We start from the raw sequence: 224,338 nt of genomic DNA, 5'->3' as shown, positions 1-224,338 counted from the left end.
CGCGGTAAACTGGACGGAAAGCTCAATGATGCCGAATTTCGCTATGTGATGCAGACGCTGTTCAACGAACAGGTACTGAGCGTGCCGGCGGCCGAAGCGCGCAACATTCCGCCCGCCACCGTCCTGGCGCACGGTTTCTCCATCCGCCAGGTGATCTAGCCAGCGGATCCGTGATGGCTCGCCGCCTGCGATGGCGGCGAGCCGCAACGACCTCCGAAGGGCTTTTTGGCAGATGCAGTCTTCGCGCAAGATCGGGTCGTTCGCGCTTGCGCCGGACGAAGAGATTCTCATTGCCGGTACCCTGGGTGGCGAGGTCCTCGTCGTCCATGTCGATGATTTCACCGTGCTCGAACGGCAACGCGTGCATAGCGGCGCGATCGAGGCCGTCGCGGCGCATCCGACGCTTCCCTATGTCGCGGCCATGTCGATGGATCGCAGCGTCAGCGTCTTCGAGCGTCAGGGGCCGTCGCTCCGGCTGCTGGACCGATTCATATTCCGCGACGTGCCATGCCGCAACGATGCGACTGTCGTGCCGTCCGCTCACTCGCTCAGCCAGGCGCTGACCTTTCACCCGAGCGAGAAACGGCTCGCGGTGCGCAGCGGCAATGCCGGCGTGCTGGAACTCGACTTTCCCGACGATCGTCTGACCATCCGGCATTGCACCCGGTTCCATCATGACCTCGACCTGGTGACATTGCGCTATGCCGATGCCGACGGATCGCTGATCAGTGCGGCAGGCGGCCATGCGGTGCTGTCACGCGATGGCATCGAGCTGCGCTCATGGGATCTCGGCAATTTCAACCTGCATTGGTTCGAGCCGCTCGGCGACGACGAATATCTGATCGCCTGTGACGAGCTGTACGTTATCCGGCTGGATATCCGCGACCGGACCGAGCCGCTGCGCGGCCACCACCTGACGCGCGACGATCTGGAGCATGTCACGTATAATTCGACGTCGCAGCGGGCCTTTGCCGGCGGATTCGACGGGACGGTCTATGAGATCGATCCCAAGACCTGCGACTATCGGCGTATCGCCTGGCTCGCGCCCTACAAGATGCGCTGGATCAAGACGCTGGAGCGCGCGCCCGACACGCTGATCGCGCACTGCTTCAATGGCGGCCTGTACAAGGTCGACCTCGCCACCCAGAGCGTGATCGCCACGATCAAGGATACGCCCAACGCCGTCTGGACCTGCCTGCGTGACGGCGACACGCTGTATTTCGCGGGCGAGGGCGATACAGTCGGCCGGGTCGAGCTGGGCGAACCGGATCCGGTCACCGGGCGGATCACGGTCACGCCCGGCACGCCGATCGCCAAGCCCCCGTCGAACGGCAGCACCTATACCAAGCGCATGGCGATGGGCGTGGCCGGCCTGTTGCTGGCGCAGAAGAACGGGCAGCTGATCGAAATGGGCCAGGATGGCGCGCGGCAGATATGCGATGTGGGCGAGGAGGTGCGGGACCTTGCCGCGGTACCGGGCCAGCCCGTCGCCTATGTCTGCACCGAACGCGGTGCCGTCTTCAGGGTCGACACGGCGAGCGGCGACATCGTCAAGGCCTATCAGAACCGGCTGCGCGAGCCGATCTGGTCGCTGGCCTATCATCCGTTGCGCGACATCATCGCCTTTGCCGAGCGGCGCGGCGACATCATGCTGTGCGACGGCAACCTCAAGCCGCTGCTTTCCTTCGGTCCGACCTCGCGGCCCAAGCGCATGAAATGGTGCGGCGACACGCTGATCTATGTCGATACCTGCGAACTGCGCCGGTTCGACCTGCTGACCCAGAATGTCAGCGACTATGTCGACAATTGCGGCAACACGATCGAGGATTTCATCTGGGACGAGTCGCGCCGCTATCTCGCGCTGGTCAATTACCGTACCGAGCTGGTGCTGTGCGATTTCGCCACTGGCGTGAAGCTGTCGGTGGTTCCCGACCAGCCCGATTTCTCCAAGGGGCTGGTGTGGATGACGCGGCCTGACGGCTATCCCTTCGACCTGGCGACCTTCGGGCGGTCCGGTACCGGGCACCAGTTTCGCATTCACAATGAACGGTGCATGGCAATGGGGCCGATCGCGCCCGCGCTTATCCCCGCGCTTATCTGAGTCTCATATCCATGATCACCATCATCACCGGCAGCCAGCGACCTCGATCGCAATCCGCCAAGGTCGCCGCCTTTGTCCAGATGCTGCTCGATCGCCGTACCGTCGGGGCGCATGCGGTCACGCTCGAAACCGGCCTGTTGCCGCTATGGACCGACGATCCCGAGGCGCAGGCGGCGCAGGTCGAGGCCTGGGCGCCGGTCGCGACGATGATCCGCGCGTCCGACGCGCTGGTGCTGGTCGCACCGGAATGGAATGGCATGGCGCCGCCGGCGCTGAAGAATTTCTTCCTCTATTGCACCAGCCACGAATTGGCCGACCGCCCGGCGCTGATCGTCGGCCTGTCGTCGGGCCATGGCGGGTCGGCGCCGGCGTCCGAGCTGCGGCTGAGCAGCTATCGCGACACACAGATCTGCTACATCCCGGAGCAGGTGATCGTGCGGCGGGTGACAGAGGTGCTCAACGAACCCGAACCGGTATCGGAGGACGATGCCTATATCCGCTTCCGGCTGGATTATGCGCTCGGTATCCTGATCGAATATGGCGCTGCGCTGGCGCAGGTGCGAAGCAGCGGCGCGCGCAATTTCGAGCTGATCCCCTACGGGATGTAGATATCCGCGATCACTCCGCCATCGGGATGCGGTAGAATTGCCCGTCATAGGATGTCGCGATGAACGCGTTCGCGGCGTCGTCCGCCATCAGCGAAGAAATGCCGAAGCGGCTGATCTGTCGCACGATCGGCCAGTCGTCCGCCGCCAGATCATAGATCGCGACCTTGCCGTCATAGGAGCCGGTGGCGATCCTGCGGGCGCCATCGAGCGCCGCGACGCATTTGATCGAATGGTCGTGCGGCGTTGGAATCGCGCGACAGCCGCTGTCGGTCCAGAGCCGCAGCTTGCGGTCGCGGCTGACGCTGACGAAGCCGCCGCCGGGCAGGCGGGCGGCACCGTTGGCGATCTTGTCATGCGCATCGGACAGGCGTTCGATCAGGTCGAGGCTGACAGCATCGTGCCGCGCCATCGCGGCGGTCGCGCAGACGCTGAACAGGGTGTGGCCGTCACATGCCACGCCCTTGACCGCATTGTCGTGCAGCATGATCTCGCCTTCGAAACGAACCACCCCATCCCCGTCTTGTGCGAACACCAGGCCTTCCCCGGTATAGGCGCCGACCACCAGCCGCTCACCGCCCGCCATCGCCCAGGACGCCGCGCAATTGAGCGGCGAATGGTGCCGGTGCAGTATCTCGCCGGAAACCGCATCGAACAATATGCCGAGCTGCCCGCCGGTAACCAGCCGCCCGGCCCAGCCATGGATGAAATTGCACAGGCTGCCGAGCCGCGCGACGACCGCGCCGTCGCGGCGCACCACGCCTGCGTCGCCGACCGAATAGACCGCGCCATCATGGACAGTGCCTGCGTTGATGCCGGGCGTGTCCTCGATCCGGTCGACCCGCCATGTGTCGGACGAAGGGGAATATTCGGCATAGCTGCTGCCGAAGCTGCCGAACAACAGCCGGTCGCGCGATGCGAAGGTGGCGGCGCGCAGCCAGATCGTCGCCGGTACGTCGGACTGCTGCGCCAGGCGCAGGTCGCCACTGTCATTGGTGGCCCACAACTTGACGGTGCGGTCATAGCTTGCGCTCATCAGCCGCTGCGTCGCTTCGTCAAAGACCAGCCGCTTGATCCCGGCGCCATGGCCCGGCGTGATCGACGCCAGCCCGTTGCGGAGCGTGATGATCTCGCCGCGATCATTGCCCGCGAACAGGGTGCCCGACCGCGTGATCACCACCGTGTCGGTTTCCCCGCCGAGCGAGAAGCGTTCCTGCTCGGTCCCGCTGGCGACCTCCCAACGGCGTACCGTGCCGTCGTCGCTGCTCGACACCAGTGCCTCTCCATCGCTGCGCCATTCGACCGACAGTACATCGGCCTCATGCCCGGCGATGCTGCGCACCAATGTGCCGGCCAGGTCGAAGATGCGGATGCGATGATCGCGCGACGCGGTTGCGACATGCTGTCCGTCCGGGCTCCAGCTGGCCATTTCCACATCGTCTTCATGCCCGCGCAGCACCGCGACCGGCGTCAGACCGCCGACCGACCAGGTGCGGGCGGTGTAATCGCTGCTTGCGGTGAGCAGAAGGCGGCCATCCGGGCTGAAGCGACACTGGTTGACCAGATGGTCGTGCCACGCATTGGCGAGCGGCAGGCCGTCGGCGCCGTCCCACAGGATCACTTGGCTGTCATAGCCGGCGGTGGCGACATACCGGTCGCGATAGGCGTCGATCCCGCTGATCGGCGAGCGATGCGCGATATCGAAGGTCGCGGACGACGGGGCTTCGCGTTCGCTCATGCCACCACCACCCGGAAGCCGCGATAGCGGAACTGCGGTGCCGGATGCGGCCCGTGACGGCGCGCGCTCCGCGCCAGGTCTCCTCCGAGCGCGAAGGATCCACCGCGCAGCGTGCGGTAGCGCGCGCCCACGGCACTGCTGATATCGTCGTCGATCCGGTCGCCACCGGGATAGGGAAGGTAGAAGCTGGAGGTCCATTCTTCGACATTGCCGCCCATATCCAGCACGCCGTAACCCGACGCCCCCTGGGGATAATGGTCGACCGGGGTGGTGGTGCCGACCCCGCCCTCCATCGTGTTGCATCTGGCCGGATCGAAGCTGTTGCCGAATGGATATTCGGCATGATCGGGGCCGCGTGCGGCGCATTCCCATTCAGCCTCGCTCGGCAGGCGGCAATGGATGCCCATCTCGTCACCCAGCCAGAGCGCATAGGCCAGCGCATCGTCATAATCGACGCCCCAGACGGGGTGCCGGGCCGGGCTGCCGATGACGATCGATTCGGGGATCGGGTGGCCGGTCGTGGCGGCGAAGTCGATATAATCCTGATTGGTGACCGGGAAGCGACCGATATGGAATGCGGCGATCCGGACGCGATGCCGGGGATATTCCTTGCGGATCCAGTCGCCAAAGGCGGGCCGATAGGCGGGATCGACCAGCCGGTCCTGCCAGATCGCGATACAGGCCTGGACTTCGTCAAGCGTGGATCCGATTTCGACCTCGCCGCCGGGAATCGCGACAAGGTCCAGTTCCCTGTACGATGATATTCCGCGCTTGTTCGGTTTCAACACTGCCCCCGATCCTGTTCAGCAACTTGGCGTCACGAAACTTGTACTGAATCGAAGAATAAGATGGCCTGATCACCCGGGTCCAATTCTTTTGGAACCATAATAGATACTGTTTTGCGTAATTGGTCGGAGTCTTGGGGTGGCATGGTCATCATGGCGCTGTCTTCCTCCGTTCGCCCGGAACCGATATGCGGCGAACGGGGAAGATGCGGCTCGGACCAGCCTAGAAACTGGCCCGTAATGTCGCGCCGATGGTGCGTGGCGTGCCCAATTGTCCGGCATAGGCGAAGGGTGACGTACCGACGATCGCGGTGGTCGTCAGGTTCTGGAAATATTTCTTGTCGAACGTATTGTTGATCCACGCCGACAGATCGTAGCGGCCCTTGGCGAACGTCGTGCCGATGCGGAAATTGGCCAGCGCATAGCCATCGATGCGGCTGTAGGGACCCGCGTCGGCGGTGCCGAAGGTGCCGGAACGATAGCTGATCTGCGCCAGGGCATAGGGACGGAGGCCATTCGCCAGTTCGACATGATAGTCGATCGTCGCGTTGCCGACCCATTTGGGTGCCTGGAACAATGGCTTGCCGGTCAGATCGCACACGCCGGTCACGCCGACCGGGCAGGGCGCATTGGCATAGCTTTTATAGATCGCGCGGTTGTACGACCCGTTGGCGCTCAGCGTCAGATTGTCGGTAGCGAGCAACGACGCATCGACCTCCACCCCGCGCGAGCGCACATCGCCGACATTGGCGAGATAGGAGCGGTTGCCGCTGGTCGGGACGATATTGGCCTGCAATCCCGACAAGTCGGTCGAAAAGGCGCTGAGGTTGAGCGTCAGGCGCCGATCGAACAACTGGCTTTTCAGCCCGAGCTCCCAGTTCCTGACCTTTTCCGGCGCCAGCACGAGCGGCGTGCCCGCCGACACCGCCGAATTCAGGTTGAGGCCCGATCCCTTGTAACCGGTCGAATAGGAGGCATAGGCGAGGACATCCGCGGCCAGCTTGTACGAGATGCTGGCGAGGTACGACACATTGTCGTCAGTGACCGAGACGTCATAGTGGAACGGGATCGAGGTCGGGACATAGGGCGTACCGACGGTCGAGGTATCCGATGTGCCGGATCGCTTGTCATGCGTGTAGCGGATGCCGCCGGTCACGGTGAGGCGGTCGGTGATCGCGAAATTGGCCTGGGCGAACGCTGCGACGCTATCGACCGTCGTGTCGACATCGTCGAGATATTGCGAGCCCGGCGCGATCACCACCGCCGGCGCGGCGGGGTTGGCGAGCCGCGCATAGGTCGTATAGAAATTGCTCGCATCGGTGCCGAACTGGTTGAGGATGAAATGATCCTTCAGCCGCTGGTGGAACAGATAGGCGCCGACCTGCCAGGTGAAGCGGCCGGGGCGTGACGCCAGCCGGACCTCCTGCGAATATTGATCGTCCTTGGTTTGCGCCACATTGACCTGGATCACGTCGAGCGGCGTGCCGTCGCTGTCCTGCAACGGGCTGAAATGCCAGTAGCGCCAGGCCGAGATCGAGGTCAGGCTGGCGAAGCCGAGATCCCAATCGGCCTGGAAGGACACGCCCTTCTGGTCGGTCTTCATGTTCTGCGGCGAGTTGTTGCGCGTGAAATCGAGGCTGCGTGCGGGGGTGTAGCCCAGCGCGGCAAGCGCCTGCAGCGTGCGGCCGGTGGTCGCGCTGAGGTTGGCGGGCAGCACCAGCTTGGTCGCGCTGACGCAGCAACTGTCGTCCTCCATCGAATAATCCGCGATCAGGCGCAGCGTCAGGTTGCTCGCCGGGGTCGCCAGCAACTGGATGCGGCCGCCGGCGCGGCCCACGCTGTTGGCGTCGAGCCCGGTCTTGATATTGTCGAGCACGCCGTTGCGGTGTGTGTTGAACCCGGTGGCGCGAAAGGCCAGCAACCCGTCGATCAGCGGCCCGGTCACGCTGATGCGCTCCTGATTATAGCCGTAATTGCCCGCCGAGAATTCGGCGGTGCCGCCAAAGCTGAATTCGGGCTTGCGCGTGGTGATGTTGAGCACGCCGGCCGAATTGTTGCGTCCGAACAGGGTGCCCTGCGGGCCGCGCAGCACTTCGACCCGGTCGACATCGATCAGGTCGGACAGCGCCATGCCGGGGCGGCCGAGATAGACATTGTCGATATAGACGCCGACCGAAGTGTCGAGACCATCGGACGCGGAGGAGACGCCGATGCCGCGAATGCCGATCGAGCTGTTGCGCGGGTTGGAATTATATGCGGTCAGGCTCGGCGTCTGGAACTGCACATCGGTCAGCGTATAGCCGCCGGTCCGCTCCAGCGACGCGCCGGTCAGCACGGACAGTGCAATCGGCACATCCTGCGCGCGCTCCGACTGGCGGCGCGCGGTGACGATGATCTCGCCGCCCTCCGCCGCTTCGGCGTCGGCCGCCGCCGCCGATCCCGCGTCCGCATCGCGCAGGGGATCGCTGGCAAAGGCCGGTGGGGCAAGCATCGCCATGCCGGCAACACAGGACAGGAGCAGCGCGCGGCGACGGGAGATGTGCATGATGATACCTCGACTTCGAATGATCCGCTCCGGTGGGGTGGCTGACATCCGCTCGTCGCGGCGGCCCGGTCAGCGCCGGACTGGTGCCGTCTTAATTCCTATCTAGTCAATCGGAATTGAGTCGCTTTTCCTCTTGTCCCGACAATAGATTTTCTCCGGTCGCATCCATTGTGGCGGTATATTTCTGCACTCCGCTATGACCGATGATACAGATATTAAATGCAATTTTCAGGCCATGCGCGATACGCGGCCGCCTTGCATGGCGCCGCGCCGGTCTTGATCTTTAATTCCTATAAGATCAGTATGGATTCTGTGGATCGGGAAAGATTTTCTACGTTCGCCAACCAGCCCGACGCGCGCACCCTGAAGGTTCGAACAGCGGCAGGTCGCCGCAGCGATGGAGTAAGCCATGCCGGAAATCGGAAAGATCAACGTCAGCCGTCAGGGCTTTGGCGCGATGGGACTGTCACACAGTTATGGGCAGGCTGACGATGCCGCGTCGATCCGCACGATTCACCGCGCGATCGATCTCGGGGTCACTTTTTTCGATACCGCGACTGGTTACGGTAACGGCCATAATGAGGAATTGCTCGGCCAGGCGATCGCCGCGCGGCGCGACGAACTCATCCTGGCCAGCAAGTTCGTCCACCGCCCCAATGGCGGCGGCGCGGCGGTCGAAGCGGTGCGGCCGCGCGACGCGGTCGAAGCGAGCCTGAAGCGCCTCGGCGTCGAGCGCATCGATCTTTATTATCTCCACCGCGTCGATCCCGACATCGCGATCGAGGAGTCGATCGGCGAACTCGGCCGGCTGGTCGATGAGGGCAAGATCGGCGGCGTCGGCGTGTCGGAGGCAGGCGCGGACGGCATTCGCCGCGGCCATGCCACCTATCCGCTGACGGCGCTGCAGAGCGAATATTCGCTGTGGACCCGTGACGTGGAGGTCGAGATTCTGCCGACCGTGCGCGAACTGGGCATTGGCTTCGTCGCCTATAGCCCGCTCGGCCGGGGCTTTCTCGCCGGGGCCGAAGTGACCGATCCCGACGACCGCCGCCGCCTGCATCCGCGCTTCCAGCCCGAGGCGATCGCCGCCAACAGCCGCCGGCGCGACGTGATCGACCAGGTCGCCACGCGGATCGGCGCGACTGCCGCGCAGGTCAGTCTCGCCTGGGTGCTGTCGCGCGGCGTCGTGCCGATCCCGGGCACGCGCCACATCGCGCATCTCGAGGCGAACTGGGCGGCGAATGATCTGGTGCTCGATGCCGATGCGCTGGTCGCACTCGAGGCCGCCTTCCCGCGCGGCGCCACCGCCGGCGCGCGTTACCCGGCCGAGAGTCTCAGGCTGGTTCCGCCCGAGCCCGTTCCGGCCTGATCTCCTGCTTTTCGACCCATCGCTTTTTCCGAAAGGACCCGCCATGAACATCGCCACCGCCATCCGCCCCGACGCCGCCGATCGTTTCAGCTATAGCCGCATCACCGTCGATCCCGTCACCCCGGTGATCGGCGCGGAGATTTCAGGCGTCGATTTGCGCCAGCCGATCGATCCCGAGACCGCCGCCGAGATCCAGAAGGCGCTGCACGACTGGCGCGTCGTCTTCTTTCGCGACCAGCATATCGACAATGACCAGCTCAAGGCGTTCGGCCGCGCCTTCGGGCCACTCACTCCGGCGCACCCGATCGCCGAGGGGCTGGAGGATCATCCCGAGATCTGGGAGCGCAGCGTCGAGGAATATCGCCAGCGCCGCACCCGTAACGACACCGCCCCGCCCGGACGCGAGCCGCCGCGCGACTATAAGGGCTGGCATATCGACATTACCTTCGTCGCCAATCCCAACCGCTATTCGATCCTGCACGGCGTGGAGATCCCGCCCTATGGCGGCGACACATTATTCGCCAATCTCATCGCCGCCTATGAAGGCCTGTCCGCGCCGATCCGCTCGCTGATCGATGGGCTGCAGGCGGTTCACCGCACCAGCGGCTATGATTCCGCCGGCAGCAAGCCACGCCGCGACGGGCGTTCGACCGGCCCATTCGTGTCGCTCCATCCGCTGGTCCGCATCCACCCCGAAACCGGCGAGAAACTGCTGTTCCTCAACCCCGGCACGATCAGTCATATCGTCGGGTTGAAGGAACCGGAGAGCAAGGCGCTGCTCGACCTGCTGTTCTATGAAGCGACCCGGCCGGAATATCAGGTGCGCTTCCATTGGCGGCCCAAATCACTGGTGGTGTGGGACAATCAGGCGGTCGCTCATGCCGGGCCGATCGACTATTCCAACTTCGATCTGCCGCGCGCGGTGCGCCGCATCACCATTGCCGGCGATCTGACGCGTGGACCCGATGGCTTTGTCTCGCAGCCGCTGGAAGGCGAGCTGTTCAACGTGCTCGACTGATGCCGCGCGCGACGACGGCGACCCGGCCCTGGGGCTTTATCGGCCTGGCTGCGTTCGTTGTGGTCAGCATTGGCCTGCTCTTTGCCTTCGCCCCCAACCGCCAGCCGCCGCGCGACGCAAGTGGTGACCTGGCGGAGACGGCGCCGCTGCCCGACACCGTGACCAAAGACACTGTGCTGGTGGTCGGCGACCCGGTGACGCAATGGGTGTTCGAGCATCTCGGCTGGGACAAGCAGCTGCCCTTCACCGTGAAATGGGCGCAGATCACCGGCGGGCCCGATGTGACCGAGGCGTTCCACGCCAAGGCGCTCGATGTCGGGCTTGGCGCGAACGTACCGCCGATCCATGCCACATGGGTCGGCCTGCCGGTGCGGATCATCGCCTTTCGCCAGCGGCTTGACCCGCTCAAGCACCCCGCTTTCGTGCTCGCCATTGCACCCAAGGCCGGGATCCGGACGCTCGCCGATCTGCGCGGCAAGCGCATCGCGTTCAGCCCGAGCCAGGTGCAGAGCCAAGTCGTGCTGCAGACGCTGAAGGCGCTCGGCCTGACCAAAAACGACGTGAAACTGGTCGAGCTGCCGTCAAGTATCGGCGGCGATGTCTATACCAGCGCACTCGCCAGCAATCTCGTCGATGTCGCGCCGATCGGCAGCGGCATCGTCGCCGAACGCTATCTGCGCAAGTTCGCGAAGGATGGCGCAAAGGTCATTCCGCATCCCGAATTCCGCGACGATGCGGTGCTCGCCTATGTCCCGGCGGAGGTGCTGCATGACCCGGCCAAGGCCGCGGCGCTCAAGCAGTTCGTCCAATGGTGGGGCCGCGCCCAGGCCTGGCAACAGACTCACCGTGATGAACTCGCACGCGGCTATTATGTCGAGCATCAGGGCCTGCCGCTGGCCGACGCGAAACTGATCCTCGCCGCGCTCGGTGACATCGACGTGGCGCGAGGCTGGGATCAGCCGATCGCCTATCAGCAAGCCGCGATCGACCTGCTGGCCCCGGAAATGAACAAGCCGCGCCTTGATGCTGCCACCCTGTTCGATCGCCGCTTCGAAGAGATCGCCGCCAACGGCTTCGCCACCGGCCTGGCCGCCGACCATTGAAAGGAGCAGTCATGAACGCGCCCTTCCCCAACATCGCGACTCTCCCGGCCATCGCGGAAGTGACATTCCCCGGGGTCGCGCCGGGAACACCCGTCCAGCGCCGCAATCGCCGGCTCGGACTCGACGCCCCGCTCGCCTGGGGCTGGGTGCTCGGGCCGGTGCTGCTACTGGTCTATTGGTCGGTCTTCTCGCTCACCGGCTTTCTCGACACGCGCATCCTGCCAGCACCCTGGACAGCGGTCACCGCCGGGATCGAGCTGATCCGCGACGGGCGGCTGCAGGAAAATCTCGCCGTCTCCGCCTGGCGCGCCGCGCAAGGGCTGGCGTTCGGCACGCTGGTCGGCGTGCTGCTCGCACTGATTTCGGGGCTGAGCCTGCTCGGCGGCTATGTCATCGATGGGCTGGTGCAGCTGAAGCGCGGCATTCCGGTGCTTGCGCTGATCCCGTTCATGATCCTGTGGTTCGGCGTGGGCGAAGCGATGAAAGTCACGGTCATCGCCGTCACCGTGTTCGCGCCGATCTATATCCACACCCATAGCGCGCTCCGTGCGATCGATCTCAAGCAGGTCGAACTGGCCGAGACACTGGGCCTCGGGCGCTTCGCCTTTATCCGCCATGTCGTACTGCCCGGTGCATTGCCCGGCATGCTGCTTGGCCTGCGCTTCGGCGTGACCGCGGCCTGGCTCGCGCTGGTGGTGGTCGAGCAGCTTAATGCGACCAGCGGCATCGGTTACATGATCACGCTCGCGCGCAACTATGCGCAGACCGACGTCATGCTGGTCGGCCTGGTGGTCTATGCTTTGCTCGGGCTCGGCTCCGACGCGGTGGTGCGCGTGATCCAGCGGCGCGCGCTGGCGTGGCGCCGGACGCTCGGCGCATGAGCGTCGTCCGCATCCGCGGCCTGGTCCGCCGCTTCACCAAAAAGGGCGTGCTCGACGGCATCGACCTCGACATCGGCGCGGGAGAGTTCGTCGCTTTGCTCGGCCGCAGCGGATCGGGCAAGAGTACCTTGCTGCGCGCGCTCGCCGATCTCGACCATGAAGCGGAAGGATCGGGCGACCTGATCGTGCCCGAGCGGCTGTCGGTGGTGTTCCAGGACGCGCGGCTATTGCCGTGGAAGCGCGTGCTCGACAATGTCATTCTCGGGCTCGACGGCGCCCATGCGCGGCAGCGCGGGCTGGAGGCGCTGGCTGAAGTCGAGCTCGACGGGCGCGAACGCTCCTGGCCTTATGAATTATCCGGCGGCGAGCAGCAGCGCGTCGCGCTCGCCCGCTCGCTGGTGCGCCGGCCCGAATTGCTGCTGGCGGACGAGCCGTTCGGCGCGCTCGATGCGCTCACCCGCATCCGCATGCATGTCCTGCTGCGCCGCCTGTCCGCGACGCATAATCCGGCGGTGCTGCTCGTCACGCATGACGTTGATGAGGCGATCGAGCTCGCCGACCGCGTGGTGGTGCTCGACCAGGGCCGCATCGTCGCCGACATCCGGGTCGCACTGCCGCCGCCCGGCGCCGCGCGGCGCGAGCGCTTCGCCGCGCTCCAGCATGAGCTGCTCGGCCTGCTCGGCGTCGAGACCCAGTCCGGCGCCTCCCCCTACGCTGCTTCCCCTCCAGACAGAGCAAGGATCACCGCATGAGCCAGACGGATCGCAAGCCCAACCGCAAACTGCGCCTCGGCGCCTTTCTCCAGGCGACCGGCCATCATGTTTCGGCCTGGCTACACCCCGCGACGCAGGCCGATGCCGGCCATAATCTCGACCATTACAAACAGATCGCGCAGACTGCCGAGCGCGGCAAGTTCGACCTGGTGTTCGTCGCCGACAGCCCTGGCGGCTATGCCGATTTCACGGACGAGGCGACGTTCCGCCAGAATGCCAAGGCGGCGCATTTCGAGCCGGTCACTTTGTGGTCGGCATTGTCGCAGGTGACCGAGCGGATCGGCTTCGTCGCCACCTCGACCACCACCTATGAGGACCCCTACACCACGGCGCGCAAATTCGCCTCGCTCGACTGGATTTCGGGCGGCCGCGCGGCGTGGAACGTCGTCACCACCGGTGCGGACGTGTCGGCCAATTTCAGCAAACCCGCGCATCTCGAACATTCGCGCCGCTACGAACGCGCGGAGGAATATATCGATGTCGTGAAGGGGCTGTGGGACAGTTACGAAGACGACGCGTTCGTGCGCGACCGGGATGCCGGCGTGTATCTCGACACCGATAAATTCCATGTCCTCGGCCATGAAGGCGAGCATTTCCAGGTGCGCGGCCCGCTCAATATCGGCCGACCGCCGCAAGGCTATCCGGTGATCGTGCAGGCCGGCGCGTCGGAACCGGGCCGCGAGCTTGCCGCGCGCACCGCGGAGGTGATCTTCACCGCCAATCTGATCCTCGCCGATGCGCAGGATTTCTACCGCGACGTGAAGGCACGCCTGCCGCGCTATGGCCGCCGCGGCGAGGATCTGCTGGTCATGCCGGGAATCTTCCCGGTACTCGGCGGGACCGAGGCGGAAGCGCAGGCCAATTATGAGGAACTGCAATCACTGGTCCATCCGGCGGTCGCCTGGGGCATCCTGCGGCGGCATTATCAGGGGGCCGACCTGTCGGGCTATTCGCTCGACGATATCGCCCCGCCGTTGCCGAGCGACACCAATGGCAGCAAGAGCCGCCTGAAACTCGTGTCCGACCTGGTCGAGCGCGAGCGGCCGACCTTGCGCCAGCTCTACCGCCAGGTCTCGACCGCGCGCGGGCATCTGACCAGCGTCGGCACGCCCGAACAGATCGCCGATGTGATCCAGTCCTGGTTCGAGGGCGAAGCGGCGGACGGCTTCAACATCATGCCGCCGATCCTGCCCACCGGTCTGACCGATTTCGTCGATCAGGTCGTGCCGATCCTGCAGCGGCGCGGGCTGTTCCGCGAGGAGTATGAAGGCCGCACCCTGCGCGAGAATCTCGGGCTGCAGCGGCCGGTGAACGGCCTGACCAACCGCGCCGTAACGCCAAGGCTGGAACACGCATGAACGAGGCGCACAGCGCCATCCGCGCGCGCTACCGCCATGATGACGCGCCGCTGCCGATAACCGACAATGCCACGCTGCACACGCTGTTCGATCATCGCTCGATCCGCGCCTATCTGCCCGATGCGCTCGATCCCGGTACGATCGAGACTTTGGTCGCCGCCGCGCAATCCGCCGCGTCTTCGTCCAACTTGCAGGTGTGGAGCGTGGTCGCGGTGCAGGATCCCGAGCGCAAGGGACGACTGGCGGCGCTGGCGGGCAACCAGAAGCATATCGTCGAGGCGCCTTTGCTGCTGGTCTGGCTGATCGACTTCGACCGGCTGACGCAGATCGGCGAAGCGCTCGGTACCCGGCCCGAGGCGCTCGACTATACCGAAAGCTTCCTGCTCGGCGCGGTCGACGCGTCGCTTGCCGCGCAGAATGCGGTGGTCGCGCTTGAATCGCTTGGGCTTGGCTCGGTCTATATCGGCGGCATCCGCAACAAGCCGGTCGAGGTCGCCGCCGAACTCAACCTGCCGCCGCGCGTCTTTCCCTTGTTCGGGCTGGTCGTCGGCAGGCCCGATCCGGCGCGCCCGGCCTCGATCAAGCCGCGCCTGCCCCAGGCATCAGTGCTGTTCCACGAGCATTATGCCTGGACCGAGGCGCAGGTCGAAGCGGCGCGGCATTATGACGAGCGGTTGCGCGGCTTCCAGCGCGAACAGGGCCTGATCGAACGCGACTGGAGCGACCAGGCCAGCGAACGCACGCGCGGCCCCTGGTCGATGGCTGGCCGGCATGTGTTGCGCGACGTGCTGGGCGAGCTGGGGTTTCAGCTTCGCTAGGCAATAAACAGAACTCCCTCTCTCCGTTCGCCCTGAGCTTGTCGAAGGGCCGTTCTTCTCTTCTCAGCATTGGAGAAGGAGAACGGTGCTTCGACAAGCTCAGCACGAACGGGGAGGGGACAGTCTCCAGATCCCGCTAAAGTTCCCGCAACGCCTGCGCCGGCCGCACGCCAAGGATCGGCCACGCACCCGCCAGCCCGAGCGCCATCACGCTCGCCACCCCGGCAACCAGCGTCGCGGCGACTGCGCTATAATCGGGCAGCCAGTCGAACTCGAACAGCTCGACCACCACATACCAGGCGCCGCCCAGCCCAAGCAGGAGCGCCAGCAGCGCCAGCGCCGCGCCGAGAAAGGCATATTCGATCGCCTGGCTCGCGAGCACCTGCGCTCTTGTCGCGCCAAGCGTGCGCAGGATGACGCTGTCATAGGTCCTGACTTCGCGTGCAGCAGCGATCGCGCCCACCAGTACCGCGATCCCGGCGAGCACCGCGACCGATGTCGCCGCGGTGATTGCGGCGGCCATTTGAGTCACCAGATCGCGCACCTGAGTGAGCACCGCGCCGACCTCGATCACTGACACTGACGGAAAGGGCGTCAGCAACGCACGCATCACCGCGCTCTCCCGTCCTGCCGGCAAGTCGATCGTCGCGGCAAGATTGTGCGGCGCATCGGCAATCGCATTGGGCGAAAACACCATCACATAATTGAAGCCAAGCGTATCCCAGTTGATCCGCCGGAACGACGCGATCCGCGCACTGCGCTCGACTCCAAGCAGACTGTAGTGGATCGGATCGCCGATCTTCAGGGCCAGCGCCTGTGCCAACCGCTCGTCGACAGACACCAGAGGCGGCCCGGCATAGTGCGCCGGCCACCAGCGCCCCGCGGTCAGAATGCTACCCTCGGGCAGGGTCGCGGCATAAGTCAGCCCGCGCTCGCCGCGCAGTGCCCAGGCACCGTCGGGAATGGTCTTGAGATCGGCAACACGGGTCGTGCCATAGCCGGTGATCGTCCCGCGCAGCGCCGGCACGGTGGCGATTCCCGCGCGCGGCTCGATCGCGGTGACGATGCGGCGGAACTCGGCCTCGCGGTCGCGCGGTACATCCAGCGCGAACAGCGCCGGTGCGCGCTTCGGCACGGTCTGCGCGATATTGGCGTCGATGCTGGTGCGGATCGCTGCGAGCAGCACGAACAGCGTCAGCCCCAGCCCAAGCGCGACGACCAGCGCCCCGGTCCGCGCCCCCGGCCGGTGCAGCGCGGCGATCGCGAGCCGCAACAGGGGGCGCCGCGCGCGCGGCACTGCCGCCGCACCCCGGCGCACCACCCAGCCGAAGCCGGCCAGCATCAGCAGCACACCGGCCATCGCGGCGAGGAACCCGGCGGTCAGCCAGGGCTGCTCCGCCGACCCCAAGGCCAGCGCAACGATCGCCGCGCCCGCGCCGGTCATCCAGGGCAGGGTCCGGCGCAGCGGTGCGCGGCGCTCATCGAATACGCCGCGCAACAGCCCCGCCGCGGGCACGCTGCCTGCCGCGACGAGCGGCGGCGCGGTAAAGGCGAGCGCGATCAGCATGCCATACGCCGCGGCCAGCAAAAGCGGCAGCCACTCGATCGAGAAGCTTGGCGCGACCGGCAGGACATCGCCCGCCAGCGCCACGATCAGCGGCACCGCGCCAACGCCGACCACCAGCCCGGCGAGGATTCCGACCGCCGCGACCACGCCGATCTGCAGCACATAGACGCGTGCGATCATGCCCGATGTCGCGCCCAGCACTTTCAGCGCGGCAATGCCTCCGCGCCGCGCGGCGAGGTAGGAGGATACGCCATTGCCGACACCGATCCCGGCAATCACCAGCGCGGAGAGCGCGACCAGCATCAGGAACTGGCCCATCCGCTCGACGAAGCGCGCGGCGCCCGGCGCGGCGCGGTCGCGAGTCTTGGCTTCCCAGCCGGCGACGGGGAATTTCGCCTTGAACCCGCTCACCGCATCCGCCGCCCGCGCGCCATTGCGCATCTTCACGCGGTATTTGCTCTCATACATGCTGCCCGGCTGGATCAGCCCGGCACGCGTCATGCCCGCCTGTGAGACGATTGCGACCGGGCCCAGGGTGAATCCCTCGCCGAGCCGGTCGGGCTCATCGGTAATGATTCCGCCGACCGTGAAGCGCGCCGAGCCCAGCTTGAATGTATCGCCGGCCTTCGCGCCGAGCCGGTCGGCCAAAGCCGGCGCGATCCACACCATGTCCGCCCCGGGCGCGCGAACCACGCGCCCGCCCTGCAAGGTCAATTGTCCGTACAACGGATAGGCGGCATCGACCGATTTCAGCTCGACCGGCACGATCAGCGGCTTGGCCTCGTTCCCGCCAACCGCCGTCGCCTGCATCCGCGCGGTCTCCGACACGATGCCGATCGCCGCCATCGCCGCACGCTCGGCCGGGTCGGCCCCGCGCTGCGAAATGGCGAATTCGACGTCACCGCCCAGGATCACGGCGCCGCGCGTCGCCAGTTCGCGGTCGATTGCCTGGGTCAGGCTGCCGATCGCCGCCAGCGCGCCGACGCCAAGGAACAGACAGGCAAGCAACAGCCGCAGCCCGCGAAACTTCAGGTCGATCTCGCGCCGCGCCAGCCGCCACGCCGTCCGCCAGTCGTTCCCGGAGTCGCTCATCGCACGCGGTCCGCGACGATCCGCCCATCGGCCAGCTCGACGATCCGGTCGCACCGCGCCGCCAGCGTCGCGTCATGCGTGATCACCACCAGCGTCACGCCGGCCGCCGCCTGGCGCTCGAACAGCAGATCCATCACCGCAACACCGGTGGCGGTGTCGAGATTACCGGTCGGCTCATCGGCAAACACCAGGTCGGGACGCGGCCCGAGCGCACGGGCGATCGCCACGCGCTGTTGCTCGCCGCCCGACAATTGCGCCGGATAATGGTCGAGCCGGTGGCCGAGCCCGACCGCTTCCAACTCGGCATCGGCGCGCGCAAACGCGTCGGTCATTCCGGCCAGCTCCATCGGCACCGCGACATTCTCGCGCGCGGTCATGGTCGGCAGCAAGTGAAAGGCCTGCAGCACGATGCCGATCCGCCCGCGCCGCGCCCGTGCCAGCGCATCCTCGTCGAGCGTGCCGAATTCCAGCCCCGCCACCGCGACGCTGCCCGAACTGGCGCGTTCGAGCCCCGACAGGATCGCCATCAGCGATGATTTGCCCGATCCCGACGGCCCAAGCAGCGCAAGGCTGGTGCCGCGCGCCACGTCCAGATCGATGCCGCGCAGGATCACGGTCGGCGCAGCGGCGGCCCCCAGTGTCAGCGTGACTCCGCGCGCGGCGATCACCATATCGTCGGGGGTAAGGTTCGGCATGTCAGGGAAGCCTGGCTGGGAAGTTGATGATGAAGGCGGGAAGCATGACGATAGGAAGACGCGCATATGGGGCGGGGTTGCTGCTTCTCCAAGCACTGCTGCTGACAAGCTGCGGCCCGCAGCCGACCGCGGTGACCAACACCGCCGCCGCTGCGACGCCGGACGTGCCCGCACCTCCGGCCATAACGCCGGTCGCCGGCCCCGAACGCAGCGTGCTGGCATTCGGCGACAGCCTTTATGCCGGCTACGGCCTGGCGCGGGGCCAGAGCTTGCCCGATGCGATCCAGGCGCGGTTGCGCGCGCAGGGGCTGAACGCATTGATCGTCAATGCCGGTGTCTCCGGCGACACCAGCGCGGCGGGCCGCCAGCGCCTGTCCTTCGCGCTCGACAATCTCAAGCGCAAACCAGATCTGGTCCTGCTTGGCCTTGGCGGCAATGATGTGCTGCGCCAGATTCCTCCGACCGAAACCCGCGCCAATCTCGCCGCGATGCTGGGCGAACTGCGAGACCGCAAGATCCCGGTGATCCTCACCGGTATGCGTGCGCCGCCCAATCTCGGCCCTGATTATGTCGCGGCGTTCGACCGCATCTACCCCGATCTGGCGAAGGAATATGGCGCGACGCTTTACCCCTTCATTCTCGACGGGGTGATCGGCAATCGCAGCCTGATGCAGGCCGACAGCATCCACCCCAATGTCACCGGCGTTACCCGCATCGCCGACCGGCTGGCGCCGATCGTGGCAGAGCGGTTGAAGGAGGGCGGCTGAAGTCGAACGGCTTCAGGCAGACCCCTTGTCATTCCCGCGAAAGCGGGAATCCCGCTTCTTCTTCTTTTTCTGAGCGTGGGCAAAGGCAGCGCTATTCCTGCTTTCGCGGGAATGACGGGAAGGGCTTGTCCCGCTGTAACCCAACTCTGCAGGGATGCCATTTTCGTTCGCCACCGATTCAATGTTACGCGGGGTCATGCCATCACCACGTGCGAGTGCGACCCTGATCGGCCGCGCTCGCGCTCTTTCCACCGTGGAAACAACTGAACCACCGGCGATCTGCTCGCCGGAAACGGGTGAACTCGCCCGTCGACGATCACTCTCAATGTCCAAAAACCCGTTGCTGTTCCGCCGCGAACAGCGCTGTTTCCCATGCTGTTATCTGCTGTTCCGCTGCTGTTATTCAATAACAGCAGCGGCGGGTATCAATCCATTGAACAAAAACAGGAATTTTCCGCCGAAAATCCAACTTAACAGCAGTGAAAAAATTCCGCCGAATAACAGCATGAAACAGCATGGCGGATCAGACATTCTGTGTTCCTGTCCGGCAATTGCATCCGGATCCGATCTTGTTGGCCAACATCGCTTTACTCGGCGTCATGCGGGACGCATCCTCCGATCCGGAAACGGACGTATGCCGGAGTCGCCGTCGCTTCCTGTCTGGGCTCCGCCTGTAACGGCCGGCAGCCTGCGAAGCGTTATCGAGGATGAGCGGCGACAGGGGAGAAAGTCATGTCCGTCTTGAACAGCAGGAACTGGAAAGCGATCGAAAGCAGCGATCTGGTCGGGTCGGCGTATCTGCTCACCGTTCTGGGTGAGGTCGAAGTGTCGCAGATCAACGAGACGCCGGTACTGAAACCGGCCGTGCCGCAGGGCATCAACCCGGAGATTCTACTCCTCGACCTGTCGACCCAGACCACCGGTGATGCTGGTGGCGGCGCGACCAAATGGACGCCGGCCACCTGGTCGCAGCCGGTCTCGGCGGGAGAATATGTCACGGTCGATATCGTTGGCCAGGCCAGCGTTCCGGTCGAGCGTGTGTTGTCCTGAGGGGGCGCGTACCGGTCCGTAAAAGGGGGAAATGATGAGCGAACCGATCCAGAGGGGCGTAGACGCCTTCTTCACGTCACCGGTCGTGCGCAGCGCGCAGGACTCGATCTTCGCGGCGCTGCCGGGGATGGCGTGCCGCCGCCCACCGGCCGCGCCTTCTCCGTCTTTGTCGCCGAGGATATGGAGGCCGCGATCGCGGTCGCCGACCGTATGGCGCAGGCCGCGACCGAGGCGCTTGCCGGCGACGGCAGCGACAATGACGCGGTGGCGGCGGCGTTCGCGCTGGCCGCAGAGCTGCGCGGCAATTATCCCGACGGGCTGGTCGATCACGCCGCCAAGCTGTTCCTCACCCATGACCATGCCGCGCGCAATGTGCGCATTCCCAATCTCATGTCGCGCATGACGGTCAATGCCACCAGCCCGCTGGCGGGAACGGGGACCGGGACGCTGCCTGCGCTTGGCGGCACCACCGGGTCGGCGGACGAGGACAAGGTCAACTGGTTCCGCGAAGACCCGCTCGCGAACGAACATCATGAACATTGGCATCTGGTCTATGTCCGCTTCGACAGCCCGGGCTTCTCGATCCGACCGCGCCACGGCGAGCTGTTCTTCTACATGCATCAGCAGATGCTCGCGCGTTACGATGCCGAACGGCTCGGTGCCGGCCTCGACCCGGTCGAGGCGTTCGATGATTATACCGCGAGCATCGGCGTCGGGTATGATCCGGGCGGGCTGGCGATCGGCGGGGTGACCTATCTGCCGCGCCCCGCCAACGGCAAATGGGCGCAGCTTGCCCTGATCAACAATTATGCTCCGGCCGATCATGCACAGCGCCGCGACCGGCTGCGCGATGCCGCGGCCAACCTCAAGCTGGCGGTGCCGGGCGGCGCATCGCTGGTGCTGGACGGCGCGCCGGGCAGCGACGCGCTTGGCCATGCCGATGAAAGCAGCGGCAAGAGCATCAGCGGCGCGGGGTACAACAGCTTTTACGGCAACCATCACGGCTTCGGCCATGTCTTCACCGCCGCTCTGTCCGACCTGGCGAGCTACGAAGGCGGCGTGATGTACAATCCAGCCTCGGCGATCCGCGATCCGTTCTTCTGGCGCTGGCATCGCCATGTCGACGACATCAACTTCGCCTATCAGGAAAAATTGCCGGCCAACGACTTCGCTGCCGCGCCGGACGTGGTATTCGGCGGCGGCAACGATGCCGGGCTGGTGATCCTCGACAGCGCGCGGTTCCGCAATGCCGCGGCCGCCCGTGGCGAGACGGTGGACCAGCTTGCCGGCGCATTGCTCGGCGGTTCACGCTTTACGCGCAACGCGGCACAAGGTGTCGAAACGGTCGGCCAGGTCAATGGCCAGCCGCTCCAGGTCACGCTGCACGACACGATCGAGACCGAGCTGCGTCACGGCATCTTCCAGCTCAACACCGACCAGCAGGTCGAGGATCAGCCGCGCTTCACCTATCCCTATCTGTGGCACCCCTCCTATCACTTCGCGGTCCGGCTGCGCTCGACCGCGGCGGTGGAACAACTGGTGACGGTACGGCTGTTCCTTTGCCCGGCCCATGCGGTCGGCGGGGTGGCGGACGGCTCGCTCAACGATCGCCGGCTGTGGATCGAACTCGACAAGTTCGCTGCGCCGATCGCGCCGGGCGAGGAGAAGGTGCTGACCCGCGCCGATACCGATTCGACCCTCGTACGCCGCCCGGTCACCGCGCTCCACGCCAATCCCGATGTCGTGCGCGACCTGCATTTCGAGCAGCAGGGCGACGACCATCCCGACGCGGCGGCATGCGAATGCGGCTGGCCCTATCACCTGCTCTATCCGCGGGGCACCAAATCGGGGATGCGCTTCGCGCTGCTTGCGGTGGTGACCAAGGACGACGCGCTGATCAAGCAGGGGCAATGCGGCTCGATGAGCTTCTGCGCGGTGACCGACGAATATCCCGACGCCAAGCCGATGGGCTATCCCTTCGATCGCCCGCTGGCCGCGCCGCTCGCCGACCTGGTCGCGCAGAATCCATCACTGGCGCTGCGCTTCATCACCATCAAGGAGCGGTGAGAACCCAAGAAAGTGCTTCCCCGGCGCAGGCCGGGGCCCAGTCGAACAGGCCGGAGTAACGAAGCGCAGCCGCAGTGATCGTCTGTTTCTCAACTGGACCCCGGCCTGCGTCGGGCAAGCAGCGTTGGTGCCAGGCCTCAGTCGCGATAGCCCGGATTGACCCGGTCGAGCTTGCGCAGCAGCGCCGGCCAGGCGAGCAGGTCGGACAGCATGCGCATGCCGGGGCCGGTGGACTGGTCCTTGACCTTCTCCGCCACGCCCTGTTCCGGATTGTTGAGATTGTCGCGCCCCGCGCTGAGCATCAGGATCTGCGCTTCGCAGGCGCGCTCGAGGAAATACATTCGGATAAAAGCCTGCGGGATCGACTCGCCGACCGTCAGCGTGCCGTGGTTGCGCAGGATCATCGCATTCTTGGTGCCCAGATCGGCGACCAGCCGCTCGCGTTCCTCCAGGTCGGTCGCGATGCCTTCGAAGTCGTGATAGGCGACGTCGTGCTGCGCGATCATCGCGGTCTGGGTGTGCGGCAACAGGCCGAACGCCATTGCCGACACCGCCTGGCCGTGCGGGGTGTGGAGATGGAGCACTGCGGTCGCATCCTCGCGCGCGGCATGGATCGCGGAGTGGATGACGAAGCCGGCCTGGTTCACCGGCGCGAGCGAGTCGCCGACCTTGTTGCCGTTCAGGTCGATCTTGACCAGCGCCGACGCAGTCATTTCCTCGAACATGTGCGAATAGGGATTGATCAGGAAATGATGCTCGGGTCCGGGCACGCGCGCCGACAAATGGGTGAAGATCAGGTCGTCCCAGCCGAACATCGCGACCAGCCGGTACGCGGCGGCGAGATCGACCCGCAATGCCCATTCCGCATCGCTGATCTGCTCGCGGGGGGTGATCATCTGTGCGGTCGCCATCGTCTCTCTCCTTCGTATCGTTGCGTCTGTCCGGCATGCCGGGTGCACCGGCATCGTCTCGTTGAAACCGAGTCTAGCATGGCTCGCCGGAATAGAGTGTCGCCTGCTTGACAATCTTTGACGATCGGCAATGCTGCCGGGCATGACGATTGCCGAACTGCCCTTGCTGGAGAGTGACGACTGGTTCGGTGCACTGCCGGCCGCGCGGCGACGGCTGATCGTGGATCAGGCACGGGTGCGAAGCGTCGCGACCGGGGAACTGGTCTATGCCGCGGACGATCCGCCTAATGGCCTGTGGGCGGTGCTTGAGGGGCAGGTGCGGCTGATCGGGCATCTGGCGAGCGGCGTCGACCTGCTCGCGCTGATCCTCCGGCCCGGTACCTGGTTCGGCGAGCTCTCCACCATGGATGGCCGGCCCCGCCCGCACGACGCGATCGCCTATGGCGCGACGCGGCTGCTGCATCTCTCGCAACCGGTGTTCAACCGGCTGGCGGCGGACGAGCCAGGCCTGTACCGCGACATCGGCCTGCTGGTCTGCGCGCATCAGCGTACCGCGCTCGCCTTCATCGCGCAGGGCCTGTCGCAGTCGGTCACCACCCGGCTCGCGCGAACCTTGCTGCAGGGGGCGGAGGTGTCGGGCAGCGATGTGCTCAACATACGCCAGTCCGATCTCGCCGGCACGATCGGTGTGTCGCGCCAGACGCTCAACAAGGAGCTGCAGCGGCTGTGCCGCGCCGGGCTGATCGAGCTCGCCTATGCCCGCATCACACTGCGCGACCGCAAGGGCCTGGCGGCGATCGGCGACGATTGATTTTGCGGCGGTGCACCATTCCGATTGCCTCGCATGGCGATGTCGGCGACAATTGCCCCGATATCAGAAGAATCCGATCGGACTCCAATGCCTCTGTCGACCATCCCCGCGAGCGGGACCGCACCCGCGATCGCGATCCTCAACGCGCATATCGACCGGCTGAGCGAGCGCTTCGTCGCGCGCCGCGCACTGCTCGAACTGATCATGCTCGGGTTGATCTCGCGCGAGCATGTGCTGCTGATCGGCCCGCCCGGCACCGGCAAATCGGCTGCGGTGCAGGCGGTCGCCGGGGCGATCGACGCGACCACCTTCGAATATCTGCTCGGCCGCTTCACTGAGCCGTCCGAACTGTTCGGTGCGCTCGATCTCAACGCGCTGAAGGAAGGGCGGGTCGAGCCGGTGACCAGCGGCATGCTGCCCCAGGCCGACGTCGCGTTCCTCGATGAGATCTTTCTCGGCTCGACCGCGATCCTCAACTCGCTGCTCAAGATCCTCAACGAGCGCACCTATCGCCGTGGCCAGTACAGCATGGTCACGCCGCTGATCTCGTGCGTTGCGGCATCGAACGCATTGCCCGACGATCCGCTGCTCGCGGCATTCGCCGACCGCTTCCTGATCACCATGTTCGTCGATCCGGTCGGGGAGAATGAACTGCCCGAACTGCTGCGCACCGGCTGGCGGCTCAGCGCGGGCGACCCCGATCCGATCCCGCCGGTCGACAAGTCGGTCATCGCCGATCTTCACCGCGCCGCGTTGCAGGTCGATATGGGGCCGATCGGTGAGACCTATGCGCATATCGTGCGCAAGCTCAGGCTGGTCGGGGTGACCATGTCGGATCGCAAGATCGTCAAGGCGCAGAAGCTGATTGCCGCCGCGGCGCTGCTTCGCGGCGAGACGGTGGCGGGGCCGCAGGACCTGTGGCCGATCACCTATCTCGTCCAGGACAAGGCGCAGCAGGCCGAGGCGAGTGAACTGCTCCATGCCGAGCTGAAGGACAGCTTCAATCCCGTGCTGACCGATAGCGTGGCGAAAGCGACCTATGGCCCGACTGCGCACGCCGCGTATCTGACCGAACAGGCGACGCATCTGCTCGAGACGCGGCCGGCGCTGACCACTGACCGGCTGTACGAGATCTGGCTGGTACGGCTGGAGACGATGCTGATACGGATCGACGCGGCGTTCGACAGCGAGACCTTGCCGCAGCAGTTGCGGGTGCTCCGCGCGAGCCTTCAGGCCGTACTTGAAACGCCGCAGCATAATGGCCCGGCGGACAATCCCATCCCGGGCAGTACCGTGGCTGAGCCTGCCTGACATGCACTGGTGCCGGACCGCACCGGTGCAGGAGGTCGGCGCGCTGATCGTGATCGGCGCCGACGCGGTCGATCGCGTGCTCGATACGCTGGCGTTCAAATCCGCGCTGTTCGCCGCGCTGCAGGTCGATCACGGCGCGGACTGGATCGCGATATTCGCCGCGCCGCTGGCCGGTCCCGGACCGGAGCGGATGCTGCCCCGCCTGACGGATGCGATCGCCTTGTATGAGGAGGCGCCGGGCTGGTGGTTGCCGGTCGGAACCGAGATCGGCGAGCCTGCGCATGTCCGGTCGGCGCTGCGCCAGGCGCTGTGTGATGCCCATGATCTGGACCCGCCGGCGATCGTCGTGCCGCGCTTCACCGGAACTGCGACACGCGCCGATCAGGCGGACATCTATGTCGTGCGCGATCCGCGGCCCTTCTCCTCGTTCGATGCGCCTACGCTTGGCCGCCGCGGGGCGGTACCGGCATGACTGCCGTGCCACGGGAGAGCGATGCCGCACCACCGGTACCGGCCGCCTATGCGGCGTTCCTGCCGGTGCTCGAGCAATTGTCGGTGCCGCTGCAACGGCTGCTGCGCGGCCAGCTGGCGCAGTTCGAGCGGCTGATCGGCAGTGTCGATGACCGCGACCGCCGCGACACTGGTGAGTTCGAGGGGTTGGGTAGCCTGACCACGCGCGGCGACATCGCGCATATCGTGCAGAGCGAGCTGCTGCTGCGGACCGAAGCGCCGCTCGAATTCCTGCGCCGGTTGGCGGAGGGGGAAACGCTCTATCATGAAAAGGATTATGCCGATCCGGGCGCGAAGCCGGTCTATCGGCTGACCGTCTCGGTCGGGCCGGCGCTGCTCGGTCATGGCCGTGTCCTCGCGCTCGCCGCGATCTTCTTCATGGCGCGGGTCGCGGCGATCCGCGGCGGCACGCTGCACTGGTGTTTCGTACCGCGTGCGGACGGTGCGGTATGGTTCGAGGAAATCTCGGTCAACACGATCAAGCGCTTCCTGCGTGCAGCGAGCTATCGCGAAGCCACGACTGAGGATGTGGCGGAAGCGCACCAAATGTGGGAGCGTCTGACTGCGGTGGATCGGACCGGCGCGGGGGCGCGGCCGATCGACTGGGTGGTTGGCGTGCGCGGATCGCGCGGGGTATCGGCTCGCGCGGTGGACACGGCGCATCATTCGCTGGCCATTGCGCTGCGCCCGCCGATTGCAGGAGAAACGCGCGTCGCCGAACTGACCGTCCGCCGCAAGGGCCAGAACGGCAAGCGCGCGCTGATCGATTTCCCGTCCGACACGGTCTGCGTGTCGGCACTCAACACGCCGTTCGCACCGCTCAAGCCGGCCAGGGCGGCCGCCGCCATCGGCCCGGGCACGACGGGGCCCGCCGATCATGGTTGGGAGCCGCGCTATTTCATCGCGGTCCATGCCGGGGCGAAGCTGGTGCGCATGCGGGACGGCATTCTGGTCCTGCTCGCAGAAAAGCGGTTCGACTTCCCCTCGCCCTTCTTCGTGCCGCTGCCGAGCGATATCCAACTGGCCGGAATTCGGTTGAAGGACAGAAAGCTGTCGATTCTGGTCCAGGCCGATGTGACGGGCAAGGACGTGCTGATCCATGCCGAATTCGATCTGTCCGGAAGATCGGACCCTGCTCAGGCTCGTCAGGTGCGCAGAAAGGAGTCGGTCGCGGCGCATTTGTTCAAGGGCCAGCACCGCTTTGCCCTGCCGCTGCTGTTCCCCGGGCATGGCGTCAAATTCTATTCGACCCATCGCCGGGAGTTCGGCTTCGAATTCAATGACCACAACAAGGAAGCGGCGTTTCGCGTTCTGCACAACCGACCGCTCATCCTGTGTGCGACCGGCACGCATCGCGTGATGCGATCGGTCGAAGGCGATGACGCCTATTTGAACGTGCTCAGGGATAATGGCGGCCAGCTGGCAGATTATCGCGAAAGTGATGCACCGATCTCTCCCGATCGACTCCGCGGCCTGATCTATTCGGATTCACATCGCGGCCTTGCCTATAGCGTGACGCCAAATATCTGGACCATTCCGCTGCACCAGCGCGGCTGGGCGAGCGCGGTGGGTGAGCATGGCAGCCTGCAGTTCGACACCGCGCCTTATGAGGTACCGCTGATGGCCAAGACGGACGGCGACGGCGTCGTCGCGACGATCTGGTCGGATGCGCGGGCGGGTGGCGATGGTCATGTTCGCACGCTTCACCTGTCGAATGGGCAGCGCACGTCGTATGAAACGGTCCTGCGTACCGGTGCGGATGCAGCGAACATCGTCGATATCCGCATCACGCATGACGGTATCTGGGCGATGACAGTCGACGATGCCGGCGATCCGCAAGCCCTGCTCTGCTATTATCGCGACAAGCGTGGCGGGAAACATTTGTGCAGGCGTTTCGAACTCGATGCGCTGATCGACAAGGCAATGTCGATTGACCTTGGCGAGGTGATTCGTGGCTGACCGCAGCTTCGTCGCCGATCGCAGCCGTGCCGCAATCGATACGGCTTTCCCGGCCAGCCCGACCTTGTTGCACACCCGATTGTGCGACGGGCTGATGCTGATCGGACACGGAACGCCCGACGCGACGCGACTGCGGCCGTTGCGCGATGCGGTCACCGCGATCTGGTACGGTGCGCTTGGCGATGGCACGCAGATCGTGGTCATCGCCTTTGATTATGCAATTCCGATCGACCCGGATACATGGCCCTCGGCGCTGCCGCTGATCGTCGGCCGGGCCGACACCCTGACCAGCTATGCCAATGGTGCCGATCTCGCCGTCTCGGCCGGCACACGCGATGGCGCGGCATTGCGCCGGGTCGATATATGGTGGGGCGGGCGTCAGCATCTGATCGCGCTCGGCACGCTGATGGCGGTACCGATCGACATGTTATGGGATGCGCCGCGCATCACCGTGCACCGCTCGACCCTGCGCACCGTGGCGGTGGCGGCCGGTCAGGCAATTGCCCAGGACGGCGCAGCGCCGGTGTCGCGCACGCAGATCCTCCCGACCGGCGATGGCATTGCCGCATTCGATGAAACCACCGCTGCGCTGCGTGACCTGGAAGAGCGCACTCGGCTCGGGGCGATCTTCAAGCAGGCGCTGGCCGGTCTGTTCGGCCGGCGCGCGGTCGGCAAGGGACAGGGGGGCGGGCCAGGAGGCGCTGCACCGCGGGAACGCGGACCGGGTGTGTTCGAAAATCTCGTCGGCTGGATGCGCTGGCACAGTCCGTTGAGCAAATCGCTGATCGCTCAGTTCGGTAACCGGCTCGGCATGGTCGAGAAGCTGCTTGCCTCCGGCGATATCGACAGCGCGCTGCGTCTCGCACTGAAGCTCGGCAAGGAAAATGCCGGAAAATCGCGCAGCCTGTTTCCCAATCGTCTACCTGACATCCGCGCCAGGCTCGACTTTTCGTTCGGCGGTGGCGGCTATGCCATGCCGATCCTTGGCGGCGACAGCTATCATGCCCTGCGCACGCGCTATGCCGAGCTGGCCAAGAAGCTTGAGCGCGACGGCGATTTCCGTCGCGCCGCCTATGTTCATTCGCAGCTGCTGGAGGATCACCGCACTGCGGTGCTGACGCTCGAAAAGGGTGAATTGTACCGCGATGCGGCCCGGCTCGCGCTCGATGCGAAGCTCGAACCGGCGCTTGCGATCAGGATGTTCTACAAGGCAGGTGAGCTGGATACGGCATTGGCGCTGGCGCGGCGCACCGGCTGCTTCGATCAGCTTGCCGAGACCAGCCGGACCGGTCATCCGGATTTCCACGCTTATGTGATCCGTGCCTGGACCGATATGCTCGTCGCGACCGACCAGCCGCTGCGTGCCTTGCAGGTGACTGACGCGATTGCCGATGTCGCAGCGCCCGATCCCGAACTGGTCGCGGCGCGGCGGCGCTGGCTTGGCGCGACGCTGGCACTTGAGGCAACGCACGGCTTCGACAGCGAGACGATTGCCCGGGCGCTTGTCACGGCGCGCTGGAACGGGGAGGATTTTGCACCGCATGGCCTGACTGATTTCCCGTTCATGAGCGCGATCGCCGGCACCGGGGCGTTCCCGTCCGTGCTGCAGCAAGTCCAGGATCTGGTACGGCTCGACGCGGCGGATGCGCGCGGGAAAATGCTCGACCTGCTCCACGCCTTGACTCGTTTTGCCAAGCCCGAGCGCGAGGAACAGGCAGGATTCTGGGGCGGGCCGGCGGCGATCATCGTCGAGGTTTTCGCCCGATCGCTGCTGGAGGCCGCGTCCGATGCCCTGACCCCGCGTGATATGGAGGCGTTGCGTGGACTGCTGGGCATGGCCGATCTGCATGTGTTCGCCACCGATCTCGGCAAACTTGCCAAGCTGCATGTCGCTGTGTCGCTTGGCTATGAAAGCTGGCGTTTGCCGCCGGCGACATCGACTGCTTCGCCGATCGCGCACGGCTGCCTGCTGCATAATGGCACGATGGTCGTATGGCGGGAAAATACGCTGCTGCAGCTGCTCGATCCCGAGGGACGATCGCTGTGGCAGGACAATGTCAGCGATATCGTCGCGCTGGTTGCGGTCGGCTCCAGTCCCAATGTCATCATCGTGCAGCGTCCGGACGACGGAGCCAGCCTGCTAACTCGCTTCGCCAGCCACCGGCGCAGTTTCCATGCGATCGGCCGCGTAGATCTGGTCGCGCATCACGATGTAACGTCGGAGGGACAATGGATGGTGCAGATCGGCGGCGAGATCGGTGCGATCGATCTGTCCGGTTTGTGCGCCGACGTGCCCGGGGTCGAATGGCTCTGGTCCTGTGCGTTGACCGATCGGTTGCGGGCGATTGCCTTTTTCCACGATCCGGCCGCGCCCGCCTGGATCACCCGCAGCGCTCAGCGCGGCCGGACGGGGCTGCTCGAACTCTGGTCGCTGCGGCATGGCGGGGACTTGACCACGCAATTGTGCAATCCGGCGCCGGGGTCGATGCGCGCACCCTATCTGGCGCCGCGCGACTGGTTCTGGTCCGCGCAGCATGGCAACAACCGGATCGAGGCGGCCGATGCGCCGAATACCGTGATGCCAAGCGTTGCATGGAGCGAGCTGGTCGAACGGCAGATCGCCGCAGTGATGGCCGACCGGCACGAGGTGCTGCCCGGGTTCGATACGTTCCAGAGCGTTGATTTCCACCGTGCCCGGGTCACCTTCACTGCCGTCGATGGTTCCGCGTCCGCTACGATCCAGGTGCAGGGCGCGGCGAGCAAGTCGGCACGGATGACGATCGAACATGATGTCGAGATGCAGCTGACACTGATTGCGCGCGGCATGACGATCGGGCGGTCCGGCAACACTGGCGAAGCGGTGGACCAGTCGGCACGGGTCCTGCTCGCCGATCCGCATGGCCGCCTGTTGCGAGTCGACGTCGCGGCGAAGCGCGTCACGATACTTTGAGCAGGCAGCGCTCAGCCTGCTGGCAGTACCGCGGTCGCCTCGATCTCGATCTTCGCCGCGGCTTCCATGAGCGCAGTCACGGTGACCACCGCCATCGCCGGATAGTTGCGCCCCATCTGCTCGCGCCAGATTGCCCCGATCTCCGCTTGCGCAGCGAGATAGGCGTCGCGGTCGGTGATGTACCAGGTGAGGCGAACGATGTGCTCGGGGCCCGCATCGGCAACCGCAAGGATCGCGCGGATGTTGATGAGCATCTGGCGGAACTGGCCGGGCAGATCGTTGGTGGCGATTCGTTTCTGGTAGGAGCGGATCGTCTCGCCATTGATATGGACCGCGATATCGTCCCAATGTGCGAAGGCGTCGCTGATCAGCGCGGTTTGCGTTCGAACAGGTCGATCTCGCATGCCGGGGCGCGCAGCTTCATCGAGATCGCGAAATACAGGTCAGAGGGGCCGCCGCCGAGGCATGCGGCCTTCATGCTCGCGCCCACTCTCTTAATCTGAAGCGCTCGATCTTGCCGGTCGCAGTCTTGGGCAGGGCATCGACCAGCAGGATGCGGCGGGGATATTTGTACGGCGCGAGCAGCGCTTTGGCGTGCGCTTTGAGCGCCTCGCAGTCGCACGCCGCGCCGGGCGCGGCGACGACAAAGGCGACCGGCTTGGTCAGCCCGTCCGCGTCGGGTGCGCCGACCACCGCGACTTCGCCGACCGCATCGTGGCAAGCGAGCGCGGCTTCGATCTCGAATGGCGAGACATAGATGCCGTTGACCTTGAGCATGTCGTCGCCGCGGCCATGATAGACGAAGCGCCCGGCTTCATCGCGGTGAAACCGGTCGCCGGTCCTGACCCAGCCGTCCACGAACACCGCGTCGGTCTTGTCCGGCTTGTTCCAGTAACCGAGCGCGCGGGTCGGGCCGCGCACGAACAACTCGCCGACTTCGCCCATCGCGACGGCCGTGCCGTCTTCGGCGCGCAGTTCAAGCGTGTAGCCGGCGACCGGGCGGCCGGTGGTGCCGGGTTCGATCTCGCCCGGGCGATTGGCGAGGAAGATGTGCAGCATCTCGGTCGATCCCATGCCGTCGACGATCGGCACGCCGAAGCGCGCCTGCCAGCGGCGGCACAGCTCGGCGGGGAGCGCCTCGCCGGCCGAGACGCACAGCCGCAGCCGATCCATGGCCTGGGGTGGGACGTCCGGCAGGGCAAGCAGCGCGGCATAGAAGCCCGGCACGCTGTAGAGGACGGTCGGACGGTGCGCCGCCATGCGCGCGAGCACCGCCGCCGGGGTTGGCCGCTCCGCCATGAGAATCGCGGTCGCACCATGCCACAGCGCGAACAGCACCGAATTGCCGAAGCCGTAACCGAAGAACATCTTCGACACCGAGAAGGTCACGTCTCCGGGCGACAGTGCCAGCACCTCCTGCGCGAACAAGCCGGGCGCGGCGATCATCGCGGCGTGCGCATGCATCGTGCCCTTGGGCTGGCCGGTAGTGCCGGAGGAATATTGCCAGATGCACACATCGTCCGGCGTGGCCGGCGCGGGCAGGTCGATCGGCGTCACATCGGGCAAGTCGTCGATGATCATCGTATCGGGCACGATCAGCCCCTCGAAGCGCGGCAGGGCGGCCGGTGAGACGAGCAGCAGGCCCGCGCCGCTATCGTCGAGCAGGTAGCGATACTCGGCGGCGCTGAGCTGTGGATTGACCATCACCGGCACCACCCCAGCCCAGATCGCGCCGAGGCAGGCGACGACAAAGTCGATACTGTCCTCCGCGCAGAGCATCATGCGTGTACCCGGTGCGACGCCGCGTGCGCGCAGCACGCCGGCGAAGCTATGGACGCGGTGGATAAGCCCGGCATGGCTGCACGTGCCGCGATCGTCGATCAGCGCGATGGCGTCGGGCCGGTCGCGGTTGCGTTCGAGCAAGGCGGCGGCGGCGTTGACGATCATGTCACCGCCGCGCGGACATGGAAGGCGGGCTGGTCCCAGCTGCCGCTGGCGAGGATATCACGCAATGCCTCGACCGCGTGCCATACATCGGCATGGGCAGTGTAGAGCGGGGTGAAGCCGAAGCGCAGCGCATCGGGCGCGCGGAAGTCACCGATCACGCCGCGTGCGATCAGCGCCTGCATCACGGGCCATGCACTGGCGTGACGCAGCGACACATGGCTGCCGCGTGCGGCCGGATCACGCGGCGTCGCAAGAGTCAGGCCGAGCCCGGTGCAGCGCGTCTCGACCAGCTCTATAAAGGTTGAGCAAAGCGCCTGGCCCTTGGCGAACAGGGCCGGGCGATCGACCGCGAGAAACAGGTCGACCCCTTCCTCCAACGCGGCCATGCCGAGGATCGGCGGCGTGCCGCACAGGAAGCGGGCGATGCCCTGGCCGGGGGCATAATCGTCGGTGAAGTCGAACGGCGCGGCATGGCCCATCCAGCCCGACAGCGGCGATCGCAGCGCGGCTTGATGCCGCTCCGCGACATAGAGAAAGGCGGGCGCGCCGGGGCCGCCGTTGAGGTACTTGTAACCGCAACCGACCGCGAGATCGGCATTCGCAGCGTTGAGGTCGACCGGGACGGCGCCGACGCTGTGGCTCAGGTCCCACAGCATCAGCGCGCCCTTCGCCTGCGCTGCGCGGGTGATGTCGTCCATGTCGAAGCGCGCGCCGCTCTGGTAATGGACATGAGTCAGCATGACGACCGCGACGCTCTCGTCGATCGCATCGACGATCTCGTCGCGCGACACGGTGCGCAGTTCGCAATCCGGCAGGGTCGCGGCGACGCCTTGCGCGACATAGAGGTCGGTCGGGAAATTGCCCGGCTCGGACAGGATCACGCGCCGGCCCGGCTGCGCCTGTACCGCGGCGACGAGCAGCTTGTAGAGATTGACCGAAGTCGAGTCCGCGACCTGCACTTCGTGCGGTGCGGCGCCGATGATCCTGGCGATCTTGCCGCCGAGCCGGGCCGGCGCACCGATCCAGTCCGCTGTGTTCCAGCTGCGGATCAGGCCCTTGCCCCATTCGTCACGTACCGTCGCGGCGACGCGCGCAACGGCCGCATGGGGCAGTGCGCCGAGCGAATTGCCGTCGAGATAGATCTCGCCCGGCGGCAGGTCGAACGCGTCGCGGCAGGCGCGCAAGGGGTCGGCCGCGTCGCGCCGCTCCATCTCCGCCAGGGTGAGGCTCACAGGCGCGTCCTGACGGTGAGCAGTTCGGGGAAGAAGGTCTTCTCCAGCACCTTGGCGAGGTAATGCACGCCCGCGGTGCCGCCGGTGCCGGTCTTGAAGCCGATCACCCGCTCGACCGTCTTGAGATGGCCGAAGCGCCAGAGCTGGACGTGATATTCGATATCGACGAGCTTTTCGGCGAGCTCGTACAAGTCCCAATATTCTTCCGGGCTGGCATAGACCTGCGCCCAGGCGCGCTCGACTTCGGCCGAGGCGGTGTAGGTTTTGGTGAAGTCGCGGTTCAGCTGGTCAGCGGGGATCGCGAAGCCGCGCCGGGCGAGCAGGCGCAGCGCCTCATCGTACAGGCTCGGCGCTTCCAGCGCGGCCTGCAACGTCGCGTGCACTACAGGCTCATCGACATGAAGTGCGACCATGTCGGCATCCTTGTTGCCGAGGATGAATTCCATCTCGCGATATTGATCGGACTGGAAACCCGAACTGGTGCCGAGCCGGTCGCGCATCCGGGTGTAATCGGCCGGGGTCATGGTCGCGAGCACTTCCCAGCTCTGGATCATCTGCGCCTGAATGCGCGCGACGCGCGACATCATCTTGAAGGCGGGGCGCAGATCGTCGACAACGACATGCTCGCGCGCCGCGCGCAGTTCGTGCAGCGCCAGCTTGAGCCAGATCTCGGATGCCTGGTGGATCGAGATGAACAGCAGCTCGTCATGCGCCTCGGACAAGGGTGACTGGCAGGCGAGCAATTCGGGCAGGCGCAGATAGCTGCGATAGGTGATGGTGTTGCTCATCCGGGCTCCCTGTTCGGATGCAGGCTAGCGCGGATCACGGCAACCATTGTTCCACCGATTGCCTGTCAGATGCTATGCGTGCAAAACAAATGCTCGTTAAAGTTGATTCTGACAGAATATCATTCTGCACCGAGCACATTTGGAGGGTTGGTCATGGACCGCATCGATCACGCGATATTGGGCGCGCTGGAGACTGACGGTCGGCAATCCTATGCAACGCTAGCGGAGAGCGTCGGCCTGTCCAAGACGCCGTGCTGGAACCGGGTGCAGGCATTGGAGGAAGCGGGGATCATCACCGGCTACCGCGCCGACATCGAACCCGGCCGACTCGACCTCGGCGTCACCGCATTCGTCCAGGTGATGATCGATTCCGCCTGTCGCGAGGCGTTCGAGGCGGCGGTGCTGGCGGCGCCTGCCATCCTGGAGTGCCACACCATCGCGGGGGAGGCGGATTATGTGCTCCGCGTGGCGTGCCGTGATGTCGACGATCTCGACCATCTGCTGCGCTTCGATATTGTCGTCCTGCCCGGCGTGCAGCGATCCTCGACCATGATCTGCCTGAAGACGGTCAAGCGCGGCGGGCGTGTTACTCAGGCGGCGTTGTCACGCGCACGGTCGCCCAGGGGCTAGGGCTGGGCAGCCTGGTTTTCGATCGCGTCGCCCCAGTGAAATGCTGTTGCGGGCCGGCATTGCTGGCTGTTCCTGGCTGTTAATTCCGGAAAACTATTTTTGCTGGCTGTTATGTTGGACGCTGGGCCCAATATTTCTGCTTGTTTTCATGAACTTGTGGAGGAATTGGCGATTATCGAGAACAGCCAGGTAACAGCCAGCATAACAGCCAGGTATCAGCCAGCCTAACCGGCGATAACAGCCAGCCTGTGACATTGGTTTTTGCGACGATGAGAAAGAGCAGGATGGGGCACCATCAAGCGCTCCGTCCGGTTTCTGTCCCATGATCGCGGCCACAATTGAATCGCCGGTTTCAAGCCGGTTATCTGCCCCGTTGGCGTCGGGTCATGACCCGACCCCAACAGGATCAACGCTTCAACAACGTTCCAACGTTCCGATCCCTCCATCCTGCAAGAGCGAACAGAGAGGTTCGGTCAAGCCGCTGCCTCCAGCGCCAGCAGGCGGCGCTTGCGCTGCACGCCCCAGCGATAGCCGGAAATGCCACCGTCTGCCTTGATCACGCGGTGGCAGGGAATGGCAACCGCGATGCGGTTGGCGGCGCAGGCCGCGCCGACTTCTTGCGCGGTGGCGGGAACGGCGAGCGTCCTGGCGAGTGCGCCATAGCTGCGCGTCTCACCGGCCGGAATTGCGCGCAGGGCCTGCCACACCGCCAGTTCCTGATCGCTTCCGCGAAGGTCGAGCGGCAGGTCGAGCGGCCGGCATGGCGCGGTGAGCCAGGCAGTGATCGTGCCGATCGCTTCGGCGACCGCGCCACTGTCCTCGACCAATGCCGTGTCAGGCAGGCTGCGGCGCAACTCACGCCCAAGGGTAGCGGAATCGTCGCCAATCAGGATCGCGGCGATACCGCGCGTGCTGGCCGCGACCAGCATGATGCCGAGGCTGGTCGGGGCAAGGCCATAGCGGATCGTTTCGGCGGTGGCGTTTGGTGTCGTCCGTGTCATTGGAAGTTCCTCGACTATGTGTCGTTCCTTCTGACAGTTCCGACGGCCGGGCGCGTCCCGCCGCTTGCGCCCGAACCAACCCTTCGCCGCGCTGCGACCTAAGATCAGGCATCGGCGCGCGCGTTGCGGCGGATGGCCAAAGGCGGCTGGCCAAAGGCGCGCAGAAAGGCGCGCCGCATTCGCTCGCGATCGGCAAAGCCGGTTTCGCGCGCGACGATATCGACCGGATGGCGGCCCTGCTCCATCATCAGCCGAGCCGCTTCGAGCCGCAGATTCTCCACTGCCTTGGCCGGGGACTGGCCGGTTTCGGCGCGAAAGGTGCGGCTGAACTGGCGCGGGCTGAGATGTGCTGCCTCGGCCAGCGTCTCGACCGGCAAGGGCGCGGCCAGGTTACGTCGCGCATAATCGAGTGCGCTCTGGATTCGGTCGGATTTCGGTTCGAGTTCAAGCAGCGCGGAATATTGCGACTGGCCGCCCGCGCGGCGATGATAGACGACCAGCTTCTTCGCCACCGATCGCGCGATATCGCCGCCAAGATCTTTTTCGACCATCGCCAGTGCCAGATCGACGCCCGCGGTCATCCCCGCCGAGGTCCAGATATGATCATCGATGATGAAGATGCGGTCTTCCTCCAGCTTCACCTTGGGGAACGCCGCCTCGAATTCACGCGCGAGCAGCCAGTGCGTGGTCGCGCGCCGCCCGTCGAGTAGTCCGGCCTCGGCAAGGATGAACGCGCCGGTGCAGATCGCCGCGACACGCCGCGCCGCGCCCGGCGTTGAACTGGCCGCCGAGCGGACATAAGCGAGCAGTCCCGGCGACGTATCGGGCACGTCGACGCCGCCGCAGACCAGCACCGTGTCGAAATGCGATGCGTCGAACGCTGCGCTGTCCATGCCCGGGCCGATCGAGCTCGGCACCTGACCGCCATGTTCGGAGACGATGCTGACATCGTAGAGCGGCTCGCCGGTAGTGATGTTGGCGAATTCGAACACCGACAGGGCGGCGAGGCTCATCATCTGGAAGCCGGGGAAAATGACAAAGGCGATGCGTTGCATGGCGATGAATCCGTCTATGTCCTAAAAGGTGGTATATATGACATTCAAGACATGAGCTAGTGGTCCTATCTCCACTCCACAAGGCCGGCGCCGTCGCCGGCCGCTCAAGGAGTTTCGAAATGACCAGCAACAAGGGTACCGCCGTGATTACCGGCGCCTCTACCGGAATCGGCGCGATCTATGCCGATCGCCTTGCCCGGCGCGGTTATGACCTGATCGTCGTGGCGCGTAGCCGCGACAAGCTCGATGCGCTTGCCGCGCGGATCACCAGCGAGACGGGGCGCTCGGTCGAGGTGGTTGCCGCAGACCTCGGCGACAGGGCCGATCTCGCCCGGGTCGAGACTATCCTGCGCAATGACGCCAGCATCACACTGCTGGTCAATAATGCCGGGATCGGTTCGACCGCGCCTTTGCTTGAGGCGAATGCCGACAAGATGGAGGAAATGATTACGCTCAACGTCACCGCGCTGACCCGGCTGACCTATGCGGTCACGCCCGGACTGGTGACGCGCGGCGGCGGCACGATCGTCAACATCGCCTCGATCGTCGCGATTGGGCCGGAAGTACTCAATGGAGTCTATGGCGGTTCGAAGGCGTTCGTGCTGGCACTCAGCCAGTCGCTGCACCATGAACTGGCCGACAAGGGCATCCGCGTCCAAGCGGTCCTGCCCGGCGCGACCGCGACCGATTTCTGGGATTTGGCCGGCATTTCGATCGCGCATCTGCCCGGCGAGATCGTGATGCGGGCGACCGACATGGTCGATGCGGCGCTGGCCGGGCTCGACCAGGGTGAGTTGGTGACCATCCCGGCGCTGCCCGATGCCGCCGACTGGAATGCGTATGAGGCGGCGCGCCAGGTGCTGCTGCCGAACCTGTCGCATGCCCAACCCGCCCCGCGCTACGCCGCCTGAGAGCTGAGCGTCCGACTTGGAAGGCCGTCCCGGATCAATTCCAGGGCGGCTTTCCGATGCCGGTGGATCAGCGCCGGTGGATCAGCGAATGACCAGTCGGACCAGCGCATCGACATGTGCCTCGATCGCCGCCGGATTGGTCGGGTCGATGCCCCAGGCGCGCTGTACCTCGGGCGCGAGCGTGTAGAAAAGCTGTGCCGCGCCGACCAGGATATAAACCAAAGCGGGCAGCGAGGCGAGCGGGATCAACCCTTCGTCCTGCAGCCACTGCACAAAGGCGCCCGATGACTGGCTGGTCCGGACGATGAAGGTATCGACCATCCAGCGGAAGCGTTCGGTGTCGCGACAGCTTTCCTGCACCATCAGCCGGGCATGCTCGGGATGCTCCGCCCAGTAATAGACGCGCTGACGCAGCATCGCGCGGGCATAATCCTTCTTGTCTTCGTAATCCTCCAGCCGGGGCGAGAGTTTGATCTGTTCGAACTGGCGTTCGAACAAAAAGGTCACCGCGGCGCGCCACAGTGCATCCTTGCTCTGGAAATGATATTTGATCAGCGCGTGATGCACATTCGCTCGCTCGGCGATCGCGCGGGTCGAAGTGCCCTCGAACCCATGGGTCGAAAATTCGTGCAGCGCCGCTTCCAGGATCGTGGCCCGGGTCGCTTCCTTCTGGCGCGCGCGCACGTTCAATGGCTGATCCTCCAGCGTGTGTCCGCGTTACATTCGCCAATCTGGCGAACGAAATCAACGCCGGTTCAGCGCTTGGCGAGATGCAATAGAAAGAAATCGCGGAAGGTGGCGATCGCCTGTTTCCCTTCGGGTGTGTCCTTCAGATACGTCTGGAAGACGTGTGGCATGCCCTCATAGAGATCAAGCACCGCCGAGCCTCCGCCTGCCCGGATTGCCTGATATTGCCGCACGAAATCGCTCAGCAGGACTTCGCGGGTGCCGCCCTGGATCAGGGTCGGCGGATAGGGTTTGCTGAAATCGCCATAGACTGGCGACGCCCAAGGATTGGTCAGCGCGCCGGGCGTCTTGCCGGCATAGAGGGTGAAGATGCCGTCGAGCGTAGCGGCCACGTCGAGCGCCGGTTCGAAGCCCGCGAGCGTTGTGCGCGTGTCGCCGCCAGTGCCCAGATCGGTGCAGGGCGAGAGCAGGACCAGTGCGCCCGGGATCGGCAGGCCCTCGTCGCGCAGGCGCAGCGTCCCGCCTGCGACGATGTTACCGCCCGCGCTGTCGCCGAACAGGCCGATCTGGCGTGGCCTGTGCCCCTGGGCGAGCAGAGCACGATAGAAGGCGACGAGCTGTGCGGTGACGCCGCGGAAGTCCTGCGCCGGGGCGAGCGTGTAATCGACCGAGATGACCGGCAGTCCGGTCGCCACCGCGAACATCGCCGCGCCGCTGGCGGTGGAGGCCGCCGATCCCTGCACCCAGCCGCCGCCATGGACATAGACGAGCAGCCTCCCGTCCCTTGCCGCGCCGACGGGCACGATACGCAGCACCGGCACGCCGCCGATCGTATCGGGCGTGATGGTCACGCCGGTACGTTTGATCGCATCGGCCATCTTCGCATCGGCATCCTTGACCGAGCGCGCATATTGCGCCGCGAAGTCGGTCGCGATCGCGGCGCGTGCCGGATAGGAAGCACGCTGTGCGGCCAGCAGTGGCGTCATGATCGCCTTGGCCTCGGGCGAGACGGCGGCGGGCAGCGCATAGCGCGGATCGTCGGCGGCGGGTGTCGGGACGGCCGATGTCGGGGTCGGGATTGGCGCTGGAATCTGCGCCAGCGCCACGAGCGGCAACAACAGGGCGGCGACCAGCGCCGGCATCGACAGAGTCTTCATGATCGATCCTTTCCCGGCGGACGTGCGCTATTTGCCCTTGTCGCGTTTCGCGTCGGCGACCTTTGCCAGTGCATCGAGCGCGGGGGAGGCCGAACTGCGCGACACCGGACCTTCGGCAGCGAACACCATGATCGGCCCCGTACCGGGCGCGAAGCGGCTCCAGGCCGGCAGGCCCGGCGCATTCGGGGTGCCGCCGCGCGCAAAGGCGACCCAATAATCGCCCATTGCCTTGGCCGTTTTGCGATCGGCGTCGGTAACGGCCACGCCGAGCTCATCGAGCGTGCCGAACACAAAGGGCAGTTCGGAGGCATGCGCCGCGCCTTTGACTGTCGCGCGCTTGCCTTCCGGCACATAGTCGAAATTATAGAGATAGCTGCGGTTGCGCGCGGTCAGCCCGGCCATGTAGCGCGCCGGCTCAGTGAACATCGCATCGCCCACCACATTGCGATCGAATGCCTCGGGCGTGCCATAAGCGGCCTTGACCGCAGCCAGGTCGGGGCCGAGCTGGGCGCTGAACATCGCCGTGATCGGCGCGCGCATCGCGGCGGGGGCGAAGGCGACCTCATCGCTGTTCGCGCCGACCAGATAGGGCACCGCCGCCTGCCGGCCGGCGAGGAAGATCGCATCCGGATTGCCGGTCACGATCCTGCCGTCGACCAGCGGCCCGGAATAGGTCGCCGCTTCGGTATTCAGCAGCGACATATTGCCACGCACCGTGTCGACCGGAATGGCGCGCAGCGCGGCAACGTCCTGAGCCGTGGCGCCGGCGCCGGTGGCGAATGCCGTACCCTTTGCCTCGGCTTCGGCGAGCGTCGGCGGGTGGTCGCGCCCGCCGCCCGATTGCGCGATCGCGCGGTGGAACAGGCCGCGTGCTGCTGGCGTGACCATCAGCTGGTTGACCGATCCGCCGCCGGCGGATTCGCCGAAGATCGTGACGTTGGATGGATCGCCACCAAAGGCGGTGATGTTGCGTTTGACCCAGTTGAGGGCGGCGATCTGGTCCATCAGGCCCCAATTGCCGGTCGGGCCAGTGCCCGCCTCCGCAGTGAGCGCGGGATGGGCGAAGAAGCCGAAGCGGCCAAGCCGGTAATTGAAGGTGACGATCACCACCCCGCGTTCGGCAAGATGTCGCCCGTCATAGACGCTTTGCGCAGCGGAGCCCGCAGTGAAGCTGCCGCCATGGATCCATACCATCACCGGCGCGCGCTTCGCTCCGGCCGGCGCCCAGACGTTGAGGAACAGGCAATCCTCCCCCTTTGGCTCCTTCGCCCGCGCCGCGTCCCAGTCGCGCCGCGTCTGCTCGCAATCGGTGCCGAACTTGTCCGCCTCGCGCATCCCCGGCCAGGCGGCGGCGGGTGCCGGTGTGCGCCAGCGGCGGTCGCCAACTGGCGGGGCGGCGTAAGGAATGCCCTTGAAGACGGTCAGATCGCCGCTGCGCTCGCCGCGCAGCATACCGCTGTCGATACGGACCTCCGGGGCGTCGGCTTTTGCTTGCGCCAGGGCCGGCGTGGCTGTGGCATGTGCTGCAGCCAGCGCGATCAGTCCCACCAAAAGCCCAGTGCCCTGCATCCGCCTCTCCCTCGCTCGCCTACACATTATGCACATGCATAATGAAAGTCGAGATCGATTCCGGAAGCGATGCGCGGATGAGGCCGCCGAACGATGCGCCCGAGGCTTAAGCGGCGGCCGGTTCTCGTGCGACTTCCTCGAACGCGTCGAGGATCGTCGGGATCAGCGCGACCGGTATGTCATGGCCCATGCCGGGGATCTCGCGCAGCTTCGCGCCCGGGATCGCCGCCGCGGTATCGCGGCCGCCCTCGACCGGGACCAGGGGATCGTCGACGCCGTGGATCACCATGGTCGGCGCGGCGATCGTCGCGATCAGCTTGCGCCGGTCGCCGCCGGCATAGATCGCCGCCATTTGCCGGGTGAAGCCGGCGGGATGGAAACTGCGCTCGAAATCGCGCTGGATACGTTGGCGCAGCAGCTCGGCATCGGCGGGATAGGCCGGGCTGCCGATCACCCGCGCGACGTTGATGCCATGGGCGAGGATCGCGTCGAGGTCAGTGCTGGTCGGCCGCGTGGTCAGTGCCGCCATGGCCGCGGCGCTGGCTTGCGGCACGGCGGGGTTACCGGTGGTCGACATGATCGAGGTCAGCGACAAGGTGCGCTCCGGATAGGTGGCGGCGAAGATCTGCGCGATCATCCCACCCATCGACCCGCCAAGGATATGCGCGCGCTCGATGCCCAGCGCATCGAGCAGGCCCTTCGCATCCGCCGCCATGTCGTCGAGCGTGTAGGGCACCGACGGCTTCAGCCCGGCGAACAGGGTTGCGGCGATCTGCATCAGATTGGGGATGCCCGCCGCGTCGAACTTGGCCGACAGGCCGACATCGCGATTGTCGAAGCGGATCGCGCGATAGCCGCGCGCGACCAGATCCTCGACGAACTGGATCGGCCATAAAGTGAGCTGCGCGCCGAGTCCCATGATCAGCAGGACGACCGGGGCGCCATCGGGGCCATGGCTTTCATATTCGAGTTCGATGCCATTGGCCTGGATCTTCATGCGTGCACTCCTTGCGGTTGCGCCCATCGCAGCCGCAAGGAACCGAGGCAAGCCGTCGCGTCACCTCATTGGGTATCATGCGCGGCGCGGCTGTCGCGCGGTGCCTGTGCCCGGTCGGTCAGGCCATAGTCGCGCGACACACCGGCGATGCGCAGGCGATAATCGGTGAACACGCCGGAACGGCCCTTCGCCTGAGTGGCGCGGTGGTCGGGAGTGTTGCGCCACGCCGCGACCGCCGCTTCGTCGCGCCAGAAGGACAGCGAGAGCAATTTGCCCGGTTCGGCCAGGCTTTCGAACCGCTCGATCGAAAGGAAGCCGTCGATCCGGTCGAGCTGTGGCCGAAGCCGGGCGGCGAGGTCGAGATAATGGTCGCGCTCGTGCGGTGCCGGCCATACTTCGAAGATTACCGCGATCATGGCCGCACCAAAGGCGCGTGCGGGGCGGAAGCGAGGCGCAGGAACAGCCGGTCCTCGCGCCGGATGAATTGCTCGCGCTGGCTGAACGCGTAATTCTCGCGGCCGCGCGGATCGTCGCGCAACCGGGCGCGATACGCTTCGTATGCGGCCAGATCCTCGATATTGTAGATGCCATAGGCGGTGGTCGCCGAGCCTTCATGGGGTGCGTAATAGCCGATCAGGTCGGCGCCGCAGCGCGGGATCGCCTCGCCCCAGTTGCGCGCATAGTCTTCGAACTGGCGGATTTTATAGGGATCGAGCTCGTAGCGGATGAAGCAGGTGATCATGTCGTGTCTCCGTTGATGCCGGGACAGTCAGTACAGCTTCGGGCAAGGTGATGGTTCGGCCGGGGCCGAAGCATTGCCGTCGGCATTGAGGTAGAGATCAGAACATCATGACGAGCATTTCCTCCCTGGCCGAGATCGCATCGCTGATCGGCGAACCGGCACGTACCGCGATGCTGGTGACGTTGCTGGACGGCCGCGCGCTGACCGCGGGCGAGCTGGCGCGCGCGGCGGGCGTGACCGCGCCGACCGCGAGCGGGCATCTGGCGCGGATGCTCGAGGCGAGCCTGATCGCGGTCGAGGCACAGGGGCGACACCGCTATTACCGCCTGTCCTCACCCGCAGTCGGCGCGATGCTCGAACATATGATGGGCGTGGCGGCGACGATCGGCGATGCCGGGCTGATCGCGCGCTGCCGCATCGTCACCGGTCCGCGCGACCAGGCGCTGCGCCATGCGCGAGTCTGTTACGACCATCTCGCGGGCGAGGTCGCAGTCGCCATTGCCGATGCGCTGATCGAGGCCGGACGGATCGATCTGTCGCGCGACGGAGCGGCGGTGACCGGCGAGGGGCTGGCATTCCTCGCTTCGGTCGGGGTGAAGCTCGAGGCCTCGGCGCCGGGCCCGGTATTCTGCCGCCCGTGCCTCGACTGGAGCGAGCGCCGTCCGCACATCGCCGGTGCGGTGGGGAGCGCGCTGTACCGCTCGTTGCTCGACCGCCATTGGCTGCGCCGGGTCGAGGGAAGCCGGGCGGTGACAGTCACTCCGGCCGGCGTGGCCGGGCTGGACAACCGGTTCGGGGTCCGGGTGTAATCCGGGGTATCGACCACCCTTTGATATGCATCAATGGGAACCACTCGCCGCACTGATAGTCTTTGTCCCCGTAACAATCGGCAGGCGAGGATCGATGAGCAATTGTGCGACCGGCGTTTCCGGCCTTGATGAAATCCTCGCCGGCGGTCTGGCCCGCGGGCGGCTGTTCCTGCTCGAGGGCAGTCCGGGCACCGGCAAGACCACCATCGCCAGCCAGTTCCTGATGGCCGGTGCCGCGGCGGGCGAGCCGGTGCTCTACATCACCCTGTCGGAGACCGATGAGGAACTGCGCAATGGTGCGGCCTCGCATGGCTGGACCTTTGGCAAGAATTTCGAGGTATTCGAGCTGGTTCCGCCCGAAAGCCTGCTCGACGAGGACCAGCAGCAGAGCCTGCTCTATTCCTCCGATCTCGAACTGGGCGAGACCACCAAGCGCATCTTCGAGGCGTTCGAGCGGATCAAGCCGTCGCGCGTGGTGCTCGACAGCCTGTCGGAAATCCGCCTGCTTGCGCAAAGTTCGCTACGCTATCGCCGCCAGATTCTTGCCTTGAAGCATTATTTCTCGCGCCACGAGGCGACCGTGCTGATGCTCGACGACCTCACCGCCGATGTGATGGACAAGACCGTGCACAGCGTCGCACATGCGGTGATCCGGCTGGAGGAATTGTCGCCCAATTACGGTGCGGAACGGCGGCGGATGCGGGTGCTGAAATATCGTGGCCGGCGCTATCGCGGCGGCTATCACGACTTCGTCATCGACACTGGCGGGGTGCGCATCTTTCCGCGGCTCGTCTCGGCCGAGCATAAATCGGGTTTCGAACGCGAGACAGTGGCGATCGACAATCCCGAACTCAACACGCTGATCGGCGGCGGGTTCGAACGCGGCGCGAGCACGCTGATCCTCGGTCCGGCCGGTACCGGCAAGTCGCTGCTTACGCTGAGCTTCGTGCAGTCGGCGGTCCGACGCGGCGAGCACGCCGCAATGTTCATCTTCGACGAGGAGCTGGGGCTGTTGTTCGAACGCGCCAAGGGGTTGGGCGTCGATCTGCAAGGGATGGTCGACAGTGGAAGGCTGGTAATCGAACAAATCGACGCGGCCGAGCTGACCCCGGGCGAATTCTCCGAACGCGTCCGCACCTGCGTCGAGAAATATGAAGCGCGCACCGTGGTGATCGACAGCCTCAACGGCTATCAGGCGGCGATGCCGGAGGAGCAGGCGCTGATCCTGCACATGCATGAGTTGCTGCAATATCTGAACCGCCAGGGCGTGATGACCTTCCTGACCGTCGCGCAGCATGGGTTGGTCGGCGACATGAAATCGCCGGTCGATGTCACCTATCTCGCCGACACCGTGATCCTGCTCAGATATTTCGAGGCATTGGGGCGGGTCCGAAGAGCGATTTCGGTCGTTAAGAAACGGACCGGATCCCATGAGGATACGATCCGCGAGTTCATGATCGGCGCCGACGGCATCACCCTGGGTGAGCCGCTGACGCAGTTCCAGGGCGTGTTGCGGGGCGTTCCGTCCCTTATGGGCGATGGCGAAGGATTGCTGGAGCAGAAAAAGGCGTGATCGTTTCTTGAACCGGACATTTGCCGAAGGCGCGGTCATCCTTGCGCCACGAGGTCGCGACGGGGTGGTGGCCCGGTCGATGCTGGTTGAGGCCGGGCTGAGTGCGCGGGCCGTGCCGGATGTTCCGGCGCTGGTCGCCGCGCTTCGCGGCGGCGCCGGCTTCGCGATTGTCACGGAAGAAGCGTTCCGCGGTGCCGACCTGCATGGGCTCGTTGCCTTTCTCAAGGACCAGGCGGACTGGTCCGACTTTCCCTTCATTCTGCTGACCCAGCGCGGCGGCGGGCTGGAGCGCAATCCCGACGCGGTGCGTTTCCTTGAAACACTGGGCAACGTTACCTTTCTCGAGCGGCCCTTCCATCCGACCACATTGATCAGCCTGGCGCAGTCCGCGCGCCGCGCACGGCTGCGCCAATATGAAGCGCGGCGGCGGCTTGAGGAGATTCGCGAGGGGCGCGAAGGGTTGAGGCTTGCGCTCGCGGCGGGCGGTCTTGGCGCCTGGGCAATCGACGTGCCCGGCGCCACGCTCAGGACCGATGCGCGAAGCAAAGCGCATTTCGGCCGGGCTGAGGCCGACGCGATGAGCTATGACGACCTGCTTGCCGCAATCCATTCCGACGACCGTCCGCGCATGCAGGCGGCGGTGCAGGACTCGCTCGATAGCGGTGCCGACTATGATGTCGAATATCGCTGCCTGTGGCCGGACGGATCGCTGCACTGGGTGCAGATCAACGGTCAGGTCGAGCGCAACGCGGCGGGCGCGATTGCCCGCGTAGTCGGCGTCTCCCGCGACATCACCGAACGCCGCCGGCGCGAGGCACGCCAGAGCGCATTGTTGAGCCTGGGCGACGGTCTGCGCCAGATGACCGACGCGGCCGACATGTCATTTCTTGCCGCACGCGTGCTGGGTGAGACTCTGGGGGTGAGTCGTGCAGGCTATGGCGTGATCGATCCGTTGCGCGAGACGATCCTGGTCGAACGCGACTGGAACATGCCCGGCATCGCAAGCATCGCCGGGACGTTGTCGTTCCGCGATCACGGTTCATATATCGACGACCTGAAACGCGGCGCGGTGGTTGCGATCGCCGATGCGCGGACCGATCCGCGCACCGCTGCCACTGCATCGGCGCTGGAAGCGATATCCGCCCGCGCCTTCATCAACATGCCGATCGTCGATGACGGCGAGTTCGTCGCCTTGCTGTTCCTCAACCATGCCCATCCGCGCGACTGGCCGGCCGACGAACTGGCGTTCGTGCGCGACGTGGCCGATCGCACCCAGGCGGCGATCGAGCGCCGTCGTGCCGAGGCGGAGCTCGCCGAGCTGGCGCAGACGCTGGAGCGCAAGGTCGAGGAACGCACCCGCGAGCGTGATCGCACCTGGCAGAATTCGCAGGACCTGCTCGCCGTGGTGGGCGCCGATGGCCGCTTCATCGCGGTCAATCCGGCCTGGACTGCGGTGCTCGGCTGGCAGCCGCATGAGGTGATCGGGCGTGACCATGTCACCTTCAGCCATGACGAGGATCAGTCGGGCAGTGACGATGCGCTGGTCCGCGCTCAGGTCGGGACGCTCCGTCACTATGAGAATCGCGTGCGCCACAAGGATGGCGGCTATCGCTGGTTCTCATGGGTCGCCTCGCCCGAGGGCGACAAGGTCTATGCCAGCGGCCGTGACATCACCGCGGAAAAGGAAGCGCGCGATCAGCTCGACGCAGCGCAGGAACAGTTGCGCCAGGCGCAGAAGATGGAGGCGGTCGGCCAGCTGACCGGCGGCATCGCGCATGACTTCAACAATCTGCTCACTGCCATTTCGGGCAGCCTGGAGCTGATGCAGATCCGCATTGCGCAGGGCCGGTCGGGCGATGTCACGCGCTATGTCGAGGCAGCGCAGCAAGCGTCGAAACGTGCCGCCGCGCTCACTCACCGGTTGCTTGCCTTTTCGCGGCGCCAGACGCTCGACCCGCGCCCGACCGACATCAACCGGCTGATCGCGAGCCTGGACGAGCTGCTGCGCCGCTCGGTCGGGCCGACGATCGAGCTCGAGATGGTCGGCGCGGGCGGATTGTGGACCACGCTGATCGACCCCAACCAGCTCGAGAACGCTTTGCTCAACCTGTGCATCAATGCGCGCGATGCGATGCCTAAAGGGGGGCGCATCACGATCGAGACCGCGAACAAATGGCTCGACCGCAAGAGCGCCGAGGAGCGCGATCTGCCGGCCGGGCAATATGTCTCGCTGTGCGTCACCGACACCGGCGAGGGTATGGACGCGGAGACGATCGCGCGCGCGTTCGACCCGTTCTTCACCACCAAGCCGATGGGCGAGGGGACTGGGCTCGGCCTCTCGATGATCTACGGGTTCGTGCGGCAATCGGGCGGGCAGGTGCGGATCTATTCCGAACTGGGGCAAGGCACGACGATGTGCCTCTATTTCCCGCGCGTCCACGAACAGGCCGATGCCGTCGCCGTCGAGACCTCACGCGAAGTGGTGCGGCCCGTCACCAGCGGGGAGACGGTGCTGGTGGTCGATGACGAGGCGGCGGTCCGCATGCTGGTGGCCGAGGTACTTGACGAGATGGGCCTGAAGACGATCGAAGCGAGCGATGGCCCCGCCGGCCTCGCCATCCTCGATTCCTCCGCGCGGGTCGATCTGCTGATCACCGATGTCGGCCTGCCCAAGGGGATGAATGGCCGCCAGCTCGCCGATGCCGCGCGGATCAAGCGGCCCGACCTCAAGATCCTGTTCATCACCGGCTATGCCGAGAATGCGGTAGTCGGCAACGGGCATCTCGACCCCGGCATGCATATCCTGACCAAGCCGTTTGCGATGGACGCGCTGGGGGGCGAATCCGCGAGCTGATCGGATAGCGGCGGGACAGGCAGCCCAGTCGGATCATCGGGGCGCGACCGCTGTTATTTCGCGAAAAAAAAGCCCACCCCTGTTAAGTTGGATTTTGGGCCTAAATTCATGACTGTTTATCAGGGGCTTGATGCCATTTACCGCTGTTGTCGATAACAGCGGTGGAACGGCCAATAACAGGGGTGGACGACCCCTGTTATTGCCACGGAACAGGGGTGACCCCGGTTCCGCAGCCGCTGGTGCATCAATCGCCATGAGAAAGAGCGCGACGGACATGGAGGTCTGTCGTGCGTGACGTTGTCAGGACTGGCGGGCGGGTTGAATCGCCGGCCGGGGTGGATCGTTCCCGCCTTTCCCGACCTGACCAAAGAGAAGGTGGCTGGCAGTAGTCAGGTGCTGATTGATCCTGCGACCGCAAGAATATTGACGAAGAGCGTCGTATGAGCCCGCCTGCAGGGACGTATCGTCCGCCGGCAGGCAACTCGCGCGGCTCCGGCTCGTTATCTGCTTCATCTTCCATCATTTCATCGAGGTGCGTCATGACTCATAGTCCCCCGATTCCCGCCGGAAACCAGTCGCCCTATCCGCTGCAGGAGCCGCCGCACGATCATCCTTCGCCACCGCCGGAGGCGGTCGCCTATGATGATGACGACGAGAGCCGTGAAGAGGGGCTGGTGCCCGGGATCAGCAACAAGACGCTCGGTATCGGCGCGGCGGTCGGGATCGGGTCCGCGGCGATCGTCGCAGGATTGCTCTATGCACGCAGCAGCGGTGCTGTGGCCAAGCCGGAATCGCGCGCCAGGTTCAAGGCTGTGGGCCGTAAGCCGGCGGCCGCGAACAAGTCGAGTGCGAATAAAACCAAGACCTGAGTCGCCTAAAGCCCGGTATCGCTTCCTCGGAGGCGATAATCGCGGCAGACTTGGTCCAGCCCGCCGCATATCAACGGCGCGATATCCCCGACCACGGTGTGCCGGTTGCTGCCGGACGCCGTGCTTGCCAGGTCATTGGTTGCGTATAATGCGCCATCGCCGCTGTCGGCCATTGACAATGGTGCACCCGCTTCGCTTCTGACGGCTGATTTCCAGCAATCGGAGATTGGCTCGTGAAGGGGGAATTATGAAACCGGTATGCTTTTTGATCCGCGCAGGCGTCGCCGCGATTGCGCTGGCATCCGGTGGTGCGGGGCAGGCGTCGAATGGTGAAAAGTCCGCGCCTTCTACCCCGACGACGTCAGCCGTTAAAGCTGCCCTTCCGGCGGCCTCGGAAGTGCCGCCGATCCAGTATCAGGAACGTATCCTGAAGAACGGCCTGCGGGTGCTGTCGCTGCGGGACGTGACAACGCCCAATGTCTCGGTGTCGATGTGGTACGAAGTGGGGTCGAAGCACGATCCGGATAAACGTTCGGGTTTCGCGCATCTGTTCGAGCATATCCTGAGCCGCAAGACGGTGAACATGCCCTATAACATGATCAACCGGCTGACCGAGGATGTCGGCGGAGTGCGCAATGCCTCGACCAGTTTCGACCGGACCAATTATTACGAGACGGTGCCGGCGCAATATCTCGAAACCATGCTCTGGACTCATGCCGAACGCATGGCGCGTCCGGTAATCGACAAGGAAGTGTTCGAGACCGAGCGCAATGTGGTGAAGGAGGAATTGCGCCAGCGCGTGCTCGCGCCGCCTTATGGTCGCTTGTATAACTTCGCGATGACCGAGAATGGCTTCGACGTGCTGCCGCATCGCCGCCCGGTCATTGGCAACATCGCCGATCTCGATGCGGCGACGCTGGAGGATGCCCGCGCCTTTCATGAGGCCTATTACGGGCCGGATACCGCGACGCTGATCGTGTCGGGCAATTTCGATGAAGCGCGGCTGCAGGCTTTTGTCGATCGCTATTTCGCCGCCATTCCGAAGCGCGCAAAGCCTATTTCACTGGCCATTAACGGCAGCGAGCCGCCCATGGCCCCGCGGCGGATCAACGCCACCGGACCCAATCTGCCGCTGCCGCTGGTCGGCGCGATCTACAAGGTGCCGGGCGCGAGTCATCCCGATCGCGAAGCGCTCGAGGTGATGGCCGCAATACTGGGTAGGGGCGAGACGTCGCGCTTGTACCGGACCTTGGTGCGCACCGGCAAAGCCAGCCGGATCGATGCGGATCTGGACGTCACCGAAGAGGCCGGAGTGCTCGCGCCAATTGTGGTCCTGAGTGACGGACAGGATATCGAAACGGTGGCCGGCGCGCTGGATGCCGAGCTGAAGACCATTGCCACGGTCGAGGTGTCCAATGCAGAACTGGGCGAGGCGCGAAGCCAATTGCTGTCCGATGCACTTGAGGAGCGCGAGACTTTCTCCGGGCGCGCGTTCGAACTGGGCGAGGCACTGGTGCTTACGGGCGATCCCAAAGCGGCCGACAAACGGCTGGCGGCGATTGCCAAGGTGACCAAGGCCGATGTTTTGCGCGTGGCAAAGCGCTATCTCGACCCCGCGGCGCGGGTCGAAGTTCGCTATACCAATGGCGACGGCAATCCCGCGAGTTGGGCCAATCCCGTGCCAATGCCGACCTTCGCCATCGTCCCCGCAGCGCAGGGCATCGCCAATCAGCTCGCAGCGGAAGGCGCGCGGCAGGCCCCGCCGGGGCCGGGTCCAGCCCCGGTGGTGGCCGTGCCGAAAATCGCGGAAACGCGGCTTGGCAATGGTGTCCGGGTCGTGGCGATCAAGACCGGGCCGGTACCGTTGGCGACGATGAGCGTGGTGATTGCCGGCGGAGCTTCGGCCGATCCGGAGGGCAAGGCGGGGACGGCGCGCTTCGCCGCCAATCTCGCGACCAAGGGCACTGCGACACGCACCGCCGAACAGATCGCGGCGATCATGGAGCGGCTGGGCGGATCGATTGCCGGTGGAGCCGGGCCCGACGGTACCACCTTCTCGATCACTGTCCCGACCGTCAATCTGGCCCAGGCGGCTGAAGTGCTGAGCGACGTGATCCGCAATGCAAGCTATCCCCCGGCCGAGTTCGACCTGGAGCGCAAGCGCGCGGTCGACCAGATCCAGGTGACGATGAAGGACCCCGGACCACTGGCCAACATGGCCATGCTACCCATGCTGTACGGCGCGGCCCCTTATGGCCGGCAGAGCGGCGGGACGGCCAGAAGCCTGAATACGCTCAGTCGTGCTGATCTGGTCGCGTATCGCCAGCGCTGGTGGCATCCCGCCAACAGCTCGGTCATCGTCACCGGCGGGGTCGATCCGGGGACGGGAACGGCGCTCGTCAAAAAGCTGTTCGGGGATTGGCAAGCGGTGGGTGCGACGCCGGAAATTCCCAAGGTGCGCGCAGGGCAAGGGAAAGCGATGCGCACCGTCGTCATCGACTTGCCCGGTGCCGGACAGGCGGCGGTGATCGCTGCGGTGCGCGGGGTGAGCCGATCGGATGCGGAGTATCCCAGTCTGCTGCTCGCCAATGCGGTGCTCGGCGTCGGCTCCAATGGCCGCCTGTTCACTGAAGTACGCAGCAAGCGTGCGCTGAGCTATGGTGCCTATAGCGTGCTCCCCGCGCGTGCCGACACCGCCATGCTCTCGGCGAGCGCGCAGACCAAGAATGAAACCGCGACCGACGTCGCTGAGATCTTCCTCAATGAGTTCAAGCGGCTCGGTAAGGAACCGATCGACGGCGATGCGCTCGACAAGCGCAAGGCCTATATAAAGGGGAGCTATGTTCGCCAAATGGAGACGGGCGGGGGCTTCAATGCAATCATCGCCGGGCTGATCCAGCAAGGATTGGACCCCAGCGAGGCGTTCGCTCTGGCCGGGCGGCTCGACGCGGTGAAGCCCGAGGCCGCCAATGCCGCCGCCGCGCGGCTGGTCACGCCCGAAAATGCCTGGCTGGTGATTGTCGGTGATTCCGCCAAGTTCATCGACAAGCTGCGCGTCCTGCGGCCCGATGTGGTGGTGATTCCCGCGAACAAGGTGGATCTGGAATCGCCGACACTGGGTGCGGCGGGATGATGATCTGATCGAGCCTGGTTGAAATTCGCGGGAGTACGGCGGAATCAGCGTTCCGGATCGGGCAGGAAGGCCGCGAGCAGGCCGATCGCGGGCAGGAACGCGCAGATCATATAGACCAGCTCGATCCCGCCGCGGTCGGCGACTTCGCCGAGCACGGCGGCGCCGATCCCGCCCATACCGAACGAGAAGCCGAAGAACAGGCCGGAGATCATGCCGATCTTGCCGGGTACGAACTCCTGAGCGAGGACGACGATTGCCGGAAAAGCCGATGCGAGGATCAGGCCGATCACTACCGTCAGCGGGCCGGTCCAGAACAGGCTGGCATGCGGTAGCAGCAGCGTGAAGGGCAGTGCGCCGAGGATCGAGAACCAGATCACATATTTGCGCCCGAACCGATCGCCGATCGGGCCGCCGGCGATCGTACCGACCGCCACTGCGCCGAGAAAGACGAACAGATGGAGCTGCGCGACCTCCACGCTGACGCCGAAGCGGTGAATCAGATAGAAGGTGAAATAGCTGGTGAGGCTGGCGAGATAGACATATTTCGAGAAGATCAGCGCGAGCAGGATGGCGATGCCGGTCAGCACCTTGCCGCGCGGCAGCGTGACCACGGGCTGGCCGCCGGCCCGGCCGCGAGTCAGGCGGGCAAGGCCGTGATGCCGGTACCATTGCCCGACATTCCACAGGATCGCGCAGGACAGCAATGCGAGCATTGCGAAAAAGGCCAGGCTGGACTGACCCCAGCGGACCACCACGATCGCAGCGGCAAGCGGGCCCAGCGCTGACCCGGCATTGCCGCCGACCTGAAACATCGACTGGGCGAGGCCATGCCGCCGACCCGCCGCCATGCGCGCGACGCGCGAGGATTCGGGATGGAACACCGACGATCCCATACCGAGCATCGCCGCGCCGACCAGCAACAGCCAATAGCTGTGCGCCGCCGACAGGACGAGCAGTCCCGCCAGCGAGAAGAGCGTCCCGCCCGGCAGCGCCAGCGGCGTCGGCTTCCTGTCGGCATACAGGCCGATCAGCGGCTGCAGGATCGATGCGGTGAGCTGATAGACCAGAGTCACCAGCCCGATCTGGCTGAACGACAGGCCCAGTTCGGTCTTCAGGTTGGGATAGATGGCCGGCAGCAGCGACTGCATCATGTCGTTGAGGAGATGACAGAAGCTGATCGCCAGGATCACGCCGAACACAGTCGTTTCGGTCGCGGGAAGCGTTGGCGCTGCGGCTTTTGTGGCGTTCATCCGGGCATCTCTTCGTGAAGCTGGCTTTGGCAAAGCCGGAGCGGTCCCGTACCCCCTCCCGGTCTTGCCCGCATTCCTGTATGGGTCTTTCACTTTTGCAAGTGGGACAGAGTCATGCCGTGGAGCAATCCGGCACTGGTCGAGGATATCGCGCGGCCGATTGTCGCGGTGGGCAATGAATATCCGCCGGCGTTCGAGCTCGACTGGCATCAGCATCGCCGCGGCCAGCTGCTCTATGCCGCGCGCGGCGTGGTGGTCGTCAGCACGCGGCACGGCGCCTGGGTGGCGCCGCCCGAACGTGCGATCTGGACGCCGGGCGGCTGCAGCCATGCGGTCCGGATGGTCGGTGCGGTCAGCACCCGCAGTGTCCTGATCGAACCCGATGCCCATGGCTCGCTGGGCGATCGCAACAAGGTGATCCAGGTCTCGCCCTTGCTTCGCAGCCTGTTGCAGGCCTCGTGCGAGATCGTGCCGGAATATGATGTCGACGGGCGCGACGGCATGGTCATGGCACTGCTGCTTGAGGAACTGGCGCGCGCGCCGACCGTGCCGCTCGCAGTGCCCTTCCCCAAGACGGTGGAGATGGCGCGCAAATGCCAGGCGTTTCTGGAACGGCCCACGCCGCATGACACGATCGATCTGTGGAGCGCCGATCTCGGCATGGGGCGGCGTGCCTTTACCCGCGCGTTCCGCCGGGAAACGGGGCTCAGCTTCGGCGCCTGGCGGCAACAGGCTTGCCTGCTCATCGCATTGCCGCGGTTGGCGGCGGGAGAGGCGGTGACGACCATTGCGCTCGACCTGGGGTATGAAAGCCCTGCCGCCTTCACCACGATGTTCAAGCGGCTCGCGGGGGTGGCGCCAAGCCATTATCGCCCCGGCGGAGCAACCGGCGCAGCCTGAGGATCCCGATTCGCGAACGCCGGATGGCCGGGTCGAGCAGCGCAAACCTTCGAATATCGCGCAAACGGTCAACGCTTGCCTGCCACGGCTGAGCATCGTCCCGAGCCCAAAACGTGACGAGCCGAGCCGCGCAAGTCTGGCCTTGCCCTGCTCCAGCCGCCTATCAAAAGGGGGCCGGCGTGTATCAGCCGGACCAAGATCGGGAGTATCTTTTCAATGAAAGCCATAGCCATTCTGGTGGCGGCAGCGGCGATGCTGCCGGCCGCGACCTTCGCCCAGACGGCGCCGTCTTCATCGCCATCGACTCAGAGCACCAGCCCGACGGAAACGCCGGCGCCAGCGCCCGACACGACCAATTCCTCGGCGCCGGTAGACACCGCGACGCCGGCCGCGTCCGATCCATCGAGCACGCAGCCTAGCGCAACGGACACCACGGCGGATGCATCCGCTCCGCAAGCGACCGAAGAAGCAACGTCAAAGAAGAAGCATAAAAAGCCGCATTGAGCGGTACCGGGAGGGGTATGGGCATCGGGCGTTCAGCGCCCGGTGCCCTTGCTCATTCATGCTGCCCGAGCAGTGACCAGCCAGCAGGCGAGGCTGAACCGCGCGACGCCGTTCGATATGAACGGATCGAATGCGGCGGTCAGAGCCGCGGACACTGACGCCCGCGTACGATCGTCGAGATCGGGAAGCAGCACGCCGACCCGGCCCATGTTCATGATATAGGTCCGCAAGTCCCCCGCGGGGAGCGCGCAGGCGATATCGACCGGCTTGATGCCGGTCTCGCGCCATCCGTTCGCCAGGATGCGGCGGACCTTATCCGGATCGGCAAAGGCGAACTGGCCCGGCGCGTCCGGATCGGATGGTGTCAATTGCGGTAGTAGCGGGGCCGCCGCGCGCTCTCCCGCTGTCATGAAGGGATTCTCCGCCGGATCGCGCCAGGTGATCATGGTCAGGCCGGCGCCGTCGCGCACAGCGCCGCGAAGGTTGGCGAAGGCCCATTCCGGCTGGTCGAAGAACATCACGCCGAAGCGGGAGACGATCCAGTCGAAACTGCCGCGTGCGAAGCTGTAATTCTGCGCGTCGCCAGCGAGGAATTGCGTCGCGACGCCCGTCTCCGCTGCGCGACGACGTGCCGCCTCGATCAGCGGTACCGAGATATCGAGGCCGGTACACTGGCCATCCGGCGCAAGCGCCTGTGCCACCGCAAGCGTGGTCGCGCCGGCACCGCAGCCGATATCCAGGACGTCGCGCGCGCCGGTTGGCCGGACGGAGTCCGCCAGTAATTCCTCCAGGGGCAGGAACAGGCGGTCGAGCATCGCCTGCTGCGCTACCCATGTCTCTCCGGCACGGGCGTTCCATAGCTCGGCCTGAGCCTGGTTGGATGGGGCCTGGTTGCGCGGAGCCTGGTCGGTCCGGGCGGATGGCGGCGTCATGGCGATTTTCCTTGTGCTTATCGAGTCCCGGCAGCACCATGCCACTTCAAGCCGACTTGAGGTCAACAGTGAAACTTCTCGATATCGCCGAGGTCGCGAAACGCTCGGGCATGCCGGCCTCCACGCTGCGCTTCTACGAGGAAAAGGGGCTGGTCGAGTCGCTCGGGCGGCGCGGGTTGCGGCGGATCTTCGGCAGCGATGTGCTGGAGCGGCTGTCGCTCATCGCGCTGGGGCGGATGGCGGGTTTCTCGCTCGACGAGATCGGCGGCATGTTCGGCGGCGGCGGCCGGCCTCAAATCGATCGGGCGATGCTGAGCGGGAAGGCAGACGAGCTGGACCGGACGATCGGGCGGATGGCGGCGCTGCGCGACGGACTTCGCCATGCGGCCGCCTGCCCGGCGCCGAGCCATATGGAATGCCCGACCTTTCGCCGCTTGCTGACGGTTGCCAGTGCGCATCCGGAGCGGGTGGAGTCGGTCATGGTCCGGGGCCGCCGTCGTCGCGCGCATGCGAAGGGCATGGCCTAGCCGAGCGGCGGCGATTTCTGGCACGGTCACGGACCCGTGCAGGCAGCCGATACGTTCATCCGCCGCAAGACCCGTTACCATCTCATCCGGAGCCCTACATGAAACATCTCGTCGCCTTCGATCTCGATGGCACGCTCGCTGAGAGCAAGCAGCCGCTGCAGGAGGCGATGGGCGAAGCGCTGGCCGATCTGCTCGCCGTGGCGCAGGTCGCGGTGATTTCAGGCGGGGACTGGCCGCAATTCGAAAAGCAGGTTGCCAGCCGCTTGCCGGCGCGCGCCGATCGCAGCCGTTTGTGGCTGATGCCGACCACCGGAACCAAGCTGTATCGCTATGACGGCGCCTGGGCGCCGGTCTATGCCGAGTTGTTCGACGATGCGCAGAAACAGGCAATCTTCGCCGCGTTCGATGCCGCGCTGACCGCGACCGGTTTCGTGCCCGAGCAGGTCTGGGGCGAGCGGATCGAGGATCGCGGCAGCCAGATCACCTTTTCCGCACTCGGCCAGCAGGCACCGCTCGACGCCAAGGAGCATTGGGATCCGGACTTCGCCAAGCGCAAGGTGATCCAGGCGGATTTGCGCACGCGCCTGCCCGGCCTGTCGATCAATATCGGCGGGGCGACCTCGATCGACATCACGCGCGAGGGCGTGGACAAGGCCTATGGATTGAAGAAGCTGCGCGATGCGAGCGGCATCGCGCTCGACGCGATGATGTTCATCGGCGACGCGATCTTCCCCGGCGGCAATGATTATCCGGCGAAGGAGCTTGGGCTCGACACGGTGCGGGTGCGCGATCCGCTCGACACGCTGTCGGTGATCGCAACGATCGTCGCCTGCCAGAAATAGCCGGGTTCATCGCGACCACGGCCTGGATCAGCGAGGCACTGGAGTCTCCGTCCTGGAGGGCAGCGCTTGCATGGCCGGGCGAGCGGCGGGAGATATGGGACACCGGTCGTTGCATATCTCCCGCCGCGGCTTCGGCTGGAAATTGAAATAATATTCTTATATATCAGTGAGTTATATTTACACACCATAGAAGGACTCACACCGTCATCCCCGCGAAGGCGGGGATTCCGCTGCCTTGCCCTGCGCTTAGAAGAAGAAGCGGGATACTCGCTTTCCCGAGTATGACAGAGATGGCTCGATCAGATGTCATCCCGCTCCAAGAGGACATAGCTGATCTGGGCCGCCGCTTAGAGCCGGTCCCAGCTGGTCCAGATGCCGATGGCATGGACGATGGCGAAGACGAGCACGATCGCCGAGCTGATCTGCAGGAAGGTCGTGCTGTGGCCCGGCATGCGCGCGAGCATGACGGGGTAGGCGGCGGCGCGCGCGAAATAGATCGCGCAGATCAGGATCAGCGCGGGGCGGAGCAGCGGCAGGCGCGGCAACAGCCCGGCACCGGAAAAGGCATAGGCGGCCCAGCCGGCCAGGATTGCGGTGATGCCAAGCGTAACGACGACGGGCCGCCATGATCCCTGCTCGGCGAGGCGCGCCATGCCCTCGCCCGCGCCGAAGAAGCGATACCAGGACGGGCCGCCGAACACGCAACCGAGATGAAGTAGCGCGGCGATGGCGTTGAGCATCCCCGCCGCGACCAACCAGTTGATCCTGTCCATGCCTTTGCTCCCCGTTTTACGCGGGCGATGTTAGGCCTTTTCGAGCCCGAATACACGGTCGAGCGACCAGGCGCCTCCGCCGCGCGCAATCAGCGGCAACAGGATCGCCGCCCAGCCGAGATGCGTCGACCAGGCATCGGGATAGACGAAGATCTCGATCACCAGAGTCATGCCGAGCAGAGCTGCGGCGGCGGGGCGAGTGAACAGGCCGAGCACCAGCAGGATCGGGAAGAGATGTTCGGAATAGGCCGCGATATGCGCCGCGATCACGGGCGGAGCGAAGGGCAGGGCGTATTCGGTCGCGAACAACTCGTAGGTTGCCGGTGTGAGGGTCAGCAGCCCTTCGACTTTGGTCCGGCCGGACAGGAAGAAAATCGCGGCGATCGCGATGCGCGCGACGAGCAGCAGCAGGTTGCCGGGCACAAGCGTGTCGAGCCGCGCGGCAGTGCGGGCATAAAGTGTGGCGGGGGTCATCAGCGTCTCCAGTCAGGCCCCTCCCCGCCTGAGGGAAGGGGCCGATCCAGGCTTATGCCTTGGGGGTCAGCGAGCCGTTGCCTCTGGGCGTCTTGATCGAGGTGCAGGTGCCGGCGGGCACGAGTTTCCAGGCATCGCCCTGATAGGCGACGCGCGAGGTGCCGGCGCAGCTGGTGCCGGCGCCGGCCTTGCAGTCATTCTTGCCGGCGAGCGACACGCCATAGCATTTTTCCATCGGCTTCTTGGCGGCCTGGGCATTGGCGCCCGACCCGAGTGCGATGCTCAGGGCAAGGGCTGCGGCGATTGCCGCCGGGGTCTTCGACATCATGGGTTTCCTCTGAAGATCGGCCTCGACGCGCGGCGGGGAAACAACCCCGCCGCACGGTGACCCCTGGGAGGCCTTGTGGGCGCGGGTCACGGAAGCTGCTTCGCGTTGCCCCGGGCTTCGGTTACACCGGCGGCACGGTCGATATGTCGCTGCTCGGCCGCCCGAATTTTTCTGTAACCTTTGGCCACGCTGCCACGAATGACCCGTCGGGAGTGCATGTGAGGGCGAGCGAAGATCAGCTCAGGATATGGATGATCGGCGGTCTCGATGGAGATTCCGGCGCCTATACCGCCTTGCTCAATGCGCTCGTGCCGATGCTGCGATCCTTTTTCGGGCGGCGCCTTCGCGGCGCCGCCGACGATGTCGAGGATCTGGTGCAGGAAACCATGATGGCCATTCACACACGGCGCGGTACCTATGACCGCGACCGGGCCTTCAGCGCCTGGGCCTATGCCGTCGCGCGCTACAAGATGATCGACCATTTCCGCCGGACCCGCACCACCGTGCCGATCGAGGGGCTGGAGGATATCCTGGTCGCCGAAGGGTTCGAGGCGGCGACCTCTGCGCGGATGGATGTCGATACGCTGCTCGGCGAATTGTCGCCCAAACAGGCGCGGGTGATCCGCGAGACCCGGATCGAGGGGCTGAGTGTGGCCGAGGCGGCGGAGCGCGGCGCGATCAGCGAATCCGATGTGAAGGTGTCGGTGCATCGCGGTCTTGCCGCGCTCGCCAAACGCCTGAAAGGTGGCACCTGATGCGCACCGAAGATCTGATCCGCTCGCTCGGCGAGGAATTGCGCCCGGTGCCGCGCGGCGCGGTCGCGCGGCGGATCGCGATCGGCATGGCCGGCGGCGCGATCGTCACGCTGGCGCTGGTGCTGGGCTGTCTCGGCATGCGCCCCGACATGATGCACGCCATGTGTGGTTCGTCGTTCTGGATGAAATGGGGCTATACCATTTTGCTCGATCTGGTCGCGGTCGCGGCAGTGCTGCATCTGGCGCGTCCGCAAGCGGCGCGGCCGCGCTGGCTGTGGTTGATGTGGGTGCCGGTGGTGGTGCTCGCCCTGCTTACCGGTCGCGAGTTGCTGATCATGCCGATGGATGGATGGCACCATCTCTGGACCGGGCATAGCTGGCGAATCTGCTCGATGCTGGTGGCGATGCTTTCGCTGCCGATCCTTGCCGGTTTGCTCTGGTCGTTCCGCAAACTTGCCCCGACGCGGCTCAGGTTGACCGGTGCGGTCGCCGGGCTGGCGGCAGGGGCGTGCGGGGCGACGCTGTACGGGCTGCATTGCCAGGAATCCTCGGCGCTGTTCATCCTGACCTGGTATTCGCTGGGCATTGCCATGGTCGTCGCATTGGGTGCGCTGATCGGGCCGAGACTGTTGCGCTGGTGACCCCTTAAGTCCTCTCCCCCGGTCCATGGAGAGGAATTTGGCGAGCGCTGTAACGAACTTCCGACCCCTCTCCGAAACCCCTTTGCCATTCCGGCTCAAGTCCATTCGGAGACCTCCCCCATGACCACCCGTATCCTCGGCGCGAGCTTCGCCGCCACTGCCGCCATCATTGCCGTTGCCGGCGTCGCGACCAGCACGCCCGCGCTGGCGAAGGGCGAAAAGACCGTCCATTGCTACGGCGTCAACACCTGCAAGGGCACGTCGGACTGCAAGACCGCGTCGAACGACTGCAAGGGTCAGAATGAGTGCAAGGGGCATGGCTTCAAGGCGCTGACCGCCAAGGCGTGCGCCGCGGCCGGCGGCAGCCTGACCGAAGCCAAGTGAGTTTCCGGGCCCGGCTGGATGACTGGCCGGGCCCTTCATACTGGACCGCGCCATGACGATGACCCGCAACCCGGCCTTTCACGGCTTTGGCCTTGGCCTCAGGTCACAACATTATCCCGATTTCCTCGACCATGATGTCGAGGTGGATTTCGTCGAGGTCATCTCGGAGAATTTCATGATCGCCGGCGGGCGTCCGTTGCAGATCCTGGAACGGATCCGCGAACGCCATCCGGTCGCGCTGCACGGGGTGTCGATGTCGATCGGTTCGGCCGACGGGCTCGACCGCGATCATCTGATGCAACTCAAATCGCTGGTCGACCGGATCGACCCGCTGTTCGTGTCGGACCATCTGTGCTGGACCGCGATCGAGGGCTTCAATTCGCACGACCTGTTGCCGATCCCCTATACGCGCGAGGCGATGGACGTGGTGTGTGCCAATATCGCGCAGGCGCAGGATGTGCTTGGCCGCGCGATGCTGATCGAGAATCCGTCGAGCTATGTGCGGTTTGCCGACAGCGACGCGACCGAATGGGATTTCATGGCGGAGATGTGTGCGCGCACCGGGTGCGACCTGCTGCTCGACGTCAACAATATCTTCGTCAGCGCGACCAATCACGGCTTCGACGCGATCGCCTATCTCGATGGCGTGCCGGCGGAGAGGGTGCGTCAGATCCATCTTGCCGGGCATAGCGAAGGCAAGGATTTACTGATCGATACGCATGATCGGCCGGTGCCGGACAGCGTCTGGGCGCTGTACGATGCGGCGCTGGCGCGGGTCGGGCCGGTCGCAACGATGATCGAGCGCGACGATGACATTCCGCCGCTTGCCGAGCTGCTTGCCGAACTCGATCAGGCGCGGCGCGTTGCAGCGCTGCGCGAACGGGCAGCGCTACGCGAACGGATCGCGGCATGAGCCTGATTGCGCTGCAGCGCGACTTTCGTCGCCATTTGCTCGATGGGCCGGGCGCGGTGGAGGGCTGGATCGCGCCCGGGGCGCTGGCCGGGCTCCATGTCTATCACAATGCGTACCGTGTGCAGCTGACCGATTGCCTCGCCGAAACCTATCCGCAGCTCCAGGCGTGGCTGGGCGGGTCGGGCTTTGTCGATGCAGCGCGCCATCATATCGAGCATATGCCGCCAAGCGGCTGGACGCTGGGCGTCTATGGCGCCGGGTTCGACCGGACTCTGGCCGGGCTCCATCCCGACGATCCCGAAATCGCCGAGCTGGCGACGCTGGAATGGATGCTGGCCGAGGCATTCGCGGGCGCGGATGCGGTGGCGCAGCCGCCGGGAGCGATTGCCGGAGTCGACTGGGACAAGGCACGGTTGCGCTTCGTGCCGACGCTGCGCATCGAATCCGCGCGGACCAATGCCGGCGCGATCTGGTCGGCGCTGTCGGCCGGTGCCGCCCCGCCCGCTGCAGCGATTTTGCCCGAGCCAGCCGCGATGCTGGTGTGGCGGCAGGACTTCACGCCTTGTTTTCGTACGGTCGAGAAGGTCGAGTGCGAAGCCTTACACATGCTGGCGAGCGGGAAGGGTTTTGCCGATCTGTGTGGGTGGCTGGTCGCGGCACATGGCGAGGCCGTGGGTGTCGCGCATGCCGGCGCGATGCTCGGCCAATGGTTTGCCGATGGACTGGTAGCAGGCTGCGAGGAAGGTTCGGGCGCGTAACCGGGCGTCAGGCTCCCTATATGGAGCGCTGATGCGCGCTGCAGGGCGCCGACGCGCGGGGAGCATGACATGGACCGACCGATCCCATCCGATACCGTGGAGCAGTGGATGACTCATTTGCGGCTGCAGCGCACCCGCGCGCGAGACATGATCTGGCTGATCGAGACAGGTGCGACATTGCATGACGGGCACAAGGGCGAGCCGATGCATGACGCCACTGGCCGCTGGCTGGCCGAACAGAAGGAAGTGGTGGCCGAGGTCGACCGGCTGATCGCGCTGTACGACAACGTCAACGCCTGAGCGTCTGTTTGGAAACTCGCGAAAGAGCGAGTTTCGATCGGGCCGGCACCGCGAACGCGCTCCGGCGCGTTTCCAAACACACTATGCAAGAAAAGCGGCCCGGCGTTGCCGCCGGGCCGTGAGGTTACGCCTTGGGAGCTATCCGGGCGATAAGGGGATGCGACGGCGACGCGCGGTTTGTGGCCGCATCAGGTTCGGGCTGGCCGTCGTGCCGCACCATGAACCGCTTAGTGTGCGGTGGTGTTGCCGACGCTGGCATTGCCATCGGCGGCATTGCCGAGGGCGGTTTCATTGCCGGTCGGAACCGCGTCGAGGCTGCCGGCATTCCCGCTGAGCTCACCATCGGTCGACAGATTGGCGTCGAGCGGCGCTTCCTCATTGACCAGCTTCAGGTCGTTGGTCGTGCCATTGTCCGCCGGAGCAGGACTGTTGCACGCGGAAAGACCGAGCGTCGCGGCAGCGATCAGAGGGGTGGCGAACAGCGATCGTGTAAACAGCTTCATTGCATTCTCCTAGAAATCCCTGGGGCGGAAAGGGCGCGTCAGCGCCTCCCCCGGCCCGCCGTTCAATCTCCACTGTTTTAATAGGAATTCAACACAGGCTGATCTTTGTCGCGGCAAAGCTCAGCTATCAACGACCGTGTCTTCCTTATGCTAATGAGTTTGACTCGCAATTGCGGCATTGATACCGGGCGGCTCAATTTCCGGGGGGTATCGATGACGCGCATTTTCCTGAGGCTGTCGGCCAGCCTTGTCGCCATGGCGCTTGCCTCTACCGCACAGGCGCAGTCTGCTGGGCCGAACCTGTCGGATCCGCCGGCCGATGCCGCGCAGCAGGTGGACACGTCCGAAGACATCATCGTCACCGGCGAAAAGGTCGCGCGATCGTTGCAGGAGACCAAGACCAGTGTCGCGGTGATCACCGCGGCGCGGATCGAGGAGGAGAATCTCCGCTCACTGCAGGAGGTGCTGCAGCGTACCGCCAATGTCTCGACCATTTATGGCGGGGCCGGCTTCACCATTCGCGGGATCGCCAATAACGGCGTTTCGAGTGGCGGCGATGGCGCGCTGTCGACGGTCTATCTCGATGGCGCGGCGCTGCCGACCGGTACGCTGCATGGTGCGCCGACCGATATGTGGGACGTCGCGCAAGTCGAAATATTTCGCGGGCCGCAATCGACGTTGCAGGGGCTGAACGCACTGGCCGGCGCGGTGATCATCCGCACCACCGATCCGACGATGGACTGGAGTGCGCGCGGGCGGGCGCTGTATACCAGCTATGACGAACGCGCCTTCGCCATTGCCGGAGGCGGGCCGATCATCGCCGACGAGCTTGCCTTTCGCGTTGCCGCGGAAAAGCGCGACGGCGATGGCTTCGTCCATAACGTCACGCGCAATGCGCCGGAGAATCCGGTCGACGCGCTCAGCCTGCGCGGCAAATTGCTCTGGACGCCCGGCGCGCTGCCGGGGTTCGAAGCGCGGCTCGGCTATACCCATTCCGAACGCAAGGGCGGCTATGCCTTCACCTATACCGACGTCACGCCCCACATGTTTGATGATCGCACGGCCTCATCGAATGCGCCGAATGCCAGCACGATCAATGCCGACATCGCCACGCTGGATTTGAGCTACAAGCTGGGTGACCGGTTCTCGCTCAACAGCGTCTCGTCGTTCAACAAGATCCGCCAGTTCGACACCTATGACGGCGATCGCACCGCAGCCGATCTGACCGCCGGCAATATCGGCTTTCGCTACCGCACCTTCACGCAGGAGCTGCGCCTCAACTACAAGGGCGAGCGGCTGAGCGGTCTGATCGGCGCCTTTTATTATAATCGCGACCAGATCGGCACTCAGGCCAGCCTGACTCAAGTCCAGACCCCGACCGGCACGATCGCCGCCTTGTTGCAGGGCAATGGGGTCGACCCGGCAACGGCTGCCCTGATCGCGGCCCGCTATACCGCTGCCTTGCCGTCGATCCCGGTCGATTATGCCAACCGCACGCCGACCAGGGTCGAAACCATGGCGCTGTTTGCCGACGCCCGATATGAACTCACCGATCGCCTGTCGGCCCTGGCCGGCGCGCGCTACGACCGCGAGACCAACCGCCTTTCATCGGATACGCGCGCGCGGTTTGCCGGAACCCTGCCCAATCCTGCGGACTATGGGCCATTCGCGCCGGCATTTACCGCGATCAATGCCGGTGTGCTCGGGCTGGTCGCGCAGGCTGCCGGGGTAGCGTTGCCGTCGAAGCGGACATTCAACGCATTCCTGCCCAAGCTGGGGCTGGAAATGAACTGGACGCCGACCGTGTCGACCGCCTTTGTGGCGCAGCGCGGCTATCGCTCGGGCGGATCGAGTTCGAACATGGCGCGCAACCTGACCGTGGCCTATGATCCGGAATTCACCTGGAATTATGAATTGTCGCTGCGCACGGCCTGGCTCGATGGCGCGCTGACGATCAATGCCAATGCCTTCTACATCGACTGGAAGGACCAGCAGACCTCCGTCAATTTCGGGCTCAACACCTATGACTTCAACACGGTCAATGCCGGCAAGTCGCATCTTTATGGCTTCGAGATCGAGGCGCGGCATCGCGTCAGCCGGGCGTTCGACTGGTATGCGTCGATTGGCCATGTCCGCACCAAGTTCGATTCCTTCAGGGTAGATGTCGGAGCCGTCAACGACTTGAGCGGGATGCAATTCCCCTATGCCCCGAAATGGACGCTGTCGGGCGGCGCCAATGTCCGCGTCGGATCGCACATCGTCGCCAATGTGAATGCCAGCCACCGCAGCGGCGTGTTCACCGATGTCGGCGCGCCACAGTCTCAATATGTCGTGGGCGGCCGCACGCTGGTCAATGCCAAGCTGGGCTATCAGGCCGAGCATTGGAGCCTGTCGGCCTATGCGAGCAATTTGTTCGACGAAAAATATTTCGAATATGGCAATGCGTCGCAGCGCAATGGGGTGCTGGGCGATCCGCAGGTCTTCGGCCTGGTGTTCGAGACGAAATGGTGATGGCGGAATCGCTCACCTGGCTGGCCGCGATCCCGATCCTGATTGGCGCGGCGGCGGGCGGATGGGCGCTGCGCCGTGCGTGGCGATTGCGCATCGAGGAGCGGCTGCCGTGGATGCTTGGCGGCTGGGCGATCCTGATCGCGACCCTGTTGTGGCCGGCCTGGGTGCTGGGTGCGGCGCGCGGGCCGTTCATTGCCGTGGCGCTGATCCCGGCCGGTGTGCTCGCGGTGGTGACGAGCGGCGCGACGGTGAAGGCCGCGCGCGCCGATGGTAATGGGCGCAATAACGACCAGAGCCTCGCGCCTGAACCGCTCGAGCGGCCCTCGACCGCCTGGCGCACGATCCTGCGCTGGTTGCTCGCCGGGCCGATCGGGATGATCGCGGCGATGGCGGTTGGTGTCTGCTATGCGGTGTGGGTACCGGGCGAGCCGCAGACGCGGCTGCTGATTTCGGGGCTGATGGTGCCGGTATTATGGGGCGGCGCGATGGCCTGGACGCTCGCTGACAGCCGCATCCTGCGCGCTACCGCGATGCTCGCCGGCGTGACGCTGATCTGCTTCACCGCCGCCATTCTCAGGGGGTTCGCATGACCACGAGGACAGAGCGTGTAGCGGGCAAGCGCCAGCCGATCTGGCCCAAGGTGCCGGCCGATTTCGTGCGCGCTGTGCTGAAGGGGCATAGCGCGCTCGGGCTCGCCTTTGCCGCCGCGATCTATCTTGTCTGTCTGTCGGGCAGCATCGCGGTGTTCGCGCGCGAGTTTCAGCGCTGGGAGCATCCCGCCGCACCGCGCATCGAAGCTGCGGCTCCGGGTGCAGTGCAGACCGCCTTCACCGGCGCGATGGCGCAGGCAGGAAATGGGGTCGAGCATGCCTATGTGACATTGCCGTCACCCGAACTGCCGTGGCTGCTGATCACCACCGAGGGAAAAGCCGGCGAGCACGCATGGATCGCCGACGGGCAGGGCCGGATCGCCGAAAGCGGCGCGTCGCCCTGGACCGAGTTCGTCACGCATCTGCACATCAATCTGCATCTGCCGCAGACCTGGGGCATGTTTCTGGTAGGGCTGACCGGGGTGGCGTTGCTCTCTTCGCTGATCTCCGGCCTGCTCGCGCATCCGCGAGTGTTTCGCGATGCCTTTCACTTGCGGCTCGGCGGATCGCGGCGGCTGCAGGAGGCGGATTTGCACAACCGGCTCGGTGTCTGGGCCTTGCCCTTCCATGTCATCGTGTCGCTGACCGGCGCGTTGCTCGGGCTGACCACGCTGATCGTCGGCGTGCTGGGCCTCGCGGTGTTCCAAGGCGATGTGAACAAGGTCTATGCCTTGTTCCTGCCGCCGCTGCCAAAGGATGACCCGCGGCCCGCGCCGCTGCCCGATCTCGCCGCCATGCTGCGCCAGGCCGCGGTGCGGTCGCCGGGCGCGACGCCGGCCTATATCCTGATGCAGCACCCGGCCGAATATGGGCAGGCGACGCAGGTCGGCCTGCGCCAGCCCAACCGGCTCGCCGGGACCGATGCCCTGACCTTCGACCGCGAGGGCAAGCTGTTTCACGCCAGCTATGCGCGTGACAATAATCTCGGCAAGGATATTCTCGGCTCGATCGGCTCGCTGCATTTCGGCTGGTTCGGCGGTGGCGTGGTGCGTGTCGTATACGGCCTGCTCGGGCTTGGCCTGACCTATCTCGCGGCGAGCGGCGTGACGATCTGGCTCGCGCGGCGGCGCGACAAGGGGCGGCCGGCACCGGGCTGGGAACGGGTGTGGACCTCGGTCGTGTGGGGCCAGCCCCTGGCCTTTGCCGTCGCGGCGCTGGGCGTGGTGATTGCCGGCGCGGGCGCGCCGCTGTCGCTGCCCTTGTCGCTGTGGGGTGGGGCGACGTTGCTTGCACTGGCGGTGAGCGGATTCGTCGAGGCGAAAGCGCTGTCGCGGGCGTGCCGGGCGATCGGCGGCGCGACCTTGGTGCTGGTGGCACTGGGGCATGTCGCGCTGCGCGGCGGGTTGGCGGGCGATCCGGTCGCGGTGATCGTCAATGTGGTGTTGCTGCTGCTGGGCGCGGGCCTGGTTGCGTCGGCGCTGCGAGGCCGGATGGTGCGCTCCGCTGCCTGACGCGGTAGATCGGAATGATGTCCGGATCCCGCATCACCCGCATCCCATTCTCGCATCCACCGCAATCGCTTGCGTGGCAGGACGACGCGCTGGTGGATTGGGTCGGCGGCGGGGTGCGGTGGCTGGCCGATGGCACCGAAATTCCGACCAGCAGACACTATGCCTATGACTTCGACCGTGCGCTCGTTTCGCCGTCCGGGCGGTTTTCCGTCCTGTTCTGCGATCGGCAGACCAAGGGCATCATTCTCGATCAGGGTCAGATCGTCCGGGAGATCGATCGCAGCTATTACCAGGCCAGTGCCTATGCCTATCCGATCGCGCTTGGCCGGTTGAGCGATGGCCGCGAGGTGCTGGCGCATTGCCCGGATGCCTATAACGTCATCGAGATAGAGACGCTGATCGAGGGAGAGCGGCTCACGGGCAGAGAAGGTGGTGCGCAGGACGTCTTTCATTCGCGGCTGAGTTTCAGCCCCGACGGGCGCTTTCTGTTGTCGGCCGGCTGGGTCTGGCATCCCTATAACGTCTTCTGCGCCTTCGACGTCGAGCAGGTGCTGCGTGATCCGACCTTGCTGGATCGGGAAGAGCGGCATCACGGTGCTTTGGAGACAGTGGCACCGGGGGCAGAGGTTTATGCCGCGTGCTGGCTCGATGCCGATCGGGTGATCGTCACGGCGAGCGCAGATGGCAACGAACTCATCGGGGAGCCGCTGCAATCCGGCATCTGGTCTGCGCGAGACGGATCGTGGATCAGCCGGTCGAGCGACTGGAATCCGCAGGCAACATTATTCCCCTGTGCCGGCGGCGTAGCGTATGTGGACGATGGGCACCCGCATTGGTGGGCGCCAGGCAGAAGCGCGCCTGTGGTTTGGCAGGATATCGGGGTTGTTGCGGCGCCCGCCGCCGACTCCGGCTTCGGCATCATCCATGATAGCCCGTTGTTGGCAGCGCATCCGACTGACCGGCGTTTCGCTGCGGTGACCGAGACTGAGATCGTCATCGTCGAGTTCGAATAGCCGCTCAGGTGTGGAGCGAGCCTCTCTGGCTGGGATGGCCGCCGCGGCGACAGCGGGTCGCTTGTAATCAAGGTCCAGCGGTGCTAACGGCCGCAACACTATTCGAGGAACATCATCGTGACGGTTAAAGAATTCGACAGGGCGGCAATCGACGCGACGGCAAATGCCGGCGTTGCGCTGCTATATTCGATCGACATCTAACCCGTCTCTTGTGTTCAGGAGGCGTCGGCCTCCGCTGCGTTGCAAGACCCCGGATGGCCACCGCCTTCCGGGGTTTTTCTTGTGCGCATGCTTTGCTTGCGCTCTGCTTGCGAAAAGGAGCAAGGCGATGCCGCTTTTGCTGACGATCAATGCTGCCCTGAGCGCGTGCACCATGCCGGTGCGCGCCGCCGGCGCATGGCGGATCGAAACCTGACTTTCCGGGCTTGTTCCGCCCGGGTCCCCTGACGGACACCCGGACATACCGAGCAAAGGCTCGCCGGGGATCCGCCCGGCGGGCCTTTTGCTTTTGGGGCGACCGCGCACCGCGCGCGCCCTCCACCGAATTGGCGCGCCAATGCCAATGGCCGCTCGGGCCCGGTCTGGCCAACCGGGTTCGACGGCGTTTCAACGAGAGTGAAGACAATGACCAACAAGATGCATGTGAATGTCGGGACGATCGGCCATGTCGATCATGGCAAGACCACGCTGACCTCGGCAATCACCCGGGTGCAGGCCGCGCGGCTGGGCGGGAAGGCCCTGTCGTTCGACCAGATCGACAAGGCGCCCGAGGAAAAGGCGCGCGGCATCACCATCAACACCAGTCATGTGGAATATGAGTCGGAGCTCCGGCACTACGCCCATATCGATTGCCCGGGTCACGCCGATTATGTGAAGAACATGATTACCGGCGCCTCGCAGATGGACGGGGCGATTCTGCTGGTCGACGCCACCAAGGGCGCGGCGAAGCAGACGATCGAGCATATCCTGCTCGCGCGGCAGGTGAATGTCGGTCACATCGTCGTGTTCGTGAACAAGATGGACATGCTCGATCCGGGCGACCGCGACGACATGATGGCGCTGATCCAGCTCGAAACCAGCGAGTTGCTGGCCGCGCAGGGGTATCGCGATTCGCCGTTCGTGTTCGGCAGTGCCCTGCGTGCGGCCGAGGCGGTCGAGCGCGGTGACCCTGCCGGAGTCGACGCGCAGGCGATCGTCGATCTGGTGGCGGCGCTGGATGCGCATATCCCGGACCCGGTGCGGGACTATGACAGCCCGTTCCTGATGCCGATCGAGGGTGTGCACACCATTCCCGGTCGCGGCACCGTGGTGTCCGGCCGGGTCGAGCGCGGCACGCTCAGGATCGGCAGCGCGGTTGAGATTGTCGGGCTCGACAATCACGGTGCGGAGCTGATCGTGACCGGCATCCAGAGTTTCCGGAAGGATGTTCCGGAGGCGCGCGCCGGCATGAATGTCGGGCTGTTGCTCCGCGGGTTGAAGCGTGACGATGTCGAGCGTGGCCAGGTGCTCAGTGCGCCTGGCGCGATCAAGGCGCGAGTCATGGGCAGGGCGCAGATCTTCGTCCTGACCGGCGAGGAAGGCGGCCGTCACACGCCGTTTGCGAGTGGGTATCGCCCGCAATTCTTCTTCGGCGTGACGGATGTCACCGGGGTGATCGAGATCGACGGGGGCGCCTCGGTGTCGCCGGGCGACCAGGCGGAAATCGGCTTCACGCTGAACAAGCCGGTCGGGATCGAACCGGGTGTGCGCTTCGCGATCCGTGAAGGCGGCAAGACCGTCGGCGCGGGGGTGGTGACCCAGGTCATCGACTGAAAGTGCAGGCCCTGCCCGCAAACTGCCCGGCCCCGGGATGTCCCGGGGCCGGGTTTTTTTGACTTAGCCGGCCGCGTGCCCGGCATGGGTCAAGGTCGCGCAGCCATAAAGCGGGCGGCCGCCGGTGATCAGCCGGTGCGCCATGCTGACCGTGCGTGACAGGACGCCGGACCGGCGCGCCACGTCATAGCGCTCCGCGACACGGAAACCCGGCGCGATGCGGACCGCATCGTCGATCCGGCGCAGGCCCCAGGAAAACTGTGCCTGAGTTTTCCTCACACTGGGGTTGCGGCGTGAGTTGCGGACCATGAAGGGCGAGGCGAAGTCGAAGGCAAGCGTCAGCGGCGTCGCACGCACCCCGGCAAGATAATCGAGCGCGCGCAGCCAGGCCGCGCCGGCCTCCGGCTTGAGGTACATGCAGACACCTTCCGCCAGGACCAGCATTGGCCGCTCGCGATGCCAGGGAACGACATCGACCCATGCCAGGACATTCGCGCCGTCGGCGGCGATCGCATGAACATTGGGCCGGGCCGGGATCAGCGCCTGGCGCAGTGCCACCACATCGGGGAACTCGATATCATACCAGTCCACTCCCGGCGGCGGCGTGACGCGGTCGGTGCGCGTGTCGAGCCCCGAGCCGATCGATACGCACAGCGCATCGGGATGCGCGGCGAGAAAGCGCCGGACCACGCTGTCGAACCACAACGCACGAACGATCGAACCGCGCATGCTGCCGCGATCATCGGCGAAGCGCGCAGGGTCGAAGGCGAGGCGTTCGCCAACCACCCGCGCCGCCGGATCGATAAAACCGAGATCGGGATTGCGCTCACTTGCGAGCAGCCGCGCCGCGAGCGGGATCAGCAAGGTTTCCGGAACGCCGCTCAGCGCGGCCGTCGACAGTCTGTCCATCATCGCTCCCTTAAAATCTTGCGCTGAGTTCCAGTCCGATCTGCCGCGATCGCCCGATCGGCGAATACCAGTTGCCGTCATTGCCGAAGCCGAGGTTGCGAAAGGCAAGGCCGGTGCCGCGGCGGATATTGGTCAGATTTTCGACGAACAGCCGTGCGGAATAGCGCTTGCCGTCATAGCCGGCCTGCAGGCCGATCGTCTGTGTAGCGGGCTGAACCGCCTCACCGCGGCTCTCCAGCGTTTCGGTGCCGGTAAGCGCCAGTTCGGCGCGAGCGAACCAGCCGCTGGCCAGTTGATAGCGCGCGGCGAGATAGCCGTCATAGGCCGGCACCAGCTTCACGCGCCGGCCGCGCGCATTGGTCGTCGCGTCGATCTGCAGGTCGCGATAGCGCGCATCGGCATAGCCGAAATTGGCGGTCAGCGTCAGGCGCGGAACCGGTTCGGCCGAGGCCTCCAGCTCGAACCCCTTGCTGTCGATCGACGCATTCGAGCCGATATAGTCGGACGAGATGATCCGCCCCTGCGCATCGGTCGCGACCTGGATTTCCTGCCAGTTGTTCGACCGGATATAGAAAGCCGCGCCGGCGACGCGCAGCTTGCCGTCGGTCGAGCGCCATTTGAACCCGGCCTCGCGGCTCCACATCGTCTCGGACGCGAAACGCAGCACATCGTCACTGAGATTGGCCTGTGCGGCAGTGAGGTTGAAGCCGCCGGGAATATAGCCCTTGGCGGCATTGGCGTAGAAGGTCAGCTGCGGCGAGGGCGCATAGCGGACCGAGATGCGCGGCAGCAGCGCCGAGAAGCCGCCCGACAAAGTAGCGTCACGATAGACGAACTGGCCGCCTGCGCCGAGATCGAGCGAGCCGGCCAGCTGGCGCGCGGCGCGCTGGGCATGATCGTAGCGCAGCCCGGCGCTGAAGGTCAGCCCGGCAAGGCTGATGGGCGACCAGTTGGCCGATGCGAACACGCCCCAGTCGCGCGCGCTGGCGCGCTGCAGGGGCGCCCGGACAAAGGAATCGATCGTGCCCGGCCCGACAAAGGTCGCGAGGAACCGGCGATCGTCCTGACGATAATGTGAGACGCCGACGATATAGTTGAACGGCTTGGCTGCGGGCGAAGAGAAGCGGAGTTCGGCGTTCCAGAAATCCTTGGTCTTGTTGTCCTGCCCGGCGACGGTCGGCAGGGCGGTGAAGTCGAAATCGAGCCCGCGCGCGTCGCTGGTGAACTGGCGATAGGATAGAGCCGCGTCGATCGTGCCATAGCCGAGCCGGTAGCTGGCGCTCGCGCCGGTCACGATCTCGCGCTCATTGGTCCGCTTGGGGGCATCGTTGAGATAGGTGAAGCGCTCGATCCGCCGGCCGCCATTATATTTTTCGGCATAGCTCGCATTGTAGCGGTCGATATCGAGCGGCAGATATTCCTGGTCGAACACGCCCGGCGCGCGCGTGTCGAGGATATAGGCGGTGGCGTTGACGGTCAGGCGTGCATCGGGCGTCCAGCGCAGCCGGCCCTGCACGAACGTCTCGCCGATCCGCCCGCCGCGCGCACCGGGCGCGCGATTCTGCAGGAAGCTCGCCTCGCGTCCAAGCTTGAACGCGACCGATCCGCTCAGCGTGTCGCCGGCCAGCGGGCCGCCGAGGAATCCGTCCGCGACCACGCCCTGGCCGCCGCCATAGCTGGTGCCGGTGACGCGCATTTCGCCGGTGGCGGTCGTGCTCGGCGCGCGGGTGTTGATGACGATCAGCCCGGATTCACTGTTCGCGCCGTACAGCGTCGCCTGCGGTCCGCGCAGCACTTCGATCGACTCGACCTGGTTGAGCACGGCGTTGGACAATTCGCGGAACGGGATGCCGTCGATATAGACCGCGGCGCGATTGACGATGAACGGGTTGGATTCGATCCCGCGGATCGAGATGAAGGTGCTGCCGAGCTGCCCGCTTTCATTGAACTGGACATTGGGCACGGCCGCGTCGAGCTGACGAATGTCGCGGATCCGCGCCGCGTCGAGCGCCTTGCGATCCAGCACGGTGACCGACAGATCAGTGTCCTGCAGGCTGGTGCCGCGCTTGGTCGCGGTGACGACGATGTCGCCGGCCTTGTCCTGCGGCGCGGCACCTTCGGTGGGGGCGGGCTCTTCAGCGGCGGTTTCGGCATAAGCGGGCACGGCAAGGCCAAGTGCGATGGCGGCGGCCGAAGCCGCGGTGACGATATGGTTCACGATGATCCCCCGGCCGGCGCGAGGGGTCGCTGCCAGCTTATTGCGAATTATTCTCAGCGCGTGTAATAATGTCTCACGAGCGTGCCGCTACTCCGCAACGGGACAGGCTGCTCCGAAACAGGAAATATTGGAGTCGGGCGGTGGTGGGACGAGCGGACGGACGAATGGAAGACCAGCGCGCCGACCGTGCCCTGATCGAACGGCATGCCGGACAGGCGGGCAGTGTCAGGGCCAACCCGGCCGGATCGGTGATGATGGTGCGGGCGGGGTACGACGCCTTTGCCGGGGAAGTGCGGACCGGCCCCTATCTGCGCATCGGCATGGCGCTGGGGCCCGCGACGCGATTGTTCCAGGACGCTGACGGGGTTCGGCTCGACGGCCAGTGGCGGTTCGGTGAGGTGGTGGTCACGCCGCCGCATCGCCGGGTCGAAACGCGCAGTGCCGCGCTGCGCATGGTCGGGCTGGCGATTGATCTCGATCGTGCGACGCAATGCCAGGGCTGCGCGGTGCTTGACGCCGATCTCATGCGCGCGGCCGGCGGTTTCCAGCGTGACCAGTTGCTGTCATCGGTATTGTCGGCGCTATGGCACGAGGCCGATGTGCATGGGGCCTCAAGCGCCTTTTTCGATCATGGCGTCGCGCTGGTGCTGCAGCGCCTGGCGGATCTGCCGCCGCCGTCCGGCAACCGCCGCGTCCATCCGCTCGGGCCGGAACGCTTCGGGCGGGTGGTTGAGCTGATCGAGAGCCGGCTCGATAGCGACCTGTCCGTGCCGGAAATGGCAGCGGAGGCAGGGCAAGATCCGAGCGGCTTTACCCGGTCGTTCCGGGCGACCACCGGGATGACGCCTTATGCCTTTCTCACGCTGCGCCGCATGGAGCGGGCCAAGCTGCTGCTCACCACCGGCCTGTCGGTCACGAGCGTGGCCGGGGCGGTCGGCTATGCCAATGCCGGGAAGTTCGCCAGCGCCTTTGCCCGGATGTGCGGCGTTAACCCGTCCGCCTGGCAACGCGGCCGATAGACGTGACGCCAGTCATGCGGCGGACGGGGATTGATCCACCAGCTGCAATCGGCCGATCCGGGTATTGGGTGGCAGGATCGCGCCAGGCGCGATCACCGCATTGGCGCCGATGCGCGTGCCGTCGCCGAGCAACGCGCCGAACTTGTCGACGCCGGTGTCGATCGTCTCGCCCTGGAAAAGGATCCGGATACGCTTGTCGTCCTGTTCATTGCGGTAATTGGCGATGATCGCACCCGCCTCGACATTGACGCCCGCGCCAAGGATCGAATCCCCGACGAAATTGAGATGCGCGATCTTCGATCCCTTGAACATGAAGCTGGTCTTGAGCTCGGCACCGGGCCCGACGATGCAGTCTTCATCGAGGTAGACGCCGCCGCGCAGATACGCGCCCGTTGCGACAAAACAGCGCGGCCCGATGATCGCCGGCCCTTTCAGGACAGCGCCCGGCTCAACCGTAGCCGATGCGTGAACGGCGATGTCGCCCTGGACGCCATAGTCGGGGCCGAGACCGGACAGGGCCGACCGGATGAGCGCCTCCGCGTCATGGATGATCGTCCATGGCGCGCCGTCGGCCACGCCGAAGGGAGAGGCGACCCAGCGTTCGACATGGTGCGACACAAACAGGCCGATGGTCATATCGCGTGCCGATCCTGCGCCCATTGCTCCGACCATAGCAACAGCGGTTCCAATGCGGTCAGCAAGTCCCGGCCGGAAGCGGTGAGTCGGTAAGCCCCCTCCGCTTCGACGATTCCGGCGGCACGAAGTTCCTTCAGGCGCGTGTTCAATGTGGCCGGCGGGAGCGCCGACGCTGCCGACAATGCGCGAAAGGTCAGGTGCGTATCGCCCCTCAATTCCCACAACACCCGCAAGCATCCCCGGCGTCCCAGCAAGTCCAGTGCGGCCATGACCGGCCGGCCGGTTTTCGACCCGCGGACCGATTGCCCGGGCAGGGGTGCTACAAAAACCATAGCGCTCATTCTCCAATCTGCTATGGCTTTCATAGCAGATTGGAGAAGGCCATGCCCGTTCGTATTGCTCCCGCCAGTGCCCCCTGGTCGCCTGCCGTCGCCAGCGCGTTCGAGCGGCTGCCGCAATTGCAGCTCTTTCGCGTCCTGGCGCGGGATGAGCGGCTGTTCAGCCGATTTGTCGGAGGTGGCCTGCTCGACCCGGGTCATATCAGCCTGCGGCATCGGGAGCTGGCCATCCTCCGGGTCTGCGCGTTGAATGGCTCGGACTATGAATGGGGCGTCCATGTCGGCCTGCTCAGCGCGGCAGCGGGACTGACCGCAGCGGAAGTGAGTGCGACCGCCGCCACCGGCGCGCAGGACCATCAATGGATAGCGCAGGATGGCGTCATCATCCGGCTCTGCGATGCGCTGCAATCACGCTGCGATATCGACGAAGAGCTTTGGTCGGACCTTGCCGGCCATTTCGATGAGATGGCAATACTGGAACTCCTGATGCTCATCGGGAAGTATCGTCAGGTCTGCATATTGACCAACGCTCTCAAGCTTGACCTTGAGAACGGCATGCCGTCGATCTGTAGTTGATGAAGAGTCCAGAAACCTCCGAAACGGTCCCGTTTCCAGTACGTCGCCAGCAGAATCACAGTAAAATACCGTGGCGACTCGACGTCGCGATAATCGGGAGGAAGCAATGGCAATCCCTAAGCTTCAGCGTGAAGCGCTCACACTGGCACGACTGCGTGATCTGCTTGACCCGGGTCGGGTCTATTATCGGCCTGTGGTCTTCGACATATTGCAACGTGCCGATGCGACGGAGCTCAAGGCACTTGTTGCCGGGGTGAAGGACCTGAAGGCCGAATATGGCGACCTGGACGGCATCATCAAGGCGGCCGAAGGCGCGTTGCGCAAGGCCAAGGGGTGATCACCGAACGGGCCGATCTGTCGCTGCCCGTTCGCTATTCCGGTCTGGACGACATCCTGAAGCGTGTCCCGGTGAGCGTGGTCTGGGAGATCACGCTTGCCTGCGACCTGGCGTGCCAGCATTGCGGCTCGCGCGCCGGGCGGCGGCGGCGCGACGAGCTGACCACTGCCGAGGCGCTCGATCTGGTCGACCAGATCGCCGAGCTCGGCGCGCGCAGCGTCGGGCTGATCGGTGGCGAGGCCTATCTCCGCAAGGACTGGCTGCAGATCATCGCGGCGATCCGCGCGGCGGGCATGGAATGCGACCTGCAGACCGGCGGACGCAATCTGAGTGACGCGCGCGTGGCGCAGGCGGCGGCGGCGGGCCTCAATGCGGTCGGCATCTCGATCGACGGCATCGGCGCGACGCACGACCGGCTGCGCGGCGTGATCGGATCGTTCGAAATGGCGCTGGACGCGATGCGCAATGTCCGCGCGCATGGGCTGGAGGTCGGCGTCAACACGCAGATCAACGCCCGCACCTTGCCCGAGCTGCGCGAGCTGATGGACATCATCATCGAGGCCGGCTGCCACAACTGGCAACTCGCCATCACCACGGCGATGGGCAATGCCGCCGATCACCCCGACATGCTGCTCCAGCCATGGCAGATGCTCGACGTGCTGCCGCTGCTTGCCGAACTTGCCGTCGAGGGGCGCGAGCGCGGCCTGTTCCTGCAGCCCGCGAGCAATATCGGCTATTTCGGCCCGCACGAATCCGCGCTTCGCAACGTGATGAACGAGGAGATCCATTTCCATGGCTGCAACGCCGGCGACACGGTGATGGGGATCGAGGCGGATGGCACGATCAAGTCCTGCCCCGGCCTGCCCAGCCCCTATGCGGGCGGCAATATCCGCGACCGGCGGCTGCGCGACATCTGGGAGAATGCCGAACCGATGGCATTCAACCGGCGCCGTACGGTCGAGGATCTGTGGGGCTATTGCCGCACCTGCTATTATGCCGAGACCTGCCTTGCGGGCTGCACCTGGACAGCGCATGCGCTGATGGGGCGGGCCGGCAACAATCCGATGTGCCACCACCGCGCGCTCGATTTCGAAGCGAGGGGCCTGCGCGAACGGCTGGTCAAGGTGAAGGACGCCGAAGGGCGATCCTTCGACCATGGCGAGTTCGAGATTATCGTCGAGACGGCGACTGGGGCCGCAGTCGATGCGGCGATCGGGGGCGGGACGCTCGCCCATGTCTGAGCCGGGACGGATTCCGGTTCCGCTGCGCCTGTGCCGTGGTTGCCGGCGCTTCGTCCGGATCGAAAACGAGCTATGCGATTTTTGCGGTGAGGACCTCGCGGCGCTGGAAGCGGCTCATGCGGCAAATGTCGCTGAAATTCGCGACGTGACCGAAGCATTGCGCGCGGCGATCGACGAGGCGAGGGCGGGCGGCGCCTGACGGCGGCGAAGACGATCGGGCAGCCGGCATGTCTACCACGGCGGAAATGCGGCATCACCCGGCTTCCGGCCGCGCCGGTCGATGTCATGCATCGCATTGCCAAACAGGAGGCGGTGCAGCGGGGCGATGGGTTGCGGCAGTCGTTCGGCCTGGATGGAAATTCGTCGTCACTTGCTTTGGCGGAGTTTGACCGAGTCCGCTGGACAGGCTTGCGCGGAATCTCTTGTTTGCGCCATCGCGCTCACGAACAGCGGTGACGCGATGTGTGCGTCGAGCCAGCGCATCACCCCCGGTACGGGCTGTGCGTCGAACCAGTTGCGGTCGACCGCGGCGAACTGGCGCACGAACGGCATCAGCGCGATGTCGGTCAATGTACGGCGCTCGCCGCAGAGATTGGTGGTGACGACGAGCCGCGCGTCGAGATCGGCAAGTAGCGCCAACCCTGCGGTGCGATGTTCGATCGGGTCGCCATGATGGCGGTCGGGATATTTATAGCGGTCGAGATGATGTTTGAACCGGCCGTCATTGGCGGCAATCAGCGCCGCGTCGTCGCCGGCCAGCCAGTGTTCCGGGTCATTCTGCGCCAGGGCGTGGCGCATGATGTCGAGGCTCTGGTCGATCACCCGTTTGTCCGGCAACACCAGCACCGGCACCGTGCCCTTGGGCGACGCAGCGAGCATCGCCGCCGGCTTGTCGCGCAGACTCACTTCGTGCAGTTCGAACCTCATGCCACTGACCAGCAGTGCCATGCGCGCACGCATCGCATAGGGGCAGCGGCGGAAGCTGTAGAGGATCGGGTGGTCCATCGGTTCCTCGATACGCGAATGGCAGCCGCGGGGCGATGGTCGTCGCACCCCGACTCATCTCAGTCCATCACCGCCTTGGGTTCGATACAGGCTTCAAGCCCGAACACGCCATGTTCGCGGCCGATGCCCGATTGCTTGAAGCGGCCGACGGCGCGGTGGCATGGGTCAGGGTTCGATGACGATCTGGTCGACCCGGTCGGGGTAGAAGGCGACGTGATCCTTGATCTGCGCGACCGCATCATAAGGGGCCTCATAGGTCCAGATCGCATTGACCGACCGCTCGCCACCCGCCGGGATGCTGAAATAGGACGCTTCGCCCTTGTACGGGCAATAGCTCGAGTGAGCGGTGCGTTCGACCAGCGCCAGGTCGAGATCGCCGCGCGGGATATAATGGACCGGCGGGTAGGACGCCTCTTGCAGGATGAGCGCATTGCGGCTGTCGGCAATGGTCTTGCCGGCGACGATCACCTGGACGCGCGACGAATCTGCGGTGATGGTGATGGGATGGTCGGGGCCGGGAATCCTGATGGGTTTGTCGGACATGGGTGATCTCCTTGATTGATGTCGGAGATAGGAAGCGGGACGCGCTGCTACCATGACCGGCCTGCCGCTTCCGCACCGGGCGTCGCGCTGCTAGTCTTCCGCGCATGAAAGTTCTGATCTTTGGCGCGACCGGCATGGTTGGGCAGGGCGTGCTACGCGAATGCTTGCGCGATGACGGCGTCACCGAGGTGATGACGGTCGGCCGCGCGATCACTGGCGTGTCCCACGGCAAGCTGCGCGAACTGGTGGTCGAGGACATGTTCGCGATCGGCACGGTGCGCGAGGGCCTGCTGCAATGCGATGCCTGCTTCTTCTGTCTTGGTGTGTCGGCCGTGGGGATGAGCGAGGCGGATTATACTCGCATCACCCACGACCTGACCTTGGTCGTCGCCGAGCGCATCGCGGCGCTAAATCCCGGCTCGACCTTCGTTTATGTCACTGGCGCCGGGACGAGCGAGCAGAGCCGGATGATGTGGGCGCGGGTCAAGGGCCGGACTGAAGCAGCCTTGGCGCGGCTGCCGTTCAAGGCGAATTTCATGTTCCGGCCGGGCTTCATCCAGCCGCTGCACGGCATCGTGTCGAAGACCGGCTGGTACCGGGCGGCCTATGCCGTCACCGGCTGGATCGCGGGGCCGATCCGGCGGCAATGGCCGGGCGCGATGACGACCACCGAGACTGTCGGACGCGCGATGATCGCGGTGGCAAAGCGCGGTTTCGACAAGCCGGTGCTGGACAATGCAGATATCAACCGGGCGGCGAGTTAGGGAGCGACAAGGCCAAATCCGCTTTGTCGCTTCCCCGGCGAAGGCCGGGGCCCAGTCGAGAAGGCGGAAATCATGAAGCGCAACGGCAATTACAGTTTGGTTCGCTGCTGGGCCCCGGCCTTCGCCGGGGAAGCGATTTGGGAAGTATGCGGATGAACAAATCCGGGGTGACGGCCGGCATTTAATTGCGCAATAGTCCTCAAACACCATTCCCCGCTTGCCCTTCGCGCCGGCCCGGCGCAAAGGCACCGGCCCGCCGGGCTCGAGACTCGCGCAAAAAATCCAGAGAGACGTGTCATGCAGACCCAAGGCCCCGTGCTCGGGCTCGATTTCGGCACGACCAACAGCGTCGCCGCGCTTGGGCGTGATGGTGCGTCGCCTGAACTGATCGACTTCGACGCGCCCGATGGCCGGGACGCGGTGTTTCGTTCCGCCTTGTGCTTCTGGCACGACGAAGCGGTGCGCGGCGGGATCGCGTCGGAAGCCGGGCCCTGGGCGATCGCCGAATATCTCGAATATCCGCAGGACAGCCGCTTCGTGCAGTCGTTCAAATCGGTCGCGGCGAGTGCCAGTTTCGAAACCGCCTCGATCTTCGAGCGGCGTTTGCGCTTCGAGGATCTCGGGCGGTTGTTCCTCGACAAGATGCGTGCACGCAGCGGCGGGCGGCTGAGCGCCGCGCCGGCGCGCGTGGTGGTCGGCCGGCCGGTTGAATATGCCGGCAGCCGGCCCGACGCGGCGCTTGCCCGCACGCGCTATGACGCGATGTTCGCCGGGATCGGAGCGGAGATCCATTATGTCTATGAGCCGGTCGGCGCGGCGTACAGCTTCGCGTCGCGGCTGACCGAGCCGGCGACGGTGCTGGTCGCCGATTTCGGCGGCGGCACCAGCGACTTTTCGGTCGTGCGCATTGCCGCGCCGGGCGCCGCGCGGCGCTGCGAACCGCTCGGCCATGCCGGTATCGGCATCGCCGGCGACCGCTTCGATTACCGCATCATCGACCGGCTGGTGCTGCCGATGCTCGGCAAGGGCAGCAGCTATCGCTCGTTCGACAAGCTGCTCGAAATCCCGCGCGGCTATTTCGCCGATTTCGCCGACTGGTCGAGACTGGCGCTGATGCGCAACCGCAAGACCATGGCCGAGCTGGAGCAGTTGCGCCGCAATGCGACCGACCCCGATGCCATCGGCCGGATGATCGCAGTGATCGAGCAGGAACTGGGCTATCCGCTCTACGACGCGGTCGGCCGGCTGAAGCGCGCGCTGTCGAGCGGCGAGCACGCGCATTTCCACTTCGCCGGCGCCGGACTGACGATCGAGGCCGATGTGACGCGCGCCGAGTTCGAGACCTGGATCGCCGAGGATATCGCGCGGATCGACCAGACGGTGGATCGCGCACTGGCGGTCGCGGGGGTGACGGCGGCGCAGGTCGACCGCGTGTTCCTGACCGGTGGTACATCGCTGACGCCGCGTGTCCGGGCGATCTTCGCACAGCGCTTCGGCGAGGACGCGATCGCGTCGGGCGGCGAACTCACCTCGATCGCGCATGGCCTGGCGCTGATCGGGCAGGAGGATGATCTGGCGGCGTGGTCGGTTTGAGCGGCAAGCGATGGACGTGATGGGAGACGGCGACCATTGCCAGGGCGACTGAGCGCCTTCATCATGTCGCCATGACCCGGTCGATCACAATCATCATCGTCATGCTGCTCGGGCCTGCGGGCCTTGTATTTGCCGCGGGCTATACGGGTTTCCTGTCGACGGGATCACATTATCTTTCCACCGGCATATTGCTGGCGGCCTGGGCCATAGGAATTGCCGCGTTGATCATGTCGCGATGGTCGGCGACGATCAAAGTCGCGGTCATCGCCGCCTATACCCTGGCATCGATCCCGGCCTTCTGGTTCATTGGTCTTCTGGCGGTATGTTCGACCGGCAATTGCCTTTGAATCGGATGGCGGTTTGAGGCCTTTTCCGGGGATCATGCGGGATTGGGCTGGTGGTACAGCGCGATGCTAGCCGGATGTGGTGACCTGGCTTCCGCGTCGCAGCCAAGCGGAGGCGGATGGGGTGAAGAGCAGCCCCACCGAGACCAGTGACACCATCAGACCGAAGATGATCCGTGCGATGTACCAGGCCGTAAGGGGTGGCAATTCGACCGGCTGAGCGATCCAGAGCCATGCCTGAATGAGCAATCCCAGTGCGACCATGGCAAAGAACAACCAGCGCGCGATGTTGCTCCTCTTGCGCGCGATGAACAGCACAAGGGCCATGACGAAGACAAAACCGACCGTTTTCAAGATCACGTCATCGGTGGGCGACAGGATATAGCCCAGCACAAGCAGTGCGATCTGAATGATCTCGAAAGCCGCTATTGTCTTCGGTCGCATCATCCGCCCCCGTTCAGAATCGCTCGCGCTCGACTTGGCCAAACGGCAAATCCGCTGCCAATTTCACCCGCCAGAATCTGGTCTGCACCCCTTCCGTGCCGAAGTCGTTGTCGTTGACCAGCAGCAGCGTATTTGGCGAGAGGACGATCAGCCCTTCGAGGTCCGCATCGATCTCCGGCAGGTCGTCGGTGTCGAGGATCAGCGTCTTCGTCAGAGCCAGATCGCCGATCAGACCATCGGCACTGAGCTGTTCGAGCGTCGGGCGTGTTGCGTCGTCAAGCAGCTCCGGGCTGGTCTCATGCGCCGGATCAAGCTGGACGGCATAGAGTTTGGTGGTCGCGGAACCGCGTTCGAGGATCAGCAGGCGGTCAGGGGCAAGCAGAACCAGTTCGCTGACCTTGAGATCGGACCAATCCACCGCACCCAGCGCGCAATCGCGGCGGAAGGTTTCGGGCGGATCGAACGGGTAGAGATATTGTGCGACGACCGTACCGGTTGCCGTGTCCATCTTCCAGATGCGGACATGCCTCGCCATGCGGTGCGCTTCGGCATCAGGGTGAGCGAGCGGGCTCTGGAACGCAAGATAGAGCCAGGCACCGTCGTCCGACAGCGCCAGCGCCTCGACGCCGCGGTTGATCTGGCGGCGCGCGGCGATGGCGGGGAGCGCGCCGACCACCGGATAGTCGGCGCCGGCGAACAGATCTTCCGTGCCGCTCGGCACCCAGCGGGCGAGGACCGCGCCATCGGCTGCGACACGGAACAGCGACGGGCCGTACTCGTCGGCGACCCAGAAGCCGCCGTCCGGCGCGGCGGCCACGCCCTCGGTATCGGCGCCGGACGGGTCGGGCGCGAGGATGGTGCCGTCGAGCGCGATCGCCGGTTCGCTGACGCTGTTCGCGCCGCCGGGGGTGGGCAGCCCGGACAATGTCGCGCCGCTGCGACCGCGCAGGGGAAGCGTACGGAGCAATGTGATGGTGTCGCCGTCGATCCGCAGCTCCGACAGAGCCGGGCCGATGTCGGGACGCGGCATGACCTTGGCGCCCTCGGCATCGGTATGGCATGCGACGACAGTGAGGCCATAGAGCTTGACCGCCGGACCGATCTTGAGATTGGGGCCGCGGTCGCCGATCGCCCAGAAAATGCCGGGCGCATCGCCGGCACGACGCGCGAGGCCCGAGCCGATGCCGCGCGTGATGCTCAGCGGGCCGCCGGGGAGATCAAGCGTGGCGATTTCCGCATCGGTGTAAGCGAGCGGGGTGACGCGGGCGCGGGTGTTGGTCATCACAGACCCCTTAGCAATTTTCTGCCGTGCGAGCAGAAGAGCGGTGCTTCGACAAGCTCAGCACGAACGGGGTGGGGAATTCCCCCAATTCGATGTGACCCTGGATGTCATGGATCGCCGACACCTTGAATCGATCCGTTCGCCGCATCCGTCACCCCGGACTTGTTCCGGGGTCCACAGTGCCCAGGACAATGCTGCTCGCGTGGCACGGTGGACCCCGGAACAAGTCCGGGTGACGGTTTGCGATTATGGCGCACCGGCCTCACACATAAGGCGGCAATTTCCCGATCACCTTGTCGAGCGTGACCGGATAGTCGCGCACCCGGACGCCGCAGGCGTTGTAGGTCGCATTGGCGATCGCCGCGGCGACGCCGCAAATGCCGAGTTCGCCGACGCCCTTGGCCTTCATCGGCGAGGATTTGTCGTCGACCTCGTCCATGAAGAACACGTCCTGGTGCGGGATGTCGGCATGAACCGGCACTTCGTATCCGGCGAGGTCATGATTGACGAAATAGCCGAAGCGAGGATCGACCACGGCTTCCTCCATCAGCGCCGCACCCGCGCCCATGGTCATCGCGCCGATCACCTGGCTGCGTGCCGATTTGGGGTTGAGGATGCGCCCGGCCGCGAACGCACCGCTCATCCGTCGGATGCGGATCTCGCCAGTCGCGCGGTCGACCCCGACCTCGGCGAAATGCGCGCCGAACGTCGCTTGGGCATAGGTCTTGGCGAGGTCACCGAACTCGATCGAATCCTCCGCCGACAGGCCGGCATCGCCTGCTGCTTCGGCGAGCGAGACGCTGCGCTTGCCCGACTTGATCTTGCCGTCGGCGAAGATGGCGGTGTCGGGATCCATGCCGAGCTTGCGAGCAATCGCGGTGCGCAGCGCGTGGCACGCGGCATAGACGCCGGCGGTCGAACTGTTGGCGCCCCATTGCCCGCCCGATCCGGCCGAGACCGGGAAGCTCGAATCGCCGAGCAGCACCACCACCTTGTCGATCGGCACGCCCATCATCTCGGCGGCGGTCTGGGCGATGATCGTGTAGCTGCCGGTGCCGATATCGGTCATGTCGGTCGCGACGGTGACCACGCCCTTCCTGTCGATGCCGACGCGCGCGCCCGATGTGGTGGTCAGGTTACCGCGAAACGCAGCCGCCATGCCCATGCCGACCAGCCAGCGGCCATCGCTGACCTGAGCCGGTTTCGGGTTGCGCTTGTCCCAGCCAAAGCGTTCCGCGCCGGTGCGCAGGCAGCCGATCAGGTCGCGGTGCGAGAAAGGCGTGCCGGGATTTTCCGGATCGACCTGCGTATCGTTGAGGATGCGGAACTCGACCGGGTCGAGCCTCAACTTCTCCGCCATCTCGTCCATCGCGATCTCGAGCGCCATCAGCCCCGGCGCTTCGCCCGGTGCGCGCATCGCATTGCCTTCGGGCAAGTCGAGCACCGCGAGCCGGGTCGCGGTCATGCGATTGGCGCCGGCATAGAGCAGTCGCGTCTGGTTGACGGCCGTCTCCGGCCCGCCCCCGGGCAGGTCGCCCGACCAGCTTTCATGCCCGATCGCGGTGATCTTCCCCTTGCGGGTCGCGCCAATGCGGATGCGCTGGATCGTCGCGGGCCGGTGGGTGGTGTTATTGAACATCTGCGGCCGGGCGAGCGCGAGCTTCACCGGCCGCCCGGCCGCACGCGCGCCAAGCGCGGCGAGCACAGCGTCGCTCCTGATCCACAATTTCGAGCCGAAGCCGCCGCCAATGAAGGGCGACATGACATGGATATCCTCTTTCGGGATCAGCAATGTCTCGCTCAGGTCGCGTACTGCCCAGGCGATCATCTGGTTGGAAGTCCACAAGGTCAGCTTGTTGCCGTCCCACGCGGCGATGCTGGCATGCGGTTCCATCGAGCTATGGCACTGGTCGGGCGTGGTATAGGTCGCGTCGAGCTTGACCGCCGCCTTGCCGAACGCGCCGGGAAAATCGCCGACCGCCGTATCGGATGGGCCGCCCCAGCCGTCCTTGGGCTTGATCGCCGATGCCTTCGCCTCGGCGAGATCATAGGCGCCGTTGCCGCGGGCATAATCGACCCGCACCAGCTTCGCCGCCGCGCGGGCCTGTTCGAAGCTTTCGGCGACGACCACAGCGATCGCCTGGTCATAATGCTCGACCAGTGGCCCTCCGAGCAGATGCGCGGTGATCGCCTCGGCCTTGCCGAGCTTGCCGGCATTCTCATGCGTGACCACCGCGAGCACGCCGGGTGCGGCAAGCGCCGCGGCGGTGTCGATACGAGTGATGCGTCCGGTCGCGATCGCCGCGCCGACGATGAAGCCGTACGCCTGATTGGGAATGACGTCGTGACGCTCATAGGCATAGGGCGCGCGGCCGCTGGTCTTGAGCGGGCCGTCGATGCGGTCGTGCGGGCGGCCGATGACCTTCAACTGGTCGATCGGGTTGGTCGTGGCGGGGGTGTCGAATTTCATGGCTCAGCCCTTCGCTTCGGCGAACACAGCGGCGAGCGTGCGCTCGACCAGCGGCAGCTTGAAGGCGTTCTGCGGCGTGGTGCGCGCGCCGGCCAACACCCCGGCGGCGGTCGCTTTCGCGCCGCTCGGGATGTTCGTCTCGGCCGCCTCGACCCGCCACGGCTTGTGCGCCAGGCCGCCAAAGGCGAGCCGCCCACCACGCCCGCCGGGCTCGATCACCGCCGCGACCGAGATCAGCGCGAAGGCATAGGACGCGCGGTCGCGGACCTTGTGATAGGAATGCACGCCGCCGATCGGCGCGGGCAGGGTGACGCCGGTAATCAACTCGCCCGGAACGAGCGCGGTTTCGACCTCGGGCGTGGCGCCGGGCAAGCGGTGGAAATCGGCGATCGGGATCGAGCGGGCGGTGCCGCTGGCGTCGACCGTCTCGACCTTCGCATCAAGCAGCCGCATCGCCACCGCCATATCGCTCGGATGCGTGGCGATGCACTGGTCACTGGCGCCGAGCACCGCATGGATGCGGTTGAACCCGCCGATCGCGGCGCAGCCGGCACCGGGCTGGCGTTTGTTGCACGGCTTGGTCGTGTCGTAGAAATAGGGACAGCGAGTGCGCTGGAGCAGATTGCCGGCGGTGGTCGCCTTGTTGCGCAACTGGCCCGACGCCCCGGCAAGCAAGGCGCGCGACAGCACGCCATAATCCTTGCGTACGCGCTTGTCGGCGGCAAGATCGGTGTTGCGCACCAGTGCTCCGATCCACAGCCCGCCCTCCGGCGTCGCCTCGATTGTGTCGAGCTTCAGGTGATTGACATCGACCAGATGCTGCGGGGTTTCGATCTGCAGCTTCATCAGGTCGAGCAGATTGGTGCCGCCGGCAATGAAGCGCGAACCGGGATTGCGTACGACCATTGCCGCGGCCTCGGCCGGGGTCGAGGCGCGTTCATAGGTGAAGGCTTTCATGCTTTCACTCCTTTCGCCACGTCGAGCATCGCTTCGATGATGTTCGAATAGGCGCCGCAGCGGCAGATATTGCCGCTCATCCGCTCGCGCATCTCGTGCGCGGTCATTTGCGGCGCGGCGACGATATCGCCGCTGACATGGCTGGGAATGCCGTCGCGGATTTCCTTCAGCACCGACACCGCCGAGCAGATCTGGCCCGGCGTGCAATAGCCGCACTGAAAGCCGTCATGCTGGACGAATGCGGCCTGCATCGGGTGCAGGTCGCCGGGGCTGCCCAGCCCCTCGATCGTGGTGATCTCATCGCCGTCATGCATCACCGCGAGCGTCAGGCAGGAGTTGATCCGCCGCCCCTCGACAATCACCGTACACGCACCGCACTGGCCATGGTCGCAGCCCTTCTTGGTGCCGGTGAGCTTCCAATGCTCACGCAATGCGTCGAGCAAAGTGGTGCGTGTGTCGAGATCGAGCGCGCCGGCCTTGCCGTTGACCTTGAGCGTGACCTTCATGGTCGGCGGCGGCGCGGCGGGCGAGGGTGCGGTCTCGGTCAGCGCAGCAGCGGGGGTGGAGGCGACCGCGACACCGGCCACACCAGTGGTGAGGATACCGCGCCGGGTCATTGCGAGAGCTTGGGGATCGGACATGAGCGATATCGGCCTTTCGTCCTGACGGGCGCCGTTCCGAACCATATGGATGAGCGCCCGATGCAGGTGAGCATCATGCTCCAACGCGGGTCGGATGTGAACGATCCCGAGGGGAAATGTACGACATTTTTTAGCGTGGCGGACGGGACGAGGAATGTGTCCCGAGTCAGTGACGGCGCTGCTGTTCCATGCTGATCATCGACATTTATTTTTCCGATGCTGTTAAGTTGGATTTTCGGAGAGAAAATCTCGCGTCTGTTCAATGTCTTGATGGGGCGCCATGCTGTTATTGAAGAACAGCATGGAACAGCGTGCGGAACAGCATGAACGGGGGGGCATAGCAGCATAAGCCCGATTCAATCGGGCGGCGGGAGCGGATAGGGAATTGGACGGGTGCGCCATGGCCGCGTGGTGGCACGGTTGGGGGAGAGTTAGAATCGGGCGGAGGCCCTGTGAGCCTTGACCCTCTCCCCGTTCGCCCTGAGCCCGTCGAAGGGCCGTTCTTCTTCAAGGAAGGACGGGGCTTCGACACGCTCAGCCCGAACGAGGAGAGGGATTTCCTTCTACTCTCAGGCCGGCACAGCCGCCTTCATCGCATCGTTGAGCCAGCTCCACGCCCGGCTTTCCGCCTTGGTGACCGTCTCTCCACGCAATTGCGCCAGCAACTCGCGATAGCGCCCCATGCGGCCCGAAAGCTTGTCATATTGGGCGATATGCCAGTCGATAAAGGCGCGGTCGGGCGTGCGGCCCATCGCCCGGGCGGAGGTCCGCAGCCACTCTTGCGCGATCGCCCGGCCTTCCGCGCTGTCCGGGGCAAGGTCCTGGTCGACCGCCCGGGTCACCACCTCATAGGTTTTCAGCGACGCATCCTGATATGCGGCCGGGTCGAGCGCATCGGTCCAGAAGGCGCTGGTCTCGGCGCGCAATTCCTGCGCGAAGCCTTCGTCCTCCAGCAGGGTGGCGATCTCCTCCCAGGCTGCGATCTGCTCTTCGGTCGGGTCGTCGGGCAGGTCGGGGACGCTCGTCTCCATCATCCGCTCGCGCCAGTCATCGTCGATCGGCGCGCCCTCGGCGATCCGGTCGACAAAGGTTTCGACAAGGGTGCGCATCTGCGCGTTACTCAATCTGCTCATGGTCCAAAGCCTCCTTAAATCATTAGCGGCAGGGTCTGGGACGCGAAGCGTGGCACGAAGGACGGCGGCGGTCCTGCGCTTGGCCAGGATCTCGGTTTCGAGAATGTCGAGCCGGGTCCGCAGCACGTCCCGGAGCGACAGCCGGCTGCGCAGCAACTTCTCGATTGCCGCGAGGCCGACCCCGGCGTCGCGCAGCGCCCGAATGAGATCGAGCCGCGCGACATCGGCATCCGCATAGAGCCGGTAATTGCTGGCCGACCGGATGTTCGGCGGCAGCAGGCCCTTGTCGGAATAGAAACGGATGCGCCTGACCGACTGACCCGTCAGGCTCGCCAATTCGCCGATCGTGTACAATTTCACTCCCATGGCGACTCGATTACGGTCTCCACCAAGTGGAGGGTCAACAGCAAAATTGGCGGAGACTTGCTTCAGGGACGTACTTTCTTGTTCCCCGGCGAAGGCCGGGGCCCAGTTGAAGGCGTTGGCGGCGGCGCGAGGCGCCCGTTTACCACGGTCTCTCTACTGGGCCCCGGCCTTCGCCGGGGAGCAGCTGAAGATTGGCAGATTACATGTCGAGCAAAGCGGCCGATAATCGTCGGCAACCGGCTATCCGTTCACGTCCCGGCCGTCGCTGTCCCAATAGCGCCAGACGCCGGATTCCTGGCCGCGATCATATTGTCCCTCGGCGGCGATACGGCCATTGTCGTGATAGTCGCGCCACAGACCCTGTTCGATGCCGTCGCTATAGGTTCCCTCGGAGGCGATGGCGCCGTTCGGGTGATAGGCGGTGAACCGGCCGTCCCGGATCCAGCGCGTGCCGTCCTCCGACAGTCGTCGCGCATAACGATAGCGGATGCCGCCATCCTCATAGGGTATTTCGGCGATCTGGAGTTCGGCCATGGCGTCAGGGTGCTGTCAATCCGGTGCCGGCGCAACCGGGGTTCGACCTAACCGACCGCGCGCCCGATCCGCACCAAAGTGCCGCTCGGGTCGCTGACGGCGAATTCATAGGTGCCCCAGGGCTTGAGATGCGGCGTGCCCTTTTCGATGATCAGGTCGCGCACGCAGTCGGCGACCGCATCGACATCGTCGACATAGAGATAGAGGCCGAAGGGATTATGCTCGATATGCGCCGGCCATCCGGCGACCTTGTTCAAATGCAGATGCCAGCCCTTGCCGTCGGCCAGGATGCGATAATCGCCATAGTCATTCTCCACCTCGAAGCCGAGCTTGCGGTAGAACGCTTCGCTCGCATCGAGATTGTTGCTCGGCAGGATCGCGGTCACCCGGTGCATTTCGCTCATTCGCTGTCTCCTTTGGCCGACCTGTCTGTATGGCGTGCCGGACCGGATCGCGACCGGTAAAGCGCGGGGCGATCCGTTTCCGGACGATCGCCTCACAATGTCCGGCATCCGTTCGCGAACGGCGGTTAAAAAGCGCGGGCGCATCGTGTATCCTCAGCCGATGAGGCCGGGAAACCAGGACGATCCGGATCGGCGGGTGCGCCGGACGCGGGCGGCGGTGGTCGACGCGTTTATCCGCCTGATCTTCGCGCGCCGTTATGACTCGATCCGCACTGCCGACCTGATTGCCGAGGCCGATATCGGCCGCTCGACCTTTTACGAGCATTTCCGCAGCAAGGACGATGTGCTGGCCGTGGTGATCGATCCGCTGTTCGTGCCGCTGGCCAATGCCGCGACCGGCCGTGCGGGCGTGGTGCCGGTACGAATGATGCTCGACCATCTGTGGGAACAGCGTGCCCTGGCGCGCGTGATCTTCGATCCCGACCGGCTGCCCAGATTGCAGCGCAAGCTGGCGGCGATGATCGACGAACGGCTCGAGCGCACCATGCCGGACACCGCGTCGCGTACGCTGGTCGCGACCGCGGCGGCGGCGGCGCAACTGGCGATGCTCCGCCTGTGGCTGGCCGGCGAGGTGGCGTGCCCGGCGGCGGAGCTGGCGCTGCTTCTGATCAGCGATCGGCCGGTGAAGATATCCAGGCCGGAGCGGTTGGGCGCGGCGGTTTGACTCCTCCCTTCCGTTCGCCCTGAGCTTGTCGAAGCCTGTCCTGAGCGCCTGCCTTGGCAGGCAGTCGAAGGGGGCCGTTCTTCTTCTGTGGCGAGAAAGAACAGGGCTTCGACAAGCTCAGCCCGAACGGGGAGAGGTGATGCCCTTCAATCGAGGGCGCTCCAGGTTCTTCATCCCTTCTTCAGTGCCGCGATACGCTGGTCGATGCGGCGTTCGAGTATGCTCAGCGGCATGGCGCCTTCCTTCAAGATCTCGTGAAACTGCTTGAGATCGAATTTGTCGCCCAGCGCTCCTTGCGCCTTTTCGCGGGCGCGGGTCCAGGCCATGTGGCCGACCTTGTAGCTGCAGGCCTGGCCCGCCTGGGTGCAATAGCGTTCGACTTCGCGCTGCGTGCGCGGCTGCGCGAAGCCGGTGGTCGCGACCATATAGTCGGTCGCCTTTTCGCGGCTCCATTGCTTGGCATGGATGCCGGTATCGACCACCAGCCGCGTGGCGCGGAACAGGAAGGACTGGAGATAGCCGGCGCGCTCCAGCGGTGAGGCATAGGCTTTCAGCTCGTCCGCCAGCTGCTCGGCATAGAGCGCCCAGCCTTCCGAATAGGCGGAGAAGAAGCCGGTCTTGCGCAGCGTCGGAATGTCCTTCGATTCCTGCGCCAGGCTGATCTGCAGATGATGGCCCGGCACGCCCTCATGATAGGTCAGCGAGGGAAGGGTATATTTCGGCCAGTCGCCGACATCCTTCAGATTGATGAAATAGATTGCCGGCCGCGTGCCGTCGAGCGAGGCGCGGTTGTAATAGCCGTTCGACGCGCCGTCCTGGATCTCGACCGGCACGGCGCGGATTTCCAGCGGCTGGGTCGGCACCGTCGCGAAGACTTGCGGCAGCCGCTCATGCATCGCCTTGACGCCCTGGTTCAGTCCGGCGATCAGCTCGGCGCGGCCGTCCGGCGTGTTGGCGTAGAGCTGGTCGGCGGCGATATTGAGCTTGGCCAGCCGCTCGCCCACCGTGCCCGTGGTATAGCCCTGCGACTTGAGGATCGTGTCGAGTTGCGCGGTGATTTCGGCCACCTGCGCCAGGCCGATCCTGTGCACCTCGTCGGGGCTCATCGTCGTGGTGGTGGCCTGGTTCAGCGCCATCGCATAGATCGCGTCGCCATTGGGCACGCGCCAGATGCCGTCGCCCGCCTTGGTGCCGGGCTTGAGCTTCTCGATCAGTGCGATCTGGCGATCGAGCGCGGGATAGATCTTGCTCTCGACGATCTTTGCCGCCTGGGCCTGCCAGTCGCCGGCAATGGTCTTGGCCGCGGCGCGCGTGACCAATGACTGGACGATGCTCGCGGTCGCCGCCGGCTGCCCGCGCAGCTTGCGCATCTGGCCCAGAGTGAGGTCGAGCGACCAGCCGGGCGCAAGGAAGCCCCTGGCCGCCTCGGCATCCTGCATGGCGCTTTCCTGGTCGAGCACCGTGGCGAACTGGTCGAGCCGGGCGAGATAGGCATCGGCGTCGGATTTCGCGTTGATCGTGTGCGCGGTGTTGAGGAAGTCGGGCACCGAGAAATAGGCGCCGCCCTGCTGGAAGATGCGATAGGGGCGGATCGCGCTGTCGATGCCGAATGCGTCGGCCGAGGCGATCTGAGTGCCGAGCGAATAACGCACCACTTCGAGGTTGAGCTGCGCCGCCGGCGAGAGGGTGGCCGGATCATATTTGGCGAGGCTGGCGATCGCCGCCTTGGTCTCGGCCACATCCGCCGCGCGCTTTGCGGCAGTGCGCGGCGACAAGCGGCTCTTGGCGCCGGCCAGCGGCCCCTTGTCGAGACCGAGCGAAGTGGCGAATTCGGGCGAGCGCCCGACCGCCTGCTGGAAGATCCGCTCGAAATCGGCGTCCAGCGCAGCATCGCCGCCCGTTCCGCTCGCGGCGATCGCCGTGCCCGGCAGGGTGGCGGCAAGCGCGGCGATGCCGCTGGAAGCGAGGAACTGGCGACGATCCATGACGGGTGACCTCTCGATGGGCTGGTATTGGCTCAGTCTAGGCGAGCGGATGTTGCGTCGGCCAGTGGCATTTGGGGGGATTGGGGCAGATTTTGGTTTTGGCTGCGCGGGCGTCGCGCAGCCATCACGCTGCGGCAACCACCTCAATCTCCACCAGCCATTCGGGCAGCAAGGTCTTGACCACGATCGCCGTCGTCGGAACGCGGCGGTCGCCAAGCGCGCGACAGCGGGCGTCCGCATTGGCTTCGGCAAAATCATGGTCCGTGAGGTAGCTGGTAAGGCGAACGATATTGTCGACCGTCATCTCCGCTTCGGCGAGAATGCGGGCGATGTTCTTCCAGATGAGGATGAGCTGGTCGTCCAGGCTCTCGGGCGCATTGCCCGCTTCATCCAGCCCCATCGTGCCGCTCAGATAGAGGAATCTGGTGGGCGCGATGACTTCCATCGCATGCACATAATCGTCGCTGGCCGGATAGACGCCATTGGTGGGATTTCGCGGTATCATGCGCATCTCATTCTCTCCTTTTTGCGATTGGGCATTGTAGGACGGTTGTTGCGCAAATCCGAATGATGCGTGTGTTTCACGCCGGCAGAGCGAAACGGATTCATAGCCGATACGGCGTGACATTTCGGTGTTCGGTGCGTTGAATGGCCACGTCGCGATATAGCCTAGTCGTCAATTGCACAGGAGCCAGATGTGTTCGTACCCCTTCCCATCCTGATTGTGCTTGGCGTCATCTTTGTGATCCTGCTCGCGCTGGTGCTGCGCCGCTCGCGAGTGCGCGATCCACTGCTTGGCGGGCAGCCGCCGGTCTATCGGCCGGTGCCGACACGCTATCAGCCGCCGGCAAGCGCCGCGGTCGATGTATCGGGTGGCGCGCCGAGCCATGTCCTGTCGCCCGAAATCCAGGCGCAGGTCATCGCGCTGCTCTCGGCCGGCCGCAAGATCGAGGCGATCAAGGTCGCGAAGGACGCGACCCGGCTTGGCCTGAAGGAAAGCAAGGATCTGGTCGAAGGGCTGGAATAAAGCCGGGGCCGGTGAGCGATTCAACGCGACTGCGCGGTGCCGCAGGGTGAGGTCGGATGAGACGCCAGCCGGCGCTCGTCCGGCTCTTTCTCATGGTCGTGGAACAGGGGCGCTCACCCCTGTTCCGATGAAATGACCCCTGTTCTTCCGCTGCTCCACCGCTGTTATCAGTAACAGGGGTGGGGGAGGGTAAGGCACTGTAAAGGTGCGAGGAATTCGGCCGCGAAATCCAACTTAACAGGGGTGGGTTTTTATTTGCCGCGTAACAGCGGTGAACGGCGACGTTCGAAGAGTACTTCCTCGCGCTGGCGACGCGCGGTCGACATGCTCTTCAACCCAAAATGCTCCCCGGCGCAGGCCGGGGTCCAGTTGGGAAGGTTGAAGCTAATAAAGCGCAGCGACACTCACTCGCGTTTCCCAACTGGGCCCCGGCCTGCGCCGGGGAAGCAGCATCTTTAGTAAAGGGGCCTAACTTGAACCCGCCTCACTTCCCGAAGCGGCGCTCCGTCAGCGTACCCTGTGCGGTGGTCCCGCCCGTGCCGCTGGCATCCTGCGCCAGCGTCACCCGGTATGACCCACCAGCGATATGCCATTGATGCCCGGCATCGTCCCAGTTGGCGAGGATGCGCGGTTCTGCGGCGAGCGTGATGTGACGAGTTTCGCCCGGCTTCAGCGTGACGCGCTGGAACGCGGCAAGGCGCGGGGCGCCATCGGCGCGTGCGACATAGACCTGCGGCACATCGGCGCCGGCCCGGGCACCCTTGTTGGTCACGTCGAAGCTGATCGTCAGCGTCTGACCGCCTGTTACCTTCAGATTGGCATAGCCGAAGCTGGTGTAGGACAGGCCATGGCCGAACGGGAACAGCGGAGTCAGCTTCTTCGCTGCGTACCAGCGATAGCCGACATCGCTGCCTTCCTGATACTCGACCGGGAAGGAGACCGGTGCGGCACCCTTGCCACCGTCCGAATTGGCGGCGGCAACGCGGTCGGCGGCGGTCTTGAGCGTCGACAGGCCGACCGGCTCGGGGCGCGGCGCCTGATCGGCCGAGCGTGGGAAAGTGATCGGCAAGCGGCCCGACGGGTTGACCGCGCCGAACAGGATATTGGCGATCGCCTCGCCGCCGCGCTGGCCGGGGTACCAGGCCTGGACCACGCCATCGACCCGGTCGATCCACGGCATCAGCACCGGGCCGCCGGTTTCCAGCACCACGACGGTCTTCGCATTGGCGGCGGCGACCGAGGTGATCAGCGCGTCCTGATTGTCGGGCAGCGCCAGCGTCTCGGCATCCTGCGCCTCGGTCTGCCACTGAGTGGCGAAGACGATGGCGAGATCGGCCGATTTGGCAGCCGCCGCCGCGGCGACGGGATCGTTGCCGTCCACGAAGCTGATCTCAGCGCCGGGCGCGAGCTTGCGGATTGCGGCAAGCGGGGAGGAAGCGTGATAGGTGACCCGCGCGAACGAGGCGGCCGCGCCGCTGGTCAGCGGGATCTCGACCGGTGCGCCGCCGACCGAGCGGACCTGCGACGATCCGCCGCCCGACAGCACGCCAACATCGGCGTGGCCGCCGATCAGCACGATGCGCTTCGCGGTCTTGGCAAGCGGCAACAGCTCCTTCTCGTTCTTGAGCAGCACGATCCCGGCTTCCGCCGCGGCCTGCGCGACATTGGCATGGGTCGCGTAATCGATCGGCTGTGCGGTCTCGGGCATCGGATGGTCGAGCAGGCCATTCTCGATCATGCCGGTCAGGATGCGCGTGACCATCTCGTCGAGCCGCGCCTGCGGCACGCTGCCATCGGCCACGGCGGCGGCGAGCGGGGCGGCGAAATAAGGTTGCTTGTCGAGCTCCTTGCCCGATTGCTGGTCGAGCCCGGCAATCGCCGCCTTGGTGGTCGAATGGACGCCGCCCCAGTCGGACATGACCCAGCCCTTATAGTCCCAGTCCTTGCGCAATATGTCGGTCAGCAGGACCGCATTCTCGCACGCCCAATCGCCATTGACCTTGTTATAGGCGCACATCACCGATCCGGGCCGGCCGCGCTCGATCGCGATCTGGAAGGCGAGCAGGTCGCTTTCGCGGAGTGCGGACGGCGTGATCCGCGCGTCGAGCAACATGCGCCCGGTTTCCTGCGAATTGAGCGCGAAATGCTTCACCGTCGAGACGATGTGGTTGCTCTGCACGCCGCGAATGGCTTCGCCCGCCATCGTGCCGGCGAGCAGCGGGTCTTCGCCGAGATATTCGAAATTGCGGCCGTTCCACGGATCGCGCGTCAGGTTGACGCCGCCGGACAGCAGGATGTTGAAGCGCTTGGCACGCGCTTCCGACCCGATCATCGCGCCGCCCTGATAGGCAAATGCCGGGTCGAAGGTTGCGGCGGTGGCGAGCCCGGCGGGGAGCGCGGTCGCGACATCGCCCTTGCGCTGCTCGACCTGGTTGGCGACGCCGAGGCTCGCATCGCTTTCGCGCTGCGTCGGAATGCCGAGCCGGGGGATCGGCGGGGTATGGCCGGCGGACGGGATCATGTCGGTCGGGGAACCGGGCTTGCCGGTCGCATGCGGCGGGAAGAAGCTGAAGACGAGCTGGAGCTTTTCGGCCTGGGTCATCGCCTTGACCAGCTTTGCCGCGCGCGCCTCGGCATTGGTGCCGGTTGCCGCCTTGGTGGCGGGTGCGCGCTTGGTGGCGCGCGCGTCGACCATCGCCGGCATCGCTGTCGATACCAGCATTGCGCCGATCACGGCGCGGGTCCTGAAACTCATCATGTCATGTCGCCTTCCACATGCCGACGGCCGGACGCCTCCGGATTCAGGGGGAGGCGCCGGCGGTGGTCTTCACGGAAAAAAGGGCGGGCAAGACCGACAGGGGGAGGGGGGAGGTCTTGCCCGCCAAGTTTATCAGAACGATGCCTTGATGCGGGCACCAATGGTCCGCGGCGATTGATAGACCGAGAGGAACACGGGGTCGTAGCGGGTCGGGCCGAAGGTGCTGGCGCCGGTGCGGATCTTGCTGTCCTCGACATTCTGCACGAACGCCTCGATGCTGAAGCTGTCACCCGGCGCGGTATAGCGGAGCGAGAGGTCGCTGCGCGTATAGGCTTTCTGGCTGTCGAAGCCGTCGCCATAGACGACCACCTGGCCAGTGGTCAGCGTGCGCGGTTTGAAGTCGCCGTTGAAGTAGGTGAGGTAGCTCTTGGTCTCGTAATGGATCGTGCCGCGCGGCGTGATCCGCCCGCCATTGGCCAGCACGAAGTCATGCTCATAGCTTGCCGTTGCCGAGAAGCGCGGCGCGTGCGGCAGCTCATTTCCCTTCAGGTCGCGCGCCGCGGCGGTGTTGCCGCCATCATCGAAGCGGCCATCGATCGCGACCAAAGTGTCGAGCTTGGTCTTTTGCAGCGTGCCGGCGAATTGCAGCCGGTCATGATCGGTCAGGTTGGCGTTGAGCTCGGCCTCGAAGCCGTACGCCTTGGCGCCCTTGGCATTCTGCGTGCCGACCTGGCTGCTGATCGTGTTGCCGTTCGCGTCGCGGATCGTGACCACCTGGTTGACCTGGTAACCGCGGAAGTCGGAATAATAGGCCGCGAGGTTGAGGGTCACGCGGCGGTCGAACAAGCGGCTCTTGAGGCCGACTTCATAGTTGGTGATCGTCTCCGGGTCGGTGGTCTTGCCACCATCCTGGATATTGCCCGACTTGAAGCCGCTGCTGATGCTCGCATAGCCAAGCATGCCGGGCGAGAGATCGGCATCGACGCGGGCGAGATAGGTCAGCTTGTTCCAGCTGCCCTTCACGTCATTGTTCGAGATCGAAAAGGCGCCCTGCGGGAACAAGGCGAGCAATTCCTCGGCCGTGGCGTTGGGATAGGCGCCGAAGAAATTGGCGGTGCAGATCGGACTGCCGGGCGTGGGGCAACCAAAGCCGGTGACGTTGCGCCCGCCGATATCGGCCTTCTTGTCATGGGTGTAGCGCAGGCCGCCCGTCAGGCGGATCGCGTCGGTTGCGTGCCAGATGACCTGGCCGAAGCCGGCGAGCGAGTCGATCGTGCGCTTGGCCTGGATGAAGCTGCCGACAAAGGCGCGCGTGCTGCCGTCGCGATAGCCGTCACGCTGATCGACGTCGAAGCGGATGCTGTTGTTCTCATGCGAATAATAAGCGCCGAGAATATAGTCGAAGCGGTTCTCGCCGGTCGATTTCAGCTGCAGTTCGTGGCTGGTGAAATCATAGCGCGACTTGACCGTGCGGTTCTCGCCGAACGCGCCGAGATAGAGTTGCTGGCCGGTCACCGGGTCGAAGCCGCCGGTCGGCGGCAGCGCGCCGGCATCGGCATCGGCCTGGGTGCTGCCGCCAAGACGCGAGAAACCGGCGATATAGCTGATCTGCGCATGGTCGCTGATGTCGAGGTCCATCGTGCTGCGCACCGCGACCGAATAACGGTCGGTGTCGGGCGCGGTGTCGCTGAGCGTCGAGAAGAGCTTGGTGCCGGGACGCGGAGTCTGCAGCAGCGAGATGACGGGCGCGCCCTTGTCGAGGAACCCTTCCGCACTGAGGTTCCAGGTGAAGCGATCGCTCGGCTGCCACAACAGGCTGAGACGGCCCGACATCTGGTCCTGCGCGTAATATTTCTTGCCGGTGGTGATGAAGGCGGACCGGTCGACATTGGGCACATTGGGTGCCGGCTGGAAATCGGCATAGCCGTCATGGCGCTCGGTGACGAAGGCGAAGCGTGCCGCCAGCGTATCGCTGATCGGTATGTTGATCGCGCCGCGCGTGCCGATGCGGTTGTAATCGCCGACGATCGCCTCGGCATAGCCGCCAAGCTTGTCGAAGGTCGGCTTGGCCGAGATCAGGCCGACAGCGCCGGCGGTCGCGTTACGACCGAACAAGGTGCCCTGCGGCCCGCGCAACACTTCGACGCGCTCCATGTCGTACATCAGCACCGACGCACCCTGCGCGCGCGGCGAATAGATGCCGTCGATATAGATCGCGACCTCGGGATCGGCGACTTCGGTAAAGGCCGTGTCGTTGCCGATGCCGCGGAGCGTCAGCAGCACGGCCGACTGATCGCCCTGCTGGTTGAACTGCAGGCTGGGCACGAAGCGTGCGAGGTCAGTGATGTTGTTGACCTGTTGCCGGTCAAGCGTCGCCTGGCTGAAGGCCGACACCGCGAGCGGAGTCTTCTGCAGGCTGGTCTCGCGCCGCGTTGCGGTGACCAGAATATCGCCTTCATCCACGGGTGCGGCCGTAGCCGCCGGATCAGCCGTCTGCTCGGCGGGCGCCGGCGCGGCCTGCGCGAATGCGGGCGCTGCCACAAGGAACGAAGTGGCGAGCATGGTGCTCGCGGTGAACAGAGACCGTTTCATGAAATCCTCCCACACGACTCACCCTTTTGATCGGGCTTGGCGGCACCCAAAGGCGCGCTCGACATCGATGTCAACAAAAACCGACATCGATGTCAAAGGAGGCCGACATCGATGTCAAAAATTCCCCGGACAGTTGCACGATTGCATCGCTCCGGTCATGAAAGGCCGTGGCGACCTCCTCATCAGATCCCGAAGCGCGGACCAGCAAGACCCTGTTCGAGCTGTCGATCGGGGTGTTCTTCCTGGGCGGTTTCCTGACCTCGATCGTCGGATTGCTGGTGCCGCGCCTCACGCTGACCCTGGGGCTCGACTATACCCGGGCGCTGCTGGTGCAGTTCGCCTTTCACCTGAGCTACCTGCTGTTCGCCTTCCCGATCGCGCTCGCGATCCTGCGCATCGGCTATATGCGCGCGATCGTCGCCGGGTTGAGCGTGATGGTGGCGGGATGCCTGGCGCTGATCGCCTCGGCCGAATGGCGTTCCTTCGCGCTGGTGCTGCTCGCGTTGCTGACGCTCTCGACCGGCATCACCTTCCTGCAAATGGCGGCCAATACCGTGGTCACCGTGGTTGGCCCGTCGCGCCGTGCCGCCGCGCGGCTGACATTGCTTCAAGGATTCAATGCGCTTGGCACGGTACTCGGGCCGCTGATCGGCGCGGTGTTCCTGCTCGGGTCGATCGGGTCTGATCGTGGCGGCCCGGTGGGCGATGATGCGGTGCCGTTCATCGGCGGAGCCGTGTTGCTCGGGATACTCGCCATCGCCTTCCACCGGCAGCGCAATCTGCTTGGGAAGGCGGCGCTGTCCCCGGCAGGCGCATTGCTGCGCCATTTGCCGACGGTGCTGCACGATCGGCGGCTGCTTGCCGGGACGGTGGCGATGTTCGCCTATGTCGGAGCAGAGGTCGCCATCGGCACGCTGATCCCCAATTACCTGATGCTGCCCGGCAGCCTGCATGCGACACCGCTCGCCGCCGGACAGCTGGTCAGCCTGTATTGGGGTGGGGCGATGATCGGACGGTTCGCCGGCGCATTCCTGCTCCGGCGGATTGATGCCGGCATGCTGCTCGCGGTGGCGGGGCTGGCGGCGATGGCGCTGGCCGTGGTTGCGAGCCTGGCCGGGGGTGTGACCGGTGCGGTCGCGCTGATCGCGGTGGGGCTGTGCAATTCGATCATGTATCCGACACTCTATGCGCTGGCGCTGCCCGAGGACGAGACGCAGGCGCCGCTCGCGTCGATGCTGTTGTGCATGGCGGTGGTTGGCGGGGCGATCGTGCCGTTGCTGACCGGGGTACTGGCCGACCGGATCGGGCTGGAACTGTCGCTGCTGCTGCCCGCCTCCTGTTATATAGTCATCGCCGGCTTCGCAGTCGTCAACCGGACGGCGGCCGACCCCGTGGCGGTGGCGGTATGAAGCCGATCACGATCAAGGAAGTCGCGGAGCGCGCCGGGGTGTCACCCAAGACGGTGTCGCGCGTGATCAATGACGAGGATCATGTCCGCCCGCCGGTGCGCGAGCTGGTCATGCGCGTGGTGCGAGAGATGGGCTATCGCCCGAACAGCTTCGCGCGCAGCCTGTCGAGTTCGAAATCCTATCTGCTCGGCCTGCTGGTCGACGACCCGGCCTCGGGCTATGCCGCCGATGTCCAGCTCGGCGCGCTGCTGCGCAGCCGCGACCTTGGCTATCATCTGGTGATCGAGCCGCTCGATACGGCAACGCCCGACTGGCTCGGCCAGATGGATGTCGGCCTGCGCGCGCTCAATCTCGGCGGGGCGATCCTGACTCCGCCCCTGTGCGACCGGGCGGACCTGATCGCGGTGCTCGAGCGGCACGAGCTGCCGTTCGTGCGCATCTCGCCGAGCAGCGACGACGAAAGGTCGGGCTCGGTCCGGATGGACGACCGCGCCGCCGCACGCGAGATGACCCGGCACCTGATTGGCCTCGGCCATCGCGACATCGCCTGCATCAAGGGCGACCCAGTGCACAGCGCATCGGGCCTGCGTTATATCGGCTTTCGCGACGCGATGCGTGAGGCGGGGCTGGACGTGGCGCCGAACCGCACGCTGGAGGGTGACTTCTCGTTCCGCTCCGGCCTCAGGCTCGGCGAGGAGATACTGGCCAGCGACGACCGGCCGACCGCGATCTTCGCCAGCAATGACGATATGGCACTGGGCGTGCTGGTCACCGCGATCAAGCATGGTATCGCGGTGCCCGACACGCTGTCGGTCGCCGGCTTCGACGACGCGCCGGTCGCGCGGGTGTCATGGCCGCAGCTGACCACGATCCGCCAGCCCAAGATGGAGCTGGCTGCCGCCGCGGTCGATATCCTGACGGATCCGACCTACGCCGCGCATCCGGACAAGGGGTCGTTCAGTCGCAACCTGCCTTATGAACTGGTCATGCGCTCAAGCACCGCCGCGCCGGCGCGGCGCCTATAATCGCGGATAATGGTACGCCCGGACAACTTGATACAAAGTCGCCGGGCCTGCCTTTTCTTTGCCTCAGATTGGCCCGAGTTGATCCGTGTATGAGCGCCGAGTTGCATGGCGTGAAATAGCGCTTACCTGTTGGGCAGATATTCGGGCAATTTTCGGGCGGTAAAAGGGATTTGAATGGCTAGCAGGACGGACGCGCCAGTCGGAAGCGAGGTGCGACTTGTCTTCCCCGGTGCGGCGGCAGCCGAACGGCTCGTCGCGGGCGTGGCCGTTGCGGCGCATGCCACGGCGCACGCGCGCCGGCATGGCGCACACCAGATCTGGATCGATGTCCAGGATGGCGGGCGCCTGTCTCCCGAAGCGGTCGACGATGTGCGCCGCGCCGGCGGCGCGGACGCATCGGTTCATTTCGTCGTCGACCATGAGGCACGGCGGCTGAAGGCGATAGAGACGGGGCCGATCACCATTGCCGGGGTGGTCGAGGCGACCGGCAAGCCAAGCGACGGACTCGTCTCGCGCTGGATCAACCGGCCAGTGTCGCGGCGCGTTTCTGCGCTGGCATTGCGTATCCCGGGGCTGCGCCCCTGGCACGCGACGGCAGTGGTCGGGCTGGTCGGCGCAGCGATGATTCTCAGCCTGTTGTTCGGCGGCTATCCCGGGCTGGTCGCGGGTGGGCTGCTGTTTCAGGCGGCGTCGCTGCTCGATGGAGTCGATGGAGAGGTTGCGCGCGCCACTTATCGCAGCAGTGCCGGCGGCGCGTTGCTCGACACCAGCGTCGACATGACGATCAATGTCAGTTTCTTCATCGCGGTGACGATCGGTTTGACTCAGCTATATGGGCAAAGCCAAGCGCTTGCCGGCGGGATCGCGATCATTCTGGTCGTGGTGGGGCTGAGTTTGATGGCATTGCTCGCGCGGCGGCTCGGCAAGCCGGGCGATCTCAATTTCCTCAAGCGTTTCTATGAGCGGCGCTTTCCGACCGGACTTGCAGCGAAGATCACCGATGCGCTGGTCGTGGTCACCAGCCGCGATTTCTTCGCATTCCTGTTCGCGCTGATCATCCTCGTCGGCGGCGGGCGGGTCATCCTGTTCACCTTGTGCGGCTTCGCCATGCTATGGTTGTTCCTGGTGCTGTGTGCGGTGCGGCCGATCCTGCGCGCATCCGCCGGGGTGACCGAGCCGCTTACGGGCGGGCTGACGGTCGACGACACGACGCGTCTGGCCTGACTTTGGCCCGCGACGATACCCATCCAGGCGTGACCGCCGATCGGATGATCCTGCGCGGTGCGTTTTCTACCGCGTTCGGCTTCGTCATCCGGCTTGGTGCGCGCTTCCTGTTTCTGTTCGTCGCCGGGCGGCTATTCGGCGCCGGGTTGTTCGGCGCGTACAGCATTGCCGTCGCGGTACTCGAGGCCAGCGTTGGGCTGACCGGCCTGTCGCTGAAGAAGACGCTGTTCCAGCTGCTGGACCGCAATGTCGAGGCAGGGCAGCTCGAAACGGAGAGCAAGCGGGCGGGCAGGCCCGATTTCCACATCGTGCTTGACGCTGCGCTGCTGGTGGTGATGGCGAGCGCCGGTGTCGCTGCGCTGATCATGGGTGCCACCACTTTGGTTCCGCGCGAGGTGGCCGGCTCGGCCGCGACCGCCTTGTTCTGGATCGCCCCGATGATTGCGGGACAGGCGCTGGCCGACGTGCTGTTCGCTGCGACGCGCTGGAAACATGTCGTGAAATATGAGGTGGTCGGACGCAGCGTCGTCGAACCCTATTCATTGCTCACCGGCACGGTCGTCGCCTATTCGCTCGGGTTTGATCATACCGGCCTGATCATCGGCTATTGGGTCGGCAATGTGATGCTCAATGCCTATGCGCTCTATGCGGTACGGCGTAGTTTCCCGCATTTCGCACTGCGCAGCTACCGGCCGGGACGGCGCCTGTTTGCGCTGCTGCGCGAGCTGCTGCCCAATACCGGCACTGACGTGATCAACGGGATATTCACGCGGCTCGACCTGTACCTGGTCGGCATCTTCCTGGGCAATCATTGGGCCGGCATTTACGGCATGGCGCAGCAGCTGCGCACGCCGCTGCGCCATGCGCGGCAGAGCTTCGACAGCCTGCTCGTGCCGATGGTGGCGCGAACCTTGTCGGTAAGCGGCCAGGCGCGCACGGTCACTGCGCTCGCCACCGCCGCGCGGTTGATCCTGTCGGTGCAGACAGCCTTCCTGGTCGCGTTCGTCGCGGTCGGCGGTCAGCTGCTCGAACTGTTCGGCCCAGGGTTCAGTGCAGGCTATGTAGCGCTGATCCTGCTTACCGTGGCGGAGGCGGTGCAGGGCACGTTCGGGCTGGGCGATTTCCTGTTCGTCTATCTCCGGCCCAAGACCGGGCTGCTGATCATGGCCGCAAGCTTCGTCGTGTGCGTCGCCGCAGCGATCAGCTTCACCCCGCGCTTTGGTATTGCCGGGGCGGCAGGGGCGGTGTTGCTGGCGACGATGGTTCAGGCGGCGCTGCGGCGGCTGGTGCTGCGTGCGCAGCTCGGCGTGCGCGCTCCGCTCACGCCTCTGTGGCCGCCGGTGCTGGCCGGCGCTGCCGGGCTGATGGTCGCGTTGACCTTGCATAGCGGCCTGAACACGGGCTTCGGCACCGCGACCGTGGTGGCGTTCGTCGCGACTGCGGCGGTCTATGGGGGGGTGCTGTTCGCATCGCTGCGCCTGACGGGGCAGAAGCTGGCGATCAGCGGCTTCGCCGCGGGATGATGCCGCTCGCTCTCCGGTGAGGGGCTGCGCTCACGCCCCCGCCATTACCTCCATGAAATGCGTCAGCACCGCTTGCGGGCCATGGGGCGAAATCGCATGGCGCAGCCCTTCCATCGCACCACGCGCCGCCGGCTCGGCACGGGCAGCCATCGCTTCCTCGAAGCGTGCCACCGCCGCATCATCGCCCTGGATCAGCGCTGCCGCCAGATCGGCGGCGTCGCTCATCGCCAGATTGACGCCTTCGCCGCCGAAGGGCGACATCAGATGCGCGGCGTCGCCGATCAGGGTCAGGCCCGGACGATGTGCCCAGCGATGCCCGACCGGCAACGCGTAGAGCGGCCGCACGCCGATGATCGTGTCGGCCAAGCGGATCGCATCGGTCAAGATGGGTGCCCAGCCCTTGAGATACCCCAGCATCCGCTCGCGGATCGCTTCGGGGGCGGCATCCTCCAGCGCGGCTGCCCAGGGCTCGTCGCTGCGCAGTGCAAAATAGCCGCGGATATGGGCATGGCCGTTGCGCTGCAGGATCAGGCCGCGATTGTCCCCCAACGCAAACATCTTGCCGCGCCCGGCCAGCGCGGCGATCGCGGGATGACGGCGATCGACATCGTCGAAGCCAAGTTCGACAAACGTCACGCCTTCATAGGCGGGACGCGCGCCGGAGAGCAGGGGGCGGACCTTCGACCAGGCGCCATCCGCTCCGACCACCAGGTCGAAGGACCCGCGCGCGCCACCCGTCACCACGTCATAACCATCGCCCGCCGGTTCGATCCGATCGACGCGTGTGCCCCAGCGAATCATCGCCGGAGGCAGCGAGTCGATCAGCATGCGGCGCAGTTCGGTGCGGTCGACTTCCGGCCGGTCGCCGTCGCTCGAGTCATCACCGAACAGCAAGGCTCCATTGCTATCGTACAGCCGCATGCCCTGATCGTCATAACGTGCAGCGGCAAGAAACTCGCGCTCGAGCCCGGCGAGGCGCAGCGCTCGCTGGCCGGTATCGGCGTGCAGGTCGAGCGTGCCGCCTTGCGGCCGGTCGCCGGCATGCGCATCGCGCTCGAACACGGTGGCGGACAGGCCGCCGAGATGCAGCAGCCGCGCGAGCGTCAATCCGCCCGGCCCGCCGCCGATAATCGCTATCCGATATTGTCGCATCAGAGTCGGTCCTCTATGATCTGCATAGGACACTATGTATATTAGATAGGTGGCTATGTAAATGCACGACGATGCATGGAATCCGATGGCGACGCCCGGCCACCATATCAGCCGCGCGGCGCGGAGCATGGCGCGGCTGGGCGATGCGCGGCTCAAGCCGTTGGGAATGAGTACCGGGCAATTGCCGGTGCTGGTCGCGCTGAAGGACGGCGCGAAATTGTCACAGCGCGAGCTGGCGCGCTGGGCCAAGGTCGAGCAGCCGACCATGGCACAGATGCTGACGCGGATGGAGCGCGACGGGCTGATCCAGCGCGAGCCCGACCCCGAGGATGGGCGCAGCAGCCTGATCTCGCTGACCGAGGCGGCGCGTGTGCGGCAGGGCGCGGCGCGCCAGGTGCTGGCGGCGGGCAATGCGGCGGCGGTGCGCGGGTTCACCGCGGACGAGGTCGAGACCTTGCTGTCGCTGCTGAAGCGGGTGATCGACAATATCGACGCGGAGGAAGCATGAGCGACATCGAGTATCGGCGCTATAAGGGCAGCGCGGACGAGGCGATCGCTCTGCTTTTGCCGTTATGCTTGACGCTGTTTCCCGGGTTCGATCCGGATTATCTGGCGCTGCGACTGCCCGGAATTGCCGAACCGGAGCTTTGGCTTGCGTATCGGGAGGGCGAGTTGGCCGGGTTCAAGCTCGGCTATCGGCGTGGGCCGCATCTTTTCTACAGCTGGCTCGGCGGGGTGCATCCTTCGGCGCGCAGGCTCGGGATCGCCGATGCGCTGATGGTGCGACAGCACGAGGCCGCCGCGGCGAGCGGCTATACCCATGTCGAGACGCGGACGCGGGCGGTCAACAATGCGATGATCATCGTCAATCTGCGCCACGGGTTTCAGGTGGTGGGATTCGAGATCGACACGAACGGAATTCCGATTGTGACTCAGCGCAAGGATCTGCGCGGCTGAACCGTTCAGGCGACCCGGCCATGCTCGGCGAGATGATCGAGAAACACCCGCGCCCGCGCCGGTAACGATTCCGACCGGCCGAGAAAGACGGCGTGAAAGGCTTCGGTATCGCCCGGGTTATACTCTTCGAGCAGTGGCACCAGCCGGCCCGAAGCGAGATCATCGCCGATGGTGAAGGTGGCGAGGCGGGCTATGCCGATGCCGGCCAGGGCGAAGCGACGAATGCCTTCACCGTCGCTCACCCGAATCCGCGCCGCCAAGGGCAACAGCGTCTCACTGCCCTGGTCGAGCAGCGGCCAGCCATTGGTGGCGCGCGAATAGGCGAAGCCGAGCCGGTCGTGCCGTTCGAGCTCGGCCGGGGTATGCGGCGTTCCGTGGCGGGCGATCCAGCCGGGCGCGGCGACGATCATCATTCGCGTCTCGCCAAGCTTGCGCGCGACCAGCCGGGAATCGGGCATCGGGCCGGCCCGGACCGCAATGTCGGTGCGATCGGCAAGCAGGTCGATCACGGTGTCGGTTTGGACGATATCGATATCGACATCGGGCCAGGCATGGAGAAAGGCGGGAAGGATCGGCGCAAGAACATGTGTGACATAGGAGGCGCTACTGCTGATGCGCAGACGCCCCACCGGCCGGCCGCCCGCTCCGGCGGTGCGCTCCGCCTCGTCCAGATCGGCGAGAATGCGGAGTGCGCGATCGTAATAATCCTGCCCTTCCGGCGTGAGGGCGAAATGGCGCGTCGAGCGCTGCGCCAATCGCACGCCAAGCCGGGTTTCCAGCCGCGCGACGAGCTTGCTGACCGCCGAAGGGGTGAGGCTGGCGGCCTGTGCCGCGGCGGAGAAGCCACCGCTTTCGACCACGCGGACGAACATCTCCATCTCGCCCGCACGATTGGTATCGGCTCGTGCCATTTGTGCCGTCAATTCCCGAATGATGTGCCTTGATGCTCTCTACTTCACGGATGGCGGCGGGTCCATCTCGAGCGGAACGAGGGCGCTGTGCCCTTAGCCGAAGGGATGCTCGATGAACCGTCTGTCTGCCGCGCTTGCCGCTCTCGCCCTGGTTGCGCCGGGGAGCGCCCTTGCCGCCGACTGGGTGCCGGGGTGGAGCGCGAGCCCGCAAGCAGTGTGGGGTGAGGGTTTCGTGCTGCCGGCAGGGGTTCCGGTCTCGCTTGAGGATCGCACCGTGCGCCAGGTGGTGCGGATCGGTATCGGCGGCACGCGCGTGCGGATCCGCTTGTCCAATGCATATGGCCGGTCGCCGGTGCGGATTGCCGGAGTACATCTGGCACGATCGACCGGCGGTTCGGCGATCGCTGGCGTGACCGACCGGGTGGTGACCTTTGGCGGCGAGCCCGGCGTGGTTCTCGCGCCGGGTGCGTCAGTACTGAGCGATGCGGTATCGCTGCCGGTCGGCGCAGCGGCGGATCTCGCGGTCAGCCTGTATTTCCGGGGGGCGGTGCCGGTGGACTCCTTTCATTGGGACGGGCGACGCAGTGCCTATATCCTGCGCGGCGATCATCTTGCCGCGCCCGCATTCGCCCGGCCCGATCTGACGAGCGTAAGGCTGTTCCTGTCGGATGTGCTGGTCGAGGCGCCGACGGCGCGCGGGACGGTGGTGGTGCTCGGCGATTCGATCACCGATGGCGCGGGCGCGACGATGGAGGCGGAGCGGCGCTGGCCGGACTATCTCGCCGCGCGCGCCGCGCCGCAGGGCATTTCGGTGGTCAATGCGGGCATTTCGGGTGCACGGCTGCTCAGCGACGGGATGGGCAGCAATGCGCTGGCGCGGATCGATCGCGATGTGCTGGCCCAGCCTGGGGTGCGGACATTGATCCTGCTGCTCGGCATCAACGACATTGCCTGGCCGGGGACACCGTTCGCGCCGGACGAGCCGCCGATGCGTTTCGAGCGGCTGGCCGCCGGTTACCGCCAGATCGTCGCGCGGGCGCATGCCAATGGGGTGCGGGTGGTCGGCGCGACCTTGACCCCGTTTGCGGGCGCGCTGCCCGGCACGCCGATGGCGGCGACTTACTATAGCGCGGAGAAGGATTCGCTGCGGCGGCGGATCAATGACTGGATCCGCAGCAGCGGGACGTTCGACACGGTGGTCGATTTCGACCGGTTGCTCAGCGATCCGGCTGCTCCGGCGACCTTGCGGCGGGATTATGATTCGGGCGACCGGCTGCATCCCGGCGATGCGGGCAATGCGGCGATGGCCGGGGCGATCGATCTCGCGACGCTGATCGGAGGTTCAGGCCGGTGAGCGCTGGACTGGCGCGAGCGCCTCGAGGATCCGGCAATCCGCGACGCTGCCGCCGCGGCACGAGACGACCATATTTGCCAACTCGCCGCGCAGTGCGGTGAGGTCGGCGATCTTGCGGTCGATCTCGGTCAGATTCTCCGACGCGATCGCATCGATCGTCGCGCAGTCGCGGCTGCGGTCGTCCGACAGGTCGAGCATGGTGCGGATCTGGTCGATCGAAAAGCCCAGGTCGCGGGCGCGGCGGATGAAGCTCAGCCGCATCAGGTCGCTATGGCCATAGCTGCGATAGTTCGATGCGGTGCGCGGCGGGCGGGCGAGCAGCCCGACCTTCTCATACCATCTGACCGTCTCGACGCCGGTGCCGGTGGCGCGCGCGAGGTCGCCGATCTTGAGATCGCTCATAGGCCTTGACCCTGTAGTTGCTACAGGGTGCATATAGCGCGGATCGTCGAGTCGGTCGAGGAGCCGCGATCATGGCCTGCAACAGTTGCGCGAACCAGAAACCGGCCAATGATCCGCGCTGGCGCCGCGTGTTGTGGATCGCGCTGATCGTCAATGCGACGATGTTCGCGATCGAGCTGGTGGTCGGCGCAACGGCGGAATCGCGCGCGTTGCAGGCCGATGCGCTCGACTTTTTCGGGGATTCGGCGAGCTATGCGATCAGCCTGGTGGTGGCCGGCATGGCGCTGCGCTGGCGCGCCCGCGCCGCCTTTGCCAAAGGCGCGACGCTGACCGTGCTTGGGGCCTGGGTGCTGGTGACGGCCGGCTGGGCGGCGCTCGCCGGCGCATCGCCGCAGGCGGTGCCGATGGGCGTGATCGGCGTGATGGCGCTGATCGCCAATGGCGGTGTCGCGGCGCTGCTGTACCGCTACCGCCAGGGCGATGCGAACATGCGCTCGGTGTGGATCTGTTCGCGCAATGACGCGATCGGCAATGTCGCCGTGGTGCTGGCGGCGGGCGGCGTGTTCGGCACCGGCACGATGTGGCCCGACCTGATCGTCGCGACGATCCTCGCCGTGCTGGGGCTGAGCGGCGGGGCGCAGATCATGCGCCAGGCGCGGCAGGAACTGCGCGCGGATCGCGCATCCGACGGATCGATCGCTTCCCATCATGGCGCGATCGCTGCTAGTGAGTGAGGCGATGCACCGGATGCTCCTGCTCCTGACCTGTCTCATGCTCGCGCTGTCGCTCGGGCTCGGGTCAGTCGCGCATGCATCGGAGCCGATCGGTTGCGCGACCACCGATACGGAAGTGAGTGCCGGGCATAGCGATGGCGATTCCGACCAGGTGCCGATGGACGGCGATAGCGGCTTTCCGCATCATCACGGCGGGTGCCATGGGCATCATGTCGCGGCGCCCGTCGCCGATGCCGATAACATCGGTCATGCCCGGGTCGCGTCGATTCCGACGCTCGCCGATTTCCGGGATGGGGTGACGAGCCCGACCGATCCTGCGCTGAGACCGCCCCAAACCTGACGGCCGCCCCCCGGCCGCGACGCGATGTGCGCCGCGCTGCCGGAGTCTTGTCCGTCAGGAGTGTTTTCAAATGTATCGTTTCATCGCGGCCATGCTGGCTGCCGCGTTCTGTGCGGGTGTCGCACAGGCGCAATCAGGAGAAGTGCTGACGCTCGAACAGGCGTTGGCGCAGGCCGGGGCGGCGTCGCCCGCGGTCGAAATGGGAGAGGCCGGGGTACGCGCCGCCGATGCGGGCCGCATCGTGGCCGGGCTGCGGCCCAACCCGTCGGTCCAGATCCAGGCCGAGAATGTTATCGGCACGGGCAGCTATCACGGGCTGTCTAGCGCGGAGACCACCGCCAGCCTGCAATTGCCCCTCGAGCTGGGCGGGAAGCGTTCGGCGCGGATCGCAGTAGCGGACTCGCGGCGGACCCGCGCTCAGGTCGCGGCCGTCATGATGCTGGGCGACCTGCGGCTGCGGGTGACCCAGGTCTATATCGCGGCGGTCGCGGCGGAGCGGCGGCTGGGCGTGGCGCAGACGCAGGCCGAGATTGCCGATGAGGGCCTGCGTGTTGCGCGCGACCGGGTGCAGGTCGGCGCGACCTCGCCGATCGACGAGCAGCGCGCCGATGTGCTGCGGATCAACGCCGCAACTGCGCTCGATCGTGCGCGGCGCGCGGTCACGGTAGCGCGTGATGCGCTGGCGCGGCTGACGGGTCAGCCAGTGACCGGGGCGCTCGACCTGGGCTGGTTCGACCGGGTCGGCGGCTATGGTCCGGCGATCCCGGTGCGCGCCGAGAGGACGCTGGCCTGGGCGGCGGCAAAGGCCGATCTCGCCACCGCCGATGCACAGGTGCGGCTCGCGCGGTCGCAGCGTGTGCCCGACATCACCCTGAGCGCGGGCGCGCGGCGGCTGGCGGCGACCAATGACATGGCGGCAGTGTTCGGCGTGTCGATCCCGATCCCGCTGTTCAACAATGGCCGTGCCGCGCTCGATCAGGCGCGGGCCGAGCGGGACCATGCCGATGCGCAGCGCCGGTTGACCCTGACCGACGCCGAGCAGGCGATCGCCAGTGCCGAGGCCGAGCGCGACAATGAAGCGGCGACTGCGAGAGCGGCGGGCGGGGCAGGGCTGGCGGCGGCTGTCGAGGCGGCGCGGATTGCACGCATTGGCTATGGCCAGGGCAAGTTCGGCCAGCTCGAGTTGCTCGAGGCCGAACGCACGCTGGCCGAAACGCGCGGTGCGTCGATCGATGCGCTGGCCGCATATCATGATGCCGAAGCGCGGCTGAAGCGGCTGACCGCTCCTGCGCCACTTTATTCCGGAGACACTCAATGATCCTTCAGGACAAACGCCTGGCCGGCAGCATTGCCGCCGCCATCCTTGTCGCGGCGGCGAGCGGGTTCTCCGTCGCGCGCTGTACCAGCGATGCGGCCGAGCCGGTCGCGCCCAAGGCCAATGCAGACGCCGCCGGCAAGACGCCGGCGAACGACGCGGTCGAGATGACCGCCGCCGCGATCCACGAGGCGGGCATCACGACCCAGACGATCGCGGCCGGTGGGCTGGCGGCGGAGATTGTCGCGCATGCCACCGTCACCGCTGCGCCGAATGGCGAGGCGCTGGTCACGGCTCGCGCGAGCGGCGCAGTGACGCGCGTGTTCAAGCGGCTGGGCGACCAGGTGCGAGCGGGCGAACCGCTGGCGATCATCGAGAGCCGCGAGGCGGCACAGATCGCCGCCGATGGCGCCACAGCTGCTGCCCGGGCAAGCCTCGCGGCGCGCGGTGTGGCGCGTGAGCGCTATCTCTATGGGCAGAAAGTGTCGGCGCGCGTCGATCTGGAACGGGCCGAGGCGGAAGCCGCCGTAGCCAATGCCGAGGCACGTCGTGCGCGCGTCTCGGCGGGTGCAGCGAACGTCACGCGCGACGGGCGCGGCGTGATCGTCTCCAGCCCCATCTCCGGCCGGATCACTGTGCAGCAGGTCAGCCTCGGCGCATTCGTGCAGGCGGACACCGAGTTGTTCCGGGTCGCCGATCCACGCCTGATCCAGATCGAGGCGGCGCTCGGGGCGATCGATGCGCAGCGGATCGCCGCTGGCGATGCGGCAGTGATCGAACTGCCCGACGGACGGACCATCGCGGCGCGAGTCCGCGCCGTAACACCGACGCTGAGCGGCGAGACGCGCGCGGCGACCGCCGTGATCGATGCCGCGGACGGGGCGCTGCAACCGGGCCAGTCGGTGCAGGTGCGGCTGAAGCCGGCCGCCGCCGGGCAAGCGGGTGGCATCGTCGTGCCGGAAAGCGCGGTCCAGTCGCTCGAGGGGCGCGACGTCGTGTTCGTGCGCAGCGCGAACGGCTTCCGCGCACGGCCGGTAACGACGGGCCGGCGCAGCGCCGGGCGGATCGAAATCCTCTCCGGCCTTGCCGCCGGTCAAGTCATCGCGACCGGCGAGGCATTCCTGCTCAAGGCCGAACTGGCCAAGGGCGCTGGCGAGGAGGACTAGGCCATGATTGCGAACCTTATGGCCTTTTCCGTCCGCGCCCGCTGGGCGGTGGTCCTGCTCTTTCTGATCGTCGCCGGCTTCGGTGCCTGGCAGCTCACCAGATTGCCGATCGATGCGGTGCCCGACATCACCAACAACCAGGTCCAGATCAATACGGTCGAGCGCGGACTGTCGCCGGTCGAGATCGAGAAGCGCGTCACTTTCCCGATCGAGACCGCGCTGGCCGGCATTCCCGGCCTGGAGACCACCCGCTCGTTGTCGCGCAACGGGTTCAGCCAGGTGTCGGCGATCTTCAGCGACAAGACCGACCTCTATTTCGCGCGCCAGCAAGTCAGCGAACGCCTCGCCCAGGCACGTGACACGATTCCCGATGGCGTGCAGCCGCAGATCGGGCCGGTCACCACCGGGCTTGGCGAAGTGCTGATGTATTCGGTCGACTTCACCAACCCGGGCGGCAAGGGCGCGACCATTCGCAATGGCCGGCCGGGCTGGCAGTCGGACGGCAGCTTCCTCACCCCCGAGGGCGCGCGGCTCACCGATGAGGTCGGTCGGGCGGCCTATCTGCGCACGGTGCAGGACTGGATCATCCGGCCGCAGCTGCGTACCGTCCAGGGTGTCGCCGGGATCGATTCGATCGGCGGCTATGCCAAGCAATATGTCGTCGAGCCCGACGCGGTGAAGCTGTCCTCCTACGGCATCTCCTATTCCGAGCTGGCCAAGGCGCTGGAGGCGGCGAACCTTGCGGTTGGCGCCAATTACTTCAATCGCGGTGGCGAGGCGTTCCTGGTTCGCGCCGATGCCCGGATCCGCGATGTCGATGAGATTGCCGATGCGATCGTCGCGACGCGCGGCGGGGTGCCGGTCGCGGTCAAGGATGTCGCCGAAGTGAAGATCGGCGGCGAGCTGCGCACTGGCGCGGCAAGCCAGAACGGCCATGAAGCGGTGATCGGAACCGCGCTGATGCTGATCGGCGAGAATAGCCGGGTGGTCGCGCGCAGCGTCGGCGAGCGGCTCGACGGCATCGCCAAATCGCTGCCGCCGGGGATCAAGGTGACGACCGTGCTCGACCGGTCGAAGCTGGTCAATGCGACGGTCGCGACGGTGCAGAAGAACCTGGCCGAAGGCGCGATCCTCGTCGCGATCGCGCTGTTCCTGCTGCTCGGCAATGTCCGCGCCGCGATCATCGCGGTGCTCGTCATCCCCTTCTCGTTCCTGATGATGGCGATGGGCATGAATGCCTTTCGGGTGCCCGGCAACCTGATGAGCCTGGGCGCGCTCGATTTCGGCCTGATCGTCGATGGTGCAGTGATCATCATCGAGAATTGCCTGGCGCGGCTCGCGCTTCGCCAGGAACATGAAGGGCGGCTGCTCATGCTGAGCGAGCGGCTCGAGGAGACGATGCGGGCGTCGCAGGAGATGATCAGGCCGACGGTGTTCGGCCAGGCGATCATCCTGCTCGCCTTTGCGCCGCTGTTGATGTTCACCGGCGTCGAAGGCAAGACCTTCTCGCCGATGGCGATCACGATCATGCTGGCGCTGGTCGCGGCCTTCATCCTGGCGCTGACCCTCGTCCCGGCACTGGTCGCCTTGCTGATCCGCGGCAAGGTCTCGGAGAAAGAGGTGTGGATCATCGCCCGGACCAAGGCGCTTTATGCGCCGTTGCTCGACCGGGCGGTGGCCCGGCCCTGGCCGTTCATTGGCGCCGGGGTCGCCTTCTTTGCGGCGTCGCTGCTGGTGTTCGGGTCACTGGGGCAGGAGTTCATCCCGCAGCTCGACGAGAAGAATGTCGCGCTTGCCTCGACCCGCGTGCCCTCGGTCAGTCTCGAAAAGTCGCTCGCCATGCAGCGCGAGGTCGAGCGCGCCGTCACCAGCCTGCCCGAAGTGGCGGTGATGTTCTCCAAGACCGGCACGGCCGAAGTGGCGACAGATCCGATGCCGCCGAATGTCTCGGACGGGTTCGTGATCCTCAAGCCGCAGTCGGAATGGCCGGCGGGCGTGACCAGCAAGGCCGATGTGCTGAGGCGGATCGAGGAGAAGTCCGGCGCCAAGATCGGTAACGCCTTCGAGGTCAGCCAGCCGATCCAGCTGCGCTTCAACGAGCTGATCGCCGGCGTGCGCGGCGATGTCGCGATCAAGCTGTATGGCGACGATCTCGACAAGATGGGCGCAGCGGCCCAGCATATCGTGCGTGTGCTCCAGACCATAACCGGCGCCGCCGACGTGAAAGCCGAACAGACCAGCGGCTCGCCGACGCTCGACGTGACGTTCGATCGCGCGGCGATCGCGCGCTATGGCCTGACCGTCGCGGAAGTCGCCGATACAGTCGCCGCCGCGATGGCGGGGCGCGACGCGGGGCTGTTGTTCGAGGGCGACCGCCGCTTCGAAGTGACGGTGCGCGTACCGGCGGCGACGCGCGAGAGCCTCGATGCGCTGGCCGCCCTTCCCGTGCTCCTGCCGCAGGAAGCGGGGGAAAGACGGGGCTCGGTGCCGCTGTCGCAAGTGGCGCGATTCCGCTTCAGTGAGGGGCTGAACCAGATCAGCCGGGAGAATGGCAAGAGGCGCGTGGTGATCCAGGCCAATGTGCGCGGCCGCGATGTGGGGTCATTCGTACTCGAAGCGCAGGCCAAGGTCGACACGCTGGCGCTGCCGGCGGGTTCCTATCTTGAATGGGGCGGCCAGTTCCAGAGCCTCCAGGCCGCGTCGCAGCGCCTCGCGATCGTCGTGCCGCTATGCTTCCTGGCGATCTTCGGCTTGCTCTACATGGCGCTGGGCGGGTTCGCGCGGGCGGCGTCGGTGTTCCTCGCGGTGCCGTTGGGTCTTGCCGGCGGCGTGTTCACGCTCTGGGTGACGGGCATCGCCTTCTCCGTCTCGGCGGCGGTCGGGTTTATCTGCCTGGCCGGCGTCGCAGTGCTCAACGGTCTGGTGGTGATGACGGCGATCCGCGAAAAGCTGGAGGCGGGGATCGAACTGGGACGGGCGATTACCGAGGGAATGTTCGAAAAGGTCCGGCCGGTGATCATGACCGGCCTCGTGCCGGCGATCGGCTTCGTCCCGATGGCGCTCGCCACCGGCACTGGCGCCGAAGTGCAGAAGCCGCTCGCCACGGTGGTGATCGGCGGGCTGATCGCGGCGACGATCCTGACGTTGCTGGTGCTGCCGGCCATATCCAAGGTGGTGCTGGGCCTGGGCGAACGGGCCGCGCGTTGGAGGTCGCAACCCCATGTCGTGCCGGCCACGGCCTGAGAGAGGAGATGACGATGCACGATCACGCAGCGGGCGGACACGCCCATGATCATACCGCCGGTGCCAATGCGACGAAGCTGAGCTGGGCGCTGGCGCTGACCTCCATTTATCTCGTCGCGGAGGTCATCGGCGGCTTCTACTTCAACAGCCTGGCATTATTGTCCGACGCCGCGCACATGATGACCGATGTCGCGGCGCTGGTCATCGCGCTGCTGGCGATCCGCTTTGGCCAGAAGCCGGCGGATGATCGCCGCACCTTCGGCTATCGCCGCTTCGAGATATTGGCGGCGGCCTTCAACGCGGTCTTGCTGTTTGCGATCGCGATCTATGTGCTGGTCGAGGCGATCAGGCGTTTCTCCGATCCCGAGCCGGTCCAGTCCACCGGCATGATGATCGTCGCCGCGGTCGGCCTTGTGGTGAACATCGTCTCGATGCGGCTGCTCATGTCGGGCAAGGACAAGAGTTTCAACGTCAAGGGCGCCTATCTCGAAGTCTGGGCGGACATGATCGGCTCGGTCGGTGTGATTGCCGGGGCGATCGCGATCCGCTTCACCGGCTGGACCTGGGTCGACCCGATCGTCGCCGTCGGGATCGGCCTGTGGGTGCTGCCGCGCACCTGGATTCTGCTGCGCGATACGACCAACGTCCTGCTCGAAGGCGTGCCGAACGGCATCGAGCTGAACAAGGTGCGGGCCGCGATCGCGGGGGTACCCGGCGTCGTGAACGTCCATGACCTGCATATCTGGTCGATGAGCAATGACGACATCTCGTGCACGGCGCATGTCACACTTGGGGAGGGCGCCGCACCCGACGAGGTGAGGAGCCGGGTGGTCGCCTTGCTCGATCAGCAGTTCGAGATCGGCCATGCGACCGTTCAGACCGAAGGGCCGGGCGAGGAATGCGAGGCTGGTGGGCAGGTGCATCCCTAGAGTTAGCTGAGTTGGTCCGTTCCCTCCCGTTCGGGCTGAGCCTGTCGAAGCCAATGCGCGAACATGCCCTTCGACAGGCTCAGGGCGAACGGAGGTTTGCGATGCGAGTCGCAGCCGCATTGCACCCGGTTTTCCGCTGTTATTTCCGGAATAAAAAAACGACCCCTGTTATGTTGGATTTGAAGTGCCGATTTTTGACCTGCTTACAGTATCTTGGCCCATTCCACCCCTGTTATCCATAACAGGGGTGGAAAGCGCAATAACAGGGGTGAGCCCACCGCTGTTATTGCCGAAGCAGCGGTCGCAAACGCCGAATATTGTCCAGTCATGTCAAAGAGCGGGGCTCGACGCCGGTTGGCATTCCGTCCGCCGCCACGCTGTCATGACTCGCCGCAAGGTTGAATCGGTCGCGGTGCGCGCGGCGGCCTGAGGGAATCCCTTCGCCCGTTCGTGCTGAGCTTGTCGAAGCATCGCCCTTCCTTCCGCGTCAGAGAAGGAAGAACGACCCTTCGACAGGCTCAGGGCGAACGGAAGGAAGTGAATCGACTCAGTTCGGGATCGCCTAGACGAACAGCCCGGCCACAAGATACGTCCCCGCACCGACCAAAGCAGCGGCCGGAAGCGTAACGGTCCAGGCGACAATGATGTTGGTCGCGACGTTCCAGCGCACCGCCGAAAGCCGCCGCGCCGCGCCGACGCCGACGATCGCGCCGGTGATGGTGTGAGTCGAGGAGACCGGGATGCCCCAGAAATTCGCCGCGAACAGCGTGATCGCGCCGCCGGTTTCCGCGCAGAAGCCCTGGGCCGGGGTCAGCCGGGTGATCTTCGACCCCATGGTGTGGACGATGCGCCAGCCACCCGACAGTGTACCGAGCGCCATCGCCGCCTGGCAGGTCAGCACGACCCAGAAGGGGATATGGAACCCGCCGTGGAGAAGCCCCTGCGAATAGAGCAGCACGGCGATGATCCCCATCGTCTTCTGCGCGTCATTGCCGCCATGGCCGAGCGAATAGAGCGCGGCCGAGATCAGCTGCAGCTTGCGGAAGCGCTTGTCGACGCCGAGCGGGGTCAGTCTCAAGCTGGTCCAGGCGACCAGCAGCACCAGCACCAGCGCGAGGCCCAGCCCGATCGCGGGCGAGAGGAAGATCGCGGCGACGGTCTTGATCACCCCGCTCCACACGATCGCGCCAAAGCCGATCTTGGCGATGCCCGCGCCGAGCAGCCCGCCGATCAGTGCATGGCTGCTGCTTGAAGGGATGCCGAGAATCCAGGTCGTGACGTTCCAGAAGATTGCACCGACCAAAGCGGCGAAGATCACTTGCGGGTCGATCACCTGCGCCTGGACGATGCCGGTGCCGATGGTCTGCGCGACGTGTAGCCCGAACACGGCAAAGGCGATGAAGTTGAAGAACGCCGCCCACAGCACCGCATATTGCGGCTTCAGCACGCGCGTGGAGACGACCGTCGCGATCGAATTCGCCGCATCGTGCAGGCCGTTCAGGAAATCGAACAGCAGCGCAATGCCGATCAGCCCGATCAGCAGGGGAAGCGAAAGAGTCACGCGGTGATTGCCGCGTTTATTTGAAAATGCGCGAAAGAGCGCATTTTTGCGGTGCCAGCCCGCTCCCCCACCCGGCCACCCATCCAGGATACGCTGTGGGAGGCCGGGTGGGGGAGCGGGCTGGCACCGCTTTCAAGCAAAGCCCTACGCATGGTCGATCACGAGACCCTGGATCTCATTGGCGACATCCTCGAACCGGTCGACGATCTTTTCCAGGCTGGAATAGATTTCGCGCCCGGCGATGAACGCCATCGGATCGCCGCCATTCTGCGACGCCTTGAACAAGGCCTGCACCCCGGTATCGTGGATGTCGTCGGCATGCCCCTCGAGCTGGATCAGACGTGAGGTCAATTCGTGGAGCCGCCCGCCATTGCTGGCGACCGAGCGCAGTAGTGGGATCGCCTCGGCGGTCACGCGTGCCGCCTCGACGATGATGCCGGCCATGTCGCGCATCTGCGCGGTGAAGTCAGTCACTTCATAGAGCTGGATCGCCTTGGCGGTGCCGTTCATCTGGTCGATCGCATCGTCCATCACCCCGATCAGGTCGGTGATCGCGCTGCGGTCGAACGGCGTCACGAACACGCGGCGCACGTCCTGCAGCACGTCGCGGGTGATGTCGTCGGCCTCATGTTCGCGACGGATGATCTCCGCCACCTGATCGGCGATCGAGCCTTCGCCGTGAAGCAGTTTGGCCAGCGCGTCGGCCCCGGCGACCAGGGTCGCGGCATGCGCCTCGAACAATTCGAAGAAGCGGCCCTGCTTCGGCATCAGCGACTGGAACCAGCCCAGCATCGGTACTCTCCTTCTTGCGCCCGTGCGGACGACGGGCAGCATGCGTTCGGCAAAGGATGCCGGAATAGGGGGTTCGCGGAAAGCGGCGATGATCGCCTTCAATCCGGGTTCGTCGACCGCCGCGGCGGCCTTGTCCAGCGGGAACCAGCGCGTGTCGCGCTGATCCTGTTCGGGCCAGTCGCCGGCTTGCTCGACAAAGGCGAGCGGAAAGACAGTGACGGTCATGTCGCGCGAACGGCCGGCACGGCGGTGCTTGCGATAGATGAAGTCGCCGACCGGGGTGGGACAGGGATAGCCGCGGATTCCGGCTTCCTCATAGGCCTCCTGCGCAGCCGCCTCGTGTGGCGCCATGCCCTTGATGGGATTGCCCTTGGGGATGACCCAGCGCCGTGTCTCGCGTGAGGTGATCAGCATGATCTCGGCGGCGCCCGATGCGTCGATTCTGTAGGGGAGTGCGCCGATCTGCCGGATGATCTGGGTCCTTGGGTGTTGCCGAATGCCCGGTCCGGAAAGGACCGCGGGGCGTCTCTATGGCGGGATTGATGCGGAACGGCAATTGCGGCGGGCGAGCGTTGCGGCGCGCGAGCGGGGCTCGTAAAGGACCGGGGTGACAGCCGGCGCTTGAGCGGCGTCGCCCCGGAAGGATCATCGTGACCATTGAATTGACCGCGCGCGCCATCGTGGACCCCGCCGCGTCCCAGACCGCAAGGGGACCGGACCGGCCGATCAGCGTGGCGGACATGTTCACCGTCGGGATCGGTCCGTCCAGTTCGCACACCGTCGGCCCGATGCGCGCCGCGCTAGCCTTTGCGCGCGAGGCGGCTGCGTTCGACGTGCAGCGCGTGCTGGTCGAGATCTATGGCTCGCTCGCACTGACCGGCAAGGGCCACGCGACCGACAATGCGTTGATCCTGGGTCTGGCCGGCCATGATCCGGGGACGATCGATCCCGATGCCGTCACCAGCGAAGTGGCGCGGATCCGCGCGACCGGGCGCATGGCACTGGCGGGTGAGCGCGAGATCGGCTTCGATGAAGCGAGCGACCTGCTGTTCAAGATGGGCGAGTTCCTGCCGCGCCATCCCAATGCGCTGCGCTTCCGCGCGCGTTGCGCCGACGGGGTCGAATTCAGCCAGACCTATTATTCGGTCGGCGGCGGGGTGATCGTGCTGGAGGATGCAGCGCCTGCCTTGCTCAACATCGCCATTCCCTATGGCTTCGGGTCGGCGGCCGAATTGCTCGCGATCGGGCGTGAGCGCAGCATGTCGATCGCCGAGATCGTCATCGCCAATGAGGTCGCGTGGCGATCGCCCGAAGAACTGGACGGGTTTCTCGACACGGTGCGCGCAGCGATGGCAGCGTCGATCGATCGCGGCAGCATGCAGGAAGGCATCCTCCCCGGCGGGCTGAAAGTGAAGCGTCGTGCCGCCGGCGTGTATCAGCGGCTGGTGGCGCAATTGCCGCGCGTCCATCCGTCAATGGTATTCGACTGGGTGAGCCTGTGGGCGCTGGCGGTGAACGAGGAGAATGCCGCCGGCGGTCGCGTGGTGACCGCGCCGACCAATGGCGCGGCGGGCGTGATCCCGGCAGTGCTGCGTTACTATCAGCGCTTCACCGATGCGCCGACCGTCGCCGGCGAGCGCATCCTGCTGATCACCGCTGCGGCGATCGGAATGCTGTACAAGAAGCGCGCCTCGATCTCCGCGGCCGAGATGGGCTGCCAGGGAGAGGTCGGCGTCGCCTGTTCGATGGCGGCGGCGGGGCTTGCCGCGGCGCTGGGCGGGACCAACGAACAGGTCGAAAATGCCGCCGAGATCGGCATGGAGCATAATCTCGGCCTGACCTGCGATCCGATCGGCGGGCTGGTGCAGATTCCATGTATCGAGCGCAATGCGATGGGCGCGATCAAGGCGATCAACGCCGCACATCTCGCGCTGCAGGGCGACGGCACGCATATCGTGTCGCTCGACGCGGTGATCGAGACGATGCGCCAGACCGGCGAGGACATGCGTACCAAGTACAAGGAAACGAGCCTGGGTGGGCTGGCAGTGAACGTGGTGGAGTGTTGAGGGCGGATAAATCACCCCCCGCCGTTCGCCCTTAGTTTGACGTGGGAAAAAGAAAGACGGTGCTTCGGCAAGCTCGGCACGAACGGGTTCAGGGGTGGTTTCGGCCCGCCTAAATTCGCTCTGGTTTTTTGGCGGCGGCCTCGTCGAATGTCAGCTTCATCACGCGCAGTCCTTCGCCGACCATCGCGCCGATCTGGTCGCGCGCCGCGTCGGGCAGCAGGTCGGCGATCCACATCACGCGGCTGCCGCCATCGCCATCGGCAAAGACCTGGCACGAGGCATTGTAATGAGTGAGCGGCCCGCCGGTCGCGCTCCACACCAGCCGCCGGGCCTGATCGTCGCGGTCGATGATCGGCTCGACCGCTTCCATGCCATTGCCGAAGCGCACCGTCCGGCTCACCCCGGCGATCGAGGCGTCGGCATCCGGGATCGGAGCACCATTGCGCTCGAGCCGCGTCGCGACGACGAAGCCCGGCACGAGCCGCGTGTGCAACGCGCCGACATCGCGGATCGCGTCCCATGCCAGTTCCGGCGCCAGTGCCGTCCTGATTTCGCCGGTCACCGAAGCCATGTGCGTCTCCCTTTCTTTTCGTCCACGCTGTCCACCGAGCCGGGGCATGGCGCCGCATCGTGTGCCGACGGTGCGATGTCGGCGATGGTTGTGCGAGCGGCGTGCCGCCAAGCGGTCGGAATTTCAGGCCGATCGTCCATCGCTCGGCGCCGCGCTTGCGTTGGCGCCGGGAACAGGGGAGATGGGCGTGTGAGACAGGACAGCCGCTTATCCCGCATGCTCCATGTGCTGCTGCACATGGCGCGGCACGACGGGCCGATGACGTCGGAGACGATCGCGCAGATGCTCGGCACCAATCCGGTGGTGGTGCGCCGGACCATGGCCGGCCTGCGCGAGGCGGGCTATGTCCACTCGGTCAAGGGGCATGGCGGTGGCTGGACGCTGGCGAGCGACCTGAGCGACGTGTCGCTGCTCGACATCCACCGCGCGGTCGGCGGGCCGAGGATCTTCGCGATCGGCAATGAGAGTGACAATCCGGAATGTGCCGTGGAGCAGTCGGTCAACCGTGCGCTGGACGATGCGCTGCGCGAGGCGGAGTCGCTGCTGACCGCGCGGCTGGCGGCGGTCACGCTGGCCGAACTGGCGGAGGATTTCGACGCGCTGTGCCGGTCGCGGGGTGCGGGTGTGATGGGGACTAAGGGTTAATCGGCATTCGCCGGATGTAGATGCGCGAGGCACGTTCGACATCAGGTCATGATTCACCACGGGTCTATGCCTTCGATCGAGGCGCTTGTGTCCCCGCGAAGGCGGGGACCCAGTCTGGGCTCCCGCCTTCGCGGGAGCACAAGTTAAGCAGCGAGCACTGTCGGAAAAGCGGCGCCCTTCAGTGCCGGTCGAAGGCGGTGATGATCGGGCAGGGCGCCGGGTTGGTCTCGGCCGCCGCCGTACCGCATTGCCGGGCGAGCCGGGCGAGCGCGGTGCGCGCCTCCTGCATCTCGGCGATCCGCGCATCGAGCGCGGCAATGCGTTCCTCCGCCAGCGCGCGCGCCGCATCATGGTCGTGGCGCGCATCGAGCGCGAGCAATTGCCCGATCTGGTCGAGCGTGAAGCCGGCGCGCTGACCGGCGCGGATGAAGCGCAGCCGGTCGGCATGGCCGGCATCGTACCGCCTCATGCCGCCGCTCAGGCCATTGCCGCCGCTGCGTTCGGGCAAGTCGATCAGGCCGAGCCGCTGATAATAGCGGATCGTTTCGACTCCGACGCCGCCGCTGCGCGCCAGCCCCGAAATGGTCATCGGTTTCATCGCTTGACTCCGGACTATGGTACGGACCCCATTTGGGGCGGGTTCGACCATAAACAAGGAAATGCGTCATGCCCGCGCGCCCGATCGCGACTGCCACCCCGACGGCTACTCTCTATCGCATGATGATGCCCGATCATGTCTGTCCCTATGGCCTGAAGGCGCAGCATCTGCTGCGCAGCAAGGGATATGCGGTGGACGATCGCTGGCTGACCAGCCGCGCCGAAATCGACGCGTTCAAGGCGCAGCAGGGCGTCGAGACGACCCCGCAGACGTTTATCGATGGGCAGCGGATCGGCGGCTATGACGATCTGCGCCGTCATCTCGGGCTGCGCGTGCGCGATCCGAAAGCGCTGACCTATACCCCGGTCGTCGCGGTGTTCGCGATCACCGCGCTGATGGCGCTCGCCACCAGCCAGGCGGTATCCGGCACGCCGTTCACGGTGCAGGCGGTGCAATGGTTCATCGCCTTCAGCATGTGTGTGCTGGCGATGCTCAAGCTGCGCGATCTCGACAGTTTCTCGTCGATGTTCCTCGGGTATGACCTGCTCGCGCAGCGCTGGGTGCCCTATGCGCGGGTCTATCCCTTTGCCGAAGGGCTGGCGGGGGTATTGATGATCGCCGGGACTCTGCGCTGGCTGTCGATCCCGGTCGCGCTGTTCATCGGTACGATCGGCGCGGTGTCGGTGTTCAAGGCGGTCTATATCGAGCGGCGCACGCTGAAATGCGCCTGTGTCGGTGGCGACAGCAATGTGCCGCTCGGCTTCATCTCGCTGACCGAGAATGTGCTGATGGTCGCGATGGCGCTGTGGATGCTGGCCAGGCCGGCAATGTGACGCGATGAATGTGCCTCATGACGGGCGGGGAGGCCGCAACGGCTTCCCCGCCCTTGTGCGTCAGGCGATGGTGTTGACCAGGCCGCCCTCGGCGCGCAGCGCGGCACCGTTGGTGGCGGAAGCGCGCGGGCTGGCGACATAAGCGACCAGATCGGCGATCTCCTTGGCCTCGATCATGCGCTGGATGATCGACGAGGCGCGCGCGGTGGCGAAGAATTCCGCCTCGATCTCGGCGATCGGCAGGCTCGGGTCGCTCGCCTGGCTGCGCAGGAAATCCTCGATCCCAGCCGAGCGGGTCGGCCCCGGCATCACCGAATTGACCGTGACGTTGGTGCCGCGGGTCAATTGTGCGAGGCCGCGAGCGATCGATAGCTGGGCGGTCTTGCTGGTGCCGTAATGGATCATGTCGTGCGGCACGGCGAGGCCGGATTCGCTGGAGATGAAGATGATCCGGCCCCAGTTGCGATCGAGCATCCCGGGCAGATAGTTGCGCGACAGGCGCACGCCGCTCATCACATTGACGTCGAACATGTTGGCCCAGTCGGCGTCGCTGATTTCGCCGAACGGCTTGCTTTCATAGATGCCGAGATTGTTGATCAGGATATCGACCTGCGGAAGCTCGCGTGCGAGCTGTGCTGCTCCCTCGGGGGTGGCGACATCGGCGGCGATACCGGTCACCGGCGTGCCGCCGGAGCTGGCGAGGTCGGCGATCGCTTCGTCGAGCTTGGCCTGGGTGCGGCCGGTGATGGTGACGCGCGCACCCTCCAGCGAGAGCGAGCGGGCGATTTCGAGCCCGATGCCGCCGGTGCCGCCGGTGACGATGGCGGTCTTGTCGGTAAGGTGGAGATCCATGATGTGCCTCTTTGCTGAACTGAAGGGCGGATATGGAGCGCGGGGGGCGGTGCCGCTATGCGCCGCCGCCGCTCAGCTGTTGTGAGCGCAGCGCATCAATCGCGCCAGCCTGTTGCCGTGACTCCACTCTGCGCATGAATCCATTTCATGGCTCGGCCGAGAGAAGATGCTTTGAGCGCCGGGCGCTTTCCGATCAGTCTTGCGCCAGAGGATCGGGAGATGACGATGAAACGGATAATGATCGGTGCGGCACTGTTGGCGTTGATGACCGGCCGCGGCAGCGCGGAGGCCCCGAAGGATGATCCGCTGACTCGACCGATCGCGCCGGGCTATGCCGATCGCTGGCTCAAGCCGCAGCCGCCGATGCGGGTGTATGGCAATAGCTATCTGGTCGGCTTCACCGAGCTGAATGTTGCGCTGATCCGCACCAAGGCCGGGCTGATCCTGATCGATGCCGGCGTGCCGCAGGGCGTCGCGACGGTCGAGGCGAATATCCGCCGGCTCGGCTTCGATGTCCGTCAGATCAAATATATTCTCAGCACGGAACCGCATTACGACCATGGCGGCGGCTTTGCCGCGCTGGTGCGCGACAGCGGTGCGACGGTGCTTGCAGGCCGGGATGGGGCGGCCTCGCTGCGTCTTGGTCGCGCCCTGCCCGAGGATCCGCAGGCGGCACATCTCGACACTTTCCCCGCGGTGCCGAAGGTACGCGCGGTCGCCGATGGCGAGACGATCCGGCTTGGCGATGTCGTGATCACCGCCCGCGCTACGCCGGGGCACACGTCGGGCAGCATGAGCTGGACGTGGAAATCGTGTGAAAAGGGCAAGTGCATCGACATGGTGTTCGCCTCGAGCCTCAACCCGGTCTCCGCCGATGGCTATCGCTTCACCGATCCGGCGCATGCCGGAATCGTGGCATCGTACCGTCGCAGCTTCGCGGCGATGTCGGCGCTGCCCTGCGACCTGTTGCTCACGGCGCATCCCGACCAGTCGGGCGGGGACGAGAAGTTCGCAAAGTTCAGCGCCGGCACCAGGCCCAACCCGTTCCTCGATCCCGGTGCCTGCCGGGCCTATGCGGCGAAATTCTCCGCCGCGCTCGATGCGCGGCTGGCGAAGGAAGGCGCGCGATAAGGTATTTCATCCCCCGTTCGTGTTGAGCCTGTCGCGGCACCGCTCTTCCTGCCCCGAAAGAAGCGCAGGGCTGCGACAGGCTCAGCCCGAACGGAGAGGGGAGGCGCTTCAAACCGAGGGACTGTTCACGCCGGCGCGAGCTTGAGCAGCGCGATGCCGGCAAGGACGAGCAGGATGCCGCCGAAGCGCCACAGGCTCATGCTCTCGCCGAACAGCCAGATGCCGAGCAACGCAGTGCCGGCGGCGCCGATGCCGGTCCACACCGCATAGGCGGTACCGACCGGCAGTACCGCCAATGCGCGGCCGAGCAGATAGACAAAGGCGGCGAGCAACAGCAGCGAGACGAGGCTCCAGCCGAGCCGGCTATAGCCCTGAGCATATTTCATCGACACCGCCCAGGCGACGTCTAGCAGCCCGGCCGCGACCAGCAGGGTCCAAGCTATGCCCTGGCTCATGACCTTACGCCGCCGCCTTCATGCCTTCGGCACGCATCGCTGCGCGCACCTGAGGCCGTGCCCCGACCCGGTCGAGAAAATCGCGCAACTGCGGGAAGGGGGCCAGGTCGACCTTGGCGAAGGCCGACCAGCCGACAATGGTGAAGAGATAGGCGTCGGCGGCGGAGAAGGCTTCGCCGAGCAGATATGGCCCGGATGTCGCGAGATGGCGGTCGACATAGGCGAGACGCTCGGCGATCTTGCCGCGTGCGACCTCCTGCGCCTGCGCGCCATATTCCGGGTGGAACAGCCACGGGCTGTACATCTTGTGCAGCTCGGTCGCGATGAAGTTGAGCCAGGACTGGAGGCGATAGCGTTCCGCTGTACCGGCGGGCGGGGCGAGGCGGGCGCCGGGGGCGAGGTCGGCGAGATACTGGACCATCGCCGCTCCTTCGGTGAGCAGCGAGCCGTCATCGAGTTCAAGCGCCGGGACATAGCCATTGGCGTGGCGTGCAGTGAAATCGGCGCCGGTCTCGGTGCGGTGCGGGGTGGCACGGATGTCGACGCGCTCCAGTTCGAGTGCGATGCCGGCTTCTAGCGCGACGATGTGTGGCGAGAGCGAGCAGGTGCCGGTAGCGTAATAAAGCTTCATGATCGGATCCTTGGCTGGGCGAGGGGATCGCCGTCCGGATCGATCTGGTGTTTGTGAGATCGCAATGCACGTTGGGATAATGCCAGCCAGTCTTGCATGACTGCAAGCTGTGTCGATGCTATATTTGCGGCATGAAGGACTGGAACGATCTGCAGCTGGTGCTGGCGGTACGGCGTGCCGGTGGGCTGACCGCCGCGGCGAAATTGCTCGGTATCGATCATTCGACCGCCTTTCGCCGGCTCAATGCGATCGAGGCGCGGCTTGGCGCGCGCGTGTTCGAGCGGCTGCCGGGCGGCGACTATCGCCCGACTCAGGCGGGCGAACGCATGGCGGCGGCGGCGGAGCGCATGGAGGATGAGGCGCTGGCGCTCGACCGCGATATTGCCGGGCGCGACCACCGGCTGACCGGGCGGCTGCGCGTCACATCGTCGGAGACGCTCGCCTATAGCCGGCTGACCGATCATCTCGCCGCGTTCCGCCGCCGGCATCCGGGGATCATGGTCGAACTGGCGATCGACAATCGCGTGCTGAGCCTGTCGCGGCGCGAGGCCGATATCGCGCTGCGCCCGATCCGTCCGAAAGAAGCCGATCTGTGGGGGCGCAAGCTCGCCGGGGTGGCTTGGAGCCTGTACGCTGCGCCCGCCTATCTCGCGGCCAGCGCGCCGGTTACAGGCGGCGACGGGCTGGGGCACCACGCACTGATCGGCTGGGAGGAGACGGCAGCGGGGATCATGGCGGCCGACTGGCTCGCGCGCCAAGTGCCGGCCGAGGCGTTCGCCTATCGCACCAACAGTCTGGTCAATCAGCTGATCGCGGCGAAGGCCGGCATGGGGGTCGCGCTGCTGCCCTGTTATCTCGGTGACCGCGACGGCGACGTGGTGCGCGCAATGGCCGCGCCGATCGCCGAGCTGGCGGGCGAGCTGTGGATCGTCACTCATGCCGACCTGAAGGCGACTGCGCGAGTGCGGGCGTTTTTCGACCTGGTCGGCGATGCGCTGGTCGGCGACCGCGACCTGTTCGAGGGGCGAATGCAATGAGCCCGACGAAAGCTCGATCAAAGCCATGCATCTATGCGGCGGGTTCGCCCGTACCTGCTTTCCAGAAGCGGTTCTCGATGGCAGCAGGCCCGGCGCGCATGGTTCGTGAAGAGCCTCTCCGCGCTCTTTCGGAATCAAAAATAAATGAATCTTTTCAATGACTTGAAACTAATCTGAAGACGGTTAGTTTGCGCTGGACGTGACCCAAGGGAGGTTCAGCAATGACCATCGACCAGGAACAATTGATCGACGTCCTCGATCGGCGTGTCGAACGTCGCAATGAGCGGCGCGATTTCTTCAAGGCGGCATTCGGGGCGGCAGCGGTGGCCGGCGCTGGCGTGACCGCGCTTTCCTTTGCCGGCACCGCCGGGGCGCAGAGTGCGCCGAGTGATGCCGATGTGCTGAACTTCGCGCTCAACCTCGAATATCTCGAGGCGCAATTCTATCAGGTGGCGGTGTTCGGCACTGGACTGCCCGCCGGGCAATTGACCGGCACCGGCACACAGGGCGCGGTGACTGGCGGTCGCAAGGTGACCTTCACCGACCCGGTGGTGGCGCAATATGCCAAGGAGATCGCGCAGGACGAAGTGGCGCATGTCGCGTTTCTGCGCACCCAGCTCGGTACCGTGGCCGTCGCGCAGCCGGCCATCGATATCGGCGTCACGCCGACCAGTGCGTTCAGCAATGCCGCGCGTGCCGCTGGGTTGATCGGCGCGGGCGCGGCGTTCGACGTCTATGCCAATGACGAGAATTTCCTGCTCGGTGCGTTCATCTTCGAAGATGTCGGCGTCACCGCCTACAAGGGTGCAGCGCCGCTGCTGACCAACAAGACCTATCTGGAGGCGGCGGCCGGCATCCTGGCGGTCGAGGCCTATCATGCCGGGCTGGTTCGCACCGTGCTCTATGCCAAGGGGCTGGCTATACCGTCGCTGCGTACCTCGGCCGACGCGATTTCGGGTGCGCGTGACAGCCTGGATGGCTCGAGCGATCTCGATCAGGGGATCACCGGCACCGGGACAGGCACGGGTACGACGTCGAACATCGTGCCGCTCGACAGTGACGGGATCGCATTCAGCCGGACGACCGGACAGGTGCTCAACATCGTGTACCTGACCAACTCGGCGGCCGGCATGGGCGGGTTTTTCCCCGCCGGCGTCAACGGCGCGATCAAGACCAGCGCCGCCAACTGAGCCAACCGATCCTCCGCCAGATCGTCACCCATTCAGGGGAGATTTCCGATGCACGATACCGACACGCTTCTCCAGGTTCTCGAGATATCCGATCGTCGCCGCGCCGAGCGCCGCGACTTCATGCGCACCGCGGCCAAGGTTTCGATCGCGGCAGGCGGTCTGTCGCTGCTCGCCGCGTGCGGCGACAATGACCGATCGCTCGGGCCGTCGCCAACCCCGACGCCGTCCCCAACACCAACCCCAACGCCCACCCCGGCGGTGAGCGATGCCGATGTGCTGAACTTCGCACTCAACCTCGAATATCTCGAGGCGCAATTCTATTCCTTCGCAGCGTTCGGTGCGGGGCTGCCCGCATCGATGCTGACCGGCACGGGCACGCAAGGTGCGGTCATCGGCGGCCGCGCGGTCAACTTCATCGATCCGGTGGTGCGCGCCTATGCCCGCGAGATCGCGTTCGACGAACTGGCTCATGTCAATTTCCTGCGTACCCAGCTCGGCGCATCGGCGGTCGCGCAACCGGCGATCAATATATCGGGCGATGCGAGCGGGTCTTTCACCGCCGCCGCGCGCGCCGCCGGAGTGGTGCCGGCGACCGGAATCTTCGACCCCTATTCGAGCGACGAGTTCTTCCTGCTCGGCGCGTTCATCTTCGAAGATGTCGGAGTGACCGCGTACAAGGGCGCATCGGTGCTGTTGACCAACAAGACCTATCTCGAGGCGGCCGCGGGGATCCTTGCAGCGGAAGCCTATCACGCCGGCCTGGTGCGCACGGTGCTGTACGCCAAGGGTGTGTCGACTGCGTCGTTGCGCACCGCCGCGGGGCAGATTTCCGACGCGCGCGACAGCCTGGATGGGGCGAGCGACTTCGACCAGGGCATCCTCGCGACCGATCTCAGCATGTCGAACATCGTCCCCACCGACGGCAATGGCATCGCGTACAGCCGCACGACGGGACAGGTGCTCAACATCGTCTATCTCAACAAGGCGGCGACGGTCGGTGGCGGGTTCTTCCCCAATGGCGTCAACGGCGCGATCCGGACCAGCGCTGCCAGCGGCTGAGTTCGGCCCGGCGCGCATATTCTCCTGCGTGCTCCCGGAACTCCGCCGGTGTTTTTGCCGGTGCCAAGTCGAGTCCATCGCTTCCCTGGCATAGGCCAGGGAAGCGATTTTCGTGCCTGCGGAAGAGCAAGCATCAAGGATGAGCAGGCGAGTCACTTCTTCCGGCGCCCACCGCGATGTTGCCGATCGCGCGTTTAGCTGGTAAGGGCGCGGTGTTCCGGCTTCGAGATAAAGGAGGGCCAGTGATGATGACATCGACCGTTGCATGCCCGCCTTTCGCCGCCATGGGCCTCGGCAAACACCGCCATTAGGTCCTGAGGCCGCCCTGAAGGGGCGCCTTCTCCGCGACATCTCTCGACATTGCTATAAGGAGCCGGTGCGCGTGCGCACCGCGTCATAAATCCATGACTCATGTTCGCAAGAAGAGCCGCGCCGGCGTGATCGGTGCCGTGCTCGCCTTCACCTTCGCGCATTGGGCGCGGCAGCGCGGCCGGGCGCTGTTCATCGGTCTCGCCATTTCGGCGGCGACGGTGACCGAAATCTTCGTGCCGGTCGCCGCCGGCAAGCTGGTCGATGCGCTTGCCGCCGACACGCGCGATACCGCGTTGTGGCTGTTCGCGGTGATGGCTGCGCTCGGCCTGGCCATGCTCGTACTGCGCCATTTCGCGTGGATGACTGTCGTGCCGTTCACGCTGCGGTTGATGGGCGACGTCGCCGAGGATGCTTTCGCGCGGGTGCAGCGCTTCTCGTCCGACTGGCACGCCAATGGCTTTGCCGGATCGACCGTGCGGAAAATTTCACGCGGCATGTGGGCGCTCGATACGCTTGACGATGTGCTGCTGCTCGCACTGCTGCCCTGCTTCGTGGTGCTGACCGGTACGATGGTGCTGCTCGGCTGGCACTGGCCGTTGCTTGGGCTGGTGATGGGTCTCGGCGCAGTGGTCTATATCGCGCTGACGCTTGCGCTCTCGACCAAATGGGTCGCGCCGGCCGCGTCGTTGTCAAATGGCTGGGACACGCGGATCGGCGGGCTGCTGTCCGATGCGGTCGGCGGCAATGCGGTGGTGAAGTCGTTCGGTGCGGAAGCGCGCGAGGAAGCGCGGCTGGCGCGGGTGGTCGTCAAATGGCGCCGCCGCACCACCCGTACCTGGGTGCGCAGTACCTGGTCGGGCACGATGCAGATCGGCTTGTTGTGGATCGTGCGTACGGTCCTGGTCGGCAGCGCGCTATGGCTCTGGTCGCAGGGGCAGGCGACACCGGGCGACATCACTTATGTGCTGACCAGCTATTTCATCCTGCACGGCTATCTCGTCGATATCGGGCATTATGTGCATCAGTTGCAGCGTGCGGTGAACGAGCTGGAGGAACTGGTCGATCTGCATGGCGAGCCGCTCGGCATCGAAGATGCGCCGGGTGCGAAGCCCGTGGTGATCGCGGCGGGCGAAATCCGCTTTGACCATGTCACCTTCCGTTATGGCGGGCATGAAACGCCGCTGTACGACGATCTGTCGGTGACGATCCGCGCCGGCGAGCGGGTCGGGCTGGTCGGGCATTCGGGCTCGGGCAAGACGAGCTTCGTCAAGCTGATCCAGCGGCTGCACGACGTGACCGATGGCCGGGTGCTGATCGACGGGCAGGATGTGCGTGACGTGACGCAGCGGTCGCTGCGCGCGCGGATCGCGATCGTGCAGCAGGAGCCGATCCTGTTCCACCGCAGCCTGGCAGAGAATATCGCCTATGCCCGGCCCGACGCGACTCTGGCCGAGATCGAGCATGCCGCGCAGCTGGCCAATGCCGATGCGTTCATCGCCCGGTTGCCGCGCGGCTATGCGACTTTGGTCGGCGAACGCGGCGTGAAGCTGTCGGGCGGCGAGCGGCAGCGCGTGGCGCTGGCGCGCGCTTTCCTCGCCGACGCGCCGATCCTGATTCTCGATGAGGCGACCTCAAGTCTGGATTCGGAATCGGAAAGCCTGATCCAGCAGGCGATGGACCGGTTGATGACCGGGCGTACCGCGATCGTCATCGCCCATCGCCTGTCGACGGTGCGCACGCTCGACCGCATCCTGGTGTTCGACCAGGGGCGGGTCGTCGAGGATGGCAATCATGAGGCGCTGCTGGCCAATCCGGACGGCATCTATCGCCGGTTGTTCGATCGGCAATCGGGCCTGATCGGCGACGTGGCGGACAAGGATGCGGACGACGACGCGGCTGGCGAGCCGCTGTTCATCGACGCGTAACGACGTGATCCTCCTCTCCGGCTTCGGGCCCGGCATGGGGAGGAGGATCATTGCCGTCATTCATGCTATGATGCGGGCCTCGCTCGACCCTGGAGTCTTGTCATGCGCGGTGCCGGCGTCCTGGCGCTTTTGCTCGCCCTGTGGGGCCTGGGCTATGGCTGGTTCGCGCTCGGCTGGGATGCGGGAACCGGCCGCGCCTTTGCCGACCATGTCCTGATCGGCGCGTCCGTGCTGCTGGGCATCCTGTCCTCCTGGATCATCGTGCGGCGGCGGTCGGGCAAGGCCGTCCCCGTGCTGGCCGGGGTGCTCGCCGCACTGGTCCTGTTCGTGCTGCTCTTCGCGCAGCCCTAAAGGCCCACCGCCCGGAAATAGGTTTCCAGCGCACCGATCTCCCCGGACGAGACGATCGCCCCGATATAACCATCGGGACGGACCAGCACCCAATCTCCCGCCGCCAGCGCATAGGCATCTCGCAGATGGCCGCCATCGTCGATGATGTCGCCATGCGGGCCGAGGATATGGATGTGCAGGCCGGCGCGCGGCGGCACGAGCGTGCGATCGGCCTGATGACCGATCAGCGTCCAGTGCGTGCCGCGAAACAGCTCGAACAGCCGCACCGGATGCCCTGCCGCCCCGCGCATCGGCGCATCGGGTGCGCGATCACCGGCAAGCAGGCGGCCGCCGCGTGCCGGCTCTTCCAGCGCAAGCGACGAATCGGGATAGCCGAGGTCGAGCTGCTGCACATCGCGGCCGCGCCGGATGTCGCCCCGCTTGGCGGCGTCGAGCAGCCTGGTGGAAAGGCCGAGCATGCCCGCCGCGATCGGCCGGCGTTCCTCCTCATATGTATCGAGAAGCGCGTCGGGCGCGCCCGCGAAGACCGCCGCCAGCTTCCAGCCGAGATTATAGGCGTCCTGGATGCTGGTATTGAGTCCCTGGCCGCCAGTCGGCGGATGCGTATGCGCGGCGTCGCCGGCCAGGAACACAGGGCCGACCCGGTAGCGATCGGCGAGCCGCGCACTCATCCCATAAGCCGATGCCCAGGATACCGAATGAACCCGGATATCGTCGCGGCCGGTGCGGTGCGCGACCATCGCGGACAACCCCGCCGCGGAGAGGTCGGGGTCGCCATCGAGCGGGATCGGCGCCTGGATCTGGAACAGGTCGGTTCCGGCCAGCGGGCAGATCGCGATCTGCCGTTCCATCGATCCTTCGCCGAAACGGTGCCACGCGTCCCGGTCCAGGCCGGTCAGCGCGACATCGGCGGCGACCGCGCGGACGCCCAGCGTCTTGCCCGGGAAGCCGATATCGAGCACATGGCGCACGGCGCTGCGCCCGCCATCCGTGCCGATCAGATAGCGTGCGCGAACCGTCTCCTCACCGTTCGGACCGTGCACGCGCGCGGTTACGCCGGTGTCGTCCTGCTCGAAGCCGAGCAGCTCGCAGCCGAATTCCGGCCAGTGGCCGAGTTCGGCAAGCCGATCGCGCATCACGCCTTCGGTCAGGAATTGCGGTACCAGCAACGGGCCCTGCCAGGGTTCGGCGGGCGACGCAGCATGCGGTTCGAAGATGTGCGAGTCGGCATGGCTGCCGTCGGCGCGATATTCGCGTTGCGGCGGATAAGGGCCGCCGGTCGCGAACATCCGGTCGACGATACCGAGATCCTCGAAAATTTCCTGGGTGCGCGGCTGGACGCCCTTGCCGCGCGAGCCCGGAAAAGGGGCATCGATCTTGTCGATCAGGCGAAAGGGAATGCCGCGGCGAGCCAGCTCGATCGCCAGCGTCAGGCCAGCCGCACCGGCGCCGCAGATCAATATCCCGGGCGAGATTTCTTTTGTCATCACTGACTCCTTGGGTGTAATATGCACATATTGGGGGAGTCGGTATGGCGTCAAGAAAAAACGTGCATTATACACATAATTCAGGCCGTATCAGGGTGCTGCACGGGGCGCTGATCGATATCGTCAGCGCCATGAACCGCCCGCAGCGCGACGAGCAGATGGTGCGCGAAGCGGGCATTTCGCTGGACCGCGCGCTGTTTCCGCTGCTGGTCGGAATCGAGCGGCTCGGTCCGATCGGGGTGGTCGATCTCGCCGACCGGGTGGGGCGCGATTACACAACGGTCAGCCGGCAGGTCGCTAAACTGGAAAGCCTTGGCCTGGTCGCGCGCGAGGCCAGCGCTGCCGACCGCCGCGTGCGGGAGGCGGTGGTGACGTCGAAGGGCAAGGCGATGACCGATGCCGTGGACCTGGCGCGAGAACGCATCGGCGCTCAGATTTTTGCAAGCTGGGAAGACCATGATGTCGAGAAACTGGTTCGGCTGATGCGCAAATTCGCCGACGCGGTGAATGATGTTCCCAGCGAACCGGCAGCGACATAAGGCCGGTAATTCGAAAAATCGGGCCAGATAGGAGAGATTTTCTTCTGTGCATCGATCTTATACTTGCTACACCGCAATAGCCGGAGGCACCTGCGTCCGAACAATAGAGCGCATTGGGGGACGATGGGCGGTATCGCGCGGACGGCTTTGGGGTTGGGCACGGCTGTCACTGCGTTCGTGATCAGTACAGCCTGCGGCTCACCCGAGGGAATGAGTACCGCACTGGCGTCGCTGGCTGGCTCGTTTGCGGGCAATGTCAGCGCGGGCCTGTTCGGCAAGATCGTCGATGATAGCCTGGACTCGGTTGCAGGCCAGCTGGCACGAGCCGGCGACAGCCACCTGCCGATCAATCATGATGTCGCGCGGGCGCTGCGTCGGTCCCATATGGACGCTTTGAAATTCGTCACCGATCGCTATCGCGAGCATTTGCCGCCCTATGGACCGGTGGACGCCGCGATCGCCGGACATTTCCTACGGGCGGTCTACGATTGGTGCGAACGAGAGCGTGACCGGGCCGACAATTCCGGGTTCATCGTCGACACGGAGATTGCGGCGGAGCGCGAAAGGCTGCGGTCTTTTCTCGATCAGGGCGATCCCGGAGATCAAGATATTCGCGGACGTGTCGTTGAGGATGCGCTCGACGAACTGACCGGGGTTCTGACTCAGGCCGGCGTCGAGATTCCACTCGAATTCCTGCCCTGGTTTTCGGGGGGGCGGATTTCGGGACCGGCTGGCTGGCGGCCGCCCATGCCTATTTTGCCTATCGAGTAAAATCGAGCGAGCCGCTGAGGACGGCGGTGTTTCTAGATCGCTTCGCTACCGTATTGGGAAACAAGGCAGAGGCGGAGCGCAAGCTCGAGGCGATATTGGGTGCCATCTCCAGCGTGGAGGAGGGGCTGCTGACGCGGTTCGATGCTATTTCGAGCCAGATCGAGCGGCTAAGTCAGCAAGCGGTGCTGAAGCAGGACCTAGTCGATGCCACCGAGCGGTTACTGAATGCCTGGTTTTCGGGCCGTTTTATCGCGCTGCTTGGACGTCAACTCACGTCCGAATTCCTCGCCCGGCCGCGCTGGACGCAGACCAGCAGCCAAGTGCGTGACATTATCGGCCTGTCGAGCCGGGTGCGGGAATCCGTTACGCTGTCTGCCGGTCTTGATGCGTTCGTCGATGATCGGCCCTTCGGCCTGTCGGTCGTTTATGGCGCCGAACCCGAGGTGAGAGCGGGAGCGATCGCTGCCTGGATCGCGCGCCGCAAGGAGCGCGGCGATGCTGTGGCACGGCATTTCGCGGCATCGGATTTCGATCGCACTCTCTCCCCAGTGGCGGCCATCGGCCATCTGATGGCGCAGGTGGAAAGCCTTTGCGATCAGCCGGCATCCTTTCCGGTTGAAGACCTGGATGCGATGTCGCAAGAGCTTCATGCGCTGCTTCGGCCGCCGCCTGACGGCGACAAGCTGATCATCGTCGTCGATGGAGTCGATGCACTGATCGGCGAACTGCCCAGCTTCGTCGAATCGCGATTGGACGCCGGGGTGTTCGTCATTCTCGGCCTGCGCGGTGAGAATCCGGCGCTGTTGCGATCCTGGTCCCGGCGCGTGGCGAGCGGATTGCCGGCCAGTGTCTTCGTGCAGGATGCTCAAGGCGGCATCTCGCCCGGACCCTCACTGCTCGCGCCGCCCGCCGTACGCGCCGATGATGGTAGCGCGGCGACCGTCGCACGCGCGGTTCTGGAGCCCAGCCCGGAAATCTTCCAGCCGCCGGTATTCGCCGACCATGTCCGTCTGGATCGCGATCAGCAGGCTTTGTCGCGACTCCTGACCCAGCACGGCATCGTCTCGGTCGAAGGGTTGAGTGGTTCGGGCAAGACTTATCTGGTTGCGGGCGTGTTGAAGGATATTCCCGCGCCACTGCGCGGACGGAAGACATTCTGGTATGACCCGCCCGACGGCGTTACGCTGGACGGCCTGGTCCTTGCCATGGGGCTGGTGATCGATCCAGCGATGTCGGTGTCCGCCAAGGCGCGCTCGCTCGTCGCGCATCTCGAGCGTCATGAATTCATCCTGGTGATTGATGATTATCAGCGCGTGGATCCGGATTCGTTCGGCTACCTTGTGCGCGCTGCGCTGGCATCCAAAATGCCTTCGCTGATTGTCACGATCAGTCAGATCTATGTCGAATCGCCCAGGTTCGACGTGGACGTGATGCGATATGTTCCGCTCGGATTCGACGCGTCGGCGGCTGGCGGGCTGATTGGCAGTCGGGCCGGAATGAAGCTCGATCCGCGCCGCCTGACTGAACTGATCCGCATCACTGGGGGATTGCCGCTGGCCATCACGCTGTTCGCGACGCTGCTCGATCTGGGCCATACGCCCGACCGGCTGCTGGGCGGCGATGCGCTACGCAGCGAGCGGATCGAACGCTGGCTGGCAGAACTATTATCGTTCATTTCGCCGGAGGACCGCCGCTTGCTGGAGGGCTTGAGTCTGATCGAAGGCCCATTCGGCAAGAGCCTTTCAACTGCGGTTGCGCGGACGCTGCGTTGCGATCGGCACGAAACCAGCCTGGCCGCACTGACGCGCCGGCATCTGTTGCGAAAACACGGTGCGACCCGATGGAGCGTGCATCGGATTCTTGCCGCGCGGTGCGAGATGGATCTCGATCAGCTTCAGCGGTTGCAAATTCGGCGCGGCATTGCGCGTCATTTTGCCGTCGTTCCGAAAGCGCAGGGCTCGTTCGCCGGCCATCGCATCAGGATACAAAACCTGATCGCTGCCAGCCGGTATTTCGGCATGGCGGGGGATTTCGCCCCGGCCAGGCAGATGCTTAGCGAAATGGCCAAGGACGCGAAACTGCTGGGCGAACATCAACTGCTGATTCGTGTGATGACCCCGCTGGCGCATGCGCCGGGGCATGCGGACGACTGGTTTGCCTATCATTTCGCACACAGCCTGCTGGCCTGTGGACACCGCGACGAAGCGCGGCGTGAACTGGAGCGTGCGCTGTCGCCGATTACTGACGCGATGACGCGGCCGGTCGTGTCGATGTGGCGATTGCTGGCGGAGGTTTATCTCGAAACCGGGCAATTCGATGCGGCCCTCGGGGCGCTCAAGCCGCTCGATGCGATCCTCTCTGCCCCGGCGCCAGACGATGTCACGCATCGCCAGATCCTTGGCGTGAAGCTGCGGCTTTGCCTGGGGTTGAGCGATATCGGCGGCGCGGAGCAAGCGCTCGGTACGTTGCTGCGCCTCCCGCTAGGCCGGGCCAGTGTCTTGGCACAGGGCATTCTGTCGATGCAGATTAGCCTGGTCGAGACCGCCAAGGGCAATCGCGCGGCGGCTCTCAGCAACGCCCGGCATGCGTTCGCGGGGCTGAAGGAGGCGGGCGATGCGCGCGGCATCATCTGGAGTGGGCTTCACCTCGGTTTGTGCCTAATCGAAGATGGCAGCCCTGACGAAGGGGGACGTCTGATCGTCGAGATGGTGCGATCGAGCGCGCAACACCGGTTATGGGCCCACGATACCGAAGACGCCATCATTCGCGCCATGCCCCATATACGATCGAAGCGCGACAAGGCGTTTCTCAACGACCAGTTGGAAGGACATGCCGGCGAGCGCCGTGTTGTGCGGGAATCCTGAGGTGCTTGTCGCCCGATCCTAGCGATCGGCCCTGACCAGTTCGAGGTCGAACCCGCCTTCTTCTTTTACCGCGCCGCGCACCTGTTCGAGCAGGGTCGCGCGGTCGGCGAAGAAGCAGCTCGCGCCCGTTTGCGGATCGCGGGTGACATGGCCGCCGCTGCGTTCCGCCGCATCCTTCGCATCGCCGGCGCAACGCGGAGAGGAAACGCGCCAGGTGCCGCTGCGCGTGTCGAGCAGGATGAAGCCGGCATTGGCGGCCGGACCGGCGGAAGCTTCCTGCAATTGCACCAGGAAGCGGTCCGGTTGCGCGGCATCGATCGGCACGAAGATCGCGCGCCATGGGACATCGGGGCCGGTGATGCGCACGCTGTTGTCGGCCTGGCGGGTAAGAGTCAGCATGTCGCCGCTGTCTGGCGGGCCGCCCGGTTCGACGAGGCGGTAGCGGCCATCGGGAATCGCCGCCACGCCATCCGACGCGGTGAACCATGCGGGCCCCGACCAGCAGCCGGACAGGAGCAGTGCAGCGAATGCCGCGACGAGCCGCGAAGCGCTGCGCCACAATGTCATATCGTCTTCTTCCCTTATCGACGGCCGGACGGTGTCGCGCCGGATGGCCTGAGATAGCGCATCATTGCACGGCACGCATGGCCGTTCCGGTCGCCGCGCACGAGTCGGCGGATCTATCGACCGGTTCGCGGTGCGGACTGGCCGCGATGCGATCAGCCGAAGCGATAGGGGTCGAAACACGCAGCGTCGGGATCGGGCGTGCCGGACAGTGCGGCGACGATCAGCTCGGTGCCGAGGCTTGCGAAGCTGACGCCGTTGCCGCCGAACCCGGCGGCGAGCCATAGCCGATCGTGATGCGCCGCGCGGCCGATTGCCGGCAGGCCGTCGGGCGAGGCGCCGAATGCCGCCGCCCAGGCGCAATCGACCGATATGTCGGCGACGTCGATCATCGTCGCGAGCTTTGCCGCGATCGTGCCGCTCTTCGTGCCGATCCGCGCGTCGCGCTGCCGGGCATCGGCGAAATCCTCATCTTCGCCGCCGGCGATGATCCGGCCGTCCGCCGTCGCGCGGGTATAGAGATAGGGCGAAGAGGCTTCCCAGATCATCGCATTGTCGCGCCACAGCGGCGCGGTGCCCGGCGCGGTGGCGATGGCATAGCTGGCGCCGATCGTGAACGCGTCGGGGAGGAACCAGGTCGCGCGTTCATAGCCCGAGGCGATGATCACGTCGCGCGCGCGCAGCGACCGGCCATCGGCAAGGTGCAGCGCCAGCGCATCGTCGCCGGGCTCGATCCGTATCACATCGACGGGGAAACAGGCCCGCGCCCCGGCGCGGCGCGCGAGACCGAGCAGGCCGAGCGTCAGGCGTACCGGGTCGACCTCGAAACAGCCTTCCGACAACAAAGCCGCGCGCGGGGCGATCCCGAATCGCGCGGCGACCGCGTCAGCGTCGAGCCAGGTGGAGGGCAGGCCGGCGCGGCGGCGCATCTCACCTTCCGCGGCGAGCGCGGCATCATCGAGCAGGGTGCCGGCGAGATAGAGTTCGGGCCGGTCGATCCGTCCGCACTCGATGCCGCTCGCGTCGATATGCTCGGCGAGCCGCCGCACCGTGGCGAAGACTCGCGTCCAGCGCCGCGCCGCCTCCTCTTCGCCGATCCGCGCGGCGAGATGAGTCAGCGGCACATCCGCCCCCCACATCACCAATGCGGTCGAGGCGGCCGTGCTGCCATGTGCTGGTGGCCGACGGTCGAGCAGCACCACTTGCCGCCCTGCCGCCGTGAGCCGGTCGGCAAGCATCGCTCCCATCACGCCCGCACCAATGATCGCGATCTCCGCCTCCCCATCGGGAAGGGAATCCGGTGTGGTGGTATTATCGTCGGCGGCGATCCAGCAGGGTCGGCCGCCGCGCAGATCGCGGTGTTCGGTCAGTTCCATCGCTCGTTCCTGACGCGAAGCCCCGATACAGGGTGCGTGCTTTCGGGAGGGAGAACGCCTCGCGGCCCGGACGTGTCCCGCCGCCGGGTCAGTCCTGCTCGCCGCAATAGTCGCGCCATGCCATTGCCACCGTCCCGGCATCCTCGGCCAGCGCGTCGCGGCGGTCATGTTTCTCGTCCGACCAGCTCCATGGCGCAAATCCTTCGGCCACCAGTTGCGCGTCGATCCAGGCGTCGCGTTGTTCGGTGAGCAGCTCCCACAGCGATGCCGCGGCGCCGCCATTGGCCCGGACTGTCCAGACGGTGCGCATCGGTCCGCTGAAATCATTCTCGTACACGCCGGTGACCGTGCCGATTTCGCCGCGCACGCCGTCCAGCCCGGCCGCCGGGTCGCTATGGCAATGCGTGGCGATGCGATCGTGGAGCGCATTCAGATCCCGCAGCATCGCGAACATCGCAGTGATGCGCGGGGCCGCCGCCCAATGGTGCGCTGGCGCGTGCGCGTCGGGGTAGGGATCGGGGCAGGGGACCGGTCGGGGGGCGACCTGCGGGACGGCGTGAAGAAGGGCTCCCGCGATGATCGCGGCGGGCCGGGGTGTCTGTTGAGCGAATGTCTGCAATCGCGCCTCCATAGGAAATTTCCTATACTGTTCTTGCAATGTAGGAAAGGAAATAAGAGAACAAAAGGGGAATATTGGAGTCGAATCACGATGAATCACACCATCATGTCGCCCCCGGACGGCGACGCCGACCGGTCCGTCCGCCCTAGGGTCGTTTCCCGCAGCAGTGAATCGGCCGCGACGCGCGGCGCGGCGCCGTTCTCCGGCGAGGAAGAGGCCGAGGCCGTGCGGGCGCAGGCGCTGCGCTGCGCCGCCGCGCTGTCGTGCCGGCAGCTTCGTCGCGCGATCGAGCAACTGTTCGCGCGCACCGCGGCCGCGGCCGGCGTTTCAATCGAGAGCGCGCGGTTGGCGGCGCATTACAGCCCCGCACAATTGCGCCGCATGACGGGTGCGCGGCGGACGAATGGCTTGAAACCCACCCCGTCGGGAGCCGCATCATGAACGCTCCTCTCTCTTTGTGGGAACGCCGCGTCTTCGCGACGATCATCGCGGCGGCCGAGGCGGAGCGGCTCGCGCCGACCGCCGACGAATTGCAGGCGGCGTGCGGCTGCAATTCGGTCAGCACCACGGTCGATATCGTGCACCGGCTCGAGCGGCGCGGGCTGATCTGGGTCGAACGCTATCAGCGCTCCCGCCGCATGTTCGTTGTCTCAACCGGAAAGGCCACCGCACCCGTGTCCAACAAGACCCCGCATTGGCGTACCCTGTCGCGCCCCAAATCGGTCCCGGCGCTCGGCATCCAGCAGGTGCGCCAGCGTCAGCCCGACCTGGCGGTGGAGATCATCCGCGCCGCCCACCGCGAGGGCGTGCGGATCGACGATTTCATTGCCGAGCTGGTGTGGAGAGGGTGGCAGCAGCGGGTCGCTGCGGCTGCGGGCGGGGCCGGGTGAATCCGGCGCGCCATTTCCACCGTCCCACTTCTTTCAAGAGGCATATATGACCAGCAAACGCGCGCGTTCGCGCCGTACCACCGCCGATGGCCGGACCATCGCCGACATCGCGATCGGTCACACCGAAAAGGCGCTGGGAGCGCTGACCGCGATCATCGACAGGACCGAATCGTCCGATGCCGCTAAAGTGTCCGCCGCCACTGCGATCCTCGACCGCGCCTGGGGGCGCCCCGGGCAATTTCTGGACGAGCCGGACGGTGAGGAGGATGATCTCGCCACGCTCCTCGCCGCCGCGCGGCAGCGCGTGCTGCAGGGGCGCGAGCCATGATCGATGGGGAACGTGACCTGATCCGCGAAATGGCTCGGCTGACCCATAGCCCGCTCGGCCATGCGGAACTCGTCTATCCCTGGGGCCAGGGCGTGCTGAGCGGCGTCAGCGGCCCGCGAAAATGGCAGCGGGAGGTGCTGGAGGCGATCGGTGAGCATCTGACCGGTTCCGCGACACGCCACCGGCCATGCCGCATCGCGCGCGCCTCCGGCCATGGCATCGGCAAGTCCGCGCTGATCGCGATGGTGGTCAAATGGGCGCTCGACACATGCGTGGACACGCGCATCATCCTGACCGCCAATACGGAGAGCCAGCTGCTTACCAAGACCGGGCCGGAGATTGCCAAATGGGCCAATCTGTCGATCACCTCGGACTGGTTCACCGCCACCGCGACTGCGCTGTCCTCGACCAGGAAGGGGCATGAACGGTCATGGCGCGCCGACCTGGTCACCTGGTCGACCAGCAATACCGAGGCGTTCGCCGGGCTGCACAACATGGGCAAGCGCATCGTACTGGTCTTCGACGAGGCAAGCGGCATCAACGCGAAGGTGTGGGAAGTCGCGTTGGGCGCGCTGACCGATGCGGACACCGAGATCATCTTTCTGGCCTTCGGCAACCCGACACAGAGCACCGGCACCTTTCGTGGCCTGTTCGGCAAGCAGCGCGATCTGTGGAATACCGCGCAGATCGACAGCCGCACGGTAGAGGGCACCAACAAGGCCTATCTCGGCGAACTGGTCGCGACCTATGGCCTGGACAGCGACCTGGTGCGGGTGCGCGTGCTCGGGCAATTCCCCAGCGCCTCGTCGATGCAGTTCATCGAGCGCGCGGTGGTAAGCGCCGCGCGCACGCGTGAGCCCGCCCCGGCGCTGGGCACCGATCCGGTGATCTTCGGGGTCGATTGCGCGCGCTTCGGCGACGATCATTCGACGCTCGCGATCCGTTGCGGCCGCGATGCGCGCTCGCGGCCGTGGAAGCGCTGGCATCATATGGACAGCATGACGCTTGCCGGCGACATCGCGGTCGAGGCGGGCCGGTGGAAACCCGATGCGATCTTTGTCGATGCCGGCAATATCGGCGCGGCGGTGATCGATCGGCTGCGGCAATTGCTGCCCGATATCCTGGTCAGCGAGGTCTGGTTCGGCAGCACCCGCGTGCGCGAGGCGAACTGGAACGCCGGCGGATCCGGCGGCACCCGCATCCGCGTCGCCAACAAACGCGCCGAGATGTGGACCAATATGCGCCACTGGCTGGAAAGCGGCTGCATCCCCGACCACCAGGGCCTGGAGGACGACCTGACCGGCCCGGAATATGGCTTCGACGCGGAGCAGGCGGTGATGCTGGAAAAGAAGGACCATATGAAGGCGCGCGGGCTGGCGTCGCCCGATGATGGCGATGCGCTGGCGTGTACCTTTGCGGAGCCGGTGCAGCCGCGGGCGGTGCCGGGGTGGCTGGATCCCGAGCGTTATGGGCGGCAGCGCGGTGGGAGTGAAGAGGGGGGATTATATCGTGATCTGGGCAACGGGTGAAGGATATGCGCCTGATTCGGCACCCTCATCCTCATTGCCCGGTATGGACGCAGCGATAGGCGGGCACGATCTGGTGATCTGGTTTCTCGCCTTGGTCTGATCGTCAAAAAGGCTTTATTGGGTCTCTAGCCATTCGGTGCGTTTCCACGTGTAACGGGTCAAGCATGTCCGAAACATATGGTCCCACGCGCCCGGTTTCAAAGCATTTGCTTCGGCCCGGAAAGCATTCGCTTCGGCCTGGCAGTTCTGATCGCGTTCTTGGATCCACAGACGTTCCGATGCGCGCAGCCTCTCGCGCTGGGCAGGCGAGGACCGTTTCATGACGATCGCATATCGGCGGCTGAGCGCCGCGTCGCGCGCTTTCAACTCGGCTTTGCTGCACTGGGCATAGTCCGCATCGAAATCAGGACTTTCGGCTGCCGCGTCAACACATCTGTCGAAAGCTTTGCCGATGGCATCATAAGGGCTGGAATAGTGGGCCTCGGCGGCGAGAAGTAACGTCAGAAGCAACATTGGTCCCACCCCATGGCTGGCAAACATGTACCAGTTGCAGCCTATGGGGATTGGAACATTATGGCAACATCTTAATGGGGAAAGTGTCGCAACCTCACGGCACCCGCGCCGCACGGCGTCGTTCGTCGCGGAGCATCTGCTGCGCCGCCGCGCGTTCGCTCGGATAGCGATTCTTGATGACATCGGTGAGTTGTTTCACCTGGCCCTGCAGCTTGTTCTTTTTGTCAGGGCGGCGTTCTAGGTTTGCTACGTTAGCCTGCCTGTTACGTTCCGCCGTTACATAGGCAATTCGCGCATCATAGATATTGTCGATCAACGCTGCGTCGTAACCCGGATCGGTGCGCAAAAATGCCGCATCGGTGGCGTTCACGGCGCGATTCAGAAATCTCACTGCGCCGCCATGCTGCACCGCGGCCGACCACACCGCATTGCGAACTGCCTGGCTGCGCGAATTGAAGTTGAGGCCGTCTTTCTTTTTCGCGCGGATTGCCGCGACGACGGGGCTGTAATGAGTCTTGAGGATGAAAGCGTGCTGTGCCGCCTGAAAGGTGTCGCGGTCGCGCACTGCGATCTCTCGCCAGCGTTTGCTGAAAGCCGGCGTGCCCGGCGTCAGTCCCCGAAATTTCTCTGCCCAGGCCTTCGCTTCGCGGCTTTCGACGAATTTCTTTGCCATGCCCTTATTGGTCGAAAGCTGATAACTGCCATAAGATATACCGCCGGCATCACCTTGACCTGTCGAAATGGTGCCCGGCCCACGCCCACCGGTTTCGTAGTGCGATGACAGAGCGCCCAATGCCGCATCCGAATCGGTGACGACTGTGTTGCGGCGCGGGTTGGCGGTGATCACGATGTCGGGCCCATAGCCCCGCTCGTCGAGCCATTGGGTCAGGCGATCGGCGAACTGCCGCGTATTGGTGCGAGTCTGGTCGGCTTGGGCATAGGCACGCGCCTGGTCCCTGACCGCCGCGATACGGTCGAAATCTCCGGAATTGGTGAAATTCTCCACTGTTGGTTCAAGGGAGAATTCGCTGATATGATTCTCTAGCCAGTCGGGTGCGTCCGGATTTTCGGCGCGACGGAGAAAGGCCGTGGCGATATCGCCGCTGCCGTTGGGGCCAGGTGACACCAGATCGCGGGGATTACGGGCTGCCCCGCCCTGTGCCGGGCTGGTTGCTTCGGTGCCGGTGTCGTCATTCTCGATCGCCGCCGCGTCGTCGATCGATCGCAGCATCGCTTCATCAAGCCGCAAGCCGGGCGACGTGATCTGATGGTCTGGCGCAAGATCATTCCCTGTCGGTTGGGCAAGGGACGCCATATTGGTGAGGCCCGCCCAAAAAACACTGGCGGGAATGGCGTCGCCTTGCGGAAGGGGGTCACTGACCGGGAGCTGCGGTGCTACTTGACGCCGTGCCGAGGCTCGACTGCGGAGTCCGTGCGCCCGTGCCGCGCGATTCAGTGCGTCGTCGATTTCCTCATCGGTCGGCAAGCGCGTACCGCCGGTCAGCACGGTCAGATCGGTCATCATCCGCGTATAAATTTGCATCGTCAGGCGGCGGCGGGCCACGCCCGGGTCGGATGCGGTGCGCTCGTCCGTGCCTGGGCCGATATCCGCGCCAATCATGGCATCGCCTAGCTTGGGGGTCGGATCGTCATCGGTCCCGGCGACTGGCTCGATGACTGGTTCAGCGGCTGGTATTATGTTCCGGACGGGGATGGCCGGCATGTCTTCGAATGGATTGGGCATGGCAAATCCTTGATCTGATGGCCAGCCTGATCGTGCTGGATCCCGATAGCGACGTTCCGCAATGCTGGTGTGGGCGCAGAATCGACCGGGTTGAATCGAGCGCGGTCATCGAGCGGGGGTTGGGAACATGATACGGTCGGATCGGTGCCACCGCCTCTTGAGTGCCATCCTCAAGAGAGTAAAATCACCCGGAGTCGAAAGATCGACGGATGGGAGAGAATGCGATGATCAGGATCATGGCCGTGGCCGGTTTGGCAATAGCGATGGGTGCCGGCGTGGCGTTACCGGCACAGGCGAGTGGCACCGGCGCCTTCGCCTATTGCACCCTGAAGGATTACGACAAGGAGCAGATCCATTTCTCCTCGATTTATCAGGGACCGAGCGACAAGGCGACCGCGGATGCCTATTCCAAATATCTGACCAAGACAGTGCCGGGGATCAGCGGACAGGCGATCTGCTGGGCGAGCGCCAGCGCTGCCGACGCAAAGGCCCATATGGCCGACAAGAAGGACAGCGAGTCGGGCTGGAAGATGGTCGACAATGACTGGAAGCCGGGCACGGAATAGGCCGACCCCGCACATCCGGGACAAATGACGGCCAGGGTGCGGCATGACTTTGACCGTCGATTCAACCTGACGAATGATCGTGGGAGAGCGGTCGCGGGCGCGAAGCCTTCGGGCTTTTCGCCCGCGCTCTTTCTCATGACTGGAAGACTTTTTGCTGCTGACTGTTCCGGCCCGAACAGCCAGCGTGCTCGCTGTTCCTGACTGTTCCGTTCGCTGTTATGCTGGCTGTTACCTGGCTGTTATTCGGGAACAGCCAGACCCCTGCAAGATACTAAAATAGCTACATATTCTGGCCGGAAAATCCAATTTAACAGCCAGTAAAATTCATTTCCCGAAATAACAGCCAGGAACAGCCAGCAGGCCGCACCGATGCTTGGTGCGCCATCGGCTTGGCCGGAAACACCTTCCCCGTACATGCTGAGCTTGTCGAAGCACCGTCCTTCTTGTCCTGCGTCGGAGAGAGAAGAGCAGCCTTCGACAAGCTCGGAGCGAACGGAAGGGGGGTGGGCAACTCAGCACGAAATCGCTCTGATGTTTGATCCCGTTGTGCTGAAGCGCCGCCCGATCGCAACTCAGGCCGATGCCGATAGGCCCGGATGCCTTACCCGCCTCATGGTACATCCTTGCGCGCCGCCGCGAGCGGGTCAGGTTCCCCGGCAAAGGCGGCGCGCAGGAAACCGAACATACGGCGGCGCAGATCGACGCCGTGCCATGGCTCCTGGCTGACCATCGCGCGGAAATTGCCGCCGGTCTCGCCATGGCCTTCGCGCGGATAGACGACCAGAGCGACCGGCACATGGGTCTGTTTCAGCGCGCGGTACATTTCGAGCGACTGGCCGAGCGGGTCGGTGACGTCCTTGTCGCCCTGCAGCAGCAGGAACGGCGTCTTGGCGGTGGCGACGGTCGATAACGGGCTCTGGCGCCACGCATCGGCGAAGTTGATCCACGGCTTGCCGTAATACCAGCGGTCGTAGAAGCTGCCGTCCTCCGTGCCATATTCGCTGAACTGGTTGATCACCGGCGCGCCCGAGACGATCGCCTTGAACCGGTCGGTCTTGCCGACGACGAAGCCGGCCATTTCCCCGCCATAGCTATAGCCGATCAGCGCCATGCGACTGGCGTCGAGCGGATGGCTTTTGAGCACCGCATCCACGCCGGTCATCACGTCGCGGTAATCGGCTCCGCCCATATCATTCTTGTTCGCCGCGGTGAATTTTGCACCATAGCCGGTGCTGCCGCGGATATTGGGCTGGAACACCGCCCAGCCTTCGGCGACCAGCATCTGGACGAGATTGTCATAGCCGTCCTGGAAACGACCGGCCGGGCCGCCATGGATGCTGACCACCAGCGGCGCTTTCTTGCCTGGCGCGATCGTGGGCAGATAGAGCAAGCCTTCGATCGTCAGCCCTTCATTCTGCCAGCTGATCAGGTGCGACGGCACTTTGGGCCAGCGCGCCGGGACCAGGGCGGGCGCGGCCAGCGCGACCGGTTTCGCATTGAGGCGGGGCAGCAGCATCGCCGTGGTCGGCTGAGTCGGCCCGGCGGTGAGGAATGCCCAGCCACTCTGGCGCGCATTGGTGGCGGGGGCGAAGGCGACCGGCTGGCCGGTTTCGATCCAGCTCACCGCGCCCGTGCGAGTCGACATGCGGGCCAGCCGGGTGCGCGTGTGTACGCCGATCGCCATCAGCAGGTCGCCGTCGGGCAATATCTCATAGTCTCCGGGAATTTCGCCATCGAACCCGCGGGTCAGGTTCTTCACCTGTCCGTTCCCCAGGTCCTTCACGATCAGGTCGTTGCAACGCGGGGGGGCATCGTCGGCGCATTGATCGGTATAGACCAGCCGGTTCCGGCCGGGGAGGAAGGCAACGCCCTTTGCGGTACGCGGCACATCGATCGGCGACACCGCCAGCGTGGCCGGATCGATCCGCCAGAAGCGTGCATCCGGCCCGGTCTCGTCGGAATCAGGATCGGTCGCGACGACCAGATCGGCGCCGTCGAACGACCAGTCGACCGTGCTGAACACGCCACCGACCGGCACCGCGCGCGCCGCACCGGTCGCGGTGTCGACCAGATAGAGATGCGTGCGGTGGTCGGGAATGTCATGGGCATAGCCATCATCCTTGCGCTCGCGCCGCGCCTTCACTTCCGCCGTTTCCGGATCCTCGGCCCATAGCGCAATGGTGCGGCCATCGGGCGATACGGCATAGCCGGAGACGGGCAGCGCGTCCTTCATTGCCGCGCCGTTCCAGCGCGCGGTCAGGGCCGTGCCGGCCTTGCCGAGCTTAAACTGGTCGGGCTCGCCGCCGGCGGTCGGCAAGCGGTAGAGCGCGCGGGCACCGTCGCGTGTCGCCAGGAACAAGATCGATCCATCGGGCAGGAAGCGCCCCTCGCTTTCGCCGCGTTCGCCGGTGCGGAAGGTCAGCTGGCGCGGCGCTGCGCCGGGCGCAAGCAGCCAGAGATGCGGCAAGCCGCCGTTCGCGGTGGTCTCGGTGATCGCGGCGAGCACGCTGCGGCCGTCGGGCGCCAGCGCGATCCCGCGCATCGCGCGCACCTCGGTACGCACTTCCTCGTTCATGGCGAAGGGCGGCGGATCGGCGGCGGCCACTGGCCAGGCACCGGTGCTGGCCAGCATGAGCAGCGCCGCCAGGCGCACGCGCCGCCATGTTCCGTTCCGCAACCCCGTCGTCATCCCGCACGCTCCCTGTTTCCTGTCCGGCAATAGCAGACGAGTCCGGCGGCTAAGTAAACCGCCATTGGCGCCCGGGATCACAGGAAATCAGTGTGCGGTATCCTTGGGCGGATCTCGGTCGACCGCGTCGGCGCCGGTCGGCAATTCGCAAGACGGCCCCGGTTTCTTTGGCACATAGCCGAATCGGCGCGCGAGGATCGCCTGGTCGGCGAGCGAGAGGCTGCGGAGGAGTGCGATCTTCCGCTCGGCGCGTGCGGTGGCCCGCCGGGCATCCTCCCGCGCCTCTTCCGTGATTGCCCGCTCGAGCCGCGCCAGGTCGAGTGGTTCGGTCGCGGCGCCATCAGCGAGTTCGCGCTGCATTGCCCGGCGGCGCTGGGCATCGGGGGAGTTGAGCCATCGATCGCGCACCCAGTCGTCCGCGACGAGCGTTGCGCCCGACGGCGACATGCAGTCGTGGAGCAGCCGTCGGCGATAATTCTCTCGACTGACCAGATTGGTGTATATCTCCGGTGCCGGCGGGGCTGGTTGCGGCACCGGTGCAGCTTGGGCGGTCGTGATCAGGACAAGCAGCGCATTGAACATGATCACACTCCCTTCCGCTCATATCCCGGCGCAAGCTGCGCAAGCAGCGCGACATAGAACAGGCACACCGTCGGCAGCAGATAGCGTGCCGGATCCGCGACGCCGAACACCAGCAGCATGCCGAAATTGCCCAGGCCGATCGCCGCCGGGAGTAGCGCGCCGAGCCTGACGTCCGTGCGCCTCCGCAGCCAGCCGAACAGCAATATCGCCAGTGAACCGACCAGCGCGACCGATTGTATTTTCGGATAGCGCAGCAGATGCACCTCCAGCCATTGGAACGCTGCGGTCGCGGGGCCCGCCCGCCAGAGCTGGACCGGGCGGTTGGCATGGAGCCGCGCCATCATCTCGCGCCGTTCCGCCAATGCCGTTGCCGAGGCCGCATCATTGACCGCGTCGCCGGCGATGCCCCAGCTCGCATGGTCCTGCGAGCGCACCAGATATCCCGCATAGCTCAGCCGGTGCCCGGCATAGGCGAGCGGGTGGGTGAGGATTTCAAGCGCCCAGCGGCGCTTGAGCGGCGCGTCGAGCCGATCATAGGCGGCGGAATAGCCGGAACAGGGTCCCCAGGGCGCGAACGGATCCCACATATTGGGCAGGAAGCAGCTTGCGACCGGCGGCAGCTGCGCCGTCGGCCAGCCGGGTACCTTGGCGAAGGCGTTCGCCCCAGTGCGCAGCGAGATCGCCGCAAGGTCGAAGATCACCAGCTGTTTGTCGGGATGCATGTCCTTCGCGCCGAACAGATGGGCATCGACCGCGCGGTTCAGCGGCACGGCGAGTGCTCCAAGCAGCAGGGTCGTCGTGACGATGGTGGCATAGAGTCTGAACGAGTGCAGGAAAAAGGGCAGCAGCAGAGCAATACCGAGCACGAAGGTCAGGAAGTTGGGCGATTTGATCAGCAGTACGAGCATGACCAGTATCGCGAGTGCGGCGGCAGGCACATAGCTGAGCCGGGTATGCAAGGCATGGCGAAGTAGCTGGACGAGGATCAGCAGCGCGCCGAGGGTGGCGACATCCTTGCCGATCGAGCCGAAGCTCCCCGCCAGCACCACGCGCAGCAGCAGCTCGAGCGCGAGCGTCAGCCGGCCCCGGGGCGTGGGCGGTACGCGCGGCAGGAAGCCGGCGAAGAGGCCGAGCAGCAGCGACTGGACCAGCAGCGCGCCGGCCGGTTGCCCGAGCAGCCCGCCGGGCAGGCTCCACAGCCAGCCGAGCGTCGGCGAGTGCCAGTTGCCGAGCTCGCCGCGCGCGGTCATCGTGATGACCGCGTAGAGCGAGTCCTGGTTGAGCCGTCCCGGATAGCTGACCGCGAAGCAGAGGGCGGCAAAGGCGATGGCGGCCGGCCAATGGAATGCCAGTGCCGGATCGGAGAAGCGGGGACTGGTGATGCGCTTGCCGATCGCGCGGGGCATGGCGAGGCTCAAGCCTATTGATCGCACAGCGATGTCCGCACTCTGTGCGATCCGTCCATGACGATCCTTCCCCGCAACCCGATTGCCCCGGGGAGGATCATATCCGCGGCGATGCAGTGGCGCCAGCGGCACCCGCATGGGATCGCGGGGGGCCATGGTCAGACGGCGGCGGACGCAAGCCAGCCGGCGTCGCGCAACAGGCCGACCCGCGCGCGCGACACCGGCGCCTCCAGGCCGCCGTCCAGTCTGAGCCGCAGGTTCCGCCCGTCCTCGACCATGCCGGTGATGGCCGATCGCGCGACCCACCATGACCGGTGCGTCTGCACGCCCTCGACATCCTTCAACCCGGTGATCGCCTGGGAGAGCGACATCAGCACCAGTGCCGAGCCATGCGCGGTGTGTACCCGGACATAATGGTCCTCCATCTGCAGGCACCTTATGTCACGGCCCAGATGCGCGGGCAGGCGATCGCGCGGATCGGCCGAGGCCGGATCGGGTTCGATATCGGGGGGTGTGCCGGGTATCGCGCCGCGTTCCAGGGGCCGCGTCCGCCACAGCATGCCGAGGGTGACCAGCGCGCTGAGCAGCAGGCACTGGCCATACCATTCCAACCAGCTTACGCGCGCGATCATCGGCCAGAGCCGGAGGGCGAGTATCCGGCTGGCCATGGCGGGCAGGACGGCAAGGATGGCGATGGCGGGCGGCGCCCATAGCCAGACAGGGAGGGCGCGGCGACCGGCCCAGGCCGACAGGAACGGCACGCCGATGCCGAACGCCAGCCAGCCGATCCACAGACAGGCGACCCAATAAGCGATTCGGACCGGCAGGATGGCGTTGAAATAGCTGCCGAACGGCCCGATCGCGCCCAGCGCCACGCCCAGCAGGGTCGATACGGCAACGCCCGTCGCTACCTTGTGCCAGCTCTTTTGCCATGTGCCCGCCGAGTCCATCACCGGACTCTAGACCGGGACGCGATGATGCACAGCCGGAAGATGGCAACAGAAGCGGAGGCCAGCGACCGTTCGCCCGATCGCGAACCCGTTCGCCGGTTCGCGCAGACGCGCTGGCCGACGGGCGGGCGCGGGGTCACCACCCGCCAGTCCCGTCACTCCGGAGAAAATCCCCCGATGCCCATCCCGCCCCTGATCGTCGCACTTGCCATGTTGTCCGCGTCCCCGACGCCCGACGCCGTATCGGCTCGAACGCCTCAGGCTCCGCCGCCGGTAGCAGCGGCGTCCGATACGATCTCCTTCGCCCGCTACGTCCTGCCCGATGGTACCGCGCCCGCAATCGAGGCCGGTATCTGGGCACCACGCGACCTATCGGCGCGGCTGCGTCCGCTGGTGGTTATTTCGCACGGCACTGGCGGTGACTTTCGCAGTCATCACGATATGGCGGAAGCCTTGGCGCGGGCCGGGTTCATTGTCGCTGCGTTGACCCATGGCGGCGACAATTGGCGCGACCGCAGCCGGACCACCGACATGGCCGGTCGCTCACGCCAGCTTTCCGTGCTGATCGATTATATGCTCGATACCTGGGAGGGCCGCGCCGCAATCGACCCGAAACGCATCGGCGCGTTCGGCTTCTCGGCCGGCGCCTTTACTGTGCTGATCGCAGCGGGTGGCACGCCCGATCTGACGCGCGTGGCCGAGCATTGCCGGCTGCATCCGGCATTCTACGACTGCAAGTTGATGGCGGCGCACCCAGCCAGGGCCGAAAGCGCACGCTGGATTCATGACACGCGCATCAAGGCGATTGTCGCAGCGGCCCCCGCGCTTGGCTTCACTTTCACACGGCGCGGCCTTGTCGGGGTGACCCGGCCCGTGCAGTTGTGGCAGGCCGGGGCCGATCGGGTCCTTCCAGCGCCCTGGTATGCCGAGCCGGTGCGTGACGCCTTGCCTGGCGCGCCGGAATTCCACGACGTCGCGGGTGCTGACCATTTCGATTTTCTGCCGCCCTGTGCGGCGCCGCTCGCCGCTGCGGCTCCCGTGATCTGCGCTGCCACGCCGGGGTTCGATCGCGCCGCCTTTCACGAGCGGTTCAATCGCGAGGTGACGCGCTTCCTGCTGGCGACGCTGTAAGCGGAGCAGCGCCCGGCAAGCCCGCCCGGCGAATGCGCCGGGTCAGTTCGGCCAGCAGCGCGAGCGCATCGCGCGCATTCAGGTCATGGATGTCGGGGCCGTCGAACAGGCCGGCACCCGCCGTGTCGATCCGCACACTGGCCAGGCCGAGGCGGCGCTGGATCCAGCCGCGGCTGAGCGAGATCGACTGGATGCGCGCCATCGGCACCACCCATAAGGTGCGCCCGACCACGCCGCGCTGGACCTGGAGCAGGTCGCCATTGAGTGCGTACCGGTGATGCCTGCGCCGCAACAGCGCGATCCCCAGCAGCGGCAGGAGCAGAGGCAGGGCGAACAGCGCGACGACCTTCCACAGTGCCGCCGCTGCGATCACCAGAGCGGGGAGGGCGACGTTGCGCAGCACGGCGCGCCATACATGCCGTTGCGATACCTGAGTCATGTCAGCCGGATCGACCCGGCTCAAGCGAAGCGCCGCCAACAATCGGTCGACTTCGTCGGGCCGCGCGAGCGGCGCCAGGTCCTGGCGCCCGGTCGCGCCCTCGCCGCCGAGCAACTGGCCGCGCAGCTGCTGCCAGCCGAGCCGGCGACGAACCGGCCCCGTGTCGATCGCGGCAAGCTGGATACGCGGCAGCGCGATCACCGCCTCGCTGCGTGTCAACAAGCCGCGCACCCGGCGCAGGCGCCCGCCATCGTCCGACAGGGTGAAGCCATGGTCCCGCAGCATGGTCTGGATCAGGCCGGCCGCCACGCCGAGTATCAGGATCAGCGCCGCGCTGCTCGCAAGGGCGGTCGCCACGGACCCGTTTGAACGCGAAGCGATCATGCCGGTGCGCGCGGCTAGGGTCCGCAACAGCGTTTCGTCGTCGAAGCCGAGTGCGGGGCCAAGAAACTGCAGCGCACCGAACCCGACCGCGATCCACACCAGCGAGAAGTTGAACAGACCCCAAAGCAGCACGCGCCGGCTGTCCATTGCGAACAGGACCGCGGCTGCTGATCCGGGCACGGCCTTGGGGTCAGGTTGGTGCTCCGGCTGATGTTCCGCTTGATGCTGTGACGCTTCCGCTCCGGACGGCGCCGCATGTTGTCGGCGCAGCACCGCGCGCAGCCGTTCCGCCTCGGCCACCGACACGCTGTCGAGCTTGCCCTCGTCCTGTCCCGACCCGCCGGTCTCTAGCGACAGGGTTGCCAGCCCGAACAGTCGTTGCAGCAGGCCTTGTTCGATCCCGGCATCGGCGATGCGCTCATAGGGAATGGTCCGACGATTGCGGCCGAGCACGCCGCTCTCGATGACCACCGCGTCGTCGGTCAGCATATAGGTGAAGCGGCGCCACGCGATCCAGCGCAGCGCTGCGGCGCCGATGAAGGCGATGGCGGCGATCCCGAGCACCAGCATCAGGCTCATGCTCGATGTCACCGCCAGCACGGCCGGCAGGCCAAGCAAGGTCGAGGGCGCACCCCGGATGATCGCCACCAGCATGGTGGCCGGATGGAGGCGCCGCGGTTCTTCTTCCACGCCGGCGTTGCTCACCATTGTTCGGCCTTGATATGGGCGCGGATGGTATCGCGCAGGCTTTCGGCGGTCGCGCGGCTCACGCCTGGTAGCGTGACGGTGGCATGGGCGGTGCCGGCGGTGTGGAGAACGAGGCGCGCGACGCCGAGCGCACGTTCGAGCGGTCCCTGCGCCACGTCGATATGCTGGACCCGGCCGAGCGGCACGACGGTATGGACTCTGGTCCAGACGCCGTGCGCGACATGCAATTCATTCTCATCCAGCGCCCAGCCCCATGCCGCCCAGCGCCGGCGCGGGGCGACCACCAGCGACCAGAGCGCAACCAGCCCGAGGGTGAGCGCAATGGGCCAACCGGGCCAGGCGAATTCGGTGCGGGCGGCATAGCCCGCCGCCAATCCCCCGGCGGCGAGCGCTAGCGACGGGACCAGCGCTGCCACATGCATGACGATGCGCTGGCCGGTTTCGAGTGGGGCAAGGGGGACAGGAGTCATCGCGGATCTGCTCTTGTTACGGCGGCACGCGAGCCGGTGGCCCTCATGGTCGCCGAATGGGATGGGCCCGACGTTGACAGGTCAGCCGGGATTGGCAACCCAGCCCGCCTCTATTTGAAATCGCTCATCCGCTCGACCGCGCGGACCTGATCCTGCGCGCAGGATTCGACCATCGCCCAGTCCGGGATCCCGTCGCTTTCCCAGCGCGCGCGGCACACCGATAGCGCGGCCTCCATCGCCTTGCCCTGATAAGCCTTTTTGAGCAGCGCGAAGCTGCGATAGCCGATCGCCTGATCCTGCATGCATTCTCCTGGCGCCTTGGGCAGGCGCTGGATGCCGGGGGTGGTTTCGGTCTCCTGCACCTTGCACAGCCGATCGGCGGCCATGGCATCGAAGGTACCGGGGAGGCGCGCAGCATCGGCCAGCGGGGCGCTCTCTTCCTCAAGGCAGGACGCGGACATCTGCCAGTCGACCAGCTGATCCTCGGTCCATTTCGCCAGGCACTTCTGGCTGACCGGCTCGGCCGCGGCGCCGAGATGCGCGGCCAGCAGGAAAAATCGCCGCCGCCCCTCCAGCTGCCGCTCCATGCAGGTCAGCTGTTCGTTCAGATCGCCTTCGCGCGCATCCTTCAGGCAGAGCTTCGCGGCCATCGCGGAATCGAAGCCGGGCTGAACCGTGGTGGCGGCCGCAAGCGCGACAAGGGAAAGGAACATGGGGCCTCGCTAGGGTCTGGTGACCGCATGACTAGTGCGAGGCGGGGCGAGAACGGTCAACCGTCATCGGAGTGAAGCGATCGGGCAAAGGCCAGTGGGGGCGCCGCCATCACGGCGCCCCATGACCTTCATGCCGCCTCGGCTACGTCCTGCGGCGCATCTTTGGCGCAGGCTGCGGCATGCGCCGGACGGTCGGCGATGCGAGCGAGGTAAGCATCGAGCACGGCATTCTCCGGCAGCACTTCGCGGCCCCAGCCGATCGTCGCGCCGATCATCACATCGACCGCAGTGAAGCGATCGCCCATCAGATAGGGTCCGGTGGCCAGCGCCTGGTCGATCCGCTGCATCACGGCGACGAGCGAGTCCGCCGTGCGTGGATTCTCCAGCGCGTTGGGAACGAATTTGAGCATCGCGACCAAAGGCTCGAACTCGCTGGCGTTCCAGGCGAGCCAGGTCAGGAAAGCACCGCGATCGGCGACGCCGGCCGGTGCGCCGATCCCGGCTGCAGGATGGAGATCGGTGAGATAGATCGCGATCGCGATACCCTCGGTTACCAGGGTGCCATTGTCGATGATCGCCGGCACCTTGCCGTCGGGATGGGCATTGCCTGCGGCGCGCGATGCGACGCCACCGTCACCCGGGCCGCCGCCATAGACAATCGGCACATATCGCGTCTCATAAGGCACGCCCAGTTCTTCGAGCAGCCACATGGTGCGGCCCGAGCGACTCTGGGGGGCGTGGTAGAATGTCAGCATGATCGGATCCTCCATGGCGCCGGCGGGGTGCCGGTGCGGTGAAGCTTGACTAGTATAGGGCTGCTGCCACCATGCTGTCAGCATCCTGCCATTATGCGGATTTTCATGAGACGCGCAGACCGACTTTTCCAGATCATCCAGGTGTTGCGGCGAACCCGTCACCCGATCACCGCCGACGCCATCGCGCTTGAGCTCGAGACGTCGAAACGCACCATCTATCGCGATATCGCGACACTGATGGGACAGCGCGTGCCGATCCGCGGCGAGGCCGGGGTTGGCTATGTGCTTGATGGCGGGTTCGACATGCCGCCGTTGATGCTGACATCGGACGAGCTGGAGGCGGCAGTGCTTGGTGCGCAATGGGTGCGCACGCAGGGCGACCGCGCGCTGTCGAAAGCGGCCGACGATCTGATCGCCAAGCTCGCCGCGACGGTGCCGGAGGCGCTGCGCTCGCTGCTGCTGGAACCGGTCGTCGGCACGCCGCCGCGCTGGCGTACCGCGCCGGCCGAGAGCATCGATGTCGGGCAGTTGCGGCTATGGTGCCGGCGCGGCAACAAGCTCGCGTTGGTTTATGCCGACGACCAGGGCCGCGGCTCGACCCGCACGATCTGGCCGTTCCTGGTCGGCTATCGTGACGCGGTGCGGGTGGTGATGGCGTGGTGCGAACTGCGTGAGGATTTCCGCACCTTCCGGCTCGACCGGGTGAAGGAGGCGGCGTTTCTGGAGGAACGCTATCGCGAGCGCCCGGCCGCGTTGCGCGCGCGCTGGATGAAGCTCATGAAGGCACGGTATCAGGAGGTGATGGCGGCGCGGGGTGAGGCAGGTTAGCGCGCCATCAGACGGTGGCTCGCGACGCGACGAGGTTTCAATCCGCGTTCGTGAGAACGGGTCGCCTGTCCAGCCAGGGACGCTTCCCCGGCGAAGCGTCCGTTATTGAGCTTGTAACCGCACTGTACGAATATCCGAACAGGCTGTGCTGATTCAAGCCAATTATCGCACGAACTCCTGCTGCCTATATCGCCGCTCAGCACTCAGGAGACAGTAGATGACCGACATCCCGACCAATCCATCACGCATCGCCATCGTTACTGGCGGCAGCCGCGGGCTGGGCCGTAATACCGTGCTCAACATTGCACAACGCGGTATCCGGGTGATCTTCACCTATCACGCCAATCGCGAGGAAGCGGACAATGTCGTCGCTGCGGCCGGGGAGGCGGGCGGGCGCGCCGTAGCGCTGCAACTCGACACCGGCAATGCCGGCAGCTTCGATGCTTTCATCGCCGCACTCCGGCCGGTCCTGGCTGACTTCGGCGCGGACCGTTTCGACTATCTCGTCAACAATGCCGGGATCGCACACCATAACAGCTTCGCCGAGACGACCGAGGCCGAGCTCGACCATGTCTTCAACGTCAATTTCAAGGGCGTGTTCCTGCTGACGCAGAAGCTGTTGCCGCTGATCCATGATGGCGGGCGGATCGTGAACATCTCGACCGGCCTGACTCGCTTCACCACCCCCAACAGCATTCCCTATGCCTCGCTGAAGGGGGCGCTCGAGGTATTCACCCGCTACCTCGCCAAGGAACTCGGACCGCGCGGGATCACCGTCAATACCGTCGCACCGGGCGCGATCGCCACCGATTTCAGCGGCGGCATGGTGCGCGACAATCCGGCGGTCAACAAGATGGTCGCCGACATCACGGCACTCGGCCGGGTCGGCGAACCCGATGATATCGGACCGATGATCGCGTCCTTGCTTTCCGATGACAATCGCTGGGTCACCGGTCAGCGCATCGAGGTATCGGGCGGCATGGTTCTCTGATTGCAATCATGCCCCGAGGCTTTACGCCTTGGGGCATGAAGATGATCGGCCTGATCGGCGGCATGAGCTGGGAAAGCTCGGCCGAATATTATCGCCTGCTCAACCAGGGGGTGCGCGGCCGACTGGGCCCGACCGCATCGGCGCGGTGCCTGCTATGGTCGTTCGATTTCGCCGAAATCGAGCGGCTGCAACATCAGGGCGACTGGCCGGCGCTGACTGAATTGATGATCGATGCCGCGCGCCGGCTCGAAGGTGCGGGAGCGGAGCTGCTGCTGATCTGCACCAACACCATGCATCTGATGGCGGACGATGTGCAGGCGGCAGTGTCGGTGCCGCTGCTGCATATTGTCGACCCCGCGGCAGAGCAGATCAAACAGGCTGGTTTTCACCGCATCGGCCTGCTCGGCACCGCCTTCACTATGGAGCAGGATTTCTACACCGGGCGGCTTGCCGAGCGGCACGGGCTCGAGGTGCTGGTGCCCGACACGGATGACCGCGCGACCGTACACCGCATCATCTACGACGAACTGATCGCCGGTATGGTCACTCCGGCGTCGCGCGAGGCATATCGCGGGGTGATCGCGCGGCTGGTCGCGCGCGGAGCCGAGGCGATCGTCCTGGGCTGCACCGAGATCATGCTGCTGGTCCGGCCGGAGGACAGCGCCGTGCCGCTGTTCGACACCACGACGCTGCATGCCCGCGCCGCCGTTGCACAGGCGCTTGATTAGGGCGTCGTCCATCTTGTCAAAGGCGTGTCCAGCGGTTCTGGTGGTGAGCTAACGAGGCGCGGACAACGCGTCGCGCAGAACGGCCATCACCCGGTCATCGTCCGACTGGGCGACGTTGAAACGGATGAAGTCTCCGGCCGTTTGCGCGACGCTGAACACATTGCCCGGCGCGATCACCACGCCGCGGTCCAGGCAATAGCGCGCGATATCGGCTGAATCCTGTCCCTCGGGCAGGCGGCACCAGAGATAGAAGCCGCCGCGCGGCATGATCCACGGTATGATGCCGAGCGGGGCGAGCCGGTCGGCAACGGCCTGGCGCGCATGGCTCAGCCGCCGGCGCAGTTCCTCGACATGCTTGCGATAGCTGCCGCCGGCGAGGATCGAAGCGATCACCTCGGTCGCGACCGGGCTGGGGCCGCCAAAGCTGGTGGCGACCTGCAGATCGACCAGCCCCTCGATCCAGTCGGTGCGGCCGGCAATATAGCCGCAGCGTACCGAGGCCGAGAGCGTCTTGGAGAAGCTGCCGATGCGGATCACGCGGTCGAGCCCGTCGAGAATGGCAAGCCTCGGCGCCGGCGATGGCTCGAAATCGGCGAAGATATCGTCCTCGATGATCGTCACGCCGTGTGCGGCGGCGAGGCCGAGCAGGCGGTGCGCAGTCTGTGGCGAAAGGCTGGCGCCGGTCGGGTTATGCAGCGCGGAATTGGTAATGTAGAGCCGCGGTCGCTCCGCGGTGAGCGCGGCTTCGAATGCGGCAAGGTCCGGGCCATTGGGGGTGAAGGGCACACCGATCAGCCGCACCTGATGTGCGCGGAGCAAGGCCTGGAAGTTGAAATAGCACGGGTCGTCGACCAGCACCGTGTCGCCGGGCCGCAACAGGAAGCGGCAGATCAGGTCGATCGCCTGAGTGCCCGATCCGGTCAGCATCAGCTGGTCCGGCGCGGCCTCAAGCCCCTCCTCGGCAAAACGCGCCAGCAACAGCCGGCGCAACGTCGTCGACCCGCGGGTACTGCCATAATGCGACAGCAACGCGCTGTCGGTCCGGGCGAGTGCACGCAAGGCGCGGCGCAGCGCGGCCTGCGGCATCCAGTCCGCCGGCAACCAGCCGCATCCCGGCATCAGCGCTGATGGATCGGCATCGAGCGACTGGCGCGACACCCAGAAGGGATCCACCGCCGGATCGCGTCGCACGCCCATATCGGCCAGCGCCATGGGCGGGGCCTTGTTACCCGAGACATAGAAGCCGGCGCCGCGCCGCGCATGGATCAGCCCCTGCGCGGCGAGCCGGTCATAGGCCTCGACCACGGTCGACGGGGAGACGTGCATCGTCTCGGCAAAGCCGCGCACCGAGGGCAGCCGCTCGCCTGCGCCAAGTGCGCGATTGGCGATCCGCGCGGTGATCGCCGCCATCAGCGCTTCGGTGCGCGTCGTGGCTGCTTCTGTCATGCCGGACTCCACATTGTATCGGTCAATGCGCCCATACAGTTTTATCGAACTGTACCATAGTGTCCCTGTCGATATCGCCTGCGCGCGCCTAGCCGGGTCGCGAAAGCGAGGACTCATGGAACGGACGACAGCGGGTTGGGGCAGTGGATTTCTGGGCGTGCTTATCTTCAGCGGGTCGCTGCCCGCGACGCGTGTCGCTGTAGCCGACCTTTCGCCCTTGTTCCTGACCTCCGCGCGCGCGGTGATCGCGGCACTGCTTGGCGCGCTGTTTCTCCGCCTGCTGCATCAGTCGCGGCCGGCCCGGAGCGACCTGGTGCCGCTGGCGATTGTCGCGATCGGTGTCGTGCTCGGTTTCCCGCTGCTCACCGGGCTTGCGCTGCGCCATATCACGGCTGCGCATTCGATCGTGTTTGTCGGGCTGTTGCCGCTCGCCACCGCGATCTTCGGCGTGCTGCGCGGGGGCGAACGGCCACAGCCGGCATTCTGGCTCTTCTCGACCATCGGCGCAGCGACCGTCGCGGGTTTCGCGTTGTATCGCAGTGACGGCGGAGAGGTGGCTGGCGACCTGCTGATGATCGCGGCGATCCTGCTGTGCGGCCTTGGTTATGCCGAAGGCGCGACGCTCTCGCGCCGGCTTGGCGGGTGGCAGGTGATCAGCTGGGCGCTGCTGCTCGCGTTGCCGCCGATGATGCTGATTGCGCTGCTCAGCGTACCGGCGAACTGGGCCGGGGTCGGCGTGCCGGCATGGATCGGTCTCGCCTATGTCTCGATCTTCTCGATGCTGATCGGTTTCGTCTTCTGGTATCGCGGACTGGCGCTGGGCGGGATTGCCGGGGTCGGCCAGTTGCAGCTGCTGCAGCCCTTTTTCGGGCTGGTGCTGGCCGCGCTGCTGCTGCACGAGCCGGTCGCCTGGACGATGATCGCATCGACCGTCGTCGTGGTATTATGCGTGGCGGGGGCGAAGCGCTTCGCCTGATGGTCAGCGCAGCGCCATGATCCGTTCGGCGACGATCGCGACCGCCGCGCGTTGATCGGTTTCGGCGGTACAGAGATAATGGTGCGCCGGATTGTCCAGCGCCTCGCTGCCCGGCAGCAGCACCAGCGCGCCACTGTCGAGTGATGGCTGAGCGATCGGCAAGCGGAGCAGTGCGACGCCGAGCCCGGCGGCAGCGGCGATCAGCAGCGTGTCGTAATCCTCGAAGCGGCGGTCCTGCCAGCGCGGGTGATAGCTCAGCCCGGCGGTGCCGAACCATGACCGCCACTGCGCGGTGTCGGAATCGTGCAGCAATGGATGCCGCAACAGATCGGGTGCGCGCCACGCCGGTCCCAGTTTCGCGGCCAGCGCCGGAGACGCGGCCGGGACGAGCCGCTCGCTGAGCAGCAACCGGGCGGTCAGTCCTTGCCAGTTTCCGCGACCATAGCGGATCGCCACATCCGCTTCGCGCGCGCCGAGATCATTGGGACGATGATCGGTCAGCAGGTCGATATGGATGTCGCCGCACTCGATCTCGGCCAGGCGCGGGATCAGCCAGAGCCGCGCAAAGGATGGGACCGCGCTCAACCGCAAGGTCTGGCGTCCCCGCCATGGCCGCCATTGCTGCGCGCTTCGCGACAGCGCACCGAGGCTGGCGCGGGCCTCGGCAGCGAAGCGCTGGCCGGCCGGGGTCAGCGTCACTCCGCGGCCGTGCCGCTCGAACAATGCAGTGCCGAGCCACGCCTCGAGCCCGGCGATCCGCCGGCTGACCGAGCCATGGGTGATGCCGAGCGCCTCCGCCGCACCGCTGAACGACCCGGCATCGGCGGCGGCGAGCAGCGCAGTCAGACCGTCGAGCGGCGGCAGGGCGGCATCGCTGTGCATATAGCGCACATCTCATCATCGATCGGTGCGCTATGTCAACGCCTCGCACTGCCTAGTCTGACGGCATGGCCCTGCATTCTTCCTGTCTCGCCCCGATCCCGCTGATGCTCGCGATCGCCGGGCTCACCCCCGCGCCGGCGCTGGCGCAGCGCGTGCAGGACAATGCCGTCACCGATGCCGAGGATGCGTTCGGCTCCAATGATGGCGGGGAGGAACTGGGCATTTACGGTCCGACCGACGTGCGCGGCTTTTCACCGATCGATGCCGGTAATGTGCGGCTCGAGGGGCTGTATATCGACCGGCAGGGTGATCTCAGCCCGCGGCTGGTCGAGGGCAACCGGATCCGCATCGGGCCGTCGGCGATCGGCTATCCCTTTCCCTCGCCCTCGGGGATCGTCGATTACCGACTGCGCACGCCCGGTGCGCGGCTGGCGGTGAGCGCGGTGACTCAGGTGCACAGTTTCGGCGGCGCGCTGATCGAAGTCGATGCGCAGGTGCCGCTGGCCGGCGAAACGCTCGGCCTGGGCATCGGGGTGAGTCAGGCGCATAATGAATATGCCTCGGGCAACAATGCCGATATCCTCAGCACTGCGCTGATCGGGGTATGGCGGCCGGCGCCGTCGATCACGATCAAGCCGTTCTGGAGCCGGGTGCGGATCGTCGATGAGGACATCTTCCCGATCATCATCGGCAATGGCGTCACGCCGCCGCCGCGGATGCGCCGTCGCCAGTTCGTCGGGCAGCACTGGGCCGATGTCGAGACCGAACGCTTCAATTACGGCGCGATCGGGCAAGGCCGGATCGGCGATTTCAATGTCCGCGCGGGGGCATTCCGATCGGTCACGCGGATCCTGGAATCGCACAGCGTGCTGCTCGATGCGGCGCCGCCCGGCACGCTGGCGGCGCGGCGCGTGGTGGGCGCGCCACCGCGCGCCAATGCCTCGACCAGCGGCGAGATTGGCGTGTCGCGCGGGTTCGGGAGCAAGACGGCGCAGCATGAGCTGATGCTGACGGTGCGCGCCCGTGCGCAGCAGCGCCGCTATGGCGGGTCGGACTCGGTGTCGATTGGCGCGGCGCCATTCGACACGCCGCTCTATGTGCCGCGCCCGACATTCGACTTCGGCCGCAGCAGCGACGACCGGGTGCGGCAATGGACAGTGGGAGTAGGCTATCTCGGCCGCATCACCGGGCTGGGTCAGGTCAGTCTCGGGCTGCAGCGCAGCGATTATCGCAAGGCAGTGACTGCACCGGGCGGGCCGCTGCCGGTCTCACGCGATACCCCCTGGCTGTTCAATCTGGCTGCAACCGTCGATATCACTCCCGTGATCGCGCTCTATGGCGGCTATACCCGCGGGCTGGAGGAAAGCGATGTCGCGCCGGAGACGGCGTCGAACCGCGACGAAGCGCCGCCGGCGATCCGCACCCGCCAGATCGACGCCGGGGTGCGCCTGCGGCTAGGCCCAATGACATTGATTGCGGGCGGGTTCGATATCGCCAAGCCCTATTACGGCCTCGACAGCGCCAATCTGTTCCGCGACCTCGGCACCATCACGCATCGCGGGGTCGAGCTGTCGCTGAACGGGTCGCCGGTCCGCGGCCTGACCATCGTCGGCGGCGGGGTGCTGCTCGATGCGCGCGTATCGGGGGTGGAGGTCGCCAGCGGCGTGATCGGCAAGCGGCCGATCGGCACGGCGACGCACACGTTGATCGGCAGCCTGGACTGGCGGCCGGTCCGCTTCGACGCCTTCTCGATCGACCTGGGCGTCGAGCATCGCGGGCCGAGCCTGGGCGACGCCGCCAATCTGGTGAAGGTGCGGCCTTACACCACGATCGACCTTGGTGTGCGCTATCGCTTCCGGCTTGGCGGGCGGGCAGCACTGGCGCGGCTGCGCGCGACGAACCTGTTCAACAGCGATGGCTGGGACGTCAACGGCAACAACGCCTTCACCTATATCCAGTCGCGCCAGCTGATCGCGCGGCTTGCGGTCGACTTCTAGCGCAACAGCGACATGGATTGGCTCACCTCTCCCCGTTCGTGCTGAGCTTGTCGAAGCACCGTCCTTCTTCTCCCGTGTTGAAAAGAGAAGAGCGGCCCTTCGACAAGCTCAGAGCGAACGGCGAGAGTGGATCGGCCCAACTCAAAACCCGTCTAGCGCAGCGCGGCCAGCCCATCGGCCAGCCGGTCGACCCCCGCTTCGGCGGCAGCGATCGAGGCGGTGAGGCGGTCGTCGGCGAACTCGTCATATTCGATCGCGACCGTATCGGCGTCATGCAGCCCGAGATAGGCAAGCGGCACCCTCAGCCCGGCCTCGACCAGGTTCATCGCCGCCAGCCGCTGGCCCACGTCATAGCCATAATCGCCCCGCGAGGTCAGGATCACCAGCCGCTTGCCGGCGGGCAGCATTGGCCAATAGGGTTCGCCGGACCGCGCCCGGTCGAAGCCGAAGGTAACGCCGACCCGCACCACATTGTCGATCCACGCCTTGAGCGGGGCGGGCACGCCAAAATTATACATTGGCGCGCCGATGACGATCAGGTCGGCGGCAAGCAGTTCGGCGGTCAGCCGGTCGCTTTCGGCGAGCACCGCGTGCTGCGCCGGCGTGCGCCGATCGGACGGGGAAAAGGCGGCGGCGATCCAGTCGCCGCTGACCGGGGCCGGGGGCAGAGCGCCGACATCGCGATAGGTGACCTGGTCCTGCGGGCGCAGGGTCGACCAGCGATCAACGAACCGCCGGCTTAGCCGCCGGGTGTGCGAACCATGCCGGTCGCGGCCCGACAGGCCGGGCCGGGCGCTGGCGTCGATATGGAGGATGCGGCGAGAATCGGAAACATGCATGTCAAATCCAGCTCATCTGTTATTAGGTGCTGGTACGCAGATAGGAACGACTTAACCGCCATGACGAATGCGAATTTCTCAGCCAATGAATGAGTCAAATTCATCCATATCGCGCCATCGCCAGCTTCCGCCTCTGGCTGCCCTGCGGGCGTTCGAGGCGGCGGCGCGGCATGAGAGTTTCCGCCGCGCGGCGGACGAGCTGGCGGTCACACCGACCGCGATCAGCCATCAGATCCGCCTGCTCGAGGAGATCCTCGGACTGGCGCTGTTCGTGCGCCGCACACGGCAGGTCGCGCTGACCGAGGCGGGGCTGCGGCTCTATCCGACGTTGCGCGATGGCTTCGATAGTTTTGCCCGCACCATCGCCGAATTGCGCCCGCGCACCGGACGCGTTGCGGTGACGCTGAGCGCGACCACCTTGTTCACGGCGCGTATCCTGCTGCCGGCGCTGGGCAGTTTCCAGGCGCAGCACCCCGACTATAATCTGCGGCTGCACGCGTCGGACGAGGTCGCCGATCTCGCTGCGGGCATGGCTGATATCGCGGTGCGCTATGGCGCGGGGCCCTTTGCCGGGCTGGCGGCGGAGCCGTTGCTGACCGACCGCTTCGGTGTGCTGTGCAGCCCGCGGCTTGGCCTGTCCGCTCCGGCGGATCTGCGCCACACCATTTTGCTTCACACCGAATGGAAGCGCCGCGCCGGCGCGCCCGACTGGCGGCACTGGGCGCAACTCGCCGGGATGGACGATCTGCGCGTCGCGGAGGGGCCGCGCTTCACCGAGGATGGCCATGCATTGCAGGCCGCGATCGCCGGGCACGGCGCCGCAATCGCCAGCCTGGTGCTCGCCCGCGCGGAGATCGAGGCCGGGCTGCTGGTCAATCCCTTCGGTCCGGTGATCGCGGGTGCGACTTATCATGTCGTCGCGACGCCCGAAGCGATGGCGAGCGCCGATGTCCGGGCGGTGCGCGACTGGCTGAAGGGGGATCGTCGCGGCGGTGTGACGCCGGGCGATCAGGCGCGCCTCACGCGCAACCGCTCGCCAGGCCAAGCGCCCCGGTGACCAGGAACAGGGTGGTGGAGGGAAAGCGCCACGGCCGGATGCTGCCCTTCAGCGCCACCGCGGCGCTGAGCGCGCTGCACGCCAGGGCGAATATCGCGAGTGCACAGGTCAGGCCGGGGCCGATATGGCCGAGCGCCGCCGCTGCGAACAGCAACGCCATCGCTGCGATCATCAGCGTGGCGAGATGCCAGCAATAATAGGCCAGCCATTTCGCCGCTCGCGGGAGTGAGGTGTCGGCGAGCAGCGGGCGCGCGACATGCACGCCGCCGACAAAAGTATGCGTCGCCCAGGTGATGGCAGCGACCAGGCTTGCGGCCCAGAGGAGGATGTTGTGCATTGTCGCGTCGTCCTTTCCCGATCCTGCCGCGCATTGTCCCGCCCGTGTGCCCTCTTATAGCGGAGTCAGCGTCGCCAGGCCGTGGAGATAATAGAGCGCGGTATGGCCTTCATAGCCGGAATCGGTGCCGATGAAGAGCCAGAGCCGCCCGTTCGCATCGGACCTGGCCTCGAACCCGGCGGCATTTGTGGTGAGCGTCTTGGTTTCATAATCGGTCGGGCTGCATGGGCCGGTCTGTTTCGCGATATTGCCGATCACAACCGAATCCGCGCCGGGCTGCGATTGGGCCCCGATATCGAAGGCGGGACGCACCATCGTGCCGCCGACGATCCGATTGGCCGGCGGGGCGGCGAGCAACCCGGTCTTCACCACCACCGCTTCGCCCGGCGCCCCGCCGACCCCGGCGCATCCCGGCGGCGCATCGGTTGCCAGCGTCACCGACAGGGTCAGGCGATAGCGCGCACTGGGCCGCAGCCCGTCGACTGCGCGGTGGACATACATGAACACATCGTCGGACACGTTGCGGCTTTGATGGCGCAGGCCGCGCAGCGCCTGCAGCGGCACGGGCAATTCCTCATAGCGCGTGGCGAAGCCGATCGAGCCCTCCTGACCGAGCGAATAATCGGCATAGGATGAGGTCCAGCTGGCATCCGGCGCAGCAAAGGAAAAGGCAATGGTGGTCGGGGCGTGCGTCGGGCTCGGCGTTGGGGTGGGCGTGGGGGTCGGTGCCGGACCCTGCACATAATTGCCGTCACCGCACCCTGCCAGCGCCAGGCACGCGGCGAGCAGGATCGGCAGGCCGACGCGGTACCGGGCAGGAGGATGAGCGGGGCGGACTGGGTGGGTCATCGTTACAGGATCCTTCGACGCGGAACATCGAAAGGACGGAGTCAGGGCGGTGAACCCGTTGTCCGATATCGGCCATCTCCCGCTGCTCTCCGCTGTTTTTCCGGCAGAAAAAAAGCGACCCCTGTTAAGTTGGATTTCTCCAACGGATTATCGATGTTCTTTCAATAGTTTGGGTAGTTCTCACCCCTGTTACGGTAACAGGGGTGAGAACAGCGGAAAACAGGGGTGGTTTTCGCCGGAACAGGGGTTCAGTTTCATGATGAGAAAGAGCGGTCGGGATACGCATGGCGTCCCGGTCGCTGCCACGTGGTATGATTCGCGGTGAGGTTGAATCGATGTCGGTGGGAAGGACTCGACTGACTCGCCGGTCGATTATTCCCTCGCTCGATTCAAACTATCGGCCCGCTCGCTACAACCTCGCATTACCATGACGGGTCGGGACCGAGCGCGTGTCTCCCTGCACATGGCGCAATGGGAGAGGCTGGTTGCGCATAACATCAGAACAATCGCTGTCCGATGCACCGATCGGGACGGTCTTGTCGGAAGGCATTGCCGCGCAGGATATCGCGACGCCTGTCGTTGGCAGTGATGAGATTGTTGCCCCGGCGGGAAGCCAAAACACTGCCTTGAGCGCAGCGACGTGGTTGACAGGAGCCGCGCAAGACATCGTCTCCGATACTGGCGCGGCACTGCGCCGGATGAAAATGCGCCTCTACTCTCGGATGATGACAGATTTGTCGGTGCTGACCCAGAACGAGCGACTGCCGACCGACGCGGAAATTCACGAAGCGCTGCATCGCGCGGCTCGGGCGCAAGGGTTGTCCCTGCGGCCGACCGGCCAGCGCTCTCCTGTGCAGGATGGGCGCCGCCGATCCGCAGCGCGCCGGTAATCAGTCGAATGATATCGGCCTCGAACAGTTCACCGTCCCCGCCGATCAATCCGTCCAGACGATATCCGGCACTGGCACGGTCGAGGATTTCGTGCGGGGAAGGGGCGATCCGGCAGGCGAGAGCTCCGCAACCAGGCTGAGCAAGGTTAACGCTTATCTGAAGGCCGTCGACGCCCGGAACGCTGCCTATGCCGCCATCGAGCAGGCCAAGAGCAAGTTCGGGCTAGTGGAAGATGCCGACCATGATCCGGCCGGTTCGTTGAACCGTCCCTTTAACAGCGCGAGGGTCGGATATGGTCTTGCCTCGCTGGCCGCATCGTCGCGGGCCCTTGTTGCTGCCAATCCTGCTTCCCCGGAGACCGACAAGCTGTACCTCCTGGAGTTCGCCGACGCGTTGGAACGGGCATCGATTGCGATGTCGGGCGGACGATGGATCGACGCAAACCCGAATCCCGATTTCTTCAGTTACAACCGGATCGACTATCCCGATTTCAGTTCGGCCTATCAGGCCCGAATCTTCACTCAGTCGAAACAGCCCAGTGCTTCCGCCCTGACCCCGGAAATGATCGAGGAGCGACAGAAGATTGAGCTTGATCGCCAGGTGATGGCCGGCCGCAATGATGCTCTCCCCAGTTTTGTCGAGCAGACCTATTTTACGGCGCGTGCGGGGGATGCAAGCCTGGATGAACTCCAGCGGCAGATTGCCCGAGGTCAATTCCTGGACGCAGCGACTGCCGCTGCTGGTGCTGCGGCGGCATCTGGCTCTGGGAGTGGCGGGATATCTATTGGCTTGCCTCTTGGCGGCAGGCGATCCACAAGTTTCTATCCAGACTATAAACGCAGCTCGCTTTTAGAAGTCGAGCCCGCCGTTCGCAATGCGCGTCTGGCCTATGTTGGCGGCACTCCCGATAAATTCTCTTCTACAGGGGGAGCTGTTGTTAATCGGATGCGAAGCGAGGGCCTTATCGTTGGTGAAGGGCCCTTGCTAAGGGGTAATCCGAACAATCTTCAACTTAGATTAGAAGATGGTCAACTGGTTCCGATCGATTCTACAATAGATATGGCTCACAAAATCGATGTTGTTACTCTGTGGAATGCAGGGTCGCACTACACAGGGGCGAAGTCGACCCATGTGAGGAAATTCATGCTCGATGCGGACAATTATATTCTCCAACCTCGTTCCATCAATCGTTCCGAAGGTGCAAAGATACGGCAAGTTTACAGGAGGCCACTCATGCGCGCAGCGGATAGAAAAGGAGGCGATGGTGGTGGAAGATAGGCAAGAGCTGAACGCAGCGGCTTATGCGTTGATCGTGCATTTGTGCGCCCGGGGCGATCAGCTTGCCAGGGATGGAGTGTTCGACGAGGCGGTGGATGAGTACAACAAGGCATTGGCTCTGGTTCCTGAACCCAAAGAAGGTTGGAATGCGACCACATGGATACTCATTGCGATTGGTGATGCCTGTTTCCGTGCCGGCGATGATGAGGCCGCGCTGGAGGCGCTGGAAGATGCCGTGATCTGCCCCGGCGGGCTGGGAAATCCCTTCTTGCATCTGCGATATGGACAGGTCCTCCTGAACCTGGGGCATGATGACCATGCCGCCGACGAATTGATGCGGGCCTATATAGGCGGTGGCGAGGAAATCTATGCGTCCGAAGACCCCCGCTATCGGGCCTTTCTGAAGACTCGCGCCATTTTGCCTGATCTTGAGGGGGATCGAGCCGGAGGCGATTGAGCGCCCTCATCGAAAAGGGGTACGGCCGCAAACCGTACCCCTTTCGCGTAGCCTCAGAAGGCAGCCGTCACCGAGAACACCACCTGGCCGCCGGCGATCGGGCCATTGTCCTTGGTCGAGCTGAAATTGGGTAGCAGATAGGCCGATTCCGCCTTGCCGATATCGGTGTCGACATAAGCGACGCCCAGCGTGAGCGGGCCGACCACGGCGTCGACGCCGAGCAGCCAGTCGAAATATTTGCCGGTCGGCGCGACGCTGGTGCCATTGGGGCCAAGGCCGGGGTTGCCGTCCGAATAGCCGATATGCGCCTTGGCGGTCAGCGGCGTCTTGGGGATGCCGATGGTGGCGTCGCCCCACAGATAGAGATTGTCCTCCGACTGGCCGCGGCTGAACGGCGTGTTGGAGAAATTGCCCAGCGCTTCCTGCTTCGGGGCATAGGCGACGCCGGCGAGCAGGCCGACCGGGCCGATCGTGCCGGACAATTTGGCATAGGGTTCGAAGAAGTCGGTCTTGTCCGCGCCGCCGGGATACATGTACCAGGTGACGCCGACATCGATCGTACCGCCGCCGACAGGTCTCTTGTATCCGGCAATCAGGTCGAGTTCGAGATTGGCGCCGCCGAACGTGCCCCAGCCAGCGAGATTCGACCCCCAGGCGCCGACATAAAAACCGGACTCATGCGCCACGGTCACACCGCCCTGCAGCGCGATCTCCTCGTCCGACTGCGAGACGCCGCGGAAGCGGTAATCGGATACGAGCGCGACCGAGCCCGACACGGTGATCGGCTTGGTCGGCTCGGTATCCTGGGCCAGGGCCGGCTGGGCAAGCAGCGCGGCGGACAGCAATGCGGCTGGGCCGATAAGCGACAGTCTAGTCTTCAATGGAACCTCCCGATTCTCGGTTTAGGTTCCTCCTGCATCCGGATCGCCGGACCGCTCAGTCACGAGGGTACGGAAAGGGGCATCGGTCGGCCCGGACGGGACGAACCCTAGCTGGGCTTCATTGCCGCTGTTTTGTGGGTTTGTAACGAAAGATTGCCGGCGAGGGGCGTGGGGCCGCAGTTTCGATCCGGTATCGGACGCCGCGATGTTGTGGCATATTGGAGTCAATGGAGCGCACGGAACCTTCAAACGGCCGCCTACGTCGATCGCGACGGCTGTTGTGGGTGTGGCTCACCGTGATGTTCTTCGTGACCGCAGGGGTGTCGGTCCGGTCAGTGGCATCCGCCGCAGTCCTGTTTGCCCTTGGTATCGCGTTTTGGCTGGTTGAGACGCGAACCCTGCGGCCCGGCCGGTCCTTTCTCAGACTGACGCTCGGTTCCGCCTTCTTGTTTTTCGTTCTCGTCGTCAATGTGGCGATATGGGGCGGGGACTCGGTACTTGCCGCTATCCTGTGGATCGGGATTGTCGTGGCCGGGGTCGTCTGGACGATGCATTACGAGCGGACCGAACCACTAATCTGATCCGTCCTGCCTTTTATTTATGTTACGATCGGCCATGCTGGCAGGATTCCCGCATTTGTTCGAGCCGCATTCCGGTTTGCTTCTGGAGCAACTGGGCCGCCTAATCGACGAGTCGATGCTGCGCGAGATTGCGGAAGCGGACTATGGGGCGGATGCGGAGGCTCATCATGCGGCTCTGCGCCGGATGCGAGATACGGGCTTTGTGCCGCAATCCAACGAATGGGAGCCGCGGGAAGTGCTCGAACTGATCCGCTGGTCGCGGCCGGATCAGCCAGAATGGAAGCCCGGCGGATATGGAGAGCGCGGTCATTGGATGAGGGCGTTCTGTTGTGCGTCCCTCCTGCGCATGGCGGGGGAAGACGATATGGGCGCGCATCACAGCTTCAACGAGACCGTCGCTGGGCTCGTCGCCAGCCTCGACGCGCTGGACGCCGGGCTGTGGGCAGAGGCGGGGGCTTTCTTTGGCTGGTTCATGGACCAGCTGGCCGGCGCCGGCGATCAGGGGGAAGCGCCGTTCGTCGGCATGGCCGTGCTGCACTGCGCGTTGCGCATCGAGTCAATTCCCGACCCGGCGATCATCGCGCTGTGCCAGTGGATCATCGAGCGGGAGGAGGCGGAAGCGCAGGAGCCGTATGCGCCGGGCGATGGCCATGGCTGGCTTCACCGCATCTCGTTTCACGATCAGCACCGAGATATCTGGACGAAACTTGGCGAGGCGCTGGCGGAGCCAGGCTTGGCCCGATCCGAAGAGGTGCTGGAATGGGTGGGGGTTATCTCTCTGTCGCTTGCCGAAAGTGATGACCTTTCCGGGGCAATGGGCGAATAACAGGGATAATTTTCTGAATCTGGGCTCTTTTCGCTTCGTTGCTGTCGGGGGTGGCCGCCGTGCCTCCAAGCCTCGAGCTAGTGTCCGGCGTCTCTTTTTTTGTCTCGATGACTGTTCTGAGGGCGCAGGAGGCTGGTTGATTCTTCAAAAGCCGGAAAGCTTTTCAGACGTTGAGAAAGCGCTGAGACCTTCCCCGCTCTCTGTCCATTGCGAACATCCGGATCATGGTTCAAGCGATGGCCATGCCTCCGGTCCCGCCAGCGCCACCCTACCAGCGATCCGTCCGGATGAGCCTGGAAGAGCTCTCCGCCTTTCTCGATTCTGCCTTTCCGGCGGCGGCGCGCCCGGCGCTTGGCCGGGTCGTCGGCGTGGCGCTCGATCATGTCCGCATGGAGCTCGACCCCGGCCCTCAGATGCTGCGCCCCGGCAATATCGTGTCGGGCCCGACCCTGATGGGGCTGGCCGATGTCGCCGCCTATGCGGTTATCCTGGCGCATGTCGGGCCGGTGGCGATGGCGGTGACCAACAACCTCAACATCACCTTTCTGCGCCCGTGCAGGGTCGAGACGGTGGTCGCCGATGCGCGGCTGCTGAGACTGGGGCGGCGGCTCGCCACGATCGATATCAGGCTGTGGCAGGGATCCGAGGCCGGGCTGGTGGCGCAGGCAACGGTTGGGTATGTCCTGCCGCAGGCCGAGGGTGGCTAGGGTGGTCGCTTTGGAGCCGGTACGGAGGCTCGGCCAGATTCAGATAACGTTGGGCCGGAACGGATCGAGATAGTCGAAACTTGTGCGCTCCATCGCCTGTTCAAGTGCGTCGAGACCGTGTGCTCGTTTGAACGCGACTTCATCGCTGGAGATCGGCAACAGCCACAGGAACCGCGCACCGGTCGATTCCATGATCTCCAGCCGGGGACCATCCAGATAGGGCAGGGATACGAGCCCAAAGCCAAGGGGGGACCCGGGCGACCAGGGTCGTCCGAAATTAACTGTGTGCCCCATATCGAGGTCGCTGCCTGTGCGATGATAATGCGCCGTAATGTAGAGAAGTTCGACAAGGCCGAAATCGTCGTCCGTCGAGAAGCAGTGCAGCTCCAGCGGTTTGTCGTCCTCGGGCTGTGACATGCAACGGGTCGCGAAGGTCCATGCCGGACAACCCACCCGCGGTGGGAATTTTAGAACCGTAAAGTCGCTGGGAAGGTCGGAGACCGGACCGTTCCCGAACAGGCAGGGCACGCCATCGCAGCCCCAGTTCTCCTGGTAGTGCTTCTCGATCCTTGCCACCCTGATCATCGTCTTCATATGCCATCTTGCCGATGCTTTTCATATGATCGAGGCACGAATCCGTATCCCATGACGGGCTCCGGATCGGGGCATGTGTTGACATGGTAATCTTCATGTAACATATAAAAGTACATGAAACATGACGATCACCTGCCGGACGATGCCGTCGCGCCCGACAACCCCTTCGTGAAGCATTTCTCCGATCCCGAGGCGGTCTCGAACTATGCCGAGGGGCCGCGCCGCGTCGTGCCGGGACTTGAGGCCTTGCACCGCATGACGGCGATCCTGCTGGCTGAACGGGTGCCGGCCGATGCGCGGGTGCTGGTGCTGGGCGCGGGCGGCGGCATGGAGCTGCAGGTGCTGGCACAGGCTCATCCCGGCTGGACCTTTGTCGGCGTCGATCCGGCGGCGGCGATGCTGCGCCTGGCGGAACGCACGATCGGGCCCGATATGGCGCGGGTCGATCTGATCGAGGGCTATATCGATGATGCGCCGCCCGGGCCGTTCGATGCCGCGGTCTGCCTGCTGACCCTGCATTTTCTCGACGCAGCGGAGCGTGAACGGACGGTTGGCGAGATCCACCGCCGGCTTCGGCCTGGTGCGCCGTTCGTCGCGGCGCATCTCAGCTTTCCGCAAGGGGCCGAGCGCGAGCTGTGGCTCGACCGCCATGTGGCCTATCCCGTCGCGATGGGCGCCGATCCCGAGCAGATGCGCGGTGCCCGCGAAGCGGTCGCTACACGGCTCGCCACCTTCAGCCCGGGGCAGGATGAGGCAATCCTGCGCGCCGGAGGGTTCCCGGAGGTCAGCCTGTTCTTCGCGGCATTCGCGTGGCGTGGCTGGATCGCGAACGCCTGAGGCCAAAAATACCCCTCCCGGCGGGACGACCGGGAGGGGTAAAACGCAGGGCCCGCTGGGACAGGGGTGGTGTCAGGCGAGCGCCGCGATGCGGTTGTCATTGCCGGTCAGCTCGATCGCCGCGCCGCCCGCGCGGCGGCGGTTGAGCCATTCGCGGATCATTTCCACGCTGGTATGATCGGCCGCCGACAGGCGCGTCACGTCGAGCTGGATCGCGGTGCCGTGCGGCGCACGGTCAAGCGAGTCCGACAGGCGCGGTAGCGAGACGAAGGTCGCCGCGCCGTCGAGCGCGATGCGATAGCCGTCCGTGCCGTCCTGTTCCTCGTCGATCTTCAGGCGCAGGCGCTTCAGATGCGGGAGGAGCTCCAGCACGCTCAGGCCGATGCCGACCAGCACGCCGCTGAGCAGGTCGACCGCAACCACCGTCACCAGAGTCGCGGCCCAGATGCCCGCGGGGAGCAGGCCATAGTCGCGGAACAGGTGGCGGACATGCTGCAGGCTGACCAGCCGCCAGCCGGTCACGACCAGCACCGCGGCAAGCGCGACCATCGGAATCTCGCGTAGCAGCCAGGGCAGCAGCGCGATGAAGGCGAGGATCCACACGCCGTGCAGGATCGCCGACAACCGGGTCGCCGCGCCGGCCTGAACGTTGGCCGAACTGCGCACGATCACGCCGGTCATCGGCAAAGCGCCGGCCGCGCCGCACAGCAGGTTACCGATGCCCTGCGCACGCAGCTCCTTGTTGTAATCGGTGCGCACACCGTCATGCATGCGGTCGACCGCGGCGGCGGAGAGCAGGGTCTCGGCGCTGGCGATGAACGCGATGGCAAGCGCGGCGGTGAGGATCGCCGGATCGACCAGCTTTGCGAGCAAGCCGCTTTCCGGCGGCACGATCGCGCCGAGGATCGATGCCGGCACTTCGACCCGGACCACGCCGAGGCCAAGGCCCGATGCGGCCAGGGTCGCGACCAGCACGCCGATCAGCGCGGCGGGCACCAGGCGCATCGATTGCGGGCGGAACTTCTCCCATGCCAGCATCACGCCGATGGTCAGCAGACCCACCGCAAAGGCGGTTTCGGCGCCGGCCCAGTCCATCGACAGGCCGAACAGCCGCGCCGGCATGGCGGCGAGGTTATCAAGTCCGCTGGGGAGGGGCTTGGCGTCGAACAGGACATGGAACTGCGCCACGACGATCAGCACGCCGATGCCGGCAAGCATGCCGTGCACCACCGCGGGCGAGATTGCGCGGAACCAGCCGCCGAGCTTGAAGACGCCCGCGGCGACCTGAATCAGGCCGGCGATGAGCAGGATCGGCCCGAGCGCCGACAGGCCCTGGTCGCGGACGATTTCGAACACGATGACGGCGAGGCCCGCGGCGGGGCCGCTGACCTGGAACGGCGAACCGGCCAGCGCGCCGACGACGATGCCGCCGATGATGCCGGTGATCAGCCCGCGCTCCGGCGGCACGCCCGAGGCGATCGCGATGCCCATGCACAAGGGCATCGCGACCAGGAACACCACGATCGAGGCGGTCAGGTCACGCGGCAGTCCGGCCATGCTCGGCCAGGAAACGCCCGGCTTGGCAACGGTCTTCACATCGCTCATGCGGCTTCCCCGAGCGCCGCGGAAGCGGAGTCGGTGGCGCGGCGATCGGCGGCGCGAAGTGCGACCGGCATCGGGCGATCTTCATGGATCGCGACGAAGCGGCCGGTGTCGCCGTCAAGGCCCAGCATCACGCCGTCATGAATGTCGAAGAACCAGCCATGCAGCGCGATCTGGCCGCTCGCCACGGCAGCGGCGACCGATGGATGCGTGCGCAGATGGGCAAGCTGGATCACGACATTCTCCATGCTCGCGATGCGCACCGCATCATGGCTTTCGAGATCGTGATAGGAGCTGCTGACCACACTGTGCGCCGCGCTGCTGTGACGCAGCCAGGCCGCGACATTGGGCATGCCGGCAAGCATTTCCGGATTCATCAGCGCCTTCATCGCGCCGCAGTCGGAATGGCCGCAGACGATGATGTCGCGCACGCCGAGCGCCGCGACGGCATATTCGACGGTCGACGACACGCCGCCATTGGCAGTCGAGAAAGGCGGCACGATGTTGCCCGCATTGCGGCACACGAACAGGTCGCCCGGTTCTGCCTGCATGATATGTTCGGGTGCCACGCGCGAATCCGCGCAGGAGATCATCAGCGCCTTGGGGCTCTGCCCGTCGGTCGCCAGTCTGGCATAAAGTGCGCTCTGGTTCGGAAAGACCTGCTTTTCGAAACTGATCACACGGCCGATCAAGTCGTTCACGGTAATACTCCTGAGTCCGCCGCGCCGGGTGGCACGGTTCGGATCAGGATATGGCGGCGCTCCTTTGCTGCGGTGCGGCATCTTCGTGACGAATTGTTTCCGGGTCTTTTTTTGAGGGAAAGCGGCACCAGTCAGCGCCCGGCCGATGCTGAATTGACCGACTACCTCCGTTCGCCTTGGGCTTGTCGAAGCCTGTCCTGAGCGCCTGCCTTGGCAGGCAGTCGAAGGGAAGAGCGGTGCTTCGACAAGCTCAGCACGACCGCAGGTAGAGCGAGTCCGGTAGAGTCTGATCTAGCCTTGGAGGTGGCCGGGTAGGGGAGCGGGCTGGTGCTGTAGCTCAACCGAGGCCGGCAGAGCGATCCGTGCGCAAAGCCCGCCGGAGGACCGATTGCTGAGGCTGAAGCGCCCGCCCAGCATGTCCACGGTGCGGGTCACGATCGCCAGGCCGAGCCCGAAACCGACCGTGTCGCGCGTCCGGGCATCGTCGAGCCGCACGAACGGCTCAAGCACGCGGGCAAGCGATGCATGGGGGATGCCGGGGCCGTCATCCTCGATATCGATCATCACCATATTGCTATTGCGCTGCAAGGCGACCTCGACCCGGGTGCCGTAGCGCAGCGCATTGTCGACCAGATTGCCGATCGCGCGGCGCAGCGCGAGCGGACGCGTGACCAGATCGAGATGCTCGGGCCCGCGATAGGTGATCAGGCGCCCGGCATCGCTGCCGGCATCGACGATCGTGGCGCACAGCACCGCCAGGTCGGTCGGCACGGGCCGTTCGGGTTCGTCCTCCCCGCCGAGAAAGGCGAGCAGCGAGGCGACCATCGCCTCCATCTCCGCCACGTCGCCGGCTACCGCATCGCCGATTTCGCGGTCGTCGATCATGTCGGCGCGCAGCGACAGGCGCGCAAGCGGTGTGCGCAGGTCGTGGCCGACCGCGGCGAGCGCCTGAGTGCGATCGGTGATCAGATGGCGGATGCGTGCCTGCATGCGGTTGAACGCCACCGTGACGCGCCGCACCTCGCTCGGCCCCGCCTCGGCCACGATATGGTCGCCGGCGCCGTCGAACCGGTCGGCAGCTTCGGCCAGGCCGTGCAGCGGTGCCAGCATGCGGCGCAGCAAGGCGCTGCCCAGCACCATCAGCACCACCGCCGGGATCAGCGCGAGCAGGATCCGGTCGAACGAGGAGCTGAGCCGCGCAACCGGCTGCAGCGTGCGGAAATACAGCCAGTCGCCATCGGGCAGCACCAGGCCGCCCGAGACCATGGCGTGATGGCCCGGCGCAACCAGCTGGAGGCGAAGATTGCTCTTCGCCAAGGCCGGTTCCCAGCCGATCACCTGGCGCCGCATCGTGTCGAGCGCGGGCGCGTTGGGCGGCGGCGGCGGAAGCTCGGCGCGCCAGCGCAGGGCATAGCGGTCGGTCGACAATTCGGTTGCCATGGCGGCGCGCCGTTCGGGCGGCGTGTCGGCGATCAGTCGCTGACAGATGACGAGATGTTCGGCGAGGCGGTGCGCCTCATCTTCGCGCACCGCGAACTGGCTGGCGCGCTCGTACAGCACCGTGCTCGCGCCGAATTCGATCACCATGGCGAGCAGCAGGATAGCGACCACGCGGCCGGCAACGCCGATCGACGGGCGCACGAAACGCCTCAATGGCGGGTGACCGTCGTGTTGAACATATAGCCGACCCCGCGCACCGTGACGATCGGCGCAGGCTGGCCGCCATGCGACAATTTGCGCCGCAGCCGGCTGATCAGCACATCGACACTGCGGTCCGAACTATCGCCGAGCCGGGTACGCGACAATTCGAGCAGGCGTTCGCGCGCGATGATCCGCCCGGCATGGTCAAGCAGGCTCATCAGCAGATCGAATTCCGCGCCGGTCAGCTCGACCCCGGCGCCGCTCGGCGATTGCAACTGGCGGCGCGACACGTTGACCGTCCAGCCATCGAATTCGATCAGTCCCTGTTCGGGCTTGCCGTGACGCCGGTCGAGGCCGCCGCGGCGCAGCACCGCACGAACGCGCGCGAGCAGTTCGGCAGTGCCGAATGGTTTGGCAAGATAATCGTCGGCGCCCATTTCCAGGCCGACGACGCGGTCGGTCTCGCTGCCCTTGGCGCTGACGAAGATGATCGGCACGTCGCTTTGCTGACGCAGCGCACGGCACAGATCGAGGCCGCTGGTCTGCGGCAGCATCACGTCGAGCAGCACGAGATCGGCCGGCCCGGCCTCCAGCGCGCGCCACATTTCGGGCGCCGAAGCGGCGGGACGGACGAGATAGCCATTCTGCTGCAGCGCGCGCGTGGTGAGAGTGCGCAGTGCCGGATCATCCTCGACCAGGACGATCGAGGGCGCGGAATTGCTGGTTTCAATGGGGTCGGTCGGGTGGTGTTTCATGACACCGCGCACCTAGGGAGCGCCCACCGGCGGGTCAATGCGAGCGGCCTTGAACAGGCGCCGCGGGAAACACTTTGTCACACAGGGGCGAATGGCCAGACACGTCGGCTTCCTAGATGGCACGGCAAGACAAACGCCATAGTTATATACGGAGTTCCTTTCATGCGTCTTCCCCTGATCTTCACTGCCGCCGCGATCGTCATCGGCGCGACCGCGCCTGCCGCAGCCACCGAAAACCCGCGCGGACCCCTGACCCCCGCCCAGCGCGAAGCCGGCTGCACGATGCGCTTCGACCACACGCCAGCGGGCAAGACCCCGCGTTTGCCGGCGGAAGTGCATTGCCCCGCCAAGGCCGTCGCGGCGCTCGACCAGGCGAAGCGCGCCGAGCTCAGGGATGCGGTCCGGCGCGACTGATCCGGTTAAAGGGCCAGGTCGTGAACCTATAAAAACGGAACGTCCGGGATTGGTGGAGAACGGCTCGACCGCTGTCGGGCGCTAGCGCTGCGTTTTCGGCCATTCATTCAGCTAGAGTGGTAACGGGCGCAATGCGCGCAATCGGCTATTCTGCATCGCCACAGACGATCTTGAAAGCAGCCCTATTTCAAGCTGTCGGTAAACTTCCGCGACTGGGATAAGGGGTCAGCACTGCCCGACATGGCAACAGCCCGTCACGTCGATCGTCTACCTCCTGTTCCAATTCGTAGGTAGCAGCCCTCTTCCGCTATCCCGCCGATTCTGCGCTATGGCGCGATATTCTCCTTAGCCGCTGCCGAATGCCGCACGGCATCAGCGGAAGCGGGAAAGCGTTTCCGTCGTCTTTTCCCACAATTGTCGCCGTGCTTCCTCGTTATCTGCGGGTGCAACGGGTGTCAGCAGTCGCGTGCTCTTCGCCGAGACATATGCCCCGGTCTGTTTGCCGAAGGCTGGATCGGTGGCCAGCCGTACGATGGCCCCTGCGCCACGCTCGGGATTGCCAATGCCAAGCCACGTCAGCAACCCGGCGACTGGACGAGCAAAGCTCAGTTCACGGCCGAGCCCGGTGACATTGAAACCCGGACATAGACAATTGACGGCGACACCTGTCCCGTCAAGTTGCCGGGCCAGTTCAAGAGAAAACATGATGTCCAGGAGTTTGGTGCGGCCATAGATCCTTGATGATCCCCGTGCGGTGAAGGGGGCGATGTCGAGCAAGTCCTTTTCGATATCGAGACCACCACTCTGCCGCGAAGCTTCCGAGCCAACGGTGACGATGCGCGATAGCGCAAAATGCGCGAGGGTTTCCCGTAAGGTATCCGTCAACAGCCAAGGGGCGAAATAGTTGACGGCGATCATTTCCGAATAACCGTCCTTGGTGACTCGCTGTTCGAAAGCATGCAGGCCCGCATTGTTGATAAGCACATCAATGCGCTGATGCTGCGCAGCAATGGCCTTGCCGGTCATCACCACGGCTGCCAGATCGGAGAAGTCAACGAAATGCACATCGACCGGAGTGCCGGGCGCGACTGCCTCGATCGCGGCGCAGGTCTGGTCAGCTTTGGCCTCGCTGCGCGCGGTCAGGATGAGGTGCGCGCCGCGTCGGGCCAGGTCCAAAGCGGCGAGTTGGCCGATTCCGTCGGTGGCGCCAGTGATGAGAATTCTTGGTCGAGTGAACATAGGCACAGCATCATTTAGTTGATATATATCCATCAATCAAATTGGTGGACAAAAGTCCATCAAAATCCCTTTGCGATCAGCTGGAGAAACCAATGAGCAAGACGCGTAAGGAGCTTGCGACGGAATTGGGCAGCGAGTTGAACGGTCTGCTCATGGCGTCCCGAACCGTCATGGCCGCGTCGGCCGCCCGGTTTCATCCTGATCTTCAGCCGGCCGCTTACCAGCTTGCGGCCATGCTTGCCGGCCAGGGCCCGACAAAGGCAGGGGGCCTCGCGGAACGGCTCGACATGGACAAAAGCGCCATCAGCCGGTTGGCGAAATCCCTTTGCGACAACGGGCTGGCGGACACTTCGGCTGATCCGAGCGATGGGCGGGCGATCGTTTATAGCCTGACGGACGCGGGTCATAATGGAATTCAAGCCGCGAACGCGGTCAAATCCGACGCGTTCTTTTCGCGCGTGGCTGGGTGGAGTGATGCCGAACTCACTCTGTTCATCGGCTTGCTAAGGAAGTTCAATCGGATTTAAAAAACAAATGGCAGCGCTGGTCGGCCCAAACACCCGATACAGCCGCCGAACTCCGTTCAGGGGCTGTCGAGGCGCGCGCGGCGCAGTTCCGCTTTTATGGCATGCCGCTCAAAAGCTGCCTGACTGCTACGGGCCCAATCCGAGCCGAAATTATAACATGAATGAGCGTCTGGTTTCGGGAAGCGCGAAGTGCTGCCCGAACGCCCGAAATTGGGTCATGGCGCCGCAAGCCGCCGGCCGGTTCACGCCCATTTGCAGACGCCGGCGGCTCCCGATACACTCCGGCCAAGTTGAAAATTGCTCCGCGTATCCTCTGTGTCCAAGGAAGTTGAATGCTTTCGTTCATCGTCGCCTCGATGCTCGCAATTCAGGACGCGAAAGCGGGTGCCGACCTGTTTGGAAAATACCTCGCTACAAACCTTACCACAAAACCTACTTGCGATAAGCCGGGTGAGAGGTACCTGATCCTCAGTCCAAGGGGCCTCGATTGGGGCAATGGAAAAACGCAGCCGCTTGTCCGATTAGAGGTCGGTGACCGAGATCACTATCATTTGTGGATCAAGGACCTTCAGACCGGCAAAGTCATGTTGTATGGGGTGTTTATCGATAGAAACTACGACAATGCCATCGTGATCAGTGATGAGAGAGCTGAAGTGCAAGCTCAAATAGATCAGCCCGGTGTTGCCGATATCGGCATCGCCGGTTATGCGCGTTGCCCTTCATAACCTTTACTTGCGGGCGTGTTAGCAAATGTCTGCCATACACCAGTCGCTGACGTTCAGGCGACAGGTCGCGTCATCCGAAACGGCCGTTTGAGATGAACGAATGTCCGCTTCGGATAAGCGGTAGGGCAGGGCCGAACGTCCGCAACTGGGTCCTTGCTGAAGCGGCTGAAGATCTTCGGCACAGGCTGATTACCGGGAGGTAGCACGAGGACCAGCAACTTCGGCCGCCACGGCCGTCTTTATCCTCGAGTGCATTGGGCGACGCTTGATCCACGGTCTTCCGCATCTTGTTCGCGAAACGACTTCGAGGCGTGGCCGCGCTCGGTTGACGCATACCGGCGCTCACACCTTCATGTCGAACCAGACGCCATAGAGCATCAAAGCCGATCCGAAGCACCACATCATCGTGCCGAACATTTTCAGCTGGCGCTCATAGCCGATAAGGAAACTGATCGGAAAGCGGTGCAGGTTTGCGGCATTGTAGCGCTTGTGGAACGCGATCTGCGCGTTAACCATTCCATGAAAGACAAAGTTCATGATGTTGAGCATTGCGGCGACGACGGCCGTGAACAGCAGCTGGAACAGAGCCGTCGTGAAGGCGTGCGACGGCTGCACTTTTAGCCCACGCAACGCGAGGGCAATCATCACAACCAGGACTGTTCCGCCGATGATCGCGCCTACCGAATGTTTGATGACGAACCCGGTGCCAAATCGCGGAGCGACGATCAGCAAAGCGATACACACAGCAACAGAAATCAGCCACGCGATGGCCTGCATATGGGAAATCCTTGGGTTAGGTCCGCGACTTAGCTTCGGTCGAAAGCTATTTGTCGAGCCCAGATTAACGAACGTCCGGAGTAGGGAGGCATTAGGTGGCCGCTGAATGTCGGTTTATGGGGCCTCGCCGCCGCGAAACTGCCGGGCTGGAGTCGACCCAAGAACCGACGTTCAGGGTTTCGGCTGCCTCACTCCGGCATACCAGAAAGTGGTGGCCGACAGCGATGCAATCGCTGCAAAGACCAGCGTCCATTTTATGGCGACGCCGCCATTCATGTATAAGCCGAACGGGTTGACGGGCGGAACCGGAGCCGGGGCCAACTGGAGCCAAACAGCAATCGCTCCAGCAAGAAGAAGGAAGGGCAGGACGGCGAGGCTCAGGTAATGGATCAAACCTGTTTTCCGGAAATGCTGCAACACTAGGTGGATGGGAATTCCGATCAAAAGAGTAGCGACGTAGCTGAGCAGAGCGAACGCCAACATGGCGAAGAAAACGCCCGCGTATCCCCCGTCTCCCGTATCGCCGGCTACTGCATTAACAGCGATCGCCAATAGCAGCGGAGCCACCAAAGGCAGCGGGGCGAGCGCAAAGGCCTTTATCTCTCGCTCGCCCATCGCACTTCCCCATCGTCGTCAGACCTCAAGTCAACCTATATCGCTTAATGTCCGCTAACCACCCATCCCAAGCCGCTCCCGTCAACAACTGCGTTCGCCAAACCGGCCGTAGAAGCGAGGCGAACGGACTTCCGCTAGTGGGAAGCGCTGCGACCCGCCGGAATATCTGAATGTAGGTCGAAAGCGGACCGTCCGGTTTATGAATCTACGGCCTGGTCAAAGTGATGTGAACGTGGCGCGCGCCTTATGGCGCGCAAAAGCTCGACCACCGCGTTCGACATCGAAGTGAGCATTAAAGGCAACACCGTGTTGTCGCGCCGCACGGTGACCGGATATGACGACAACAAGGGCTATTTCAAAGCTGGCTGCTATGTGCCGGCGGCGGCTCGGGCTGCGCTTCGTCGTTCAGCCAGCTGACTTTCGGCCTCTGATCTCCCCCGGCGGCACGGCTTGAGCCGGTCAGTGCCGCGCCGGACGACCCGTTCGCGCCAGCGTGCGAATGGGTCGAGTCCGCAACCATGATCGCAACCCCATTCACTGATCCGCGCAAAACTCCGCCAGCCGCTCGCGCAGCCATGCTCGCGCCGGATGATCATGGGTGCGGTCGTGCCACACCATCGCAATGCTGAAGCCGGGAACCGCAATCGGGGGCTCGAACCGGTCGACCAGCTCGGCATAGCGCAGCGCCAGCCGCTCCGGCGCCAGCGCGATCAGGTCGCTGTCGATGATGGTGTCGAGCAGGAACACGAAGGATGAAAAGGCGAAGGCGACGCGGCGGGTGAGACCAAGCGCGGCCAGCGCTTCGTCGGTCGGGCCTTCAAAGCCATCGGCGCGGGGCGAGACGATGATGTGGCGCTCGGCGATGAAGCGCTCGAGCGTCATGGGCCGGGCGTCGAGTCCGCCCTTGCGGATCACGCCGACATAGCGTTCGCCGAGCATGTCGAGCCGATGCAGGCGCGGTCCGCTCGCTTCGCTCGGCTGGAGGAAGGCGATGTCGATCTCGCCATTCTCCAGATCGGCCATCGCCGATCGCCCGCTGGGCCGGAGCATGATCCGCACGCCCGGCGCCGTGTCGTTCACCCACAGCAGGAAGGGCAGCAGGATCGTCTGCATGTAATCGCTCGCCGCAATCGTGAAGCTGATCTCGGCCTCGGCCGGATCGAAGGCGTGTGCGCCGCTGATCAGCGCAGAGATCCGGTTGAGCGCCTCGCGTAACGGCTGCTGCAGATCCCTGGCCAATGGGGTCGGCAACACGCCGCGCTGCACCGGGACGAACAATGGGTCGCCGAACAGGTCGCGCAGCCGCGCAAGCTGAGCGCTGAGCGCCGGCTGGCTGAGGTTCAGTCGGGCGGCCGCGTGCGTGACGTTGCGCTCGGTGAGCAGGCCGTCGAGCGCCACCAGCAGGTTGAGGTCGAGCTTCTTGCTATCCATTTCATTTATACCTGAACGGTGATTTATCGATTTCTATGGATAGCAGAGGCTGACTAGATCGGGGAGGCACAATCAAGGATTGCCCCATGAAATATCTCATCATCTATGCTCACCCCGAGCCCGCATCGCTGACCGGCTATCTGAAGGATCGCGGCGTCGCCGCGCTGCAGGCGGCCGGGCATGAGGTGATCGTGTCGGATCTCTATGCGATGGGCTGGAAGGCGGTCGCCGATGCCGGCGATTTTCCGGCACGCGCAGCGGATGAGGAGCGGCTCGATTACGGCAAGGCGTCGGGCGTAGCCTATGCCGCGGATGCGCAGTCGGCCGACATTGCCGAACAGCAGCGCCGCCTGCTCTGGGCCGATATGGTCGTGCTGCAATTCCCGATGTGGTGGTACGGCATGCCGGCGATCATGAAGGGCTGGATCGACCGGGTTTATGCGTTGGGCTTCGCCTATGGCGTCGGACCGCATGGCGGGCCGAACTGGGGCAAGCGCTTCGGTGAGGGTATGCTGGAGGGTCGCCGCGCGATGGTCGCGATGACGGTCGGCGGACGCATGGCGCAATATGGACCGCGCGGCGTCAATGGCGCGGTCGACGATATTCTGTGGCCGATCCAGCACGGCGTGCTGTTCTACCCCGGCATGGCGGTGCTGCCGCCGACGATCTTCTACGAAGTGCGCCAGGCCGATGCCGCAGCGGTCGAGGCGATGGCGCTAGCCTATATCGACCGGCTGCTATCGGCCACGACGACCGAGCCGATCGCGTTCCGGCACCAGAATGGCGGCGACTATGACGACGTCCAGGTGCTGAAACCCGACCATGACAGCGGTGCGCGCGGCCATGCCTTGCACCAGCGCGGGCCGGCCTTCATCTCCAACATCTGGGGCGGGCAGCCCGGCGAGTATACGCCGCGCCATGTCGCCCCGACATCGCGGGACTGAGGGCTTGCGGGGGAGATATCGGACAATCCGGTGTCCCATATCTCCCCCATTTCACCTCATCCCTGCCGGTGCACGGGTGCGATTCAACCCCCGCTCAACCGCCGTTATCGCGGCCGGCATGGAAAACCTCAGGCTCTCGGGATTTTGGTATGACGCATTATCCGGTTCGCCGGCGCATCCGTTCGACTGCAATCACGAAAAGCGCGCCGGCGGCATAGGCGATGAAGTCGAGCGGATCGAAGCCCGCGCCAAGCAGGAAGCGGGCGGCGATATTGCCGCTGAGCCCGAGCGCGCCGATCAGGCCGAAGAGCTGGCCGAATTCGATCGCGACGGCGACGGCGAGGGCGATGCCGGCGGCAGGCATGACGCGCAACGGCGTCACGGCGCGGAGCGCGAGATAGAGCAGGATCACCGCCAGGCTGTCGCCGATATGCGGGCGGATCAGACGGTCATGGACGAACAATGCAATGGCGATCTCGACCGCGAACAGGGCGAGCGCGGCCAGCGCATAGGAGAGACGGAATTTCATCCGCTCCTCCTAGCCGCACGATGTCGGGAAACCATGCAGATCTTGCGCTGGTTCGACAGGCTTGCTGCCGGTTGGCACGCACGGCTCGTGTTGGCATGGAGTGGCGCATGGCCTCCGATATTTCCATTTCTCCAGCGATTGGAGCAGCCGATCTGGCGGCGGTCGCCATGCTGTTCGGCGACTATGCCGCATCGCTCGAGATCGACCTGGCCTATCAGGATTTTGCCGCCGAGCTGGCGGGACTGCCGGGGAACTATGCGCCGCCACATGGTGCGCTGCTGCTGGCGCGATCCGGCGAGGGCGAGCCGATAGGGTGCGTCGCACTCAGGCCAATGGCTGCCGCCGGCCGCTGCGAGATGAAGCGGCTCTATGTTGCGCCCGCCGGGCGCGGCACGGGGCTGGGCCGCGCACTGATGCAGGCGTTGATCATCGAGGCGCGGCGGATCGGCTATGCCGAGATGTGGCTCGACACGCTGCCGACCATGGCCGCCGCGCAGGGGCTGTATCGCGCGGCGGGTTTCGAAATGGCCGAGCCCTATTACGACACGCCGGTTGCGGGTACGGTGTTCATGCGGCGGATGATCGGCGCGTAGCGCGCTTATTGCTCCGGCGGCGGTGTGGTGCCGGCCGGGTCCGTGCCGCCATATTGCCCGCCGCCACGATTGTCACCCTGACCGTTCCAGCGCCGGTCGCCCCGGTGCTCGCCCCGCTCGCCGCCCCGGCTGCCGCCTTGATCGCCCCGGCCGAAGGTGATGCGGGGAAGTTCGCTCTTCTCGATCTTGCCGTCGCCATTCTTGTCGAGCTGGGCGAAACGCTGCCGGGCGGCGGTATCGAATTCGCGCGGATCGACGCCGCGGTTGAAATTGGTGTCGGCGATGGTGACCGGTTCGGGAAAATCGAAATAGCTGAATCGCGCGGCACCCTGCTTGCCATAGGTGACGCGTTTCTCTCCGTCGCCGGACGAGGCGTCACCTTCGCCACCACCACCTCCGCCACCGCGCATACCGCCGCCGCCATGACGACCGCCGCCACCCCCGCCCCCGCGATGACCACCGCCCCCGCCGCCACCGCGGCGGGCGGCGCCACCCCCGCCGCCGGCATCGCGCACGCGGATCTCGGGCGCGATCGCGGTTTCGTAATTCTCGATATCGTCGGGGTCGATCTCCCCGTCATGGCCGCGGTCGAGTACCGCGAAGAAGCGCTGCTCGTCATGCGTGAATTCCGCCAGGTCGAGTGCGCCATCATGATTGGTGTCGGCACCGTCGAACCAGCTATCGACCGGCTTGTCGCCGCGAAACGGCTCGCCCATCGGGCTGATGAACAGGCGGCCATGCGGGCGGTCGCCGGCCATGCCCGGTGGTCGCGCGCCCGGCGGCGGCGGCGGCGACGCGTCCTGCGCCCATGCAGGGACGGCGATCATGGTGGTGGTCAGCAGGGTCAGGCAGGTCAGCAACGTCTTGCGCATCGATCGAGTCTCCATCGATTCGCCCCCGCCGCACCAAGCGCAGCGCTTCGCGGCAATTTGATGTCGGTCGCGTCGCTATAATGGATGAAAGATCATCCGCGCCGCCGCCGGAAGCGCGCTTCGTCCTCCGTCCCGGCGATGAGCGCCTGGGCGCGTCCGATCGCGGTGTTGATATCGTCGGCGCTCTTCATCCCCCGCGCCTGGCGGTAAAGGGTCAGCGCGACTGGATAATCGCCGCGCTGCTCGGCGCACAGGCCACGATTGAAGACGATCGACAACTGGCCGGGCTGGTCGCGGTCGATCGCCTCCCATCCTTCGCAGGCGCCGCGGCTGTCGCTCTTGGACAGTCTCAGCACATCCTTGAAGCGCGCCGCGAGCGGCTTGGACAGACCGGCGCGATCCTCGCGATAACGGACCTTGTAGGTGTCGCCATGTGGTGCGATGTCGCCGCGCGTCTCGCCGGCAACGCTGTCGATCATGTCCGCGATCACCATTTCGGCGGCGCGCGGCAGGGTATCGCGCGGGCACCAGCTTACCGTTTCGTTGCGTGGCTTGCTGGCGGTGTAGACGATCGCGCCGTCCGCGATGCGTACCAGGCGAAGCGAGGCGGTCAGGGTGATCGTGCGCTGCATGCAGGGGACGGGCACATCGGCATATTTGAGGCATTCGCCCTCATCGTCGTCGCGACGCTTCTTGCCGTCCTTGGGCGCCGCCCGTTCGATGCAGCGGCGGCGCTGCAGCGTCACGCGGTGCTCCTCCCAATCCGACGTCGCCGATCCGCTGAGCACGCCATCGGCGCGAGGCGCGCGCCCGCCGGTATCGCCGAGCAAAGTGAAGTGCGGACCGCTTGCATTCTCCGCGCGCGACAAGGCGGCGGCGATGGCGTTGGCCAGCGGCTCGCCGTCACGGCCGGCAAAGCGGTCGATCGCCAGCCGCTGCAAATAGCTTGCCTCACGATTCTGCGCGGGAAAGCGCCCGCTGATCGTGATGGTCTCCGCGCTCGCGGCGGTCGCGGTCGCGACCAGCGAGGCTGCGATGAGGCGCAGGGCGCTGCGGTGGATGATTGGAGTGGCCATGGCGATATCCTTCCGGATCGAATCGATCGCGGAACGATATCGCCTATCGGCCCGGTGCGGGCAACGCGTCGCCGCGGTCAGTCCGGCGCGCCCTTCCACTTGCCGTCGCTGCCCTTGGTCAGCTTGACGATAAAGGGCTGGCTTGCCTTGGCTGCGGTGCCCGGCATCTGGATATTCACATCGACGGCGCAGACCTGCACGCCGGGCTCGGCCTGGCCATTGCACATCCCCTTGGGCGAGATCGTCGCATCCGCCAGTGCCTTTTCCAGCGCGGCCTTGGCGGCCGGGTTGGCGTTCGGATCCTGGAGCGATGCCGCCATCTGCTCGCGCGCGACGCGCTCGATGTCGCCATTGCCGGGACCACCGGTCAGGGCACTGCATCCGGACAATGCGGCGATGCCCGCCAGTGCTGCGATCAAGGTCGTCGATGGTCGCGTCATTTTGCCTCCTGTTGGCTTCGGATCGAACCGGCATAATGATCGGCGCGCGCTTCGGTTCATTTTTGATCGAATAATGCGCGAAATGACGCTGCTCGATGAATTCCGCGATTCGATTACCTGTGACGTAATCGACTTCGGCTCGCACCCTGCGCATTTTCTCCCGGCAACACAGGCCAGGAGGCACATCATGCACGGATCATTCGCAGCTCATTCAATCCACGGCGGCGCAGTCGCCTCGCGGATCGACACGGTCGAGACGGCCGACGGCGCGCGCCTAGCGGTACGCGACTGGGGAGCGGCGAGCCGATCCTGTTCCTGTCCGGCTGGACGCTGCCGTCCGATTTCTGGGGCCCGCAAATGGTCGGCTTTGTCGCACGCGGGCATCGCTGCCTGTCGTTCGATCGGCGCGGGCATGGCCGCTCGTCCGATCCGGGCTGCGGCTATGATCATGATACGCTGGCCGATGATATCGCTGCGGTGATCGATGCGCTCGGGCTGCGCGGGCTGACCGTGGTCGCGCACTCGATGGCGGCGATGGAGGTCGCGCGCTATTTCTCGCGCCATGATGGGGCCGGGATCGATCGCGTCGTGCTGGTCGGTGCGATCACGCCGTTCCTGCTGCGCACCGACGACAATCCCGAAGGGATTGACGGCGCGGTGCTGGCGGCGGGCAGCGATTTGTTGATGACCGACTTTCCGGCCTGGATCGCGGCCAATACCGATCCCTTCTTCGTCGCCGGGACCAGCGATGCGATGAAGCAATGGGGGCAGCGCATGATGCTCGGCACGTCGCTGCTGGCTGCGGTCCAGCTTGCCCAGGCCAATGTCGCGACCGATTTCCGCGCCGATCTGGCGCGCATCTATGTCCCGGCACTGGTGGTGCATGGCGACCAGGACGTGTCGGCGCCACTCGCCGTGACCGGTGCTCGGACAGCAGCGCTTATCCCCGATGCGCGGCTGATCGTCTATGAAGGCGCGCCGCACGGCCTGCCGCTGACCCATGCCGAGCGGCTGGCGCAGGACATCGCCGCGTTCATGGCGGAAGAGCCAGGCGAGCGTTGACTAGGGCGCGCTTCCCCGCTCGCGCGCCGCGACATAGGCGGCCAGTGCGGCTTCGTCGCCAAAGGGCGGGGCCTCGCTCCGCGCCGCGCGCGGCCCGTCGCGGTCGAAGGCGCTGTAGAATGTCGCGCCGCTCGCCTTCGGTGCCGGACCACCGGCAAAGCCGATGCTCCGTGCGCCATCGCTCCAATGGGTGCGGATATCGCCGCGGCCAGCGATCTCGCCCAGGTCGCGCACGCGCACCACACCCGATCTCGGCACGCGGATCGCCGCGCTCTTGCCGGAGAAAGGCAGCTCCATGCCGCGCCAGGCGATCGTGGCCGACGCGGTGCGATCCTCGAGCAGGATCACCCAATGTGTGGCGAAGCCGGGCGGCACATCGAAACGGATCATGGGCGGTGGAGACCAGGTGCTTTCAAAGAAGGTCGCGATGACGATCAATGCGCCGATGCAGAGCCCGGTGGCGCCCATGCCGAGTGCGGCGAGCGTCCGCTTGCCGCTCTGCCAGCCGAACCTTCCGGCGATAACGCGGCCGAGGACGAAACCGATGCCGAACCCCGCGAGCAGGATCAGGATCATCGCGCCGAGGATGACCGCCGCCAGCGCGCCCATGCCGTCTCCGCCCATGCGGTCGTCCTTTCAGCCCGGTTCTGCGGCGAGGATGCCCGATGGCCGGGCGGAATGCCACCCGGGCGCGGTCAGGCCGGGCGCTGGCTTCTCTCTCGGGCGTGAAGCTCGACCTGCCGAAACAGCAGTTCGAGATCAGCTTTCCCGACATCGAACGTCTCGCCGAGATCGGCGAGCGCGCGATCGACATCTTCGGGATGGAAGATCGGGGGCGATTGGGGCGGCAGGACATGTCCGGCCACGGGCACGGCGCGGTGCGGATAGGAATGGCCGGACAGGCGGTGGAACAGGATGCCGGTCAGCACGAGCAATGCCGAATTGAGCCCGACCGGCACCAGCGCGAACAGAAATCCCGCCGAGGTGACCATCTTGCCGCCGATCACTGCGGTCAGCGCCACCGCGCCACCTGGCGGATGCAGGCAGCGCAGCAGCGACATGGCGAGGATCGCACCGCCGACCGCAAGGCCCGTCGCCAGCGCCGGCGACGATATGGTCTGCGCGACCGCCACGCCAACCAATCCGGAGATGATATTGCCGCCGATGATCGACCATGGTTGCGCCATCGGGCTGGCCGGCACCGCGAAGAGCAGCACAGCAGACGCGCCGACCGGCGCGACCAGCATGGCGAAGGCGGCGGGCGACAGCATGAGCGAGCAGAGCAGGCCGGTGAGCGCGACGCCGACCAGCGCGCCGAGGCAGGCCCAGAAACGGTCGCGAAAATTTCCACCGGCCAGGATCGGAACGAACAGACGCATGGCTTGGCGACGAAACATCGGACCTCCCGACAAATGAAGGCGTGCCTTTGCGCGAAGGTGGCTATGCCGCAACGTAATTTCCGTTCACCGCGATCAATGACAGCTTCGTAGGTGCGGGTAGTCATCATGTCGCGCTGGCATCCGGCGGCGATCGATGCTTTGATCCGCTCAAAGTATAAAGGGCCGTCCCATGACCATCGTCTTCGTGATCCTGATCGTTCTGGCCGCGCTGATCGCCGCGGGGCTGGTCTATACCCAGGCGCGCACGCGCTTTGTGGAGCGGGAGGTACCGGCGCAGGGAAGCTTTATCGAGATCGATGGGCAGCGGCTCCATTATGTCGACAAGGGATCGGTCGAGCAGGGGGAGGGCGGGGCGATCGTGTTGATCCACGGCCTGGCCGGCAACAGCCATAATTTCACCTATGCACTGACCGAATTGCTGGCGCAGCGGCATCGCGTCGTGGTGGTCGACCGACCGGGGTCGGGCTATTCGGCACCGAGGCCGGGCGCTTTCTCGCTTGTCGCACAGGCCGATCTGGTCGCCGCGCTGATCGAACGGCTTGGGCTCGACCGGCCGCTGGTCGTCGGCCATTCGCTTGGCGGTGCTGTGGCGCTGACCCTGGCGGTGACGCATCCGGCATCGCTCCGCGGCGTCGCATTGCTTGCCGCGCTGACCCGCGTGATCGACACGCCGCCGGCGGCGTTCAAGGGACTGGATATCCGATCGCGCGGCGTGCGGCGTTTCGTCGCCTCGGTCGTGGCGGTGCCGATGTCCGTGCTGGCGGGAGCTAAATCAGCCGAGCAGGTCTTCGCGCCCGAACCGATCCCGGCCGATTTCGGTGTGCGCGGCGGTGGCCTGCTGGTGCAGCGGCCGGTCGCGGTGTTCACGGCCTCGACCGAATTGACTCAGACCCCCGACTCCCTCGCGCCGATCGTCGCACGTTATGGGGAGATCGGCATGCCTGTCGCGATCCTCTATGGCCGTGGCGATGCGATCCTCGACCCGGTCCTGCATGGCGAGCGCCTGCCGGAAGTGATCGCGCATGCCGATGTCACGCTGATCGACGGGGGGCACATGATCCCGCTTACCGCACCGGTCGAAGTCGCCGCCTGGATCGAGCGCGCGGTGGAGCGCTCGCGCGAGGTTCAGGCCGCCTGAGCCGACTTATGTGCCGCGCGTCGCGACGATGAACAGGCGCGGGAAGGGGAACAGCACCATGCCATCGGCAAATGCCGGATAGGCGGTGGCGATCCGGGCGCCGTACCGCTCGAGAAACGCGGTCTGTTGTACATCGTCGAGCCGGTCGAGGAATGGGCGCAGGCCGGTTCCCTTGAACCATTCGACTATCGCGCCGGGCCCGCCCGCGAGCTGATGATAATAGACGGTGCGCCAGATATCGACGCCTGCGACGCGTCCATATAGTGCGCGGTGATACCAGTCGGGCGAGTGGCGATTGGCATGGGCCGCGCCCGCTCCGGCCAGCGTCGCGGCCCAGGGTCCCTCGGCTGCCACGTCGCGCATCAGCTGGTGAGCGGGTTCGTCGAGATTGTCGGGAATTTGCACGGCGAGACTGCCGCCCGGCGCAAGCCTTCCGATCAATGCGGGGAGCAGCGTCGCATGGTCCGGCACCCATTGCAGCGCGGCATTGGCAAGGATCAGGTCGAACCGTCCGGGATCGTGCCAGTCTGCGATATCCTCGACTGCAAAATGCACTGCGGGCAACCGCTTGCACGCTGCCGCAATCATGTCGGCGGAACTGTCGATGCCGCTCAGCTCGGCACTGGGGAAACGTGCCTGGAGGAGCTCGGTCGAATTGCCCGGGCCGCAACCGATATCGATCCCGCGGCGGACATTGGTCATCGGGATCCGGGCGAGAAGGTCGTGGATCGGGCGGTTTCGCTCCGCTTCGAACCGGACATATTGCGCGGCGGACCAGCTCATCGGGTTTTCCTCGCCATTCGAACTTCCCGGCCCGTCAGATTGAATAGGCCAGCTCGAAGTCACCCCAGCGCTTCCCTGCGAAAGAGAGCGGCACGAAGATCAGCCGCACGACGATGAATCCGCCGCTATAATCGTCCATGCGATAGATCGTTGCGGTGAAGTCGCCGGCATTTTCCTTATATTGGCGCAGCCGATCATCATACATGATGCGGCCATTGCGGCAGTTGCCGATATCGTGCGCCGGATCGCCGGTCGGCCGTTGCGAGCGGGACGAGATATGCGTCGGCAGGAACCCGCTCATGTCGCTGCATACCGCCGAACGGATATGCGGCGCGCATGTCAGGGCCGAGTCGAGAAATGGCCGCCACTCCGCGTCCGCCCACTCGGTCAGCGAGGTCCGGAAACGTTCGGGCAGGCTATCGGGGATCAGCCGATATTCGTGGTCGAACAATTGTTCGATGCTGAGCGTCCCTTGTTCGAGTGCGCTCTGGGTCAGTGTCTGCAACCGATCGCGCAAATCGATCGCCAGCGTCACATAGGCCTTATCCTCATCATTCAGGCCGAGTGCAGCGGCACGCTCGAACGCAACCCGCCCGGCCTGTTCAAGCCGTGTCGCGCGCGCCTGGGTCTGGCGGAGCAGCACGCGCGCCTGGCCCAGCGCTCGAGCGGCCCCGGCGATCAGCTGGAACAGGTTCGACGAAACAGCATTCGCTTCGCTGAAGATTTCAGCGACCATCCGGCCGCCTTCGATGCCGGCCGACAACAGTTCATCGACCTCGCGCAGAGCGGCGAGCGGCTCACTCAAGCCGTTCATGAATTCTTCGACATCATTCGCGATCCCGGCCGCATTCCGTGCCCAGTGGGCATGGCCGGTGCCGACCCGCTGCCGTTCGAGCGCAAGGTCACCGGCGATCGTCATGAGATCCCCGCTCAACACATGCAACGCAGCGGCGACGCCCAGCGACTGGCTGTCGCGCGCTTGTTCCGCGGTGGTATCGAGCGTTCCGGCGAGCGTCTTCGCCGTCGCTGAAAGGGTGTGGAGCCGGGCCATCGCATCGGCAAGCGAACCCCCATGATGCGCCTGCTGGTCCAGGCCCAGATCGAGCAGCCCGCGGATCGTCGCGCCCTTGGTCGGCGCATCGCGCGCCATCGCGTTGAGCCGGACGGTCGCGCTGGCAAGCCGGGCATTTGCCTGGGTCGTTACTGCGCGCACTCCATCAAGCGCCGAAGCAAGCAGCGCGTTCGACTGGTCGAGCGTTCGCGCGGTTTCGCCGAAGTCATAGAGATCGTCATAATGATGGGCGATTGTTCGATCGAGCTCGGCAAGCTGGCCGACCACCGTTGAGACTTCCTCGGCGTGCCGACCGACCGAGACGCTTCTGCCATGATTGTCGACTATGTTCGATTGCACCATTGGGTATGCCCCCCAATTTATACAAGTGCGGTTGCGACCCGCTCTGGTAGCTTACGCATCATCGAGGCACATGCAAACGCGCTCTTCGTTCCATGACTTGAAGCGAAGGAATTGTGACAACAATACAATGGTTACCGATTATCCGTGGTAGCGAAAGTCGAAGATCCAGCCTTGCATGTAAAGTCATGGCCTTCAACAGCTGCATTGCGATCATTGTTTCGAACCGTGCAATTTCGGAGCAACCGCCGACGGTCAATTTGTCGATACGCGTACGCAACGATCCAGTCCGGGTCGGGGACTCCCGCTCCATGGAAAGTGTATGATTATATTGTGATAGGCAGGATTCGCGCGACCGCAATCTCGCGCGAGCATGTCGGAATCGATCTATCCTCCGCTCCCCGTCTGGAAGGCGGAGGAGATCTGGATTGGGTTTGAGGTCCTAAAAACTCGCGTCGAGGCGCATGCCGGCATAACGGAACGAGTCGCGTGCTGGTTGCCAAGTGGTGCCGGAGGCGACCACGCCCGGTGCGCTGAAGCCCGACGTCGTATTGCCGAGTCCGACCGCATAATGCTTGTTGAAGGCATTGTTGACGAACAGGCTGAGCTTGTACTTGCCATCGCCCGCGGTCGCGCCGACCGAAGCGTCGAACACACCATAGGGCTTTTGCACTGTGACTGGATCCTGGTTGAGCGCGAAGTTGATCTTGCTCTGCCAGCGATAGGATAAAGTCAGAAAGCCACCCAGGGAGTCGCCGAGCGGGAAATCGTACTGGCTACCCAAATTGAACTTGAATTCGGGCGCGTTGTTGAGCCGCTTGCCGCTCAGGTCCTGGACCTTGCCGGGGTTCACCGTGACGCGCGGATCGAGGATGCAGCCCTGCGCTACCGTCTGGTTTGAAAAGCAGGGGCCAAAGGGGGAAGTCTATGATCTTGGCGTCGGTATAGGCAGCGGAGCCGTTGAGACTCAGGCCCTGGAACGGTTTGGCCAGGACCTCGAGTTCCACGCCACGCGTGCGCAGCTTGCCGATCGAATTGAGGAAGGTGAGATAGGTACCGTCGGGCAGGAAAGACTGCACCGAAGTCTGGAATCCCTTATACTCGGTCGAGAACAGGGTCGCGTTAAGGATGAGATGACGATTGAACAGGCTGTTCTTGAAGCCGATTTCGTAATTCTTCGCGGTCTCCGGCGGCACGGGGCCGGCCGCGGCGAAGCGCGCGCTGAACGTGCTGACCAGATCATAGGCCTGACCCTTATACCCGGTCGAATAGGTCGCATAGGTCATGATGTCGGGCGTGAAATGATATTGCAGGCCGGCCTTGCCGGTGACTGCGTTGTCGGAATCGGCGCCGCGCAGCGTGAAAGGCGCCGCCACGGTGTAGTTTGAGAAGCGATAGTCGATCTTTTGCCGGTTGACGCGCAGGCCGCCGACCGCCGTCAGCTTGTCGGTGATGTCGAAGGCGAGATCGGTATAGGCGGAATAGTTGCGATTGTTGCTCTGCGCCAGATAGCGGACGAATTGCAGTACCGGCCCGCGATCGAGGAAGCGGTCGAGCGAATTGCGCGCATACCATAGGCCGACAATGTAGCGGAATCGCTTGTCGCCGGGCGAGGTGATGCGCAGTTCCTGCGTTGCGGAATTCGCATGGAAATTGCCGTGAATGCGCGCGCCGCTGTTGATGCCGGAAGGCGATGCGGCGGGGAAGTTGAGCAGGAAGGGCTGATCGGTGCCGTCAATGTCCTGATAGTCGAACATGCGGTAACGGTCGAACGAAAGGATGTAGCCGATCGTCGCGCCGCCGAGGAACGAGTCTTCGGGTGTCGTGTACGTGGCGTGGAAGGTCGCGCCGTACATGCGTGAATCGCCACCGGCGCGTTCATCGTTGCGGATACGGACATTATGGCGATCGTTGATGGGAATGCCGGCAAGCACGGAGCTGGCGGGCAATTGCGGCAAGCCCTGATAGAAGAGGCCCGGGGTTAGCGAGGTGATCGGGCTGACGCAGCAGGTCGCCTCGGTCTTGTTGTAGCGCGGCTGGATCGACGCGGTGAAATCGTCGGAGGGAGTCCAGACCAATTTGCCGGTGACGGTCAGGCCCTTGCTGCCATTTTGCCGATTGCCCGTGGTCAGGTTGATGATGTTGCCGTCATAGACGTTACGCGAAGCGGTGACGCGGAACTTCAGCGTGTCGCTGATCGGGCCGGCCAAAGTGCCGCCGACGCGCCATTCATGATCTGTGGTAACGAGGCCGGTGACCCGGCCGGTAAAGGTGTCGGTTGGTGCCTGAGTGGTGATGTTGAGCACGCCGGCGATCGCACTCTTGCCGAAAAGGGTCGATTGCGGACCCTTCAGCGCCTCGATCCGCTCCACATCGATCAGATCCTTGAATGCCGAGGCTTGTAGCCCGATCGGCACATCGTCGATCACCACCGCGACGTCGGACTCAACCGCGATACCGTTGGAGAAGGTGCCGATGCCGCGCATGTTGATGCTGAAATTGCCCGGTTGCGAGCCATAGGTGACGGTCAAGCCGGGGACGAGCTTGGGCAGATCGGATATGTCGCGGACATTCTGGCGCTCGATCACGTCCGCGGTCAGCGCAGTTACCGATACGGGGACGTCCTGCAGGCGTTCGACGCGCTTGGTCGCGGTCACGACGATATCGGCGATGCCATTATCGACCGGCGCAGCGTTTTGCGGCGCGGTGGCGGGGGGACTGTCCTGCGCCAATACCGGGTTCGCCACGATCAGCGCCAGCGCGGACGTCGCGCCCTTCAGCAACACAGAGCCTCTCGACATGATTGCATCCCCTCTCGACTATCTTGTTCGTTATCGTGGTGCCCCGTCGCCATGGTGCGCCGATCGGGAAACCGCGATGCTGCCAGCCGTTCGATCGCGCTCGAGGCCCGAAGCGACGCCAATCGCCCGAGTCTCTATCAGCATCCTAAATGTATGACAACTATTTGTATGACAACTTCATCGTGGTGCACGCTATTCGTCGCGCAGAACGATCATCTGGCGGTTCCGCCCGCGGCTTTTCTCGAGATGGCGGCGTGCGACGCGACGGGCGCGGACCGGGTTGTCGACCGCGATTGCTGCGCCCCAGTTGATCGACAAACTGATCGGCGAGCGAGGCGGCCTTGGTCTTGAACATATCGACATCGCAGCGCCAATGCGTCGTCACGCCAGAATTTTTGCGTCAGCTGTCATGCAATAGGGCTTGTGTCGACCGCTCCGCATTTTCCGTCCGTTACCCCACCGCGCCCGGCACCGCGGGCGAAGCGGCCGGCGCCGGCCAACCCCTCGGTTCTGAGCGGAGCTTCACCACCTTCGCCTTCTTGCGTCAGCGCGTCGGACAGGTCGCAATCCCATTGGCGATAGGCCGAAAGACGATCGGCACGCATGCACAGTTGCGGGAAGGCAGCGATAGTACGGGCCAGCTCGACCGCGTGTTCCAGCGTCTCACCCGATGGGCAGATGCGATTGGCGAGGCCGATCGCAAGTGCTTCTGTCGCATCGACCGCGCGGCCGGTAAGGATCATGTCGAGCGCGCGGCCTTGGCCGATCAGCCGGGGCAGGCGTACGGTGCCACCATCGATCAACGGCACGCCCCAGCGGCGGCAAAACACGCCGAAGATCGCCGATTCCGCCGCAACGCGCAGGTCGCACCACAAGGCGAGTTCAAGCCCGCCGGCGACTGCATGTCCCTCGACCGCTGCGATCACCGGCTTGCTGGTCAGCATGCGTGTCGGGCCCATCGGTCCGGGTCCGTGCGCGTCATAAGGTGGGGTGGACTCGTGGACGCTGTGCAGGTCGTAGCCGGCGCAAAAGGTACCGCCCGCGCCGGTCAGGATCGCGACCTTTGCCGCGGGGTTTGCATCGAAGGCCTCGAACGCGGCGCGCAGCTCGATCGCGGTGGCGGAATCGACTGCATTGCGGCGCGCCGGGCGGTCGATCGTCACGATCGTCACCATGTCGCGCTGTTCGATCACTATATTGGTCATGCTCAGATCCTGCGCTCGCGGCCGGCCCAGAAGGGCTCGCGCACCGCACGGCGTAGCGGCTTGCCCACCGCGCTTTTGGGGATTTCGTCAATGAAATGGATTTGTTTGGGCAGCTTGTAGCCGGCGAGAAAGGCTCGGCAATGGTCGATCAGTGCGGCTGAGTCGGGCGGGGTGCCGCGGGCCACAATGAACGCGGCGACCTCTTCGCCCCATTGCTCGCTCGGTACACCGATCACCAGGGCTTCGGCGACCTGAGCATGCCCAACCAGCGCGTCTTCCACTTCCTTGGGGTAGAGCGGGGCGGCACGAGCGGCAAGCAGCGAAGCGATGCTGCGCGATAGCTGGTCGACTTCGGTAAAGCTCAATTCCGCCGTGCCGAAGCGCACTGCGACACGGCCTCCATGGGCGGCCGCACCGACGTCGATCAGCTCATTCAGCAGCATGAAATGATCTTCGCGCGACACTGAAACATGTCAAGCCGGCCCGACAGGCGGATATTCCTTGGCCGGGGGGCGTTGGCGGTATTGGCAAGAACCCGGAGGAGAAACCGGATGCGCGTTTTCAGTTCTATGATGGCGTTGACCGCGGTGTTGGCGACCGCCCCTGCGTTCGGCCAGTCGGCTGCGCCCGCAGGCATCTGGGCGAATCCGGCCAAATCAGTGCATGTCAGGTTCAAGCCATGCGGGCCGGGGATTTGCGGCACGGTGATCTGGGCGAGCCCCAAGGCGAAAGCCGATGCGCAAAGTAAAGGCACCGACCCGCTGGTCGGCGAACAATTGTTCCGTGATTTCGAGCCCGAGTCGCCGGGGCTGTGGAGTGGCGAGGTGTTCGTGCCCGATATCGGCAAGACCTTCTCGGGCACGCTTCGGCTGATCGACGCGCGGACGATGGTCGGCGAAGGCTGTCTGTTTGCCGGGATCGGCTGTCGTTCCCAAACCTGGAAGCGGATCAAATAAGCGTCGCGGGCCCGGACTCTGCATGACCTGGAGTCTTTGAGGTCGGGCGTACCTGCCCGGCCTGAACTGGCAATACTCGACATTGAGAAAGAACGTGCCGGATCACCCGGCAAGGGAGGGCATGCCCAACCTTCCGCGATGGTTGAATCGTCGCCGGCGGCGGGGCTGCGGAAGGCGCAGCGAGAGATATGGGACACCCCTTGTGTCGTATTTCCGGCGCGAGGCGGGCGAGGCAGGCTGTCGATTGCGATAAATCGCATAATTGTTATGTATTACAATGTTTTACTAAGAATTTCGCCCGATTCTTGGTATAAGCAATATGGATGGCAAACCTCGTTCTGCTATCCAGCAAATTGATACCTGGACCGCGCGGTGTGCCGAAGATTGCCGTCATGCTTCCTCTGGCTGAAGCTGTAACCGCTTGTTAGGGTGTCACGAATCCAGGAGCGGGAGTTTCGCATGACGGTCGTCCAGTCGCTGATCGCCTTTGTCGTGGCCGCCACCCTGCTTTCGATCACGCCGGGCGTCGATACGGCGATGGTGCTCCGCACGGCGACTGGTAGCGGAGCAAGGCGCGGCTTGCTCGCGGCCGCCGGGATCGGCCTTGGTTGTCTCGTCTGGGGCTCTGCGGTTGCGGTTGGGCTGGGAGCGTTGCTGGCGGCGTCGGAGATCGCTTTCACCGCGCTGAAATGGGCCGGGGCCGCTTATCTCATGTGGATGGGAATCCGATTGATCCGCAGCCCGCGCCAGTCGATCGACCTGGATGCGGTGGGCGGCGTGCAGCGGGCGGATCGACCAGCGCAGGTCTTTGTGCGCGGCTTCCTGACCAATATCCTCAATCCCAAGGTGGGTGTGTTCTACATCACCTTCCTGCCGCAGTTCGTGCCGGCCGGGGCGAATGTCGCGCTGTTCAGCTTCCTGCTCAGCTTGATCCATGTGGTGATCGGCACGGCATGGCTCGGGATCCTGATCGCAGCGACGGTGCCGCTGACCCGTACTCTGTCCCGGCCGGCCGTGGTGAGATCAATAGACCGGCTGACCGGCGGCGTCTTCATCGCATTCGGGATCAAGCTGGCGCTTGCGCGGCGATAGAGGGCCAGAATTTTATCGACCTGGGTAGAAGCATCTTCCCCTGTTCGTGCTGAGCTTGTCGAAGCACCGCCCTTCTTCCTCTGCGTTGACACAGAGAACGGCCCCCTTCGACTGCCTGCCAAGGCAGGCGCTCAGGACAGGCTTCGACAAGCTCAGGGCGAACGGAAGGGAATAGGTGAATTAGCTCGAAAGCGCGCTAGTCCTTCGGCTTGCGGCGGGTCGCGTGCGGTATCGTTGGATTGTGCCATGATCATCGAAACTCCGCGGTCGTCCGGTAACTGGCCGACGGATGAAATTAGGCACCGGCACGCCTGGAGCCAGACCGCAGCCGGGATCCGGCCTCGGACAAATTGTCCCACCCGAATCAATGACCAGGCATTTGCGATGCCGTCCGATTCAACATGGTCGCGACCGGGGCTAACCGATGTGAATGTGTTCAAGCAATCCAAACGGAAGGGACGCCATGCGCAGGATCGTCCTCGGCATCGTGGGGCGCAAATCGCCCGATATCAGGGGCGGTTCGCAACCGGCCACCAATGGCGTGCAACGCCGGATTCCACCGGCTGCCGCACCGCCGCGCGTCAACCCGAACGCGCTGGGTAACGCCTCGGGTGCAAATACCACCACTGTGCTGGGGGGCTGATCATGTGCACACCGAAGCCGCCCAAGGCCCAGACGATTCCCGAACGCCAGGCGCTGAAGCTGCCCGATGGCGGCGCGACGGCCTTACGAGTCGATGACGAGATTCGCCGCCGCCGTGCACTGATGGCGTCGGCCTATACCGGTGCGCTTGGCATGGGCAGCGCACCGACCACAACGATCCTGGGGGGCTGATGGAACAGACACTCAAGGAGCGCTGCAACCGGCGCCTGTCCGCACTCAAATCCGCGCGCCTGCCCTATGAGGCAGAGTGGCGCGAGATCGCGCAATATGCGCAACCCTCGCGCTCGCGTTTTCTCAACGGGGAGCAGAATCGCAATTTCCGACGTACCAACCGAGCGATCTACAACAGCCACGCGATCCTGAGTTTCCGCACCCTGACCGGAGGCATGACCAGCGGTCTGTCCTCGCCCTCGCGCCCTTGGTTCCGGCTCGCGCCGTTCGACGAGGATCTCGCCGCCGACGGCGCGGTGAAGACCTGGTTGGCCGAGGTCGAACGGCGGATGTACGCGTTCCTGGCAGGCACCAACTTCTACGGTGCGATGAAATCCGGCTATGCCGAGATGGGCATGTTCGGCACCGAGGCATGTGTGATGGTCGATCACTGGCGCGAGGGCGCTGTGTGTCACGCATTGACCGCGGGTGAATTCTGGACCGCCTTGTCCGATGCGAGCGTGCCCGACACGCTGTACCGCCGCGTGCCGATGACGGTGCATCAACTGGTGCAGTCGTTCGGGCTCGATGGGGCAAGCGACTTTGTGCGCACCGCTTATGGCAATGGACGCCATGACGAGACGGTCAACGTCATTCATGCGATCGAGCCGAATGATGATCGGATGCCAGACGTAAAGGACGTGCGCGGCAAGCCGTGGCGATCCGTCTATTGGGATGAGAATGACGGTAACGCGGAGCGTCTGCTGAGCGTCGGCGGTTTCGAGGAACAGCCCTTCTGGGCGCCGCGCTGGGACACGGTCGGGGGCGACACCTATGGCACGTCGCCCGGGTTCGATGCGCTGCCCGATATGCGCGAGCTGCAGTTGCAGACCAAGCGCAAGACCGAGGCGACCGAGTTCCTGATCAGGCCGGAGAAAATCGTGCCCGCATCGGTCAAGCTGACCGGGCAGGCGGGCAATGTCGTCTCGGCATCTGCGGTCGATGCCGCAGGGGTGATCGTGCCATATCAGATGAACCCGGCGGTGATCGGTGCGATCATGGAGGATGTGCAACGTTGCGCCGACGCAGTCGGACGGCTGACCTATGCCGATCTGTTCATGGCGATCACCAACATGGCCGGCATCCAGCCGCGCAACATCGAGGAGATCGCGAGCCGCAATGAAGAGAAGCTGACCCAGCTTGGGCCAGTGATCGAACGCGTCAACAATGAGAAGCTGGAGGTGGCGATCGACCGCACCTTCGGGATCATGGCGCGCAAGAAGCTGTTCCCGCCTGCGCCCGAGCAATTGCAGGGAGAACCGATCAAGGTCGATTTCGTGTCGATCCTTGCCCAGATGCAGCGGATGATCGGGATCGGTCAGATCGAGCGGACCGTGTCGTTCATCGGATCGCTTGCCGCGCAGTTTCCCGAAGCCGGCGACCGGCTGGATATCGACGCGGCGGTGGACGATTTCGCCGACCGGGCGGGAGCGCCGCCCCGGATCATCCGCTCGGTCGACGATGCCCGGGACCTGCGCGACGGGCGGGCGCAGGACGCGCAATCGGCCAAACTGGCGGCAATGGCCGGTCCGGCCAAGGACGGGGCCGAGGCGGTCAAGGCGTTGATGGGTATGGCGCAGTGACCGACCCTGCCGACAAACACATCTTGCTCGAAAGCGCGGCCTTTCGCCGCTTCCTGTTCGACCTGATCCAGCGTGCTGGCCTGTTCGATGCGAGCGCTTCGAGCGCCGATGGTCGCACCCTTTATCTCGAAGGTCGGCGCTCGCTTGTGCTCGAGATTCTGCGCGACCTGGAAGAAGCCCAGCCTGACCGGTCCGCTTTCGCAATTCCTGTTCTCACCTTGATTCAAACCCTGCGCGAACAGGTCCAATCGCAGCCAATGGAGAAAAGATTTGGCAGACGAAACAGCACTTATGCAGACCTCGGACCAGAGCGCGGGGGATCAGAGCTGGGGAAAGCCGGCGACGATTGACGGCTTTGACAATGACCATCCCACCGCACTAGGCGCGGAGCAGGATCTGGCATCCGGCAGCAGAGATGGATTGGATGGCGCGGATGCCGCCTCCGGTATCCCCCATAGCTATCAGCTGACTGCGCCGGAGGGCATTACGCTCGACCCCGTGGCGATCGAGGCGGCAACGCCTGTATTTCGCGAGCTCGGCCTATCGAATGAGGCAGCCAACAAGCTGATGCCGGTTGCGGCGGACTTTGCCAGGGGCATTACCGACAGGCTCAATCAGCAGATCGTGTCCGAGGTGCAGGCGAGCCGCAAGGCGTGGCTGGACAGCGCGCGGGCCGATCCGGAGATTGGTGGTCCGCACTGGAGCCGGACCATCGCCACCGCGGCTTCCGCGCTCGACGCGCTTGGTTTCACGCGCGGCTCACCGTTTCGCATGCTGCTCGACGAGAGCGGCCTCGGCAACCACCCCGAAATGATCCGCGCCTTCCACAAGGTCGGCAAGGCGATCGGCGAGGACAGCAATTTCACCCGCGGACAGTCCGCATCATCCACCAGAAAGGGTCCGGCGGAAACGCTCTACCCCGACGACACCCCCAAGGGAGGACATTAAGTCATGGCCACGATCGGTAATTCATTCCTCAACCTCATCGATATGTACAAGGGCGCGGGCGGCAGCGACGCGCAGACCGGCGAGGTGATCGAGGTGCTGCGCCAGCTCAATCCGCTGATGGAAGACGCGGTGACCGCCGAGTGCAACATGGGCACGGTGCATCGCCACACCATCCGTACCGGCCTGCCCACCGTGAGCTGGGGCATGCTCTATCAAGGCATTCCGCAGTCGAAGAGCACCACGCAGCAGGTTGATGATACGACCGGCTTCGTCGAAGGGCTTTCGACGGTCGATACCCGACTGCTCGACATCTCCCCCAACCCGGCGGCGGTGCGCCTGTCCGAAGGCCGCGCCTATCTCGAAGCGATGGCACAAGAGGTGCAGCGCGGCTTCTTCTATCACGACACCGTCACCACGCCGGAACGCTTCAAGGGCCTGGCGGCACGCTACGGCAAGATCGGTGGCGCGGGCGCGGGCAACCAGATCGTCGATGCCGGAGGCAGCGGTTCCGACAATACCAGCATCTGGTTCGTCACGCACGGCGACAACTATACCACGCTGATTCACCCAAAGGGTACCAAGGCCGGCGTGACGCGCGAGGAGAAAGGCGAGCAGCGCACCGCCGACGCCAATGGCAATGTCTATTATGTGAAGGAGGAATTGTTCCGCCAGCATGTGGGCGTCGCGGTACGCGACTGGCGCTTCAACACGCGTATCGCCAATGTCGATTATTCCGATACGCTGGCGGGTACGGTCGATCTCTACAAGTTCATGCGCCAGGCTTATTACAAGCTGCAGGGGCGTCGTGCCGCGAAGATGAGCGGCGATGTGCCGGCGCAAGGGCGCACGGTGATCTATATGAATCGCGACGTGCTTTCCGCGCTGGATGCGCTCGGCACCAACACCGCCAATGGGGCGCTGATGCTCAAACCCATGGAACTCCAGGGGCAGGAAGTGTTGTCGTACCGCGGCATTCCGATCCGCGAGACCGATGCGCTGATCAACGCCGAAGCACGCGTGATCTGAGGCGTGACGCCGCCCTCTCTTTCAAAATTCAGGAGATTCCCGACATGATCATGGATGCAACCACGCTCTTTTCGAACGTCCAGGCCGTGACGGCTACGACGGTCTCGACCAATATCGTCGACCTTGGCGCGACCGGCACCGTCTACGGTGCAGTGGCGGCGATCGTCCGCGATATCGGCAAAGGCGCCGCCGTACCCCTCAAGGTGACGGTGGCGGAGAGCTTCAACAATCTCACCTCGCTGACGATCACGGTAGAGACGGACGATAATGCCGGCTTCGCCAGTGCCAAGACAGTATGGACCTCGCCCGCTTACGCGGTGGCCGATCTGGCGGCGGGGGCGAAGCTGCTGCTGCCGGATTCGATCCCGCTCGGCACTGACGAACGCTATGCGCGGTTGAAATATACCGTCGCCGGCGCCGCTCCGACATTGGGGAAGATCACCGCCGGCGTGACGGCGGGCAACCAGACCAATGGCTGAGGCTCGCGCGGTGACGGGGGCGCAGCCAAGGGCCTATATTGCCCCTCACCCGGTTTATACCAGCAGCGCCTATCATGAGCCGAACCGGGTGTTCGTGACCAGCGCGCCAAAAGGGAGGGCGTGGAAGGAGGTTCCGATCAGCGTCACGGCCCGGCGCAAGGGGTGTCGGCCAAAGCGTTGATCGTCGGGGGCGGCAGCCCCCGACCTCACGCTGTCCATTGCGGGCGGATCGTATCTCCGATCAATCCGCAACAGCGTATTGCATCGGCAAAAGCCATGGTGCAGCGATACGCAGTGAGCGAATCCACCGCCCCCTTGCCCGAAGTCGAGGCTATTGCGCTGGCTGCGACACCTGCCGTTACGGTCCGCGATATACATTGCCGGGGCAATTGCCGGCATCGTAGCCCGGAAGAATGCGCGACCGCGACCGAGATCGTGTTTCCCTATCGTGGCGTCTATGCGCGGCATCTGGGTCGCGACCAGGCAATTGCCGAGGCGAACCAGATGCTCTTTTTCAATACCGATGAAGGCTATAGCATCAGCCACCCAGTGGCCGGAGGTGACGCATGCCTGTCGCTGGCGATCGACGAACCTCTGTTACGGGAATTGACGCCTCAGGCATTGCTGCACGATCGCGGGCCCGTTGCTTTTCGACATCATCGGCTGCGGGTCGATCCGCGCACGCAAGCGCTGGTCGCGTTATTGCGCCATCGGCTACAGCATCGATCGACCCAGATACTGGAGGCCGAGAGTCTGGCTCTGGACCTGGTGCAGCATGCGCTCGGACCACGCACAACGCATGTCGCGGGCGCGAGCATCGGTCGCCAGCGGCTCGCTGATCGAGCGAAGCTGGTACTGGCGAGCGATCTTGCACGACGCTGGACGCTGGCGGATATCGCTGCGGAGGTCGGCGGATCTCCGGTCTATCTCACCCAGGTGTTTCAGCAGGTCGAGGGCGTTCCGCTCTATCGCTATCAGTTGCGGCTGAGATTGGCGCGTGCACTTGATCTCCTGCCGGGGTGCGAGGATCTGACCATGCTTGGGCTCGATCTCGGATTTTCCAGCCACAGCCATTTCAGCGCTGCATTCCGCGAGGCCTATGGCCGGTCACCCTCCGATTTTCGGCGGAGCGCGCTCGCGCATTAGGGCGCCTCTCGTTCGGGAGAGAATCCGCTAAAGATTCCGACAGCGGCGGGCAGATGTTCGCGGCAAAGCTCCTGCCTCCACAAGGAGGCAGAGATGCGCAACGAAATTCTGACCGCTGCGGCGTTGACGGCGGGTATGCTGATAACGGGGGCGGCACGAGCCTCGGATCATCTCGATACGCCGTCGGTGATCGCCGACAAGCGCGCCGATATCGGCGATTTCTATGCCTGGACCGCACCCGACGGCAAGCGGCTCAATCTGGTGATGACCATCGTCGGGCATAGTTTCTCTGACCGGCTGGATTATGTTTTTCACATCGACAGTGGGCCGCGGTTCGGCAAGACGGTTGCGACGACGACCATCATTTGTCGCTTTGCTGCCGCCGACGTTGCGGATTGCCGGATCGACAAGGTCGACCGAGCGCAGGGCGACGCACGCGATCTGCAGGGACTGGAGAGCCGCAATCGCCATTTTAGAGTCTTTGCCGGGCTGAGGGACGATCCTTTTTTCAACAATGTGAAAGGGACGCGCGCCGCATATGACAAAGCGGTTGCCGAGATGAAGGCCGGGGCGAAGAAGGATGCCGCGGGTTGCCCTCAATTCACCAAGGCGGGCTCGCAAGCGATCTTGACCGAATGGAATCACACGGCCGGCGGACCGGGGAGCAATCTTCTCGCCGGATGGACGCCCGCGTCGATCGTCATCTCGGTCGATCTCGATTTGGTCGCCAAGGGTGGCACGATGCTGGCGACATGGTCTTCAACCGCCACATCAGCGCGACAGATCGATCGTGCCGGGCGGCCGCTGACTGGCAATGCGCTGCTGGGCACGATCGCAGCCGAAGAGGTGGGCAATGCGTTGAAAGAGGAATATAACGCCGCGACGCCAGCGACATCGGCCGAGTTCATACCCGAGATTGAGCAGGCTTTGAGCTTGTATGACGGCTTTGACGGGCGTTGCGGCAACCAGTTGCTGAATGACCCCAAGGTGCCGCCGGAACAACGGTATCGCACGATGGCGAGGTTGCTCGCCGACGACCGGCTCTGGGTCAACGCCGCATCGCACGTCTGCACGCAGCTGTTCGCGGTCGAGCGAGCGGCGCTGGGCGGAGAGGCGGCTCTGCGTAACGATTGTGGCGGGCGCGATCCCAATTACGACTCGGTGAACGTCTATCGCTCGTTGCTGGTCAATGGCACGCCGACCGGCGTCGATGATGGCGTGCATCATGACGAACATACGCATTCCGCCGCAATCTTTCCCTTCCTGGCCGCACCCGACGTCACGCCCCTCCCGGCGCCGAAATATTGACCATGAGGTCGGGAGGAAAGTGCATGGCTGCAGCGATCGCAGGGATGACGGTTTGTACCAGTCCGGCGATGGCGCATGACGGGACAGGTCTTGCCGGCGGGTTCGCTTCGGGCTTTTACCATCCCTTCACAGGTATGGATCACCTGTTGGCGATGGTGGCGGTGGGGCTATGGGGCGCATTCCTTGGCCGGCCTCTGATCTATCTGCTGCCGGTGATCTTTCCGCTGATGATGATTGGCGGCGCGGTACTGGGCATGGCCGGCGTACCGGTGCCACCGATGGAGATCGGCATCGCGCTGTCGGTGATCGGGCTGGGCAGCTGCATTGCGTTGGCATGGCGGGCACCAGTTCGGGTGGCCGTAGCGGTGGTCGCGCTGTTCGCGCTGTTTCACGGCTATGCCCATGGGGTGGAGTTGCCCTCGGCCGCCGATCCGATCGGCTACAGCACAGGGTTCGTGCTGGCGACCGGGTCGCTTCATGTCGCAGGGATCGGCCTCGGCTTCCTCACGGCGCGGCCGGGCGGCATGGTGGTGACGCGCCTGCTGGGTTGCGGAATTGGGATGGCCGGCATCTGCTTCCTGTGCATGGCGATCGGGCGATGAGGGGCGCGGCATTGGCTGCAGCCCTGCTGTGCGCGGGGTGGGGACTGGCGTTGTCGTCCGCATCGCGTCAGGCCCGGACAATGGGGGTCGGGGTGATCATTGCCGGAGCGGCCGGTGGCCTTTTGCTGCCGCTGCCTGGCGAATGGCTGGACACCGCGTTCTTTGGCTGCTGGGTCAGTCTCGTTGCTACGGCTGCGGCGGTGCATCTGCCTGGCGGCTGCGGTCTACGCATGGCCACGACGCTGTCACTCAATGCAGGCCTGTGGAGCGGTGCAGTGATCGCGCTCGGCGGCTCGCCCCGCGATCTGCTGTCCGCATTTGCCGCCGCAATGATCATGCTGCCCGCCACATGGTTGGCCAGGCGGGGAGCGGGAATTGCGGCGAAAGTTGCATCGAGCTGGCTGATCGCCATCGCCCTGCTTGCCGCAGCCCTGCAGCTATTGCCCGTTACGCCGGGCTACCTGCCCGATCATCTCGAATAGGATATGCGTGTGAAGTCGTTCAGAATTTTGTGCCTTGCCGGCCTCGTCGGCACCGCATCCTCGGTTCTCGCGCATGATTTCTGGGTGCAGCCAAGCGAATATTGGCCACGGTCGCAGGCGATCACGATGACGCTGCAGGTCGGTCATGGCCCGTTCCGCCAGCGCACGCCGATCGCGCTCCGGCGGATCGCTCGTTTTCAGGCGATCGCGCCCGACGGTGCGCGGATCGACCTGCGTGCCGGGCTGCATCTCGGCGATGCCGCAAGCGACGGGGATTTCAGGCTGTCCGGGGCGGGCACCTATATGCTGGTGCTCGAAACCGACGACAAAGCGCAGAGCCATTTGCCGGCGATCCGCTTCAACGATTATCTTGCCGTCGAAGGGCTCACTCCCGCGTTGCGCCAGCGGCAGGCAATGGGGCGAACGACGGCGGAGGGATCGGAGAATTATGGTCGTCGCGCCAAGGCATTGGTGCAGATCGGACCACCGAGCGCGGCATCGGCGGCGATTCTCAAGCCGGTCGGGCTGACGCTCGAGATCGTGCCTGAACGCAGCCCCTATGCCTTGCCGCGTGCCGCGACCCTGCCAGTGCGCGTTTTTTACCAGGGACGTCCGCTTGCCGGTGCGCTGGTCAAGCTGACCGATCTCGCGCGAGATGCCGCGCCGTTCGAAATGCACCGCACCGATGCGACGGGGCGAGCGCGCTTCACCTTGCCCGCACAGGGAAGCTGGCTGCTCAACACGATCTGGACTCAACCGCTGCCCCCATCGCGCGAGACCGATTTCGAGACAATCTTCTCCAGCCTGAGCTTCGGGTTTCCGACATCCATGCCGCCGAAAGATCGCTAAAGATTTCGACAGCGAGGTGCCCGTCCGTCGTGGTTGATGAGATCTTCCACGGAGGATGTTTCATGACCGGTATGATCGCGATGCCTCATTCGCGCCCAAATAATCGCCGCGCTTTCCTGAAGTCCATGGCGGGCGCCGTGGGCGGTGTTGCGCTATCCTGCCATGCTTCAAAGATATGGGCACACCCCGGCGCTGTCAGTGCGGATTCGTTGCACGTAAAGGAATATGACCGCATCCGCCGCTTCGCCCTCCTGCCGGCGGGACGCATTGCTTATGTCGAGGCCGGTATCGGGCCAGTTGCCTTGTTCCTGCATGGTTTTCCACTCAACAGTTTCCAGTGGCGCCATGCGATCGAGCGGCTATCGATGCACCGCCGCTGCATCGCACCCGACTTCCTCGCATTGGGATATACCGAAGTCGCGACGGGACAGGATGTCGGTCCGGCGGCGCAGATGGCGATGATTATTTCGCTGCTCGACAAACTTGGTATCGACCGGGTGGACTTGGTCGCCAATGACAGTGGCGGCGCGATCGCGCAGTTGCTGATGACAGGCCATCCGGAACGTGTGCGTACGTTGCTGCTGACAAATTGCGACAGTGAGATCGATAGCCCGCCACCGGCCTTGCTGCCGGTGATCGAATTGTCCAAAAAGGGCCGGTACGCCGATGAGTGGCTGGTGCCATGGCAGGCGGATCATGCGTTGGCGCGCTCGCCGTCCGGCCTTGGCGGGATGTGTTTTTCCGATCCGGCACAGCTGACCGACGAAGCGATCTCGACTTATTTGACCCCGTTGATTGCCACACGGCGGCGCAAGAGACTGGTCGAAGCCTATGCGGTCGCACTGGAACGTAACGCGCTGGCAGGCATTGCCTCCAGTTTGCAGCGCAGCAGCGTGCCGACGCGGATTCTGTGGGGCATCGACGACACGATCTTCTCGCCCGAAAGTCCCGCCTATCTCGATCGAACACTTGGCACTTCGCGCGGCGTGCGCCGACTGGCGGGAAAGAAACTGTTTTGGCCGGAAGAGGATCCGGATCTCATCGCCGCAGAGGCGCGGGCCTTGTGGCAAGTCGGTGACGGATGAGCGAGTGGTTGTTGGCGGAGCATTGGCCTACCAGATGCCGGGCAAAGGCGCGACCGCACCCGGTGCGCATAATCGGCATAGCCGGGAAGCTCGGCCTGCAGCAGCCGGTCCTCCCAGGCGGTGCGCAGCACGAGGATCGCCGAGGCGATCGCCGCAGGAACCGTCGCCCACCAGGATCCAAGTGCCAATGCCATGCCCCAGAACATGAGCAGCGCCGAGATATAGCCTGGATGCCGCACGACGCGGTACGGGCCGGAATCGATCACACGCTGATGCCGTTCCGATTGAATCCTGACGCCGGGCTCGAAGAACGGGTTGACCGCCTGTGCCCAGCCTGTCCCGGCGATGCCGGCAATGAGCATGATATAGCCCAACAGCTGCAAGGGCAGTGACATCGCCGACCAGTGCATCCGCCCGGCATCGAGCGTGGCCAGCGGTATGATCGCGGTCATCGCCGGCAGCATGATCCAGAGCAGCGCCTTGTCCCAGCCCTTGGTCCCGGGCTGGAACCGGCTGCGGGCGCGGAAGATGATTGGATTCAGCCTGGCCACCGCCAGTGTCGACAGCGCCAGGGCAATGGCCAGCACCGCGATGAAAATCCAGCCCGGGTACCAGCTCAGGCTGCCAACCGGCGCGAAGACCAGAGCGAGGAGGGTGGCGGGCAAGCCGATGGCATAGGCAATCGCCATGGCGGGGGACATGGCGACGGGGTCTTGCGGCGTGTCCATTGGCGCGATCCTCTCCACGAACAGGGCCTGACATTCAGACGCAAATACGGACGATCCGGATCCGCTGGCGTAGCGGCTCCGCATTGCGGTATAGCATCGGCATGTCCGGCGATTGCATCCATAGCAGCACGATCAATCAGGTTATACCAAGCGCGCGCGGGTGCGAGGAGTGCCTGGCGACGGGCAGTGAGTGGTTGCATCTGCGGCTGTGCCGGAGCTGCGGGCATGTCGGATGCTGCGACGATTCTCCGAACCGCCACGCCACCGCGCATTTCCACGCGACGCATCATCCGATCATCGAGGGCTATGATCCGCCCGAGGGATGGGGCTGGTGCTATGTCGATCGGGTGGTGGTCGACCTGCCTGACCAGACGCCGCAACGCGGACCGATTCCGCGCTACTATTAACCCCGCAAAGCGAGGTCAGGCACGCTCATGTCGGAGTGAGCGCACCGGAAGTCCATGGCCCGGGCCGCATCGCGTGAGCCGGGCCAGGCGTGAGGTTAGTCTCTTTCCAGCTTCGCGCCGTCGAGCCCGACCTGGAGCCGATTGGCCTCCAGGTCGGTTTTTTGCTTCTCCGCCTTGGTGCGGCCGAATGCCGCCCGATTGATGTCAGCCTGTGTCGCCGCGCTTGCGCGGGCTTGCGCCTTGCGGGCAGCACGCAGGTTGACGATGTCGGCCATTATTCCGCCGCGGCTTCCAGCTTGTCCTGCGTCCGGTTCAGAAAATCGCTCGCATCATGGCGTTCGTGAAGCTGACTCGCCGGATCACCCATCACGCGATTGACCATTCGCCCGCGCTGTACTGCCGGGCGGGCGGCGATCGTTTCCGTCCAGCGTTGGACGTGCTTGTAATTCTGCACCTGCAGAAATTCTCCTGCGCCATAGGCCTGCCCTTGGGCGAGAGCGCCGTACCAGGGCCATGTCGCGATGTCGGCGATCGTATAGTCGGTGCCGCCGAGATACTCATTGTCAGCCAGACGCCGGTCGAGCACGTCGAGCTGCCGCTTTACCTCCATCGCGTAGCGGTCGATCGCATATTCGATCTTGACCGGCGCATAGGCAAAGAAATGGCCGAAGCCGCCGCCGAGGAACGGCGCGCTGCCCATCTGCCAGAAGAGCCAGGACAAGCATTCCGCGCGCTTCGCCGGATCGGTCGGCAGGAATTCGCCGAATTTCTCGGCCAGATGCATCAGGATCGCGCCGGATTCGAATACCCGGATTGGTTCGGGGCCGCTGCGGTCCAGCAGCGCGGGAATCTTCGAATTGGGATTCACGTCGACAAAGCCGCTGCCGAACTGATCGCCGTCGCCGATGCGGATAAGCCAGGCGTCATATTCCGCGCCAGCGTGACCGAGTTCGAGCAATTCCTCGAGCATCACCGTGACCTTCACGCCATTGGGTGTGCCGAGCGAATAGAGCTGCAGCGGATGTTTGCCGACCGGCAAGTCCTTGTCGTGCGTCGGCCCCGCAATCGGTCGATTGATCTTGGCGAAGGCGCCGCCATTCTCCTTGTTCCAGGTCCAGACACTGGGGGCGTATAGGCGGGGGCTTCGGTCATCGATGCTGGCTCCGGATGGTGCACTGTGGGACGCGGCATAGGTGGGTGCTCGACCGATTCACGGCAATGGGGGACCGGGGATATCGCTCGCTTGGCGATCTCTCCGGCAGGTCCTAGACGTCGATCATAGTCGGCAGAAGGCCGATCGGGGCGGGTGAGATCATGCGGCGATCGACCGAAAACGATATGGCGCGTTCTGAAATTGCAGCGACTCCATGCTCCGCGCCGGTGGAGAAGACGCGCTGGATATCGCCGCGTCGCCGGTCCGCGCTGCTGCTGATCGCTGCCTTCTGGATCTTCACCTTCGGGATGCTGTCGATCCGCGCCGCGCTGGTCAGCGACCTGCCGTTCAACGTGATCGGTCCGCGCCGGCTGGTCACTGCCGCGTTCGGCACGATCCTGTGCCTGGTGATGGTGCGCTTGCTCGATCGGTTGCGCACGCGCTCCTTCGTGGTGTGGGTCGTGTGTGGCATGGCAGGAGCGATTGCGATGGCGTTCGCGCTCACCTCGTTTGCCACATTGATGAACCGGGTGATCGCGCCCTTGCCCGGAATCGGCCCGCTAAGCATTGCCGATATGGCGCAATGGGTTCTGATCTGGCTTGGCTATTGCCTGGCCTGGACGGGAACCTACCTCGCGCTGATCTATCATTGGCAGGTCCAGGATCAGCGACAGCATATGTCGCGCATGACGAGCCTGGCGCAGGAAGCGCAGATCGCTGCGCTCCGTTATCAGGTCAATCCGCATTTCCTGTTCAATACGCTCAATTCGATCTCGTCGCTGGTGCTCGACCATCGCAATGCCGATGCGGAGGTGATGCTGCTGAACCTGTCGGCCTTTGTCCGCAGCACCTTTGACGGTGACCCGCAACGACTGATCCCGCTGCATGAGGAAATCGAGCTGCAGCGCTTCTATCTCGGGATCGAGCAGGTGCGTTTTTCGGAGCGGTTGAGAGTGATCGTCGATATTCCCGACGCGGTGGCAGACACGCTTGTACCCGCCTTGATTCTGCAGCCACTGGTCGAAAACGCATTGCGTCATGGGGTAGAGCAGTCCGAAGCGCTGACCAGCATTGCGATCCGGGCGATGCAATGCGGGGGCAACGTGCAAATCGTGATCGAGGATGATGGCGTGGCCTTGGCGTCGCGAACCGATGGGACCGGTGTCGGGCTGCGCAACGTCCGCGATCGACTGGCGGTTCATTTTGGCGACCGCGCCACCCTGGCCACCTCGGTCAGGCCGCAAGGAGGTTTCTGTTCGGAAATCCGCTTGCCGATCGCGATGGGCGCATGACCCGGTTGCGCGCGATGCTGGTCGATGACGAGCCGCTGGCATTGGCGCGGCTGGCCCGAACGCTGGCGCCGCTCGACAAGGTCGACGTCGTCGGAGTGACCAGCAAGGCGAGCGAGGCGATGGCGATGATCGCCGCGCTGCGGCCCGATATCCTTTTCCTCGATATTGCCATGCCGGGTTTGACCGGGTTCGATCTCGTGGCCCGACTGCCTGGGCGCGATCGTCCCGCGATCATTTTCGTGACCGCGTTCGATTCTCACGCGGTGCGGGCATTTGGGGTCGACGCGGCCGATTATCTGATGAAACCAGTGGTACCCGATCGGCTGGCGCAGGCGGTCGATCGGGCGATCTATTGGCTGAACGGCCGCGCCCGGCAATCCGCCACTAGCGATGACCATCCGGATACTCCAATCGAGAGCCTGTGGGCGCATCGTCACCGCGAAACCGTGCGCATCAGGGTCGATGAGATCGAATGGATCGAGGCGCAGGGTGACTATGTCCGGCTTCACACCAATGACGGCCGCGGCGGATTGGTGCGGATGACCTTGTCGGCGCTCGAAGTACAGCTCGATACGGCCACGTTCATTCGCGTCCATCGCTCGGCGATCTGTCGCAGAAGCGCGATTTCCGGTCTGCGGCGCAAGGCGACCGGTGCGCTGGCGGCTTTTCTGGCCAGTGGGGGTGAAGCGCCGGTCGGGCGCAAATTCAGTGGTGGCTTGCGCACGTTGCTCAAGCGTCTCGACGCCTGATGATCTTTACCTTGGGTCAGTGCAGCTGGACCGGGACGTTCATCGCGTATCGATGACGGTCGCCGCAATGGGCGTTGGCGGCCCCCAATAGCCGGTCATAGCCGCTTTGTCCGATGGACGGGCCCATCCCCCCGGTCCGGTCCATCGGCACGACCTTATTGCGGCCGGAGCCCTTTGGCCGATCCTGACCACATCCTGTTCGTCGTGCTTTGGGAGATAGCAATGACCATCAAGACTCGCCTGATTCTGACATCGCTTGCGGGCTGCGCCACGCTCGGCTTCACCTCGACGGCTATCGCGCAAGACGCGCAGTCGACCCCTCCGGCCCCGGCCGCCACACCGACTCCGGCCACCACACCCGCTGCCGATCCGGTTGCGAGCACTGCACAGACTCCGGCGCCCACAGCCGAAGCGGCACAGCCAGCGCCGGCTCCCACTTCGACTGAAACAGCAGAACCGAAGCCGGCCGATAAGCCGCAAAAATGATCCGATTGGCAGGACCGGACCACCAGGTGCCGGCCCTGCTTGGCATAATCGGATGCAAGGTTCAGACTCCGGATCGGACGAATCGGAGGTATCGAGATGGCGGACAAGCCGACGATCATTCTGGTGCATGGTTTCTGGGGCGGAGCGGCGCACTGGGCGAAGGTCATTCCGGAACTCGCGCGGCTCGGCCATTCCGGCATTCGCGCGGTGGAGAACCCGCTGACCTCTCTCGCCGACGATGCTGAACGCACGCGAAAGATGATCGCGTCGGTCAAGGGGCCGGTATTGCTGGTCGGGCATTCCTATGGCGGCGCGGTCATCACCTCGGCCGGCAATCACGACAATGTGGTGGGCCTGGTCTATATCGCTGCTTTCGCGCCGGATGCGGGCGAAAGCCCGGGCAGCATCAGCGCACAGCATCCGTCCCCAGGAGGCGAGAATCTCTTCCTTGATGACGACGGCTTCCTCTGGGTGAGGCCCGACAAGTTCCATGAAAGCTTCTGCCAGGATCTGACCGCGGAGGAAGGGCTGGTGATGGGCGTTACCCAAAAGGCGCCGATTGCGGCGACGTTCGGCGACACCATCACAGCGCCTGCCTGGCGGGGCAAGCCGTCATGGTATCAGGTTTCGAGCGAGGATCGCATGATCGCGCCGGATGCCCAGCGCGCAATGTCGGCCAAACTCGGCGCGCGCAAGATCATCACGCTTCAGTCAAGCCATGCATCGCTGGCATCGTTGCCGACCGATGTGGCGGCGTTGATCGACGAAGCCGCTTCCGCTTGATCGCTGACCGGGCAAGGCTAGGCTGAGGCCTGTTTCCTGGAGGAAACAGGGGGAATGACCATGTCGGCAGCATCGACCAATGGCCGCGACTTCGCGCTCGATGCGTTTCGCGGACTGGCGATACTCGGAATGACGCTGGTCAACTTGCAGGGGTCGGGACCAGTGGCGTTCGGCGCGTTCGAACATGCCGCCTGGAACGGCGTCACGCTTGCCGATCTGGTCTTTCCCTTCTTCCTGCTTGCTGCCGGTCTTGCCGTACCGCTGGCGCTCGACCGGCGTGCGCGGGAGGGCGCGTTTGCCGCGGTGCTGCGCCGGACGGTGCTGCTGTTTCTCATCGGCGTGGCGATCAACTGGCTGTATCGGCCCAGTGCAGATCCGCACGCGTTACGCGTTGCTGGTGTGCTGCAGCGGATCGCGATTGTTTATCTTGCCTGCGCCTGGCTGTGTCTCCTTACCAAGGGCTGGCGGATTCCGCTGATTGTCGCCGGGCTGCTCCTGACCATCCATGGCGCGTTGTTGTTTCTGCCCGCACCGGGGGAGGCAGTGGCGAGTTTTGCGCAAGGGCAGGGAATGAGTGCATGGCTCGACCGGCTCGCGCTGCCCGGGCGACCGTTTCGTCCCGACTATGACCCCGAAGGATTGCTATCGACCCTTTCGGCAATCGCCAGTGGGATGATCGGGGTGACGGTGCAGCGGATGGTGCAGCACAGGGGGCGCACGAGCGGCTCGTCGTTGCGCCTCATTGGCGCGGCGGCGGCAATCGGCCTCATACTCGCCGGCGTGGCGGCGTTGTGGTGGCCGTTCAACAAGGCACTATGGACACCGAGTTTCGCTTTGCTCACCACCGGCCTGGGGCTGGCGCTGTGGGGGCTATTGCGCGCTGTATGGTCACGGCTCCAGGCTTCGGCTTCGGCTTCGGCTTCGGCTTCGGCTTGGGCCCTGCGCGCGGCGCTTTTCGTGGCGTTGCTCGGCCAGACTGCGCTGACGCTTTATGTCGTCCAGGCGCTGCTCGCGGGACTGTTGATCCAGAATGTCGGAGAGGACAGTTTGTGGGACTTGTCGTTCGGGACGCTGAGCAGAATTGGTCTGTCGCCGGCCTGGACATCCTTGCTGTTCGCGGTGATCGCGGGCGCGGTGTCGATTGCGATTACCCTGTGGTTGCGGCGACGGGACTGGCTGCTGCGGCTGTAAGCCGGACCGGGTGTGATGTCGGCACCACTGTGTTGCAGGCCTGCAACACCCAGGGAATAACCGGCAGTCAAGATGGCATTAGCGGATTGCGTTTGCCATTCGGCGCGGTAAAGGCACGCCCCAACTGCAAAAGCAGTGGTTTTCCGCAGAAAGAGAAAAACAATGAAGATCAAGTTCTTGTTGGCATCCGTTGCCATGCTTGCAGTCGCCACGCCCGCAATGGCGCAGGACGCGACCGAAGAATTCAAGGGCGGTGCCCGCGTCGAAGCGCGCGTCGGCGTCGATCATGTCCGCCTCAGCTTCGACGGTGACAGCGTGGGCCGGACCGGTTTCGACTATGGCGTCGAAGCTGGTTATGACGCGGCACTGTCGGGCTTCGTGGTTGGCGCTTATGCCGGCATCGAAGGGTCGACCACCAAGGCATGCGAACTCGGCACCTGCCTCAAGGCCGGCCGTAACATCACTGCCGGTGTTCGCGTCGGTGGCGTGGTTGGCAAGGGTCTGCTCTATGCCAAGGGTGGCTACAGCAACGGCCGTCTGTCGATCGAAGATACCGATCTCGCCGGCAATGCCGACGGCTTCCACCTCGGTGTGGGCTATGAAGTCAATGTCAGCGCCAACACCTATGTGAAGGCCGAGTATGTCTACACCAACTACAGCGTTGGCGACATCGCTGGCGACGATCTCGACCTTCAGCGTCACCAGGGCCTGATCGGCGTTGGTTTCCGCTTCTGATTGATGTGCGGGGGGCGGTTTGACCGCCCCCGCATTTGTCTTTTGCCGGATCAGTCCGGTGGCGAGCGCGCGAGCGAAAACAACGCCGAAACGGAGCGGAACAGGGCAGGGGCCTGTTTCATCGAAACAGGCACTATGACCGCGGCGACGGACCGGCTTGACGGCGGGTGGCTATCATATTGCGGGAATCGGGTCGGGGCAGAGTCACCCGGACGATAAAACCGTTCTCGGGCCAGATAAAATCGATATCCCCGCCATGACCGCGAACGATGTCGCGGCTGATCGAAAGTCCCAGGCCCGACCCACCGGTTTCGCGGCTGCGCGAGGTTTCGAGCCGCTCGAACGGGGTGAAGGCGCGTTCGACCTGATCGGGCGGGATCCCCGCACCATTGTCATGGATGTCGACGATCACCGCATCGGGCGCGGCATCGAGCATGATCCGCACTGCGCCGCCATATTTGCAGCCATTGCCGATCAGGTTGGAAAAGGCGCGCTTGAGAGCGATCGGGCGGCACGGCAGGTCGATGCGTTCAGGGCCCGAATAGCCGACATCCTCCCCCATATCGCCGAAATCGTCGGCCAGGCTGATCAGCAACGCGGATACGTCCAGTGTCTCGATCGGTTCGCGCCGCGCCTCGGCCGCCATGAAGGCAAGTGCATCGGCAACCATCGTCTCCATCTCACCGACATTGAGCAGCAGCAGCTCGCGCTGTTCGCGGTCATCGACATATTCGGCCATCAGGCGGAGCCGGGTGAGCGGCGTGCGCAAATCGTGCGAAATGGCGGCAAGCATCCCCATGCGTTCGTCGATGAAGCGTTTCAACCGCAACTGCATGGTGTTGAAGGTGTCGGCGATCGCGACATATTCAGGCAGGCGCATGCCAGTGATGAGGGTCGGTTCGTGATTGCGGCCCAATTGCTCCGCCGCCGCGGCGAGCCGGCTGAGCGGGGCGACGATGCTGCGGGCAATCCACATCGAAAAGAGGATGATGATCAGCAGATAACCGAGCATGCCGAAGGTATAGCGGACATAGTGGCGCCACGGCCCGCCCCGGCTGCGCTGCGTGACGGACAGCCATGTGCCATCGTCCAGCCGCACCGACATCAGCAGGTCGCCAAGGACGCTGCTTTCATTGCTGGCCAGAGTCTCGGCAGTCAGCATCGCCGGCAATTCAGGAATGATCGCCACGGTGGTGCGGGCGCTGCGTTCCACATTGTCCTGGTCGAACGTACGTGTCGCGACCCGCACGCGATCGAGTGAAAGGCCGAGTCTATCTGCGATCGACTGGCGCAATTGCCGGCCCAGTTCGGGGCCCCGATCATCGTCGGGCGGCGGCGTACGGTGGACCGTGAAGTCGAGATAACGCGCTGCCGGAAGCTGGCCGAACTGAGCGGAGCGATCGATGGCCGGCAGTCGTGCGGCCTTCGTACCCTCGGCGACGGCGTCGATCAGCCAAGTGCGCTGTACGAACAGAAAGGGCGGTGGCGGAATCATCGCGCGCAACGCCTGATTGAGCAGATAGGCCGCGATCACGGTCAGCAGAATGGCCAGGCCGATGCGTGGCGCGAGCCGCAGTCGGGCGAGGTGCCGTCCCAGGTCAATCATCAATCGGCGTCCCGGCTGTAACGCGAGCGGTGAAGACATAGCCGCCATTACGCACCGTCTTGATCAGCATCGGTTCCTGCGGATCTTCCTCGATCTTGCGACGCAACCGGCTGATCTGCACATCGATGCTGCGATCGATGTTGAGATTGCTGCGGCCATGGACCAGATCGAGCAGCTGATCGCGGCTCAGTACATGATGAGGGTGCTGGACCAGCGCGGCAAGCAGGTCGAACTCACCGGTCGTGAGATCGACCCGCGCGCCGCGCGGAGAGACGAGCGAACGTCGAGCCAGATCCAGCGTCCAGTCGTCAAAGCGATAGCGATGCTGAATCGCGGTTCCGCTGTCGGCGCGCTCGCGCATCATCGTCGCACGGCGCAATGCGGCGCGGATCCGCGCGAGCAGTTCGCGCGGGTTGAACGGCTTGGGCACGTAATCGTCCGCGCCCAGTTCCAGTCCGATGACCCGGTCGGTTTCGGTGTCGCGCGCGGTGAGCAGGATGATCGGCACGGTGCTGCGTGCGCGCAACCGCTGGCACAAGGTGAAGCCGTCGTCGCCCGGCATCATCACGTCGAGGATCACCACATCGAACTGATGGCCCCCGAACAGCGCCATCATCTCACGCCCGTCTGCCGCCATGGTGACGCGCAGGCCATGATCGCCGAGATAGCGGGCAAGCATCGTCCGGATCTGACGATCGTCATCCACAACAAGGATATGAGGTAAGCGCGCGGTCGCCATGATGTGCAGATAGCGTCCGTTTTTCGGCGAGTCTGCACCGGACACATACCGTAACAAATCGACACCCTCAGGTTATCGGCTCGCGACCTCCGCTCCCTAGAAGCAGCCCGGCAAACGATAGCTGCGGAGCATTTATGATCGAGTATTTCAACCCGGCCATCCGGCGCGGGAATTCACGCCAGTCCGGCCTCGGGCGGTTTCTGCTGATCATGTTTTCGAGCATGGCCGTGACTGCGGCGATCCTCGCATCGTCGCACGCCAATGCCCAAAGTCGGGATCAGGGCGATGACGGCGACTGGAACGTGACGATCGGCGCGGGCGCGATCTACGCACCCGATTATGAAGGATCGAACGACTTTCAGGCGCAGCCCTTCCCGTTCATTTCAGTCGCCTATAAGGACCTCGCCTATATTCGCGGGCCCGAAATCGGCGTCAACGTTCTGCGGTTCCAACTGTCCGAGGACGCGAAGCTCAAATTCGGGCCGATCGCGCGCTATCGCCGTGACCGCCCGGAGGACCGCAATAAGGACCTTGCCGGACTGGGCGATATCGGGACCTCGATCGAGGTCGGTGGTGCAGGCCGTGTCGAGGTCGGCCGCAGCTGGGCGCAGCTCTCCGTCGCCAAGGATGTCGCGGGAGGACATGATGGTCTGGTCGCGCAGCTCGAGGCGGGGGTCGATTTCGATCTGGCCGACCGTCTCACCTTGTCGGCCAGCGGCACGACGAGCTGGGCGGACCGGAAATACATGGCCAGCTTTTTCAGCGTGACCCCAACCCAGTCCGTGCGAAGCGGCTTGCCGGTGTTCAATGCCGACAAGGGCATGAAGGATGCCGGCGCTTCGCTTGCACTGACCTATCGGCTGACCGATCACTGGCTGGTGACGGCAACCGGCGGCTATACGCGGCTGCTCAGCGATGCAGATCGCGCGCCGATCGTGAAGCTGCGCGGATCGCCCGACCAATGGCAGGGCGGCCTCTTTGTCGCTTATCACTTCTGAGCTTTTAGCGGCTCAGCGCAGGGGTTTGACGAACAGGATCGTGGTCAGGTCGCTATCCCATTCCTCATCGGGATAGCGACCGGCCTCGGCATAACCGCGAGCGCCATAAAATGCGCAACTCGCCTCGTTGAACGTGTCGGTCTCCAGCCGGGCCTGTCCAATGCCGGCTCGAGCCATCTCCATTTCGGCCAAATCCATGAGCTGTCCGCCAATGCCGTAACGACGATAAGCCGATCCGACATGCAGGGCATGAATGAAATCGTCCTGCCAATGCGCCAGACCCACCACCACGCCATCCAGTTCGGCCACTCGGAAATCCTTGCCGTACTGATCGACATAGGCGCCGCCCCGATCCTCATCGAGATAGGCGGTCGCGGCGGCAGGGAAGATATTGGGGCGCCAGACGGACTCGAAACTATCCTGCAGGATCGCCTTCATTGCATCGCTGTCCGTCGGTCGCGCGGGGCGTAGCGTAACCTTATGAGGTTCGTTCAAAATCCATCACCCAATTGGTGTCCCAGCTCTTTTCCCCGTCGAACGAATAGGCCTGTTCCCAGCGCGCCGAGCGGGGCGTGATACGGCTCCAAGTGTAGCGCACGCGCATCGCCTTGCCGTCAATCGCGCCGTCGGAATAGAAGGTGCCGACACCCTTGTCGAAGCGCCCCTTGACCGGCGGGTCGATTGGGCCGTGCGGCGCGCGGCCATCGACCCACCAGATCGCCCATAAGCCGGTTTCTTGATCAAAGGCGCGTAACGCGACGCCACGAGTTACGCCGCTGGCCTTGTCGAACCGGTTGTCCTCGACGTTCGCCGACCCGCCCATCACCGGACGCACGCTGCTCGTGCCATCGAATTCCATCCAGTCCTTGG

General features: G+C 65.1%; 224 protein-coding genes and 1 pseudogene (2 of these 225 only partly in view). 125 read left to right on the top strand and 100 right to left on the bottom strand.

Features of this window, described 5'->3' with window-relative positions; all coding sequences use genetic code 11:
* The 3 genes from H3Z74_RS17385 to H3Z74_RS17375 form a co-directional block, all read left to right on the top strand.
* Positions 1-159, top strand: the 3' portion of a protein-coding gene (locus H3Z74_RS17385) for a hypothetical protein (protein ID WP_187760834.1). 102 nt of this gene lie to the left of the window's left edge; the window shows 159 of its 261 coding nt (coding positions 103-261); its start codon lies off the left edge, out of view; it ends in the stop codon at positions 157-159.
* Positions 160-232: 73 nt separating this feature from the next.
* Positions 233-2,101 (top strand): WD40 repeat domain-containing protein, encoded by a 1,869-nt coding sequence (locus H3Z74_RS17380; RefSeq protein ID WP_187760833.1) that lies wholly within the window; start codon positions 233-235, stop codon positions 2,099-2,101.
* 11 nt (positions 2,102-2,112) lie between these two features.
* Complete coding sequence (locus H3Z74_RS17375) at positions 2,113-2,709, top strand: NADPH-dependent FMN reductase (protein WP_187760832.1); 597 nt, start codon at positions 2,113-2,115, stop codon at positions 2,707-2,709.
* 10 nt (positions 2,710-2,719) lie between these two features.
* Here H3Z74_RS17375 and H3Z74_RS17370 read toward each other — a convergent pair whose 3' ends face one another.
* The 3 genes from H3Z74_RS17370 to H3Z74_RS17360 all read right to left on the bottom strand — a co-directional run bounded on the left by H3Z74_RS17370 (position 2,720) and on the right by H3Z74_RS17360 (position 7,774).
* On the bottom strand, positions 2,720-4,444 hold the full coding sequence (locus tag H3Z74_RS17370) for a WD40 repeat domain-containing protein (RefSeq protein ID WP_187760831.1): 1,725 nt from the start codon (positions 4,442-4,444) through the stop codon (positions 2,720-2,722).
* Complete coding sequence (locus H3Z74_RS17365) at positions 4,441-5,232, bottom strand: formylglycine-generating enzyme family protein (RefSeq protein ID WP_187760830.1); 792 nt, start codon at positions 5,230-5,232, stop codon at positions 4,441-4,443. The genes H3Z74_RS17370 and H3Z74_RS17365 overlap by 4 nt, the downstream gene beginning before the upstream one ends.
* 220 nt (positions 5,233-5,452) lie before the next feature.
* Positions 5,453-7,774, bottom strand: coding sequence for a TonB-dependent receptor (locus tag H3Z74_RS17360; RefSeq protein ID WP_187760829.1), 2,322 nt, complete (start codon positions 7,772-7,774; stop codon positions 5,453-5,455).
* Between the two features lie 409 nt (positions 7,775-8,183).
* On the opposite strand from H3Z74_RS17360, the gene H3Z74_RS17355 reads away from it, so the two are divergent.
* Genes H3Z74_RS17355 through H3Z74_RS17325 form a run of 7 tightly spaced genes read left to right on the top strand, consistent with a single transcriptional unit; the run spans position 8,184 to position 15,094 of the window.
* The gene (locus H3Z74_RS17355; RefSeq protein ID WP_187760828.1) at positions 8,184-9,143 is read left to right on the top strand and encodes an aldo/keto reductase; all 960 of its coding nucleotides are present in this window, start codon (positions 8,184-8,186) and stop codon (positions 9,141-9,143) included.
* Between the two features lie 43 nt (positions 9,144-9,186).
* On the top strand, positions 9,187-10,161 hold the full coding sequence (locus H3Z74_RS17350) for a TauD/TfdA dioxygenase family protein (protein ID WP_187760827.1): 975 nt from the start codon (positions 9,187-9,189) through the stop codon (positions 10,159-10,161).
* Positions 10,161-11,264, top strand: coding sequence for an ABC transporter substrate-binding protein (locus H3Z74_RS17345; RefSeq protein ID WP_187760826.1), 1,104 nt, complete (start codon positions 10,161-10,163; stop codon positions 11,262-11,264). Before H3Z74_RS17350 ends, H3Z74_RS17345 begins: the two co-directional genes overlap by 1 nt.
* Before the next feature lie 11 nt (positions 11,265-11,275).
* A complete protein-coding gene (locus H3Z74_RS17340) occupies positions 11,276-12,145 on the top strand; it encodes an ABC transporter permease (RefSeq protein ID WP_187760825.1) in 870 nt (289 codons plus the stop codon).
* The gene (locus H3Z74_RS17335) at positions 12,142-12,897 is read left to right on the top strand and encodes an ABC transporter ATP-binding protein (protein WP_187760824.1); all 756 of its coding nucleotides are present in this window, start codon (positions 12,142-12,144) and stop codon (positions 12,895-12,897) included. Before H3Z74_RS17340 ends, H3Z74_RS17335 begins: the two co-directional genes overlap by 4 nt.
* Positions 12,894-14,276: an LLM class flavin-dependent oxidoreductase gene (locus H3Z74_RS17330; protein WP_187760823.1), complete on the top strand. Its 1,383-nt coding sequence runs from the start codon at positions 12,894-12,896 to the stop codon at positions 14,274-14,276. The genes H3Z74_RS17335 and H3Z74_RS17330 overlap by 4 nt, the downstream gene beginning before the upstream one ends.
* On the top strand, positions 14,273-15,094 hold the full coding sequence (locus H3Z74_RS17325) for an NADPH-dependent oxidoreductase (RefSeq protein ID WP_187760822.1): 822 nt from the start codon (positions 14,273-14,275) through the stop codon (positions 15,092-15,094). The genes H3Z74_RS17330 and H3Z74_RS17325 overlap by 4 nt, the downstream gene beginning before the upstream one ends.
* 136 nt (positions 15,095-15,230) lie before the next feature.
* On the opposite strand, the gene H3Z74_RS17320 is transcribed toward H3Z74_RS17325, so the two are convergent.
* Together H3Z74_RS17320 and H3Z74_RS17315 are read right to left on the bottom strand one after the other, a co-directional pair.
* Positions 15,231-17,753, bottom strand: a complete 2,523-nt coding sequence (locus H3Z74_RS17320) for an ABC transporter permease (protein ID WP_187760821.1) — start codon at positions 17,751-17,753, stop codon at positions 15,231-15,233.
* On the bottom strand, positions 17,750-18,448 hold the full coding sequence (locus H3Z74_RS17315; RefSeq protein ID WP_187760820.1) for an ABC transporter ATP-binding protein: 699 nt from the start codon (positions 18,446-18,448) through the stop codon (positions 17,750-17,752). Before H3Z74_RS17315 ends, H3Z74_RS17320 begins: the two co-directional genes overlap by 4 nt.
* A 44-nt stretch (positions 18,449-18,492) precedes the next feature.
* On the opposite strand from H3Z74_RS17315, the gene H3Z74_RS17310 reads away from it, so the two are divergent.
* From H3Z74_RS17310 to H3Z74_RS17300, 3 genes are all read left to right on the top strand, one after another.
* A complete protein-coding gene (locus H3Z74_RS17310) occupies positions 18,493-19,215 on the top strand; it encodes an arylesterase (protein ID WP_187760819.1) in 723 nt (240 codons plus the stop codon).
* Between the two features lie 732 nt (positions 19,216-19,947).
* Positions 19,948-20,265 carry a hypothetical protein gene (locus tag H3Z74_RS17305; protein ID WP_187760818.1) on the top strand — a complete coding sequence of 106 codons (318 nt, stop codon included), beginning with the start codon at positions 19,948-19,950 and terminating at the stop codon, positions 20,263-20,265.
* A 132-nt stretch (positions 20,266-20,397) separates the two neighbouring features.
* Entirely contained in the window at positions 20,398-22,332 is a 1,935-nt protein-coding gene (locus H3Z74_RS17300) for a hypothetical protein (protein WP_187760817.1), read from the top strand.
* Positions 22,333-22,469: 137 nt separating this feature from the next.
* Here H3Z74_RS17300 and H3Z74_RS17295 read toward each other — a convergent pair whose 3' ends face one another.
* Positions 22,470-23,243, bottom strand: a complete 774-nt coding sequence (locus H3Z74_RS17295) for a class II aldolase/adducin family protein (RefSeq protein ID WP_187760816.1) — start codon at positions 23,241-23,243, stop codon at positions 22,470-22,472.
* A 142-nt stretch (positions 23,244-23,385) separates the two neighbouring features.
* Between H3Z74_RS17295 and H3Z74_RS17290 the strand changes: the two genes are divergently transcribed.
* The 5 genes from H3Z74_RS17290 to H3Z74_RS17270 all read left to right on the top strand — a co-directional run bounded on the left by H3Z74_RS17290 (position 23,386) and on the right by H3Z74_RS17270 (position 30,784).
* Positions 23,386-24,054 (top strand): Crp/Fnr family transcriptional regulator, encoded by a 669-nt coding sequence (locus tag H3Z74_RS17290; protein WP_187760815.1) that lies wholly within the window; start codon positions 23,386-23,388, stop codon positions 24,052-24,054.
* An 87-nt stretch (positions 24,055-24,141) separates the two neighbouring features.
* On the top strand, positions 24,142-25,365 hold the full coding sequence (locus H3Z74_RS17285) for an AAA family ATPase (RefSeq protein ID WP_187760814.1): 1,224 nt from the start codon (positions 24,142-24,144) through the stop codon (positions 25,363-25,365).
* A gap of 1 nt (position 25,366) precedes the next feature.
* Positions 25,367-25,837 carry a hypothetical protein gene (locus H3Z74_RS17280; RefSeq protein ID WP_187760813.1) on the top strand — a complete coding sequence of 157 codons (471 nt, stop codon included), beginning with the start codon at positions 25,367-25,369 and terminating at the stop codon, positions 25,835-25,837.
* On the top strand, positions 25,834-27,834 hold the full coding sequence (locus tag H3Z74_RS17275) for a hypothetical protein (RefSeq protein ID WP_187760812.1): 2,001 nt from the start codon (positions 25,834-25,836) through the stop codon (positions 27,832-27,834). Before H3Z74_RS17280 ends, H3Z74_RS17275 begins: the two co-directional genes overlap by 4 nt.
* The gene (locus H3Z74_RS17270; protein WP_187760811.1) at positions 27,827-30,784 is read left to right on the top strand and encodes a hypothetical protein; all 2,958 of its coding nucleotides are present in this window, start codon (positions 27,827-27,829) and stop codon (positions 30,782-30,784) included. The genes H3Z74_RS17275 and H3Z74_RS17270 overlap by 8 nt, the downstream gene beginning before the upstream one ends.
* A gap of 11 nt (positions 30,785-30,795) precedes the next feature.
* On the opposite strand, the gene H3Z74_RS17265 is transcribed toward H3Z74_RS17270, so the two are convergent.
* The 4 genes from H3Z74_RS17265 to H3Z74_RS17250 form a co-directional block, all read right to left on the bottom strand.
* Positions 30,796-31,188, bottom strand: a complete 393-nt coding sequence (locus tag H3Z74_RS17265; protein ID WP_187760810.1) for a RidA family protein — start codon at positions 31,186-31,188, stop codon at positions 30,796-30,798.
* A 70-nt stretch (positions 31,189-31,258) separates the two neighbouring features.
* Positions 31,259-32,731 (bottom strand): benzoate-CoA ligase family protein, encoded by a 1,473-nt coding sequence (locus tag H3Z74_RS17260; RefSeq protein WP_187760809.1) that lies wholly within the window; start codon positions 32,729-32,731, stop codon positions 31,259-31,261.
* Positions 32,728-33,942, bottom strand: coding sequence for a kynureninase (kynU, locus tag H3Z74_RS17255; protein WP_187764381.1), 1,215 nt, complete (start codon positions 33,940-33,942; stop codon positions 32,728-32,730). The genes H3Z74_RS17260 and kynU overlap by 4 nt, the downstream gene beginning before the upstream one ends.
* Positions 33,943-33,959: 17 nt before the next feature.
* Positions 33,960-34,751: a tryptophan 2,3-dioxygenase gene (locus H3Z74_RS17250; protein WP_187760808.1), complete on the bottom strand. Its 792-nt coding sequence runs from the start codon at positions 34,749-34,751 to the stop codon at positions 33,960-33,962.
* A gap of 153 nt (positions 34,752-34,904) precedes the next feature.
* Between H3Z74_RS17250 and H3Z74_RS17245 the strand changes: the two genes are divergently transcribed.
* On the top strand, positions 34,905-35,381 hold the full coding sequence (locus H3Z74_RS17245) for an Lrp/AsnC family transcriptional regulator (protein ID WP_187760807.1): 477 nt from the start codon (positions 34,905-34,907) through the stop codon (positions 35,379-35,381).
* Positions 35,382-35,854: 473 nt separating this feature from the next.
* Here the strand turns inward: H3Z74_RS17245 and H3Z74_RS17240 are convergent, their stop codons facing one another.
* Together H3Z74_RS17240 and H3Z74_RS17235 are read right to left on the bottom strand one after the other, a co-directional pair.
* Positions 35,855-36,382: a methylated-DNA--[protein]-cysteine S-methyltransferase gene (locus tag H3Z74_RS17240; protein ID WP_187760806.1), complete on the bottom strand. Its 528-nt coding sequence runs from the start codon at positions 36,380-36,382 to the stop codon at positions 35,855-35,857.
* A gap of 104 nt (positions 36,383-36,486) precedes the next feature.
* Positions 36,487-37,437, bottom strand: a complete 951-nt coding sequence (locus H3Z74_RS17235; protein WP_187760805.1) for a GlxA family transcriptional regulator — start codon at positions 37,435-37,437, stop codon at positions 36,487-36,489.
* Between the two features lie 119 nt (positions 37,438-37,556).
* On the opposite strand from H3Z74_RS17235, the gene H3Z74_RS17230 reads away from it, so the two are divergent.
* Entirely contained in the window at positions 37,557-38,348 is a 792-nt protein-coding gene (locus tag H3Z74_RS17230) for an SDR family NAD(P)-dependent oxidoreductase (RefSeq protein WP_187760804.1), read from the top strand.
* Between the two features lie 81 nt (positions 38,349-38,429).
* On the opposite strand, the gene H3Z74_RS17225 is transcribed toward H3Z74_RS17230, so the two are convergent.
* The 6 genes from H3Z74_RS17225 to H3Z74_RS17200 form a co-directional block, all read right to left on the bottom strand.
* Positions 38,430-39,032: a TetR/AcrR family transcriptional regulator gene (locus H3Z74_RS17225; RefSeq protein ID WP_229727095.1), complete on the bottom strand. Its 603-nt coding sequence runs from the start codon at positions 39,030-39,032 to the stop codon at positions 38,430-38,432.
* Between the two features lie 71 nt (positions 39,033-39,103).
* Complete coding sequence (locus H3Z74_RS17220; protein WP_187760802.1) at positions 39,104-40,192, bottom strand: alpha/beta hydrolase fold domain-containing protein; 1,089 nt, start codon at positions 40,190-40,192, stop codon at positions 39,104-39,106.
* A 27-nt stretch (positions 40,193-40,219) separates the two neighbouring features.
* Positions 40,220-41,761, bottom strand: a complete 1,542-nt coding sequence (locus H3Z74_RS17215; RefSeq protein WP_187760801.1) for a carboxylesterase/lipase family protein — start codon at positions 41,759-41,761, stop codon at positions 40,220-40,222.
* 106 nt (positions 41,762-41,867) lie between these two features.
* A complete protein-coding gene (locus H3Z74_RS17210; RefSeq protein ID WP_187760800.1) occupies positions 41,868-42,758 on the bottom strand; it encodes an alpha/beta fold hydrolase in 891 nt (296 codons plus the stop codon).
* A 65-nt stretch (positions 42,759-42,823) separates the two neighbouring features.
* Entirely contained in the window at positions 42,824-43,174 is a 351-nt protein-coding gene (locus H3Z74_RS17205) for an antibiotic biosynthesis monooxygenase family protein (RefSeq protein WP_187760799.1), read from the bottom strand.
* A complete protein-coding gene (locus H3Z74_RS17200; RefSeq protein ID WP_187760798.1) occupies positions 43,171-43,500 on the bottom strand; it encodes an NIPSNAP family protein in 330 nt (109 codons plus the stop codon). The genes H3Z74_RS17205 and H3Z74_RS17200 overlap by 4 nt, the downstream gene beginning before the upstream one ends.
* 107 nt (positions 43,501-43,607) lie before the next feature.
* Between H3Z74_RS17200 and H3Z74_RS17195 the strand changes: the two genes are divergently transcribed.
* The 5 genes from H3Z74_RS17195 to H3Z74_RS17175 all read left to right on the top strand — a co-directional run bounded on the left by H3Z74_RS17195 (position 43,608) and on the right by H3Z74_RS17175 (position 52,738).
* Positions 43,608-44,309, top strand: coding sequence for an ArsR/SmtB family transcription factor (locus tag H3Z74_RS17195; protein WP_187760797.1), 702 nt, complete (start codon positions 43,608-43,610; stop codon positions 44,307-44,309).
* A 94-nt stretch (positions 44,310-44,403) separates the two neighbouring features.
* Positions 44,404-45,882 (top strand): ATPase domain-containing protein, encoded by a 1,479-nt coding sequence (locus H3Z74_RS17190; protein ID WP_187760796.1) that lies wholly within the window; start codon positions 44,404-44,406, stop codon positions 45,880-45,882.
* 7 nt (positions 45,883-45,889) lie between these two features.
* Complete coding sequence (locus tag H3Z74_RS17185) at positions 45,890-48,736, top strand: PAS domain-containing protein (protein ID WP_187760795.1); 2,847 nt, start codon at positions 45,890-45,892, stop codon at positions 48,734-48,736.
* A 539-nt stretch (positions 48,737-49,275) separates the two neighbouring features.
* On the top strand, positions 49,276-49,605 hold the full coding sequence (locus tag H3Z74_RS17180; protein ID WP_187760794.1) for a hypothetical protein: 330 nt from the start codon (positions 49,276-49,278) through the stop codon (positions 49,603-49,605).
* Positions 49,606-49,852: 247 nt separating this feature from the next.
* Positions 49,853-52,738 (top strand): M16 family metallopeptidase, encoded by a 2,886-nt coding sequence (locus H3Z74_RS17175; RefSeq protein WP_187760793.1) that lies wholly within the window; start codon positions 49,853-49,855, stop codon positions 52,736-52,738.
* 44 nt (positions 52,739-52,782) lie between these two features.
* On the opposite strand, the gene H3Z74_RS17170 is transcribed toward H3Z74_RS17175, so the two are convergent.
* Positions 52,783-53,988, bottom strand: a complete 1,206-nt coding sequence (locus tag H3Z74_RS17170) for an MFS transporter (RefSeq protein WP_187760792.1) — start codon at positions 53,986-53,988, stop codon at positions 52,783-52,785.
* A 114-nt stretch (positions 53,989-54,102) separates the two neighbouring features.
* Here H3Z74_RS17170 and H3Z74_RS17165 point away from each other — a divergent pair, with 114 nt between their 5' ends.
* Both H3Z74_RS17165 and H3Z74_RS17160 read left to right on the top strand, forming a co-directional pair.
* Positions 54,103-54,888: an AraC family transcriptional regulator gene (locus H3Z74_RS17165; protein ID WP_187760791.1), complete on the top strand. Its 786-nt coding sequence runs from the start codon at positions 54,103-54,105 to the stop codon at positions 54,886-54,888.
* A gap of 216 nt (positions 54,889-55,104) precedes the next feature.
* A complete protein-coding gene (locus H3Z74_RS17160) occupies positions 55,105-55,392 on the top strand; it encodes a hypothetical protein (RefSeq protein WP_187760790.1) in 288 nt (95 codons plus the stop codon).
* A 56-nt stretch (positions 55,393-55,448) separates the two neighbouring features.
* On the opposite strand, the gene H3Z74_RS17155 is transcribed toward H3Z74_RS17160, so the two are convergent.
* Positions 55,449-56,324 (bottom strand): class I SAM-dependent methyltransferase, encoded by an 876-nt coding sequence (locus tag H3Z74_RS17155; RefSeq protein ID WP_187760789.1) that lies wholly within the window; start codon positions 56,322-56,324, stop codon positions 55,449-55,451.
* Positions 56,325-56,392: 68 nt separating this feature from the next.
* On the opposite strand from H3Z74_RS17155, the gene H3Z74_RS17150 reads away from it, so the two are divergent.
* Together H3Z74_RS17150 and H3Z74_RS17145 are read left to right on the top strand one after the other, a co-directional pair.
* Entirely contained in the window at positions 56,393-56,851 is a 459-nt protein-coding gene (locus H3Z74_RS17150) for a helix-turn-helix domain-containing protein (protein ID WP_187760788.1), read from the top strand.
* A 98-nt stretch (positions 56,852-56,949) separates the two neighbouring features.
* Positions 56,950-57,693, top strand: a complete 744-nt coding sequence (locus tag H3Z74_RS17145; protein WP_187760787.1) for an HAD-IIB family hydrolase — start codon at positions 56,950-56,952, stop codon at positions 57,691-57,693.
* Positions 57,694-58,040: 347 nt separating this feature from the next.
* Here the strand turns inward: H3Z74_RS17145 and H3Z74_RS17140 are convergent, their stop codons facing one another.
* From H3Z74_RS17140 to H3Z74_RS17130, 3 genes are read right to left on the bottom strand one after another with little or no spacing between them, the layout of a single operon-like run.
* Positions 58,041-58,466, bottom strand: coding sequence for a hypothetical protein (locus tag H3Z74_RS17140; protein ID WP_187760786.1), 426 nt, complete (start codon positions 58,464-58,466; stop codon positions 58,041-58,043).
* Between the two features lie 30 nt (positions 58,467-58,496).
* Positions 58,497-58,940, bottom strand: coding sequence for a DoxX family protein (locus H3Z74_RS17135; RefSeq protein ID WP_187760785.1), 444 nt, complete (start codon positions 58,938-58,940; stop codon positions 58,497-58,499).
* A gap of 52 nt (positions 58,941-58,992) precedes the next feature.
* Positions 58,993-59,265, bottom strand: a complete 273-nt coding sequence (locus tag H3Z74_RS17130) for a BufA1 family periplasmic bufferin-type metallophore (RefSeq protein ID WP_187760784.1) — start codon at positions 59,263-59,265, stop codon at positions 58,993-58,995.
* A gap of 254 nt (positions 59,266-59,519) precedes the next feature.
* Between H3Z74_RS17130 and H3Z74_RS17125 the strand changes: the two genes are divergently transcribed.
* From H3Z74_RS17125 to H3Z74_RS17100, 6 genes are all read left to right on the top strand, one after another.
* Entirely contained in the window at positions 59,520-60,023 is a 504-nt protein-coding gene (locus H3Z74_RS17125; protein ID WP_412034842.1) for a sigma-70 family RNA polymerase sigma factor, read from the top strand.
* The gene (locus H3Z74_RS17120; protein WP_187760782.1) at positions 60,023-60,664 is read left to right on the top strand and encodes an NrsF family protein; all 642 of its coding nucleotides are present in this window, start codon (positions 60,023-60,025) and stop codon (positions 60,662-60,664) included. Before H3Z74_RS17125 ends, H3Z74_RS17120 begins: the two co-directional genes overlap by 1 nt.
* A 120-nt stretch (positions 60,665-60,784) precedes the next feature.
* On the top strand, positions 60,785-61,048 hold the full coding sequence (gene bufA2 / locus H3Z74_RS17115; RefSeq protein ID WP_187760781.1) for a BufA2 family periplasmic bufferin-type metallophore: 264 nt from the start codon (positions 60,785-60,787) through the stop codon (positions 61,046-61,048).
* 58 nt (positions 61,049-61,106) lie between these two features.
* Positions 61,107-61,961, top strand: coding sequence for an MNIO family bufferin maturase (gene bufB / locus H3Z74_RS17110; protein ID WP_187764380.1), 855 nt, complete (start codon positions 61,107-61,109; stop codon positions 61,959-61,961).
* Positions 61,958-62,719 (top strand): HvfC/BufC N-terminal domain-containing protein, encoded by a 762-nt coding sequence (locus H3Z74_RS17105; protein WP_187760780.1) that lies wholly within the window; start codon positions 61,958-61,960, stop codon positions 62,717-62,719. Before bufB ends, H3Z74_RS17105 begins: the two co-directional genes overlap by 4 nt.
* Before the next feature lie 69 nt (positions 62,720-62,788).
* A complete protein-coding gene (locus H3Z74_RS17100) occupies positions 62,789-63,019 on the top strand; it encodes a hypothetical protein (protein ID WP_187760779.1) in 231 nt (76 codons plus the stop codon).
* Positions 63,020-63,246: 227 nt separating this feature from the next.
* On the opposite strand, the gene H3Z74_RS17095 is transcribed toward H3Z74_RS17100, so the two are convergent.
* Positions 63,247-63,522 carry a putative periplasmic lipoprotein gene (locus tag H3Z74_RS17095; RefSeq protein WP_187760778.1) on the bottom strand — a complete coding sequence of 92 codons (276 nt, stop codon included), beginning with the start codon at positions 63,520-63,522 and terminating at the stop codon, positions 63,247-63,249.
* 213 nt (positions 63,523-63,735) lie between these two features.
* Here H3Z74_RS17095 and H3Z74_RS17090 point away from each other — a divergent pair, with 213 nt between their 5' ends.
* The 5 genes from H3Z74_RS17090 (at position 63,736) to tuf (ending at position 70,959) form a co-directional block, all read left to right on the top strand.
* A complete protein-coding gene (locus tag H3Z74_RS17090; RefSeq protein WP_187760777.1) occupies positions 63,736-66,033 on the top strand; it encodes a TonB-dependent receptor in 2,298 nt (765 codons plus the stop codon).
* Positions 66,033-66,623, top strand: coding sequence for a hypothetical protein (locus tag H3Z74_RS17085; protein WP_187760776.1), 591 nt, complete (start codon positions 66,033-66,035; stop codon positions 66,621-66,623). Before H3Z74_RS17090 ends, H3Z74_RS17085 begins: the two co-directional genes overlap by 1 nt.
* Positions 66,620-68,134: a PepSY-associated TM helix domain-containing protein gene (locus H3Z74_RS17080; protein ID WP_187760775.1), complete on the top strand. Its 1,515-nt coding sequence runs from the start codon at positions 66,620-66,622 to the stop codon at positions 68,132-68,134. The genes H3Z74_RS17085 and H3Z74_RS17080 overlap by 4 nt, the downstream gene beginning before the upstream one ends.
* Before the next feature lie 17 nt (positions 68,135-68,151).
* Complete coding sequence (locus H3Z74_RS17075) at positions 68,152-69,147, top strand: hypothetical protein (RefSeq protein ID WP_187760774.1); 996 nt, start codon at positions 68,152-68,154, stop codon at positions 69,145-69,147.
* Between the two features lie 624 nt (positions 69,148-69,771).
* Entirely contained in the window at positions 69,772-70,959 is a 1,188-nt protein-coding gene (gene tuf / locus H3Z74_RS17070; protein ID WP_187760773.1) for an elongation factor Tu, read from the top strand.
* Positions 70,960-71,022: 63 nt separating this feature from the next.
* Here tuf and H3Z74_RS17065 read toward each other — a convergent pair whose 3' ends face one another.
* Positions 71,023-71,868, bottom strand: coding sequence for a class I SAM-dependent methyltransferase (locus H3Z74_RS17065; RefSeq protein WP_187760772.1), 846 nt, complete (start codon positions 71,866-71,868; stop codon positions 71,023-71,025).
* Between the two features lie 10 nt (positions 71,869-71,878).
* Complete coding sequence (locus H3Z74_RS17060; protein WP_229726641.1) at positions 71,879-74,086, bottom strand: TonB-dependent receptor; 2,208 nt, start codon at positions 74,084-74,086, stop codon at positions 71,879-71,881.
* A gap of 164 nt (positions 74,087-74,250) precedes the next feature.
* Between H3Z74_RS17060 and H3Z74_RS17055 the strand changes: the two genes are divergently transcribed.
* Positions 74,251-75,105 (top strand): AraC family transcriptional regulator, encoded by an 855-nt coding sequence (locus H3Z74_RS17055; RefSeq protein ID WP_187760771.1) that lies wholly within the window; start codon positions 74,251-74,253, stop codon positions 75,103-75,105.
* Positions 75,106-75,117: 12 nt separating this feature from the next.
* Here H3Z74_RS17055 and H3Z74_RS17050 read toward each other — a convergent pair whose 3' ends face one another.
* Both H3Z74_RS17050 and H3Z74_RS17045 read right to left on the bottom strand, forming a co-directional pair.
* Positions 75,118-75,741: an LbetaH domain-containing protein gene (locus H3Z74_RS17050; protein WP_187760770.1), complete on the bottom strand. Its 624-nt coding sequence runs from the start codon at positions 75,739-75,741 to the stop codon at positions 75,118-75,120.
* The gene (locus H3Z74_RS17045; RefSeq protein WP_229726640.1) at positions 75,738-76,073 is read right to left on the bottom strand and encodes a winged helix-turn-helix transcriptional regulator; all 336 of its coding nucleotides are present in this window, start codon (positions 76,071-76,073) and stop codon (positions 75,738-75,740) included. Before H3Z74_RS17045 ends, H3Z74_RS17050 begins: the two co-directional genes overlap by 4 nt.
* A gap of 39 nt (positions 76,074-76,112) precedes the next feature.
* Between H3Z74_RS17045 and H3Z74_RS17040 the strand changes: the two genes are divergently transcribed.
* The 4 genes from H3Z74_RS17040 to H3Z74_RS17025 all read left to right on the top strand — a co-directional run bounded on the left by H3Z74_RS17040 (position 76,113) and on the right by H3Z74_RS17025 (position 78,432).
* Positions 76,113-76,655, top strand: coding sequence for a carboxymuconolactone decarboxylase family protein (locus H3Z74_RS17040; RefSeq protein ID WP_229726639.1), 543 nt, complete (start codon positions 76,113-76,115; stop codon positions 76,653-76,655).
* A 106-nt stretch (positions 76,656-76,761) separates the two neighbouring features.
* A complete protein-coding gene (locus tag H3Z74_RS17035) occupies positions 76,762-76,992 on the top strand; it encodes a hypothetical protein (RefSeq protein ID WP_187760769.1) in 231 nt (76 codons plus the stop codon).
* A complete protein-coding gene (locus H3Z74_RS17030; protein WP_187760768.1) occupies positions 76,989-78,233 on the top strand; it encodes a radical SAM/SPASM domain-containing protein in 1,245 nt (414 codons plus the stop codon). The genes H3Z74_RS17035 and H3Z74_RS17030 overlap by 4 nt, the downstream gene beginning before the upstream one ends.
* Positions 78,226-78,432, top strand: coding sequence for a hypothetical protein (locus H3Z74_RS17025; RefSeq protein WP_187760767.1), 207 nt, complete (start codon positions 78,226-78,228; stop codon positions 78,430-78,432). The genes H3Z74_RS17030 and H3Z74_RS17025 overlap by 8 nt, the downstream gene beginning before the upstream one ends.
* A gap of 167 nt (positions 78,433-78,599) precedes the next feature.
* On the opposite strand, the gene H3Z74_RS17020 is transcribed toward H3Z74_RS17025, so the two are convergent.
* Together H3Z74_RS17020 and H3Z74_RS17015 are read right to left on the bottom strand one after the other, a co-directional pair.
* Complete coding sequence (locus H3Z74_RS17020; RefSeq protein WP_187760766.1) at positions 78,600-79,238, bottom strand: glutathione S-transferase; 639 nt, start codon at positions 79,236-79,238, stop codon at positions 78,600-78,602.
* Positions 79,239-79,403: 165 nt separating this feature from the next.
* Positions 79,404-79,781 carry a DUF427 domain-containing protein gene (locus tag H3Z74_RS17015; RefSeq protein WP_187760765.1) on the bottom strand — a complete coding sequence of 126 codons (378 nt, stop codon included), beginning with the start codon at positions 79,779-79,781 and terminating at the stop codon, positions 79,404-79,406.
* Positions 79,782-79,885: 104 nt separating this feature from the next.
* Here H3Z74_RS17015 and H3Z74_RS17010 point away from each other — a divergent pair, with 104 nt between their 5' ends.
* From H3Z74_RS17010 to H3Z74_RS17000, 3 genes are all read left to right on the top strand, one after another.
* Complete coding sequence (locus H3Z74_RS17010) at positions 79,886-80,545, top strand: NAD-dependent epimerase/dehydratase family protein (protein WP_187760764.1); 660 nt, start codon at positions 79,886-79,888, stop codon at positions 80,543-80,545.
* 297 nt (positions 80,546-80,842) lie between these two features.
* Positions 80,843-82,138 (top strand): Hsp70 family protein, encoded by a 1,296-nt coding sequence (locus H3Z74_RS17005; RefSeq protein WP_187760763.1) that lies wholly within the window; start codon positions 80,843-80,845, stop codon positions 82,136-82,138.
* Between the two features lie 71 nt (positions 82,139-82,209).
* Positions 82,210-82,485, top strand: a complete 276-nt coding sequence (locus H3Z74_RS17000; RefSeq protein ID WP_187760762.1) for a hypothetical protein — start codon at positions 82,210-82,212, stop codon at positions 82,483-82,485.
* 66 nt (positions 82,486-82,551) lie between these two features.
* On the opposite strand, the gene H3Z74_RS16995 is transcribed toward H3Z74_RS17000, so the two are convergent.
* The 8 genes from H3Z74_RS16995 to H3Z74_RS16960 form a co-directional block, all read right to left on the bottom strand.
* On the bottom strand, positions 82,552-82,926 hold the full coding sequence (locus H3Z74_RS16995) for a hypothetical protein (RefSeq protein ID WP_187760761.1): 375 nt from the start codon (positions 82,924-82,926) through the stop codon (positions 82,552-82,554).
* A gap of 13 nt (positions 82,927-82,939) precedes the next feature.
* On the bottom strand, positions 82,940-84,208 hold the full coding sequence (locus H3Z74_RS16990; RefSeq protein ID WP_187760760.1) for an esterase-like activity of phytase family protein: 1,269 nt from the start codon (positions 84,206-84,208) through the stop codon (positions 82,940-82,942).
* Between the two features lie 262 nt (positions 84,209-84,470).
* On the bottom strand, positions 84,471-86,678 hold the full coding sequence (gene paoC, locus H3Z74_RS16985) for an aldehyde oxidoreductase molybdenum-binding subunit PaoC (protein WP_187760759.1): 2,208 nt from the start codon (positions 86,676-86,678) through the stop codon (positions 84,471-84,473).
* A gap of 3 nt (positions 86,679-86,681) precedes the next feature.
* Positions 86,682-87,635, bottom strand: coding sequence for an FAD binding domain-containing protein (locus tag H3Z74_RS16980; RefSeq protein WP_187760758.1), 954 nt, complete (start codon positions 87,633-87,635; stop codon positions 86,682-86,684).
* Positions 87,632-88,276: an aldehyde dehydrogenase iron-sulfur subunit PaoA gene (paoA, locus tag H3Z74_RS16975; protein ID WP_187760757.1), complete on the bottom strand. Its 645-nt coding sequence runs from the start codon at positions 88,274-88,276 to the stop codon at positions 87,632-87,634. Before paoA ends, H3Z74_RS16980 begins: the two co-directional genes overlap by 4 nt.
* 569 nt (positions 88,277-88,845) lie before the next feature.
* Positions 88,846-89,769 carry a helix-turn-helix domain-containing protein gene (locus H3Z74_RS16970; RefSeq protein WP_229726638.1) on the bottom strand — a complete coding sequence of 308 codons (924 nt, stop codon included), beginning with the start codon at positions 89,767-89,769 and terminating at the stop codon, positions 88,846-88,848.
* A 246-nt stretch (positions 89,770-90,015) separates the two neighbouring features.
* Entirely contained in the window at positions 90,016-90,309 is a 294-nt protein-coding gene (locus tag H3Z74_RS16965; protein ID WP_187760755.1) for a toxin-antitoxin system YwqK family antitoxin, read from the bottom strand.
* A 47-nt stretch (positions 90,310-90,356) separates the two neighbouring features.
* Positions 90,357-90,713 (bottom strand): VOC family protein, encoded by a 357-nt coding sequence (locus H3Z74_RS16960; protein ID WP_187760754.1) that lies wholly within the window; start codon positions 90,711-90,713, stop codon positions 90,357-90,359.
* Between the two features lie 160 nt (positions 90,714-90,873).
* Between H3Z74_RS16960 and H3Z74_RS16955 the strand changes: the two genes are divergently transcribed.
* Positions 90,874-91,437, top strand: coding sequence for a TetR/AcrR family transcriptional regulator (locus tag H3Z74_RS16955; RefSeq protein ID WP_187760753.1), 564 nt, complete (start codon positions 90,874-90,876; stop codon positions 91,435-91,437).
* Positions 91,438-91,607: 170 nt separating this feature from the next.
* Here H3Z74_RS16955 and H3Z74_RS16950 read toward each other — a convergent pair whose 3' ends face one another.
* Both H3Z74_RS16950 and H3Z74_RS16945 read right to left on the bottom strand, forming a co-directional pair.
* Entirely contained in the window at positions 91,608-93,422 is a 1,815-nt protein-coding gene (locus tag H3Z74_RS16950; RefSeq protein ID WP_187760752.1) for a DUF885 domain-containing protein, read from the bottom strand.
* A gap of 124 nt (positions 93,423-93,546) precedes the next feature.
* Entirely contained in the window at positions 93,547-93,933 is a 387-nt protein-coding gene (locus tag H3Z74_RS16945) for a RidA family protein (RefSeq protein ID WP_187760751.1), read from the bottom strand.
* Between the two features lie 186 nt (positions 93,934-94,119).
* Here H3Z74_RS16945 and H3Z74_RS16940 point away from each other — a divergent pair, with 186 nt between their 5' ends.
* On the top strand, positions 94,120-94,449 hold the full coding sequence (locus H3Z74_RS16940) for a ribosomal protein L7/L12 (RefSeq protein WP_187760750.1): 330 nt from the start codon (positions 94,120-94,122) through the stop codon (positions 94,447-94,449).
* Between the two features lie 484 nt (positions 94,450-94,933).
* On the opposite strand, the gene H3Z74_RS16935 is transcribed toward H3Z74_RS16940, so the two are convergent.
* Together H3Z74_RS16935 and H3Z74_RS16930 are read right to left on the bottom strand one after the other, a co-directional pair.
* The gene (locus H3Z74_RS16935; protein ID WP_187760749.1) at positions 94,934-97,204 is read right to left on the bottom strand and encodes a beta-glucosidase; all 2,271 of its coding nucleotides are present in this window, start codon (positions 97,202-97,204) and stop codon (positions 94,934-94,936) included.
* A 135-nt stretch (positions 97,205-97,339) separates the two neighbouring features.
* The gene (locus H3Z74_RS16930) at positions 97,340-99,799 is read right to left on the bottom strand and encodes a TonB-dependent receptor (RefSeq protein ID WP_187760748.1); all 2,460 of its coding nucleotides are present in this window, start codon (positions 99,797-99,799) and stop codon (positions 97,340-97,342) included.
* A gap of 167 nt (positions 99,800-99,966) precedes the next feature.
* On the opposite strand from H3Z74_RS16930, the gene H3Z74_RS16925 reads away from it, so the two are divergent.
* From H3Z74_RS16925 to H3Z74_RS16910, 4 genes are all read left to right on the top strand, one after another.
* The gene (locus tag H3Z74_RS16925) at positions 99,967-101,208 is read left to right on the top strand and encodes an MFS transporter (protein ID WP_187760747.1); all 1,242 of its coding nucleotides are present in this window, start codon (positions 99,967-99,969) and stop codon (positions 101,206-101,208) included.
* Complete coding sequence (locus H3Z74_RS16920) at positions 101,205-102,233, top strand: LacI family DNA-binding transcriptional regulator (protein WP_187760746.1); 1,029 nt, start codon at positions 101,205-101,207, stop codon at positions 102,231-102,233. The genes H3Z74_RS16925 and H3Z74_RS16920 overlap by 4 nt, the downstream gene beginning before the upstream one ends.
* Before the next feature lie 174 nt (positions 102,234-102,407).
* The gene (locus tag H3Z74_RS16915; RefSeq protein ID WP_187760745.1) at positions 102,408-103,457 is read left to right on the top strand and encodes a CDP-alcohol phosphatidyltransferase family protein; all 1,050 of its coding nucleotides are present in this window, start codon (positions 102,408-102,410) and stop codon (positions 103,455-103,457) included.
* A 29-nt stretch (positions 103,458-103,486) separates the two neighbouring features.
* Entirely contained in the window at positions 103,487-104,980 is a 1,494-nt protein-coding gene (locus H3Z74_RS16910; RefSeq protein ID WP_187760744.1) for an oligosaccharide flippase family protein, read from the top strand.
* 30 nt (positions 104,981-105,010) lie between these two features.
* Here the strand turns inward: H3Z74_RS16910 and H3Z74_RS16905 are convergent, their stop codons facing one another.
* Entirely contained in the window at positions 105,011-106,132 is a 1,122-nt protein-coding gene (locus H3Z74_RS16905; protein WP_187760743.1) for an FAD-dependent oxidoreductase, read from the bottom strand.
* A 61-nt stretch (positions 106,133-106,193) separates the two neighbouring features.
* On the opposite strand from H3Z74_RS16905, the gene H3Z74_RS16900 reads away from it, so the two are divergent.
* Both H3Z74_RS16900 and H3Z74_RS16895 read left to right on the top strand, forming a co-directional pair.
* Complete coding sequence (locus H3Z74_RS16900; RefSeq protein WP_187760742.1) at positions 106,194-106,640, top strand: MarR family winged helix-turn-helix transcriptional regulator; 447 nt, start codon at positions 106,194-106,196, stop codon at positions 106,638-106,640.
* Positions 106,637-107,089, top strand: a complete 453-nt coding sequence (locus H3Z74_RS16895; protein WP_187760741.1) for a GNAT family N-acetyltransferase — start codon at positions 106,637-106,639, stop codon at positions 107,087-107,089. The genes H3Z74_RS16900 and H3Z74_RS16895 overlap by 4 nt, the downstream gene beginning before the upstream one ends.
* A gap of 5 nt (positions 107,090-107,094) precedes the next feature.
* Here H3Z74_RS16895 and H3Z74_RS16890 read toward each other — a convergent pair whose 3' ends face one another.
* Positions 107,095-108,000 carry a LysR family transcriptional regulator gene (locus H3Z74_RS16890; RefSeq protein ID WP_187760740.1) on the bottom strand — a complete coding sequence of 302 codons (906 nt, stop codon included), beginning with the start codon at positions 107,998-108,000 and terminating at the stop codon, positions 107,095-107,097.
* A gap of 112 nt (positions 108,001-108,112) precedes the next feature.
* Between H3Z74_RS16890 and H3Z74_RS16885 the strand changes: the two genes are divergently transcribed.
* A complete protein-coding gene (locus H3Z74_RS16885) occupies positions 108,113-109,354 on the top strand; it encodes an SGNH/GDSL hydrolase family protein (RefSeq protein WP_187760739.1) in 1,242 nt (413 codons plus the stop codon).
* Here the strand turns inward: H3Z74_RS16885 and H3Z74_RS16880 are convergent.
* On the bottom strand, positions 109,343-109,756 hold the full coding sequence (locus tag H3Z74_RS16880; protein WP_187760738.1) for a MerR family transcriptional regulator: 414 nt from the start codon (positions 109,754-109,756) through the stop codon (positions 109,343-109,345). The two genes, H3Z74_RS16885 and H3Z74_RS16880, sit on opposite strands and share 12 nt — an antisense overlap.
* A gap of 71 nt (positions 109,757-109,827) precedes the next feature.
* On the opposite strand from H3Z74_RS16880, the gene H3Z74_RS16875 reads away from it, so the two are divergent.
* The 6 genes from H3Z74_RS16875 to H3Z74_RS16850 all read left to right on the top strand — a co-directional run bounded on the left by H3Z74_RS16875 (position 109,828) and on the right by H3Z74_RS16850 (position 117,483).
* A complete protein-coding gene (locus H3Z74_RS16875) occupies positions 109,828-110,490 on the top strand; it encodes a cation transporter (RefSeq protein ID WP_187760737.1) in 663 nt (220 codons plus the stop codon).
* Positions 110,491-110,494: 4 nt separating this feature from the next.
* Positions 110,495-110,830: a hypothetical protein gene (locus H3Z74_RS16870; protein ID WP_187760736.1), complete on the top strand. Its 336-nt coding sequence runs from the start codon at positions 110,495-110,497 to the stop codon at positions 110,828-110,830.
* A gap of 70 nt (positions 110,831-110,900) precedes the next feature.
* Positions 110,901-112,148 carry a TolC family protein gene (locus H3Z74_RS16865; protein WP_187760735.1) on the top strand — a complete coding sequence of 416 codons (1,248 nt, stop codon included), beginning with the start codon at positions 110,901-110,903 and terminating at the stop codon, positions 112,146-112,148.
* Positions 112,145-113,311 (top strand): efflux RND transporter periplasmic adaptor subunit, encoded by a 1,167-nt coding sequence (locus H3Z74_RS16860; protein ID WP_187760734.1) that lies wholly within the window; start codon positions 112,145-112,147, stop codon positions 113,309-113,311. The genes H3Z74_RS16865 and H3Z74_RS16860 overlap by 4 nt, the downstream gene beginning before the upstream one ends.
* A gap of 3 nt (positions 113,312-113,314) precedes the next feature.
* Positions 113,315-116,554, top strand: coding sequence for an efflux RND transporter permease subunit (locus H3Z74_RS16855; RefSeq protein WP_187760733.1), 3,240 nt, complete (start codon positions 113,315-113,317; stop codon positions 116,552-116,554).
* A 14-nt stretch (positions 116,555-116,568) separates the two neighbouring features.
* The gene (locus H3Z74_RS16850) at positions 116,569-117,483 is read left to right on the top strand and encodes a cation diffusion facilitator family transporter (RefSeq protein ID WP_187760732.1); all 915 of its coding nucleotides are present in this window, start codon (positions 116,569-116,571) and stop codon (positions 117,481-117,483) included.
* A gap of 562 nt (positions 117,484-118,045) precedes the next feature.
* Here H3Z74_RS16850 and H3Z74_RS16845 read toward each other — a convergent pair.
* Complete coding sequence (locus tag H3Z74_RS16845; RefSeq protein ID WP_187760731.1) at positions 118,046-119,044, bottom strand: inorganic phosphate transporter; 999 nt, start codon at positions 119,042-119,044, stop codon at positions 118,046-118,048.
* Between the two features lie 144 nt (positions 119,045-119,188).
* The gene (locus H3Z74_RS16840; RefSeq protein ID WP_187764376.1) at positions 119,189-120,307 is read right to left on the bottom strand and encodes a DUF47 family protein; all 1,119 of its coding nucleotides are present in this window, start codon (positions 120,305-120,307) and stop codon (positions 119,189-119,191) included.
* Positions 120,308-120,576: 269 nt separating this feature from the next.
* Here H3Z74_RS16840 and H3Z74_RS16835 point away from each other — a divergent pair, with 269 nt between their 5' ends.
* A complete protein-coding gene (locus H3Z74_RS16835) occupies positions 120,577-121,902 on the top strand; it encodes an L-serine ammonia-lyase (protein ID WP_187764375.1) in 1,326 nt (441 codons plus the stop codon).
* A gap of 109 nt (positions 121,903-122,011) precedes the next feature.
* Here H3Z74_RS16835 and H3Z74_RS16830 read toward each other — a convergent pair whose 3' ends face one another.
* Positions 122,012-122,473 carry an SRPBCC family protein gene (locus tag H3Z74_RS16830; RefSeq protein ID WP_187760730.1) on the bottom strand — a complete coding sequence of 154 codons (462 nt, stop codon included), beginning with the start codon at positions 122,471-122,473 and terminating at the stop codon, positions 122,012-122,014.
* A gap of 216 nt (positions 122,474-122,689) precedes the next feature.
* Here H3Z74_RS16830 and H3Z74_RS16825 point away from each other — a divergent pair, with 216 nt between their 5' ends.
* Positions 122,690-123,118, top strand: a complete 429-nt coding sequence (locus tag H3Z74_RS16825; protein WP_459440452.1) for an Rrf2 family transcriptional regulator — start codon at positions 122,690-122,692, stop codon at positions 123,116-123,118.
* 178 nt (positions 123,119-123,296) lie between these two features.
* Here H3Z74_RS16825 and H3Z74_RS16820 read toward each other — a convergent pair whose 3' ends face one another.
* Positions 123,297-123,716 carry a MerR family DNA-binding protein gene (locus tag H3Z74_RS16820; protein WP_187760728.1) on the bottom strand — a complete coding sequence of 140 codons (420 nt, stop codon included), beginning with the start codon at positions 123,714-123,716 and terminating at the stop codon, positions 123,297-123,299.
* A gap of 68 nt (positions 123,717-123,784) precedes the next feature.
* Here H3Z74_RS16820 and H3Z74_RS16815 point away from each other — a divergent pair, with 68 nt between their 5' ends.
* Entirely contained in the window at positions 123,785-124,549 is a 765-nt protein-coding gene (locus tag H3Z74_RS16815) for a glutaredoxin family protein (RefSeq protein ID WP_229726637.1), read from the top strand.
* A gap of 60 nt (positions 124,550-124,609) precedes the next feature.
* Here the strand turns inward: H3Z74_RS16815 and H3Z74_RS16810 are convergent, their stop codons facing one another.
* Entirely contained in the window at positions 124,610-125,401 is a 792-nt protein-coding gene (locus tag H3Z74_RS16810) for an SDR family NAD(P)-dependent oxidoreductase (RefSeq protein ID WP_187760727.1), read from the bottom strand.
* Between the two features lie 225 nt (positions 125,402-125,626).
* Between H3Z74_RS16810 and bla the strand changes: the two genes are divergently transcribed.
* A complete protein-coding gene (gene bla / locus H3Z74_RS16805; protein WP_187760726.1) occupies positions 125,627-126,532 on the top strand; it encodes a subclass B3 metallo-beta-lactamase in 906 nt (301 codons plus the stop codon).
* Between the two features lie 125 nt (positions 126,533-126,657).
* Here the strand turns inward: bla and H3Z74_RS16800 are convergent, their stop codons facing one another.
* Positions 126,658-126,987 (bottom strand): DMT family transporter, encoded by a 330-nt coding sequence (locus tag H3Z74_RS16800; RefSeq protein WP_187760725.1) that lies wholly within the window; start codon positions 126,985-126,987, stop codon positions 126,658-126,660.
* A 4-nt stretch (positions 126,988-126,991) separates the two neighbouring features.
* The gene (gene gstA, locus H3Z74_RS16795; RefSeq protein WP_187760724.1) at positions 126,992-127,618 is read right to left on the bottom strand and encodes a glutathione transferase GstA; all 627 of its coding nucleotides are present in this window, start codon (positions 127,616-127,618) and stop codon (positions 126,992-126,994) included.
* A 131-nt stretch (positions 127,619-127,749) separates the two neighbouring features.
* On the opposite strand from gstA, the gene H3Z74_RS16790 reads away from it, so the two are divergent.
* The 5 genes from H3Z74_RS16790 to H3Z74_RS16770 all read left to right on the top strand — a co-directional run bounded on the left by H3Z74_RS16790 (position 127,750) and on the right by H3Z74_RS16770 (position 133,492).
* Complete coding sequence (locus tag H3Z74_RS16790) at positions 127,750-128,655, top strand: LysR family transcriptional regulator (protein ID WP_187760723.1); 906 nt, start codon at positions 127,750-127,752, stop codon at positions 128,653-128,655.
* Positions 128,656-128,876: 221 nt separating this feature from the next.
* Entirely contained in the window at positions 128,877-129,845 is a 969-nt protein-coding gene (locus H3Z74_RS16785; protein ID WP_187760722.1) for a ferritin-like domain-containing protein, read from the top strand.
* Between the two features lie 48 nt (positions 129,846-129,893).
* Complete coding sequence (locus H3Z74_RS16780; RefSeq protein ID WP_187760721.1) at positions 129,894-130,904, top strand: ferritin-like domain-containing protein; 1,011 nt, start codon at positions 129,894-129,896, stop codon at positions 130,902-130,904.
* Between the two features lie 404 nt (positions 130,905-131,308).
* Complete coding sequence (locus H3Z74_RS16775) at positions 131,309-133,141, top strand: ABC transporter ATP-binding protein (protein WP_187760720.1); 1,833 nt, start codon at positions 131,309-131,311, stop codon at positions 133,139-133,141.
* A 102-nt stretch (positions 133,142-133,243) separates the two neighbouring features.
* On the top strand, positions 133,244-133,492 hold the full coding sequence (locus H3Z74_RS16770; RefSeq protein WP_187760719.1) for a hypothetical protein: 249 nt from the start codon (positions 133,244-133,246) through the stop codon (positions 133,490-133,492).
* On the opposite strand, the gene H3Z74_RS16765 is transcribed toward H3Z74_RS16770, so the two are convergent.
* The gene (locus tag H3Z74_RS16765; protein ID WP_187760718.1) at positions 133,489-134,979 is read right to left on the bottom strand and encodes an FAD-dependent oxidoreductase; all 1,491 of its coding nucleotides are present in this window, start codon (positions 134,977-134,979) and stop codon (positions 133,489-133,491) included. The genes H3Z74_RS16770 and H3Z74_RS16765 overlap by 4 nt on opposite strands.
* Before the next feature lie 62 nt (positions 134,980-135,041).
* Here H3Z74_RS16765 and H3Z74_RS16760 point away from each other — a divergent pair, with 62 nt between their 5' ends.
* The 3 genes from H3Z74_RS16760 to H3Z74_RS16750 all read left to right on the top strand — a co-directional run bounded on the left by H3Z74_RS16760 (position 135,042) and on the right by H3Z74_RS16750 (position 139,153).
* A complete protein-coding gene (locus H3Z74_RS16760) occupies positions 135,042-135,518 on the top strand; it encodes a MarR family winged helix-turn-helix transcriptional regulator (protein WP_229726636.1) in 477 nt (158 codons plus the stop codon).
* Between the two features lie 123 nt (positions 135,519-135,641).
* A complete protein-coding gene (locus H3Z74_RS16755) occupies positions 135,642-136,289 on the top strand; it encodes a hypothetical protein (RefSeq protein ID WP_187760716.1) in 648 nt (215 codons plus the stop codon).
* A gap of 53 nt (positions 136,290-136,342) precedes the next feature.
* Positions 136,343-139,153 carry an ATP-binding protein gene (locus H3Z74_RS16750; RefSeq protein WP_187760715.1) on the top strand — a complete coding sequence of 937 codons (2,811 nt, stop codon included), beginning with the start codon at positions 136,343-136,345 and terminating at the stop codon, positions 139,151-139,153.
* 18 nt (positions 139,154-139,171) lie between these two features.
* Here H3Z74_RS16750 and H3Z74_RS16745 read toward each other — a convergent pair whose 3' ends face one another.
* From H3Z74_RS16745 to H3Z74_RS16735, 3 genes are all read right to left on the bottom strand, one after another.
* The gene (locus H3Z74_RS16745) at positions 139,172-139,720 is read right to left on the bottom strand and encodes a hypothetical protein (RefSeq protein WP_187760714.1); all 549 of its coding nucleotides are present in this window, start codon (positions 139,718-139,720) and stop codon (positions 139,172-139,174) included.
* A gap of 152 nt (positions 139,721-139,872) precedes the next feature.
* The gene (locus H3Z74_RS16740; protein ID WP_187760713.1) at positions 139,873-141,093 is read right to left on the bottom strand and encodes an NAD(P)/FAD-dependent oxidoreductase; all 1,221 of its coding nucleotides are present in this window, start codon (positions 141,091-141,093) and stop codon (positions 139,873-139,875) included.
* 88 nt (positions 141,094-141,181) lie between these two features.
* Complete coding sequence (locus H3Z74_RS16735; RefSeq protein ID WP_187760712.1) at positions 141,182-141,538, bottom strand: hypothetical protein; 357 nt, start codon at positions 141,536-141,538, stop codon at positions 141,182-141,184.
* Positions 141,539-141,802: 264 nt separating this feature from the next.
* Here H3Z74_RS16735 and H3Z74_RS16730 point away from each other — a divergent pair, with 264 nt between their 5' ends.
* From H3Z74_RS16730 to H3Z74_RS16715, 4 genes are read left to right on the top strand one after another with little or no spacing between them, the layout of a single operon-like run.
* Complete coding sequence (locus H3Z74_RS16730; RefSeq protein WP_187760711.1) at positions 141,803-142,153, top strand: hypothetical protein; 351 nt, start codon at positions 141,803-141,805, stop codon at positions 142,151-142,153.
* Positions 142,150-142,602, top strand: coding sequence for a hypothetical protein (locus H3Z74_RS16725; RefSeq protein ID WP_187760710.1), 453 nt, complete (start codon positions 142,150-142,152; stop codon positions 142,600-142,602). Before H3Z74_RS16730 ends, H3Z74_RS16725 begins: the two co-directional genes overlap by 4 nt.
* 46 nt (positions 142,603-142,648) lie before the next feature.
* Positions 142,649-142,930 (top strand): hypothetical protein, encoded by a 282-nt coding sequence (locus H3Z74_RS16720; RefSeq protein WP_187760709.1) that lies wholly within the window; start codon positions 142,649-142,651, stop codon positions 142,928-142,930.
* Positions 142,927-144,459 (top strand): terminase, encoded by a 1,533-nt coding sequence (locus H3Z74_RS16715; protein ID WP_187760708.1) that lies wholly within the window; start codon positions 142,927-142,929, stop codon positions 144,457-144,459. The genes H3Z74_RS16720 and H3Z74_RS16715 overlap by 4 nt, the downstream gene beginning before the upstream one ends.
* Positions 144,460-144,573: 114 nt before the next feature.
* Here the strand turns inward: H3Z74_RS16715 and H3Z74_RS16710 are convergent, their stop codons facing one another.
* Together H3Z74_RS16710 and H3Z74_RS16705 are read right to left on the bottom strand one after the other, a co-directional pair.
* Positions 144,574-144,972, bottom strand: coding sequence for a lysozyme inhibitor LprI family protein (locus H3Z74_RS16710; RefSeq protein ID WP_187760707.1), 399 nt, complete (start codon positions 144,970-144,972; stop codon positions 144,574-144,576).
* Between the two features lie 94 nt (positions 144,973-145,066).
* Positions 145,067-146,695, bottom strand: a complete 1,629-nt coding sequence (locus H3Z74_RS16705) for a VgrG-related protein (RefSeq protein WP_229726635.1) — start codon at positions 146,693-146,695, stop codon at positions 145,067-145,069.
* 245 nt (positions 146,696-146,940) lie between these two features.
* Between H3Z74_RS16705 and H3Z74_RS16700 the strand changes: the two genes are divergently transcribed.
* On the top strand, positions 146,941-147,282 hold the full coding sequence (locus H3Z74_RS16700; protein WP_187760705.1) for a hypothetical protein: 342 nt from the start codon (positions 146,941-146,943) through the stop codon (positions 147,280-147,282).
* A gap of 610 nt (positions 147,283-147,892) precedes the next feature.
* Here H3Z74_RS16700 and H3Z74_RS16695 read toward each other — a convergent pair.
* The 4 genes from H3Z74_RS16695 to H3Z74_RS16680 form a co-directional block, all read right to left on the bottom strand.
* The gene (locus H3Z74_RS16695; protein WP_187760704.1) at positions 147,893-149,971 is read right to left on the bottom strand and encodes an alpha/beta hydrolase family protein; all 2,079 of its coding nucleotides are present in this window, start codon (positions 149,969-149,971) and stop codon (positions 147,893-147,895) included.
* An 87-nt stretch (positions 149,972-150,058) separates the two neighbouring features.
* Positions 150,059-150,553 (bottom strand): hypothetical protein, encoded by a 495-nt coding sequence (locus tag H3Z74_RS16690; RefSeq protein WP_187760703.1) that lies wholly within the window; start codon positions 150,551-150,553, stop codon positions 150,059-150,061.
* A 2-nt stretch (positions 150,554-150,555) separates the two neighbouring features.
* Positions 150,556-151,959, bottom strand: a complete 1,404-nt coding sequence (locus H3Z74_RS16685; protein ID WP_187760702.1) for a hypothetical protein — start codon at positions 151,957-151,959, stop codon at positions 150,556-150,558.
* A 158-nt stretch (positions 151,960-152,117) separates the two neighbouring features.
* Positions 152,118-152,909, bottom strand: coding sequence for a LytTR family DNA-binding domain-containing protein (locus H3Z74_RS16680; RefSeq protein WP_187760701.1), 792 nt, complete (start codon positions 152,907-152,909; stop codon positions 152,118-152,120).
* A gap of 177 nt (positions 152,910-153,086) precedes the next feature.
* Between H3Z74_RS16680 and H3Z74_RS16675 the strand changes: the two genes are divergently transcribed.
* Entirely contained in the window at positions 153,087-154,040 is a 954-nt protein-coding gene (locus H3Z74_RS16675; protein ID WP_187760700.1) for an alpha/beta hydrolase family protein, read from the top strand.
* Here H3Z74_RS16675 and H3Z74_RS16670 read toward each other — a convergent pair.
* The 4 genes from H3Z74_RS16670 to H3Z74_RS16655 form a co-directional block, all read right to left on the bottom strand.
* Complete coding sequence (locus H3Z74_RS16670) at positions 154,000-155,571, bottom strand: PH domain-containing protein (protein ID WP_187760699.1); 1,572 nt, start codon at positions 155,569-155,571, stop codon at positions 154,000-154,002. The two genes, H3Z74_RS16675 and H3Z74_RS16670, sit on opposite strands and share 41 nt — an antisense overlap.
* Positions 155,565-156,041 (bottom strand): PH domain-containing protein, encoded by a 477-nt coding sequence (locus tag H3Z74_RS16665; RefSeq protein ID WP_187760698.1) that lies wholly within the window; start codon positions 156,039-156,041, stop codon positions 155,565-155,567. Before H3Z74_RS16665 ends, H3Z74_RS16670 begins: the two co-directional genes overlap by 7 nt.
* 110 nt (positions 156,042-156,151) lie before the next feature.
* Positions 156,152-156,754 carry a hypothetical protein gene (locus H3Z74_RS16660; RefSeq protein ID WP_187760697.1) on the bottom strand — a complete coding sequence of 201 codons (603 nt, stop codon included), beginning with the start codon at positions 156,752-156,754 and terminating at the stop codon, positions 156,152-156,154.
* A 128-nt stretch (positions 156,755-156,882) separates the two neighbouring features.
* Positions 156,883-157,509 (bottom strand): glutathione S-transferase family protein, encoded by a 627-nt coding sequence (locus tag H3Z74_RS16655; RefSeq protein ID WP_187760696.1) that lies wholly within the window; start codon positions 157,507-157,509, stop codon positions 156,883-156,885.
* 105 nt (positions 157,510-157,614) lie between these two features.
* Between H3Z74_RS16655 and H3Z74_RS16650 the strand changes: the two genes are divergently transcribed.
* From H3Z74_RS16650 to H3Z74_RS16640, 3 genes are all read left to right on the top strand, one after another.
* The gene (locus tag H3Z74_RS16650) at positions 157,615-158,337 is read left to right on the top strand and encodes a helix-turn-helix transcriptional regulator (protein WP_187760695.1); all 723 of its coding nucleotides are present in this window, start codon (positions 157,615-157,617) and stop codon (positions 158,335-158,337) included.
* Positions 158,338-158,554: 217 nt separating this feature from the next.
* Positions 158,555-159,328 carry an SDR family NAD(P)-dependent oxidoreductase gene (locus tag H3Z74_RS16645; protein WP_187760694.1) on the top strand — a complete coding sequence of 258 codons (774 nt, stop codon included), beginning with the start codon at positions 158,555-158,557 and terminating at the stop codon, positions 159,326-159,328.
* 35 nt (positions 159,329-159,363) lie between these two features.
* Positions 159,364-160,056, top strand: a complete 693-nt coding sequence (locus H3Z74_RS16640; protein WP_187760693.1) for an aspartate/glutamate racemase family protein — start codon at positions 159,364-159,366, stop codon at positions 160,054-160,056.
* 48 nt (positions 160,057-160,104) lie between these two features.
* Here the strand turns inward: H3Z74_RS16640 and H3Z74_RS16635 are convergent, their stop codons facing one another.
* Entirely contained in the window at positions 160,105-161,502 is a 1,398-nt protein-coding gene (locus tag H3Z74_RS16635; protein WP_229726634.1) for an aminotransferase-like domain-containing protein, read from the bottom strand.
* Positions 161,503-161,617: 115 nt separating this feature from the next.
* Between H3Z74_RS16635 and H3Z74_RS16630 the strand changes: the two genes are divergently transcribed.
* Positions 161,618-162,478, top strand: coding sequence for a DMT family transporter (locus H3Z74_RS16630; protein WP_187760692.1), 861 nt, complete (start codon positions 161,618-161,620; stop codon positions 162,476-162,478).
* A 3-nt stretch (positions 162,479-162,481) separates the two neighbouring features.
* On the opposite strand, the gene H3Z74_RS16625 is transcribed toward H3Z74_RS16630, so the two are convergent.
* Positions 162,482-163,360, bottom strand: coding sequence for a LysR substrate-binding domain-containing protein (locus tag H3Z74_RS16625; protein WP_229727094.1), 879 nt, complete (start codon positions 163,358-163,360; stop codon positions 162,482-162,484).
* 65 nt (positions 163,361-163,425) lie between these two features.
* On the opposite strand from H3Z74_RS16625, the gene H3Z74_RS16620 reads away from it, so the two are divergent.
* Positions 163,426-165,357, top strand: a complete 1,932-nt coding sequence (locus tag H3Z74_RS16620; RefSeq protein ID WP_187760690.1) for a TonB-dependent receptor domain-containing protein — start codon at positions 163,426-163,428, stop codon at positions 165,355-165,357.
* 152 nt (positions 165,358-165,509) lie between these two features.
* Here H3Z74_RS16620 and H3Z74_RS16615 read toward each other — a convergent pair whose 3' ends face one another.
* Positions 165,510-166,196: an FMN-dependent NADH-azoreductase gene (locus H3Z74_RS16615; protein ID WP_187760689.1), complete on the bottom strand. Its 687-nt coding sequence runs from the start codon at positions 166,194-166,196 to the stop codon at positions 165,510-165,512.
* Positions 166,197-166,281: 85 nt separating this feature from the next.
* Here H3Z74_RS16615 and H3Z74_RS16610 point away from each other — a divergent pair, with 85 nt between their 5' ends.
* On the top strand, positions 166,282-167,253 hold the full coding sequence (locus H3Z74_RS16610) for a LysR substrate-binding domain-containing protein (protein ID WP_187760688.1): 972 nt from the start codon (positions 166,282-166,284) through the stop codon (positions 167,251-167,253).
* On the opposite strand, the gene H3Z74_RS16605 is transcribed toward H3Z74_RS16610, so the two are convergent.
* Both H3Z74_RS16605 and H3Z74_RS16600 read right to left on the bottom strand, forming a co-directional pair.
* Complete coding sequence (locus H3Z74_RS16605; protein WP_187760687.1) at positions 167,216-167,590, bottom strand: hypothetical protein; 375 nt, start codon at positions 167,588-167,590, stop codon at positions 167,216-167,218. The two genes, H3Z74_RS16610 and H3Z74_RS16605, sit on opposite strands and share 38 nt — an antisense overlap.
* Before the next feature lie 54 nt (positions 167,591-167,644).
* Positions 167,645-168,439: a hypothetical protein gene (locus H3Z74_RS16600; RefSeq protein ID WP_187760686.1), complete on the bottom strand. Its 795-nt coding sequence runs from the start codon at positions 168,437-168,439 to the stop codon at positions 167,645-167,647.
* 485 nt (positions 168,440-168,924) lie between these two features.
* Here H3Z74_RS16600 and H3Z74_RS16595 point away from each other — a divergent pair, with 485 nt between their 5' ends.
* The 3 genes from H3Z74_RS16595 to H3Z74_RS16585 are packed head-to-tail and all read left to right on the top strand — an operon-like array spanning position 168,925 to position 171,065.
* A complete protein-coding gene (locus H3Z74_RS16595) occupies positions 168,925-169,329 on the top strand; it encodes a hypothetical protein (protein ID WP_187760685.1) in 405 nt (134 codons plus the stop codon).
* Positions 169,298-170,608, top strand: coding sequence for a hypothetical protein (locus H3Z74_RS16590; RefSeq protein WP_187760684.1), 1,311 nt, complete (start codon positions 169,298-169,300; stop codon positions 170,606-170,608). Before H3Z74_RS16595 ends, H3Z74_RS16590 begins: the two co-directional genes overlap by 32 nt.
* Positions 170,592-171,065 carry a tetratricopeptide repeat protein gene (locus H3Z74_RS16585; protein WP_187760683.1) on the top strand — a complete coding sequence of 158 codons (474 nt, stop codon included), beginning with the start codon at positions 170,592-170,594 and terminating at the stop codon, positions 171,063-171,065. The genes H3Z74_RS16590 and H3Z74_RS16585 overlap by 17 nt, the downstream gene beginning before the upstream one ends.
* 53 nt (positions 171,066-171,118) lie before the next feature.
* On the opposite strand, the gene H3Z74_RS16580 is transcribed toward H3Z74_RS16585, so the two are convergent.
* Entirely contained in the window at positions 171,119-171,946 is an 828-nt protein-coding gene (locus tag H3Z74_RS16580) for a TorF family putative porin (RefSeq protein WP_187760682.1), read from the bottom strand.
* A gap of 299 nt (positions 171,947-172,245) precedes the next feature.
* On the opposite strand from H3Z74_RS16580, the gene H3Z74_RS16575 reads away from it, so the two are divergent.
* From H3Z74_RS16575 to H3Z74_RS16565, 3 genes are all read left to right on the top strand, one after another.
* Positions 172,246-172,527 (top strand): hypothetical protein, encoded by a 282-nt coding sequence (locus tag H3Z74_RS16575; protein ID WP_187760681.1) that lies wholly within the window; start codon positions 172,246-172,248, stop codon positions 172,525-172,527.
* A gap of 34 nt (positions 172,528-172,561) precedes the next feature.
* Positions 172,562-173,353, top strand: a complete 792-nt coding sequence (locus H3Z74_RS16570; RefSeq protein WP_187760680.1) for a hypothetical protein — start codon at positions 172,562-172,564, stop codon at positions 173,351-173,353.
* A 287-nt stretch (positions 173,354-173,640) separates the two neighbouring features.
* Positions 173,641-174,060: a PaaI family thioesterase gene (locus H3Z74_RS16565; RefSeq protein ID WP_187760679.1), complete on the top strand. Its 420-nt coding sequence runs from the start codon at positions 173,641-173,643 to the stop codon at positions 174,058-174,060.
* A 39-nt stretch (positions 174,061-174,099) separates the two neighbouring features.
* On the opposite strand, the gene H3Z74_RS16560 is transcribed toward H3Z74_RS16565, so the two are convergent.
* On the bottom strand, positions 174,100-174,654 hold the full coding sequence (locus H3Z74_RS16560) for a suppressor of fused domain protein (RefSeq protein WP_187760678.1): 555 nt from the start codon (positions 174,652-174,654) through the stop codon (positions 174,100-174,102).
* A gap of 114 nt (positions 174,655-174,768) precedes the next feature.
* Here H3Z74_RS16560 and H3Z74_RS16555 point away from each other — a divergent pair, with 114 nt between their 5' ends.
* The gene (locus H3Z74_RS16555; RefSeq protein ID WP_187760677.1) at positions 174,769-175,491 is read left to right on the top strand and encodes a class I SAM-dependent methyltransferase; all 723 of its coding nucleotides are present in this window, start codon (positions 174,769-174,771) and stop codon (positions 175,489-175,491) included.
* Positions 175,492-175,563: 72 nt separating this feature from the next.
* Here the strand turns inward: H3Z74_RS16555 and H3Z74_RS16550 are convergent, their stop codons facing one another.
* From H3Z74_RS16550 to H3Z74_RS16535, 4 genes are all read right to left on the bottom strand, one after another.
* Complete coding sequence (locus H3Z74_RS16550) at positions 175,564-177,048, bottom strand: SulP family inorganic anion transporter (RefSeq protein ID WP_187764372.1); 1,485 nt, start codon at positions 177,046-177,048, stop codon at positions 175,564-175,566.
* Positions 177,049-177,092: 44 nt separating this feature from the next.
* A complete protein-coding gene (locus tag H3Z74_RS16545) occupies positions 177,093-177,794 on the bottom strand; it encodes a carbonic anhydrase (RefSeq protein ID WP_187760676.1) in 702 nt (233 codons plus the stop codon).
* Between the two features lie 291 nt (positions 177,795-178,085).
* Positions 178,086-179,435, bottom strand: coding sequence for an ATP-binding protein (locus H3Z74_RS16540; protein WP_412034820.1), 1,350 nt, complete (start codon positions 179,433-179,435; stop codon positions 178,086-178,088).
* Positions 179,436-179,443: 8 nt separating this feature from the next.
* Entirely contained in the window at positions 179,444-180,190 is a 747-nt protein-coding gene (locus H3Z74_RS16535) for a response regulator transcription factor (RefSeq protein ID WP_187760674.1), read from the bottom strand.
* Positions 180,191-180,352: 162 nt separating this feature from the next.
* Here H3Z74_RS16535 and H3Z74_RS16530 point away from each other — a divergent pair, with 162 nt between their 5' ends.
* Positions 180,353-180,604 carry a hypothetical protein gene (locus H3Z74_RS16530; protein WP_187760673.1) on the top strand — a complete coding sequence of 84 codons (252 nt, stop codon included), beginning with the start codon at positions 180,353-180,355 and terminating at the stop codon, positions 180,602-180,604.
* 372 nt (positions 180,605-180,976) lie between these two features.
* On the opposite strand, the gene H3Z74_RS16525 is transcribed toward H3Z74_RS16530, so the two are convergent.
* Positions 180,977-181,843, bottom strand: coding sequence for an SDR family NAD(P)-dependent oxidoreductase (locus H3Z74_RS16525; RefSeq protein WP_187760672.1), 867 nt, complete (start codon positions 181,841-181,843; stop codon positions 180,977-180,979).
* 92 nt (positions 181,844-181,935) lie between these two features.
* On the opposite strand from H3Z74_RS16525, the gene H3Z74_RS16520 reads away from it, so the two are divergent.
* Together H3Z74_RS16520 and H3Z74_RS16515 are read left to right on the top strand one after the other, a co-directional pair.
* The gene (locus H3Z74_RS16520) at positions 181,936-182,370 is read left to right on the top strand and encodes a MarR family winged helix-turn-helix transcriptional regulator (RefSeq protein WP_187760671.1); all 435 of its coding nucleotides are present in this window, start codon (positions 181,936-181,938) and stop codon (positions 182,368-182,370) included.
* A 332-nt stretch (positions 182,371-182,702) separates the two neighbouring features.
* Positions 182,703-183,095, top strand: coding sequence for a hypothetical protein (locus H3Z74_RS16515; protein WP_187760670.1), 393 nt, complete (start codon positions 182,703-182,705; stop codon positions 183,093-183,095).
* A gap of 342 nt (positions 183,096-183,437) precedes the next feature.
* Here the strand turns inward: H3Z74_RS16515 and H3Z74_RS16510 are convergent, their stop codons facing one another.
* Complete coding sequence (locus H3Z74_RS16510; protein ID WP_187760669.1) at positions 183,438-183,872, bottom strand: hypothetical protein; 435 nt, start codon at positions 183,870-183,872, stop codon at positions 183,438-183,440.
* 171 nt (positions 183,873-184,043) lie between these two features.
* Positions 184,044-184,487, bottom strand: a complete 444-nt coding sequence (locus H3Z74_RS16505; protein WP_187760668.1) for a hypothetical protein — start codon at positions 184,485-184,487, stop codon at positions 184,044-184,046.
* A gap of 246 nt (positions 184,488-184,733) precedes the next feature.
* On the opposite strand from H3Z74_RS16505, the gene H3Z74_RS16500 reads away from it, so the two are divergent.
* A complete protein-coding gene (locus H3Z74_RS16500; RefSeq protein WP_187760667.1) occupies positions 184,734-184,904 on the top strand; it encodes a hypothetical protein in 171 nt (56 codons plus the stop codon).
* 117 nt (positions 184,905-185,021) lie between these two features.
* On the opposite strand, the gene H3Z74_RS16495 is transcribed toward H3Z74_RS16500, so the two are convergent.
* Positions 185,022-185,918 carry a LysR family transcriptional regulator gene (locus H3Z74_RS16495; protein WP_187760666.1) on the bottom strand — a complete coding sequence of 299 codons (897 nt, stop codon included), beginning with the start codon at positions 185,916-185,918 and terminating at the stop codon, positions 185,022-185,024.
* An 86-nt stretch (positions 185,919-186,004) separates the two neighbouring features.
* On the opposite strand from H3Z74_RS16495, the gene H3Z74_RS16490 reads away from it, so the two are divergent.
* Positions 186,005-186,862 (top strand): NAD(P)H-dependent oxidoreductase, encoded by an 858-nt coding sequence (locus H3Z74_RS16490; protein ID WP_187760665.1) that lies wholly within the window; start codon positions 186,005-186,007, stop codon positions 186,860-186,862.
* 157 nt (positions 186,863-187,019) lie between these two features.
* Here the strand turns inward: H3Z74_RS16490 and H3Z74_RS16485 are convergent, their stop codons facing one another.
* On the bottom strand, positions 187,020-187,391 hold the full coding sequence (locus H3Z74_RS16485) for a ribosomal maturation YjgA family protein (RefSeq protein WP_187760664.1): 372 nt from the start codon (positions 187,389-187,391) through the stop codon (positions 187,020-187,022).
* A gap of 107 nt (positions 187,392-187,498) precedes the next feature.
* Between H3Z74_RS16485 and H3Z74_RS16480 the strand changes: the two genes are divergently transcribed.
* A complete protein-coding gene (locus H3Z74_RS16480) occupies positions 187,499-187,984 on the top strand; it encodes a GNAT family N-acetyltransferase (RefSeq protein WP_187760663.1) in 486 nt (161 codons plus the stop codon).
* Positions 187,985-187,989: 5 nt separating this feature from the next.
* Here H3Z74_RS16480 and H3Z74_RS24660 read toward each other — a convergent pair whose 3' ends face one another.
* From H3Z74_RS24660 to H3Z74_RS16465, 3 genes are all read right to left on the bottom strand, one after another.
* Entirely contained in the window at positions 187,990-188,856 is an 867-nt protein-coding gene (locus H3Z74_RS24660; RefSeq protein WP_261300401.1) for an EF-hand domain-containing protein, read from the bottom strand.
* Positions 188,857-188,948: 92 nt separating this feature from the next.
* Complete coding sequence (locus H3Z74_RS16470) at positions 188,949-189,932, bottom strand: hypothetical protein (RefSeq protein ID WP_187760661.1); 984 nt, start codon at positions 189,930-189,932, stop codon at positions 188,949-188,951.
* Between the two features lie 77 nt (positions 189,933-190,009).
* The gene (locus tag H3Z74_RS16465) at positions 190,010-190,372 is read right to left on the bottom strand and encodes a hypothetical protein (protein ID WP_187760660.1); all 363 of its coding nucleotides are present in this window, start codon (positions 190,370-190,372) and stop codon (positions 190,010-190,012) included.
* A gap of 357 nt (positions 190,373-190,729) precedes the next feature.
* On the opposite strand from H3Z74_RS16465, the gene H3Z74_RS16460 reads away from it, so the two are divergent.
* Positions 190,730-191,434, top strand: coding sequence for an alpha/beta fold hydrolase (locus H3Z74_RS16460; RefSeq protein WP_229726633.1), 705 nt, complete (start codon positions 190,730-190,732; stop codon positions 191,432-191,434).
* On the opposite strand, the gene H3Z74_RS16455 is transcribed toward H3Z74_RS16460, so the two are convergent.
* Together H3Z74_RS16455 and H3Z74_RS16450 are read right to left on the bottom strand one after the other, a co-directional pair.
* The gene (locus tag H3Z74_RS16455) at positions 191,435-192,058 is read right to left on the bottom strand and encodes a hypothetical protein (RefSeq protein WP_187760659.1); all 624 of its coding nucleotides are present in this window, start codon (positions 192,056-192,058) and stop codon (positions 191,435-191,437) included.
* 71 nt (positions 192,059-192,129) lie between these two features.
* Entirely contained in the window at positions 192,130-192,831 is a 702-nt protein-coding gene (locus tag H3Z74_RS16450) for an HPP family protein (protein ID WP_315444157.1), read from the bottom strand.
* Between the two features lie 172 nt (positions 192,832-193,003).
* Here H3Z74_RS16450 and H3Z74_RS16445 point away from each other — a divergent pair, with 172 nt between their 5' ends.
* Complete coding sequence (locus H3Z74_RS16445; RefSeq protein WP_187760658.1) at positions 193,004-193,972, top strand: alpha/beta fold hydrolase; 969 nt, start codon at positions 193,004-193,006, stop codon at positions 193,970-193,972.
* A 6-nt stretch (positions 193,973-193,978) separates the two neighbouring features.
* Here the strand turns inward: H3Z74_RS16445 and tam are convergent, their stop codons facing one another.
* From tam to H3Z74_RS16420, 6 genes are all read right to left on the bottom strand, one after another.
* Entirely contained in the window at positions 193,979-194,755 is a 777-nt protein-coding gene (tam, locus tag H3Z74_RS16440) for a trans-aconitate 2-methyltransferase (protein WP_187760657.1), read from the bottom strand.
* 34 nt (positions 194,756-194,789) lie between these two features.
* Positions 194,790-196,169, bottom strand: a complete 1,380-nt coding sequence (locus H3Z74_RS16435; protein ID WP_187760656.1) for a hypothetical protein — start codon at positions 196,167-196,169, stop codon at positions 194,790-194,792.
* 439 nt (positions 196,170-196,608) lie between these two features.
* Complete coding sequence (locus H3Z74_RS24655; protein ID WP_268234742.1) at positions 196,609-197,019, bottom strand: TonB-dependent receptor domain-containing protein; 411 nt, start codon at positions 197,017-197,019, stop codon at positions 196,609-196,611.
* Positions 196,943-198,967, bottom strand: coding sequence for a TonB-dependent receptor (locus H3Z74_RS16430; protein WP_268234741.1), 2,025 nt, complete (start codon positions 198,965-198,967; stop codon positions 196,943-196,945). Before H3Z74_RS16430 ends, H3Z74_RS24655 begins: the two co-directional genes overlap by 77 nt.
* Positions 198,968-199,374: 407 nt before the next feature.
* On the bottom strand, positions 199,375-200,172 hold the full coding sequence (locus tag H3Z74_RS16425; RefSeq protein ID WP_187760655.1) for a crotonase/enoyl-CoA hydratase family protein: 798 nt from the start codon (positions 200,170-200,172) through the stop codon (positions 199,375-199,377).
* A 2-nt stretch (positions 200,173-200,174) separates the two neighbouring features.
* Positions 200,175-200,636 (bottom strand): AMP-binding enzyme, encoded by a 462-nt coding sequence (locus H3Z74_RS16420; protein ID WP_187760654.1) that lies wholly within the window; start codon positions 200,634-200,636, stop codon positions 200,175-200,177.
* 87 nt (positions 200,637-200,723) lie between these two features.
* Between H3Z74_RS16420 and H3Z74_RS16415 the strand changes: the two genes are divergently transcribed.
* The 15 genes from H3Z74_RS16415 to H3Z74_RS16345 all read left to right on the top strand — a co-directional run bounded on the left by H3Z74_RS16415 (position 200,724) and on the right by H3Z74_RS16345 (position 212,601).
* A complete protein-coding gene (locus H3Z74_RS16415) occupies positions 200,724-201,128 on the top strand; it encodes a DUF2147 domain-containing protein (RefSeq protein WP_187760653.1) in 405 nt (134 codons plus the stop codon).
* 459 nt (positions 201,129-201,587) lie between these two features.
* Entirely contained in the window at positions 201,588-202,220 is a 633-nt protein-coding gene (locus H3Z74_RS16410; protein WP_187760652.1) for a LysE family translocator, read from the top strand.
* A gap of 463 nt (positions 202,221-202,683) precedes the next feature.
* Positions 202,684-202,863, top strand: coding sequence for a hypothetical protein (locus H3Z74_RS16405; protein WP_187760651.1), 180 nt, complete (start codon positions 202,684-202,686; stop codon positions 202,861-202,863).
* A gap of 2 nt (positions 202,864-202,865) precedes the next feature.
* Positions 202,866-203,054 carry a hypothetical protein gene (locus H3Z74_RS16400; protein WP_187760650.1) on the top strand — a complete coding sequence of 63 codons (189 nt, stop codon included), beginning with the start codon at positions 202,866-202,868 and terminating at the stop codon, positions 203,052-203,054.
* Positions 203,054-204,676, top strand: coding sequence for a portal protein (locus tag H3Z74_RS16395; protein WP_187760649.1), 1,623 nt, complete (start codon positions 203,054-203,056; stop codon positions 204,674-204,676). Before H3Z74_RS16400 ends, H3Z74_RS16395 begins: the two co-directional genes overlap by 1 nt.
* Positions 204,673-205,026: a Bbp19 family protein gene (locus H3Z74_RS16390; RefSeq protein ID WP_187760648.1), complete on the top strand. Its 354-nt coding sequence runs from the start codon at positions 204,673-204,675 to the stop codon at positions 205,024-205,026. The genes H3Z74_RS16395 and H3Z74_RS16390 overlap by 4 nt, the downstream gene beginning before the upstream one ends.
* Positions 204,968-205,624 (top strand): hypothetical protein, encoded by a 657-nt coding sequence (locus H3Z74_RS16385; RefSeq protein ID WP_187760647.1) that lies wholly within the window; start codon positions 204,968-204,970, stop codon positions 205,622-205,624. The genes H3Z74_RS16390 and H3Z74_RS16385 overlap by 59 nt, the downstream gene beginning before the upstream one ends.
* A 3-nt stretch (positions 205,625-205,627) precedes the next feature.
* A complete protein-coding gene (locus H3Z74_RS16380) occupies positions 205,628-206,650 on the top strand; it encodes a major capsid protein (RefSeq protein WP_187760646.1) in 1,023 nt (340 codons plus the stop codon).
* Positions 206,651-206,694: 44 nt separating this feature from the next.
* Entirely contained in the window at positions 206,695-207,129 is a 435-nt protein-coding gene (locus H3Z74_RS16375) for a Bbp16 family capsid cement protein (protein ID WP_187760645.1), read from the top strand.
* A 294-nt stretch (positions 207,130-207,423) separates the two neighbouring features.
* Positions 207,424-208,275, top strand: coding sequence for a helix-turn-helix transcriptional regulator (locus H3Z74_RS16370; RefSeq protein WP_229726632.1), 852 nt, complete (start codon positions 207,424-207,426; stop codon positions 208,273-208,275).
* Between the two features lie 93 nt (positions 208,276-208,368).
* Positions 208,369-209,583 (top strand): DUF4331 family protein, encoded by a 1,215-nt coding sequence (locus H3Z74_RS16365; protein WP_187760643.1) that lies wholly within the window; start codon positions 208,369-208,371, stop codon positions 209,581-209,583.
* 23 nt (positions 209,584-209,606) lie between these two features.
* On the top strand, positions 209,607-210,185 hold the full coding sequence (locus H3Z74_RS16360) for a HupE/UreJ family protein (RefSeq protein WP_187760642.1): 579 nt from the start codon (positions 209,607-209,609) through the stop codon (positions 210,183-210,185).
* An 11-nt stretch (positions 210,186-210,196) separates the two neighbouring features.
* A complete protein-coding gene (locus tag H3Z74_RS16355) occupies positions 210,197-210,667 on the top strand; it encodes a hypothetical protein (RefSeq protein WP_187760641.1) in 471 nt (156 codons plus the stop codon).
* Between the two features lie 9 nt (positions 210,668-210,676).
* Entirely contained in the window at positions 210,677-211,516 is an 840-nt protein-coding gene (locus H3Z74_RS16350; RefSeq protein WP_229726631.1) for a DUF4198 domain-containing protein, read from the top strand.
* A gap of 125 nt (positions 211,517-211,641) precedes the next feature.
* Positions 211,642-212,601 (top strand): alpha/beta fold hydrolase, encoded by a 960-nt coding sequence (locus tag H3Z74_RS16345; RefSeq protein ID WP_187760639.1) that lies wholly within the window; start codon positions 211,642-211,644, stop codon positions 212,599-212,601.
* A 155-nt stretch (positions 212,602-212,756) separates the two neighbouring features.
* Here the strand turns inward: H3Z74_RS16345 and H3Z74_RS24465 are convergent.
* Positions 212,757-212,963, bottom strand: a pseudogene (locus tag H3Z74_RS24465) (methyltransferase family protein); the annotation flags it as partial.
* 467 nt (positions 212,964-213,430) lie between these two features.
* Between H3Z74_RS24465 and H3Z74_RS16335 the strand changes: the two are divergent.
* Entirely contained in the window at positions 213,431-213,736 is a 306-nt protein-coding gene (locus H3Z74_RS16335) for a UBP-type zinc finger domain-containing protein (protein WP_187760638.1), read from the top strand.
* A gap of 95 nt (positions 213,737-213,831) precedes the next feature.
* Here H3Z74_RS16335 and H3Z74_RS16330 read toward each other — a convergent pair whose 3' ends face one another.
* Positions 213,832-214,011 carry a DUF4169 family protein gene (locus H3Z74_RS16330; RefSeq protein WP_187760637.1) on the bottom strand — a complete coding sequence of 60 codons (180 nt, stop codon included), beginning with the start codon at positions 214,009-214,011 and terminating at the stop codon, positions 213,832-213,834.
* Positions 214,011-214,892, bottom strand: a complete 882-nt coding sequence (yghU, locus tag H3Z74_RS16325; RefSeq protein WP_187764369.1) for a glutathione-dependent disulfide-bond oxidoreductase — start codon at positions 214,890-214,892, stop codon at positions 214,011-214,013. Before yghU ends, H3Z74_RS16330 begins: the two co-directional genes overlap by 1 nt.
* Positions 214,893-215,074: 182 nt before the next feature.
* Here yghU and H3Z74_RS16320 point away from each other — a divergent pair, with 182 nt between their 5' ends.
* From H3Z74_RS16320 to H3Z74_RS16295, 6 genes are all read left to right on the top strand, one after another.
* On the top strand, positions 215,075-216,181 hold the full coding sequence (locus H3Z74_RS16320) for a sensor histidine kinase (protein ID WP_187760636.1): 1,107 nt from the start codon (positions 215,075-215,077) through the stop codon (positions 216,179-216,181).
* Positions 216,178-216,930 carry a LytR/AlgR family response regulator transcription factor gene (locus H3Z74_RS16315; protein ID WP_187760635.1) on the top strand — a complete coding sequence of 251 codons (753 nt, stop codon included), beginning with the start codon at positions 216,178-216,180 and terminating at the stop codon, positions 216,928-216,930. Before H3Z74_RS16320 ends, H3Z74_RS16315 begins: the two co-directional genes overlap by 4 nt.
* 174 nt (positions 216,931-217,104) lie before the next feature.
* Positions 217,105-217,416: a hypothetical protein gene (locus tag H3Z74_RS16310; protein WP_187760634.1), complete on the top strand. Its 312-nt coding sequence runs from the start codon at positions 217,105-217,107 to the stop codon at positions 217,414-217,416.
* Between the two features lie 96 nt (positions 217,417-217,512).
* Positions 217,513-218,199, top strand: a complete 687-nt coding sequence (locus tag H3Z74_RS16305; protein ID WP_187760633.1) for an alpha/beta hydrolase — start codon at positions 217,513-217,515, stop codon at positions 218,197-218,199.
* 54 nt (positions 218,200-218,253) lie between these two features.
* On the top strand, positions 218,254-219,390 hold the full coding sequence (locus H3Z74_RS16300; RefSeq protein WP_187760632.1) for a heparan-alpha-glucosaminide N-acetyltransferase domain-containing protein: 1,137 nt from the start codon (positions 218,254-218,256) through the stop codon (positions 219,388-219,390).
* Positions 219,391-219,552: 162 nt separating this feature from the next.
* Positions 219,553-220,125, top strand: a complete 573-nt coding sequence (locus H3Z74_RS16295; protein ID WP_187760631.1) for an outer membrane beta-barrel protein — start codon at positions 219,553-219,555, stop codon at positions 220,123-220,125.
* A 133-nt stretch (positions 220,126-220,258) separates the two neighbouring features.
* On the opposite strand, the gene H3Z74_RS16290 is transcribed toward H3Z74_RS16295, so the two are convergent.
* Complete coding sequence (locus H3Z74_RS16290) at positions 220,259-221,731, bottom strand: sensor histidine kinase (protein ID WP_187760630.1); 1,473 nt, start codon at positions 221,729-221,731, stop codon at positions 220,259-220,261.
* Positions 221,724-222,470 (bottom strand): response regulator, encoded by a 747-nt coding sequence (locus H3Z74_RS16285; protein ID WP_187760629.1) that lies wholly within the window; start codon positions 222,468-222,470, stop codon positions 221,724-221,726. The genes H3Z74_RS16290 and H3Z74_RS16285 overlap by 8 nt, the downstream gene beginning before the upstream one ends.
* A 134-nt stretch (positions 222,471-222,604) precedes the next feature.
* Between H3Z74_RS16285 and H3Z74_RS16280 the strand changes: the two genes are divergently transcribed.
* The gene (locus tag H3Z74_RS16280) at positions 222,605-223,468 is read left to right on the top strand and encodes a MipA/OmpV family protein (protein WP_187760628.1); all 864 of its coding nucleotides are present in this window, start codon (positions 222,605-222,607) and stop codon (positions 223,466-223,468) included.
* A 12-nt stretch (positions 223,469-223,480) separates the two neighbouring features.
* On the opposite strand, the gene H3Z74_RS16275 is transcribed toward H3Z74_RS16280, so the two are convergent.
* Positions 223,481-223,906 (bottom strand): GNAT family N-acetyltransferase, encoded by a 426-nt coding sequence (locus H3Z74_RS16275; protein ID WP_187760627.1) that lies wholly within the window; start codon positions 223,904-223,906, stop codon positions 223,481-223,483.
* A gap of 40 nt (positions 223,907-223,946) precedes the next feature.
* On the bottom strand, positions 223,947-224,338 hold the 3' portion of the coding sequence (locus tag H3Z74_RS16270) for a DUF1579 domain-containing protein (RefSeq protein WP_229726630.1). The gene runs 184 nt beyond the window's last position; only the last 392 of its 576 coding nucleotides appear in the window; its start codon lies beyond the right edge, outside the window; its stop codon occupies positions 223,947-223,949.

The sequence above is a fragment of the Sphingomonas alpina genome, assembly GCF_014490665.1.
GTDB lineage: Bacteria > Pseudomonadota > Alphaproteobacteria > Sphingomonadales > Sphingomonadaceae > Sphingomonas > Sphingomonas alpina.
This window is presented reverse-complemented; position numbering and strand designations above follow the sequence as displayed.

Bases quoted from the DNA above. Each gene is read 5' to 3' on its own strand.
- H3Z74_RS16410 (WP_187760652.1), top strand. From the start codon at position 201,588: ATGACGGTCGTCCAGTCGCTGATCGCCTTTGTCGTGGCCGCCACCCTG.
- H3Z74_RS16535 (WP_187760674.1), bottom strand. From the start codon at position 180,190: ATGAAACACCACCCGACCGACCCCATTGAAACCAGCAATTCCGCGCCC.
- H3Z74_RS16550 (WP_187764372.1), bottom strand. From the start codon at position 177,048: ATGGCCGGACTGCCGCGTGACCTGACCGCCTCGATCGTGGTGTTCCTG.
- H3Z74_RS16320 (WP_187760636.1), top strand. From the start codon at position 215,075: ATGGCGCGTTCTGAAATTGCAGCGACTCCATGCTCCGCGCCGGTGGAG.
- H3Z74_RS16915 (WP_187760745.1), top strand. From the start codon at position 102,408: ATGGCTAGCAGGACGGACGCGCCAGTCGGAAGCGAGGTGCGACTTGTC.
- H3Z74_RS16275 (WP_187760627.1), bottom strand. From the start codon at position 223,906: ATGAAGGCGATCCTGCAGGATAGTTTCGAGTCCGTCTGGCGCCCCAAT.
- H3Z74_RS16650 (WP_187760695.1), top strand. From the start codon at position 157,615: ATGAGACGCGCAGACCGACTTTTCCAGATCATCCAGGTGTTGCGGCGA.
- H3Z74_RS16825 (WP_459440452.1), top strand. From the start codon at position 122,690: ATGCTCCATGTGCTGCTGCACATGGCGCGGCACGACGGGCCGATGACG.
- H3Z74_RS16405 (WP_187760651.1), top strand. From the start codon at position 202,684: ATGCGCAGGATCGTCCTCGGCATCGTGGGGCGCAAATCGCCCGATATC.
- H3Z74_RS17265 (WP_187760810.1), bottom strand. From the start codon at position 31,188: ATGCGAGATCGACCTGTTCGAACGCAAACCGCGCTGATCAGCGACGCC.
- H3Z74_RS16510 (WP_187760669.1), bottom strand. From the start codon at position 183,872: ATGCAGGCCATCGCGTGGCTGATTTCTGTTGCTGTGTGTATCGCTTTG.
- H3Z74_RS17295 (WP_187760816.1), bottom strand. From the start codon at position 23,243: ATGGCGACCGCACAGATGATCACCCCCCGCGAGCAGATCAGCGATGCG.
- H3Z74_RS17235 (WP_187760805.1), bottom strand. From the start codon at position 37,437: ATGCAACGCATCGCCTTTGTCATTTTCCCCGGCTTCCAGATGATGAGC.
- H3Z74_RS16625 (WP_229727094.1), bottom strand. From the start codon at position 163,360: ATGCACAGCGATGCCGCCCTGCCGCCGCTCGACGGTCTGACTGCGCTG.
- H3Z74_RS16555 (WP_187760677.1), top strand. From the start codon at position 174,769: ATGAAACATGACGATCACCTGCCGGACGATGCCGTCGCGCCCGACAAC.
- H3Z74_RS17045 (WP_229726640.1), bottom strand. From the start codon at position 76,073: ATGGTTTTTGTAGCACCCCTGCCCGGGCAATCGGTCCGCGGGTCGAAA.
- H3Z74_RS17170 (WP_187760792.1), bottom strand. From the start codon at position 53,988: ATGAACGCCACAAAAGCCGCAGCGCCAACGCTTCCCGCGACCGAAACG.
- H3Z74_RS16515 (WP_187760670.1), top strand. From the start codon at position 182,703: ATGCTTTCGTTCATCGTCGCCTCGATGCTCGCAATTCAGGACGCGAAA.
- H3Z74_RS16600 (WP_187760686.1), bottom strand. From the start codon at position 168,439: ATGACCCACCCAGTCCGCCCCGCTCATCCTCCTGCCCGGTACCGCGTC.
- H3Z74_RS17120 (WP_187760782.1), top strand. From the start codon at position 60,023: ATGCGCACCGAAGATCTGATCCGCTCGCTCGGCGAGGAATTGCGCCCG.
- H3Z74_RS16715 (WP_187760708.1), top strand. From the start codon at position 142,927: ATGATCGATGGGGAACGTGACCTGATCCGCGAAATGGCTCGGCTGACC.
- H3Z74_RS16870 (WP_187760736.1), top strand. From the start codon at position 110,495: ATGCACCGGATGCTCCTGCTCCTGACCTGTCTCATGCTCGCGCTGTCG.
- H3Z74_RS16375 (WP_187760645.1), top strand. From the start codon at position 206,695: ATGATCATGGATGCAACCACGCTCTTTTCGAACGTCCAGGCCGTGACG.
- H3Z74_RS17075 (WP_187760774.1), top strand. From the start codon at position 68,152: ATGTCCGGATCCCGCATCACCCGCATCCCATTCTCGCATCCACCGCAA.
- H3Z74_RS17360 (WP_187760829.1), bottom strand. From the start codon at position 7,774: ATGCACATCTCCCGTCGCCGCGCGCTGCTCCTGTCCTGTGTTGCCGGC.
- H3Z74_RS17165 (WP_187760791.1), top strand. From the start codon at position 54,103: ATGCCGTGGAGCAATCCGGCACTGGTCGAGGATATCGCGCGGCCGATT.
- H3Z74_RS16395 (WP_187760649.1), top strand. From the start codon at position 203,054: ATGGAACAGACACTCAAGGAGCGCTGCAACCGGCGCCTGTCCGCACTC.
- H3Z74_RS17130 (WP_187760784.1), bottom strand. From the start codon at position 59,265: ATGTCGAAGACCCCGGCGGCAATCGCCGCAGCCCTTGCCCTGAGCATC.
- H3Z74_RS17350 (WP_187760827.1), top strand. From the start codon at position 9,187: ATGAACATCGCCACCGCCATCCGCCCCGACGCCGCCGATCGTTTCAGC.
- H3Z74_RS17065 (WP_187760772.1), bottom strand. From the start codon at position 71,868: ATGGACAGACTGTCGACGGCCGCGCTGAGCGGCGTTCCGGAAACCTTG.
- H3Z74_RS17355 (WP_187760828.1), top strand. From the start codon at position 8,184: ATGCCGGAAATCGGAAAGATCAACGTCAGCCGTCAGGGCTTTGGCGCG.
- H3Z74_RS16735 (WP_187760712.1), bottom strand. From the start codon at position 141,538: ATGCTGCGGGATCTGAATGCGCTCCACGATCGCATCGCCACGCATTGC.
- H3Z74_RS17250 (WP_187760808.1), bottom strand. From the start codon at position 34,751: ATGAGCAACACCATCACCTATCGCAGCTATCTGCGCCTGCCCGAATTG.
- H3Z74_RS16745 (WP_187760714.1), bottom strand. From the start codon at position 139,720: ATGACATTGTGGCGCAGCGCTTCGCGGCTCGTCGCGGCATTCGCTGCA.
- bufB (WP_187764380.1), top strand. From the start codon at position 61,107: ATGACCCGCAACCCGGCCTTTCACGGCTTTGGCCTTGGCCTCAGGTCA.
- H3Z74_RS17190 (WP_187760796.1), top strand. From the start codon at position 44,404: ATGAGCAATTGTGCGACCGGCGTTTCCGGCCTTGATGAAATCCTCGCC.
- H3Z74_RS16330 (WP_187760637.1), bottom strand. From the start codon at position 214,011: ATGGCCGACATCGTCAACCTGCGTGCTGCCCGCAAGGCGCAAGCCCGC.
- H3Z74_RS17000 (WP_187760762.1), top strand. From the start codon at position 82,210: ATGACCCGGTCGATCACAATCATCATCGTCATGCTGCTCGGGCCTGCG.
- H3Z74_RS17315 (WP_187760820.1), bottom strand. From the start codon at position 18,448: ATGCCGAACCTTACCCCCGACGATATGGTGATCGCCGCGCGCGGAGTC.
- H3Z74_RS17320 (WP_187760821.1), bottom strand. From the start codon at position 17,753: ATGAGCGACTCCGGGAACGACTGGCGGACGGCGTGGCGGCTGGCGCGG.
- H3Z74_RS16935 (WP_187760749.1), bottom strand. From the start codon at position 97,204: ATGAGTTTCAGGACCCGCGCCGTGATCGGCGCAATGCTGGTATCGACA.
- H3Z74_RS16995 (WP_187760761.1), bottom strand. From the start codon at position 82,926: ATGCGACCGAAGACAATAGCGGCTTTCGAGATCATTCAGATCGCACTG.
- H3Z74_RS16655 (WP_187760696.1), bottom strand. From the start codon at position 157,509: ATGCTGACATTCTACCACGCCCCCCAGAGTCGCTCGGGCCGCACCATG.
- H3Z74_RS17100 (WP_187760779.1), top strand. From the start codon at position 62,789: ATGGACCGACCGATCCCATCCGATACCGTGGAGCAGTGGATGACTCAT.
- H3Z74_RS17210 (WP_187760800.1), bottom strand. From the start codon at position 42,758: ATGAAGATCCAGGCCAATGGCATCGAACTCGAATATGAAAGCCATGGC.
- H3Z74_RS16385 (WP_187760647.1), top strand. From the start codon at position 204,968: ATGCAGACCTCGGACCAGAGCGCGGGGGATCAGAGCTGGGGAAAGCCG.
- H3Z74_RS17285 (WP_187760814.1), top strand. From the start codon at position 24,142: ATGCCTCTGTCGACCATCCCCGCGAGCGGGACCGCACCCGCGATCGCG.
- H3Z74_RS16360 (WP_187760642.1), top strand. From the start codon at position 209,607: ATGGCTGCAGCGATCGCAGGGATGACGGTTTGTACCAGTCCGGCGATG.
- H3Z74_RS16730 (WP_187760711.1), top strand. From the start codon at position 141,803: ATGAATCACACCATCATGTCGCCCCCGGACGGCGACGCCGACCGGTCC.
- H3Z74_RS16415 (WP_187760653.1), top strand. From the start codon at position 200,724: ATGCGCGTTTTCAGTTCTATGATGGCGTTGACCGCGGTGTTGGCGACC.
- H3Z74_RS16875 (WP_187760737.1), top strand. From the start codon at position 109,828: ATGGCCTGCAACAGTTGCGCGAACCAGAAACCGGCCAATGATCCGCGC.
- gstA (WP_187760724.1), bottom strand. From the start codon at position 127,618: ATGAAGCTTTATTACGCTACCGGCACCTGCTCGCTCTCGCCACACATC.
- H3Z74_RS16930 (WP_187760748.1), bottom strand. From the start codon at position 99,799: ATGAAACGGTCTCTGTTCACCGCGAGCACCATGCTCGCCACTTCGTTC.
- H3Z74_RS16630 (WP_187760692.1), top strand. From the start codon at position 161,618: ATGGAACGGACGACAGCGGGTTGGGGCAGTGGATTTCTGGGCGTGCTT.
- H3Z74_RS17160 (WP_187760790.1), top strand. From the start codon at position 55,105: ATGAAAGCCATAGCCATTCTGGTGGCGGCAGCGGCGATGCTGCCGGCC.
- H3Z74_RS17015 (WP_187760765.1), bottom strand. From the start codon at position 79,781: ATGTCCGACAAACCCATCAGGATTCCCGGCCCCGACCATCCCATCACC.
- H3Z74_RS16615 (WP_187760689.1), bottom strand. From the start codon at position 166,196: ATGCATGTTTCCGATTCTCGCCGCATCCTCCATATCGACGCCAGCGCC.
- H3Z74_RS17195 (WP_187760797.1), top strand. From the start codon at position 43,608: ATGACGAGCATTTCCTCCCTGGCCGAGATCGCATCGCTGATCGGCGAA.
- H3Z74_RS16700 (WP_187760705.1), top strand. From the start codon at position 146,941: ATGATCAGGATCATGGCCGTGGCCGGTTTGGCAATAGCGATGGGTGCC.
- H3Z74_RS16470 (WP_187760661.1), bottom strand. From the start codon at position 189,932: ATGGCCACTCCAATCATCCACCGCAGCGCCCTGCGCCTCATCGCAGCC.
- bla (WP_187760726.1), top strand. From the start codon at position 125,627: ATGAAACGGATAATGATCGGTGCGGCACTGTTGGCGTTGATGACCGGC.
- H3Z74_RS16480 (WP_187760663.1), top strand. From the start codon at position 187,499: ATGGCCTCCGATATTTCCATTTCTCCAGCGATTGGAGCAGCCGATCTG.
- H3Z74_RS16990 (WP_187760760.1), bottom strand. From the start codon at position 84,208: ATGACCAACACCCGCGCCCGCGTCACCCCGCTCGCTTACACCGATGCG.
- H3Z74_RS16620 (WP_187760690.1), top strand. From the start codon at position 163,426: ATGGCCCTGCATTCTTCCTGTCTCGCCCCGATCCCGCTGATGCTCGCG.
- H3Z74_RS17105 (WP_187760780.1), top strand. From the start codon at position 61,958: ATGAGCCTGATTGCGCTGCAGCGCGACTTTCGTCGCCATTTGCTCGAT.
- H3Z74_RS16810 (WP_187760727.1), bottom strand. From the start codon at position 125,401: ATGGATCTCCACCTTACCGACAAGACCGCCATCGTCACCGGCGGCACC.
- H3Z74_RS16900 (WP_187760742.1), top strand. From the start codon at position 106,194: ATGCACGACGATGCATGGAATCCGATGGCGACGCCCGGCCACCATATC.
- H3Z74_RS17335 (WP_187760824.1), top strand. From the start codon at position 12,142: ATGAGCGTCGTCCGCATCCGCGGCCTGGTCCGCCGCTTCACCAAAAAG.
- paoA (WP_187760757.1), bottom strand. From the start codon at position 88,276: ATGTCCGATCCCCAAGCTCTCGCAATGACCCGGCGCGGTATCCTCACC.
- H3Z74_RS16820 (WP_187760728.1), bottom strand. From the start codon at position 123,716: ATGAAACCGATGACCATTTCGGGGCTGGCGCGCAGCGGCGGCGTCGGA.
- H3Z74_RS16960 (WP_187760754.1), bottom strand. From the start codon at position 90,713: ATGAGCGAAATGCACCGGGTGACCGCGATCCTGCCGAGCAACAATCTC.
- H3Z74_RS16335 (WP_187760638.1), top strand. From the start codon at position 213,431: ATGTCCGGCGATTGCATCCATAGCAGCACGATCAATCAGGTTATACCA.
- H3Z74_RS16710 (WP_187760707.1), bottom strand. From the start codon at position 144,972: ATGTTGCTTCTGACGTTACTTCTCGCCGCCGAGGCCCACTATTCCAGC.
- H3Z74_RS16425 (WP_187760655.1), bottom strand. From the start codon at position 200,172: ATGACCAATATAGTGATCGAACAGCGCGACATGGTGACGATCGTGACG.
- H3Z74_RS17025 (WP_187760767.1), top strand. From the start codon at position 78,226: ATGTCTGAGCCGGGACGGATTCCGGTTCCGCTGCGCCTGTGCCGTGGT.
- H3Z74_RS16765 (WP_187760718.1), bottom strand. From the start codon at position 134,979: ATGACAAAAGAAATCTCGCCCGGGATATTGATCTGCGGCGCCGGTGCG.
- H3Z74_RS17275 (WP_187760812.1), top strand. From the start codon at position 25,834: ATGACTGCCGTGCCACGGGAGAGCGATGCCGCACCACCGGTACCGGCC.
- H3Z74_RS16365 (WP_187760643.1), top strand. From the start codon at position 208,369: ATGCGCAACGAAATTCTGACCGCTGCGGCGTTGACGGCGGGTATGCTG.
- H3Z74_RS16720 (WP_187760709.1), top strand. From the start codon at position 142,649: ATGACCAGCAAACGCGCGCGTTCGCGCCGTACCACCGCCGATGGCCGG.
- H3Z74_RS16695 (WP_187760704.1), bottom strand. From the start codon at position 149,971: ATGACGACGGGGTTGCGGAACGGAACATGGCGGCGCGTGCGCCTGGCG.
- H3Z74_RS16770 (WP_187760719.1), top strand. From the start codon at position 133,244: ATGCGCGGTGCCGGCGTCCTGGCGCTTTTGCTCGCCCTGTGGGGCCTG.
- H3Z74_RS17245 (WP_187760807.1), top strand. From the start codon at position 34,905: ATGGACCGCATCGATCACGCGATATTGGGCGCGCTGGAGACTGACGGT.
- H3Z74_RS16670 (WP_187760699.1), bottom strand. From the start codon at position 155,571: ATGGTGAGCAACGCCGGCGTGGAAGAAGAACCGCGGCGCCTCCATCCG.
- H3Z74_RS17145 (WP_187760787.1), top strand. From the start codon at position 56,950: ATGAAACATCTCGTCGCCTTCGATCTCGATGGCACGCTCGCTGAGAGC.
- H3Z74_RS17260 (WP_187760809.1), bottom strand. From the start codon at position 32,731: ATGATCGTCAACGCCGCCGCCGCCTTGCTCGAACGCAACCGCGACCGG.
- H3Z74_RS17055 (WP_187760771.1), top strand. From the start codon at position 74,251: ATGGAAGACCAGCGCGCCGACCGTGCCCTGATCGAACGGCATGCCGGA.
- H3Z74_RS16400 (WP_187760650.1), top strand. From the start codon at position 202,866: ATGTGCACACCGAAGCCGCCCAAGGCCCAGACGATTCCCGAACGCCAG.
- H3Z74_RS16560 (WP_187760678.1), bottom strand. From the start codon at position 174,654: ATGAAGACGATGATCAGGGTGGCAAGGATCGAGAAGCACTACCAGGAG.
- H3Z74_RS16705 (WP_229726635.1), bottom strand. From the start codon at position 146,695: ATGCCGGCCATCCCCGTCCGGAACATAATACCAGCCGCTGAACCAGTC.
- H3Z74_RS16485 (WP_187760664.1), bottom strand. From the start codon at position 187,391: ATGAAATTCCGTCTCTCCTATGCGCTGGCCGCGCTCGCCCTGTTCGCG.
- H3Z74_RS16880 (WP_187760738.1), bottom strand. From the start codon at position 109,756: ATGAGCGATCTCAAGATCGGCGACCTCGCGCGCGCCACCGGCACCGGC.
- H3Z74_RS17345 (WP_187760826.1), top strand. From the start codon at position 10,161: ATGCCGCGCGCGACGACGGCGACCCGGCCCTGGGGCTTTATCGGCCTG.
- H3Z74_RS17095 (WP_187760778.1), bottom strand. From the start codon at position 63,522: ATGAAGCTGTTTACACGATCGCTGTTCGCCACCCCTCTGATCGCTGCC.
- tam (WP_187760657.1), bottom strand. From the start codon at position 194,755: ATGAGCTGGTCCGCCGCGCAATATGTCCGGTTCGAAGCGGAGCGAAAC.
- H3Z74_RS17090 (WP_187760777.1), top strand. From the start codon at position 63,736: ATGACGCGCATTTTCCTGAGGCTGTCGGCCAGCCTTGTCGCCATGGCG.
- H3Z74_RS16850 (WP_187760732.1), top strand. From the start codon at position 116,569: ATGCACGATCACGCAGCGGGCGGACACGCCCATGATCATACCGCCGGT.
- H3Z74_RS17155 (WP_187760789.1), bottom strand. From the start codon at position 56,324: ATGACGCCGCCATCCGCCCGGACCGACCAGGCTCCGCGCAACCAGGCC.
- H3Z74_RS16305 (WP_187760633.1), top strand. From the start codon at position 217,513: ATGGCGGACAAGCCGACGATCATTCTGGTGCATGGTTTCTGGGGCGGA.
- H3Z74_RS17280 (WP_187760813.1), top strand. From the start codon at position 25,367: ATGCACTGGTGCCGGACCGCACCGGTGCAGGAGGTCGGCGCGCTGATC.
- H3Z74_RS16680 (WP_187760701.1), bottom strand. From the start codon at position 152,909: ATGGACTCGGCGGGCACATGGCAAAAGAGCTGGCACAAGGTAGCGACG.
- H3Z74_RS16575 (WP_187760681.1), top strand. From the start codon at position 172,246: ATGTTCTTCGTGACCGCAGGGGTGTCGGTCCGGTCAGTGGCATCCGCC.
- H3Z74_RS16445 (WP_187760658.1), top strand. From the start codon at position 193,004: ATGACCATCGTCTTCGTGATCCTGATCGTTCTGGCCGCGCTGATCGCC.
- H3Z74_RS17330 (WP_187760823.1), top strand. From the start codon at position 12,894: ATGAGCCAGACGGATCGCAAGCCCAACCGCAAACTGCGCCTCGGCGCC.
- H3Z74_RS17215 (WP_187760801.1), bottom strand. From the start codon at position 41,761: ATGCAGGGCACTGGGCTTTTGGTGGGACTGATCGCGCTGGCTGCAGCA.
- H3Z74_RS17240 (WP_187760806.1), bottom strand. From the start codon at position 36,382: ATGACACGGACGACACCAAACGCCACCGCCGAAACGATCCGCTATGGC.
- H3Z74_RS17080 (WP_187760775.1), top strand. From the start codon at position 66,620: ATGACCACGAGGACAGAGCGTGTAGCGGGCAAGCGCCAGCCGATCTGG.
- H3Z74_RS16295 (WP_187760631.1), top strand. From the start codon at position 219,553: ATGAAGATCAAGTTCTTGTTGGCATCCGTTGCCATGCTTGCAGTCGCC.
- H3Z74_RS16855 (WP_187760733.1), top strand. From the start codon at position 113,315: ATGATTGCGAACCTTATGGCCTTTTCCGTCCGCGCCCGCTGGGCGGTG.
- H3Z74_RS17230 (WP_187760804.1), top strand. From the start codon at position 37,557: ATGACCAGCAACAAGGGTACCGCCGTGATTACCGGCGCCTCTACCGGA.
- H3Z74_RS17050 (WP_187760770.1), bottom strand. From the start codon at position 75,741: ATGACCATCGGCCTGTTTGTGTCGCACCATGTCGAACGCTGGGTCGCC.
- H3Z74_RS16755 (WP_187760716.1), top strand. From the start codon at position 135,642: ATGGGCGGTATCGCGCGGACGGCTTTGGGGTTGGGCACGGCTGTCACT.
- H3Z74_RS17175 (WP_187760793.1), top strand. From the start codon at position 49,853: ATGAAACCGGTATGCTTTTTGATCCGCGCAGGCGTCGCCGCGATTGCG.
- H3Z74_RS16300 (WP_187760632.1), top strand. From the start codon at position 218,254: ATGACCATGTCGGCAGCATCGACCAATGGCCGCGACTTCGCGCTCGAT.
- H3Z74_RS16660 (WP_187760697.1), bottom strand. From the start codon at position 156,754: ATGTTCCTTTCCCTTGTCGCGCTTGCGGCCGCCACCACGGTTCAGCCC.
- H3Z74_RS16315 (WP_187760635.1), top strand. From the start codon at position 216,178: ATGACCCGGTTGCGCGCGATGCTGGTCGATGACGAGCCGCTGGCATTG.
- H3Z74_RS16830 (WP_187760730.1), bottom strand. From the start codon at position 122,473: ATGGCTTCGGTGACCGGCGAAATCAGGACGGCACTGGCGCCGGAACTG.
- H3Z74_RS16865 (WP_187760735.1), top strand. From the start codon at position 110,901: ATGTATCGTTTCATCGCGGCCATGCTGGCTGCCGCGTTCTGTGCGGGT.
- H3Z74_RS16605 (WP_187760687.1), bottom strand. From the start codon at position 167,590: ATGCACAACATCCTCCTCTGGGCCGCAAGCCTGGTCGCTGCCATCACC.
- H3Z74_RS16685 (WP_187760702.1), bottom strand. From the start codon at position 151,959: ATGCCCCGCGCGATCGGCAAGCGCATCACCAGTCCCCGCTTCTCCGAT.
- H3Z74_RS16530 (WP_187760673.1), top strand. From the start codon at position 180,353: ATGCGTCTTCCCCTGATCTTCACTGCCGCCGCGATCGTCATCGGCGCG.
- H3Z74_RS17370 (WP_187760831.1), bottom strand. From the start codon at position 4,444: ATGAGCGAACGCGAAGCCCCGTCGTCCGCGACCTTCGATATCGCGCAT.
- H3Z74_RS16635 (WP_229726634.1), bottom strand. From the start codon at position 161,502: ATGACAGAAGCAGCCACGACGCGCACCGAAGCGCTGATGGCGGCGATC.
- H3Z74_RS17305 (WP_187760818.1), top strand. From the start codon at position 19,948: ATGTCCGTCTTGAACAGCAGGAACTGGAAAGCGATCGAAAGCAGCGAT.
- H3Z74_RS16465 (WP_187760660.1), bottom strand. From the start codon at position 190,372: ATGACGCGACCATCGACGACCTTGATCGCAGCACTGGCGGGCATCGCC.
- H3Z74_RS17340 (WP_187760825.1), top strand. From the start codon at position 11,276: ATGAACGCGCCCTTCCCCAACATCGCGACTCTCCCGGCCATCGCGGAA.
- H3Z74_RS17310 (WP_187760819.1), top strand. From the start codon at position 18,493: ATGACGATAGGAAGACGCGCATATGGGGCGGGGTTGCTGCTTCTCCAA.
- H3Z74_RS16495 (WP_187760666.1), bottom strand. From the start codon at position 185,918: ATGGATAGCAAGAAGCTCGACCTCAACCTGCTGGTGGCGCTCGACGGC.
- H3Z74_RS16920 (WP_187760746.1), top strand. From the start codon at position 101,205: ATGAAGCCGATCACGATCAAGGAAGTCGCGGAGCGCGCCGGGGTGTCA.
- H3Z74_RS16610 (WP_187760688.1), top strand. From the start codon at position 166,282: ATGAATGAGTCAAATTCATCCATATCGCGCCATCGCCAGCTTCCGCCT.
- H3Z74_RS16905 (WP_187760743.1), bottom strand. From the start codon at position 106,132: ATGCGACAATATCGGATAGCGATTATCGGCGGCGGGCCGGGCGGATTG.
- H3Z74_RS16455 (WP_187760659.1), bottom strand. From the start codon at position 192,058: ATGGGCGGAGACGGCATGGGCGCGCTGGCGGCGGTCATCCTCGGCGCG.
- H3Z74_RS16570 (WP_187760680.1), top strand. From the start codon at position 172,562: ATGCTGGCAGGATTCCCGCATTTGTTCGAGCCGCATTCCGGTTTGCTT.
- H3Z74_RS17220 (WP_187760802.1), bottom strand. From the start codon at position 40,192: ATGAAGACTCTGTCGATGCCGGCGCTGGTCGCCGCCCTGTTGTTGCCG.
- H3Z74_RS16520 (WP_187760671.1), top strand. From the start codon at position 181,936: ATGAGCAAGACGCGTAAGGAGCTTGCGACGGAATTGGGCAGCGAGTTG.
- paoC (WP_187760759.1), bottom strand. From the start codon at position 86,678: ATGAAATTCGACACCCCCGCCACGACCAACCCGATCGACCAGTTGAAG.
- H3Z74_RS16280 (WP_187760628.1), top strand. From the start codon at position 222,605: ATGATCGAGTATTTCAACCCGGCCATCCGGCGCGGGAATTCACGCCAG.
- H3Z74_RS17135 (WP_187760785.1), bottom strand. From the start codon at position 58,940: ATGACCCCCGCCACACTTTATGCCCGCACTGCCGCGCGGCTCGACACG.
- H3Z74_RS16430 (WP_268234741.1), bottom strand. From the start codon at position 198,967: ATGTCGAGAGGCTCTGTGTTGCTGAAGGGCGCGACGTCCGCGCTGGCG.
- H3Z74_RS16740 (WP_187760713.1), bottom strand. From the start codon at position 141,093: ATGGAACTGACCGAACACCGCGATCTGCGCGGCGGCCGACCCTGCTGG.
- bufA2 (WP_187760781.1), top strand. From the start codon at position 60,785: ATGACCACCCGTATCCTCGGCGCGAGCTTCGCCGCCACTGCCGCCATC.
- H3Z74_RS16565 (WP_187760679.1), top strand. From the start codon at position 173,641: ATGAGCCTGGAAGAGCTCTCCGCCTTTCTCGATTCTGCCTTTCCGGCG.
- H3Z74_RS16435 (WP_187760656.1), bottom strand. From the start codon at position 196,169: ATGGTGCAATCGAACATAGTCGACAATCATGGCAGAAGCGTCTCGGTC.
- H3Z74_RS16980 (WP_187760758.1), bottom strand. From the start codon at position 87,635: ATGAAAGCCTTCACCTATGAACGCGCCTCGACCCCGGCCGAGGCCGCG.
- H3Z74_RS16290 (WP_187760630.1), bottom strand. From the start codon at position 221,731: ATGATTGACCTGGGACGGCACCTCGCCCGACTGCGGCTCGCGCCACGC.
- H3Z74_RS17085 (WP_187760776.1), top strand. From the start codon at position 66,033: ATGGCGGAATCGCTCACCTGGCTGGCCGCGATCCCGATCCTGATTGGC.
- H3Z74_RS16450 (WP_315444157.1), bottom strand. From the start codon at position 192,831: ATGTTTCGTCGCCAAGCCATGCGTCTGTTCGTTCCGATCCTGGCCGGT.
- tuf (WP_187760773.1), top strand. From the start codon at position 69,772: ATGACCAACAAGATGCATGTGAATGTCGGGACGATCGGCCATGTCGAT.
- H3Z74_RS17375 (WP_187760832.1), top strand. From the start codon at position 2,113: ATGATCACCATCATCACCGGCAGCCAGCGACCTCGATCGCAATCCGCC.
- H3Z74_RS16590 (WP_187760684.1), top strand. From the start codon at position 169,298: ATGGGCGCCGCCGATCCGCAGCGCGCCGGTAATCAGTCGAATGATATC.
- H3Z74_RS16790 (WP_187760723.1), top strand. From the start codon at position 127,750: ATGAAGGACTGGAACGATCTGCAGCTGGTGCTGGCGGTACGGCGTGCC.
- H3Z74_RS17140 (WP_187760786.1), bottom strand. From the start codon at position 58,466: ATGGACAGGATCAACTGGTTGGTCGCGGCGGGGATGCTCAACGCCATC.
- H3Z74_RS16645 (WP_187760694.1), top strand. From the start codon at position 158,555: ATGACCGACATCCCGACCAATCCATCACGCATCGCCATCGTTACTGGC.
- H3Z74_RS17325 (WP_187760822.1), top strand. From the start codon at position 14,273: ATGAACGAGGCGCACAGCGCCATCCGCGCGCGCTACCGCCATGATGAC.
- H3Z74_RS16490 (WP_187760665.1), top strand. From the start codon at position 186,005: ATGAAATATCTCATCATCTATGCTCACCCCGAGCCCGCATCGCTGACC.
- H3Z74_RS16690 (WP_187760703.1), bottom strand. From the start codon at position 150,553: ATGTTCAATGCGCTGCTTGTCCTGATCACGACCGCCCAAGCTGCACCG.
- H3Z74_RS17125 (WP_412034842.1), top strand. From the start codon at position 59,520: ATGATCGGCGGTCTCGATGGAGATTCCGGCGCCTATACCGCCTTGCTC.
- H3Z74_RS16500 (WP_187760667.1), top strand. From the start codon at position 184,734: ATGGCGCGCAAAAGCTCGACCACCGCGTTCGACATCGAAGTGAGCATT.
- H3Z74_RS16525 (WP_187760672.1), bottom strand. From the start codon at position 181,843: ATGTTCACTCGACCAAGAATTCTCATCACTGGCGCCACCGACGGAATC.
- H3Z74_RS16945 (WP_187760751.1), bottom strand. From the start codon at position 93,933: ATGCGCATGATACCGCGAAATCCCACCAATGGCGTCTATCCGGCCAGC.
- H3Z74_RS17020 (WP_187760766.1), bottom strand. From the start codon at position 79,238: ATGGACCACCCGATCCTCTACAGCTTCCGCCGCTGCCCCTATGCGATG.
- H3Z74_RS16780 (WP_187760721.1), top strand. From the start codon at position 129,894: ATGCACGATACCGACACGCTTCTCCAGGTTCTCGAGATATCCGATCGT.
- H3Z74_RS16800 (WP_187760725.1), bottom strand. From the start codon at position 126,987: ATGAGCCAGGGCATAGCTTGGACCCTGCTGGTCGCGGCCGGGCTGCTA.
- H3Z74_RS24660 (WP_261300401.1), bottom strand. From the start codon at position 188,856: ATGCGCAAGACGTTGCTGACCTGCCTGACCCTGCTGACCACCACCATG.
- H3Z74_RS16675 (WP_187760700.1), top strand. From the start codon at position 153,087: ATGCCCATCCCGCCCCTGATCGTCGCACTTGCCATGTTGTCCGCGTCC.
- H3Z74_RS16860 (WP_187760734.1), top strand. From the start codon at position 112,145: ATGATCCTTCAGGACAAACGCCTGGCCGGCAGCATTGCCGCCGCCATC.
- H3Z74_RS16505 (WP_187760668.1), bottom strand. From the start codon at position 184,487: ATGGGCGAGCGAGAGATAAAGGCCTTTGCGCTCGCCCCGCTGCCTTTG.
- H3Z74_RS16285 (WP_187760629.1), bottom strand. From the start codon at position 222,470: ATGGCGACCGCGCGCTTACCTCATATCCTTGTTGTGGATGACGATCGT.
- H3Z74_RS17010 (WP_187760764.1), top strand. From the start codon at position 79,886: ATGAAAGTTCTGATCTTTGGCGCGACCGGCATGGTTGGGCAGGGCGTG.
- H3Z74_RS16835 (WP_187764375.1), top strand. From the start codon at position 120,577: ATGTTCACCGTCGGGATCGGTCCGTCCAGTTCGCACACCGTCGGCCCG.
- H3Z74_RS16950 (WP_187760752.1), bottom strand. From the start codon at position 93,422: ATGGATCGTCGCCAGTTCCTCGCTTCCAGCGGCATCGCCGCGCTTGCC.
- H3Z74_RS17200 (WP_187760798.1), bottom strand. From the start codon at position 43,500: ATGATCACCTGCTTCATCCGCTACGAGCTCGATCCCTATAAAATCCGC.
- H3Z74_RS16965 (WP_187760755.1), bottom strand. From the start codon at position 90,309: ATGGCCGAACTCCAGATCGCCGAAATACCCTATGAGGATGGCGGCATC.
- H3Z74_RS16815 (WP_229726637.1), top strand. From the start codon at position 123,785: ATGCCCGCGCGCCCGATCGCGACTGCCACCCCGACGGCTACTCTCTAT.
- H3Z74_RS16775 (WP_187760720.1), top strand. From the start codon at position 131,309: ATGACTCATGTTCGCAAGAAGAGCCGCGCCGGCGTGATCGGTGCCGTG.
- H3Z74_RS16380 (WP_187760646.1), top strand. From the start codon at position 205,628: ATGGCCACGATCGGTAATTCATTCCTCAACCTCATCGATATGTACAAG.
- H3Z74_RS17005 (WP_187760763.1), top strand. From the start codon at position 80,843: ATGCAGACCCAAGGCCCCGTGCTCGGGCTCGATTTCGGCACGACCAAC.
- H3Z74_RS17035 (WP_187760769.1), top strand. From the start codon at position 76,762: ATGGCAATCCCTAAGCTTCAGCGTGAAGCGCTCACACTGGCACGACTG.
- H3Z74_RS16345 (WP_187760639.1), top strand. From the start codon at position 211,642: ATGGCGGGCGCCGTGGGCGGTGTTGCGCTATCCTGCCATGCTTCAAAG.
- H3Z74_RS16885 (WP_187760739.1), top strand. From the start codon at position 108,113: ATGAACCGTCTGTCTGCCGCGCTTGCCGCTCTCGCCCTGGTTGCGCCG.
- H3Z74_RS16725 (WP_187760710.1), top strand. From the start codon at position 142,150: ATGAACGCTCCTCTCTCTTTGTGGGAACGCCGCGTCTTCGCGACGATC.
- H3Z74_RS17180 (WP_187760794.1), top strand. From the start codon at position 49,276: ATGACTCATAGTCCCCCGATTCCCGCCGGAAACCAGTCGCCCTATCCG.
- H3Z74_RS17205 (WP_187760799.1), bottom strand. From the start codon at position 43,174: ATGATCGCGGTAATCTTCGAAGTATGGCCGGCACCGCACGAGCGCGAC.
- H3Z74_RS16640 (WP_187760693.1), top strand. From the start codon at position 159,364: ATGAAGATGATCGGCCTGATCGGCGGCATGAGCTGGGAAAGCTCGGCC.
- H3Z74_RS16785 (WP_187760722.1), top strand. From the start codon at position 128,877: ATGACCATCGACCAGGAACAATTGATCGACGTCCTCGATCGGCGTGTC.
- H3Z74_RS16665 (WP_187760698.1), bottom strand. From the start codon at position 156,041: ATGACTCCTGTCCCCCTTGCCCCACTCGAAACCGGCCAGCGCATCGTC.
- H3Z74_RS17380 (WP_187760833.1), top strand. From the start codon at position 233: ATGCAGTCTTCGCGCAAGATCGGGTCGTTCGCGCTTGCGCCGGACGAA.
- H3Z74_RS16895 (WP_187760741.1), top strand. From the start codon at position 106,637: ATGAGCGACATCGAGTATCGGCGCTATAAGGGCAGCGCGGACGAGGCG.
- H3Z74_RS17290 (WP_187760815.1), top strand. From the start codon at position 23,386: ATGACGATTGCCGAACTGCCCTTGCTGGAGAGTGACGACTGGTTCGGT.
- kynU (WP_187764381.1), bottom strand. From the start codon at position 33,942: ATGGAGCGGCGCGACGCGGCCGACCCCTTGCGCGCCTGCCGCGACGCG.
- H3Z74_RS16460 (WP_229726633.1), top strand. From the start codon at position 190,730: ATGGTCGGCTTTGTCGCACGCGGGCATCGCTGCCTGTCGTTCGATCGG.
- H3Z74_RS16955 (WP_187760753.1), top strand. From the start codon at position 90,874: ATGAGGCCGGGAAACCAGGACGATCCGGATCGGCGGGTGCGCCGGACG.
- H3Z74_RS16890 (WP_187760740.1), bottom strand. From the start codon at position 108,000: ATGGCACGAGCCGATACCAATCGTGCGGGCGAGATGGAGATGTTCGTC.
- H3Z74_RS16585 (WP_187760683.1), top strand. From the start codon at position 170,592: ATGGTGGTGGAAGATAGGCAAGAGCTGAACGCAGCGGCTTATGCGTTG.